The organism is Cyclobacterium xiamenense (genome assembly GCF_009467825.1).
Lineage (GTDB): Bacteria > Bacteroidota > Bacteroidia > Cytophagales > Cyclobacteriaceae > Cyclobacterium > Cyclobacterium xiamenense.
This window is the reverse complement of record NZ_WIOK01000003.1, coordinates 1-230,686: the sequence shown is the minus strand read 5'-3', so window position 1 is coordinate 230,686 and position 230,686 is coordinate 1. Positions and strand designations below refer to the sequence as shown.

Annotated in this window: 210 protein-coding genes, 1 tRNA gene and 1 pseudogene (1 of these 212 cut by a window edge); 148 read left to right on the top strand and 64 right to left on the bottom strand. The window is 48.7% G+C overall.

The window, feature by feature from the left end:
* The 3 genes in view from uvrC to porW are tightly spaced (at most 45 nt apart) and all read right to left on the bottom strand, a layout consistent with a single transcriptional unit that may run on beyond the window.
* Window positions 1-597: the 5' end (the start) of an excinuclease ABC subunit UvrC gene (gene uvrC, locus GCU44_RS03715; RefSeq protein WP_092174805.1), read on the bottom strand. 1,197 nt of this gene lie to the left of the window's left edge; the window shows 597 of its 1,794 coding nt (coding positions 1-597); it begins with the start codon at window positions 595-597; its stop codon lies beyond the left edge, outside the window.
* 45 nt (window positions 598-642) lie between these two features.
* Window positions 643-2,955 carry a penicillin-binding protein 1A gene (locus GCU44_RS03710; protein WP_174238226.1) on the bottom strand — a complete coding sequence of 771 codons (2,313 nt, stop codon included), beginning with the start codon at window positions 2,953-2,955 and terminating at the stop codon, window positions 643-645.
* Window positions 2,956-2,963: 8 nt separating this feature from the next.
* Entirely contained in the window at window positions 2,964-5,630 is a 2,667-nt protein-coding gene (gene porW / locus GCU44_RS03705; protein ID WP_241684827.1) for a type IX secretion system periplasmic lipoprotein PorW/SprE, read from the bottom strand.
* 83 nt (window positions 5,631-5,713) lie between these two features.
* Here porW and GCU44_RS03700 point away from each other — a divergent pair, with 83 nt between their 5' ends.
* The 11 genes from GCU44_RS03700 to selD all read left to right on the top strand — a co-directional run bounded on the left by GCU44_RS03700 (window position 5,714) and on the right by selD (window position 14,890).
* Complete coding sequence (locus GCU44_RS03700) at window positions 5,714-6,589, top strand: M23 family metallopeptidase (RefSeq protein WP_154853931.1); 876 nt, start codon at window positions 5,714-5,716, stop codon at window positions 6,587-6,589.
* Between the two features lie 2 nt (window positions 6,590-6,591).
* Window positions 6,592-7,011 (top strand): bactofilin family protein, encoded by a 420-nt coding sequence (locus tag GCU44_RS03695; protein WP_092173414.1) that lies wholly within the window; start codon window positions 6,592-6,594, stop codon window positions 7,009-7,011.
* Window positions 6,977-7,207: an AtpZ/AtpI family protein gene (locus GCU44_RS03690; RefSeq protein ID WP_092173417.1), complete on the top strand. Its 231-nt coding sequence runs from the start codon at window positions 6,977-6,979 to the stop codon at window positions 7,205-7,207. Before GCU44_RS03695 ends, GCU44_RS03690 begins: the two co-directional genes overlap by 35 nt.
* Before the next feature lie 444 nt (window positions 7,208-7,651).
* Entirely contained in the window at window positions 7,652-8,674 is a 1,023-nt protein-coding gene (gene atpB / locus GCU44_RS03685) for a F0F1 ATP synthase subunit A (RefSeq protein ID WP_154853928.1), read from the top strand.
* A gap of 43 nt (window positions 8,675-8,717) precedes the next feature.
* Window positions 8,718-8,975: an ATP synthase F0 subunit C gene (atpE, locus tag GCU44_RS03680; RefSeq protein WP_010854327.1), complete on the top strand. Its 258-nt coding sequence runs from the start codon at window positions 8,718-8,720 to the stop codon at window positions 8,973-8,975.
* An 80-nt stretch (window positions 8,976-9,055) separates the two neighbouring features.
* Window positions 9,056-9,550 (top strand): F0F1 ATP synthase subunit B, encoded by a 495-nt coding sequence (gene atpF / locus GCU44_RS03675; RefSeq protein ID WP_154853925.1) that lies wholly within the window; start codon window positions 9,056-9,058, stop codon window positions 9,548-9,550.
* A 10-nt stretch (window positions 9,551-9,560) separates the two neighbouring features.
* Window positions 9,561-10,121, top strand: a complete 561-nt coding sequence (gene atpH / locus GCU44_RS03670; RefSeq protein WP_092173429.1) for an ATP synthase F1 subunit delta — start codon at window positions 9,561-9,563, stop codon at window positions 10,119-10,121.
* A 34-nt stretch (window positions 10,122-10,155) separates the two neighbouring features.
* Window positions 10,156-11,736: a F0F1 ATP synthase subunit alpha gene (gene atpA / locus GCU44_RS03665; RefSeq protein ID WP_092173432.1), complete on the top strand. Its 1,581-nt coding sequence runs from the start codon at window positions 10,156-10,158 to the stop codon at window positions 11,734-11,736.
* Window positions 11,737-11,775: 39 nt separating this feature from the next.
* Window positions 11,776-12,648, top strand: coding sequence for an ATP synthase F1 subunit gamma (atpG, locus tag GCU44_RS03660; RefSeq protein ID WP_154853922.1), 873 nt, complete (start codon window positions 11,776-11,778; stop codon window positions 12,646-12,648).
* Between the two features lie 198 nt (window positions 12,649-12,846).
* Window positions 12,847-13,869 carry a tRNA 2-selenouridine(34) synthase MnmH gene (gene mnmH, locus GCU44_RS03655; protein ID WP_154853919.1) on the top strand — a complete coding sequence of 341 codons (1,023 nt, stop codon included), beginning with the start codon at window positions 12,847-12,849 and terminating at the stop codon, window positions 13,867-13,869.
* Window positions 13,850-14,890, top strand: coding sequence for a selenide, water dikinase SelD (gene selD, locus GCU44_RS03650; RefSeq protein ID WP_154853916.1), 1,041 nt, complete (start codon window positions 13,850-13,852; stop codon window positions 14,888-14,890). Before mnmH ends, selD begins: the two co-directional genes overlap by 20 nt.
* Here selD and GCU44_RS03645 read toward each other — a convergent pair.
* Window positions 14,887-15,813, bottom strand: a complete 927-nt coding sequence (locus GCU44_RS03645) for an SGNH/GDSL hydrolase family protein (protein WP_154853913.1) — start codon at window positions 15,811-15,813, stop codon at window positions 14,887-14,889. The two genes, selD and GCU44_RS03645, sit on opposite strands and share 4 nt — an antisense overlap.
* A gap of 72 nt (window positions 15,814-15,885) precedes the next feature.
* Window positions 15,886-16,989, bottom strand: coding sequence for a hypothetical protein (locus tag GCU44_RS03640; protein WP_154853910.1), 1,104 nt, complete (start codon window positions 16,987-16,989; stop codon window positions 15,886-15,888).
* 366 nt (window positions 16,990-17,355) lie between these two features.
* On the opposite strand from GCU44_RS03640, the gene GCU44_RS03635 reads away from it, so the two are divergent.
* Both GCU44_RS03635 and GCU44_RS03630 read left to right on the top strand, forming a co-directional pair.
* Window positions 17,356-17,751 carry a tyrosinase family protein gene (locus GCU44_RS03635; protein ID WP_206670800.1) on the top strand — a complete coding sequence of 132 codons (396 nt, stop codon included), beginning with the start codon at window positions 17,356-17,358 and terminating at the stop codon, window positions 17,749-17,751.
* Window positions 17,752-18,161: 410 nt separating this feature from the next.
* Entirely contained in the window at window positions 18,162-19,004 is an 843-nt protein-coding gene (locus tag GCU44_RS03630) for an endonuclease/exonuclease/phosphatase family protein (protein WP_154853904.1), read from the top strand.
* A gap of 350 nt (window positions 19,005-19,354) precedes the next feature.
* Here GCU44_RS03630 and GCU44_RS03625 read toward each other — a convergent pair whose 3' ends face one another.
* Window positions 19,355-19,621, bottom strand: a complete 267-nt coding sequence (locus GCU44_RS03625; protein WP_092173459.1) for a hypothetical protein — start codon at window positions 19,619-19,621, stop codon at window positions 19,355-19,357.
* 71 nt (window positions 19,622-19,692) lie between these two features.
* The gene (locus GCU44_RS03620; RefSeq protein ID WP_092173462.1) at window positions 19,693-19,974 is read right to left on the bottom strand and encodes a hypothetical protein; all 282 of its coding nucleotides are present in this window, start codon (window positions 19,972-19,974) and stop codon (window positions 19,693-19,695) included.
* A 532-nt stretch (window positions 19,975-20,506) separates the two neighbouring features.
* On the opposite strand from GCU44_RS03620, the gene GCU44_RS03615 reads away from it, so the two are divergent.
* The 6 genes from GCU44_RS03615 to GCU44_RS03590 all read left to right on the top strand — a co-directional run bounded on the left by GCU44_RS03615 (window position 20,507) and on the right by GCU44_RS03590 (window position 26,973).
* Window positions 20,507-21,916, top strand: a complete 1,410-nt coding sequence (locus GCU44_RS03615; protein ID WP_154853901.1) for an alkaline phosphatase PhoX — start codon at window positions 20,507-20,509, stop codon at window positions 21,914-21,916.
* A gap of 232 nt (window positions 21,917-22,148) precedes the next feature.
* Window positions 22,149-22,868, top strand: coding sequence for a tetratricopeptide repeat protein (locus GCU44_RS03610; protein WP_154854091.1), 720 nt, complete (start codon window positions 22,149-22,151; stop codon window positions 22,866-22,868).
* 75 nt (window positions 22,869-22,943) lie between these two features.
* Window positions 22,944-23,420, top strand: a complete 477-nt coding sequence (ribH, locus tag GCU44_RS03605; protein ID WP_154853898.1) for a 6,7-dimethyl-8-ribityllumazine synthase — start codon at window positions 22,944-22,946, stop codon at window positions 23,418-23,420.
* Window positions 23,421-23,463: 43 nt separating this feature from the next.
* Window positions 23,464-24,789, top strand: coding sequence for an aspartate kinase (locus tag GCU44_RS03600; RefSeq protein WP_092173471.1), 1,326 nt, complete (start codon window positions 23,464-23,466; stop codon window positions 24,787-24,789).
* Window positions 24,790-25,131 (top strand): DUF6787 family protein, encoded by a 342-nt coding sequence (locus GCU44_RS03595; RefSeq protein ID WP_092173473.1) that lies wholly within the window; start codon window positions 24,790-24,792, stop codon window positions 25,129-25,131.
* A gap of 30 nt (window positions 25,132-25,161) precedes the next feature.
* A complete protein-coding gene (locus GCU44_RS03590; RefSeq protein WP_092173476.1) occupies window positions 25,162-26,973 on the top strand; it encodes an ABC transporter ATP-binding protein in 1,812 nt (603 codons plus the stop codon).
* On the opposite strand, the gene nadC is transcribed toward GCU44_RS03590, so the two are convergent.
* Window positions 26,930-27,808, bottom strand: coding sequence for a carboxylating nicotinate-nucleotide diphosphorylase (nadC, locus tag GCU44_RS03585; RefSeq protein ID WP_154853892.1), 879 nt, complete (start codon window positions 27,806-27,808; stop codon window positions 26,930-26,932). The genes GCU44_RS03590 and nadC overlap by 44 nt on opposite strands.
* Before the next feature lie 44 nt (window positions 27,809-27,852).
* On the bottom strand, window positions 27,853-28,254 hold the full coding sequence (locus GCU44_RS03580) for a DUF4783 domain-containing protein (protein ID WP_154853889.1): 402 nt from the start codon (window positions 28,252-28,254) through the stop codon (window positions 27,853-27,855).
* A 247-nt stretch (window positions 28,255-28,501) separates the two neighbouring features.
* Between GCU44_RS03580 and gpmI the strand changes: the two genes are divergently transcribed.
* Together gpmI and GCU44_RS03570 are read left to right on the top strand one after the other, a co-directional pair.
* Window positions 28,502-30,034, top strand: a complete 1,533-nt coding sequence (gene gpmI, locus GCU44_RS03575; RefSeq protein ID WP_154853886.1) for a 2,3-bisphosphoglycerate-independent phosphoglycerate mutase — start codon at window positions 28,502-28,504, stop codon at window positions 30,032-30,034.
* A complete protein-coding gene (locus GCU44_RS03570; protein WP_092173485.1) occupies window positions 30,031-30,603 on the top strand; it encodes a hypothetical protein in 573 nt (190 codons plus the stop codon). Before gpmI ends, GCU44_RS03570 begins: the two co-directional genes overlap by 4 nt.
* A gap of 180 nt (window positions 30,604-30,783) precedes the next feature.
* Here GCU44_RS03570 and GCU44_RS03565 read toward each other — a convergent pair whose 3' ends face one another.
* From GCU44_RS03565 to GCU44_RS03555, 3 genes are all read right to left on the bottom strand, one after another.
* On the bottom strand, window positions 30,784-32,307 hold the full coding sequence (locus GCU44_RS03565) for a sodium:proton antiporter (RefSeq protein WP_154853883.1): 1,524 nt from the start codon (window positions 32,305-32,307) through the stop codon (window positions 30,784-30,786).
* 178 nt (window positions 32,308-32,485) lie between these two features.
* Window positions 32,486-33,712: a Glu/Leu/Phe/Val dehydrogenase dimerization domain-containing protein gene (locus tag GCU44_RS03560; RefSeq protein ID WP_154853879.1), complete on the bottom strand. Its 1,227-nt coding sequence runs from the start codon at window positions 33,710-33,712 to the stop codon at window positions 32,486-32,488.
* Window positions 33,713-33,732: 20 nt separating this feature from the next.
* Window positions 33,733-34,824, bottom strand: a complete 1,092-nt coding sequence (locus GCU44_RS03555; protein ID WP_154853876.1) for an anhydro-N-acetylmuramic acid kinase — start codon at window positions 34,822-34,824, stop codon at window positions 33,733-33,735.
* A 106-nt stretch (window positions 34,825-34,930) separates the two neighbouring features.
* Between GCU44_RS03555 and GCU44_RS03550 the strand changes: the two genes are divergently transcribed.
* The 13 genes from GCU44_RS03550 (at window position 34,931) to GCU44_RS03490 (ending at window position 48,852) form a co-directional block, all read left to right on the top strand.
* On the top strand, window positions 34,931-35,659 hold the full coding sequence (locus tag GCU44_RS03550; RefSeq protein ID WP_092173495.1) for a type III pantothenate kinase: 729 nt from the start codon (window positions 34,931-34,933) through the stop codon (window positions 35,657-35,659).
* Window positions 35,646-36,935 carry a hypothetical protein gene (locus GCU44_RS03545; RefSeq protein WP_092173498.1) on the top strand — a complete coding sequence of 430 codons (1,290 nt, stop codon included), beginning with the start codon at window positions 35,646-35,648 and terminating at the stop codon, window positions 36,933-36,935. The genes GCU44_RS03550 and GCU44_RS03545 overlap by 14 nt, the downstream gene beginning before the upstream one ends.
* Window positions 36,932-38,251: a hypothetical protein gene (locus GCU44_RS03540; protein ID WP_154853873.1), complete on the top strand. Its 1,320-nt coding sequence runs from the start codon at window positions 36,932-36,934 to the stop codon at window positions 38,249-38,251. The genes GCU44_RS03545 and GCU44_RS03540 overlap by 4 nt, the downstream gene beginning before the upstream one ends.
* A 268-nt stretch (window positions 38,252-38,519) precedes the next feature.
* On the top strand, window positions 38,520-39,065 hold the full coding sequence (lptC, locus tag GCU44_RS03535; RefSeq protein WP_241684825.1) for an LPS export ABC transporter periplasmic protein LptC: 546 nt from the start codon (window positions 38,520-38,522) through the stop codon (window positions 39,063-39,065).
* Between the two features lie 9 nt (window positions 39,066-39,074).
* Complete coding sequence (locus tag GCU44_RS03530; RefSeq protein ID WP_092173505.1) at window positions 39,075-39,296, top strand: hypothetical protein; 222 nt, start codon at window positions 39,075-39,077, stop codon at window positions 39,294-39,296.
* Entirely contained in the window at window positions 39,289-40,551 is a 1,263-nt protein-coding gene (locus GCU44_RS03525) for a hemolysin family protein (RefSeq protein WP_092173508.1), read from the top strand. The genes GCU44_RS03530 and GCU44_RS03525 overlap by 8 nt, the downstream gene beginning before the upstream one ends.
* A gap of 94 nt (window positions 40,552-40,645) precedes the next feature.
* Entirely contained in the window at window positions 40,646-42,760 is a 2,115-nt protein-coding gene (locus tag GCU44_RS03520) for a peptidylprolyl isomerase (protein WP_154853870.1), read from the top strand.
* 99 nt (window positions 42,761-42,859) lie between these two features.
* A complete protein-coding gene (locus tag GCU44_RS03515) occupies window positions 42,860-43,126 on the top strand; it encodes a DUF493 family protein (protein ID WP_092173513.1) in 267 nt (88 codons plus the stop codon).
* A gap of 11 nt (window positions 43,127-43,137) precedes the next feature.
* Window positions 43,138-43,368, top strand: coding sequence for a 4a-hydroxytetrahydrobiopterin dehydratase (locus GCU44_RS03510; protein ID WP_092173515.1), 231 nt, complete (start codon window positions 43,138-43,140; stop codon window positions 43,366-43,368).
* Window positions 43,368-44,051: a 16S rRNA (cytidine(1402)-2'-O)-methyltransferase gene (rsmI, locus tag GCU44_RS03505; RefSeq protein ID WP_154853867.1), complete on the top strand. Its 684-nt coding sequence runs from the start codon at window positions 43,368-43,370 to the stop codon at window positions 44,049-44,051. The genes GCU44_RS03510 and rsmI overlap by 1 nt, the downstream gene beginning before the upstream one ends.
* On the top strand, window positions 44,051-44,854 hold the full coding sequence (locus tag GCU44_RS03500; RefSeq protein WP_154853864.1) for an inositol monophosphatase family protein: 804 nt from the start codon (window positions 44,051-44,053) through the stop codon (window positions 44,852-44,854). The genes rsmI and GCU44_RS03500 overlap by 1 nt, the downstream gene beginning before the upstream one ends.
* A gap of 229 nt (window positions 44,855-45,083) precedes the next feature.
* Entirely contained in the window at window positions 45,084-45,692 is a 609-nt protein-coding gene (locus GCU44_RS03495; protein WP_154853859.1) for an NADPH-dependent F420 reductase, read from the top strand.
* A 157-nt stretch (window positions 45,693-45,849) separates the two neighbouring features.
* Entirely contained in the window at window positions 45,850-48,852 is a 3,003-nt protein-coding gene (locus GCU44_RS03490; RefSeq protein ID WP_154853856.1) for an AsmA family protein, read from the top strand.
* 2 nt (window positions 48,853-48,854) lie between these two features.
* Here the strand turns inward: GCU44_RS03490 and GCU44_RS03485 are convergent, their stop codons facing one another.
* Window positions 48,855-49,778, bottom strand: a complete 924-nt coding sequence (locus GCU44_RS03485) for an AEC family transporter (RefSeq protein WP_154853853.1) — start codon at window positions 49,776-49,778, stop codon at window positions 48,855-48,857.
* A 61-nt stretch (window positions 49,779-49,839) separates the two neighbouring features.
* Entirely contained in the window at window positions 49,840-50,211 is a 372-nt protein-coding gene (locus GCU44_RS03480; RefSeq protein WP_092173531.1) for a UDP-glucuronosyltransferase, read from the bottom strand.
* 164 nt (window positions 50,212-50,375) lie between these two features.
* On the opposite strand from GCU44_RS03480, the gene GCU44_RS03475 reads away from it, so the two are divergent.
* The 5 genes from GCU44_RS03475 to rpiB all read left to right on the top strand — a co-directional run bounded on the left by GCU44_RS03475 (window position 50,376) and on the right by rpiB (window position 55,901).
* Window positions 50,376-50,735, top strand: coding sequence for a hypothetical protein (locus GCU44_RS03475; RefSeq protein WP_154853851.1), 360 nt, complete (start codon window positions 50,376-50,378; stop codon window positions 50,733-50,735).
* Between the two features lie 110 nt (window positions 50,736-50,845).
* Complete coding sequence (locus tag GCU44_RS03470) at window positions 50,846-53,113, top strand: TonB-dependent receptor (RefSeq protein WP_154853848.1); 2,268 nt, start codon at window positions 50,846-50,848, stop codon at window positions 53,111-53,113.
* A 212-nt stretch (window positions 53,114-53,325) separates the two neighbouring features.
* Complete coding sequence (locus tag GCU44_RS03465) at window positions 53,326-54,594, top strand: serine hydroxymethyltransferase (protein WP_154853845.1); 1,269 nt, start codon at window positions 53,326-53,328, stop codon at window positions 54,592-54,594.
* A gap of 16 nt (window positions 54,595-54,610) precedes the next feature.
* Window positions 54,611-55,456, top strand: a complete 846-nt coding sequence (tatC, locus tag GCU44_RS03460; protein WP_092173541.1) for a twin-arginine translocase subunit TatC — start codon at window positions 54,611-54,613, stop codon at window positions 55,454-55,456.
* Between the two features lie 10 nt (window positions 55,457-55,466).
* Entirely contained in the window at window positions 55,467-55,901 is a 435-nt protein-coding gene (gene rpiB / locus GCU44_RS03455) for a ribose 5-phosphate isomerase B (protein WP_092173544.1), read from the top strand.
* 47 nt (window positions 55,902-55,948) lie between these two features.
* On the opposite strand, the gene GCU44_RS03450 is transcribed toward rpiB, so the two are convergent.
* Entirely contained in the window at window positions 55,949-57,310 is a 1,362-nt protein-coding gene (locus GCU44_RS03450; protein WP_154853843.1) for a hypothetical protein, read from the bottom strand.
* Window positions 57,311-57,431: 121 nt separating this feature from the next.
* On the opposite strand from GCU44_RS03450, the gene rbfA reads away from it, so the two are divergent.
* From rbfA to purU, 4 genes are all read left to right on the top strand, one after another.
* Window positions 57,432-57,815, top strand: coding sequence for a 30S ribosome-binding factor RbfA (gene rbfA, locus GCU44_RS03445; RefSeq protein ID WP_154853840.1), 384 nt, complete (start codon window positions 57,432-57,434; stop codon window positions 57,813-57,815).
* A gap of 11 nt (window positions 57,816-57,826) precedes the next feature.
* Complete coding sequence (locus tag GCU44_RS03440; protein ID WP_154853837.1) at window positions 57,827-59,050, top strand: FtsX-like permease family protein; 1,224 nt, start codon at window positions 57,827-57,829, stop codon at window positions 59,048-59,050.
* 109 nt (window positions 59,051-59,159) lie between these two features.
* Complete coding sequence (locus GCU44_RS03435; RefSeq protein WP_154853834.1) at window positions 59,160-62,096, top strand: DEAD/DEAH box helicase; 2,937 nt, start codon at window positions 59,160-59,162, stop codon at window positions 62,094-62,096.
* Between the two features lie 45 nt (window positions 62,097-62,141).
* Window positions 62,142-62,996 carry a formyltetrahydrofolate deformylase gene (purU, locus tag GCU44_RS03430; RefSeq protein ID WP_154853831.1) on the top strand — a complete coding sequence of 285 codons (855 nt, stop codon included), beginning with the start codon at window positions 62,142-62,144 and terminating at the stop codon, window positions 62,994-62,996.
* Between the two features lie 42 nt (window positions 62,997-63,038).
* Here purU and GCU44_RS03425 read toward each other — a convergent pair whose 3' ends face one another.
* The 4 genes from GCU44_RS03425 to GCU44_RS03410 all read right to left on the bottom strand — a co-directional run bounded on the left by GCU44_RS03425 (window position 63,039) and on the right by GCU44_RS03410 (window position 66,516).
* A complete protein-coding gene (locus GCU44_RS03425; protein WP_154853828.1) occupies window positions 63,039-63,443 on the bottom strand; it encodes an META domain-containing protein in 405 nt (134 codons plus the stop codon).
* A gap of 81 nt (window positions 63,444-63,524) precedes the next feature.
* Window positions 63,525-64,679: an alanine racemase gene (alr, locus tag GCU44_RS03420; RefSeq protein ID WP_154853825.1), complete on the bottom strand. Its 1,155-nt coding sequence runs from the start codon at window positions 64,677-64,679 to the stop codon at window positions 63,525-63,527.
* A 4-nt stretch (window positions 64,680-64,683) separates the two neighbouring features.
* Window positions 64,684-65,817 carry an amidohydrolase gene (locus GCU44_RS03415; protein WP_154853822.1) on the bottom strand — a complete coding sequence of 378 codons (1,134 nt, stop codon included), beginning with the start codon at window positions 65,815-65,817 and terminating at the stop codon, window positions 64,684-64,686.
* 27 nt (window positions 65,818-65,844) lie between these two features.
* On the bottom strand, window positions 65,845-66,516 hold the full coding sequence (locus GCU44_RS03410; protein ID WP_154853819.1) for a peptidoglycan DD-metalloendopeptidase family protein: 672 nt from the start codon (window positions 66,514-66,516) through the stop codon (window positions 65,845-65,847).
* A gap of 142 nt (window positions 66,517-66,658) precedes the next feature.
* Between GCU44_RS03410 and GCU44_RS03405 the strand changes: the two genes are divergently transcribed.
* Window positions 66,659-67,615, top strand: a complete 957-nt coding sequence (locus GCU44_RS03405) for a pyridoxal-phosphate dependent enzyme (RefSeq protein WP_092173569.1) — start codon at window positions 66,659-66,661, stop codon at window positions 67,613-67,615.
* A gap of 21 nt (window positions 67,616-67,636) precedes the next feature.
* Here GCU44_RS03405 and GCU44_RS03400 read toward each other — a convergent pair whose 3' ends face one another.
* The 3 genes from GCU44_RS03400 to GCU44_RS03390 form a co-directional block, all read right to left on the bottom strand.
* Window positions 67,637-68,788 carry a cysteine desulfurase family protein gene (locus GCU44_RS03400; RefSeq protein ID WP_154853816.1) on the bottom strand — a complete coding sequence of 384 codons (1,152 nt, stop codon included), beginning with the start codon at window positions 68,786-68,788 and terminating at the stop codon, window positions 67,637-67,639.
* Window positions 68,789-68,805: 17 nt separating this feature from the next.
* Complete coding sequence (gene glmM, locus GCU44_RS03395; protein WP_154853813.1) at window positions 68,806-70,197, bottom strand: phosphoglucosamine mutase; 1,392 nt, start codon at window positions 70,195-70,197, stop codon at window positions 68,806-68,808.
* 64 nt (window positions 70,198-70,261) lie between these two features.
* The gene (locus GCU44_RS03390; RefSeq protein ID WP_092173574.1) at window positions 70,262-70,492 is read right to left on the bottom strand and encodes a hypothetical protein; all 231 of its coding nucleotides are present in this window, start codon (window positions 70,490-70,492) and stop codon (window positions 70,262-70,264) included.
* 81 nt (window positions 70,493-70,573) lie between these two features.
* Here GCU44_RS03390 and mazG point away from each other — a divergent pair, with 81 nt between their 5' ends.
* Complete coding sequence (mazG, locus tag GCU44_RS03385; RefSeq protein ID WP_154853810.1) at window positions 70,574-71,362, top strand: nucleoside triphosphate pyrophosphohydrolase; 789 nt, start codon at window positions 70,574-70,576, stop codon at window positions 71,360-71,362.
* 350 nt (window positions 71,363-71,712) lie between these two features.
* Here the strand turns inward: mazG and GCU44_RS03380 are convergent, their stop codons facing one another.
* From GCU44_RS03380 to GCU44_RS03355, 6 genes are all read right to left on the bottom strand, one after another.
* A complete protein-coding gene (locus tag GCU44_RS03380) occupies window positions 71,713-73,230 on the bottom strand; it encodes a GH3 auxin-responsive promoter family protein (protein WP_092173582.1) in 1,518 nt (505 codons plus the stop codon).
* A gap of 15 nt (window positions 73,231-73,245) precedes the next feature.
* Window positions 73,246-73,977: an LPS export ABC transporter ATP-binding protein gene (lptB, locus tag GCU44_RS03375; RefSeq protein ID WP_092173585.1), complete on the bottom strand. Its 732-nt coding sequence runs from the start codon at window positions 73,975-73,977 to the stop codon at window positions 73,246-73,248.
* 2 nt (window positions 73,978-73,979) lie between these two features.
* Window positions 73,980-75,680 (bottom strand): single-stranded-DNA-specific exonuclease RecJ, encoded by a 1,701-nt coding sequence (gene recJ, locus GCU44_RS03370; protein WP_154853808.1) that lies wholly within the window; start codon window positions 75,678-75,680, stop codon window positions 73,980-73,982.
* A 107-nt stretch (window positions 75,681-75,787) separates the two neighbouring features.
* On the bottom strand, window positions 75,788-76,381 hold the full coding sequence (locus tag GCU44_RS03365; RefSeq protein ID WP_154853806.1) for an SPOR domain-containing protein: 594 nt from the start codon (window positions 76,379-76,381) through the stop codon (window positions 75,788-75,790).
* Window positions 76,382-76,511: 130 nt separating this feature from the next.
* Window positions 76,512-77,390, bottom strand: a complete 879-nt coding sequence (lipA, locus tag GCU44_RS03360; protein WP_154853803.1) for a lipoyl synthase — start codon at window positions 77,388-77,390, stop codon at window positions 76,512-76,514.
* A gap of 64 nt (window positions 77,391-77,454) precedes the next feature.
* Window positions 77,455-78,177 carry a hypothetical protein gene (locus tag GCU44_RS03355; protein ID WP_241684824.1) on the bottom strand — a complete coding sequence of 241 codons (723 nt, stop codon included), beginning with the start codon at window positions 78,175-78,177 and terminating at the stop codon, window positions 77,455-77,457.
* 307 nt (window positions 78,178-78,484) lie between these two features.
* On the opposite strand from GCU44_RS03355, the gene GCU44_RS03350 reads away from it, so the two are divergent.
* From GCU44_RS03350 to GCU44_RS03340, 3 genes are read left to right on the top strand one after another with little or no spacing between them, the layout of a single operon-like run.
* Entirely contained in the window at window positions 78,485-79,033 is a 549-nt protein-coding gene (locus GCU44_RS03350) for an RNA polymerase sigma factor (protein ID WP_154854087.1), read from the top strand.
* On the top strand, window positions 79,014-80,342 hold the full coding sequence (locus tag GCU44_RS03345; RefSeq protein ID WP_154853800.1) for an outer membrane beta-barrel protein: 1,329 nt from the start codon (window positions 79,014-79,016) through the stop codon (window positions 80,340-80,342). The genes GCU44_RS03350 and GCU44_RS03345 overlap by 20 nt, the downstream gene beginning before the upstream one ends.
* Window positions 80,343-80,371: 29 nt before the next feature.
* Entirely contained in the window at window positions 80,372-81,331 is a 960-nt protein-coding gene (locus GCU44_RS03340; protein WP_092173598.1) for an FKBP-type peptidyl-prolyl cis-trans isomerase, read from the top strand.
* 135 nt (window positions 81,332-81,466) lie between these two features.
* Here the strand turns inward: GCU44_RS03340 and GCU44_RS03335 are convergent, their stop codons facing one another.
* The 4 genes from GCU44_RS03335 to GCU44_RS03320 all read right to left on the bottom strand — a co-directional run bounded on the left by GCU44_RS03335 (window position 81,467) and on the right by GCU44_RS03320 (window position 84,860).
* Complete coding sequence (locus GCU44_RS03335; protein WP_092173601.1) at window positions 81,467-81,925, bottom strand: hypothetical protein; 459 nt, start codon at window positions 81,923-81,925, stop codon at window positions 81,467-81,469.
* Entirely contained in the window at window positions 81,922-82,848 is a 927-nt protein-coding gene (locus tag GCU44_RS03330) for a calcium/sodium antiporter (RefSeq protein ID WP_154853796.1), read from the bottom strand. The genes GCU44_RS03335 and GCU44_RS03330 overlap by 4 nt, the downstream gene beginning before the upstream one ends.
* A 14-nt stretch (window positions 82,849-82,862) precedes the next feature.
* The gene (upp, locus tag GCU44_RS03325; RefSeq protein WP_154853793.1) at window positions 82,863-83,513 is read right to left on the bottom strand and encodes a uracil phosphoribosyltransferase; all 651 of its coding nucleotides are present in this window, start codon (window positions 83,511-83,513) and stop codon (window positions 82,863-82,865) included.
* Window positions 83,514-83,585: 72 nt separating this feature from the next.
* The gene (locus GCU44_RS03320; RefSeq protein WP_154853790.1) at window positions 83,586-84,860 is read right to left on the bottom strand and encodes an OmpA family protein; all 1,275 of its coding nucleotides are present in this window, start codon (window positions 84,858-84,860) and stop codon (window positions 83,586-83,588) included.
* 180 nt (window positions 84,861-85,040) lie between these two features.
* On the opposite strand from GCU44_RS03320, the gene GCU44_RS03315 reads away from it, so the two are divergent.
* The 10 genes from GCU44_RS03315 (at window position 85,041) to GCU44_RS03270 (ending at window position 94,607) form a co-directional block, all read left to right on the top strand.
* Complete coding sequence (locus GCU44_RS03315; RefSeq protein WP_317175327.1) at window positions 85,041-85,952, top strand: aminopeptidase; 912 nt, start codon at window positions 85,041-85,043, stop codon at window positions 85,950-85,952.
* Window positions 85,953-86,026: 74 nt separating this feature from the next.
* Window positions 86,027-86,584, top strand: coding sequence for a hypoxanthine phosphoribosyltransferase (gene hpt, locus GCU44_RS03310; RefSeq protein WP_154853783.1), 558 nt, complete (start codon window positions 86,027-86,029; stop codon window positions 86,582-86,584).
* A 3-nt stretch (window positions 86,585-86,587) separates the two neighbouring features.
* Window positions 86,588-87,160: an adenylate kinase gene (locus GCU44_RS03305; protein ID WP_092173615.1), complete on the top strand. Its 573-nt coding sequence runs from the start codon at window positions 86,588-86,590 to the stop codon at window positions 87,158-87,160.
* 121 nt (window positions 87,161-87,281) lie between these two features.
* The gene (gene obgE, locus GCU44_RS03300; protein ID WP_154853780.1) at window positions 87,282-88,271 is read left to right on the top strand and encodes a GTPase ObgE; all 990 of its coding nucleotides are present in this window, start codon (window positions 87,282-87,284) and stop codon (window positions 88,269-88,271) included.
* 79 nt (window positions 88,272-88,350) lie between these two features.
* Window positions 88,351-88,941 carry a nucleotide exchange factor GrpE gene (locus GCU44_RS03295; RefSeq protein ID WP_154853777.1) on the top strand — a complete coding sequence of 197 codons (591 nt, stop codon included), beginning with the start codon at window positions 88,351-88,353 and terminating at the stop codon, window positions 88,939-88,941.
* A gap of 6 nt (window positions 88,942-88,947) precedes the next feature.
* Window positions 88,948-90,057 (top strand): molecular chaperone DnaJ, encoded by a 1,110-nt coding sequence (dnaJ, locus tag GCU44_RS03290; RefSeq protein WP_154853774.1) that lies wholly within the window; start codon window positions 88,948-88,950, stop codon window positions 90,055-90,057.
* 74 nt (window positions 90,058-90,131) lie between these two features.
* Window positions 90,132-91,019, top strand: coding sequence for a hypothetical protein (locus GCU44_RS03285; RefSeq protein WP_154853771.1), 888 nt, complete (start codon window positions 90,132-90,134; stop codon window positions 91,017-91,019).
* A 55-nt stretch (window positions 91,020-91,074) separates the two neighbouring features.
* Complete coding sequence (locus GCU44_RS03280; RefSeq protein WP_154853768.1) at window positions 91,075-91,977, top strand: ABC transporter ATP-binding protein; 903 nt, start codon at window positions 91,075-91,077, stop codon at window positions 91,975-91,977.
* The gene (locus tag GCU44_RS03275) at window positions 91,967-93,280 is read left to right on the top strand and encodes an ABC transporter permease (protein ID WP_154853765.1); all 1,314 of its coding nucleotides are present in this window, start codon (window positions 91,967-91,969) and stop codon (window positions 93,278-93,280) included. The genes GCU44_RS03280 and GCU44_RS03275 overlap by 11 nt, the downstream gene beginning before the upstream one ends.
* A gap of 124 nt (window positions 93,281-93,404) precedes the next feature.
* Window positions 93,405-94,607 (top strand): sensor histidine kinase, encoded by a 1,203-nt coding sequence (locus GCU44_RS03270; protein ID WP_154853762.1) that lies wholly within the window; start codon window positions 93,405-93,407, stop codon window positions 94,605-94,607.
* Window positions 94,608-94,684: 77 nt separating this feature from the next.
* On the opposite strand, the gene pruA is transcribed toward GCU44_RS03270, so the two are convergent.
* The 3 genes from pruA to GCU44_RS03255 form a co-directional block, all read right to left on the bottom strand.
* The gene (gene pruA / locus GCU44_RS03265; RefSeq protein ID WP_154853759.1) at window positions 94,685-96,316 is read right to left on the bottom strand and encodes an L-glutamate gamma-semialdehyde dehydrogenase; all 1,632 of its coding nucleotides are present in this window, start codon (window positions 96,314-96,316) and stop codon (window positions 94,685-94,687) included.
* Between the two features lie 76 nt (window positions 96,317-96,392).
* Window positions 96,393-97,088: a YjjG family noncanonical pyrimidine nucleotidase gene (locus GCU44_RS03260; RefSeq protein ID WP_154853756.1), complete on the bottom strand. Its 696-nt coding sequence runs from the start codon at window positions 97,086-97,088 to the stop codon at window positions 96,393-96,395.
* Window positions 97,089-97,094: 6 nt separating this feature from the next.
* Complete coding sequence (locus GCU44_RS03255) at window positions 97,095-97,478, bottom strand: ArsR/SmtB family transcription factor (RefSeq protein ID WP_092173640.1); 384 nt, start codon at window positions 97,476-97,478, stop codon at window positions 97,095-97,097.
* 208 nt (window positions 97,479-97,686) lie between these two features.
* Between GCU44_RS03255 and GCU44_RS03250 the strand changes: the two genes are divergently transcribed.
* Together GCU44_RS03250 and pafA are read left to right on the top strand one after the other, a co-directional pair.
* Window positions 97,687-98,274 (top strand): carboxypeptidase-like regulatory domain-containing protein, encoded by a 588-nt coding sequence (locus tag GCU44_RS03250; RefSeq protein ID WP_241684830.1) that lies wholly within the window; start codon window positions 97,687-97,689, stop codon window positions 98,272-98,274.
* Window positions 98,275-98,398: 124 nt separating this feature from the next.
* On the top strand, window positions 98,399-100,039 hold the full coding sequence (gene pafA, locus GCU44_RS03245; protein ID WP_154854084.1) for an alkaline phosphatase PafA: 1,641 nt from the start codon (window positions 98,399-98,401) through the stop codon (window positions 100,037-100,039).
* Window positions 100,040-101,064: 1,025 nt separating this feature from the next.
* Here pafA and GCU44_RS03240 read toward each other — a convergent pair.
* Window positions 101,065-101,265, bottom strand: a complete 201-nt coding sequence (locus tag GCU44_RS03240) for a hypothetical protein (RefSeq protein WP_154853750.1) — start codon at window positions 101,263-101,265, stop codon at window positions 101,065-101,067.
* Between the two features lie 806 nt (window positions 101,266-102,071).
* Between GCU44_RS03240 and GCU44_RS03235 the strand changes: the two genes are divergently transcribed.
* The 4 genes from GCU44_RS03235 (at window position 102,072) to GCU44_RS03220 (ending at window position 105,041) form a co-directional block, all read left to right on the top strand.
* A complete protein-coding gene (locus GCU44_RS03235; RefSeq protein WP_154853747.1) occupies window positions 102,072-103,166 on the top strand; it encodes a BF3164 family lipoprotein in 1,095 nt (364 codons plus the stop codon).
* A 319-nt stretch (window positions 103,167-103,485) separates the two neighbouring features.
* Window positions 103,486-103,734 (top strand): helix-turn-helix transcriptional regulator, encoded by a 249-nt coding sequence (locus GCU44_RS03230; protein WP_154853744.1) that lies wholly within the window; start codon window positions 103,486-103,488, stop codon window positions 103,732-103,734.
* Window positions 103,721-104,056, top strand: a complete 336-nt coding sequence (locus tag GCU44_RS03225) for a HipA N-terminal domain-containing protein (RefSeq protein WP_154853741.1) — start codon at window positions 103,721-103,723, stop codon at window positions 104,054-104,056. The genes GCU44_RS03230 and GCU44_RS03225 overlap by 14 nt, the downstream gene beginning before the upstream one ends.
* On the top strand, window positions 104,049-105,041 hold the full coding sequence (locus tag GCU44_RS03220) for a HipA domain-containing protein (protein ID WP_154853738.1): 993 nt from the start codon (window positions 104,049-104,051) through the stop codon (window positions 105,039-105,041). The genes GCU44_RS03225 and GCU44_RS03220 overlap by 8 nt, the downstream gene beginning before the upstream one ends.
* A gap of 619 nt (window positions 105,042-105,660) precedes the next feature.
* On the opposite strand, the gene tnpA is transcribed toward GCU44_RS03220, so the two are convergent.
* Together tnpA and GCU44_RS03205 are read right to left on the bottom strand one after the other, a co-directional pair.
* A complete protein-coding gene (gene tnpA, locus GCU44_RS03215; protein ID WP_241684823.1) occupies window positions 105,661-106,095 on the bottom strand; it encodes an IS200/IS605 family transposase in 435 nt (144 codons plus the stop codon).
* Between the two features lie 296 nt (window positions 106,096-106,391).
* Window positions 106,392-108,800, bottom strand: coding sequence for a glycoside hydrolase family 95 protein (locus GCU44_RS03205; protein WP_241684822.1), 2,409 nt, complete (start codon window positions 108,798-108,800; stop codon window positions 106,392-106,394).
* 203 nt (window positions 108,801-109,003) lie between these two features.
* Between GCU44_RS03205 and htpG the strand changes: the two genes are divergently transcribed.
* The 8 genes from htpG to GCU44_RS03165 all read left to right on the top strand — a co-directional run bounded on the left by htpG (window position 109,004) and on the right by GCU44_RS03165 (window position 118,550).
* The gene (gene htpG, locus GCU44_RS03200; RefSeq protein WP_154853730.1) at window positions 109,004-110,887 is read left to right on the top strand and encodes a molecular chaperone HtpG; all 1,884 of its coding nucleotides are present in this window, start codon (window positions 109,004-109,006) and stop codon (window positions 110,885-110,887) included.
* Between the two features lie 685 nt (window positions 110,888-111,572).
* On the top strand, window positions 111,573-112,508 hold the full coding sequence (locus tag GCU44_RS03195) for an endonuclease/exonuclease/phosphatase family protein (RefSeq protein WP_154853727.1): 936 nt from the start codon (window positions 111,573-111,575) through the stop codon (window positions 112,506-112,508).
* A gap of 30 nt (window positions 112,509-112,538) precedes the next feature.
* On the top strand, window positions 112,539-113,543 hold the full coding sequence (locus GCU44_RS03190) for a metallophosphoesterase family protein (protein WP_154853724.1): 1,005 nt from the start codon (window positions 112,539-112,541) through the stop codon (window positions 113,541-113,543).
* Window positions 113,544-113,784: 241 nt separating this feature from the next.
* Entirely contained in the window at window positions 113,785-114,201 is a 417-nt protein-coding gene (locus tag GCU44_RS03185; RefSeq protein WP_092173667.1) for an RrF2 family transcriptional regulator, read from the top strand.
* Window positions 114,202-114,322: 121 nt separating this feature from the next.
* Entirely contained in the window at window positions 114,323-115,048 is a 726-nt protein-coding gene (locus tag GCU44_RS03180) for a phosphoadenylyl-sulfate reductase (RefSeq protein ID WP_154853721.1), read from the top strand.
* 40 nt (window positions 115,049-115,088) lie between these two features.
* Complete coding sequence (locus tag GCU44_RS03175) at window positions 115,089-117,194, top strand: HEPN domain-containing protein (RefSeq protein ID WP_154853718.1); 2,106 nt, start codon at window positions 115,089-115,091, stop codon at window positions 117,192-117,194.
* Window positions 117,191-117,982 (top strand): uroporphyrinogen-III C-methyltransferase, encoded by a 792-nt coding sequence (cobA, locus tag GCU44_RS03170; protein ID WP_154853715.1) that lies wholly within the window; start codon window positions 117,191-117,193, stop codon window positions 117,980-117,982. The genes GCU44_RS03175 and cobA overlap by 4 nt, the downstream gene beginning before the upstream one ends.
* Window positions 117,975-118,550 (top strand): precorrin-2 dehydrogenase/sirohydrochlorin ferrochelatase family protein, encoded by a 576-nt coding sequence (locus tag GCU44_RS03165; RefSeq protein ID WP_154853712.1) that lies wholly within the window; start codon window positions 117,975-117,977, stop codon window positions 118,548-118,550. Before cobA ends, GCU44_RS03165 begins: the two co-directional genes overlap by 8 nt.
* Before the next feature lie 669 nt (window positions 118,551-119,219).
* On the opposite strand, the gene GCU44_RS03160 is transcribed toward GCU44_RS03165, so the two are convergent.
* From GCU44_RS03160 to lysA, 3 genes are all read right to left on the bottom strand, one after another.
* Window positions 119,220-120,749, bottom strand: a complete 1,530-nt coding sequence (locus GCU44_RS03160; RefSeq protein WP_154853709.1) for a cryptochrome/photolyase family protein — start codon at window positions 120,747-120,749, stop codon at window positions 119,220-119,222.
* A gap of 92 nt (window positions 120,750-120,841) precedes the next feature.
* A complete protein-coding gene (locus GCU44_RS03155; protein WP_241684821.1) occupies window positions 120,842-121,054 on the bottom strand; it encodes a hypothetical protein in 213 nt (70 codons plus the stop codon).
* A gap of 429 nt (window positions 121,055-121,483) precedes the next feature.
* Window positions 121,484-122,716, bottom strand: a complete 1,233-nt coding sequence (gene lysA, locus GCU44_RS03150; RefSeq protein WP_154853704.1) for a diaminopimelate decarboxylase — start codon at window positions 122,714-122,716, stop codon at window positions 121,484-121,486.
* A 186-nt stretch (window positions 122,717-122,902) separates the two neighbouring features.
* Here lysA and GCU44_RS03145 point away from each other — a divergent pair, with 186 nt between their 5' ends.
* The 5 genes from GCU44_RS03145 to fumC all read left to right on the top strand — a co-directional run bounded on the left by GCU44_RS03145 (window position 122,903) and on the right by fumC (window position 127,796).
* Window positions 122,903-124,618 (top strand): sensor histidine kinase, encoded by a 1,716-nt coding sequence (locus GCU44_RS03145; protein ID WP_154853701.1) that lies wholly within the window; start codon window positions 122,903-122,905, stop codon window positions 124,616-124,618.
* On the top strand, window positions 124,615-125,304 hold the full coding sequence (locus GCU44_RS03140; protein ID WP_092173686.1) for a response regulator transcription factor: 690 nt from the start codon (window positions 124,615-124,617) through the stop codon (window positions 125,302-125,304). Before GCU44_RS03145 ends, GCU44_RS03140 begins: the two co-directional genes overlap by 4 nt.
* A 71-nt stretch (window positions 125,305-125,375) precedes the next feature.
* Window positions 125,376-125,756 carry a RidA family protein gene (locus GCU44_RS03135; RefSeq protein WP_092173689.1) on the top strand — a complete coding sequence of 127 codons (381 nt, stop codon included), beginning with the start codon at window positions 125,376-125,378 and terminating at the stop codon, window positions 125,754-125,756.
* Window positions 125,757-125,783: 27 nt separating this feature from the next.
* Entirely contained in the window at window positions 125,784-126,287 is a 504-nt protein-coding gene (locus GCU44_RS03130; RefSeq protein WP_154853698.1) for a hypothetical protein, read from the top strand.
* A 108-nt stretch (window positions 126,288-126,395) separates the two neighbouring features.
* Entirely contained in the window at window positions 126,396-127,796 is a 1,401-nt protein-coding gene (gene fumC, locus GCU44_RS03125) for a class II fumarate hydratase (protein WP_154853695.1), read from the top strand.
* Window positions 127,797-127,851: 55 nt separating this feature from the next.
* On the opposite strand, the gene gcvP is transcribed toward fumC, so the two are convergent.
* A complete protein-coding gene (gcvP, locus tag GCU44_RS03120) occupies window positions 127,852-130,749 on the bottom strand; it encodes an aminomethyl-transferring glycine dehydrogenase (RefSeq protein ID WP_154853692.1) in 2,898 nt (965 codons plus the stop codon).
* Between the two features lie 177 nt (window positions 130,750-130,926).
* On the opposite strand from gcvP, the gene GCU44_RS03115 reads away from it, so the two are divergent.
* The 6 genes from GCU44_RS03115 to GCU44_RS03090 all read left to right on the top strand — a co-directional run bounded on the left by GCU44_RS03115 (window position 130,927) and on the right by GCU44_RS03090 (window position 139,503).
* Window positions 130,927-132,426, top strand: coding sequence for a M28 family peptidase (locus GCU44_RS03115; protein ID WP_154853689.1), 1,500 nt, complete (start codon window positions 130,927-130,929; stop codon window positions 132,424-132,426).
* A 174-nt stretch (window positions 132,427-132,600) separates the two neighbouring features.
* Window positions 132,601-133,188, top strand: a complete 588-nt coding sequence (locus GCU44_RS03110; RefSeq protein ID WP_154854078.1) for a hypothetical protein — start codon at window positions 132,601-132,603, stop codon at window positions 133,186-133,188.
* Between the two features lie 437 nt (window positions 133,189-133,625).
* Entirely contained in the window at window positions 133,626-134,588 is a 963-nt protein-coding gene (locus GCU44_RS03105; protein ID WP_154853686.1) for an HNH endonuclease, read from the top strand.
* 423 nt (window positions 134,589-135,011) lie between these two features.
* Window positions 135,012-136,292 (top strand): mandelate racemase/muconate lactonizing enzyme family protein, encoded by a 1,281-nt coding sequence (locus GCU44_RS03100; protein WP_161993888.1) that lies wholly within the window; start codon window positions 135,012-135,014, stop codon window positions 136,290-136,292.
* A gap of 302 nt (window positions 136,293-136,594) precedes the next feature.
* Window positions 136,595-139,057, top strand: coding sequence for a carboxylesterase family protein (locus GCU44_RS03095; RefSeq protein WP_161993887.1), 2,463 nt, complete (start codon window positions 136,595-136,597; stop codon window positions 139,055-139,057).
* A 206-nt stretch (window positions 139,058-139,263) separates the two neighbouring features.
* Window positions 139,264-139,503, top strand: a complete 240-nt coding sequence (locus tag GCU44_RS03090; RefSeq protein ID WP_154853677.1) for a hypothetical protein — start codon at window positions 139,264-139,266, stop codon at window positions 139,501-139,503.
* Window positions 139,504-139,600: 97 nt separating this feature from the next.
* Here GCU44_RS03090 and GCU44_RS03085 read toward each other — a convergent pair whose 3' ends face one another.
* The gene (locus GCU44_RS03085; protein WP_154853674.1) at window positions 139,601-141,745 is read right to left on the bottom strand and encodes a ligand-binding sensor domain-containing protein; all 2,145 of its coding nucleotides are present in this window, start codon (window positions 141,743-141,745) and stop codon (window positions 139,601-139,603) included.
* Between the two features lie 351 nt (window positions 141,746-142,096).
* Between GCU44_RS03085 and GCU44_RS03080 the strand changes: the two genes are divergently transcribed.
* A complete protein-coding gene (locus tag GCU44_RS03080) occupies window positions 142,097-143,635 on the top strand; it encodes a hypothetical protein (protein WP_154853671.1) in 1,539 nt (512 codons plus the stop codon).
* Window positions 143,636-143,675: 40 nt separating this feature from the next.
* On the opposite strand, the gene GCU44_RS03075 is transcribed toward GCU44_RS03080, so the two are convergent.
* Both GCU44_RS03075 and GCU44_RS03070 read right to left on the bottom strand, forming a co-directional pair.
* Window positions 143,676-144,302, bottom strand: a complete 627-nt coding sequence (locus GCU44_RS03075) for a thioredoxin family protein (RefSeq protein WP_154853668.1) — start codon at window positions 144,300-144,302, stop codon at window positions 143,676-143,678.
* A gap of 5 nt (window positions 144,303-144,307) precedes the next feature.
* Entirely contained in the window at window positions 144,308-144,802 is a 495-nt protein-coding gene (locus GCU44_RS03070) for a TlpA family protein disulfide reductase (RefSeq protein ID WP_154853665.1), read from the bottom strand.
* A 288-nt stretch (window positions 144,803-145,090) separates the two neighbouring features.
* On the opposite strand from GCU44_RS03070, the gene GCU44_RS03065 reads away from it, so the two are divergent.
* A complete protein-coding gene (locus GCU44_RS03065; protein WP_154853662.1) occupies window positions 145,091-145,957 on the top strand; it encodes an alpha/beta hydrolase in 867 nt (288 codons plus the stop codon).
* Window positions 145,958-145,959: 2 nt separating this feature from the next.
* On the opposite strand, the gene GCU44_RS03060 is transcribed toward GCU44_RS03065, so the two are convergent.
* From GCU44_RS03060 to GCU44_RS03050, 3 genes are all read right to left on the bottom strand, one after another.
* Window positions 145,960-146,397, bottom strand: a complete 438-nt coding sequence (locus GCU44_RS03060; protein ID WP_154853659.1) for a nucleoside deaminase — start codon at window positions 146,395-146,397, stop codon at window positions 145,960-145,962.
* Window positions 146,398-146,463: 66 nt separating this feature from the next.
* Window positions 146,464-147,102 carry a hypothetical protein gene (locus GCU44_RS03055; RefSeq protein WP_154853656.1) on the bottom strand — a complete coding sequence of 213 codons (639 nt, stop codon included), beginning with the start codon at window positions 147,100-147,102 and terminating at the stop codon, window positions 146,464-146,466.
* A 305-nt stretch (window positions 147,103-147,407) separates the two neighbouring features.
* Complete coding sequence (locus tag GCU44_RS03050; protein ID WP_154853654.1) at window positions 147,408-148,760, bottom strand: DEAD/DEAH box helicase; 1,353 nt, start codon at window positions 148,758-148,760, stop codon at window positions 147,408-147,410.
* A 69-nt stretch (window positions 148,761-148,829) separates the two neighbouring features.
* Between GCU44_RS03050 and GCU44_RS03045 the strand changes: the two genes are divergently transcribed.
* The 5 genes from GCU44_RS03045 to GCU44_RS03025 all read left to right on the top strand — a co-directional run bounded on the left by GCU44_RS03045 (window position 148,830) and on the right by GCU44_RS03025 (window position 155,298).
* Entirely contained in the window at window positions 148,830-150,173 is a 1,344-nt protein-coding gene (locus GCU44_RS03045; RefSeq protein WP_154853651.1) for a dihydroorotase, read from the top strand.
* 77 nt (window positions 150,174-150,250) lie between these two features.
* A tRNA-His gene (locus GCU44_RS03040) sits at window positions 150,251-150,326 on the top strand.
* Between the two features lie 550 nt (window positions 150,327-150,876).
* Window positions 150,877-152,793 (top strand): amylo-alpha-1,6-glucosidase, encoded by a 1,917-nt coding sequence (locus GCU44_RS03035; RefSeq protein ID WP_154853650.1) that lies wholly within the window; start codon window positions 150,877-150,879, stop codon window positions 152,791-152,793.
* A 12-nt stretch (window positions 152,794-152,805) separates the two neighbouring features.
* Entirely contained in the window at window positions 152,806-154,086 is a 1,281-nt protein-coding gene (locus tag GCU44_RS03030; protein WP_154853645.1) for a glycosyltransferase family 4 protein, read from the top strand.
* Window positions 154,087-154,089: 3 nt separating this feature from the next.
* Complete coding sequence (locus tag GCU44_RS03025) at window positions 154,090-155,298, top strand: glycoside hydrolase family 57 protein (RefSeq protein WP_154853643.1); 1,209 nt, start codon at window positions 154,090-154,092, stop codon at window positions 155,296-155,298.
* A gap of 99 nt (window positions 155,299-155,397) precedes the next feature.
* On the opposite strand, the gene GCU44_RS03020 is transcribed toward GCU44_RS03025, so the two are convergent.
* Both GCU44_RS03020 and GCU44_RS03015 read right to left on the bottom strand, forming a co-directional pair.
* Window positions 155,398-158,439, bottom strand: a complete 3,042-nt coding sequence (locus GCU44_RS03020) for an AAA family ATPase (protein WP_154853640.1) — start codon at window positions 158,437-158,439, stop codon at window positions 155,398-155,400.
* Complete coding sequence (locus GCU44_RS03015) at window positions 158,436-159,662, bottom strand: metallophosphoesterase family protein (RefSeq protein ID WP_154853637.1); 1,227 nt, start codon at window positions 159,660-159,662, stop codon at window positions 158,436-158,438. The genes GCU44_RS03020 and GCU44_RS03015 overlap by 4 nt, the downstream gene beginning before the upstream one ends.
* 150 nt (window positions 159,663-159,812) lie before the next feature.
* Between GCU44_RS03015 and GCU44_RS03010 the strand changes: the two genes are divergently transcribed.
* From GCU44_RS03010 to GCU44_RS02905, 22 genes are all read left to right on the top strand, one after another.
* Window positions 159,813-160,367: a septal ring lytic transglycosylase RlpA family protein gene (locus tag GCU44_RS03010; protein ID WP_241684820.1), complete on the top strand. Its 555-nt coding sequence runs from the start codon at window positions 159,813-159,815 to the stop codon at window positions 160,365-160,367.
* A gap of 145 nt (window positions 160,368-160,512) precedes the next feature.
* Window positions 160,513-161,295 carry a 16S rRNA (adenine(1518)-N(6)/adenine(1519)-N(6))-dimethyltransferase RsmA gene (gene rsmA, locus GCU44_RS03005; protein WP_154853634.1) on the top strand — a complete coding sequence of 261 codons (783 nt, stop codon included), beginning with the start codon at window positions 160,513-160,515 and terminating at the stop codon, window positions 161,293-161,295.
* Window positions 161,283-162,650, top strand: coding sequence for a magnesium transporter (mgtE, locus tag GCU44_RS03000; RefSeq protein WP_154853631.1), 1,368 nt, complete (start codon window positions 161,283-161,285; stop codon window positions 162,648-162,650). Before rsmA ends, mgtE begins: the two co-directional genes overlap by 13 nt.
* Before the next feature lie 7 nt (window positions 162,651-162,657).
* Complete coding sequence (locus GCU44_RS02995; protein WP_154853628.1) at window positions 162,658-163,590, top strand: NAD(P)-dependent oxidoreductase; 933 nt, start codon at window positions 162,658-162,660, stop codon at window positions 163,588-163,590.
* Window positions 163,591-163,731: 141 nt separating this feature from the next.
* Window positions 163,732-164,205 carry a transcription elongation factor GreA gene (gene greA / locus GCU44_RS02990; protein WP_092173757.1) on the top strand — a complete coding sequence of 158 codons (474 nt, stop codon included), beginning with the start codon at window positions 163,732-163,734 and terminating at the stop codon, window positions 164,203-164,205.
* 64 nt (window positions 164,206-164,269) lie between these two features.
* Window positions 164,270-164,671 (top strand): HIT family protein, encoded by a 402-nt coding sequence (locus GCU44_RS02985; RefSeq protein WP_092173760.1) that lies wholly within the window; start codon window positions 164,270-164,272, stop codon window positions 164,669-164,671.
* Window positions 164,658-165,656: a ligase-associated DNA damage response exonuclease gene (locus GCU44_RS02980; protein WP_241684819.1), complete on the top strand. Its 999-nt coding sequence runs from the start codon at window positions 164,658-164,660 to the stop codon at window positions 165,654-165,656. The genes GCU44_RS02985 and GCU44_RS02980 overlap by 14 nt, the downstream gene beginning before the upstream one ends.
* Window positions 165,657-165,734: 78 nt before the next feature.
* Window positions 165,735-167,264, top strand: a complete 1,530-nt coding sequence (gene guaA / locus GCU44_RS02975) for a glutamine-hydrolyzing GMP synthase (RefSeq protein WP_154853622.1) — start codon at window positions 165,735-165,737, stop codon at window positions 167,262-167,264.
* 151 nt (window positions 167,265-167,415) lie between these two features.
* Entirely contained in the window at window positions 167,416-169,074 is a 1,659-nt protein-coding gene (locus tag GCU44_RS02970) for an ABC transporter substrate-binding protein (RefSeq protein WP_161993886.1), read from the top strand.
* Window positions 169,075-169,080: 6 nt separating this feature from the next.
* Complete coding sequence (gene hemL / locus GCU44_RS02965) at window positions 169,081-170,367, top strand: glutamate-1-semialdehyde 2,1-aminomutase (protein WP_154853616.1); 1,287 nt, start codon at window positions 169,081-169,083, stop codon at window positions 170,365-170,367.
* Between the two features lie 180 nt (window positions 170,368-170,547).
* Window positions 170,548-171,630, top strand: a complete 1,083-nt coding sequence (locus GCU44_RS02960; protein WP_154853613.1) for an AAA family ATPase — start codon at window positions 170,548-170,550, stop codon at window positions 171,628-171,630.
* Window positions 171,631-171,659: 29 nt separating this feature from the next.
* Complete coding sequence (locus tag GCU44_RS02955) at window positions 171,660-171,962, top strand: O-methyltransferase (RefSeq protein WP_154853610.1); 303 nt, start codon at window positions 171,660-171,662, stop codon at window positions 171,960-171,962.
* Window positions 171,963-172,042: 80 nt separating this feature from the next.
* Window positions 172,043-172,204 (top strand): hypothetical protein, encoded by a 162-nt coding sequence (locus GCU44_RS02950; RefSeq protein WP_154853607.1) that lies wholly within the window; start codon window positions 172,043-172,045, stop codon window positions 172,202-172,204.
* Between the two features lie 480 nt (window positions 172,205-172,684).
* Window positions 172,685-173,446, top strand: coding sequence for a hypothetical protein (locus GCU44_RS02945; protein WP_154853604.1), 762 nt, complete (start codon window positions 172,685-172,687; stop codon window positions 173,444-173,446).
* A gap of 289 nt (window positions 173,447-173,735) precedes the next feature.
* Window positions 173,736-174,638, top strand: coding sequence for an NAD-dependent epimerase/dehydratase family protein (locus GCU44_RS02940; protein ID WP_154853601.1), 903 nt, complete (start codon window positions 173,736-173,738; stop codon window positions 174,636-174,638).
* A 117-nt stretch (window positions 174,639-174,755) separates the two neighbouring features.
* The gene (locus tag GCU44_RS02935) at window positions 174,756-175,127 is read left to right on the top strand and encodes a DUF6567 family protein (protein WP_092173784.1); all 372 of its coding nucleotides are present in this window, start codon (window positions 174,756-174,758) and stop codon (window positions 175,125-175,127) included.
* Between the two features lie 206 nt (window positions 175,128-175,333).
* Window positions 175,334-175,675, top strand: a complete 342-nt coding sequence (locus GCU44_RS02930; protein WP_154853598.1) for a hypothetical protein — start codon at window positions 175,334-175,336, stop codon at window positions 175,673-175,675.
* Window positions 175,676-175,731: 56 nt separating this feature from the next.
* The gene (locus tag GCU44_RS02925) at window positions 175,732-176,139 is read left to right on the top strand and encodes a DoxX family protein (protein ID WP_174238225.1); all 408 of its coding nucleotides are present in this window, start codon (window positions 175,732-175,734) and stop codon (window positions 176,137-176,139) included.
* Between the two features lie 130 nt (window positions 176,140-176,269).
* Window positions 176,270-176,587 carry a DsrE family protein gene (locus GCU44_RS02920; protein ID WP_206670799.1) on the top strand — a complete coding sequence of 106 codons (318 nt, stop codon included), beginning with the start codon at window positions 176,270-176,272 and terminating at the stop codon, window positions 176,585-176,587.
* A 633-nt stretch (window positions 176,588-177,220) separates the two neighbouring features.
* Window positions 177,221-178,162: a hypothetical protein gene (locus tag GCU44_RS02915; RefSeq protein ID WP_154853595.1), complete on the top strand. Its 942-nt coding sequence runs from the start codon at window positions 177,221-177,223 to the stop codon at window positions 178,160-178,162.
* A gap of 273 nt (window positions 178,163-178,435) precedes the next feature.
* Entirely contained in the window at window positions 178,436-178,741 is a 306-nt protein-coding gene (locus tag GCU44_RS02910) for a hypothetical protein (protein ID WP_154853592.1), read from the top strand.
* Complete coding sequence (locus GCU44_RS02905) at window positions 178,742-179,563, top strand: glycosyl hydrolase 53 family protein (RefSeq protein ID WP_154853589.1); 822 nt, start codon at window positions 178,742-178,744, stop codon at window positions 179,561-179,563. It abuts the gene before it with no gap.
* Between the two features lie 110 nt (window positions 179,564-179,673).
* Here GCU44_RS02905 and GCU44_RS02900 read toward each other — a convergent pair whose 3' ends face one another.
* The 3 genes from GCU44_RS02900 to GCU44_RS02890 form a co-directional block, all read right to left on the bottom strand.
* The gene (locus tag GCU44_RS02900; protein WP_154853586.1) at window positions 179,674-180,543 is read right to left on the bottom strand and encodes an SDR family oxidoreductase; all 870 of its coding nucleotides are present in this window, start codon (window positions 180,541-180,543) and stop codon (window positions 179,674-179,676) included.
* Window positions 180,544-180,578: 35 nt separating this feature from the next.
* Window positions 180,579-180,785 (bottom strand): hypothetical protein, encoded by a 207-nt coding sequence (locus GCU44_RS02895; protein ID WP_154853583.1) that lies wholly within the window; start codon window positions 180,783-180,785, stop codon window positions 180,579-180,581.
* A gap of 109 nt (window positions 180,786-180,894) precedes the next feature.
* Window positions 180,895-181,785 carry a nuclear transport factor 2 family protein gene (locus GCU44_RS02890; protein WP_154853580.1) on the bottom strand — a complete coding sequence of 297 codons (891 nt, stop codon included), beginning with the start codon at window positions 181,783-181,785 and terminating at the stop codon, window positions 180,895-180,897.
* A gap of 129 nt (window positions 181,786-181,914) precedes the next feature.
* Between GCU44_RS02890 and GCU44_RS02885 the strand changes: the two genes are divergently transcribed.
* The 19 genes from GCU44_RS02885 (at window position 181,915) to GCU44_RS02795 (ending at window position 200,697) form a co-directional block, all read left to right on the top strand.
* A complete protein-coding gene (locus GCU44_RS02885) occupies window positions 181,915-182,364 on the top strand; it encodes a winged helix-turn-helix transcriptional regulator (protein WP_154853577.1) in 450 nt (149 codons plus the stop codon).
* Window positions 182,365-182,486: 122 nt separating this feature from the next.
* Complete coding sequence (locus GCU44_RS02880) at window positions 182,487-183,266, top strand: 2-keto-4-pentenoate hydratase (protein ID WP_154853574.1); 780 nt, start codon at window positions 182,487-182,489, stop codon at window positions 183,264-183,266.
* A gap of 39 nt (window positions 183,267-183,305) precedes the next feature.
* Window positions 183,306-183,743, top strand: coding sequence for a hypothetical protein (locus GCU44_RS02875; protein WP_154853571.1), 438 nt, complete (start codon window positions 183,306-183,308; stop codon window positions 183,741-183,743).
* A gap of 918 nt (window positions 183,744-184,661) precedes the next feature.
* The gene (locus tag GCU44_RS02870; RefSeq protein ID WP_154853568.1) at window positions 184,662-186,449 is read left to right on the top strand and encodes a tetratricopeptide repeat protein; all 1,788 of its coding nucleotides are present in this window, start codon (window positions 184,662-184,664) and stop codon (window positions 186,447-186,449) included.
* 107 nt (window positions 186,450-186,556) lie between these two features.
* A complete protein-coding gene (locus GCU44_RS02865) occupies window positions 186,557-187,597 on the top strand; it encodes an NAD(P)-dependent alcohol dehydrogenase (protein ID WP_241684818.1) in 1,041 nt (346 codons plus the stop codon).
* On the top strand, window positions 187,594-187,965 hold the full coding sequence (locus tag GCU44_RS02860) for a DUF6567 family protein (protein WP_154853565.1): 372 nt from the start codon (window positions 187,594-187,596) through the stop codon (window positions 187,963-187,965). Before GCU44_RS02865 ends, GCU44_RS02860 begins: the two co-directional genes overlap by 4 nt.
* A gap of 22 nt (window positions 187,966-187,987) precedes the next feature.
* Window positions 187,988-188,710 (top strand): DUF4386 domain-containing protein, encoded by a 723-nt coding sequence (locus GCU44_RS02855; protein WP_154853562.1) that lies wholly within the window; start codon window positions 187,988-187,990, stop codon window positions 188,708-188,710.
* Window positions 188,711-188,717: 7 nt separating this feature from the next.
* Window positions 188,718-189,389, top strand: coding sequence for a DUF4386 domain-containing protein (locus GCU44_RS02850; RefSeq protein WP_161993885.1), 672 nt, complete (start codon window positions 188,718-188,720; stop codon window positions 189,387-189,389).
* Window positions 189,386-190,819, top strand: a complete 1,434-nt coding sequence (locus tag GCU44_RS02845) for an amidohydrolase family protein (RefSeq protein ID WP_154853557.1) — start codon at window positions 189,386-189,388, stop codon at window positions 190,817-190,819. Before GCU44_RS02850 ends, GCU44_RS02845 begins: the two co-directional genes overlap by 4 nt.
* Before the next feature lie 214 nt (window positions 190,820-191,033).
* On the top strand, window positions 191,034-191,924 hold the full coding sequence (locus GCU44_RS02840; RefSeq protein ID WP_154853554.1) for a cation diffusion facilitator family transporter: 891 nt from the start codon (window positions 191,034-191,036) through the stop codon (window positions 191,922-191,924).
* 280 nt (window positions 191,925-192,204) lie between these two features.
* Entirely contained in the window at window positions 192,205-192,666 is a 462-nt protein-coding gene (locus GCU44_RS02835; protein WP_154853551.1) for a hypothetical protein, read from the top strand.
* A gap of 441 nt (window positions 192,667-193,107) precedes the next feature.
* Window positions 193,108-193,968, top strand: coding sequence for a GIY-YIG nuclease family protein (locus tag GCU44_RS02830; protein WP_154853548.1), 861 nt, complete (start codon window positions 193,108-193,110; stop codon window positions 193,966-193,968).
* Between the two features lie 19 nt (window positions 193,969-193,987).
* Entirely contained in the window at window positions 193,988-194,692 is a 705-nt protein-coding gene (locus tag GCU44_RS02825) for an endonuclease/exonuclease/phosphatase family protein (RefSeq protein ID WP_154853545.1), read from the top strand.
* A 128-nt stretch (window positions 194,693-194,820) separates the two neighbouring features.
* Window positions 194,821-195,399: a YdeI/OmpD-associated family protein gene (locus GCU44_RS02820; RefSeq protein ID WP_154853542.1), complete on the top strand. Its 579-nt coding sequence runs from the start codon at window positions 194,821-194,823 to the stop codon at window positions 195,397-195,399.
* 337 nt (window positions 195,400-195,736) lie between these two features.
* Entirely contained in the window at window positions 195,737-198,124 is a 2,388-nt protein-coding gene (locus tag GCU44_RS02815; RefSeq protein ID WP_154853540.1) for a penicillin acylase family protein, read from the top strand.
* A gap of 303 nt (window positions 198,125-198,427) precedes the next feature.
* Window positions 198,428-198,724, top strand: a complete 297-nt coding sequence (locus tag GCU44_RS02810; protein WP_154853537.1) for a type II toxin-antitoxin system HigB family toxin — start codon at window positions 198,428-198,430, stop codon at window positions 198,722-198,724.
* A gap of 11 nt (window positions 198,725-198,735) precedes the next feature.
* Window positions 198,736-199,104 carry a helix-turn-helix domain-containing protein gene (locus tag GCU44_RS02805; protein ID WP_154853535.1) on the top strand — a complete coding sequence of 123 codons (369 nt, stop codon included), beginning with the start codon at window positions 198,736-198,738 and terminating at the stop codon, window positions 199,102-199,104.
* Between the two features lie 256 nt (window positions 199,105-199,360).
* Complete coding sequence (locus GCU44_RS02800; RefSeq protein ID WP_241684817.1) at window positions 199,361-200,116, top strand: restriction endonuclease; 756 nt, start codon at window positions 199,361-199,363, stop codon at window positions 200,114-200,116.
* A gap of 113 nt (window positions 200,117-200,229) precedes the next feature.
* Complete coding sequence (locus tag GCU44_RS02795) at window positions 200,230-200,697, top strand: DinB family protein (RefSeq protein ID WP_154853530.1); 468 nt, start codon at window positions 200,230-200,232, stop codon at window positions 200,695-200,697.
* A 23-nt stretch (window positions 200,698-200,720) separates the two neighbouring features.
* On the opposite strand, the gene GCU44_RS02790 is transcribed toward GCU44_RS02795, so the two are convergent.
* Window positions 200,721-202,769, bottom strand: coding sequence for a helix-turn-helix domain-containing protein (locus GCU44_RS02790; protein WP_154853527.1), 2,049 nt, complete (start codon window positions 202,767-202,769; stop codon window positions 200,721-200,723).
* A 231-nt stretch (window positions 202,770-203,000) separates the two neighbouring features.
* Between GCU44_RS02790 and GCU44_RS02785 the strand changes: the two genes are divergently transcribed.
* From GCU44_RS02785 to GCU44_RS02760, 6 genes are all read left to right on the top strand, one after another.
* Window positions 203,001-203,561, top strand: coding sequence for an ankyrin repeat domain-containing protein (locus tag GCU44_RS02785; protein ID WP_206670798.1), 561 nt, complete (start codon window positions 203,001-203,003; stop codon window positions 203,559-203,561).
* Window positions 203,562-203,577: 16 nt separating this feature from the next.
* Window positions 203,578-204,687: an acyltransferase family protein gene (locus GCU44_RS02780; RefSeq protein WP_154853524.1), complete on the top strand. Its 1,110-nt coding sequence runs from the start codon at window positions 203,578-203,580 to the stop codon at window positions 204,685-204,687.
* A gap of 126 nt (window positions 204,688-204,813) precedes the next feature.
* Complete coding sequence (locus tag GCU44_RS02775) at window positions 204,814-205,845, top strand: serine hydrolase domain-containing protein (protein WP_154853521.1); 1,032 nt, start codon at window positions 204,814-204,816, stop codon at window positions 205,843-205,845.
* A 94-nt stretch (window positions 205,846-205,939) separates the two neighbouring features.
* A complete protein-coding gene (locus GCU44_RS02770) occupies window positions 205,940-206,320 on the top strand; it encodes a hypothetical protein (protein WP_154853518.1) in 381 nt (126 codons plus the stop codon).
* A 72-nt stretch (window positions 206,321-206,392) separates the two neighbouring features.
* A complete protein-coding gene (locus GCU44_RS02765; protein ID WP_154853515.1) occupies window positions 206,393-207,106 on the top strand; it encodes a hypothetical protein in 714 nt (237 codons plus the stop codon).
* 5 nt (window positions 207,107-207,111) lie between these two features.
* Window positions 207,112-207,651 carry a hypothetical protein gene (locus GCU44_RS02760; RefSeq protein ID WP_154853512.1) on the top strand — a complete coding sequence of 180 codons (540 nt, stop codon included), beginning with the start codon at window positions 207,112-207,114 and terminating at the stop codon, window positions 207,649-207,651.
* Window positions 207,652-207,774: 123 nt separating this feature from the next.
* Here GCU44_RS02760 and GCU44_RS02755 read toward each other — a convergent pair whose 3' ends face one another.
* Both GCU44_RS02755 and GCU44_RS02750 read right to left on the bottom strand, forming a co-directional pair.
* Window positions 207,775-210,906, bottom strand: a complete 3,132-nt coding sequence (locus GCU44_RS02755; RefSeq protein WP_241684816.1) for a DUF5107 domain-containing protein — start codon at window positions 210,904-210,906, stop codon at window positions 207,775-207,777.
* A gap of 173 nt (window positions 210,907-211,079) precedes the next feature.
* Window positions 211,080-211,553 carry a DUF4168 domain-containing protein gene (locus tag GCU44_RS02750; RefSeq protein WP_241684815.1) on the bottom strand — a complete coding sequence of 158 codons (474 nt, stop codon included), beginning with the start codon at window positions 211,551-211,553 and terminating at the stop codon, window positions 211,080-211,082.
* A 106-nt stretch (window positions 211,554-211,659) separates the two neighbouring features.
* Here GCU44_RS02750 and GCU44_RS02745 point away from each other — a divergent pair, with 106 nt between their 5' ends.
* The gene (locus tag GCU44_RS02745) at window positions 211,660-212,010 is read left to right on the top strand and encodes a Spx/MgsR family RNA polymerase-binding regulatory protein (protein ID WP_154853509.1); all 351 of its coding nucleotides are present in this window, start codon (window positions 211,660-211,662) and stop codon (window positions 212,008-212,010) included.
* Between the two features lie 6 nt (window positions 212,011-212,016).
* Here the strand turns inward: GCU44_RS02745 and GCU44_RS02740 are convergent, their stop codons facing one another.
* From GCU44_RS02740 to GCU44_RS02730, 3 genes are all read right to left on the bottom strand, one after another.
* Window positions 212,017-213,054: a metallophosphoesterase family protein gene (locus tag GCU44_RS02740; protein WP_154853492.1), complete on the bottom strand. Its 1,038-nt coding sequence runs from the start codon at window positions 213,052-213,054 to the stop codon at window positions 212,017-212,019.
* Between the two features lie 16 nt (window positions 213,055-213,070).
* Window positions 213,071-214,345 carry an amidohydrolase/deacetylase family metallohydrolase gene (locus GCU44_RS02735; protein ID WP_154853489.1) on the bottom strand — a complete coding sequence of 425 codons (1,275 nt, stop codon included), beginning with the start codon at window positions 214,343-214,345 and terminating at the stop codon, window positions 213,071-213,073.
* A gap of 156 nt (window positions 214,346-214,501) precedes the next feature.
* Window positions 214,502-215,674: a 2-isopropylmalate synthase gene (locus tag GCU44_RS02730; protein ID WP_154853486.1), complete on the bottom strand. Its 1,173-nt coding sequence runs from the start codon at window positions 215,672-215,674 to the stop codon at window positions 214,502-214,504.
* Window positions 215,675-215,815: 141 nt separating this feature from the next.
* On the opposite strand from GCU44_RS02730, the gene GCU44_RS02725 reads away from it, so the two are divergent.
* Window positions 215,816-217,381, top strand: a complete 1,566-nt coding sequence (locus GCU44_RS02725) for a hypothetical protein (protein ID WP_174238224.1) — start codon at window positions 215,816-215,818, stop codon at window positions 217,379-217,381.
* Window positions 217,382-217,461: 80 nt separating this feature from the next.
* On the opposite strand, the gene rpmF is transcribed toward GCU44_RS02725, so the two are convergent.
* The 4 genes from rpmF to GCU44_RS02705 form a co-directional block, all read right to left on the bottom strand.
* The gene (gene rpmF / locus GCU44_RS02720) at window positions 217,462-217,653 is read right to left on the bottom strand and encodes a 50S ribosomal protein L32 (protein ID WP_092173857.1); all 192 of its coding nucleotides are present in this window, start codon (window positions 217,651-217,653) and stop codon (window positions 217,462-217,464) included.
* Between the two features lie 17 nt (window positions 217,654-217,670).
* Window positions 217,671-218,222, bottom strand: a complete 552-nt coding sequence (locus tag GCU44_RS02715; protein WP_154853483.1) for a YceD family protein — start codon at window positions 218,220-218,222, stop codon at window positions 217,671-217,673.
* 66 nt (window positions 218,223-218,288) lie between these two features.
* On the bottom strand, window positions 218,289-219,311 hold the full coding sequence (gene pdxA, locus GCU44_RS02710; protein WP_154853480.1) for a 4-hydroxythreonine-4-phosphate dehydrogenase PdxA: 1,023 nt from the start codon (window positions 219,309-219,311) through the stop codon (window positions 218,289-218,291).
* Window positions 219,312-219,492: 181 nt separating this feature from the next.
* Window positions 219,493-220,695 (bottom strand): LysM peptidoglycan-binding domain-containing protein, encoded by a 1,203-nt coding sequence (locus tag GCU44_RS02705; protein ID WP_154853477.1) that lies wholly within the window; start codon window positions 220,693-220,695, stop codon window positions 219,493-219,495.
* A gap of 147 nt (window positions 220,696-220,842) precedes the next feature.
* Here GCU44_RS02705 and GCU44_RS02700 point away from each other — a divergent pair, with 147 nt between their 5' ends.
* The 9 genes from GCU44_RS02700 to prfB all read left to right on the top strand — a co-directional run bounded on the left by GCU44_RS02700 (window position 220,843) and on the right by prfB (window position 230,301).
* Window positions 220,843-222,210 (top strand): NfeD family protein, encoded by a 1,368-nt coding sequence (locus GCU44_RS02700; protein ID WP_154853474.1) that lies wholly within the window; start codon window positions 220,843-220,845, stop codon window positions 222,208-222,210.
* Between the two features lie 84 nt (window positions 222,211-222,294).
* Window positions 222,295-223,053: a lysophospholipid acyltransferase family protein gene (locus tag GCU44_RS02695; RefSeq protein WP_154853471.1), complete on the top strand. Its 759-nt coding sequence runs from the start codon at window positions 222,295-222,297 to the stop codon at window positions 223,051-223,053.
* A complete protein-coding gene (gatC, locus tag GCU44_RS02690; protein ID WP_092173876.1) occupies window positions 223,050-223,337 on the top strand; it encodes an Asp-tRNA(Asn)/Glu-tRNA(Gln) amidotransferase subunit GatC in 288 nt (95 codons plus the stop codon). The genes GCU44_RS02695 and gatC overlap by 4 nt, the downstream gene beginning before the upstream one ends.
* Window positions 223,337-226,120, top strand: a complete 2,784-nt coding sequence (locus GCU44_RS02685; RefSeq protein WP_154853468.1) for a tetratricopeptide repeat protein — start codon at window positions 223,337-223,339, stop codon at window positions 226,118-226,120. The genes gatC and GCU44_RS02685 overlap by 1 nt, the downstream gene beginning before the upstream one ends.
* 83 nt (window positions 226,121-226,203) lie before the next feature.
* Window positions 226,204-226,920: an ABC transporter ATP-binding protein gene (locus GCU44_RS02680; protein WP_092173881.1), complete on the top strand. Its 717-nt coding sequence runs from the start codon at window positions 226,204-226,206 to the stop codon at window positions 226,918-226,920.
* Window positions 226,921-226,940: 20 nt separating this feature from the next.
* A complete protein-coding gene (locus GCU44_RS02675) occupies window positions 226,941-227,489 on the top strand; it encodes a cob(I)yrinic acid a,c-diamide adenosyltransferase (RefSeq protein WP_092173884.1) in 549 nt (182 codons plus the stop codon).
* A 6-nt stretch (window positions 227,490-227,495) separates the two neighbouring features.
* On the top strand, window positions 227,496-228,563 hold the full coding sequence (locus tag GCU44_RS02670) for a branched-chain amino acid aminotransferase (protein WP_154853452.1): 1,068 nt from the start codon (window positions 227,496-227,498) through the stop codon (window positions 228,561-228,563).
* A gap of 24 nt (window positions 228,564-228,587) precedes the next feature.
* Window positions 228,588-229,112: a hypothetical protein gene (locus tag GCU44_RS02665; RefSeq protein ID WP_154853446.1), complete on the top strand. Its 525-nt coding sequence runs from the start codon at window positions 228,588-228,590 to the stop codon at window positions 229,110-229,112.
* A gap of 81 nt (window positions 229,113-229,193) precedes the next feature.
* Window positions 229,194-230,301, top strand: a protein-coding gene (gene prfB, locus GCU44_RS02660; protein ID WP_194201669.1) for a peptide chain release factor 2 whose coding sequence is annotated in 2 segments (ribosomal slippage) — window positions 229,194-229,244 and window positions 229,246-230,301 — 1,107 coding nt in all. Because the reading frame shifts where the segments join, the coding sequence is not laid out codon by codon here.
* 75 nt (window positions 230,302-230,376) lie between these two features.
* Here the strand turns inward: prfB and GCU44_RS22990 are convergent.
* A pseudogene (locus GCU44_RS22990) lies at window positions 230,377-230,686 on the bottom strand (c-type cytochrome domain-containing protein); the annotation flags it as partial.

Genomic DNA, 230,686 nt, shown 5'->3' with positions numbered 1-230,686 from the left:
CTGCTCAATGTCGTACCGGTAGCTTTTTTCATCCTGGTGCCCTTCACAGGGACCTTTGCAGTTTCCCAGATGGTATTCGAGGCAAACCTTGAATTTATCGGCAGCAATCTTTTCTGGCGAGAGGTCTAGCTTGCAGGTTCGGATGGTAAATAGTGAGAGGATGAGGTCCAGCACATTGTTCATAGCCTTGACGCTGGCAAAGGGACCAAAATAGGTACCTCTGGAGGGAATGACGCGTCTGGTAGGATAGATTCTGGGGAAATGCTCATTCGTAAGCACCAGGTAGGGATACGTTTTATCGTCCTTCAATAAGACGTTGTACCTGGGCTGGGCTTTTTTGATGAGGTTGTTTTCCAATAACAAGGCATCAAATTCGGAATTGACAATGGTGATTTCAATCGTCTGTATTTCCCGCACCATTCTGCGGGTTTTTTGGTTGATCCCCGAATTTTTATTGAAATAGCTACCGACCCGTTTTTTGAGATTCTTTGCCTTTCCTACATAGATGAGTTTGCCTTCTTTGTTGTAATACCGGTACACCCCCGGAAGATCGGGAAGTTGATGGTGTTCGGCAGGCAGGTAAGAAGGGGAAAGCATGTCCATATAGACAGAATCGTAAAATCCAACAGATTGTTCCGCAGATTAAAAATCCGTGCTGGTTGCATCGTAATCGAACTCCTGGTATACATCCTGATTCAGATCGTATTTGGAGCAATCAATTTCGATGCTGAGGGGTCTTTCCGGTTTGGGGAAAGGGCCTTTGGTTATACCCAAGCTGGGGTCTTCATACACTTTGGTCATGAATTTTGCCCAGATAGGTCGGGCGGTGCGGGAACCCTGCCCGTTGAGCCAACTGCGAAAGTGGATGGCACGGTCGTCTCCACCCACCCAAACGCCACTGACCAGGTCTTTGGTGATGCCGATGTACCAGCCATCTGAGGCATTTTGTGTGGTCCCTGTTTTGCCGCCAATTTCGTTCCCTTCGTCCCGCAGGTTACGAGGCAATCCCTGACTGGTACCGCCCTCTTCTTCTGTACCTCCCCGCAACATGTAGACCATAATGTAGGCATGTTCCTCACTCATGGCCGGGCGTTTTCTCGGAATGAACTGATGCAATACGTTGCCATTTTTGTCTTCAATCCGGTCGATGTATATGGGAGTAATGTGTTCTCCCTTGTTGACGAAGGTGCTAAATGATCCGACCATTTCCATAATGGAGACGTCTACGGTGCCCAAGGCCAATGCAGGTACTTCTTCCAGTTCACTGGTAATCCCAATTCGATGGGCCGTCTCCACCACCACGCCCGGACTCAGTTTTTTCATCATATAGGCGGTGATCGAATTTACCGACTGGGACATGGCAGCACGGATGGTCATGCGTTCGAAGGTGAATTCCCCATTGGCATTGCTCGGTCGCCAGGTGGGTTGGTCGGGTTGGTTGATTTCAACCGGCTGATCGATGACCGTATAGCAGGGGCCGTACCCATTTTCAATTGCTGCTGCATACACAAAGGGCTTGAAGGTAGACCCAGGCTGCCGTTTGCCTTGCTTGACATGGTCGTACTTGAAATACTTGTGGTTGGTACCTCCCACCCAGGCTTTGATGTGCCCACTGTGTGGATCCATCGAAACGAATCCGGTTTGCAGAAATTTTTTGTAATACCGAAGAGAATCCATGGTACTCATGAGGGTATCGATTTCGCCCTTTTCGTACGAGAATACGGTCATTTTTTTCTTTTCGTTGAGTTTGACGGAAATGCTATCCTCGTTATCTCCGTAGCGGGATTTCAGGTTTCGGTAGGCCTGTGTTCGTTTTACTGCATTTTCAATAAAATCCGGAATTACCCTGCCCTGGCTGTCTATCCAGGGATCGCGGTTACCCATTTCTTCTCTAAATTTCGCCTGAAGTTCTGGCATGTGTTCGGCTACCGCCTCTTCGGCATATTTCTGAAGCCGGCTGTCAATGGTGGTATACACGCGCAATCCATCACCAAAGAGATCGTAATTGCTTCCGTCGGGCTTGAGGTTTTCTTTTGTCCACTGGATCAGATCAGCCTTTACTACTTCCCGAAAGTAGGTAGCCAAGCCTTCATTGTGTCCTTCCACCAGGTATTCCAGCTCAATGGGTAGCTTGGACAGGCTATCGAATTGGGATTGCGTGATGAACCCGTACTTATTCATCTGAGAAAGTACCGTATTTCGTCTCCGGTTGGAATTCTCGGGATTATACACGGGGCTGTAATAGGAGGGCGCTTTGAAAAGTCCGACCAGGGTGGCGGATTCCTGGATATTCAGATCCCTTGGCTCCTTGTTAAAAAATGTACCGGCGGCAGTTTTGATCCCAAAGGCGTTGCTACCAAAGTCGGAAGTATTCAGGTACATGGTAAGCAATTCTTCTTTGGTATAGGCCCGTTCCAGTTTTGCAGCCACGATCCATTCCTTGGTTTTGATAATGACCATGCGCAAAATGGGAACATTGCTGAGAAGGCCCTGGGATTCCCTGGTCCGGGTTTTAAACAAGTTTTTTGCCGTCTGTTGACTCAGCGTACTTCCTCCCCCGGCACCCCGTTGACCGAGTAGCAAGGTTTTGACCAACACCCGTGACAGACCTCTGGGATCAATTCCGGAATGGTCTTCGAAGCGAACATCCTCCGTGGCGATGAGGGCGTTTATCAGGTTGGGGGAGAGTTCGTTATAGCTGACAGGTGTCCGGTTTTCCCGGAAGTATTTTCCCAGCAAAACGCCGTCTGCCGAATAGAGCTCCGATGCCAGTTCGCTTTCTGGGTTTTCCAGGGATTCAAAGTCCGGCAAGTCTCCAAAAAGACCCAGAAAGTTGACATTCACTGCAGCGATGAAGAGAACGATCCCTACCAAACCCACAATAAAAACCAGCCACATGTACCGGATGATTTTCGTGTACAGGGGCATGCGGTTACTTTTCTTATTCGTATTCATATAGGTTATCAGTAAGCTTGCTCATAGAAGGTCCGGTATTCTTCCAGATCTTTTCGTTTGTTGAGTTGCTGAAAATTTTCTATGGAAATCACAAAACTACTATTTTTTATCTCCTCAGGTAAGGAATCATTGTTAAAACTGTTTAAAAACGTATCCAGGTATTCCAGGGATTTTTCAGCATTTGGAAAGGGGCTGATGATTAAAATTTTGGTCTCTCGGTTGAGCGCGATGGTTCCGGTTCGTAAGCGCTCATTGGTGAAATTTGCCGTATGGAAATTTTCCAATTCGGCGGTTAGGTTGCCAACGTTTTCCGCCAACTCCTCGCCCATTGGTAAAATGAAGATATGGGTTTGACTGGGGTTTTCGCTGTACGGAGACAGGTCGCCTGGGGTGGAGGGGGCTGTCTCGGCCTCTTCGCCTGACCCATCTTCAGCCCCCATTTGGGCAGTTTGCTCTTCCGGTACATCGGACGCGTCTCCTTCACTGACTGCCTGCAGCAGATTCCCGGCAAATTCCAGTAGTTTTTCGTCCTGGGCATTTTGCAGAAATCCTTCCAATCGTTCCTTGTATTGGTCTACCGACTCCAGCTTTCCGGCAACGAGAATATCCAGCAGCAATAATCGGTCCGTATGTTTGCTCAGGGGGTATCGGTTTAGTGTTTCCCGAATGATGCCCCGGGCGGCGGCATATTCTCCCTCACCATAATGCGCGTAGGCTTTTTTGTAGTTTTGGGCCGATTCGAAATTTGCCTGGGAGCCGGATACCTCTTCTGGATTGTTAACGGATTTCGTAAACTGGGAATTGGGAAATTCGGTATTTAGTAACTGCGCGTATCGTTCCGGGTTGCGGTTCAAATCGCGTGAGGCAAGGTACAAGGTGTAGTAGGCTTCTGGCTTTTTTGGCGTTTCGGGAAATTCGTCGATCAATTTTTCGAGATTGGCAATGGCCGTTTCAGGGCGCTTCAGGTCGAAGTAAAGCAGCTTACCCAGGTTAAAATAGGCATTTTCGGTCTCTTCGAGCATTTTTTGCCGGGTCTCCGGTTCGTTGGGGATTTGGCTAAGCAGGCTGCTTTTGTCCGGAAGTTGTGTGGCAAACGAGGCTTCGGAAGAGGTTTCCGTAAGATCCTCGGCTTCTACTGCGGTGGAAGGGCTCGTTTCATCGGTATTGTCCTGAAAGCCCCGGTTACTACTCCGCCAATTATCCGAGAGCGGTCGATTGCCCCAGGTTCTGCTGAATTCAAGCGAGCCTCGTTGGATCGCAGCCGGGTTATCCCAGTAAAAGCTTGAGGTGCTTCCTCCGCCGCTTCCGCCAAATGCCAGCAGGTTGTCGAAAATTCCCGTGGTTTTCTTTTCGCTGGCCTCCTCGGCCTCCCGGATGAGGCGTTCTTCTTCCTGGGCCAGGTACGTATCCACGTAAGCCTCCTGCTCGGCTGCACTAAGTTGGCTTAGCCGTAAAAGGCTGTCATTTCTCGTCAGCAGCTCGTAGTTTTCGGCATATTGATCGAAGACCACCTTCCGTGATGCAAGGGAAGCGTAATTTCGATCGGTTTCTTTGAATTTTGCAAGGGCACTGTCCAGGTAGTACTTGGTTTTAAGAAAATCTTCTTTTTCCCTCAGAAACACCTCCGACAATTCCTCATAGATGTATCCCTTTTGTCGGTCATTTTCTCCAGGTTGTTTTGCCGCTTTTGAATACAAACGTATGGCTTCGTCCAGGTTTCCCTGTTTTTTTTCAAAGCGACCCTTTTCGAATAAGATCACGTCCCGAAATTCGACGTTTTTGTTGTCTGCATACAAGTTATCGTAATAATCCCGTACACGCTTCAGGTCTTTGCTTTTTTCCAACTCGGCCACCTGCTGAGAATACAATTGGGCAAAAAAGGTTCGTTCGTAGGTTGGACTCCCGGACAGCGATTTTTGGTAGTATTCGTAGGCGAAGGCATCCAGGCCGGCAAGTTGGTACATCTGCCCCAAAATGAAATTGATCCGGGAAGCCTCTGCTTTGTCATCGGTAAACTCCAGGGCCTTAAACAGTGAAGGCACAATCATGTCCGTCTCGCCCCTGGCTTCGTAGTAGTAGGCCAGCGTGGTGTACAACAACTTTTTGTTCTCCCGGCTGATGGAAGGTTCTTTGGAAAGGTAGTCTACCACAAAATTCGCGTCTTCAAACTGCCGGAGATCAATGAACGATTTCAGTAAGCGAATCAGCGATTCGTGGCGTACCTCGTCCTGCGCGCTGTTTACATTCAGGTACTTGAAGGTATTTTGTGCCTCGTCAAACTTTGCCTGGTAATAATCTACTCGTCCGATCAATAAATAGGAAGGATCCACCCATTTGCTGATTTTATGCCAGTCCACCGCTTTGGACGCCATTTCTCTGGCCTCGACCAACAACTCCTCATTTGCTTCAATGATGCTGCTATCGATCGGATAAAATACGGGCAACACCTGCGAAAAATCTTCCTGGTATTCCTGCGCTAGTTTATTCTCCAATTCCTTAATTTTTTCTTTGGCGTAATAATAGGCATTGAACCTGGCCGTTGTGTTATGGTACAGGCGGTTGGTGAAGGTGTCCTTTTGAGAGGAACAGGCCAGCAAACCTGAAAGTAGGAGGAAAGCAGTCAGTATGGAAATAAATGCGTTGTACAAGTTGTCGCGTGTTGGTTGATGGTCCAAATTAGTTCTTTTGAAAGAAAAATTTAAACGAAAGGAATTAAATTCTATTTTTGTAAAAGATAATGCATTAAACAGGGATACCATTGAGCGTAAAACAGAAAATAAACGACTGGATTGAAACCAAGTTTCTGATTGTCATCAGGAAGGAGGAGGACTTTTCGGTCATTACTTCCTTTACTATTACGAAGATACGGGTTGGATTATTGTTCACCTTGTTATTTCTCACCTGTTTTGTGTTGTCCTTGTTTTTGTCCAAGACGCTACTGGCCCGTTGGTTTGATCCCATGTACGTGGAAACAGAAAATATGGTGAGAATTTACACCTTGTCCGAGACCATCGATTCGTTGATCGTGGAGGTGGAGGCCAAGGACCAGTACGTGCGAAACATCCAAATGGTGCTTTCCGGAGAAACGGAGCCTGTTGCCGAAGAAGTCAGCCCGGAGGAAAATCAAGGCGAACAGCAGCCCGATAGATCCGGGATCGACCTGTACAAAAGTAGCGAGGCTACCCGGGATATCATCCGTGAGTTTGAATCACTTCCGCTAGAAGAAGGAGGTTTTGGAAGGTTAGACAACAGTACATTTACCGATAATTATTTCTTTCCCCCCGTAAAAGGCGTGGTGACCAACGGCTTTTCTCCCTCGGGAAACCATTTTGGAATAGACGTAGTGGCTGGAGAGGACGAGCCGGTAAAGGCCATCGCAGACGGGACCGTCATTCTCGCTACATGGACGCTTGAAACCGGATATGTAGTTGGGATACAGCATTCGAATGAATTGATTTCGATTTACAAACATAATTCTGTAATATTGAAAGCCGTAGGCGATCCCATCCGCGGAGGAGAGATCGTATCCATCATTGGAAATACCGGCGAGCAGAGCACGGGACAACACCTGCATCTGGAATTGTGGTACAGGGGTAATCCCCTGGATCCCAGGGAATTCATAACATTTGACTAATTATGGCAAAAAATACGGATGATAGAAGAAATACCAACGAGCTGGTGACGTCCAGCAATTTGGTAGCCGTCGGAACGGTGATCGTCGGAAATATTGGTTCACAGGGAAATATCCGCGTGGAGGGGACCGTAGAAGGATCCCTGGATTCCCAGCAAAAGATCATTATCGGCGAATCGGCAAAGGTTAACGGAGACGTTAAGGCGGCCGATGTGGAAATTTCAGGTCAGGTCAATGGGGATATTCATTGCGAAGAATCCTTATTTTTAAAAAAGACCGCATTGATAATCGGCGACATCTACACAAAGAAACTCATCATTGAAAACGGGGCTGAGTTTAATGGGAAATGTAACATGGGGACCAATAATCAGTTGAAAATTGACCGGGAACATGTCAACCCCAAAAAACAAGCCTCCTCAAATTGAGTCGCGAGGCTTTTTGAAATACATAGGGCTCGCTTTTCAGATGGGAACGATCATCGCACTGGGCACCTACCTCGGGTATAGGGTAGACCTCAAGACGGACATGGTTTTTCCGCTGTACCTGCTTATTGGTTGTTTCCTTTCCCTTGCGATCGCCTTTTACCAGCTTTTTAAATCCCTCAAATCCGATGATACCTAAGGGCCCTTCGTCAACCCACACTCCGATCGTCTAGCCATGCATATTGCCCCGATACAATGGATCCTCAAAATTACTGTTTTCACCCTTTTACTCGGGTTACTTGGTGGACTCGGGCAGGCTTTTTTTCCAGGCCCTTGGTTTCACCGACATTTCTGGACCGTTTTACTCTTCTTTGCTCTGTTAACTGGGGTTACGGGGGTGCTGGCGCTTCGGTTGATGCGGCTCGAAATGTTCCATTCAGTCTCGGTCATTCTGGGCACCACGGTGCTTCGATTGCTCCTTAGTATTGGCTTTGTTTTTTTGATTTTATTGCCCGGGGATGAAAATATACTTTGGTTTGTAATTGATTTCTTTATAATTTATTTGTTGTACTTATTGTTTGATATGTACGGCTTAATAACTAATTTGCGCCTTCATTCGAAATAGGCGATAAAAAATATTTTGATGTTCCGCAAATTTATCAGGTTAAGTTTCTTAGTGTCAGTGGTTTTACTGGCTTTTTCTGGCTCCTCGGTGGCGGCCTCCGGTGAAGATGAAGACAAGACTGGTTTCATCATGCACCACATCAAGGATTCCCATGAGTGGCATTTTGCTACCATCGGTCATACCCATGTCACCCTGCCGTTGCCGGTGATCGTTTACTCGGCAGACAGGGGCTTCGAATTCTTTTCCTCCACCTCCTTTGTGGACCCGGACACGCATCATTTTGGTGTCGAACACGCCGGTTATTACATCGACGATCACGACAAGTTGCAGGTAGTTGATGAAAGCAGAAGTTTCATCGACCTGAGCATCACTAAAAACGTAGCCATGCTATTTTTGGTGATAGGGGTTACGCTGTACCTGATGCTCGGGGCATCCAGTCATTACAAAAAACACCCAAACAGCCCTCCGAGAGGGATTGCCTCCTTTGTGGAGCCCATTGTGATTTTCGTACGGGACGAAATCGCCCTACCAAACATCGGGCCCAGGTATAAAAAGTTTACGCCTTACCTGCTATCACTGTTTTTCTTTATTTGGATAGGAAACCTTCTGGGATTGCTTCCCGGAGCGGCAAACCTCACCGGTAATATCGCCGTCACGGTTACCCTGGCGATGATTACGTTTTTCGTCACCAATTTAAACGGAAACCGGGCCTATTGGAAGCACGTAGTGGCCACGCCTGGCGTTCCGCTTCCGTTATTGCTCATCATCGTACCGGTAGAAATTATCGGTTTATTTACCAAACCCTTTGCCCTTACTGTCCGATTGTTTGTAGCCATTACTGCGGGGCACATCGTGATATTGAGTTTTATTGGGTTGATATTTGTCTTTGAATCCTATGCAGTGGGCGTTGCCTCTACCTTGATGGTGGTCTTTATCAATGTAATCGAGCTGTTGGTGGCAACCATTCAGGCATATGTATTTACCTTGTTCTCGGCCATGTATATCGGAGCAGCCGTTGCAGACCACGGACACGATCATTAATTAGAAATTTCTTTGTTCAATTTAATTTAAATAAAAAACGAGTATGTTGACTTCATTATTATTGACTGCCGGTTTTGCACTCATGGGTGCTGGTATCGGTGCCGGAATTGTTGCGATAGGCGCAGGTCTGGGTATTGGTAGAATCGGTGGACAAGCCATGGAAGGCATTGCACGACAGCCAGAGGCAGCTGGAAAAATCCAGACAGCAATGCTGATCATCGCTGCACTTATTGAAGTGGTTTCCTTGTTTGCGGTAGTAGTTTGTCTGCTGATTGCACTTAATGGTAACCTTACTTTCTAGTAAAGGCACAAGGACCGGCATTAGGCCGGTCCTTTACTTAAAATTGAACAACCCCAATATCACGCATAACACGAATTACCATGGATCTGATTAGCCCCGATTTAGGATTGATTGTCTGGCAAACGATTGGTTTTGCCATCCTGTTTCTGCTGCTGGCAAAGTTTGCCTGGAAACCCATACTTTCCGCTTTGGAAGAACGAGACGGGGCCATAGAAGCCTCCCTCAACGAGGCGCAAAAGGCCAAAATGGAAATGGCCAATTTGGTAGCCGAAAACGAGAAGTTGCTTCAGGAGGCACGTATCGAGCGGGATGAAATTCTTCGATCAGCCAACGAATATGCAGCAAAATTAATGGAGGACGCGAAAGGTGAAGCGGCCAGTGCGGGCGCTAAAATGATCGAAGAGGCCAAGGCGGTGATCGAGACAGAAAAACAAGCTGCGTTGACAGATGTGAAGATTCAGGTGGCGGAGATGTCGCTCCTCATCGCCGAAAAGCTGATGAGGCAAAATCTTTCCAGCGAGCCTTCGCAGAAGAAGTTGGTCGAGGAATTTGTAAAAGATATAAAATTAAATTAAACGCTCCGGAATGTCAGCATACAGAGTAGCTTCGCGATACGCAAAATCATTGTTGGAACTGGCAGTGGAGACCAATGTATTGGAAAGCGTGCACGAGGACATGAAGGGTGTTCTCAACACGACCGGGCAAAGCCCGGAGCTGGTTGACCTTATAAAAAGTCCAGTCATCACTTCCGATCAGAAAATGACCGTGATCCGCGCGCTTTTTGGTAAAAACGTTGCCCCCCTTACACTGAAATTTTTTGAGTTAGTGAGCAAGAAGGGCAGGGAAAGCCTGCTTCCCGAAATGGCCCGGGGATTTCACCGCCTGTACAACCAGCACATGGGTATTCAAACGGCCGAGGTAGTTGCTACCATTCAGTTGGACCAGGCATTGCGGGATTCCTTTATTGCGATTGTAAAAGAGTACTCCGGTAAGGACCGGGTGGAGTTGATAGAAAAAATCGATCCCAATCTGATCGGTGGATTTGTTTTAAACATCGAAGACAGGCAGCTTGACGAATCGATAAAGAGCAAGCTGCAACAACTGCGATTGGGTTTTACCCAAAACCTGTACGAGAAGAAATATTAATAAAAGCTGTAATCAATACTAATCCTATACAATAATGGCAGATGTAAGACCTGATGAAGTTTCGGCAATTTTGAAAGAACAACTTTCTGGTGCCAAAACCCAAGCGGAATTGGAAGAAGTTGGGACCGTGCTCCAAGTAGGTGACGGGGTAGCCCGAATTTACGGACTTTCCAAAGCGCAAGCAGGGGAATTGATCGAATTTGAGAATGGTTTGAAAGCCATGGTGCTTAACCTGGAAGAGGACAATGTGGGGGCGGTACTATTTGGTGACGCCAAGTCTGTCAGAGAGGGCGATACCGTCAAGCGAACCAGAAGAATTGCATCCATCAAAGCAGGAGAAGGCATGTTGGGCCGCGTGGTCGATACCTTGGGCACGCCGATTGACGGAAAAGGCCCCCTGGAAGGCGAGTTGTACGAAATGCCGCTGGAGCGTAAAGCCCCGGGGGTGATCTACCGGCAACCCGTAAATGAACCGCTTCAAACCGGTATCAAATCCATCGATGCCATGATTCCTATTGGTAGGGGACAGCGGGAGTTGATCATTGGCGACCGACAGACGGGTAAAACAGCCGTTGCCATCGACACGATACTGAACCAAAAAGAATTCTACGAAAAAGGGGAGCCTGTTTTTTGTATTTATGTGGCAATCGGACAGAAAGCTTCTACCGTGGCAAACGTGGTAGCGGCCCTGGAGAAAGGCGGCGCTTTGCCTTACACGGTTGTTGTAAGTGCCTCTGCTGCAGATCCTGCTCCAATGCAGTTTTTCGCACCCTTCACCGGGGCGGCTATTGGGGAGTTTTTCCGGGATACGGGCAGACCTGCCCTGGTGGTATACGATGACCTTTCCAAGCAGGCAGTGGCATACCGGGAAGTTTCCTTGCTGTTGCGACGGCCTCCGGGACGTGAAGCCTATCCTGGGGACGTTTTTTACCTTCACTCCAGATTGCTCGAACGAGCGGCTAAAATCAACGCCTCCGATAAAATTGCCAGTCAAATGAACGACTTGCCGCCGTCTCTGGTACCGCTCGTCAAGGGAGGGGGATCGTTGACGGCCCTTCCTATCATCGAAACACAGGCAGGGGACGTTTCTGCCTACATTCCTACCAACGTGATTTCCATTACCGATGGGCAGATATTTTTGGAGACCAATCTTTTTAACTCGGGTATTCGACCTGCGATCAACGTGGGTATATCGGTATCGCGTGTGGGTGGTAATGCTCAAATCAAATCGATGAAAAAGGTAGCGGGTACGCTAAAACTGGATCAGGCCCAATTCCGGGAGTTGGAAGCATTTTCCAAATTCGGTTCGGATCTGGATCCCACCACAAAGCGAACCATTGAGCGGGGACGAAGGAATCAGGAAATCTTGAAACAAGGTCAGTATTCACCGGTAAAGGTGGAGTTGCAGGTGGCCATTATTTTCGCTTCTACCAAAGGCTTACTCGATTCCGTACCGGTCGATCAGGTAAAAGCGTTTGAAAAGGATTTCTACAACCTCATCACGGCGCAATATCCCGAAGCACTCACGGCTATCAGCAAGGGCGACATGGACACCATGGGCACATTGCTTAAAAAGGCGGTTGACGAGTTGGCACCAAAATACGCAGCCAAATAATTTTCGGAATTCTGTAACAAAGAAGGATAGCAAGCAATTATGGCCAATCTCAAAGAAGTAAAGGAACGAATCAATTCGGTAAGCTCTACGCAGCAAATCACCAAAGCGATGAAAATGGTAGCGGCGGCCAAATTGAGGAGGGCTCAGGATAAAATTGTTCAAATGAGGCCTTATTCCCAAAAACTGACCTCTATTCTGAATAACATCTCCTCGGGTACCGAAGGGAGTACCGACATTGTGTACGCAGAAGAGCGGGAAGTTTCAAAACTTCTGATCGTAGCTATAACCTCCGATAAAGGCCTGTGCGGTGCCTTCAATTCCAATATCCTTAAAGCTTCCATGGCCCTTATCGAGGAGCACAAGGACAAGGAGATCACCCTGATGCCGGTAGGCAAAAAGGCCTTGGATTATTTTAAAAAGAGGTCGTTCCCCATGAATGCCGATTACGCAAAGTTGTTCGAAGACGTCTCCTTTGATCCGGTAAAGGAAGCGGCCGAATACGTGATGAAGTCATTTGTTGCGGGCAAATTTGACAAGGTGCTGCTTGTGTACAACGAGTTTAAAAACGTAGCGACTCAGGCAGTAGTAAAGGAGCAGTTTTTGCCCATAAGCAAACTGGAGCGGCAAGAAGGAGATTCGCGGCCCAGTCAGGAATACATCGTGGAACCTTCGCGGGAGTATATCATTGAGGAATTGGTTCCCAATTCGCTAAAAATTCAGTTTTACAAAGCCATTTTGGACAGCAACGCCTCCGAGCACGGAGCCAGAATGACGGCCATGAGCAAGGCAACAGACAATGCTGCAGAACTGCTCAAAGAATTGAAGCTGGTGTATAACCGAACCCGGCAGGCTGCCATTACGAATGAAATTCTTGAAATTGTGGCAGGCGCGAATGCTCTAGAGGGAAATTAACCCATTCCGGCTGCCTATGAAAACCGATTGGAATCCTTCAGTCGGTTTTTTTTTGCGCCGGCGATCCCAATGCCCGATTGATAATGCCTATATTGGGTAGCGATTGGGGCGGAAACACCCGCATATCGCACGGAATGGATTTACTGACTGCTGCCGGCAGTCACACAAGCAAATCATCGAGGAGGTAGTTACGAATCCATGAAAGAAATTGAAGCCCGTGAATTTTTAGCGCACAAGCAGGCATTTCCCGTGTTGGATACCCGCTCGCCGGCGGAGTACGAGCAGGGGCATGTACCTGGCGCAGTCAGTTTTCCACTTTTTGAAAACACGGAGCGGGAAACCATCGGAAAACTGTATAAGGAAAAGGGAAAACAGGCAGCCATCAGCGAAGGATTACGGATCACCGGGCCGAAAATGGCGGATTTTATCGAACGGGCTGTAGCTTTTGATGCGCAGCATTTTCTGGTGCATTGTTGGCGGGGAGGTATGCGTTCCCAAAGCATTGCCTGGCTGTTGGAATTGTATGGATTTTCCGTGTGGATCATGAAAGGGGGATACAAAGCGTACCGGAACTCCTTGCTGAGCTATTTTGAAGACCCACCTCCCTTACGGGTACTTACAGGCGCTACTGGCTCCATGAAAACCGCCATGCTCAAGCAACTTCGCCTGACGGGTGAGCAGGTAGTGGATTTGGAGGCCCTGGCGAATCATCAGGGATCCAGCTTTGGAAACCAACTCAGTACGGGACAACCTACCACCGAGCAATTTCAAAACGACCTGTTTGAGGCTTTTCTGGCCTTGGATCCCAAAAAGCCTGTGTGGATCGAAGACGAGTCGTTTTCCATCGGGAGGGTACATTTGATAGAGCCGCTGTACCGCAACATGCAGCTAGCGCCGCATTACCACTTGGAGCTTCCCCTCGAAAAACGGATTGATGTGCTGCTTCGTGATTACGGTCAGCTTTCGGAAGACAAGCTAATTACGGCCATACGGGGTATCGCCAGGAAGCTGGGAGTTACGAATACCGGCGAGGCGATCGCATGTGTGGAGGAGGGTGAACTAGGAAAAGCAGCGGCGATCGTATTGAACTATTACGACCGGGCCTATCGGAAAGGAATCCAACAAAAATCGGATAAAGTCGTTGAAAAATTTTACCTGACCGGCGAAAATTTGGAAGAAACCGCACAATTACTAATCAACTATGGAAAGCGAACCCATTAAATTAACGCAATACAGTCATGGAGCAGGATGCGGTTGCAAGATCTCTCCGGCGGTATTGGCCGAAATGTTGCATCAGGAACAGCCATCCGGTGTTCAGTTTCCCGGGCTCTTGGTAGGCAATGAAGAAAGCGACGATGCGGCGGTATTTGATTTGGATGGCCAAACGGCCATCGTAAGTACCACCGATTTTTTCATGCCCATCGTAGATGACCCGTTTGATTTTGGTGCCATCGCTGCTACCAATGCACTAAGCGATATTTATGCCATGGGCGCCCAACCCTTGATGGCCATTGCCATTTTGGGATGGCCCATCGACAAGTTGGCGGCTGCTGTGGCAAGCCGGGTGCTTGAGGGGGGACGCGCTGTTTGCCACCGCGCCGGGATTCCGCTTGCCGGTGGGCACAGTATCGACGCTCCGGAGCCGATTTTTGGATTGGCAGTGACCGGAAAAATACCGAGTTCCCAGGTAAAACGTAACAACGGGGCCAACGTAGGGGACCTCCTGTACCTGACCAAGCCTCTGGGGGTGGGCATGGTGACCACTGCCGAGAAAAAAGGGTTGGCGGAAGCGGCGGACCTGGTACTGGCCAAAAATGCCATGTTGCAGCTCAACACCATCGGGGCTACGGTGGCGTCCTGGTCCGAAGTTCACGCCATGACAGACGTGACCGGATTTGGGTTGGGCGGGCACCTCACCGAAATGTGTCAAGGCTCGGGCCTCTCCGCAAGGTTGGTAATGGAGCAGGTGCCGCGCTTTCCTTTTGTGGACAAATACCTCAAACTTGGCTGTATTCCCGGAGGTACGCACCGAAACTGGGATAGCTACGGACAGGGCATACAGGTTAAACGGCACGAAGATCAGCTCTTGGTGGCCGACCCGCAGACCAGCGGCGGCTTGCTGATGGCGGTGGATCCACTGGCAAAAAAATCCTTCGAAGAAAAAATGAAGAAAGAGGGCTATGAGGTGTTCCCGTTCGGTGAAATCCTCCCAAAGACAACGTTCACCATCGATCTTACCTAATCCAATAGGTCGGAAATGGTCTGCAATAAGGCTTCGCTTTCCGACAGGGCTTGTTCCAGAGGCAGACCCTCAGGTAAGCCGGGTCGCTTATGCCCCGTGTGGGTGAGCCATGCATCTCGGGCTAACTCCTGCTTTTTACGGACCAGTGGGAGCAAGTCCTGGCCATGGGGAATTGCGACAAACGCGCTGTCGGGCAGCTCCGCTTCCAGGTACCTGGATTCGCCGATTCCTTCCAACAGGCTTTTGGCCATGAGCCAATGCCCCTGTTCAGCGGGATGAATCGCATCCCTGGCCAGGGCAAAGTCGGGGTCGGCTTCTCTGCGGTCTTCCAGAAATTTACGCATCGGCCAATGCAAATCAATCACGCTCCAGCCCGCCGTGTATCGCTGGCTTACCATCCAGGAAGCATAGATGTCCAGGACCACCGCATAGGCCGGATCCTTGGAGGGGTCGAAGACGGGGGGTGTCAGATGGATAATGGAAATTCCCAGCGCCTCGGCTTTTTCTTGTAGCTTTTGTTGGCCGGCTTTGTAGGCTGCAAAACGGGATTCGTCAAAGGGCAGGTATATGCCGTCGTTCATGCCGTAACAGGAGAAAATCAGGTCCGGTGCAACCGCCTCCAGCACGGCATCCAGGCGGTGGTGCAAATCCGGCCTGGGAAACGCACCACCCGCATGCCCTTTTTCCGACAAACCGGCGACCGTTTCACTGGGCAAACCCAAGTTGAAAAACTCCCAGTCTCTGTCCGGATGCATCAATCGGAGGTAGGTTTCGGCATAGGTTAGGTATTGGCCAGCGTAGGTAATGCTATTGCCTAGAAATAGGATTTTTTTTACCGATGAGGGAATGGAATAGGGCGTCTGTGCTCCTAGTGGAAGCAACAGGAAATAGCAGGCAATGCTAAGAATGGCTTTGGAGATCATGAGAAACGTGTGGTTTTGGCGCGAATCAACCAAAGTTACCCAAAATGGATCGTTTTTTTAGGAAAGAAATGCTTACCGCTGATTTTTTTGCTTGATCCATAGCGCAAACCGAACCAGTTCCTCTTCGATACGTTCCCTTTCTGCTTGGTTTTGGTCCAGTTTTTTCTTTAGTTTTTTCAGTTGAAAATCCGGCTTAATTGCCAGCAATCGAAAGAAGAAACTGGTGACAATTAGCCCCTGTCTTGCTTTCATTACCAGTGCTCGTAGCTTGTATCCCCTGGCCAGATGGGTTAGCCGGGCTACTTTAAAAATCCGCAAGGTCCGCACGAAAGAGATGAACGGCAACACAATGATGAGCAAATCGATCCAATTTTTTTTAACGTAGCCGAACTTATCATTGGTAATGGAAACGAGCAGCATAAACTCTAGCGCGAATGCCAGCCAGATAAAGCCTTGCACCATATCCAGAACAAAGGAAAGGTCGGTTTTCAGCAACGCTTCTACCTCTTCGTAAAATTGCCACTCGATAATTAGCACAGGTAGGATCAACAAGGCAACGACAATCATCGGTACGGAAAACTTTTCTTTCAGGTGTTGCAACAGTCCCTCGTTGCATAGAGACCAATGATACACCGGCAACCAGGTCTTGTCGGGTTCTGTATAGTGCCGCAGGCTCATCCCCAAGGGGGGAAACACCAGACTCAGCAGTTTGGGAATAAAGGCCGCCCCTGCAATTTTGGTTTTAGATCGGAAGGAAAGGTAGAGAACCAGCAGCAGGTCGACCAGATACAGCAGCCAAATAATCCCATATACCTGTGCCAACTTGCTTAGGAAAGGGTTCAGGTGGACACCCGCTTCGTCAACAGAGAAATTATTCAGGATAGCTGCCGTGATCAGCAGCATCAGCAAACTGATCAGAAACAAGGGTGCAGCAGTAAGATTCTGATAGCGGGAAAGGCGGGTTACGTTTTCGCTTTTTAGTCCGGTCTGCAAGGATAAGTCCCGAGTCGATTCCAGCTGTAGCAGCATGGGAAAAACAGTGGCTAGTTCTCCAATTGGCTGGAGCATCCCCTCCCGCTTTAGAAGGGTCGCTACCTGGGCAAGAACGTACGGATTTTCACAGCGGTCGATGGCTGCAAGTAGCGAAGCTTTCCTGTCTTTTTGCTGTTGGTTCATAACTACCTATTGACAGGCAAAGATACGCCCTTGCAGCAAGGGACCAAAACCGGCCTCCCTCCCCGGTTGCTAAACAAAATAGATGTAAGTAACCATGCATAAAGAAATAAAAATTTTGCACAAAGAATACTATTGGTACTTGAATACTGGATTAAAAATAAAAGATTTTCCGGGTAGGAAAAAAACAGTAAAAATCCGTCATTTGCTCCGGGAACCGGAAAAAAAAATACGAATAAGGTAACAAGGCTCCGCTGGAAGCATTGATAAGAGCCTGGAAAGGAATTAAATGATTGTCCCCTGAGAACCCCCATTGCGTTTCTTTGCTGGGCGGGATACGAAACGGTCCGGTACCCGCTATCCGGCCGGGTGGACGCGGCAGAGGACCGGGCAGCCACCGAAAAGCACCCTGCACAATTTCCAGCTACATCACAAAACGTCCGCCTCCTCAACGAGAATATCAAGAATTGGCTGAACAGCTCCAGTACGGTAAATGGACAAGTTATACCGACTAACGTTGTGCAGAAATACAAAGATTGCCAGCAAGCGCCAAATTATACGGTGTTTTCGAATACCACGTCCGCACAGGAATGGAACGAAAACCTTGACCAAGGAGAGAAGCCGATGGTGGCGTTGGAATCTCCCCACCATAGCATTCACCGTACGGTGGGAGGCTGTGATATTCCTAGTTACAACCGCTCGCCGATCCCCGGAGCCATTGGCGACATGGGCGAAAACGACACGGCGGGTCTTCATCCCACCTGAAATAATGCGAGGCTTTCGTGGCCTGACAGCTAGAGAAGAATCCAGGCAGGAAAAGACTTCGCCGCGAGTTGCGTAGAAAATACTGGTTGGTAAGGCAAGTCGGGGCCACAAATTATTTCACCGATAGGTATAGGTATTCTCGATAAATCTGACTACATTTTCGTAAACTTTCAATAGCCATGAGCAAGGACAAAGGAGAAAAAAAAACGGATAAGAAAAAGCCCGCCAAGAACATGATGGAGAAAAGGGCAGATAAAAAGCAAAAGCAGGCAGAAAAAAAGAAAAACGGCTAATACCCGTTTGCTCGTACTAACAAATCGCCCCGGAAAAAACCGGGGCTTTTTTCGTTTATTTCCTAACTTGGCGTTCAATCAGCTTAACTAGTAAAAGACAAAATAATCCCTATCCACATGAAAAGAATCGTTTTGTGCTGCATGGCGGCACTTCTCTGGAGCAACTGCTCCTGGGGCCAGGCGGAATCCGCGACCGTTGCTACCTTTAATATCCGGTATGCCAATCCGGGAGATGCGCCGGACACTTGGGAAAACCGAAGGGCCGTGGTGGCGAACCTGATTCGCTTTCACGAATTTGATATTGTAGGAATACAAGAAGGACTCCACCGTCAGGTAATGGACTTAACCGGTCTCTTGCCCAACCATGACTTTGTAGGTGTGGGAAGAGATGATGGCAAAGAGGCGGGAGAATATTCGGCGATTTTTTACAATAAGGAGCGATTTAGTGTACTGCAGAGCGAAACCTTCTGGCTGGCACCCGAAACCAGTTACCCAAATAAAGGGTGGGATGCGGCCTTACCCCGCATCTGTACCTGGGCAAAAATGGAAGATAAAGCGGCGGGAAAGACCTTTTACGTATTCAATACGCATTTTGATCACAGGGGCGTGGAGGCAAGAAACCAATCCGCTCAATTGATTTTGGATAAAATCAAGGCAATTAACCCGGACGGTATACCCGTACTACTTACAGGGGATTTCAACGTGGGTCAGGAGACAGATGCCTACAAACTTCTGAAAGCTGCACCGGGAATGAAAGATACCTTTGATGCCGCGGGCATGGTTTATGCCAACAACGGAACGACCAATGGATTTGATACCAGTACCAGTACCGAACGAATCATCGATCATATCTTTGTGAGCGAAACCATCACGGTGAAAAAATACGGAATACTGACTGATACCTATCATGGCAGGTATCCATCGGATCATTTTCCAGTAATGGCAGTAATCTCTTGGTAACGAATAAAATATCCAGGCGGTAAGGGAATTTCGGCTATGGGAAAGCAAAACAGGCAGTATCCAACCGGACACTGCCTGTTTTGCTTTTATTAGCCTTAAAAAATACGAGTGGTCAGAAAAGCTACCTGAAAAACTTTTCCCGGGCCGGATCAGGCAAGTATGCCCGATCCGACCTGGACCTTTTTTAAAAAATATATCCTACCTGACCAAAAAATTGAATCGCTTCGTTCCCACATCCTCACAAAAATCGAGGTAAAAAAACTTCCTTCCTGCACCCAGGTACCCACTTCACGCTTCGCCCCATGCCTTCGCCTCATCAATCGCAGGGAAGAGATATTGTTGTAACCGGATTAGTTATCCGACAAAGAAGAACTCCAGATATTGTTTTTATCGTCTCCAGATAGCATTTCCATAAACTTGCTCCACGAGCTGAGGCGTTTGCGGTCTACTTCCCGGAACATCACTTGCTTCTGACGAATCACGGCAATTAGTTCCATTCCCGTTTCGTGGGGGATGTTGACGACTTCATCGCCGATTTGAATGTTGAGATTGCCGTTGTTCGGATCTACCCATGTTTTTAACTCCTGGGTATTGGTTTCAAAGGTGTACTTTAACATGACGCTGTTTTTTTAAGTAAAAATTGTTTGAAAAAAGAAATTAGTAACCCAAGGTGTACCGGCTGCGGCTGTTACGCGGCCTTGTACTTCTGGTCTTTTAATGCATGGTACCTACCCTGATCGCTTTTTTGGCCAGACAAGGACTCCATAAACTTGCTCCAGGAACTGTTTTTCTTCCGTTCGACTTCCTGAAAGATGGTTTGTTTTTGGCGGAGTACCCCAATCATTTCCGCTCCGATTTGGTGGGGAATGTTGACGGTTTCGTCTCCAATTTGGATGTTAAGGGAACCATTCTCAGGATCTACCCATGTTTTCAATTCCCGCTCTGCTGTTTCGAATGTGTACTTTAACATGACGCTGTTTTTTTATTTTAAAGAATATTATTTTACCAAAGCCTACCCGCTGTTACCTGGTTTTTCAAAACTGGAGGAAAATAAGTTGCTGTTCGTTTGTCCCCTCGCTTTGTGACTTTGTTGCTGTTTGATGATGCTAAGGTAGAGAAAATTTTTAAAACAAAAAACAATTTTGATAATTTAAAATACATTTTTAAGGGTCTAAAAATTGAAAATGGCAAATTTGCCTTTTTTTGGCCGTTTTTGGCCGATTTTTTTTAAAAAAAAAAATTGAAAAATTTTTGCACCTGCCTACTTCCCTCATACCGGTAAGGCTCAATGCGTTTGAAAAATGCGGCTGTTCTGGTACCCGCCGGATTGGCTACCGGGCCACCACTAAAAAGCTTCACAATTTCGTAATCGCCGCTCAGCATATTTAGTTAGGAATTTTCTTTGAATTTGGATAAACTGCACCTATACGCCGGTTACATTCCTTCCGTATTCAATGGAATGAGCCTATGAAACTTCCTTCATGCAAAAACAATCTTTTTTTATGACACCATCAATCAACGACTCAAGAAGAAAATTTATCAGGAACTCCGGAATGGCCACCCTCGGTTTTATGGGACTCTACCAGTTTATGAATCCGGGACTATCGCATGCGAAGCCGGGTTTAAAGCCCGCGATGGGCTATGGTCCCTTAAAAAAAGATCCTGCAGGGATTCTAAATTTGCCGGAGGGCTTTACCTATAAAATCATCAGTAATAAAGGAGACAAAATGGCAGACGGGCTTTATTTGCCAGGTCTTGCCGATGGCATGGGTGCTTTTCAGGGAAAGAATGGCAGAACCATCGTGGTTCGGAATCACGAAATCAGTCCGGACTCCCTTGAGCATTCCGGTTTTGGTGCCAATAACGAATTGATAGGAACCCTGCCGGCGGCCGAATTTTACGATTTTGGCAAAGGCATCCTGCCCTCATTGGGCGGGACCACTACCTTCGTTTACAACGAACATAGTGGAGAATTGGAGCACCAATACCTGAGCCTTGCCGGGACGATTCGAAATTGTGCCGGCGGAATCACTCCCTGGGGATCTTGGCTGACCTGTGAGGAGAGTACGCTTAGAAAGGGAGAATACGACGGCAAGCTGGAGAAAGACCACGGGTACGTCTTCGAGGTGCCAGCGCAGGAGACCATTCACCGAGCAGTACCGAAACCCATTACCGCCATGGGAAGGTTTAACCACGAGGCGGTGGCCGTAGATCCGGCTTCGGGGGTGGTGTACCTGACGGAAGATCGTGGTGACGGGATTTTTTACCGCTACGTTCCGAATAGCCCTGGCAATCTGCACCAGGGCGGAAAGCTGCAGGCGCTGGCAATCCTGGGCGAGAAAAGCCGGGATACCCGCAATTGGGAAGACAGCGAAGGCCCGGTATTTCCAATGATGAAGGGCCATAAAGTGCGTTGGATAGACCTGGAGAATGTTACATCTCCGGATGACGATCTGCGTTTTCAGGGTTTTGAAAAAGGAGCGGCCGTTTTTGCCAGGGGCGAAGGCATCTGGTGGGGCGATAAAGAAGTATATTTTGCCTGTACCAACGGAGGAAAAATTGGTGCTGGACAGGTGTTTCGGTATACCCCCAGCGAGTTTGAAGGTAGGCCGGAAGAGCAAAATGCCCCCGGCGAACTCAGTCTGTTTGCGGAGCCAAACGACCGGGAGATTCTGAAAAACTGCGACAATCTGGCCGTCGCTCCCTGGGGGGATGTGATTCTTTGTGAGGACCACAAGCATCCCTTTCTGGTCGGGATCACGCCGGAGGGAGCGTTGTACCACCTGGCAGAAAACGTGGGGTATGCATCCGAACTCGCCGGCGGCGTATTTTCTCCCTCGGGCAAGACCTATTTTGTCAACATACAAGGGCCTGGAATTACCGTGGCCATTACCGGTCCCTGGAAAAGCTGAACCACCGTATCTCCGGACCTCCCGAACAGGGCGGGTTCGGAGGTACCCGGAAGGGCGCTACTTCTGCGCACTTTCCTTTGGGTGGATAAGTGCTATGGAAGAGCAAATTGGAGAGCAAGAGACTGACTTTCTGTTTGGTTGTGACAGGGAAATCCTTTTTTGGGGCACAAAACAGAATACTTTTGTTATTCATTAAAACATCATCTATATTTGCCACTCAAAATTTAAAATGATGGCGAAGCAAAAGACCAAAAAGGGAAAGGCAGCACCTGATACATCCAACGAGCTTCTGGAAAACCCGGAAGCGATTGCTACCCGTCTTGGAAGAGGCGAAGCGTTTTTAAAACAAAACACCCGTTTGGTAGGTGGCGTTATCGGCCTGATGATTCTTATCATTGCCGGTATTGTTGGTTTTCAGATTCATAAAGCCAATCAAAACGAAAAAGCCCAGGGAGAAATGTTCCAGGCTGTCTATTATTTCGAGCAGGATAGTGTGGATTTCGCATTGAACGGCGATGGGGTGCAGCCCGGTTTTTTGGAGATAATCGATGAATATGGAGGAACTGCAGCTTCTAACCTGGCGCATTTTTACGTAGGATCCATCTACCTTTCTCAGGGTGAATACGAGTCGGCTGCCGACCATTTGAAAAAATTCTCTTCGGATGATTTTCTGGTACAGGCCCGTGCCTATTCCTTGATCGGCGATGCCTACATGGAATTGGGCACTATTTCGGAAGCGATACGGTATTATAAAAATGCCGCTAACTACAAGGAGAATAAATTTTTCACGCCAAGGTACCTGTCCAAACTGGCTATTGCCTACGAGGAAGACGGGAACCTTCAGGCGGCGATAGAAACCTATGGCGAAATAGAAAGCAACTACAGTGACGCATACGAGTATACAGAGGCCCGTAAACACAAAGCGAGGCTAGAAGGCCTGGCTTCTAACTGATAGGCGATCTATCTAGCATCAGGGAGAGTAAGGCCAGGAAGGTTTTACTCTTTTTTTATATAAACACTGGAAATCATGGCTACATCGTTAAAAAATCTCAGTCAGCATTCCGAAGGAAATATCGGGGATATTCGGGATAAAAAATTTGCCCTACTGGTCTCCGAATGGAATGATGAAATAACCGAATCCCTGTATAGCGGGGCTTTGGAGACACTGCTTCGCCATGGGGCCAGGCGGGAACACATCGTTCGGAAAAACGTCCCCGGATCATTCGAATTGCCCCTGGGGGCCCAGTGGATGGCCAAACAGGAAGACATTGACGCAGTGATATGCCTGGGATGTGTGATTCAGGGAGAAACCAGACATTTTGAGTTTATTTGCAATGCTGTTGCACAGGGCATAACGCAGGTGGGCTTGACCTTTGATAAGCCGGTGATTTTTGGGGTATTGACCCCGGATACCCAGCAGCAGGCCCTGGACCGGGCGGGTGGCAAGCACGGTAACAAGGGAGATGAAGCCGCCATAACGGCTATAAAAATGCTCGGATTTTAGCGGCATTTCTGGCAATTCATTCATTTAATAAACTGCAATACGCATGAAAATCATGAAATTTGGCGGCACTTCTGTAGGGAGGCCGGAACGAATGCACCAGGTAAAAGACTTGATTACTTCGGACGAGGAAAGAAAGATCGTGGTCTTGTCGGCCTTGTCCGGTACCACCAATGCTCTGGTTAGTATAGGTGAAGCGTTGGCAGACGGAAAAAAGGACAAAGCAAAACAAAAAATCGACGAACTTCAGGAGCATTACACGAATTTTTATTTGGAGCTGCTGACCTCCAAGGCTGGGCGTTCAAAGGCGGTTCAGATCATTAAGGAACATTTTGAATTTTTGACGATCATCTTGAAAATTTCTTTCAACGAGGCCATCAACAAAGACATTTTGGCCCAGGGCGAACTATTGTCCACCAAATTGTTTTATACCTTGCTACAGGAGCTGGAGATTCCGGCGGTGTTTTTACCTGCGCTGGAATTTATGAGTATCGATGAAAACGACGAGCCGGAATTGCCCCGGATTAGGGAACGGCTGGCATCTATTTTGGCCAGGTATCCGGAAGACAGTATTTTTGTAACGCAAGGGTATATTTGCAAGAACCACCGAAACGAAGTGGATAACCTGAAACGAGGGGGCAGCGATTATTCGGCGTCTTTGATCGGGGCGGCGGTAGACGCTACGGCGGTGGAGATTTGGACGGATATCGATGGCATGCACAACAACGATCCCAGGATCGTGGAGCAGACCAGACCGATCGCACACCTTTCCTTTGACGAAGCGGCAGAGCTGGCTTATTTTGGGGCGAAAATCTTGCATCCTGCCTCTATTTGGCCGGCACAGCTCCACAACGTGCCGGTAAAACTGCTAAATACCATGGCTCCCGAGGCTGCCGGTACACGCATCACGGGAACGGGAGAAGGAACCGTGGGCGTAAAAGCCATCGCTGCCAAAGACGGCATTACCGCTGTAAAGATCAAATCCAGTCGGATGTTGCTTGCGTATGGTTTCCTTCGAAAAGTGTTTGAGATCTTCGAAAAATACCGAACCTCCATCGACATGATTACCACCTCGGAAGTGGCAATATCCCTGACCTTGGATGATGTATCCCATCTCAAGGAAATTACCGCCGAGCTGCAAAAGCTGGGGAAAGTGGAGGTAGATCATCACCTATCCATCATTTGTATCGTGGGCAATGCCATTATGGAAGAAACCGGTGTGCTGCAAAAAATCATGGATAGTTTGGAACAGTTTCCATTGCGCATGGTTTCCTACGGGGGAAGCAAGCACAATGTGTCCATTCTCATAGACGGAAAACACAAGGAACAAGCCCTGAAACGTCTAAACGAGGGGCTTTTTGATTTTGATTAGATGAGCGAAAGGTCCCACAGAAAATCGCCCAATTTCCTGGAAAGGCTTAAATCCAAATGGAAGCTCGCCAGTTTGTGGCAGGTTGTCTTGGTATTGGTTGTTTTTGCCTGCACGGGATTTACTATATTATTTGTCAAAAAACCCATTTTTTCTTTTCTTGGTGTGGATACCAGCAGTGGGGGTTTCTACAAAACCCTGCTATATCTATTGCTGGTACTCCCGTTGTATCAGGTTTTTTTGCTTTTTTATGGATTCATCTTTGGGCAATTTTCTTTCTTTTGGGAAAAAGAAAAGCAGTTTCTCCGAAGGTTAGGAAAACTGTTTACAGGGAAAAAAAATTAACTTGCAAGGATTTTGAATTAATCGGAATAAATGGCCAAGCAACGAGGTTTACCATTAGATAAAAGCGAAAAAAGAAAACTGAATAAGAAGAACCTTGAAAAGCTCTCCGGTATTTTCCGGTTTGCTCTTCCGTACAAAGGTCCTTTTTTGCTGGGGATGCTGTTTCTTTTGTTCTCCAGTCTCATGCTTCTCACCTTTCCCTTTGTTGCGGGTAAATTGATTGATGCTGCCTCGGGGAAGGAATGGATTGTAAACGATATCGATGGTATTGCCTACATACTGCTTGGTATTTTGTTGGTGCAGAGTATTTTCTCATTTTTCAGGGTTTGGTTGTTTGCACAAGTAAGTGAACGATCCATGCGAGACATACGGGTAGCACTATACGACCGCCTGGTTCGATTGCCCATGACCTTTTTTGACAAACGCCGCACCGGGGAGTTGATTAGCCGGATCACTGCCGATGTAAGCATGCTACAGGATACCTTTTCCATCACCCTGGCGGAATTGCTTCGTCAGGTGATCACCTTACTGGTGGGTATTGGCTTTCTAATCTATACCACTCCCAGGCTTACCCTATTTATGCTGGCCACTATTCCGGTGCTGGTGATCATTGCGATGGTATTCGGTAGGTTCATTCGAAGGCTTTCGAAAAAGACGCAGGACGAATTGGCAGGGGCCAATGTGGTGGTCGAAGAGACGTTGCAATCCATCGTTACCGTAAAATCCTTTACCGGAGAGGTCTACGAATCCAACCGCTACCGAAGCCGGCTGGATCGGGTAGTTGGCGTCGCGCTGAAGGCGGCTGGGTTTCGGGGCGCATTTATCTCCTTTATCATTTTTGCGCTTTTCGGCGGGATTGTGGCCGTCATCTGGTACGGGGCCACACTGGTGAGCGCTGGTGAAATGAGTATTGGCGACCTGGTTTCCTTTGTTTTGTACACAACCTTCATCGGGGGCTCCATCGCTGGTTTGGGGGATATTTACGGGCAGGTTCAGAAGGCCATCGGCTCATCTGAGCGGGTGCTGGAGATTCTCGAAGAGGCAGCGGAAGTAGCGATCCCGGTAAGAAAAGATACCGTTCTCTCGGGTTCCATTTCCTTTGAGGAAGTAGTTTTTCATTACCCAACGCGCCCGGAATACCGGGTGTTGGATGGCTTTAGCATGGAGATCGCTCCGGGGGAAAAAGTGGCCCTGGCAGGGCATAGCGGGGCAGGCAAATCAACCGTAATCCAATTATTGCTCAAATTTTACTCGGTAGGGACGGGGGATATTTTGCTGGATGGTGAATCCATCCGGGATTGGGATCCGCAACAGCTGCGAAAGAATATTGGGATTGTACCTCAGGAAGTATTGTTGTTTGGAGGGACCATTCGCGAAAACATCCTGTACGCCAAACCCGATGCAAGCGAGCAGGAACTCGTCCAGGCCGCCCGGCAGGCAAATGCCTGGGAGTTCATTGAAAGTTTTCCGGATGGGTTGGATACCTTGGTGGGTGAGCGCGGCATAAAGTTATCCGGCGGCCAACGCCAGCGTATCGCTATTGCCAGGGCCATCCTGAAAGACCCTGCCATTCTGATTTTGGACGAAGCCACTTCCTCGTTGGATGCAGCTTCGGAGGCATTGGTGCAGGAGGCGCTGGACCAGTTGATGCAGGGGCGTACCACCATCATCATTGCCCACCGACTGGCCACCATTCGTAAAGTGGATCGGATTTACGTGTTAAAAGACGGAAAAATTATCGAAGAAGGTAACCACGAACAGCTCGCTGCCAGGGAAGGCGGGCACTATGCCAATTTGGTTAGTCTGCAATTTGCTGCGGAGACCGTACGGCCTTCAAACTAATATCCAGGCTTTTCACGTGGTGGGTGAGTGCTCCAACCGAAATATAATCAACGCCGGATTCGGCAATAGGTACAATACGTTGCTCATCGATACCGCCCGAGGCTTCCGTCTCGTAGCGACCACCAATCATGCGTACCGCCTCTTTCATGGTTGGGACGTCCATGTTGTCAAGCATGATGATGTCCACCCCTCCTACGCGCATGACTTCCCTGACCTCGTCGAGACTGCGGGTTTCGATTTCAATTTTTAGGTTCAGTTCCTCGCGTTGCAGGTAGGTTTTCGCAGCAGTTATCGCCCGGGATATGCCACCCGCAAAGTCGATGTGGTTATCCTTTAGCATGATCATGTCGTACAGGGCAAATCGGTGATTTTTTCCTCCTCCTATTGAAACGGCCCATTTTTCCAACATGCGAAAATTGGGTGTGGTTTTCCGGGTATCCAGTAGCCGCGCGTTGGTATGCTGAATCAGGGCATGCATTGCTTTGGTTTTGGTTGCAATTCCACTCATGCGTTGCATGCAATTCAAAACCAATCGTTCGGTGGTGAGGATGGAAGCAGCCTTTCCAGTTACCCAAAATCCGATTTGTCCGGGCCCAACTGTTTGTCCGTCCGCTACCTGGGTTTCGACCTGTAATTCGGGATCGTGAAAATGAAAGATCATTTTCGCCAGTTCAAGACCTGCGATGACCCCCGGTTCTTTGATAAGTAACTGGGCTTTGCCAGGCTGATCGGCCGGGACTGCGGCTAGCGTGGAGTGATCTCCCTCGCCCACATCCTCCTGAAATGCCGCCTGTATGAAACTGGTTAATCGCTCTTTCGTTAGGTATTCCTGCATGGTACGTCAAAAGTAAGAAATATTTTGAAACAGGCAGGGCTAAATTAGTGCCGGATAAAATCCATGCTGTAAATAAGGAAGGAATGCTCGTCCCTTTTCTTGTGGCGGATCAGCACGCGAAAATCACCCCTACTGGAACGATACGTGCCGATCAGGTAAGAAAGGCTTGTGCTGGTTTGCCCTTTTTGCTGCAACTCAAATCCCTCCGAGGGTTGGTTTTTAAAAAAGTCTCTCAGTACAATCTCTGCCTGATTTCTGGAGAAGTCGCGTTTGGTGTTATCAAAGCTAATTTCCACCCGATCGTCCAGGTATTTCGAGATTTCCTGGATGGAGCCCCGTTGCATGGCAAATGCAAGGTCATTTTCCTGCTCCTGAGCGAGGGTAAGCATTGGTAACCAACAAACGAAAAAGCCAATCGCAATGAATTTGGGGATCAAACAAAACATGATTTTTCCCGCCACAAAATCCAGGCCAAAATCTAGGGTAGCGGCGGAAGCAGGTAAGGTAGTTACAAGGACCTGGGGATACGCAGGGGAGATTATTGGATAATTTGCTGAGCCCTATCTTTAATTATCTTATATTTGCGAGGCAGTGAATGATGCCTCAAGATGTATCCCTTCAGGAGGAACAGCCGGGTCACGGGCTCTGGGAGCCTCCGGAATTTTTGTTTGCGTATAACCAATAAAAAAAAACATGAATAAGAAAGTTTTATTAATGATCCTGGATGGGTGGGGAATTGCTCCCAACCCAGAAGTTTCTGCGATTGATAAAGCCAAGACCCCGTTTATCGATAGTTTGTATGAGAAGTATCCCCATTCGCGGCTAGATGCGTCCGGCCTGGCCGTAGGGCTACCGGAGGGACAAATGGGCAACTCGGAAGTGGGTCACATGAATATAGGTGCCGGAAGGGTCGTGTACCAGGATTTGGTAAAAATAAATAAAGCGGTTCAGGAAGGGGCATTATCCAGGGACCCCGTGCTTAAGGCTGCTTTTGACGATGCAAAAGTCAACGGTAAAAAGGTGCATTTGGTTGGACTGGTGTCAGACGGAGGGGTTCACGCACACATTTTCCATTTGAAGGGCTTGTGTGACGCGGCCCGGGACAATGGCATGGAGGATGTTTTTATCCATGCATTCACCGATGGACGGGATACCGACCCGAAGAGTGGACTTCGTTTTTTGGAGGATCTCAAAATCCATTGCGAAGGATCGGTGGGTAAAATCGCTTCCATCGTCGGGAGGTATTATGCAATGGATCGGGACAAACGCTGGGAGCGCGTGAAACTAGCCTACGATGCCATGGTGCACGGTGAGGGAGAAAAATCAAAAGACATGCTTTCTGCCATCCGGAAATCCTATGCCAATGGTGTCACGGACGAATTCATTCGCCCAATTATTCAGGTAGACGAAACCGGTAAGCCATTGGCGACGATTGAGGAAGGAGATACGGTCATTTGTTTTAATTTTCGAACAGATCGGGGAAGGGAAATTACGGAGGTGCTCACACAGAAGGATTTCCCGGATTACAACATGAAAAAGTTAGCGTTGAATTACATCACCTTCACCCTGTATGATGAAAATTTTGAGGGTATTCCGGTGGTTTTTGAAAAAGACAACTTGAGTAATACCTTGGGGGCGGTATTGGAACAGCACCACAAAAAACAAATACGCATCGCTGAAACGGAAAAATACCCCCATGTGACTTTTTTCTTTTCTGGAGGCAGAGAGAAGGCGTTTGAAGGAGAAAGCAGGATTCTCTGCAACTCACCCAAAGTAGCCACCTACGATTTGCAGCCAGAGATGTCTGCCTACGAAATTGCAAAGAAAATAAATCAGGAGTTACCGAAGAGGGAAGCGGATTTTATTTGCCTGAATTTTGCAAACGCGGATATGGTGGGGCACACCGGTGTTTTTGATGCGGCGGTAAAAGCCTGTGAGGCGGTGGATGAATGTGCCGCTTCGGTCATTGAAACGGCGCTGGAAAATGATTACACGGTGATTGTCATCGCCGATCACGGCAACAGCGATTGCATGGTGAACCCGGATGGAACCCCAAACACGGCACACACCACCAATTTGGTTCCCTGCATCATGGTAGACAAAAACGACCGTCTGGAAGTAATGGATGGTAAGTTGGGAGACCTGGCGCCCACGATTTTGAAGCTGATCGGGTTGGAGCCGCCACAGGAAATGACCGGAACCATTCTCCTGAAGGACCATTCATGAACCCCCTATTCCGCAGGTTTTTGATACTGGCACTCGCGGCACCGGTCTTGTTTTCGTGCAAGGAGGATGCGGATGCACCATTCGCCAATCCGACGCAAATTGATCGGTATTTTCCGGTGTCCGATTTCCTGGAAGAGAAGATCGCCCAACGCGCGGGAGCCGCCGTGTCTAAGACCATTCGCTTCAACGAGGAAGTCGAGGAAGCTCGGTTTGAACCGGACGAGGAAGCCTGGCGAAAGGAACTGGACTTTTTTTTTCAGGCCGATATCAACAAGGCGGCACTGGCCACGTCTTACGAAACTACCGAGGAAGACGGACGATTGATTCATGCCCTCAAGCCCGGAGAAAAAGGAACCGTACAGCAAATCCTTGTACAAAAGCATGGGGAGCGGATCGAAGCGATTCGCATAGAGACAGTGACGAGTAATTTATTTTACCAATCGGAAGTGAATGGTGTCTTATTTTTGGATGATAACGAAGACCTGGTCGAATACCAGCTCAAGGGAAACCAAAAGGTCTGGTTCATGGGACCCACCCGTCTGGAAGTACGTGCGTCTGTGAGCAAGTAAGCAACGCCCGGAACTGTCAGCGAACAAACGGTGCAGCTCCTCACGTAGGGGTTGCACCGTTTGGTTTTATGGAGGAGATCGCAGCGTATAGGGCTCGGTAGCTCTCTGATCCATTCAATTGGGAAAAAGTATCCCATAGGTTTTACAGGTCTTTACGTTGCCTGGTGTTCGGCGCGTAGGTTACCCGGCAAAGGCGAAAAAGACCAGCCAGGTGATAAATAAGATCGGTAGCAAGATGGGAATGGAAAATCGCAAAATATACCCAAAAAAGGAGGGCATTTTTATTCCGCTTTGTTCAGCGATGGATTTGACCATGAAATTGGGACCATTGCCTATGTACGTCATGGCGCCGAAGAAAACCGATGCGATGGAGATGGCCATCAATTCAAAAGACGAATCCAGGTAGTTATTTAAAGCAAAGTCCTTTACCTGTTGTATCACGTTGATATCGGCTCCCTGGGAGGCCATGGCCGCGGCAAGAAAATTCAGGTAGGTGGGTGCATTATCCAGGAATCCGGAAAGCAGCCCGGTGCCCCAATACAGGCTATTGTAGGTAATCATGGCGGCTCCTTCCTCAGATTGCGCGAAGGTACCCACCAGTTCCAGCGCCGGCATCATCGTCCCGAAGATACCGATGAAGATAAATGCCACTTCCCGTATGGGCTCAAAATTAAACTCATTCCCGGTCAAGGCTTTTTTGTCCGCAAATCTAAAGGATAAATAGGCCACTGCAAACATGATAGATTCCCTGATAAAACTGAATTTCTGCCCGTCGTAATGAATCGCAGGCACCCAATCCAAGACGTTTGGATCCAGGAAGACCGAAATGATGATGACCAATAGCCACAGAAAATTTTTGGTTCCTGAAAGCGATATTTTGTTGGAATAACTTACTTCCTCATCGAGCTCAGCCGTCCCTTTCGTTCCGCCAAATCGTCGGTCAATCAGGTAAAATAGAATTGCCAGAATGGTAAGGGCGAGTACCCATGCGGGCCAGTTATGGGTCAGGGTCCAGAAAAAAGGCACCCCTTTCAGGAAACCTAGGAAGAGCGGTGGATCTCCGATTGGTGTGAGCGACCCGCCAATATTACTCACCATAAATATAAAGAAGATGATGTGGTACGGTTGGATGTTGTCTTTATTCAGGCGTATGAACGGACGAATCAGCAACATGGAGGCTCCAGTGGTACCGATCAGGTTGGAAATAACTGCACCAACTACCAGCAAGGTGACATTTGCCAAAGCCGTTGATTTCTTATCAACTTCGATGAGGATGCCTCCGGAGGCAATAAACAAGGAAGCGAGCAATGCAATGAATTGTACGTACTCAGCAAGGGCGTGCACCGGGTTGTGAACGTTGTGTAAGACAAAGAGGTAATAAAGGACGACGGTGGCTGCCAGACTGACAGCAATTTTTGGATAATTATGGTGCCAGAAATGTTCGTAAAACAAGGGTCCGGTTGCAATCATGAGAAGCAGGGCTACAAAGGGAATTACCAACCATGCCGGGGCATGTCCATGCGCTGCTTCGTGTTCCGGTTCGGCCGGATGTACCGAATCGGTAATGGGAGATTGCGGCGCCTCGGTTTGTTGGTCGGCCAATGCAATCGATTCAGATGGGGAAATAGAACGGGCTTGTACTTGGTTTGAAATCAGGAAAAGAAATCCAAATAGCAGGAACCATGAAGCGAAATAGTTCTTCATTCACGTCAAATTATTGGTCAAAGAATGATTAAGTAAAGCATTTCCAAGGCTCTTGGAAAATCGGTCGGTTGCAATAAATTCCTCTAAACTAGTTATTTTGTGGTGTAGGAACCAAATAAATTAATGGGAGCGGTCAAAAATAGTGGATATTTTTGACCGCATAAATCCCGGTAAACCCTTAACCAAGCTGTTGAAGGGCGATTTCCAAAGCCGTTTGGGCGATTTTATTTGGACTGCCCTGTGCTTGATGGCATTGTTTTAAGGCTTTGTGAATGGTTTTGCTGACGTCGCCAAACAAGGCTTCATCGGTAAGTAGGACGCGGTCAGACATGAGGTAAGCCGCCAATCGGGAAATGCCCACGTTTGAGATAAAGTCCGGGATGAGGGATATTTTTTCGTCAGCGAGGGTACTGATAGGTCCCATAAAAATGTCGTTTTCGGCAAAAGGAAAATTTGCCCCGCTAGCGATCAAGGTCAGGCCTCCAGCCATCAATTTTTCTAATTTGGCTTTGTCTACCAGACGGGATTTAGCGGCAGGAATGAAAATGTCAGCGGAGAGATTCCAGAATTTTTCGTTCCCTTCCTCGAAAGGGATTCGTTTGGTGCTCACCAGTTTGTTTTTTTCTTTTGACAAAAACAATTTCGTTATGGCTGCTTCATCCAACCCATCCGGGTCAATGATGGCACCCTCCAGGGATAAAATACCGACCACCTGTACGCCTTCTTTGGCTAGGAAGTAGGCGGCCGCTGCCCCCACATTGCCCCAGCCCTGTATCATTGCTTTTTTTCCGGTGGCGGATCCTCCCCACAGCTGGTAGTAGTGCAGGACAGCAGCCGCCAGTCCGAATCCGGTGATCATATCGCTTACCCGGTACTTGGCCGAACCCGGGGGGAAATAGTCCGGGTTTTCGATGATTTTGGACAAGCCCTGCCTAAGTTGTCCGATCTTTCGAATTTTCTTTGGCCCTTCGGGTGTAAAATGGCCGGTGACAATCCCTTCTTGTGGATGCCAAAGGCCGTGGTTTTCGGTCAGGGGAATCAGTTCCTTGCTTTCGCTGATGTGGATACCGGCCCCGGTACCGAAGTAGCTTTTGAGAATGGGGGAGACCACGTGAAACCACCTTTTGAGTACACCTTCTTTTCGGGGGTCCTCCGGATCAAAATTAATACCTGCTTTCGCCCCCCCAATCGGAGGTCCGGAGATGGTATATTTGATAGCGGTATTTTTGGCCAGCTGGATCACATCTTTTTTTTCCAGCCCCTTTTTCATTCGGGTATCCCCACCGGCTGCTCCGCCTCTAAGCGAATCAATGACCAGCCACCCTTCTGCTTCCGTTTCGCTGTCGCTCCATTCAAAAACTATTTCCGGTTGACGGTTTTCAAATTTTTTTAGTAGTTCTCTCATTATCTTGGTTTGATTTCAATTTAGGGGAAAAGCCCAAAAACGGTGCCACCGCAGGAATCCCGGGAAGCACCGGTCACGGATGCCAGGCAGTTGGTTTCGCCGCGTAGCCGTAAGACGCCTAAAAACCCGAACACCAAGGCCTCTTTAAAATCGATGATTTCGTTTTCGGGAAGCGTCAGGTTTGCATATGTTCCGATTTTTTCGGAAAGTTTTTCGATAAAAAATACGTTATACGCACCTCCTCCCGTGATCAGTAGCTGTTTTTTGTTTGTTCCCGGATTTTCCTGATGCTGGATGACACCGGCGATGTTATCGGCGAAATGTTCGATTAGCGTAGCCAGTACATCCGGGATCGCATGGGTACCTTTTTCGAGTAAGGGAATAAAATCTGCTTCAATATGCTCCCTCCCAAGTGATTTCGCTCCCGAAAGAGAATAATAGGGAAGTTGGCCCAGGTCGGCGAGCAATTCTGGAATGACCATTCCCTCACGAGCCAGGTTTCCACCGGCGTCAAACGTGTTGCCTACTTTCCTGGAAAAATGATTCAATAGCAAATTAAAGGGACAGGTATCAAAAGCAATCCGCTGGCCTCCCGTATGCATCGATATATTGGCGATTCCTCCCAGGTTTAAGGCAAAGTCGAAGTCCGGAAAAAGCAAGGCATCGCCAATAGGAACGAGGGGAGCGCCCTGCCCACCCAATACCACGTCCAGTATGCGAAAGTCATTGATTACGGGAAGCCCGGAGGCTTCGCATAGGGCCTGTCCATTACCGATTTGGCGCGTCATGCCCCTCTCGGGCCGGTGAAATACCGTATGGCCATGGGAGGCAATGGCATCAGGTTGAAAGGCATTCCTCGTGCAAAAATCCCTGACTACCTGTCCCATCCAGGTTCCAAATGCGATATCAAGGAATTCCAGGGATTCTGCATCCAGCAAATGGGCAGATTGGAGCGATTGCCCCAGCTTCTCCGGAAAGGGGATGGTGGCCGCTTGTATGATCTCAAACTCCCATTGCTTGTTTTTTTCGTAGGAGCAGAAGGCCAGGTCCAGCCCGTCACCCGACGTGCCGGACATGAGCCCGATTAGCTTATACCTGTCGTTGTTGATCATGGGTTAAAGTTTGTTAAAAACCGCTTACCAAAGATAAAAATAATAGGTAGCCGATCCCCCTCCAAAGTAAAATGACTAATTTTGAACGGGTTTATGGAATGCGACAATGCCAGACAGACGAAATTGGGTGATAGATATCGGGAATACCAGAATTAAAGCTGGGATCTTCATGCAGGGGCAACTGCTAGATTCGGCTACGGTTACCGGATACGAAGCACTGGCAGACATGTTGCAACCCGCGGCAGGTGACAGGGTACTCATTGCGTCCGTAAACTGGACAGAGGAAGACCTGAGGGAAAAAATTGACTTTCCGTTTTTGTTTTTTGACAAAGAGACCCCCTTGCCTATACAAAACCATTACCGCTCGCCCAACACCTTGGGGCTGGATCGGCTGGCAGCGGTGATTGGTGCACGGGCATTCGTAGCAGACGGAGCGGTCTTGTGCATAGACCTTGGCACCTGCATCACCTACGATTTTATGGATGGTTCCGACAATTTCCAGGGGGGAGCGATTTCACCCGGCATGGGACTGCGGGCCAGGGCCATGCATGCATTTACGGCGAGACTTCCACTGGTGGAACCGATACAGGAGGTTCCTTTCTTTTTAGGAAGGGACACACGCACTTGCATGAAGTCCGGAATTTATCACGGCGTACTGGGAGAAATACACGAGTACATCCGCCTGTTTACTGCGAGCTATGGCAAAGTAAAGGTCTTTATTTGTGGTGGAGATGCTGAAATCTTTGAAAGCTTAACAAAAGACCACATATTTGTAATCCCCAATTTGGTTCTATACGGATTGGACAGAATTTTAACATACAATGTCGAGAACTAAACTACTTGTGACCAGCCTGGGATTTTTCCTGGGATTTGCGGTCATTCACCATACCAGTTTTGCACAATTTTCCTCCTCTACCTACAGTTCACTGGGAGTAGGGGTTTTTAATAATTCCGGACTGACCCAAAACCAGGGAATGGGGGGCATGGGAATTAGCTTTGGCAATAGTTACAGCGTCAATCATGTCAATCCCGCGATTTCGGTAAAAAACACGGCCTATAGTTTTCAGGCCGCATTGAACTACAACCAAATGTCTGCGGCCACCGAATCCAGCTCCGAACAATTGGACGGCGGGGGCCTCAGTTATGTAGCCATGTCTTTTCCCGTGATCCCCCGAAAGTTTACCATGGGTCTGGGATTGAACCAGTTAACCGGGGTTGATTATAACATTACAGTCAATTCTCCAGTTACCAATACGGATTTGGTGGCGCAGAACATTATCGAAGGCAGGGGAGGGTTGAGTCAGGTCTACCTGCAGGGCGGCTTTCAGGTGTACAAGAGCCTAAGCCTGGGCTTGGAAGGTGCTTACACCTTTGGATCGACAATCCGTACCAACCAATTGGATCTATTGGATACGGCCATGAATGGAATCGGTATTTCTTCGGAATATTACGAACGACTGACGTTCAGCGACGTCACCTTCAAGGCGAGTATTTTTTATGCGCAGCCGCTGGGAGATGAAAAATACCTGAATCTGGGCGCCATCTATCACATGTATGGAGATATTAATGGAAAAGAGTTTGCAAAAATGGCAGAATCGGGCCAAGCTAGCATTCCCAATTCACCCGGAGATGTGCTGGCAGATAATATTTCGGGAAGTATTTTTCTGCCTAATAAGATAGGTTATGGTGTAACTTATGAAAAAATTAATAAATTTGCTATAGGAGTAGAAGCGCAGTTTCAGGATTTTACCGATTTTAGGGATTTTAATGCCAGTGAGGGGAATCTGCAAAATGCGTTTAAACTGGCACTGGGGGGGCAATACATACCGAATGCCTTTTCAATGGAGAGCATGTTGAGCAGGTCAACGTTCCGGGCTGGCCTGGAATACGAGCGACTTCCCTACCTGCTGAACCAGAACCAAATTGATGATATTGGCATTAATTTTGGTACCAGCATACCGGTGTACAGCCTATCCTTATTAAATGTGGCGGTTAAGGTAGGCACCAGAGGAACGGTCAGTGATGGGTTGGTAAGGGAAAATTATTTTAAAGTTTCGTTAGGAATTTCAATAAATGACAACAGTTGGTTTTACAAAAAAGTATTTGAATGATGTTGACAAACATGAAAATTAAATCGGCAATTATCGGATGTTTGTCCTTCCTCATGGTTGGACTGGTTCAGGCGCAAGACAACTGGAATTGGCCATCCGATCAGGCAATGGAAGCAAAGGCCCGGGAATACAATGCGGCTTACAATGACTACATGAAAGCAGAGGAGTTCCTAAAAGCCAAAGGTCCCCTGCACTGGTTATTGACAAACGCGCCGGATTTGAATGAGGCGCTTTACATCAACGGCGTAAAAGTCTACGAAGGTGCCGCTGAACTGGCAACGGACGAAGCAGAGATCGCTTCCTTCCAGGATTCGGTGTTGACGATATATGACCTGCGGAACGAGTTATATGACAACGAACCACAATGGATCGCAAACAAGGCATATTACGCGTACAAGTTTTACAAAGGCAACAAAGACAAAGTAGACATTGCGACGAAACTGTTTGAACGAACCATCGAAATCCACGGGAAACTGGAGCCATCGTCATTGAACGCTGCGTATTTCGATGCGGTCTACCGAAACTTCGCGTTTAACAAGGCGTACACCCCAGATGAAGTGATCGGCAAGTACGAATTCATCATGACCAAACTTGACGAAGACGAAGCTGCCGGTCAAAACGTAGCCACCTCCAAGGGAACGCTCGAGCAGTTGTTGGCGGCGATGGATATTATCAACTGTGAGTTTATCGAAAACAACATGGGCCCCAAGTTGACAGCGGACCCCACGAACCTGAAGCTAGCGAAACAGATATTTCAGTACTCGATCAAAGAGAAGTGTACCAGCAGCGATATTTTCCTGAAGGCACTTGAGACCATCGATAACGACAGCCCTACGTTCAGTACCTCTCAGGTGCGGGGCATGCGTTACATGCAAAACTCAGAATACGCAAAAGCGGGTGAGCTGTTCGAAAAAGCACTGACGCTTGCCGAAACCGACGAGCAAAAAGCGGAAATTCACTGGGATATGGCAAAAGTTCATGCCAACCTGGGAAGAAAAAGTCAGGCCCGCTCCTCTGCCTTGAAAGCAGCGGAGTTGAATGAAGAGAGAGAATCCGACGCGTATTCCTTTATCGGAGGCTTGATCATGTCCTCGTCTAACGATTGCAAAGGAGGTCAGAGCCGGGTGAAAGATTACTCCATATACATTGCCGCCTACAATGCCTATGCACGGGCGGGCGATAGCCAGGGAATGGCAAATGCAAAATCAAGGTTCCCATCAAAGGAAGAACTCTTTACCGAAGGATTCCAGGTAGGCGATACGATTAGTACCGGCTGTTGGGTAGGCCAGACGGTTACCCTCGCAACCAGAGATTGATGTGTCCGGGACTACCTTTTTCTCTGTGTAGTCCGAGTTAGCCAATAAGCAAAAAAAAAGGCGGTAGCACTACCGCCTTTTTGCATTTACGCTCACTGATTTCTACGGGAGGAAAAAATAAAACCCTATGCCGGATTGCTTTGTCAAGCTGGATAGGAATACTCCTCGCTATCGAATATTCCTCTGAAAATTGTACGTATCTTTGCACCGGTATATGAACCATAAGAGTTTCAAAATAAATCGCTGTGGGATTGGCGGCTTGTCAGAAATGAATTGGCATGTTGTATTTCCGAAGGCATGGATGTGGGGCATCCTCCTTTTTGGCGCGTTGTTTTCTTGTCGGGAAGACGTGGATAAAAGCCAATTGGAGAATTACGAGGGCCCCTACCGCATCAGCCACGAAATTGAGCTCTTACACAGCGATTCGGCGTTGGTACGAACCAAATTGATGGCAGCGAAACAACTTGAATATTTGAATCGGGATACCGAGTTTCCGGAAGGCATCGTGATTCACTTCTTTGACAGAGATGGGACCTTGAGCACGACGATTCGCGCCGATCGGGGATATTATGACCGTAAAAATAATTTGTACCGCGGCGAAGGGGACGTACAGGTAGAGAATTTAAAGAAGGAACAAAAATTATCTTCCGAGGAGTTATTTTGGGATCCGGGCAAGAAAAAAATTTACACGGAAAAGTTCGTTACTGTAGAAGAGCCGGATCAGATTATCAAAGGAACCGGGATGGAGGCTGATGAGGGGTTTAACGAGTATACATTTACAAATGTGAGCGGGGAAATCGAAAATGCACTTTAAGTCGTACGAATGAAATTGACGAGTACCATTTTACTATCTTTAGCCGCCGCCATGGTGGTTATTGGCGCCCACCTCACCATGAAGACAGGCATCGTGGCATCGTATCCGTTTTTTATGTTTGCGGTGATGTTGCTGTTTTGGCACATGTACCGCAGGAATAAGGACGAACAGGCAGAGAAAAAAAAGGAGCAAAAAGGCAACAAATCAAAAAAACGTAAGTCCAATGGATGAGCAGTATTTTCTCCTGGTCGTGGTAAGTTTATTGTTTTCCGCCCTTTTTTCGGGAATGGAGATTGCATTTGTGTCGGCAAACCGCCTGCACATTGAGCTGCAAAGCAAGCAAGGGAAAATTTCCGGCAGGATTTTGTCCAATTTCATTCAAAACCCCGGCCAGTTTATCGGGACCACCCTGATGGGAAACACGATCAGTCTGGTTTTATATGGTATTTTTATGGCGTATTTGTTGGGGCCACCCTTGGGGTACCTTTTGCCCGAAGCGATCAATACCCAGGCGGGAGTGATGGTGGTTCAAACCGTCGTTTCTACCATTGTGGTACTGATTACGGCGGAATTCATCCCTAAAAGCATTTTTATTCTGAATCCCAACAGTATGTTGACGGTTTTTTCCTTTCCTTTTGTACTCATCTATTACTTCTTGTACCCCGTAGTTTGGATAGTGGTGGGGCTTTCCAAATTTACGATTACTAAAGTGCTGAAACTGGATTACAACGAAGACCGGCCGGCGTTTACCATTACCGATTTAAACAGCTTCATCCAAAACTACCTGGATACCAAAGGTGAGGACGTGGACATCGATGCCAAGATCTTTGATAATGCGGTCGATTTCAAGAAAGTGAAAGTCAGGGAGTGTATGGTGCCCCGGACGGATATCGTGGCTGTGGAAGTAGAAGATCCCATTGCCGATTTAAAAAGTGTTTTTGTAGAAAGCGGGCACTCCAAAATCATCATTTATAAGGAAACAATCGACGATGTTATCGGGTACTGTCACCACCTGGAATTGTTTAAAAAACCGAAGTCCATTGAGGACATACTGACCCCAATCATCATTGTACCCGAGTCCGCCCTGGCCAACGAATTATTGGTACAGTTTATTAAGGAGAGAAAAAGCCTTGCCCTGGTAGTGGATGAATTCGGTGGAACGAGCGGGATCGTCAGTATGGAAGATATCATCGAAGAGATTTTTGGGGAGATTGAGGACGAGTACGACAGCGATGACCTGATCGAGCAAAAAATTTCCGAGCAGGAGTACCTATTAAGTGCCCGGCACGAGATTGACTACATCAATGAAAAATACGAATGGAACCTTCCCGAAGGAGAATTTGAGACGTTGGCTGGATTCATTCTGTCGCTAACGGAGAGCATTCCGCAAAAGGGAGAGTCGGTAACTTACGGTCCATTTACCTTTACGGTTGTTTCCAAACAGGACCACCGGATCGATACCATAAAAATTAAATTAGAGGAATAACCCGTGTCGCAGAAATAACTGATTTATAGATGAGGTAATATTTTGAATTTACCTTCAGATGTAATTATTTTGCGACACTGCAAAAAACAGGATAATGGCATTAATAAAACAAATTAGACAAAGGACAGGACTTGCGATCGGTGTGATTGCGGTGGGACTGATTTTCTTTTTGGTAGGCGGGGATATTTTGGGCCCAAATTCCACTATTCTGGGGTCCAGTCGGACCACAGTCGGAGAAATAGCCGGAGAAGACATTTCCTATGACGAATACGTTCAGAAAATCGAACAGACCAAAATGAGTTTTCAGCAAAATACGGGTAGAAACCCCAATGAAAACGAGTTATCTAGTATTCGGGAGCAAGCCTGGCAGGCCTTGATCGTGGAAAAGATCTTTTCCCAACAATACCAGGAACTAGGTCTGGTCGTTTCGGACGAGGAGCTGGTCGACATGGTGCAGGGAAAAAACATCATTGGCGAATTGCGGCGGCAACTCACCAACCCCCAAACCGGAGAATTTGACCGGGATCAATTGGTGACCTTTCTTCAATCTCTTCAAACGGCGGATCCTCAGCAGCAAATGTTTTGGGCACAACAGGAAAAGTTATTTGCCGATTCCCGTTTACGGATCAAATACGATAATATTCTGGCCACCTCAGAGTACGCCACGACGACGGAGGGGCAGCTTCAGCATAAGATGGCGAATACCATTGCCGACGTACGGCACATACAGATTCCGTATTATGCCGTCTCCGATTCACTGGTACAGGTATCCGATTCCGAAGTCCGATCGTATATCAGCAAAAACCAAGAAAAGTTTAAAGTTACGGAAAGCAGGGGACTGCGTTACGTACGGTTTCCCCTTCATCCTAGCCCGGAAGATTCTGCTGCCACGCTGGAACAAATCAATGGCCTTGTCGCCGAACTGAGGGAGGCATCCAATGATTCTGCGTTTGTGGTGCGGAACTCTGAAGCGCAGAATCCTTTCCAAACCATCAACCCGGGAGATCCGCTTCCGGTGAACTTTAGCAACAATGTAGAAGAACCCGAGACAGGAGTGGTGTATGGTCCTTTTCTGAGCAATAATTCCAGTTATGTAGCCTATAAGATTTCCGATAGGTACGATGGCGCGCCGCGAATGAGGGCCAGTCACATATTGTTGAATGCCGAAGGATTGGAAGGCGAAGCCAAAGAACAAGTTCGGGCCCGGGCCCAGGAAGTGTTGGAGGAAGTCAATGAAACCGGAAACTTTGAGGTTGCAGCCGCCCAGTATGGCGAAGACGCTACCTCGCAGCGAGGCGGGGATCTGGGATGGTTTTTCCGGGATGATTTTGTCACGGAGTTTGCCGATGCCGTTTTCAGTGCAAGAAGCGAAGGGGTAATCAACCGACTGGTGGAAACTGAATACGGATTTCACATCATCAAGGTGACAGAGATGCCGCAGACAGAAACCAAAAAATTGGCTGTTTTGGAATTGGAGTTGATTGCCAGTGACATTACCCGAAACGACATATTCCGAAATGCCGATTACTTTGCGGCAAATTCTACCAATGCCACCACCTTCGAAGCAAACGCCGAGAAGGAGGATTACCAGGTAGTGTCAGCCATTGGTGTGGGGCCCACAGCTCGCTCGTTAAATAACATGACCGGTGCCCGGGAGATCGTTCGATGGGCATTCAATGACGCTTCAGTGGGTACAGTTTCTGACGTTTTCGAACTCGATGATGCCTACGTGGTGGCGTTGCTTTCCGGCAAGACAGAGGAGGGTGACGGAACGATTGCCAATCCCGAGATAAAAGCTCAGGCGACCAACCAACTGAAAAACGAGAAGAAAGCAGCGTACATTAAGGAGAAAATATCCGGTTTGGAAACATTGGAGGCGATTAAAGAGGTCTTCCCCGATGCATCCATCGGGTCAACACCTGATTTACGTATGAACGCGAGCGTATTGCCTGGTGTAGGATTTGCGCCGAAGGCAGTTGGCGCTATTTTTGGATTACGCGAGTCCGGGGAAATGACCGATCCGATCCAAGAGGATATTGGTGTCATCGTTGCCCAATTGAACGACATTATCCCCGCATCCGAAATAGCCGACTACACCCGCTATCAAAACGAATTGACGGCAAATGCTTCCCAGCGAACGGGCTACATGATCATGATGGCTATGGAAGAGCTGGCAGAAGTAAAGGATTATCGGTATAAGTTCTTTTAATACCAGAATTAAGCAAAAATTTTATCCCATCCTTTTCGAAGGATGGGATTTTTTGGTTTTTAGGGATTTAATTTGCTGTAAAAATCGTTGCAAACGTATATGAGCAGTAAATTCGACACCGATTCATTTAAGGAAAAACTGGAAAATCAAACCAGTTTTCCTGCGTTGTACATGTTTAAGTTTATTGTGCCCACCGGCAAAGAAGGAGAAGTAGCTGCCTTATTGCCTGGCCATGAGATGAAATTACGCGTTTCATCGAAGGGAAAATATACCAGTGCCACCATCAAGGCAATGATGCCAGACAGCCAATCGATCATCGAGGTGTACAAAGCGGCTGCAAAAATTGAAGGAGTAGTATCACTATAACCAACCAAGATATGTGGAAAGAAGAAGATAATAAGTTGACACAAACATTCGAGTTTAAGGACTTTCAGGAGGCTTTTGCCTTTATGACGCGTGTAGCCTTTCTCGCCGAGGCTCACGAGCACCATCCCAACTGGAGTAATGTCTACAACAAGGTACAGATAGAACTGACTACCCACGATCAGGGCAATACCATTACAGAAAAAGATAGAAAATTGGCAGAAGCCATAGCGGCGATACTCTAATGGCGGAAAGTGCTTCCACGAGCCTATTTTTGGTACCCACGCCAATAGGCAACCTGAAGGACATTACACTTAGGGCCCTGGAAACGCTCCAGGAAGTGGATGTGATCTTAGCAGAAGATACGCGAACGTCCGGTAAGTTGCTAAAACACCATGCCGTTCGGCGGCCGTTGGAGAGCTATCACATTCATAACGAACACCAAAGTATTTCCCGGATTTTAAAAAGAATGGGTGAAGGGATGGTTTTCGCCTTGATAACGGATGCCGGCACCCCCGGGATTTCAGATCCTGGCTTTTTGTTGGTCAGGGAGGCCATTGGCGCAGGATTTGAGGTTTGCAGCCTCCCTGGCGCCACCGCCATCATACCCGCTCTTGTCAATTCCGGGCTACCCAACGACCGATTCGTATTTGAAGGCTTCTTGCCGCATAAAAAAGGAAGAAATACCCGCCTACAATCCCTGAAGGACGAAACACGGACCATGGTTTTCTACGAATCTCCACACCGGCTGCTAAAGACCCTGCAACAGTTATCCGAGACGTTTGGACCGGAAAGGCAGGCCTGCGTGAGTCGGGAAATGACCAAGATGCATGAGGAAAATATCCGCGGCAGCCTGATGGAAATTCTAGATTACTATAACGAACATACACTTAAAGGAGAAATCGTTATCACGGTTTCGGGAAAATAATGGACAAACTTGAATTGGAAAGGGTCACCCGGGAAGTAGCCGTGCTGGCCCGGCATGCCGGCGCATTCATTCGGGAGGAAGGGAAGAGCTTCAATCGCGAAAAAGTGGAGCAAAAGGGCTTTAATGACCTGGTTTCGTACGTGGACAAAGGAGCGGAAAAGATCATCGTCGAGGGATTGGCCGAATTGCTTCCGCAGGCGGGGTTTATCACGGAAGAGGGGACCCGTTCCGATGACAAACAGGAACTCACCTGGATTGTCGATCCCCTCGATGGGACCACCAATTTTGTTCACGGAATTCCAACCTATGCCGTATCAATCGCCCTGGCCCGAGGAAACGAAGTCCTTTCCGGGGTGGTATACGAAATCAATTTGGACGAGTGTTTTGCGGCCAGTCTGGGATCGGAAGCGACCTGCAATGACCAACCCATTCGGGTGAGTACTGCTGCGGACCTGGGGAATAGCCTGGTTGCGACCGGCTTTCCGTACGATGCCGGAGGAAAAACAGACCAGTACCTTGACTTGCTTGCCCATTTTCTAAAAAAAACCCACGGGCTCCGACGGCTCGGTTCTGCCGCGGTAGATTTGTGTTACGTGGCCTGCGGAAGGGTAGAGGGTTACCTGGAGTATAACCTGCAGTCCTACGACGTGGCTGCGGGTACGTTGATCGTAAAACAAGCCGGGGGCCAGGTTACTGACTTTCGTGGCGGTGAAAATTACTTGTTTGGAGGACAAATTCTGGCCAGCAATGGAAAGGTCCACCAAGACCTACTGGATGCAATCACTACTTATTTTGAACTTTAGTAAGAAATAATTGGTCTTTGGAATTTGTGACTAACTGCAAAAAACATATTTCAAAAAAAATATTTAAGCGTTTGAAAAATAAATTTGTATTTTCGCTATAATTGATTAGCTTTCAAACATTTAATACGAAACACCAAGTAGTGACCAAATCACCCAAGGCTTGTACCTACCGCGGTTTTCAAACAAACGGTTTATTAGTGGAGTTTACATGCATCATAACATAAATAAAATGAATATAGGGATTATAGGAGGTACCGACCTGGCGACCAACTTGGGGAATAAGTTTATCGCGAGAGGTATGGATGTGGTATTTGGAGTCCGAGAGGGATTCAGTACCCGAAAGGTGGAGTGGAAAATTCTTAGAATGCAGAATCATTATGTACTGAATTATGCGGACGCGATCACTGCATCGGATATTGTTCTGATTTGCTGTGAGAATGAATTTTTACCCGTTGTTTGTAATTACCTGAAGGAATACGGGACTGATGAAAAATTATACATTGACTGCACCAATGGCCTGCACGATGAAAGTTTAAACTGTAATACCACGTATATCCGAAAGGAAACTGGTCACGAACGCTTGTTTAAAGCATTCAATAACCTGGGGTTGGATTATCCCAAGTCCGATCCGCTCGAGCTAATAAAGGAAACGTACTTTTGTGGGGATAGCAGGGAAGATCGGATCTTGCTAAAAAAACTTATCGAGCTTATCGGATTTAAGGCGATTGACGCGGGAATGATTAAAAATGCCTGTTTGCTGGAAGCAGTGTACCACCTAAGCAAGGAAATTTCTCATGCAAAATCAGGCGATTGCCATTTTCGGTTGATGTCCGTATAGGCCTTGTGGCCCCTCCCCATTTTTAGACCTACCTCAGGTTATTTTTGTTGCCGTTAGGTAACGGTACTGTTTTTGCATATTCATTTGTATACTTCGTGCCCAAAATCACGTAATAAACTAATGGATAGCACGTGTAAATTTTTAGACAGAAACTACCATGAAAAAACTCGTTTTCGCATTTCTGACAGTCGTTGCCATTTTACTCCTGGTACTCGCCGTTGTTCCTTTTTTCTTTAAAGATAAGATTTTCGATATGCTGGATCGGGAATTTGCCGCTTCTGTCAACGCACAGGTGTACTATGACCGGAATGAAGTCGGATTGACTGTGTTTCAAAACTTTCCCTATTTGACAGCAAGCATGGGAGACTTTGGGGTGAAAGGCAACCCACCGTTTCAGAACGACACCCTGATCCATGTAAGCTCTCTCCACGTAGACGTGGACGTTTGGTCTGTGTTATTTGAGGAGAATCCCCGACTCAAAGGTATGCACCTGGAAGATGGGCAACTTACGATCAGGGTTCTTGAGGACGGGCAGGCAAATTATTTGATCGCCATGGAAGAGGATGCGGTGGAGCAACCGGCTCCAGCAGCCTCGTTCTTTCAAATGGGAATAGACCTGATAGACGTGAAGAATGTAGATTTGATTTACGACGACCGTTCGCTGGACTACCTGATGGCCTTGTCAGGCATCGATCTGCAGGGTAGCGGAGACCTGACGCTGGACGTTTACGATTTGCAGCTGAAGGGTACGATGGATGTAGTGAATGTAACCTATGAAGGAGTGGAATACCTTTCGGACAAATTTCTCACACTCGACTCAAAAATTAACGTGGATCTGGAAAACATGCGCTTTTCCGCAGAAAATGCCTTGTTGAAACTAAACGAATTTGGATTCGGGATCGATGGATTCCTGGCGATGCCCGAGGAGTCGATCGAGATGGATATGGTTTTTTCTGGTCAAAACAACGATTTTAAGAGCATTTTGTCGCTCGTACCTGGAATTTATTCCGACTCCTTTTCCGCTTTGACCTCCTCTGGGTCCATGGATTTTAAAGGAGCCGTTCGCGGGGTGTACAGTGAAACAAGTTTTCCGGGATTTGATTTTGCGTTGACCGTAAATGATGGGATGTTTCAATATCCGGATCTTCCCCGGCCGGTTCAACACGTGAACCTGGATTTGAAGGTAGCCAATGCTACCGGAGATCTGGACCGTACCTCGGTGGACCTTTCCCGATTCTCCCTGGAGTTTGGCAACCAGCCAGTCGTGGGACACTTTCAGTTAAAAGACCTCCTTCGTTACGAAATGGACGCCGGGCTCAAAGGGAACCTGGACTTGGCGGAGTTGACCTCCATCTTCCCGATGGAGGGGCTTGAGCTCAGAGGAAAACTCTTTCTGGATGTGAAAGCAGCGGGGAGGTATGACAGCATTGCCGGGGAAATCCCACAGCTAGCTGCCGACTTCACCTTTGAGGAAGGGTACGTAAAGAGTGACAATTACCCAGCTCCCATCGAAGGTATCCACTTTCGGGCAAACGCAGAAAACACGTCTGGGAGGATGCGGGACCTGCTGGTAAATGTGTCGACGTTCGGTTTCGAATTGGAAGGCGAAAGCGTAAGCGGAAGGTTAATGCTGGAAGACCTGGAAGCCATGAGGTACGATTTTTCCCTGCGTGGGGCAGCGGACCTGGCAAAATTGGCATCCGTTTTTCCATTGGAAAACACCCTGCTGGAAGGAAAGGTGCGGGCAGCGATTGATGCGAAGGGCAGTTACGAAGCAATAGAAGCCAACCGTTTTGCAGCACTTGAGACTAGCGGAGAGCTGCAGGTGCTTGATTTTTACTATGCGGATGAAACGTATCCCCAAGGGATACGAATAAATGAAGCACTTGGTGATTTCAGCCCGGAAAGTATCCGTCTGACCAAATTTGACGCCCGTTTCGGGGAAAGCCCCCTGGAGGCAACGGGGGCCCTTGCGAACTACATGGGCTATCTGTTTGGTGCAGCGGGACAGGCCCTCAGAGGCAACCTGGATCTCTATTCCAGTAGCTTCAACGTCAACGAATGGATGACCGCTTCTGAAAATACCGAAGAAGATAGCAGTAGCCTACAAGTGGTTCCGTTGCCAACAGATGTAGACTTCACCATGCGCGTGAAGGCAGATCGGATTCGGTACGATAACCTTTCCCTTACCGATGCCAGTGGAGCGTTGCGGTTGGCAGACGGTGTATTGCGCCTGGATGGATTTACCACCCGTGCCCTGGGCGGCTCCCTTGCATTCGATGGCACGTACGACCCACGGGACCTGATCCATCCCTCGTTTGCCATGGAACTGGATATCGGCGGGATGGGTATTCAGGAAGCCTTTCAGTCATTTACTACCATAAAAACCTTTGCGCCGATTGCGCAGCATGTGGCTGGGACCTTTGCAACCAAATTTGCGTTTTCCGGACTTCTGGGACAGGATATGCTGCCTGTTTTGTCTAGCCTGGACGGGAATGGACAAATCGCAGTCAGCGAAACCGCGGTCAACGAGAGTCCGCTGATAAAAGGAATCGCAAACCTAACCCCATTGAAGGATGCAGCAGCGCTTCGGTTGAAGCCCTTGGATATCCGCGTTGACATCAACGATGGCATGCTACAGGTAGCGCCCTTTGAGCTGCAGCTATGGAATTATGCGGCCAACGTTCAGGGTAGTACCGGATTTGATGGCCGGATGAATTACCTGGTGACGGTAGCAGTACCGGCCGATACCTTTGGTCCACAGGTAACCGGCCTGGTCGGTGGGTTAGTGGGAACCGACCTTTCGGGAACCACCATTCCACTGGCAATTACCCTGGGGGGAACCTATGGACGGCCGGAAATTTCCCTGGCATCCTCGGAAAGTCTGGAAAGCTACGTTTCGAACGCAATAAAACAGCAGCTATCAGGAGGTAAGGCAACTGCCAAAGAAAACATCGCCGCTGAATTCAAAGCGCGGGAGGACAGTTTGCGGCAAGAGGTAAAAGAAAAGGCAGCGGTCGCGCGGGATAGCGTGGAGCAGGAAGCCTCCAGGCTGGTCGAAGAAACCAAAGAAAAGGCGGCAAACGAGGTCAAAAATCTCTTACGAGGATTTACAAACCGAAAAAAAACTACTGGAGAGGAAAACCCAGACCCGGAATAACACTACCGGAAGTACTCCAATAGGTAATACCAGCCCGTTAATGTCAGGAACGACAGGGGGATGCCAATGCCCACCAACAGGGAAGCCAGTTTTGGTCGAAGGTTGTAGTTGGTCGCGATGATGGAAGAGGTGATCATGGGAGCCATTGCGGCCTCCATTACGCTTACCTTGAATATCAGGTTTTGTTCTCCCTCCGGTCGCAATAGCCAAAAATACACCAAAAAAATTACGGTCGGTACCAGCAGCAGTTTGTGAATCAGCCCGTACCAGAGGAAATTATCCTTGATATCGTTGAGTTTTATCTTGATTTGCAAACCCACCGCGATCAGTGCAATGGGCGTTAGCGTGGCAGCAAAACTTTCGAGAATTTCCTGCACCACCCCGCGTATCTCTACTTGAAAAACGTTCAACAACAAGGCCATCAGGAAAAATAGAAACGGGGGAAAGACCAGCATTCGTTTGGAGATGTCTCGTTTCCGCATTTTTTCGGCACCGTACAGGGAAGCAACAATAATCGCCAGGCTACTGACTACTAAAAACGAACCGGGCTGATCCACCAATACTGCGATTTTTAGGCCTTCGGCACCGTAGATTGCTTCGATGATCGGATAGCCGACGAAACCGGTATTGGAGAGTCCGCCGCAAATAATCAGACAGCCAATGGTATTTCTTTTCCAGCCGAGTTTTTTTCCCAGATAGCCGAACAGCACCCAGCTGAGCGAAAAGATGATCCACGCCACAGAAATCGGCAATAGCAGGGAAGGGCTTAGTTCCAACTTGGAAATATACAGCAAGGAAACAGCCGGTAACACTACGTAGATGAGGTAGGCGTTCAGTGCTTTTGGAGCGTCGGTCGGAAATTCCTTAATTCTCTGGAGGAATACGCCAACCAGTATGGAACTAAGGACAAGCAGTATGTTTGACATGGGATAGACTTGCGGGCAAAACTACGTAATTTCTCAGAAATAGCAGGTAAAAAGCGATGGATTACCTGTATCCGAAGTGAACCCGTTTTTGGGCAAAATAGTCTTTCAGTTGCGGATAAAGTTCGCTTTCGGCGATTGGAATACCAGCCAGCGTTTGGTTGATGTTTCCGATTTCTGCTTCCGGATCTACTTCCAGCGACTCGATCAATAAGATCAACTCCTGAAGGTTCAGGGGTCTTTTGGAAACTTCCGGCTTGGATTGGTATTCGTTGCCATAAAAGTCCACGATTTCAAAAAACAATTCGCCATCCAAAGCGGTAGCGAAAATACATATTTCCTCTCCCCATTGGCTTTCGGGATAGGTGAGCTTTACGAGCAGCGCGCTCGCTCCTGTTCCATTGAAATAGGTCGCGGGTCTGTAATCGAAATCCATCTCACACAAATATAAGCGATTAAACTTCCAAATAGAAATCCGAACTCCTTGGGTGCTTATTGTTAGACAAGACTAAAATAAAAATAAGACTTATCTTTTGTTTCCATTGCTGCCTTGCCAATTAATGCGTAAGTTTGTTGTTCATTGACTGCTGAATTTTGAGATTGATTCGAAAAATAGTACCGAATGTTACGTATGGATTGCTGCTTGTACTCGGTTTGATGCAGGTCAATAACGTGATCTTTTACCACGAGCACGTGCTGGAGTCGGGGGAAATAATCCGTCACGCTCATCCCTTTCTTTCCGAAGAGGACGAGCAAAACCGGGAGCATTCCGAAAATGAGATCTTACTGTTGGACATGCTGACGCATGTGCAGTTTTTTTTGCCTGACCGATTGGGTTTTGTCTATGAAGCTACTCACGTGTACGATGTCCCCCGGCCGCTTTTGCCCTTGGAGCATCCCGGTGTTCAGTTCCGGGAAACCCTGTCCTTGAGGGGTCCCCCGGCCATTCGCTACCACTGACCTCTTTTTCCAAACGTTTGTGGAAACAGGGGAGTTTTTCTTTGGCCTACCGGCATGCCCTTGGGTAGTACCGGCATTGGTCGTGGCTTTTTTCATTTAATCCAATCGCTATGAATTACCTATTTACCCTGGGAATTTTCCTCCTGCCCTTAGTCCCGGCGGCCTGGGCACAAACCCATGCACTGTCAGGAACCTTGCGGGACGGGGACACCTCCGAGCCGCTCATTGGCGTCACGGTTTTTGTACCAGAGCTTGGCAGAGGCGCCATCTCTAATGCAGCGGGTCTTTATCGGATCGATGGGCTGCCCTCCCGAAATCTTACCATCCAGTTTTCCTACGTGGGATATGCCACGGCACTGAGAAAAGTCAATGCGGCCAACCAATCCACGCTGGACGTTCAGCTCGAATCGGCGACTGCCTCTGTGGACGAGGTCGTGGTTTCTGCCGGCTACATTATGAGTAGGGAACGTTCCCCCATTTCTATCGAAAAAATTAACAAACAATCCCTGCTGCGAAATCCCTACCCCAGTTTGATGACCGGGCTTGCAAAAACACCCGGGGTGAGCGAGGTTTCCCTGGGGCCGGGTATCAGCAAGCCCGTGATTCGGGGCCTATCGTTCAGCAGGGTTTTGTCTGTTTACCAGGGGGCGCGGTTTGAAAACCAACAATGGGGGGCAGACCACGGACTTGGCCTTACCGAAACGGGCCTTTCGGGTGTTGAAATCATCAAGGGCCCTGCGTCCATTATTTACGGCTCTGGAGCCATGGCAGGGGTGGTAAATTTGATCGAAGCTCCCGATGCAGCCGCCGGAGAAGTGACCGGCGACGTGCAGGCCCGCGTGTACAGCAACTCCCTCGGCCGGCGAATGGAGGCCGGGATCAAAGGAGCGTCGGAGGATGGTTTTCTCTGGTCCCTGAGGGGAGCCTCCGAATCCCATGCGGACTACCAGGACGGATCGGGTGCCACCATTGGAAACACCCGCTTCCAAACGCAAGGCATCAAAGCGGGGGTGGGCCTTAGAAAAAACTGGGGGGACACCCGAATCCGGTATACCTACCTGAAGCAAAAGCTGGGGATTTTGGATGAGAATAATCAGGAGGCACTGGTAACCACGCGAAATGACCGAGCCCTTCAGTTGCCATTTCAAGACGTTTCGGACCATTTTTTAAACTCAGAGACCAATCTTTTTCTGGGAGAAGACAAACTAAAAGCCACTTTTGGCTACCATTGGAATTTTCGGGAGGAAACAGAGGATGATTTTGCCCGGGTAGATTTGGGCTTGCGGCAGCGCAATTTCATGTACGATATCAAGTACTACAAATCCCTTGGCCCGAAGATCGAAGCGATCGTAGGGGTTCAGGGTTTTTTGCTGCGTACGGTGAATTACGTAGATGCGGCGGAGATATTGATTCCGGATGCCGTGAAGGACGACCGATCGCTGTACGCCTTGCTGAATTATTCCGATCCGCACTGGGTCGTGCAGGGGGGGCTCCGGTACGATTACCGCAAGGTGACAGCCGACGCCAGTGCACCAAATTTTCTAGACTACGGTTTTGAACTTCCCGGGTCGCCGGCCGATCGGAAACTTAGCAGGTCGTTTGATGGAATCACCGGCAGTGCGGGAGCTACGTTTCGCCCCACGGAGTCCTGGCGTTTCCGCTTGAATGTGGCCTCTGGTTTCAGGGCACCGGATTTGGCCGAATTGTATTCCAACGGCCCGCATCCGGGCACGGCCCGGTTTGAGCAAGGAAGCGCTGATTTCGTCCGCGAGCAAAACATTCAGTCGGATTTCGGGATACGGTACCAGGTTGCCGATTTTTCCGTTTCCACAGAGGTCTTTTACAACCGGGTAAACAACTACATTTATTTTGCCCCCTCAGACGAACGAAGAGGCGACCTGACTGTCTGGAAATTTGAGCAGGACAATGCGGGACTCTACGGAGGAGAGGTAATGCTTGCTATTCATCCGTCGGCCCTACCAGGGCTTTCCGGGACTACCTCGTATAGCCTGGTGATTGGGAAGCGCAGATCGGACCAAACCTATTTGCCGTACATTCCGGCCTTTCGATGGAATCAAGACCTTGGATTTACGTTCGGTGACTACGGGAGTTTCAAGCAACCCTATGTAAACGTGACAGGGAGTCTGGTATTGGATCAAAACCGACCGGCTCCCCTGGAGGAATCCACGCCCGGGTATTATATTTTGGGTCTGCATGCAGGGATTCGTTTGAACCTCTGGCAACAGGAATTGGATGTATCCCTGGCAGCAAACAATATCCTCGATACCTACTTTCTGGACCACATGTCCCTATACCGTCCATTCGGTGTGGCGCAAACAGGTAGAAACATCTCCCTAAACCTGCAATTCAGGTTTTAAGCATCCAGGATTGGTTCAATAAGGTAGCCAGCAGGGTCCCGAACCAGGAATAATATTTCTTATACGATTGCCCAATCAATTTGAACAGACAATTGGATTATACGCAGTTTAGGAGTAATTTTGGCATTCGAATTTGAAATCAAACGGATTGCAACTTCCCCGTTTTCCTTAGATGGATAAGGGAAGCAAGGCAAAAATGACAGGCTTACTACATGAAACGAGATCAATTGATATTTGACCTGATTGGCAGGGAAGAGGACCGGCAAAAAAGAGGAATAGAACTGATTGCTTCAGAAAACTTTACCAGCAAACAGGTCATGGAGGCTGCCGGTAGCGTACTTACGAATAAATACGCCGAAGGATTGCCAAAGAAAAGGTATTATGGTGGATGTGAAATCGTAGACGACATTGAGCAAATTGCCATAGACCGGGCCAAAGAGTTATTTGGTGCTTCCTGGGCCAATGTACAACCCCATTCCGGGGCACAGGCCAACGCCGCTGTTTTTCTGGCTTGTCTGAATGCCGGTGACGCTATCCTTGGGTTTGATTTATCCCACGGTGGACATTTGACCCATGGCTCTCCTGTCAACTTTTCCGGCAAGTTATACGACCCCCATTTTTACGGGGTGGAGGAAGCTACCGGAGTCATTGATTACGACAAGGTAGAAGAAAAAGCCCTCGCTGTAAAACCCAAGTTGCTCATTTGCGGCGCTTCTGCTTACAGCAGGGACTGGGATTACGAACGGCTACGCAACATCGCCGATCAGGTGGGGGCGATTTTGCTGGCGGACATTTCCCATCCCTCGGGATTGATCGCACGTGGTTTGCTAAATGATCCGCTTGAGTTTTGTCACGTAGTGACGACCACCACCCACAAGACATTGAGAGGCCCCCGAGGAGGGCTGATCTTGATGCGGGAGGATTTTGATAACCCCTTTGGGGTAAAAAATCCGAAAGGTGAATTGCGCAAGATGTCTGCCCTGCTTGATTCAGGTGTATTTCCAGGTACACAGGGCGGACCATTGGAACACATTATAGCAGCGAAGGCCATCGCTTTTCAGGAAGCACTTTCCGATGAATACATGGACTACGTGGTGCAGGTGAAGAAAAATGCGGCGGTAATGGCCGATGCCTTCGTCAAAAAGGGATACCAATTGATATCCGGTGGTACCGACAACCACCTCATGCTGATCGATTTACGAAATAAAGAGCTGACTGGTAAGATTGCGGAGGAAACCCTGGGGAAAGTAGACATCACCATCAATAAAAACATGGTTCCTTTTGATACCAAGTCGCCCTTCGTAACTTCCGGCATGCGTATCGGCACGGCAGCGGTTACGACCCGGGGACTGAAGGAAGCAGATATGGTTCGAATTGTGGGCTTGATCGACCGTTCCCTGATACACCACGGAGACGAAAGTCAATTGGAATCGATCAAGGTAGAAGTAAACGAGTGGATGGTTCAATTTCCCTTATACTAAAAAAATAGAAACGTACGTGGCACTGGATCAATACAACGAAGAAGAGGAAGAAGAGAACGGCATGTCCTTTCTGGACCATTTGGAGCAACTGCGATGGCATTTGCTGCGATCAATATCTGCCATTTTGGTTTTTATGGTTCTGGCCTTTCTTTCGAAGAGCTTTGTTTTCGGGCAGGTGATATTAGGCCCGTCCAAAATTGACTTCATCACGTACCGCGTACTGTGCCAGTTGTCGGATTTTTTCTCATTGCCGGCGCTGTGCATCGAGCAGCTCCCGTTTATCATTCAGAGCAGACAGATGACCGGGCAGTTTTCCATGCACATTACCTCTAGTTTGGTCGTTGGTTTGATCGCTTCCTTCCCCTACGTATTTTGGGAGGTATGGCGATTTATCAGCCCCGGATTGTACGACAAGGAAAAGAATGCAGCCCGTGGAGCCGTGTTTTTCGTGAGTTTACTGTTTTTTATGGGGGCTAGTTTTGGGTATTTTATCCTTTCTCCTTTGTCGATCAACTTCCTGTCTAACTATCAGTTAGACCCCTCCATTGCCAACGAATTTGACATAACTTCGTATGTTTCTACCTTGTCCATGTTGGTGCTTGCATCGGCGGTGATGTTTCAATTGCCCATCGTGATTTATTTTCTAACCCAGGCGGGTTTGGTATCTTCCTTGATGCTAAAGACGTACCGAAGGCATGCTATCGTGGTGATCCTGGTCTTGTCTGCGCTGATTACTCCTCCGGATGTAATCAGCCAAATTCTGATAGCAATGCCTATTTTGGTATTGTATGAGGCCGGAATCATCATCGCCAAGCGGCTGGAGAAAAAGCGTAGGGAAGATGAATTGGAAAACGGGTTTTAAACCATTAGACATGTCTGAGAAAATTGCCATCGGCGGCGATCATGCCGGTTTTGCCTACAAGCAGCAGCTGATCGACCGGCTGGAAAAAAAAGGCTACGAAGTCAAGGACTTTGGTCCCTATACGGATGCATCGGTAGATTATCCGGATTACGTGCACCCTTTGTGCGAAGCGGTGGAATCGGGTGAATTTCGCCTGGGAGTAATCCTCTGCGGAAGCGGAAACGGAGTGGCGATCACGGCTAATAAGCACCAAGCCATTCGTGCTGCTATTTGCTGGAATGAGGAGCTGGCGGAGTTGGCTCGGCAGCACAACGACGCCAACCTAATCTCTATCCCTTCCCGGTTCGTTTCTTTCGAGCTTACCGAAAAAATGGTGTTGCGGTTTCTTACTACCGAATTTGAAGGAGGAAGGCATGCCAGACGCGTGAATAAGATACCCTGCTAATCGGTGATTGAGGAAAGGCCTGGCTTTCGCAATCAAACGCTTTCGTTTTATTCGGTTCTTTGGAGCACCTGTCCATTTCTGCGGTAAAGCTGATCCAAAGCAGGAATGCCGCTTGCCCAGGAAGCATAGGTTGTGTCCACATCGATGATCAGGTCGGGGGAGGCTTTCCGTAGGTCGTTATAAAACTTCATTTTCCTGTCCATTGGATCCATTTCTTCAAAATACTGTCTGGTTAGACGGAAATTCAGGTAAGGATTGCCCATTCCGGTTCTGGAGTAGCGGTCCAGATTTTCTCCCAGTACCATGACTTTTATATCCCCATCTGTTTGGGTAGTTTCCATTGATCTAGCCGCATAACTGTCAAACGCGGGGGTATGGCTTTGGTAGAATACCCAACCATAGCCTATCAGTGGTATTAGCAAGAGGTACCCGTAGATCATGCCTTGCTGGGTGCTTCTTTTCTTACCGAGGCTGAGCAAGTGGGAGATAAAATAGACCAGCGGGGGGATAAGCATGACAAATTGGAACGGACTTACCCGATCGAGAAGAAAAAACGACCCCAGGTTTACCAGTAAAAATACCAACATCAACTGATTTTGCTTTTGTTGGGTCACATTCATGCGGTGCTGCAGGCTATTATTGATATAACCGATAAGGGCGAGGAACAAGGGTAGGGAAAAAATCACCAAGAGCCCGTTGGTGTTGACGTGGTAAACAGGGGGCACCTTAAATCCCAGCAGCAGGTACAATTCAATGAATTCGCTTAGGCCATCCCGTAGAAAATAGTAGACCATACAAAGGCTCATTGGAAGCAAGTAGGCGGTAAGCAGCAGGCACAACTGCTGAAAGGAAATCCCAATGATAAACAAGCCTGTAAGTAGTAGGAAAGGGAGAAAGACCAGGTAAGGGAAATGAAAACAAAACGCCACGCCTCCCCAAAACCCCATCAACAGAACGGAAGGTACCGGATTGGCATTGATGGTCGTTTGGCTCAGTAAATGTCCCATTGCCAGCATTAGGAAAAGGCTGCCCATCAATGCCGGAGAAAGCGTCATGAAATCGAAGGATAGTTGAAAGGTGATGGCCATGATCAAGGCGGGCAGGTAGTTATTCTCCTCGTAGGCGTTGATTTTGATAAAAAGTTCGTTGGTAAAATAGATTTGGGAGATCAGTAGAACAAAAGCAATAATCCGAAACGAAAGCAGGGAATTGCCTGTCAGCAGTTCATTGAACCAATAAATTACCACTGAAAACGGCCCCGTACCGTCCAGCGTATCAACGTAGGGCAGGTTTCCTGCCGCCGTTCGCTCGCCCAGCATTTGCCAAAGCAATTCCGGTTGGGTAAGGGGAATGTCGATAAACGAATACGGAATCCGGAAAAGCAACAGTAGGAAAAAGATTCCAACCATTCGCAACGGGTCGTTAATTTTGAAAAATTCAAGCAAGGCTTATATTTGTTTAAAACTCAATTTACGAAATTAAAGGTTACCCGTATATTTCACTAAATTTGTTACGAATAAAAACGGCAGCATGGAAACGAAGCGACAACAAAAATATTCGAAATTAATCCAAAAGGAGCTGGGAGAAATTTTTCAGCGGGAGGGGAAGCCGCTGGTAGGCAAAGCCATGGTGACCGTAGTTCGGGTACTGATGAGTCCGGACCTCGGTGTGGCGAAGGTAAATTTGAGTTTTTTACTGGCCGATAACCAGGCGTTGTTTGAGCGGATAAATGAAAATAAGGGTCAGCTACGGAAATTCCTGGGCAACCGCATCGGGAAGTCGGTACGGGTGATTCCCGAATTGGTCTTTTACCTGGATGAGTCCGCTGCTTACGCCCAACACATGGACGAGGTGATCTCCAAACTGGAGATTCCGGACCCGTCGGATGAAACGGAAGACGAAGAAGAAAACTAACCAATGCACACTTGAACCTCTCCTATTTCATAGCGGCAAGGTACTTTAAGAGTAAAGCCAAAAAAAATTTCATCACGGTTCTGTCGAGGATTTCGATGATCGGTGTGGCCGTCGGAACCATGGCTCTGGTGGTCGTATTGTCCGTATTTAATGGATTGGAAGATCTGATAAAGGGGCTATATGCGTCCTTTGATGCGGATTTGAAGGTGATGCCGGTTATGGGGAAGTCGTTTGAAGTGGACGGGGACTTTCTCGCTTCCATAGAAAATAGCGAGGGAGTGGCCATTCTAACAGAGGTGATTGAGGACAATGCCCTGGTTCGCTACGGGGATCATCAGGTAGTGGCTACGCTAAAAGGTGTTTCGGATAATTTTCTGGGACAAAACCGCTTTGAAAAAGGGCGCCTTACGGGAGAAATGAGCTTGGGGGAGGAGGGTAGGCCCGAGGCCATTCTCGGTAGGGGCTTGTCGTATTTTCTTCTGCTTGATCTGGACGATGAATTTGAATTGATGCAGGTTTTTTATCCCAAAGAGCCCCGGGCGGGTAGCATTGATCCCTCTAGTATGTACAATCGCGAAGTGATCCGTCCCGCAGGGATATTTAGTATCGAAAAACAATACGACGACGAATACCTCATTGTCCCCTTGGATTTTGCCGCCCGCTTATTGGAGTACGGCGAACGGCGAACTGCGTTGGAAATCAAGGTAGCGGAAGGTTATTCCATTCAGGCGGTGAAGGACAATTTACGGCAATTACTGGGCGAAGATTTTTCGGTAAAAGACAGTGACGAGCAACATGCAAGCTTACTGATGACCATCCGGCTGGAAAAACTATTCGTTTTCCTTACCCTAACCTTTATTTTAGCAGTCGCGTCGTTCAATATATTTTTTTCACTGAGCATGCTCGCCATAGAAAAAAAGAAAGACATCGCGGTTTTGCTATCCATGGGGGGAACGCGTCGGTTTATCCGAGCCATTTTTTTGAAGGAAGGGGCCATTATCGCCTTTTCGGGGGCAGTTGCAGGTTTGTTGCTTGGTTTCTTGATTTGCTGGATTCAGGATAGGTTCGGTTTGGTTTCACTGGGTGTTACCTCCTCCATTGTGGATGCCTACCCGGTAAAGATGCAATGGACGGACTTTTTGTATACCAGTCTGAGTGTGATCATCATTACCCTGTTGGCATCTTACCGGCCGGCCTTGATTGCCTCGAAGGTTTCAACCACCCGACATTTATAGCCGATAAAAGGGATGATCTCTTTAAATTTTTTAAATATTTCTGTAATTTGCAAACTGCCAAATCTAAAAAACACAGCAATACGTTCCTTTTTGTTCAAAAACACCTGCAATGAAAGTAGCTTCCGAAAAGCCGTTTGAAATCGTATATTCTCTTTTTAGTCATGAGTTTCTTGGTATTCTTTTTGAGTCTTTTGCGGTACAGCTGGACGAAAAAGGGAGGTTGTCTTTTGCGTATCAAAATATTTCCTACAAGAATGCGCGTGAATTTGAGGGAGGCATCGATGACACCGACCTGGAGCTGATACGCCTGATGGACAGCATGCAGCAGGAAGCGATCATAAAAAAGTTTAATGTAAAAAATAACAAGCCCAAAGAATTTTTACGGAAGGTATTCGAGGAAGGGCAGCAAACGCAGGCCAACAAGGAAATACAAAAGCTAATCGAGGGTAGGCTGGAAATTACCCGGGCAAAAATTTTAGAAAAAATCAAACACAAGCGCTTGTTTGAAATGGGAAACGATGGAAATCCGGTATGGAAGGAAATCGAAATCATGCCCGAGAAAGCATCTGTGCTTTTTCATTTCCGGAGAAACGAAGAAAACACGCATTATTTCCCAACCATCAAGTATAAAAGCGAAAAACTGGAATGGCAGTACAAAGGAAGCTATCTTATTTGCCACCAACCGGCCTGGCTGGTGGTCGATTCTCGACTTTTTAGCTTCGAAAAGGATGTGGATGGGAAAAAGCTGCTTCCTTTTTTGAATAAAAAGTTTATCGTTATTCCCAAAAAAGTTGAGGAATCCTATTACCAAAAGTTTGTGACCCAGTTGCTGGCTTCCTTTGATGTGTTTGCGAAAGGCTTCGAAATCAAAGTAGAGCGATCCGATCCCCAACCGATCTTGTTTTTAGGCGATTTGCCGGGTAACCCTACCGTGGATATGTTTGGAAAAAACACCGGTATCGAAGAAGAAGAGAAAATGGTATTTGATCTTCGTTTTACGTACGGAGACTATACCTTTAGAGCAGATCAGGCCAAACCTACCAATGTGGAATTGGAAAAAAACGGAGATGATTATACCTTTCATAAGGTAGTGCGGGATCTGGACCGAGAAACCTACTATGGAGATTTCCTAAAGTCGAAAGGGTTGCCGGTAAGGAATGGCCGGTTTTCCATGTCCAAGCGGGAAGCCTACGACTGGATCATTAACCATCGACCGGGTTTGGACGAGTTGGGCATAAAAATTCACCAGACTTCTCAGGATAAAGGCAAGAAGTATTTCATTGGTTCGGCCAAGATCAATGTGAAAATCCACGAAAAAATTGATTGGTTCGATGTAGAAGCTACCGTTACGTTTGGAGAGTACGAAATATCCTTCCTGAAATTCAGGAAATTACTCATGAAAGGTAAAACGGAAATCCAACTTCCAAATGACGAGGTGGCCATTATTCCAAAATCCTGGTTTGTGAATTATGGAGAGATTTTTTCTTTTATGGAAGAGAAGGAGGCCGAACAGGGCAACTTCAAATTAAAGAAGCATCACATTGCATTGGCGCAAGAACTCGAGAAAGGGAATCTAATCAAACTGTCTCTGAGTGAGCGGCTGAAAAAATTGAAAGATTTTTCTTCCATTGACGATTACGCCTTGTCCCATTACTTCAAAGGTACACTTCGTCCGTATCAGAAGGCGGGTTATAATTGGATGCGGTTTCTCAACGAGTACAATTTTGGTGGATGCCTGGCTGACGATATGGGCCTGGGAAAAACCGTGCAAACCCTGGCATTGCTGGCCATGGAAAAGGAACGTTCGGAGGGAACTACTTCGCTGCTCGTCATGCCCACCTCCCTGATATACAACTGGGAGCTGGAGGCCAAAAAATTTACTCCTAAACTGCGAATACTAATTTATACCGGGACACAGCGCATCAAGGACTGCAGCCAGTTTGGGCGGTACGATCTGGTGCTGACCTCGTACGGCATCGCCCGATTGGATATCGAAATTTTAAAGGAGTTTTATTTTAACTATATCATTCTGGACGAATCTCAGGCGATCAAAAACCCCGATAGCATCATTTCCAAAGCAGTGATCCAACTAAAGAGCAATCATAAACTGATTTTGACAGGTACTCCGGTTGAAAACGGTACCATGGACCTGTGGTCGCAGATGAACTTTATCAATCGGGGCCTGTTGGGTGGGCAAACAGCGTTTAAGAAACAGTTTTTGATGCCCATCGAAAAAAAGAACGACACCGACAAAATTGGAAAGCTCAACGCGATGATCAAGCCTTTTATCCTGAGGAGGCTAAAATCTCAAGTGGCCACCGACCTTCCGGAAAAAGTGGTCAATGTACAATACTCTACCATGACCTCGGAACAGGAAAACGCCTACGAGGATGTCAAGGCCTATTACCGGGACAAGATCATTGATGAGTTATCTATTCCCGGAGTTTCCAAGAAATCGCTCACCTTACTGAGAGGGTTGACTCAGCTCCGCCAACTGGCAAATCATCCAAAAATGGTGGACGAGGGATACACCGGCGACTCGGGTAAACTGGAAGACGTGACCCATATGGTAAAATCCACGGTAAGTGAAGGGCATAAAGTATTGATTTTTAGTCAATTTGTCAGGCATCTGGCGATTGTCAAAGAATTCTTATGCCAGGAACAAATCCCCTTTGCCTATTTGGATGGCGCAACGAAAGACCGGCAGGCACAAGTAACCCGCTTCCAGGAAGATCCCAACATACAGGTATTCCTGATTTCGCTCAAAGCTGGTGGAGTGGGCCTAAATCTGACCAAAGCGGAATACGTGTTTTTGTTGGACCCCTGGTGGAATCCTGCCGTAGAGTCGCAGGCCATTGACCGAGCTCATCGCATCGGTCAACAAAATAAAGTAATCATTTATAAGTTCATTACCCGAAATACGGTCGAGGAAAAGATCATGGCGCTTCAGGAACGAAAAATGGCGCTTGCGGGCGAATTGATCAGTACCGAGGAGAGTTTTATCAAAAGCCTTAGCCAGGAAGATATTTCCGCATTGCTTGCTTAACCTTTTTCCCTACAGCATCTGCCGATAACTCAATAAACCTATCCCATGCATACTGCCATACTCATCATCCAATGCAAAGACAACAAAGGCATTGTCGCCGCCGTTTCCCGGTTTTTGTTCGAAAATAATGGAAATATTTTGGCCATTGATCAATACATAGACGAGGAGATCGGGGATTTTTTCATGCGGGCAGAGTGGGAACTTGATACCTTTGGGATTGCCAAAGACCAAATTCACGAACAATTTGGCAGTCAGGTAGCGGCGGTTTTTGACATGAACTATACCTTGTCATTTAATTTCCCAAAGCCAAAAATGGCGCTGTTCGTTTCAAAATTGTCACACTGTTTGTTTGACATACTCAGCCGGTATTATTCCGGGCAGTTTCAGGTGGATATCCCCCTGGTTATTTCCAATCACCCGGACCTTGAGCCGGTGGTCAAGGCCTTTGGGATTCCTTTCTACCACCTGCCGGTAACGAAGGCAAACAAAGTGAGCCAGGAAGCAGAACAGATTCGCTTGCTTCAGGCGCATGGTGTCGATTTTGTGGTGCTAGCCCGGTACATGCAGATTTTGTCCCCTGTTTTTATCTCCCATTTTCCAAACAGCATCATCAATATCCACCATTCGTTTTTACCGGCCTTTGTCGGCGCAAAACCCTACCACGCTGCCTACAAAAGAGGGGTGAAAATAATTGGTGCAACGGCCCATTACGTGACGGAAGAACTGGACGCAGGGCCCATCATCGAGCAGGATGTGGCGCGCGTAAGGCACCACAATACCGTCGATGAGCTGGTGCAAATCGGGCAGGACGTCGAAAAAGTAGTCCTTTCCAGGGCCATCAAATACCACCTGGCCCAAAAAATTAAGGTAGTGGGCAACCGCACCATTATTTTTAGCTGAGCCGGATGCTTTTTTGACGAAAGTCTGGTCTCTTCATTCGACCTAATTTTTTTCCATTTCTACCAGGATGTTTCCGCCATCGTCGTAAAGTACCAATGTTCCGGCACGGTAGGTATAGCTGGTACTGGATTCCAGATTGGAAAGGAACCGTTTTTCCAGGTTGATGTCGTCGCAGGAATCGGTGTCCGCATACAGCGTCGAAAATTTAATTTGCTCCCGGTTATAGGTGGCAGCCCCCCGGTAGTCGTTGCACCCGGCAAATCCGCCAATTGCCTGTTCCTCCTTAAATTCGAGCGAAAGATCGGCTAATTTCTCCTTTGCGGCCGAAGATCCCGCCAAATCCGTTACGAACCAATCGTGATCCGATAGCTCTACGGGTTCGGGATTGCAGGCAACCAAACCGATGGCCAGTAAACCTGTAAGAACTGTGTTGAATAAGAATTTCATAGAATCGTTTTTACGTTTGAAATATCGGATACCAGGATGTGCCTGGTAAGTACGTCAAGCAAATACCATTCTAAAAACCGATTAGGAGATAATTTTTCTGGGAATATCGTGGGGCAACCGGGTCAATAGCTCGTAATTCACCTGTTGGGTGGATTCGCCAAAGGAGGCAACCGTGATCTCATTTCTTTTTTGGCGGCCGATGATCACCACCTCATCCCCCTTACGGGCCTTTTGGAGATCGGTGATATCGATGGATATGGCATTCATCGTGACGGTCCCTACTACCGGAAGGATTTTCCCATGAATCAGCACTTTTCCCAAATTGCTCAGGTTCCGGCTGAATCCATGGCAGTATCCGATGGGTACCAGCGCAATGGTCATGTTGCGGGACGCCATGTAGCTGTTGCCATAGCCCACAAAATCACCAATTTTCACCTTTTTGACACTCATCACCTGGCTTTTCCAACTGATCAATCGTTTCAAAGGATTTTTCATGTTCGGAGCCAGCTGTTTAAATTTAAACATGTAGGTTTCCTGACTGGGCCAGAAGCCGTACTGAGCGATTCCGATGCGTACCATATCCATGATGGTCTCGGGGTAGCTCAGGGAAGCGGCCGAGCAGGCAGTGTGGTATTTATCAAAATACAAGCCCTTTTCCTGAAACCATTGTTTGAATTCCAGGTAGGTTTTAATCTGATTTTGAATACGAACGTAATTGCCGACACTTTCCGCTCCAGCGTAATGGGTGCAAAGACCGCACAACTGTAGGTTTTCCCGGTTTGAAAGCAGTACTTCCGCCAGGGCGGTTCGTTCCTCCCATTCAAAACCCGTCCGATGAAACCCGGTTTCGACTTCTACATGGATTTTTGCCTTTTTCCCGAGAGTTTTGCTGGTTTCGATGGCGCATCTCAATCGGTCTAGCTCAAATACATAGAAGCTGATTTCGTGCTGGATCAGGTAGGGGATACTCTCGTTGTCCACCATTCCCATGATCATGATTTCACTGTTTTTTGTGGAGGAAGCTTCCACCCGGATGGCCTCATCGGTGCTGAATGTGCTGAAGTGCCGAATTCCAGCGCTTTCTGCTATTTTAACGGTGTTTTCTATCCCGTGGCCGTAGGCATTTCCTTTGACGACCGAAGAGATGGTGACGTGCGACCCTACCTGACTTCGAATAAATTTGAGGTTATTTTTGTAAGCGCCCTTGCTCAGTTCAATGTAGGAGGTGTGAACCATAAAATTAATAGTTTAGTTTTTTGATGATGGCTGTAAAAAGCGCGACACCCGTCCCCAGGATTTCGTCCGGAAAATCGTAATGCCCCTCGTGAAGTTGGGGTTGTTGCTTGCCCGCGCCCAAGCCGAATAGAAAGCTGTTGGTCAGGGAGGCGAATTTGCCAAAATCCTCTGACCAGCGAAACGGAGTCCGAATGTGTTTTCGCTTTAAGGCGAGTTCTTTGGCGGCGTCATTTACCAGTTCCCAGGGTACCACGTCGTTGATAACGGCCTCAAATTCCTCGCAATAGCTGATGTTATAGTCCAGGCCCTGCTCCCTGGCAATCAAGCCAACTAGTTTTTCTGCATGGTTGGTCAGGGCCTGCATGGTCTTGTTGTCGAAGGTACGTAGGGTAGCCATCACTTGTGCTTCACCGGGAGAGGTCCCAAAGGCAATCTCTCCCAGTTGGGCATGGATGACGGTTACCAACGAGAAGTCCGGGATGCTTTCGGGTAATTTTTCCAAAGCGATTATCAATTTGCACATGGCTTCTGCCGGGCTCAAGCCGTCTTCCGGATGTGCGGCATGGCTTGTTTTCCCATGTAAGGAAATGGTCATTCCTTTAGAAGCAGCGGTAAATGCACCTTTTTTTAGAACAATTTCATTTTTGGCGTACCCGGGCAGGTTGTGCAGGGCAAAAGCAAAATCCGGCTGTATCTGAGCGAAATTTGTTGATTCAATCATCTGGCCAGCCCCCAGTCCGGTTTCCTCAGAGGGCTGGAAGATCAAGACCACCTTTCCTTTCGCGGGTCGTTGCGCTGCCAGTTCCAGTCCTACACCGCAAACAATGGCCATGTGACCGTCATGGCCACAGGTGTGGGAGACACCCTGATTTTTGCTTTTATGGCGGTGATTCCCCACTTCTGGAATTGGTAGTGCGTCCAGCTCCGCCCGAATCAGCGTGGTTGGGCCTTTTTCTTTTCCTTTAAAAACCACCCCTAGCCCATAGGGCCCCAGGTCTTCCACGATTTCATCCGGCTGTAGCGCCTCGAAAAAAGCTTTTATCTTTGAAGAGGTTTGCTGTTCTTTTCCGGAAACTTCCGGTTCCTGATGCAACTCCTTTCTGAAAGCACGTATTTTTTTTACTGTTTGGGAATTCATTGTCATGCAAGTCAATTGTTGTGTTTACTACCAAAAGGCCTGGAGACCCAGCCAGGAACAGGGGTCCGGGCAATTGGATAAATAGTGATCGGTTTCCATCTCTGCACAAACTCCTGGATAGTCTCCCGACCAATTGCCCAAATCACGAATGATCTGAAAATGCACGTGTGGAGGCCAGTTTCCATTCTCTCCGGCCGGACCCAAATGTCCGATTTTTTCTCCGCTAAGAAAAGTTTGTCCGGGTTTTAACTGATTCAGGTCTTTACGACTCAGGTGGCCATACAGGCTAAAGATTGTTTCTTTCTGCCAGTGATGTTCCAGGATGATCGTGGGCCCATAATTTCCAAAACCGGCGTTATCCTGAAAACTGTGCACCTTTCCCGGCAGCGGGCAAAAGACAGCTGTTCCGGACGGAGCCCAGATATCCACGCCCAGGTGGATGTTTCGGAAGGTACACAGCTGGTGTGCAAATACCTGGCTTCGCTGGTAAATTGCTCGTTTTTCAGCATATCCGCCCACACCGTATTTCTTTTGCCCGTCTGCCAGCAGACCTGAGATAAAGGCCGAAAACGCCAGGGTATCCTGCAAGTCAATCTGGCATAAGGACCTGTTCGCGGCGCTCATGTCCAGGCCGAGGGTATTGTCCCTGTTGAGCGCTTCCCCCATTAGCGGGAAGAAATCGGTTGTTTGTGTGGCCATATGCGGTATGCAAAAACAATTTCTAAAAACAGACTCAATATAGGGATTTTGTCAGCGGGTAAAAGGAAATCCCACGGATTTCTGGATGCAAAGATTCAACCAAAGTCTTTGCCGCTTTTGGATTTTTATGCATTTTTAGCCTATGAAAAAGAAGCTGGAAATTGATTCACACAGCATCGTTGAAGCGCGTGAGCGAATCGATGCCTTCGTGCATTGGACGCCGCTGATGCGTTCATCCGCTATCAACAAGCTTGCAGGATGTGAGTTGATTTTTAAGTGTGAGAATTTTCAGAAAGTGGGCGCTTTCAAAGCCAGGGGAGCGGCAAATGCGGTACTAAAACTGCAGCCTTCCCAACGGGAGAAAGGAGTAGCTACACACTCCTCCGGTAACCATGCTGCGGCCCTGGCACGGGCTGCCTCCGCAGCTGGAATCCCGGCCTATATCGTGATGCCCGCTACTGCTCCGGAAATAAAAAAACGGGCCGTGAGAGAATACGGAGGACTGATTTTCGAATGTGAGCCTAACCTGCAGGCCCGGGAGGAAGGTCTTCGGTCCGTTGTGTCCACCTATGGAGCGGTTTTTATCCCTCCCTATGACCATTGGGATGTAATAGAAGGTCAAGCTACCTGCGCTTACGAAATCGTTGAATCCGGCTTGTCCCTCGATGTATTGATGACGCCGGTTGGAGGTGGAGGACTACTTTCCGGGACGGCACTTGCGACCCATTTTTTTTCGCCCGAAACGAAGGTGATCGGCGCAGAACCTGAAGGTGCAGACGATGCTCAAAAGTCCTTCCTGGCCGGAAAACGGATTCCATTGCAACAGGCAAATTCCATCGCGGATGGATTGTTGACTTCATTGGGAGAAATAAATTTCGCTATCATATCCCGCTACGTCACGGACATCCTTACGGTCAGTGATGATGAAATCATTGCTGCCATGAAATTGATCTATGAACGAATGAAGTTGGTGGTAGAGCCCAGTTGCGCGGTGCCTCTTGCCGTGGTATTGCGAAATAAATCCCGTTTTCAGGGGCAGCAGGTGGGAATTATCTTATCGGGAGGCAATGTGGACCTGGCTCGGCTGCCTTTTCGGTGAGGCCGTTCTTTTTTTCCTAACCTATTGGCCCGGGTAAAGTCCTTTTAGCTGAGTGACGGTGTAATCCACTTCCTCATTCGTAGTGAAGCGGCTGAAGGAAAACCGTACGTTTTCTCTTTCCGGATCCGCACCCAGCGCTTGCAGGACATGGGAACCCAATCGGGCACCACTGCTGCAAGCCGATCCTCCGGATGCGGAAATGCCCGCGAGATCCAGGTGAAACAAGAGCATGCCACGGGTAGCTTCATTGGGAGGAAAACCGACGTTAAGGACGGTGTACAGACTCCGGGATGGATCCCCGGACAAGCCATTAAAGGTGACTCCTGGTATGGCTTGCTGAAGCTGCCGTATGAAATAATCTTTCAGGGCGGAAACCTGCTGGCGGTGTTGTTCTTGGTTTTCCTGGGCGATTTCCATGGCTTTGGCCATGCCGGCGATTGCGGCAATGTTTTCGGTACCCCCTCTACGATTCCGTTCCTGAGAGCCCCCTTCGATTAGGGGAGGGATTTTTTTAGCTTTATTGATGTATAGAAATCCCACTCCTTTTGGTCCGTGAAATTTATGGGCCGATCCAACAATGGCATCGACGGACAGCTCTTGTAAATTAAGCGGGTAGTGGCCGACGGTTTGTACCGTGTCCGAATGAAAATAGGCTCCGTGTTCCCGACAGTATTGCGACACGGCAGCCAGGTCGGCGAGGTTGCCAATTTCGTTGTTGCCGTGCATGAGGGATACCAGGGAGCGGGGATTTTTTTGGAGAAGTTGCTCCAGTTGTTCCAGATTCACCGAGCCGTTTGCGTCGACGTCTAGCAAAGATAGGGTAATGCCAAGCCTCCTGCTGGCCTGCTCGACCACGTGCAAAACCGCGTGGTGTTCCAACGGGGAACTAATAATTTGCTGAATTCCATAGGCAGAAATCGCTCCCAGGAGGGCCGTGTTATCGGCTTCCGTACCGCCGGAGGTAAAAACGATTTCCCCGGGACTAACGCACAGCAGGGAAGCGATTTTTTTTCGGGCTTTTTCCAGTTCCACCCGTGCATTTCTGCCGTGTGCATGTACCGAGGAAGGGTTTCCGTAGTTACCCGTAAAAAACGGCATCATGGCCTCCAATACCCGTTCGTCCAGGGGCGTTGTAGCGGCATTGTCTAAATAGATCGAGGGCAAACTGGCCATGCGTAGGGGGGCGGAAATTAGCTTTTCTCGGCAATGATTTCTTTGATATCCAACATGATTTTGTTGGCGAGGTGGTCGGCAGTTGCGGAGGTTTCCGATTCGGAGTAGATACGAATGATGGGTTCGGTATTGGACTTTCTCAGGTGCACCCATTCCTTGTCGAATTCGATCTTTACACCGTCGAGGGTGTTGATCGGATACTTCTGGTACTTCAATTTGATTCGATCAAGGATACCGTCCACATTGATGGTAGGCGTGAGTTCAATCTTGTTTTTTGAGATGAAATAATTGGGGTAGCTGGCCCTAAGTCGACTGGTTGTTTTTCCAAACTTAGCCAGATGGGTCAGGAATAAGCCAATGCCCACCAAGGCATCTCGGCCATAATGAGATTCCGGATAAATGATCCCTCCATTTCCTTCACCGCCAATGATGGCATCCGTAGCTTTCATTTGATTGACGACATTCACCTCGCCCACAGCCGCGGCCTGGTACTGCCCGCCCCTCTTGTCGGTGACGTCCCGAAGGGCCCGTGTGGAGCTCAGGTTGGAAACGGTGTTGCCTGTTTTTTGCGAGAGTACGTAGTCCGCCACAGCCACGAGCGTATATTCTTCGCCGAAGAAGCTCCCGTCTTCGTTTAGGAAGGCAAGGCGATCCACATCCGGGTCGACCACGATGCCCAGGTCATAATTTCCATTTTCCAGCTTTAGTGAAATATCCCGCAGGTGCTCGGGAAGGGGCTCAGGATTGTGAGGAAACTCCCCGTTGGGTTCACAAAACAGCTCTTCCACCAGTTCCACGCCGAGGGCTTTTAGCAGCCTTGGCACAGCCAAACCTCCGGTAGAATTCACACAGTCAACAATGATTTTAAATTTTCGCTCGGCGATTGCTTCCCGGTCCACCAGGTCGAGGCCAAGTACGTGCTGGATGTGGTAGTCGAGGTAGTCGTCGTTTTTGCTATAGGTTCCCAGCTTGCGAACTTCTGCAAATAGGAAGTCATCCGTTGCTGCTTTTCGCAAGACTTCCTGACCCTCGCTGTCAGAAATGAACTCGCCCTGCTTATTTAGAAGCTTCAAGGCATTCCATTGAATGGGATTGTGACTAGCGGTCACGATGATTCCCCCTCCGGCATTTTCTCTGGGAACGGCCAATTCTACGGTTGGGGTAGTGCTTAGGCCCAGGTCGACCACATCCAGCCCCATCCCCAGCAGGGTTTGGGTTACCAGTTGCGCAACCATTTCTCCGGACAAGCGCGCATCCCTGCCGATCACAATTTTTTTCTGATCGGAATTTTCCAGGACCCAGGCGCCGTAAGCGGCGGAAAATTTTACAATATCCAACGGAGTCAGGCCTTCTCCGGGTTTCCCACCGATGGTGCCCCGTATACCTGAGATTGATTTGATTAATGCCACGTAAAAGAAATTTATAAAAGAATGTGTAAAAGTAGGTCCATTTGCATCTGCCAGGGCATCCTTCTTATTTAAACCGGGCCATTACCTTGTCCACCTCGTTGTCAGGGTTGCCGCAAGAAGCGTCGGAATCCACTTTTTTTCCGCAATAGCCGCAGGTTCCCCCATCTTTGTTCAGGTAGGGGTTTTGAGAGGCGCAGGTTCCTTTGAACTGTCCGTTTTTAAGGAAAATAAGCCTTACAGACATCAAAATGAAAAAAATCGCCAGGAATGCCAATGTTAAATATACAGTTGTCATATCAAATTTATTTCTGCAAATTTACGTATTACTTTCAAAACGTTCCTACCGACGTATAAGTTTCCTAGCAATTTTATACCTATGTCCGAAAAGAGGAAATCCCAACTGACAGCTTTTGATCAATTGTTGACCATTATGGATGAACTGCGGGAGCAATGTCCCTGGGATAAAAAGCAGACCATGGAGACGCTCCGGCACCTGACGATCGAAGAGACCTTTGAGTTATCGGATGCCATCCTCGATAGCGATCTGGAAGAAGTTAAGAAGGAGTTGGGGGATTTGTTGCTTCACATTGTTTTTTACGCGCGACTGGGTGATGAGCAGCGGGCTTTTGATATTGGGGCCGTGATTCGGCAGCTAAACGAGAAGCTGATCAGACGGCATCCGCATATCTATGCGGAGACGGAAGCGAAGGACGAAGAGGCCGTCAAACAGAACTGGGAGAAAATCAAGCTTAAGGAAAAGGGAAACCAAAGTGTCCTGGGAGGCGTACCCAAGTCGCTTCCTGCTTTGATCAAAGCCATGCGGATTCAAGAGAAAGCACGTGGGGTAGGATTTGATTGGGAAGCCGACGAGCAGGTCTGGGAGAAAGTACAGGAAGAACTACAGGAATTCAAAGAGGCCATGGATCAGCGGGAGCGGGACAGAGATGCAGTGGCGGCCGAATTTGGAGATGTGCTCTTTTCTCTGATCAATTATGCCCGATTCCTGGATATCAATCCGGAGGAGGCACTGGAACGTACCAACCGAAAATTCATCCACCGATTTCAATTTTTGGAAAAAGCAGCCAGAAATTCCGGAAAATCACTTGCCGATATGAGTCTGGCTGAAATGGACGTATTTTGGGAGGAAGCAAAAAAACGGGAGTGAAAAAATGGCGCAAGAAAATAAAATTTCGGAAGCCGGATTATCCACCCTTTCGTTTGACCCATCATGCAAAAAAATTATAATTTTTCAAGTTTATCCACAAAGTAACGATTTTTTTTAACTATATAAATGCCTGAAAAACAGTAGAATAAATAAGGATCTTCACTCGATGTGAATAACTGGACGAAAATGTGGATAAAAAAAGCTTGCTTTTTTCATTCGCTGAATGCCGCGAAATTAGCTGGTTTTTGCCGGTTGGTTTTGTCGCCGTTTCTTTGGTTACGCCTCCCGTAGCTCCCTTATTTAATTGCCGGGAATAGAATTTAATTTTGTTCGCTGCCCGGTAACCGGGCTTACAATAGCCGGACAATTTCATCCAGGTAATCCCGGTTATTTGAAAGCCGCGGTACTTTGTTTTGTCCTCCGAGTTTCCCTTTGGATTTGAGCCATTTCTCAAACAATCCCTCTTCGACCAGGTGGACGATCGGTAATTTGAGTACCATGTCGCGGTAGCGTTTGGCATCGTAATCTGAATTGGCTGCACGCAGCTCTTCGTCCAGGATTCGAACAAAGGTCTCGCGGTCCTCTGGGAAATGCACAAACTCGATGATCCACTCGTGTGTACCCTGTTCCTGATTATCGCCAAAATACACGGGTGCTGCGGTAAAGTTGCTAATGCTGGCTCCGGTGATTTTGCACGTATTTTCGATGGCTTTTTCAGCGTTTTCTACGATGAGTTCTTCGCCAAATGCGTTGATAAAGTGCTTGGTACGTCCGGAAATTTTGAAACGATAGGGCCGGATGGAGGTAAACTTCACGGTGTCCCCAATTTTATAGCGCCAGAGTCCGGCATTCGTGGTAATCAGCAAGGCATAGTTTTTCCCCACTTCTACCTCATCCAGGGGAATGACTGTAGGCTGCTCCTGCTCCAGTTCTTCCATAGGGATGAATTCGTAAAATATTCCATAATCGAGCATTAACAGCAGTTCGTCACTGTCGATTTGGTCTTGAATACCAAAAAAACCTTCGGAGGCATTGTATGTTTCCATGTAATGCATTCCTTCCGAAGGGATGAGTTTCTGAAAAAGGTTTCGGTAGGGACCAAAAGCCACTGCACCATGAAAAAACACTTCCAAGTTGGGCCAGACATCCAGAATGTTGCTGCTTCCGGTCTTTTCGAGAACTTTATCGATCAAAACGAGCGTCCAGGTAGGCACGCCGGTTAGGCTGGTTACGTTTTCGCCAATCGTTTCCTCGGCCATTTTTTCGATTTTTTCCTCCCACTCACTCATGAGGGCGACCTCCAGGCTGGGCGTTCGGGCCAATTGTGCCCATTTGGGTAGGTTGCGCATAATGACCGCTGAGATGTCGCCATAGGAACTACTTTTGTTGTAATCCAGCGGGTTGGTTTGCAGGCTGCCGCCAATAGACAGGCTTTTTCCGGTAAAAAGTTTGGTATTGGGATAGTTGGTTACGTAGAGGGAAAGCATGTCTTTTCCTCCTTTGAAGTGGCATTCTTCCAAACTCTCCGGCGATACCGGGATGAATTTACTGCGGGAGGAGGTAGTACCGGAGGACTTGGAAAACCAATGGATGGGGGTGGGCCATATCACGTTCTGCTGGCCTTTCATCGTCTGTTCGATATAAGGCATGATGCTTTCGTAGTCGTGCATAGGCACCCACTGATTAAAATCTTTGTACGAGGAAATTTGCCTGAAATGATGCTTTTTACCAAACTCGGTGTCTCTGGCGGTGTAGATCAATTTAAACAGAATCTCGTGCTGGATTTCGAGGGGGTTGTTTTTGAATTTTTCAATCTGACCAATCCGGTTCTTAAAGATCCAGGTCATAAAGGTATTGATGACTTCCATGTGAGGGATTTCCGTTTAAATTTTTCTTTTTAGCTCAAAGTTTTTGCCCAGATAAACCTTTCGGACCTGCTCGTCTGCAGCGAGTTCCTCGGCAGTACCGGCTTTGAGTAGCCGACCTTCAAACATTAAATAAGCACGGTCGGTGATGGAAAGTGTCTCGTTTACATTGTGGTCGGTGATCAGGATCCCGATATTTTTGTCTTTAAGTTTGGCAACGATGTATTGGATTTCTTCTACCGCAATGGGGTCTACTCCGGCAAAGGGTTCGTCCAGAAGCACAAACTTGGGGTCCACCGATAGTGCCCGGGCGATTTCGGTTCGTCGCCGTTCTCCCCCGGAGAGCACCATGCCGAGGTTTTTCCGTACATGGGTAAGGCTGAATTCCTCCAGAAGCTGATCCACTTTTTCCTTTTGCTCCTTTTTAGGTAAGCTGGTCATTTCCAATACCGCCAGGATATTCTCTTCTACCGTGAGTTTCCGGAAAACTGAAGCTTCCTGAGCCAGGTAGCCGATTCCCAGTTTTGCCCGCCTATACATGGGGAGGGAGGTGATGTCATCTCCGTCCAGGAAGACCCTTCCGCCGTTAGGCTTGATTAGGCCCACGATCATGTAGAACGACGTAGTCTTACCGGCTCCGTTGGGCCCCAATAGCCCGACAATTTCTCCCTGTTCTACGGAGACGGAGATGTCATTCACCACCTTTTTTTTCTTGTATATCTTGATCAGGTGTTCTGCCCTTAATATCATTGTTAGTCAAATTTGATATCCTTTACGTACAATTGGAGGCTGCTGGTGTTGCGAAAGGTATTTTCTCGAATTTCGAATGCGATATTAAAACGCATTTTACTGTTTAGCAACTCGTAGTACTTAGCAAATCCGAAGCCAATACAGACGGGACGGGTATTTTGTCCGTCTTGAATGATTTCAAACCGGAGGTGTTTGTCTTTTAAAACCCGCACGTTTTCGGCATGTACCTGATTTGCGCAAAAAACAGGCTCCGGATTGCCCGGACCAAAGGGAGCCATTTGCTTTAAAATGTTGTAAAACCGGTAGTTAATTTGATCCAAAATCAGTTCCTCGTCGATCTCAAGAATGGGTTTTAAGTGAATCTCACTGACTCGTTCGCTGACAATGGATTCAAATTTCTTTTGAAAGGCGGGGACGTTTTCGACGGATAAGGTAAGTCCGGCAGCGTATTTATGTCCGCCAAATTGCTCCAGTAAATCGCTGCAAGCAGCGATGGCTTCGTAAATATCAAAGTCGAAAACGGAGCGTGCGCTGCCGGTGGCCTTGTTATTGGATTCGGTGAGGATGATCGTAGGCCGGTAATATTTTTCGATGCAGCGGGAAGCCACGATGCCGATAACCCCCTTGTGCCAATCTTCTTTAAACAGCACGGTACTTTTGGAGCTGCCATTTTGTTCCTGGGTATCGATCATTTCCAACGCTTCCCGGGTGATGTTTTCATCGAAATTTTTTCGGGCAGCATTGACATCTTCAACCAGCTCGGCCCGTCGGACACCTTCGTCAAGGCTGGAAGCAATGAGTAATTCCACAGAAGCTTTGGCATGTTCCAGGCGACCGGAGGCGTTGATCCTCGGACCGATTTTGAATACAATGTCGGTGATGTCGATGTCCTTTTCGACTTTGCCCTTAAGGATCAACGCTTTGATTCCGGGCCTTGGGTTGTTGTTGATCCGGTCCAGTCCGTAGTAGGCGAGAATACGGTTCTCCCCGGTGATGGGGACGATATCCGAAGCGATACTGATGGCGACCAGGTCCAGATAGGAGTACAGGTTTGCCTGACTTCGCCCGGTGAATTCCGAGAAGGCCTGAACCAATTTAAAGCCCACCCCACAGCCACTCAGTTCTTTGTACGGATAGGAGCAATCCTTGCGTTTGGGATCCAAAACGGCGATGGCTTTAGGAAGCTGCTCTCCGGGGGTGTGGTGATCACAGATGATACAATCCACCCCCAATTCATTAGCCAAATCGATTTTGTCCAGGGCTTTAATGCCACAGTCCAGGGACACCAGAAGCTTGAACTTGTTTTCTGCGGCATACCGAACGCCTTTTTCCGAAATACCGTACCCTTCTTTGTACCGATCGGGGATATAAAAGGCCACGTGTGGGTAAAACGAGGTAAGAAAACTGTAAAACATGGCGACAGAGGTGGTCCCGTCCACGTCGTAATCGCCATATACCAAAATGGGCTCGTTGTTTTCAATGGCCCTGACGAGGCGGTTTACAGCCAGATCCATGTCCTTCATGCGCATGGGATCGTGTAGTTTGTCGAGGTCCGGACGAAAAAAATCTTTGGCTTGCTGAAAATCCGCTATACCCCGATTTACCAGCATGTTCGCAAGGGTAGGGTTTACGTTGATATCGCTGCTCAGGCGTTCGACGGTCTCTTCTAGCGCCTTGTGTTTACGTTTCCATCTAAAATCCATACTGGGGTAAATTACAAAACAAACAGGCCGGACAGGGCAAAAAATTCCCATATCTTCGCTAAAAAACGAAAGCAATGCCCAAACATCAGGAGGCTAGCCGCTTAAAATTACTCAATCACCTCGGTAAGTACCTCCTTAAGTGGGACGCGTTCACCGTCCTTGTACGGCACGATCCAGGCTTCTTTTACGCCGATTTTGCGTAGTTTTTTCTTGAATGCATCGGCCATCTCGTAGTCCCGAAACTGGCCCAGCACGTATTTGATGTAGCCGTCCTGGTCGATAATTTTGAGGTCGCTGCCATTTTCGGTAAGCTCTCGCAGGTCATAGTCATCAAATGCGGCCAGTTGGACCTTGAATACCACCCCACGATCCCAGGGATTGGTTTCTGTGTCCGCTACCGGGCGGTCTCCCGACGCTTGCGTTCCCATTCTGGAAAGTTGTTGCGTTAAGCGGCTGATTTCATGATTCTTATCTTCAATGACCTGATTCAGGTTCGCCTCTTTTTCCGAGTAACTGCGATTTTCCTCAGCGAGCTGTTCGTTGGTTTCCACCAGGTTTTTGTACCCTTCCGGCGTCAGCTCTTTTTTCTGCTGTTTCCAGGAAGCGTATTCCTCCTTGCTTAATCCCCCGATGGTCTTAGGTGAACAGGAAATCAGCAATAACCCCAGAAATAGCAACGCATATAGTTTGTTGAAATTCATTGTGATGCCAAATTAAAACCGTGTATGTCAATAAGGACATCCTTAAATTACAAAAAATAAACCATTATCTGTTTTTTAGCCGACAAAATCCCAAAAAAAAGCGGTTCCTGTGAAAAAGAACCGCTTTTTTCTAGACATTGACGTGTCTCTCTGCGTGGTAGGAGGATCGAACCAATGGTCCGGATTCTACGTATTTGAGTCCTCTTTCCAGTCCGGCTTCCCGGTAGGCTTCGAACTGTTCCGGGTGGATGAATTCCGCCACTTCAATGTGGCGGCTGGTAGGCTGCAGGTACTGACCGAGTGTTAAGATATCGCATCCATGCGCGACCAAATGATCCATGGCCTGATGCACTTCCTCTTTGGTTTCCCCCAATCCTAGCATGATGCCTGTCTTGGTTCGTTTGCCGTATTCTTTGGTTAGCTTTATTTGCTCCAGGGAACGCGCGTACTTGGCTTGGGGGCGTACCCTTCGGTACAGGCGTTCGACGGTTTCCATGTTGTGGGAAACTACTTCCTGACCTGCACTAATCATGCGGTACAAGGCATCCCAGTTGCTTTTCACATCGGGTATCAAGGTTTCAATGGTCGTTTCCGGCGAAAGTTTCTTGGTTTCGGTGACTGTCTGGTACCAAATTTCTGCTCCCCGGTCTTTTAGCTCATCCCGGTTTACCGAGGTGATAACGGCATGTTTTACCTGCATGAGCTTGATAGCTTCGGCGACGCGTCTGGGCTCGTCCTCATCGTATTCCGGAGGCCTTCCGGTGGCCACGGCGCAGAAGGAGCATGAGCGGGTACAAACGTTTCCAAGTATCATAAAGGTCGCCGTTCCGGCGCCCCAGCATTCGCCCATGTTGGGACAGTTTCCACTTTCACAAATGGTGTGCAGTTTGTGTTCGTCCACCAGTTTGCGCACCTTTGCGTATTCTTTGCCAATGGGTAATTTTACCCGGAGCCAGTCTGGTTTTTTCTTTTTTGTTTGTGCTTCAGCTATTACCGGCAGTTCTATCATATCGAATGTTTTATTCGGTCCAAAATTAATGAAATAGGCAGGAATCCCAAAGGAACCCGATTTGCTACCGCCGAAACCCGTAAAAGAGGGTAAAGTAGACGGATTGGAAAACCTGCCGATTTTCCGTAGTGGGCATCAAAGGAATCTCTTTGGTAAAACCCTCTAATTGGTAACCCAGTTCCACTCCGGTTACGTTCGATTTAAAAAATCCGAATTCAAAGGTCATGGCTGCCTTGGCATTTCCACCAAAGGCAATCTCGGAATCCCCGATTCCCTCAAAAAGCCTGCCTGGGCCCAACACGTTGAATCGACTTTGGTGCACGGCAGGATCGTATTGCTCGCGTACCGTCTCGGTGCGGTTGAGCGAATATTCGATAAAATACGGAGCAATCAGGCCGATGGATGGACCAATGGCACCCAACAGGGAAATTTGGACGCCTTGATGGGGGGCTTTCTTAAAAATAAGCACCTCTCTACCGTATTGGGGGCGAATGGCATACAGGTAATTGGATTTACCAAAGATGTAGCTGTTTCCCAAAACGGTATTGTATCGGACCTCTTTCGGATTTTTTACGTTTGCCAATTCCAGATTGAAAAATTGAAACAAATTATCACCTATACGGGAGCCCAATTTGAAGCTGACACCGCCGATTAATCCTCCATTGGTATTTTTATTGATTCCAAACAGTACCTCCTGATCGTAGTCGTAGTCACCCGCCTCACCGCGCTGTGCCAGCAATGGATGCGTAGCCAGCAACGCCAGAGCCAGAATAAGTAAGTATTTCATTTTAACCTTCATAGATGATCAGGAAAATAAACGCTAAATTTGTGCGCATTGTTACCGTTGCAGGTCTAAAAATAATCAGATTATGCTAACAAACAAAGGCCAACTGGAGCGGACAATACGTATCCGGTTATTATGGGCTTGATTTATCGGTTTGGCAGGTAAGCATTTTCAGCCAGGCTTTTCGCCCCAAATGAACAGCCGCTTCGCCGATTTATGGAACCTGAGAGAAAAATTTTTGTCTGCCTGTAGCGTTTCTTTCAGGGATTGCGTCAGGATAATGAACCTACTTAGTATTAACGAAAGGCTTTTGGAGAAAGACCTCATACAAAAAGCGCAAAAACGGGACCGGAGTTCGTTGGAAAGGCTTTACCGGCACTTTTATGGCTATGCCATGAGTGTCGCGCTTCGGTATTCCGGAAGTAGGGAGGAGGCCTGTGAAATCGTCAACGACAGCTTTATGAAAGCGTTCGATAAATTGGATCAGTTTTCAATCGACAATTCGTTTAAGGCCTGGTTTCGACGGATCATTATCAATACGTCGGTGGATTATTACCGAAAAAACTTAAAACATTACGCGGCGATGGATATCGAAAAGGCCAATGCCGTGACCTACGATCCGGACATCATAGATACGTTGTCAAAAGAAGACATCCTTCGCTCGCTAGGAGAGCTTCCCGAAACCTTGCGCCTGGTATTCAACATGTATGAAATTGAGGGGTACAAGCACAATGAAATTGGAGAAAAACTGGGAATGCCCGCTAGTACTTGCCGAACGTACCTGGCAAGAGCCAAAGAAAAATTACGCGAAAAAATTATTGCAATCAATCAAATAAAAAATGAAGGAGCAGTTCGATAAGAAACTTGTGGAGAAGATCAAAGCCTCCTTCAGTAGCCATGAAGAGCCCTTTGATCCACAGGCTTGGGAAAAGTTTTCGAAGGCCTATTTCAAGCCCAAAAAAAGCGGGCGTTGGCTTGTTTTATGGCCCTTTCTGGGGGCAGGAATTGCCGCCAGTCTGCTCTTTTTCTTCCTGTATTACCCCGAACAAGCAATTATTGAAGAGAAGGTGCGGGCCTTGACAGACTCCATTTCGATAGAGGATCCGCTGTTTTCTGAGGAAAATAGCCAGCCTGTCATTGATTCAACCGCGCCCACCTCCTCTAGTGAGAAGCCAGCTGAAAACGCTCAACAAGGCCCTGCTCTTGCCTTAGCTCCAACAGCCATTCCGGCGCGAAAAGGTAGCCCGGAATCGAACGACAAGCGAAAAGTGGAAGCAGTGCCCGAAACAGTCGCAGGAGATCCGGGTTTTTGGTCCATGGCCTTTGGAGACGCATGGGCGGATTTTCAGGCCGTAGTGACGGAAAAAGTCGCTTCCGATTTTCTTTTTGAATCCATTCCGCAAACCGAACAGAAGGAAGGCATTTCCGAGTCCGAGGCCCAACAAATGGTAGACCAGTGGAAAACAGCCGAGGAAGTACCGGAGGCCAACGAGGTACCCACCGAATCTCGTGCAGTGAAAGTTGGCCTGATGGTAAGCCCTCAGGCCAACTCCAACCCGGTATCAGGCATGAATCTGGGAGCAGGGTTGATGTCTGAAATATCGCTGACCAAGAGACTAAAACTGGATGTAGGTCTGGCCTATGCAAGCCAACGTGTTTCGCCGCAAAATTTCCAACCGCTCCGGCAGCAAGCAACCCCTAGTTTTGATGCGCGCACGAATAGCAACATCATTGATACCGACTATCAATTGAATTTTGCATCACTGGATATTCCCGTTAACCTGAAATACAAGGTATTCGACAAAAAACAGACGGGTATCTACCTCATTACCGGACTTTCCAGCATGGTTTATTTGGAGCAAAACACCGTGGAAACCGTGCAAACCCAATCCTTGTTCACCGCCAATAGCATGAGTGGTACGTTGGAATATGCGCCAAATGTGCAACAATTCAGTACCATCAATACACCTGCTTCCGATCAGCGTAACGCCGACTTGGCGGGTTTGTTGAACATTTCCTTTGGGTACGAATACAAGCTAAACAACGAATTTTATTTTTCCCTGGAGCCGTTTTACAAACTACCGCTAAGCAACCTTACCTTTGCCAACCAACAGTTTTCCATCGGTGGAGTAAACCTTCGCATGAATTTCAACCTAAAGAATAAATAAACCATATCCATTAAATTAGCTATTTTACCATGATTTTATCCAACAGATTTGGCTGGCTTTTAGGGCTTTCCACCATGTTATTCACCTCCTGCATAGAAGAAACCGAAACCGATCTGGATCAGTCCATCACCCGGGACAATTTGATAATGGAGGAGTACATTTCCTCCAATAATATCAATGCAACCAAGGCGCAAGCAGGGTTTTATTACGAAAAAACCGAGGAAAAGCCGGACGCCGCTCAGTTTGTCAATGCAGACTACATCGGTATTTACTATGAAATCAAAACTATAGACGGTCAGTTGATCGATTCCTACCTGGATGAATCCAAGGAACCGAAATATTTTAACTATAGCCAGGATGGCTTGTGGCCCATCGCCATCACCTATGCCGCAGGTCTTGCTAGGGAAGGGGAAGAAATGATGCTTTATACCCCATCCTACCTGGCTTTTGGGAATTATGGGTATGAGCAATTGATCCTACCTGCTTCAAACCTGGTAATCCAGCTGAAATTTGTCAAGAAATATACAGAAGAAGAGCTTCAGCAACGGGAGGAACAACTGATTCAAGACTTCATCGAGGAAAACGAACTGGAGGGGTTTGAAGAAGTTGCCGACGGGGTTTATTTCCGGAGCGTGGAAGTAGGAGACGAAACCAAAACCGAATCGAAATTGGGGAGCAATGTCTCGTTTGATTTTGAGTTGTTCGAATTGGGAGCGGCAGCGCCTGCTTTCGAGTCCTACACCTCCAATCAACCCACGACCATTTCCATAGGCAGTTCGGGATTGACCTTTTTGAACGAAGGCTTGAAGGGCGTTTTGCCAGATGAAAAGATCGAAGTGCTGGCCACCTCTTTTGCCTCCTACGTAAATTCCATTCAAATTCTTCCCGAAGCGATCCGAGCGGACTTGGTAGAGAGGGGGGAGCAGATCGATCTGGTGAGGCCCTTTACTCCCGTTTGGTTCAAAGCAGAAATATTGGCGGTGCAATAAATTGACACTGAAGCTGATTCACAAAAGGGGCTGTCTAAACGTATAAAGGCAGCCTTTTTCTGTTGGATCGGTGTGGGGTGTCAGGAGTAGCAAGGCAAAAACCTGAGCGATGCCACTGCTGGTATAAATCTCCATTTATAGCCAGAGATTTTTCAAGAAGGGGATTTCTAACAGCCGCTCTATGCTGAGGCCAAAAGTAATGGCCCAAAAAAGCGAACTCACCAGCATGCTGAACAGGATTTTTCGTTTGGCGATTCCAAAGGAGGTGAGTACTACCGTACCTCCGATTGGCGTAAGCACTACCGGCGTCAAAAATGCGATGCCCCAAATACCAAACCTGTGCCAGACATGGATGATATTGCGCGTCTTTTTTGAAAAGCGTTTGGGTTTTTTTCGTCGGATCAAACCCCAGTTTTTTCTAAACCACTCGCCCAAAAAAGAAAACAACACAACCGAAGTCATCATACCTGACACCGTAACGACTACAATTTCACCTAGTCCGAAACCAGCTGCAGAGCCCAGGAGCGGGCCTGCGATGAATTTAAACAGGCATAGGAAATAGATGCCCAAAAAAGTAACCAGGTACTCGCTCATGCGATCAATAGGTATAAATAAATACCATATCCTACGAGCAATACCGCCCCATTGACACGGGAGATCAAGTAATTGATTCGCATAAAGGGAAACAGCAGTAATGTAAATCCAAGCATCCAGATAAAATCCGAATAAATAAAGTCCGGAGTAACGGGTATGGGTTTGATCACCGCCGTAAAGCCGATGATGGAGAAAACATTCATGATGTTGCTTCCCAGAATGTTTCCCAGTGCCAATGCCGTTTCTTTTTTTATGGCAGCAAGAACCGACGTCACCAGTTCCGGGAGGCTGGTGCCAATTGCAATAATGGTCACCCCAATGATTCGCTCGCTGATGCCCAGGGCCTGTGCGATTTGGGTCCCGTTTTCCACCACCAGGTCCGATCCGAAATACAAACCGGCTGCGCCTCCTGCCAGCTGTAGGATTGCCAGCCAGACTGGTTGTTTTTTCATGGCTTCGGCATCTGCTTCCGAAAACTCTACCCGCTCAATCGTTTTGAAGAAGTACCAATTGAGTGCGACAAAACAAAACAAGAGAACCATCCCTTCTACGAACGAAATGAGGCCATTGAAGGCGAAAACGAAAAAAAGCAGGGAACTGATCAGGGTAAACGGATAGTCCAATCGAAGGGTAGATTTTTCAATGTAGATGGGAAAAATAAGCACACTGATGCCCAGAACAAGCGTAATGTTCGATATGTTACTTCCTACTACGTTTCCAATGGCAATATCGCTCGATCCTTTCAAGGCAGCTGTCACGCTCACCAATAGTTCCGGAGCAGAGGTACCAAAGGCCACAATGGTGAGACCAATAAGTCCAGGACTCAACCCAAGACGGGAAGCGATGGAAGATGCTCCATCCACCAGAAATTTTCCACCAAACAGCAATACCAGCAGTCCTACTGCTAACAACAAGTAACTCATGTAGTACGAATCAATTAAAGTTTAGGCCCAAAAGCGAGATCACCGGCATCCCCGAGCCCTGGAATGATGTAGGATTGTGCATTTAATTTTTCATCGAGCGCCACCGTCCAAAAACGGTGGGGAATGTTCAGGTTTTTTTGTATGTAATCGATTCCTTCCGGTGCAGCTATTACGCTTACAATTTCAATCTTTTTCGGTTTTCCGTGGCTTATCAAGTGTTGAGCGCTCTTCACAAAGGACTTTCCAGTGGCTAACATGGGATCGACCAAAAGCACCGTTTTGTTTTCCAACGAAGGGGCAGCCAGGTAATTCAGACGGATTGAAATTTCCGTTTCATTGGGGTGGTTTTCTACGCGGTATGCACCAATAAATCCACTGTCGGCCCGATCAAAAAAATTGAGCACCCCCTGGTAAAAAGGAACCGCTGCCCGAAGTACCGAGACAATCACGGGCTGTTCTGCGGGTATCTCGGTTTGTACGTTACCAAAGGGTCCAGATAGTTCTGAGGGGGTGTAGGGAAGCGATTTTGAAATCTCATAGGCCATGATCTCTCCCAGGCGTTCCAGATTTTTCCGAAAACGCATGCGGTCCCCCTGAACCGAAACGTCCCGGAGTTCTGCCAGAAATTGATTGGCTATGGAGTTTTTTTGTGTTAGGATGAACATGACAAAACAAAGTAAAACAAAAAAACCCGATCCAAACAGACCGGGTTTTACTATTTCAATGTTTTTCTCGTTTTATTTAATCTCGAAGCTCACCCTTCTGGCCATTTGACGTGCATCAGCAGATGACTTATCAACGCTGGTATCTTCACCGTACCCTTTGTACGAAAGTCTGGATTCGGAAACTCCGGAGGCGATCAAGAGATCGTACACAGACTTAGCTCGTCTCTCAGAAAGCTTGATGTTGTAGTCCTCAGGACCTAATTCGTCAGCATAGCCTTTCAGCTCTACCTGAACACCTGGATTGCGCTTCATGAAGTTAGAAACGTAGTGAGCTGCAGATGCAGAGTAACCAAGTGGCTTTGCGCTGTCAAAAGCAAAGTACACGTTCACGTACCCGTCGTTGATAGCCTTCGCCAGGTAATCGATCTCTTCGGTATCGTCAGGCGCACATCCGTCAAGGGAAGCAGGGCCGGGAACGAAGGGACACTTATCCACGTGGTCAGGAATACCGTCACCGTCTGAATCCATGGTTACACCGTGGGAATCTACACGGGCGCCGGCAGGAGTGTTTGGCTCTTTGTCCAGGTAATCCGGAACACCGTCTCCATCGGAGTCTTTCAGCATGTCCTTGATTTCACCGATTTGCGTTGCCAATTCTTCTTTGGTAGCATACTTGCTTTCTCTCAGGTACCAGTCTGCGTGTGTCGCATTGCTGCCCAGATAGAAAGTCAATCCAACTGTTCCGGTCCACCACACAGCGTTCGCGCCATAGTATCCGTTATCAGTAGCGGGGTTGATGGACGAAGCGCCATCGAAGGCTACGTCCTGACGACCGGCTACAATATTGGTGATATCTCCATTTAAGGCGATACGGTCACTAAGTCTGACCTGTAGTGTCATTCCCGTGATAATATTGTATTGGTTGTCCTGAAAATCAGCCCACTGATTCTCCTGGGGTGTCAACCTTCCGATTCCACCTCCGAAGTGTCCCAATAGATTGAACGTCTGAGAAAAGGTTTCCCAATTCATGATACGTCCAAGATTGGCTACACCCTGAAGGTTTACCCGGTAGTAGTTTGAAGAGAAATCCGGTGTATCGCTTGCATTGTTGAAGCTACCAAAACCAAAATCAAGTTTGGTTCCAAATTTCTCGTTAAACATGTATCTGGCTCCCAGATCTACATGGCCCAGGTTTAATGTCGGAGAAAAATATCCCGGCGTGATTGGCGCCATTGGTTTATTGAACCCTCCATTAACTTCTATGGACCATTTGTTGAAGTCGTCTTGAGCATTAGCACCTATCGCTAAAGCACCAACCATTAGTGTTGATAGTATTATTTTTTTCATGATAAAAAATTTTTTACAACATTCAGTGTTTTAATTGATTTTGATTGCTACTAGTTTTTACTCGGTTTGTGTTACAAATGTATATTAATTTACGGGAACTTTAAACATCTATCTCAATTGTTTCCATAAAAAGGATTCTGAACCCGAAATTTATAAAATAATTTAACATAAACTATGCCAATGGACGATTTATTGAAAGAAATTCTACTAATAAATAGCGTATCGGGCGACGAATCCAGAATATCCGATTGTTTAATCAACCACATTGTGAAACGAAGAAGCTCATGGAATGTTTCACCAAAAATTTTTTTTGGAGATGAATTTCATGAAAATATTTTGTTGGTTTTTGGAAATCCCCAAACGGCTGCATTTGCACACATGGATACGGTAGGCTTTACGAGCAGGTACGAAAACCAACTGGTGCCGGTAGGTGGACCGGAAGTGATTCCTGGTACCTGGCTTCAGGGAGAAGATGCCGTAGGTGCCATTCGTTGCCGGATTCAGGAGCAGCAAGGGAATGTATACCACGACTTTCCGCGCGCTATTCAGCGCGGGACGCTTTTGTCTTTTGAGCAAGACATTCGGATGGCAGCGGGAACCATTGAGGCGGCCTACCTGGACAATCGGTTAGGCCTGTATGCGCTGCTCAAACTCTGTGAAACCCTCGAGAACGGTATCGTTGCATTTACTACCTACGAAGAACATGGAGGTGGTTCCATGCCCTTTCTAATCCGGTTTATCTACGAAAATTGGGCAATCAAACAGGCACTGATAGCGGATGTTACCTGGGTTACGGACGGCGTACACCTGCATCAGGGAGCAGTGGTATCCCTTCGGGACAGTTTTATTCCCCGGAAAACCTTTCTGAACAAAATCATTCGCCTGGCGGAGGAGAGCGAAGTTCCCTATCAGCTGGAGGTGGAAGCAGCCGGCGGGAGCGATGGGCGGGAAATCCAAATGAGTCCCTATCCGATCGATTGGTGTTTTATCGGAATCGGGGAAGAAAATCCCCATACGCCTTCGGAAAAAGCCTCTTTTTTTGATTTGGATTGCATGATTAAATTGTATCAATATTTGATGCAAAATTTGTAATGGATTCGAAAAAGTCTTTTATTCGGTGATACATTTTGGTAGAAGGGCTGCCCAACCCAGGAACTGGAACGAAGATGATCAAGATCAAAGACCTCTTTTTTGCACCATTTATTACGGAAGCGCAACTTTTAAGCCGGGTAAACGAATTGGGGGCCGAAATAAACGAAGACTACCGCGGGAAATCTCCCGTATTAGTCGCCGTATTGAACGGTAGTTTCATGTTTATGTCGGATATTTGCAAGGCAATTGATCTGCCGATCGGCATCACGTTTGTTAAAATCGCTTCCTATTCCGGGACACAAAGCACCGGGAAGGTCCGAAGTTTGCTAGGATTGGAGTGCGACCTAAGCGGAAAAGACGTGATCGTTATCGAAGATATTGTAGATACGGGAAAAAGCATGGCCTACTTGTTGGACTTGTTAGGGCGAGAAAATCCGCGTAGTGTGGAAATTGCCAGTTTGTTGCTGAAGCCGACGGCCCTTCAGGAAAACCTACGGATTCGGTACCTTGGTTTCGAGATCCCGGATTTGTTTGTGGTCGGCTATGGACTGGACTATTCGGGGCAGGGTAGGAATCTCCGGGCGCTCTATCAGAAGACAGAAATCCAATCATTTAATCATAAAAAAAATTAACCTATGTTGAATATTGTTTTGTTTGGCCCTCCCGGTGCGGGAAAGGGTACCCAAAGTGAAAAATTGATCGAAAAATATAAAATCGACCACATTTCCACCGGAGATCTTTTCCGGAAACACCTGGGGGAAGGTACGGAACTGGGAAAACTGGCCCAAAAATACATGGATGAGGGCAACCTGGTTCCTGACGAGGTCGTCATTGGTATGGTGGATGAGAAGATCAATGCCACCGCCGATCTGACCGGGTTCATTTTCGACGGCTTTCCCCGCACGGTGGCGCAGGCTAAAGCGCTGGATGAGTTGCTGACGAAAAAAGGAACGCGTATTTCGGGCATGATCTCCCTGGAGGTGCCCGAGGAGGAATTGAAAAAGCGTATCAAGGAACGAGGAAAAACCTCGGGAAGGGCAGACGATCAGGATGAAGACAAAATAAATAACCGCATCAAGGTCTACAACGAAGAAACCCTCCCAGTGGCGAACTACTACGAGGAACAAGGCAAACTGGCAAAAATTCATGGCGTAGGAGCCATTGATGAGATTTTCCAGAAGATATGCGCTGTTATAGATGCGTATTAATCCGTACCTTTGCGTTTCAGTGATTGGCTAAGCATCTGGGCTTGGCCATTTTCTTTTTCGGCAGGTTGAAGGACATCCTGCCGGAAAAACTAATGAGCAACCAACTAGGATTCATACAAGCGTGGCAAGTTCCAATTTTATTGATTACGTGAAATTTTGCTCCCGTTCGGGAGCCGGGGGCAACGGTTCGGTCCATTTTCGCCGGGAAAAACACGTGCCCAAGGGCGGTCCCGATGGAGGCGATGGCGGCCGTGGTGGACACGTGATCCTAAGAGGCAATGCCCAACTATGGACCTTGCTGCACCTCAAGTACAAAAAACACGTTATCGCCGAACGGGGCAGCAATGGAGAAGGGGGCCGGCGAAAGGGATCTGACGGGCAGGATGTAGTCCTGGAAGTACCCATCGGTACCGTGGCCAAAGAAGCCGAAACCGGCGAGGTCCGGTGCGAAATTACCGAGGACGGGCAGGAGTTTATCCTCACCCCGGGCGGCAGAGGGGGCTTGGGAAACGATCATTTTAAAACAGCCACCAATCAGGCGCCCCACTATGCCCAACCGGGAGGAGAGGGCGTGGAAGAATGGATGGTCCTTGAATTGAAGCTACTAGCGGATGTGGGCCTGGTCGGTTTTCCGAATGCGGGAAAATCTACACTCCTTTCCTGTCTATCGGCTGCCAAACCCGAAATAGCAGACTATGCGTTTACCACCCTGGTTCCGAACCTGGGTGTGGTCGATTACCGGGAAGGCAGGTCCTTTGTGATGGCGGACATTCCGGGGATAATCGAGGGTGCTGCCGAAGGAAAGGGGCTGGGCTTGCGTTTTCTGCGACACATTGAGCGGAACTCCATCCTGCTTTTTGTTATTCCGGCGGATGCGGCTCACCTGGGAGAACAGTACCGGATCTTGGTTTCGGAACTGAACCAATACAATCCGGAGCTACTCGACAAGAAGCGCATCCTGGCGATCTCCAAGGCGGATCTATTGGATGCCGAACTCATGAACGCCCTGGAAGCCGAACTACCGATAGAGGTACCGCATGTATTTATATCTGCGGTGACTGGATACCATCTCTCCGAACTAAAGGACTTGATTTGGAAGTCCTTGCACTAGCGTGTCAGAATGGCACATTCGGGAAAGATGGCAAGTTAATTGTTTCCGTATATTGGATTTTTGAAAAACAGATATAAAAATGACAGATAGAGCAAAAGAAGATAAGGATCAAGGCCTTGAACAGACAGAAACCGTCGAAAACCCTGTAAACGAAGGAGATGAAAACAAAGAGTCCGCTTCGAACGTTTCAAATGAAACCGATGAAGCGGAAGGTGCGGAGTCGGACAAATTGGCAAGGGAAAATCAGGAGCTGAAGGACAAGTATGTCAGGCTGTATTCAGAATTCGAAAACTTCCGAAGAAGGACTGCAAAGGAACGTTTGGAGTTGGTAAATACGGCTTCCAAAGACTTGATGCAGGAGGTGCTACCCATTCTGGATGATTTTGAACGTTCCTTTAAGGCCGAAAATGCCTCCGATCCGGAGGAGGAACAAAAACAGGCCGGAAGCAAGTTAATCTACAATAAATTACTGCGGGTACTTACCGCCAAGGGCTTGCAGCCGATGGAGGATCTGGTTGGGAAGGACTTTGACGCGGAATATCACGAGGCAATTACCCAAATACCTGCTCCTTCCGAGGAGTTAAAAGGCAAAATCGTCGATGTGGTCGAAAAAGGATACACCATGGCCGGCAAGGTCGTTCGGTTTGCAAAAGTGGTCATTGGAAACTAAAGATATATGGCAAAAAGAGATTATTACGAAGTGCTTGGTATCGCAAAGGGTGCCAGCGCCGAAGAGATAAAAAAGGCGTACAGAAAACTGGCGATCAAGTACCACCCGGACAAAAACCCGGGGGACCCCAGTGCTGAGGATAAGTTTAAGGAAGCCGCAGAGGCCTACGAGGTGCTGAGTAATCCGGAGAAACGCCAGCGTTACGACCAATTTGGACACCAGGGAGTCGGTGGAAACGGCGGCTTCGGTGGAGGAGGAATGAATATGGACGACATCTTCTCTCAATTTGGTGATATCTTTGGCGGGGGAGGTTTTGATTCCTTCTTTGGCGGAGGAGGCAGAAGTTCACGCCGAACGAAGAAAGGCACCAACCTGCGCGTCAAGCTCAAGCTTACCCTCCAGGAGCTGGCAAATGGCGTGGAGAAAAAGATTAAAGTAAAGCGGCACATGATTGCCGATGGGGTTACCTTTAAGACCTGCTCCACCTGCCAGGGAGCGGGACAGATCAAAAAAGTGGTGAATACCATGCTGGGACAGATGGTCTCCGCCAGTACCTGCCCTGCCTGTGAAGGAAGCGGTCAGGTAGTGGATAAAAAGCCCGCCAATGCCGATGCCCGAGGGCTGGTGGTGAAGGAAGAGATCATTCCCATCAATATTCCGGCCGGTGTGTCGGAAGGCATGCAACTCAGCTTGAGTAGCAAAGGAAACGAAATTCCCGGAGGCGTTCCAGGGGATTTACTGATTCTGATAGAGGAAATTGCCGATGAGGTGCTCGTACGGGATGGTAATAACGTGGTCTATGACCTCTACCTGAGCTTTGTGGACGTGGCCCTCGGAGCTTCGTTGGAAGTGCCTACCATCGATGGCAAAGTGAAAATAAAAATAGAGCCAGGTACCCAGGCGGGAAAAATTTTACGTCTGAAGGGGAAAGGCATCAAGGAATTAAACGGCTACGGAAAAGGAGACCAGCTCATCCACGTAAACGTGTGGACGCCGAAGGAGGTGACCAAAGAGGAGCGGGAAAAACTGGAGTCGCTCCGGGATTCGGAAAACTTCAAACCCAATCCGGGAAAGTCTGAAAAAAGTATCTTTGATAAAGTAAAGGAATTCTTTTGAAAGTGAATGGCCAGAATACGGCCATTCACTTTTTTCAAAGAAACCTTTTGAAAGCCAACCCGTATTAATTCCGTATGTTTAAGGAATTGATTGTAGTAGCTAGTCTGTTTACCTGTCTGAGTTTTTCCTCCAATGGGCAAATTTTAAGGCATTTTGAGGTGTCCGATCGGGAAGGGATTAACTTGGTTAATCTGCACTTTTCCAGCTACAAAGGCGTGTCTACCATTCAGCGTGCCTACAAGGGCTTGCCCTTCCATGCAGATGCCAGTCTGGGTACCGTCAACATCCTGCCTACCTTCATTCACCATTTTTCCGACGGGGTACTGCATGCCCAATTGGACCATAAAAATGTGGAATCCGAAAGCCTCAGCAAAAACCTTTCTTACCGGCTTTTTTCAAGTGGAGACGCTGATTTTGACCATAATTGGCAGGTAGGACTGGATGCCGGTTTTCTTTACGACCTACACCTGAACTTTGGCATCGGCAAAGCCCGGCTGGATTTTGCCAACCTACCCATTTCCAATTGCATCATCAAGACCGCCTCTGCCGACGTTTTTTTGAATTATTCCAACCCGGTACCCAATTCCGTTGCCATGGATACCCTTGCCGTGGCCATCAATATGGGTTCTTTCTACGCAGATGACCTGCAGCTGTCCAATGCCCGCTTGTTGCTGGTGGATGTGAACTACGGCTCGGTGAACCTCTCCTTTGGGGATACCATGGCCCAACGGACCACGGTCAACGCCATGGTCGGCGCTGGTTCCGTATCCATCAAGCTGCCCGAAGAAAAACTCCCCTACCTGGTGAAGATCAAAGCAACCGCCATGTGCCGGACCAAGGTGCCGCGACACCTCCGGGAAATCGCAGAAAACACCTATGTCAGCAAGGGCTACCAGGCAGACGCCAAAAACCTCATGACCTTTTTGATTGATGTTTCCGTGGGATCTGTATCTTTGGAATAAGAACTTCCCGTTGTTTGTTTTTGGGTTGGAAAGAGACGATTAAATTTTACTTCTGTTGGAACTGTTACACGTCCGTTCGTTAAATAAATCCTATGGGGCACATCAAGCCCTGAAAGACTTTGACCTCTCCGTTGAGCAAGGGCTCATTTTTGGGCTTTTGGGGCCCAACGGAGCCGGAAAGACCACCTTCATCCGCATCGTTAACCAGATTATCGAACAGGATTCCGGGGACATTCGGATTAAAGGCGAACCGCTGCGCATGCGGCACGTGCGGGACATCGGCTACCTGCCCGAGGAAAGAGGGCTGTACAAAGCGATGAAAGTAACCGAACAGCTCCTGTATTTTGCCCAAATCAAAGGACTCAAAAAGCAGGAAGCCCTGCTGCGGATAAACCGTTGGCTGGATAAATTGGATCTGACCCGCTGGAAAGAAAATAAAATACAAGACCTGTCCAAAGGCATGGCGCAGAAAGTGCAGTTCATCGCCACCGTGATCCACCAGCCGGACCTGTTAATTCTCGACGAGCCCTTCTCGGGCTTTGATCCGGTCAATGCAGAAATAATCAAAAACGAAATTCTGGAATTAAAGCGTCTGGGTACCACCATTATCCTGTCCACCCACCGCATGGAGTCGGTAGAATTGCTCTGCGACCAAATAGCTCTAATCAACCGGGCCCGTAAAGTTCTCGACGGTCCGGTAAAAACGATAAAGGACGAAGCAAAGACCAACCGGTTCCTCGTAAAACTAATTCCGGAGACGCCCACTATGTCCCTTCCCTGGGAAGACGTCGTCCGTAGGGAAGGATGGGTGGAATTTACCGTGGAGCTTCAGGGACGGCAGCCCAATTCGCTGCTGCGGGAGCTGATGGAGCAGGGCGAAATCCTGGGATTCGAAGAGATCATCCCCAGCATTGAGGAAATATTCATTCAAAAAATCAACGAGAGTCATGCCGGGTAAAATTCTGCTAGTCATCAAACGAGAGTACCTGGCCCGGGTAAAGAAACGGTCGTTTTTACTCGCCACGCTCATCACGCCCTTGATTTTTCCCACCATCCTGGGATTGTTTCTCTGGATTGCACTGACCGACCTGCCCACCGAGAGCCGGCGCTTTATCGAGGTGGTGGACGAAAACAATGCCTATTTTCTCGAAAGCAACGAAATGTATGCGTTTTCCTACGAGGGACTCGACCGGGAAGCAGCCAAAGTTCTGGTCGAAGAAGGACAGCGGTTTGGTTTGCTGTACATCCCCAGACTGGACCTGGAAAATCCGAAGGGCATCGTTTTTTACTGCGAAGAAACCCCTTCGCTTACGACCATCGCGAGCCTGGAGGCCGCCCTGGAGCAAAAAATTGAAGAGCTTCGCCTGTTTAACTCTGGAATTGATCCGGCCGTGCTTTCCGCCTTGAAAACCGATGTTTCCGTGCAGTCGGTGATCGTGGGGGAACCGGGAGGGGACCGCGTTTCCCACGCCGTGGTCAACTATGCGGTGGGCTTCATTGCTGGCATACTGATCTATACGTTCATTTTTGTCTATGGGAACCAAATCATGCAAGGGGTCATCGAAGAAAAATCCAGCCGGATCATTGAGATTCTGGTATCCTCGCTGAAACCCTTTCAGCTGATGATGGGCAAGATTCTGGGAATCGGAGCGGTGGGATTGACGCAGTTTTTGATATGGATCGTGCTTATCGGCGCCGTTTCGTCCCTGGTCATGGGCTACTTCGGGATGAAAATGCCGCAGCAACAACTCATGGAGATGTCGGGGCAGCCGGGAGTATTTCCGGATACTGGGCAGCAGGATGTCGGCGAAATGCTGCAATTGCTTCAGGGAATTGACTTTCTGCAGTTAACGCTCGCATTCCTGATCTACTTCGTCGGCGGCTACCTGCTTTACGGGGCGTTTTTTGCGGCCATAGGCGCGGCGGTAGACAGTCCCTCGGATGCGCAACAGTTCATGTTTCCGGTAACCATCCCGCTCTTGATCGCCTACATGGGCTTGTTTATTTTTGTGTTGGACGATCCCAACAGCCGCGTGTCGTATTGGCTTTCCATCATACCCTTTACCTCTCCGGTAGCCATGATGGGTCGGGTGAGTTTTGGGGTGCCCTGGCACCAATTGGCCCTTTCCATCGCCTTATTGGTGGCCGGTTTTTTGGTCACTACCTGGATGGCCGGGAAGATTTACCGGATCGGTATTCTGGTGCACGGTACCAAGGTGGGCTACAAGGTGCTCTGGAAATGGCTCACCGACAATAACTAAGAATTTTTCACGGCCAAGTGGGGGTCCTGCTACCGGTGGATTTTTTTCCACTCCGAAGCAATAATGACGCGTAACTATTGTTTCTGAATAGGAACTTCTTTAAGTTCGGAAACATCTTTTGCCAATGAAGAGAAAATTTCAAGACCTGACATCACTGGATCTCTACAAAAACAGGGGGAAGGTAAAATGGGCGGTATTTGCCTTTTCCATCATTATTGGCCTGGGGTCTATCTACTACACCAATACCCTGGTGGAGGAGCTGAAGATACGGGAGAGGCGGCAGGTAGACCTGTACGCCGAGGCACTGGAATATGCCTCTGTCAACTCCGATAACCTGACTTTCGTCTTTCAGGTAATCATCCAGGAAAACAGGTCCATACCCGTCATCACCGTGAATGCAGCGGGGGAGCCGATTGAGTACAAAAACGTTCACTTCCGAAAAAACAGTACCGAGGAGGAAAAGAAGCAACAACTACTCGAAGAACTGGCTTCGATGAAGGAGCTTTACGAGCCCATACGTCTCTCGGACGATGCCTTTATTTTCTACAGAAACTCCGACCTGCTCACCCGTCTTCAGTACTACCCCTACGTGCAGCTTTCGGTGATTTTGGTTTTTGGCATTCTTGCTTACGCTTTCTTTAACCAAAGCAAGGTGGCCGAACAAAACCGCCTCTGGGCAGGCCTTACCAAGGAGACCGCCCATCAGTTGGGAACCCCCCTTGCCTCCCTCATGGCCTGGGTAGATTACCTGCGTAATTCTCCCGTATTTGAGGAAAATCAGGAGGTGATTCAGGAGCTGGAGAAGGATATCCACAAGCTAAGCATGGTGACCGAGCGCTTCAGTAATATTGGCAGCACGCCGGTAATCAAACCCGAAAATGTGTATCAGGTCATCGGAGACGCCATCAGTTACCTGCGGCCGCGGATTTCTAGTAAGGTAAGCATGGATCTCAATTCCCATGCGGAAGACATCTATGCGCAGATGAACCGCTCCCTGTTTGAATGGGTCATTGAAAATATTTGCAAAAATGCAGTAGATGCCATGAAAGGGCAAGGTGCGATTCACATCAACATCGTGAAGGAGAGCGAAAAATACGTGTTTGTCGATATCAGCGATACCGGAAAAGGCATTGAGAAGAAAATGTTTGGAAAGGTATTTAACCCCGGCTTTACCACCCGGCAACGCGGCTGGGGCCTGGGACTTACCCTGGCAAAGCGGATCATTGAAGGCTACCACAATGGTCGTATTTTCGTCAATGCCTCCGAACTGGGAAAGGGGACAACTTTTCGGATCGTATTGCTGGGTGTGCGGGAAGCCGAGGAGTGAGCCGTAAGGGGACCGTCCGTCTACAAATAAAAAGCGCATGGCTCCTCGGGAAACCATGCGCTTTTTGTGTCCGGTTGCTATTCTCCTAAAAAGGGGTAGCGGTAATCCGTGGCGCTGACAAAGGTTTCCTTAATGGTGCGGGGAGAAACCCAACGCAGCAGGTTAATCATGGAGCCTGCCTTATCGTTGGTACCGGAAGCCCGTGCGCCTCCAAAGGGCTGTTGCCCCACCACCGCTCCGGTAGGCTTGTCGTTGATGTAGAAATTACCGGCTGCATGCCGCAAGTTGGAAGTGGCCAGTTCGATGGCGTATCGGTCCCTGGAAAAGACCGCGCCGGTAAGCGCATAGGGGGAGGTCTGATTGACCAGTTCCAGGGCTTCTTCGTAATGGTTTTCCTGGTAGACGTAAATACTCAGCACGGGACCGAAGATTTCCTCAACCATGGTAGTGTACAGGGGATCCTGCACCAGTAGTACCGTAGGCTCGATAAAATATCCCTTGGATTTGTCGCAGGTACCTCCGGCAATTACTTCCACCTGATCCGCTTTTTTTGCTGCCTCGATGTATCCGCTGATCTTATCAAAGGCTTTTTCATCGATAACGGCATTGATGAAATTGCCAAAATCCTCCGGCCCTCCCATCTTCATGGAAGCCAGGTCTGCCAGCAAAAAGTCCTTTACCTGTTCCCATAGATTGGTAGGAATATAGGCCCGGGAAGCCGCGCTGCATTTTTGCCCCTGGTATTCAAAGGCCCCCCGGCTGAGGGCCGTGGCCACTGCCTTCGGATCGGCCGATTTGTGGGCGATCACAAAGTCCTTGCCGCCCGTTTCGCCCACGATGCGCGGATACGTTTTGTACAGCGCAATGTTCGCCCCGATGGTTTTCCATAGATGCTGAAACACCCCCGTGGATCCGGTAAAATGCAGCCCTGCAAAATCGGGATGCGAGAAAATCACTTCTCCGGCATCCGGTCCATCCACGTAGATGAGGTTGATGACACCATCCGGTACCCCTGCCTCTTGGAATACCTGCATCAACACTTGGGCTGCATAGATCTGGGTATGGGCCGGTTTCCAGATGACTGTATTTCCCATCATGGCTGGTGCCGTCGGCAGGTTGCCGGCAATTGCCGTGAAATTAAACGGAGTAATGGCAAAAACGAATCCTTCCAGCGGCCGGTGTTCGGTGCGGTTCCAGACGCCATTCCCACTGATAGGCGGCTGTTGTGCATAGATTTCGGACATAAATTTCACGTTGAACCGCAGAAAATCGATCAACTCGCAAGCCGCATCGATCTCCGCCTGGAAGGCATTTTTGGATTGTCCCAGCATGGTGGCGGCATTGATCCGGTGTCGGTAGGGCCCCGCGAGCAAGTCGGCCGCCTTCAGAAAAATAGCTGCCCGTTGCTCCCATTGCATGTTTTCCCAGGCATGTTTGGCTCCCAATGCAGCGTTTATCGCCTGGGTGACGTGGCCCTTGTCTCCTTCGTGAAAATGCCCCAATAAGTGCTTGTGATCGTGAGGAGGGTGCAGGGATTGGGTCTTTTCCGTTCGGATTTCCTCCCCGCCGATGTACATGGGAATGTCTTTCACCTGCGAACGTGCAGCGGCGATGGCCTCCTGAAGAGCGGCCCTTTCCGGTGAGCCGGGTGCATAGTCTTTTACGGGTTCATTGCTTGGTTCGGGTACGGTAAAAAAGCCTTTAAGCATAAAGTGTCGGTGTTTTGGTGCAAGAAATGGTTTTATAGCGTGTACACGTTAACAACGAACTGCTCCTGCGCAGGGTTCAAAGGAAGGTTTTTAATTCCGAAAGGTGGCGGATGGTAAAGGTAGCGGGAACCGGGCTTTTTAGGCCCCTGGGATTAAAATGTACCTGATCGATGGAGGCATTTTTGGCGCCGAGGATATCCGAGGTAGGGTTGTCCCCGATCATCAGGCATTCGTTGGGAAGGGTGCCGATTTCCCGGAGGGTATGGGCAAAAATACGCTGATCGGGTTTTCGAAACCCAGAAGATTCGGAGGTAACCACTACTTTGAAATGCTTGTCGAGCCCGGAGGCTTTTAATTTGGCGTATTGGCTCTCGTTAAACCCATTGGTGACGATGTGTAAATCGTAGGTTTCGCCCAGGTAGTGCAACATTTCCACGGCCTGATCCATTACCTTTGCCTTGGAAGAGGTAAGGCGGATAAAATCGTCTTCCAGGGATCGGGGAATATGGGCCTCTGAGAGCTGAGCTCGGGTAAAGACCTTCGGGAATCGGATGGCCCGCAGCTGATCTCGATCCACCTGCCCACGGTTAAACTGATCCCAGAGCTCCAGGTTGGTGGCCTGAAAGGCCTCAAAAAACGCCTCAAACGTAGCGGTACCCAGTTCGGCCAATCGGTGCTGCGCATACAATTCCGTGAGGGAATCCCTCACATTGCTGTCGTAATCCCATAGGGTATGGTCCAAATCAAAAAGCAGGTGGCGGTAAGGTTTCATGGAAAGTTACTTTCGATACAGGTTGTTTTCAATCTTGTTTTTGGCCAGTTCCCGGTTGGAGTAGAGGATTTCGTAGATTTCCTGATCCCGGAGCAGGTTTTGGTCTTTTTGGATAAATTTCAAAATTTGCCCCAGGACTTCCTGGGCCTCCTCCAGAATGTAGTAGAAGGTCCATTGATCGGTTTTCCGGCTTCCGATCAATCCCGCGTTTTTTAAGTAGGTGACGTGTCGACTCGTTTTGGTCTGGGTAAAATCCAGAATGTGTTCCATGTCCGATATACACAATTCCTCGTTTTGCATCAGCAAATGGAGGATTCGTACCCGGGGTTCTTCCGAAAGCGCCTTGAAGACACGCATCCCATAACTTAAACTTATGTTTTTTAAGCGCATTTAATTAACTTTAACAAATAAAACCGGTTGAAGTTAATGAATTCAGGTGTATTTCTCTTATTATCGTGAAATCATTGGCTTTGTTACAAAACCGGCTTGCTTTCGTACTGTATGCCAAGATGGGAGGCAGGCCTTTGGAAAAATGAGATACGTGAAAAAGTACTTACGAATAGCCCTACTCGTCCTCGTTGCGTATGCGGCGCATTGCTTGCCGGCCAATGCCCAGGATACGCCGGAGCGAAAGGTAGTGCAACTGTCGGGCGTCATTTTGAATGCAGACAGTACCACGGCCATTCCCGGGGTGAACATCTACGTGCCCAAAAAGGGCAGGGGAACGAGCAGCAATCGGTTCGGGTACTTTTCCATGCCCGTGCTGGCGGGAGACAGCGTGGTTTTTTCCTTTATTGGTCTCAAGCGACAGACGATTACCATTCCGGAAGATATTGATGAAGATAAGGTAAGCTACATCCTCACCATGGTGCAGGACGAAATCGCCCTGCAGGAGGTGCAGGTCATGCCCTATCCCACCGAGGAGGAATTCAAAAATGCCATTTTGGCGGTGAATATCGATGCGGAACCTCCACTCAACCGGGGCAACCTTAGCCCCCAGTTACTCCTCCGCTGGGCGGAAGAAATGCCCGCTTCCGGCAACGAGAATTTCCGGCAATTTACCAACCAGCAGACCCAGCAAACCCTGGACCGGTATGGACCAAGACCCCTGCCCTTGCTCAATCCCTTTGCCTGGGCCCAATTCATCAAATCCATCAAAAACGGAGACCTGAAAAACCGGGATTAATTCCAGATGAACCTGGGATGAAGTTTCGGCCGTTAATCCCATTTTACAGGAATTACTTGGTTCGGTATGCATCTCTTGAAGGGCCAAAAAGGTATATTTGCGCATATCAGAAACCAATAGCATGATGAAAAAAATTATTGTTCTGGGACTGTTGATCCTTTCTCAGGTAGGCAGGGCTCAGGATACGCCATCCGCTCCTGTGGAACGACCCAAACTGGTCGTAGGAATCGTGGTAGACCAAATGCGTCAGGAGTATTTTTACCGCTATCAGGACCGGTTCGTGGAGGATGGCTTCAAAAGACTGATGAACGAAGGGTTCATGATGCAAAATGGCCATTACAATTACATCCCCACCTACACCGGCCCGGGACATGCTTCCGTTTACACCGGCACTACCCCGGCTACCCATGGCATCATTGGCAACGATTGGTTTGTACGGTCGCTGGGACGAACGGTGTATTGTGCCGAAGACAGTACCGTTACAGGAGTGGCCGGCACCGCTTCGAGTGGCGAGATTTCTCCCAAAAACCTATTGAGCAGTACCATTACGGATGAGCTGATGTTTGCTACCGGAAAGCGGTCGAAAGTGGTTGGGATCGCCATTAAGGACCGAGGGGCGGCCTTGCCAGCCGGACACATGGGGGATGCCTACTGGTACGATGCCAAAACCGGGGAATTCATGACATCCACTTATTACTACGAGGCCTTGCCGGATTGGGTCAAGGCCTTTAACGACAGAAAATTACCGCAGAACTATTTGTCCCAAACCTGGGAGCCACTATTTCCGGTAGAAACCTATGTGCAGGGGGCAGCGGATGACAATGCGTTTGAATCGCCCTTCATTGGCATGGAAACACCTACTTTTCCCTATGAACTGCCCGCTTTGACGGAGGACAATGGAGGACTGGGCCTGATCAGCACCACTCCCTACGGCAATACCCTCACCCTGGACCTGGCCTATGCCGCTCTGGAAGGGGAGCAATTGGGGAAAAGAGGAGAGACGGACTTTCTGGCGGTGAGTTTTTCTTCTACCGATTATATCGGACACCGGTTTGGCCCCTCTTCGGTAGAGGTGGAGGACAATTACCTACGCCTGGACCGGGAATTGGCGGAATTTTTTGATTACCTGGACCGGGAGATCGGCGAGGGCGAATACCTGGTGTTTTTGACGGCAGACCATGGCGTAGCGGACGTGGTCAGTTACATGCAGAGCGAACGGGTGGCTGCCGGAAGCTTGGATACGCGCTTTGTACTGACCCAATTAAAAGGATTTACCAATCAGCAATTTGGGGAGGGAGACTGGATTTCCAATTACTCCAACGAGCAGGTCTTCTTAAACCAGGAGCTGGCCAAAGAGAAGGGGCTGGTGCTGGCCGACATGCAAAAGGAAGTCGCCGATTTCCTGCTGCGCTTTGACGGAATTAAGGAAACCTACACGGCGGAGGACTTGAGACGATTGGAATACAACCATGGCAGGAAACATTTGCTTCAGATGGGCTTCAACCACAAGGCTTCCGGGGATGTGCTGGTCATATTGGAACCGGCCTGGCTGACCAATTCCGTCCGGGGCACCACCCACGGCACCGGCTATACTTACGATACGCATGTACCGATTGTATTTTACGGTTGGGGCGTTCCGGCCGGAAGCAGCAGCCGCTATGCCACCATCACCGATATTGCCCCCACGCTGGCCATGCTGCTAAAAACCAGGCTTCCCAATGGAGCTTCCGGTCAGCCGATCGGTGAGATAGTGGATGCGAAATGATTGGTTATAAGGGAAGTTAGCTAGTCTTAAGATTTAATGCTTTCGGTTTGATCCGGAATGCGGCATTATTTGGGAATGTATGTGTAAAATCACAGCGAGTACAAATCCCTCCGCCGCGGCGGAGGGCAAGGGGGATTTTTTCGTTCGTAAAAATTTTTCAACAGATTGGTAAGAAATGGAACCAATCCAATCCCAGATCGGCAGAGGGGACAGGTTGGCAACAATCCATGTTGAGCTGCAAGCGGTGGTTCAACCCACTCCGGGGTTGGCGCAAGATTTAACGGCTCATAGACCCCGGGTTTCGCCCGGGGCTATTTTTATTGAAGCCCTTCAGGCTTCGGAGTCAATTAGGTGATCTTTGTCGATAAGCAATTTTGGACTTCATTAGAATATGATTGGGCGGAAGAAAAAATAGTTTTTGAAAATGCCGTTTTAGATGATTAATGATTCTCTCAGTAAAGGCAGGCCTGAAGGGCCTAAACAACACTAACCGTGGGTGCAGCCCACGGCTCGTGGACTACCTCCAAACTCTCCAACCCCGGATGGGGTTCACGGGGAGCTAAACGATGATTGAGTAAGGTATGAAGAAAAGGTGCCCCGACGGACAATAGGAACAATAAAAGGCATTGAGATACCAATTTGAAGTTGAGTTCCAGGTAGTTTAGTGAAAATTTCAGAGAATTTCTGAAAAAGGACTAACGTTTCTTTACAGCCCAGCGTTTTTGAGCAGATCGCCCAGCTGGTCTTTAGTCAGATTTTCAAGTTGACTCTTGTCGTAGATGTGTAGCAAATAAACTTCCTGGTCATCGGTTACAAGAAAAGTAATCACTCTGGCTCCACCAGACTTCCCTCTATTTTTTTAGGATATCTTTATCCGAATCTTATAGAGGTTATGCCCAAGAGGGGTTCCGGATGCAGGATTTTCGACCAAGGTCTCAATTAAATACTGTAAGTCAGTTTTTAGGGAGGAATACTTTTTGGCCAGTTTTTTAGCCAACTTTTTAAAATTAGGTGTGGGGATTACCTTATAGCTCATTGAGGAATTCTTCGGCCGATTGCCTGGGGAGCTTCCCTTCCTTCATACGTTTGACCTGGATCAGGCTATTTTGAAGTTCCTCCAATGCCTTTTCTTCGTCATCTGCTACCTCTACATAATCCAGGGTCTTGATAAACTCCAGGAAAACGTCAAATTTATTGTCTGCGATATTTATCGTAAGCTGCTTCATTTTTTTACTAATCCGTTGGCTTTATGTTTACTTCTAGCCGCAACTAGTTTAGATATACGGGCAAGTGGGACCTAATGTTAGGAACGAAAATACTCAGAAAACACTAAAATCGGAAATGGAAGCCCAATAGTCAGCAGTCAAGGTACATTCCTATAAAGCCGTGAAAACCAGTTACCGGATGGCACAATGTCAAAACACAACCTAAATCCCCCGCATACGCTTTAAAACAGATCAGTTGTAAATTTTTTCAGTATTTTTTAAAAGAATAGTTTTAGTTCTCGGGTTTTTTTATCATTTTAAGTGATATTCAATGTTTTATCTGACGTTTACAAACCTGTCAGGTTTTTATGTAGAAGTAACAAAAAACAAAACTTGGCCAGGGGAAACCTGTCAGGTTTTATCGGCTTGTAATCAGTTAATTACCGGATTGTATGGCAGATTTACGGTTTTCCTTGATCTCGAATAAAGATGTGAGGCAATGGATTTCCCATTAATAAAAAGAAAATGGCAGCCTTTGGGGCTGTAACGGTTATGCTGGTGGCCGGCTGGCAGTTTGGGGTTAGTGGGACGGAAGCGCCCTTTTCTGCAACCGAAGTGGCCTTGGAGAAGGCGATTGCGGGTTCTAATGAATATGGAGGCGTATGTTGCTCGTGGAATGACTCCTGTCCGCACCCAATTGGGTTGAAATTTGCAGACTCCATTTGGGTGCCAAATGATGATACCTGTATTTAACTAACTTTTAATGGAGTAGGCTTCAAAGATGTCCTACTCCCTTTCAACTTGATTTTGATATCAATTCTCAAGAAATGATGCGCAATAAATTAACCCTTCTAGTTGGATTTTTCGCTTTAGGCTTTGCCTGTTCTCCCGCATCGGAGGAAAACGAAATCGAAGAAATCGTTGTTTTTGATGAAAAGGATCTTCCGGATCCGATAGCCTTGGTCGGGAAAAAGTACAATTTTCCCAACATAACAAACCCGAGAAATATTTTGTGTTTGGGAGATTACCTGGTGGTAAGTGAAAGAAGCAATGGCGATCTTTTGCATATCCTTGACATACAATCCGAAAAATACATCCGCAGTACCGGGAAGAATGGCCTTGGTCCGGGAGAAGCAACCCTGGTATGGAAATTGGAACCCGCCTCTGAAAAAGAAAGCTTCTGGTGCTACGATTTGGAACAAACTTTTTTTTCAAAGTACTCCGTTAATGAAGGGACTTCCAAATTGGCAGAAAGCCAGTTGAGATTGGGAGAGATTTTCCATTATGTAGCTGATTTGACCTGGGCATCAGATACCAGCTTATTGGTTACGATGGTGGATGGTAACGATAAGTATTTTGAGGTGTCGCTGCAAGGGGATACATTGGCCGCCTACGGTACCTGGGACAGTATGATCGATCGCAAAGATGTTCCTTACAATGTGATAAGCAGTATACATCAGGGAAGATTAAAAGCCTCTCCCGATAAACGTAAATTTATCGCTGCAGGATCCAGACGGGATTTTATCGATGTATTGGATAAGGCATCTGGAAAGATCCTTTCTATCAGAGGTCCCGTTGATGAAGTTCCGGAATTTGAGGTGGACTACAGTAGGGGCTATCCCATGGCAGCTATGAACATGAAAACACTTACGGTAAAGTATTTGGACAGTTTTGCCGGGAAAGAACGAATATACGGGCTTCACCTGGGTAAAAGCTTTCGAAACATCAGTGATCCAGATGAATTGAATCGGATTTTTGTTTTTGATTACCAAGGAAAAATTGTACATCAGTATTCGCTAGACTACCCGCTAACCGCATTTACCGTGGATGAAGAGAAGGGTGTCATCTATGGACTCACCGTAGATGCGGAGCCCAATGTTGTTGCCTTTGCCTTGCCGGAGAGTTCGCTACTCACAGAATAGGCAGGTGATAGGCTGGTTGAAGCGATTTGATTATAAGCTCCTTTCTATGAAAAACCGCTTTTGTAGGGTTCGGGTATTTTCCATTATTTTTTCTGCTTGCAAAATGTGCGCTTCTGCGTTTAATTTTCTGAAATTTCGTTTAAGGAGTAGATCCTGCCCTCTTTTTTATTATACCCGTACGGGTTTAAATTGTAAATAATAATCGAATTTATACCCAATAGGGTATAATAAGTAAGTATCTACGCAAATTTGTACCCGAAGGGGTATATTTTCACTTCTTTTTTGTATATTTGTACCCAAACGGGTAACTACCATACGAATGAATACCGGAAATAACTATCCTGCTTTACCCTTAAGCAGTTTTGTAAAGGAGAAAAGAAAGGCACTAGGCCTTACGCAACAAGGTCTGGCAGATAAAGCTGGCGTCGGCTTACGTTTTGTACGTGAGCTAGAACGTGATAAACCTTCCCTGCAAAAAGATAAAGTTAACCAGGTATTGATATTGTTTGGTTATGAACTCGGTCCGGTGCCAATAAACCGCAATAAACTGATCCATGAGAAAGGCTAAAGTATTTATGCACAACGATTGGGCAGGAATCCTGCAAGAAGACGAGGAAGGATATCATTTTCAATACAGGGATGTTTATCTGAAAAGAGATAATGCAGAGCCAGTAAGTTTAACACTTCCGCTACAGGAAAAACCATTTCAGGATAAAGTGCTCTTTCCGTTTTTTGACGGTCTGATACCGGAGGGTTGGTTATTGGATATCGCTGAAAAAAACTGGAAACTAAGTGCACGGGATCGGATGGGTTTGTTACTTAAAACATGTCACGACTGCATTGGCGCAGTAAGTATTGAATCATTGGAAGAGGAAAAAGAAGATGAGTAAAAATTGCTGTTTATATTGTTATAAGGAACTGGATAGAGGCGAAATGGATTTTCACTCTAAATGCAGCAAGAAACTATTCGGTATGTCGGTTCCTCCCCTATTGGAATATACCAATGATCAGATGCTGGAACTGGCTGAAAAGGTTATACAGCGCCAGTCGTCCGTAACCGGCGTACAGGCAAAGCTTTCCTTAGGGCTGGAAACAATGACTGAAAAAGATACGCCTCAAAAACTGACGATTATGGGTGTTTGGGGCGGATACATATTGAAACCGCCGAGTGAACATTATCCAAGTTTACCCGAGCTGGAAGACCTCACGATGCATTTGGCAGCCATAGCCGGAATAAGGACTGTTCCGCATTCACTGATCCGGTTAAAGTCAGGTGAGCTTTCTTACATCACCAAACGAATAGATAGAAAAGGAAAGCAAAAATTCCATATGGAAGACATGTGCCAACTGACTGAACGGTTAACAGAATCAAAATACCGTGGTTCCTATGAACAGATTGGAAAAGCACTGGTTCACTTTTCGACCAATCCCGGATTTGATATCATCAACTTTTTTGAGCAGGTTGTATTTTGTTTCCTCACCGGCAACAATGACATGCACCTGAAAAACTTCTCCTTGTTTAAAGATCCGAAAAGGGGATACAACCTGAGTCCCGCTTATGACATGGTAGCTGCCCAATTGGTGGTTGAAGGAGATAACGAAGAATTGGCACTCACCCTTAACGGAAAAAAAAGGAAACTAACACGCAGGGATTTTGAAGCAGCAATGGGGAGGTTTGAAATCGATCAGAAAGCATTCGATAATATCTTCGAGCGTTTCAAAAAGACGATACCTAAATGGCATGGGTTTGTGGAAAAAAGCTTTCTTCCGGATGGAATGAAGGAAGCCTATCAAGTAATGATTGATAAAAAAGCCAGACAGATAGGAGTATTTCAGCCCATGCCTAAATCTGATTCGGAATACGGCATTTTTTGACGGAAATCAGGTTGTGACATCAGCTTCAAAAAATACTGAAAATCAGGACAATCCGGTTTTGATCTATTCCGACGTACAATTCAGGGACTAAAACCAATACCCAATCCTTCTTTTGAATTATACCTATACGGGTCCAATTCGTAGATAACTCATTTTCCTCAAAACAGCAATGTAGTTGCTATGAATCGGGCTTTATTGGACTGTGAACGGGCAATCCATGTTAATTTTTCACCTCACTTTAAATAAAATGGGGTGAAAAACTGTTTTAGTAGCAACTACAATGGCCCTATCTGCTCAATAGAGCAAGTTTTAAGGAACTTGAGTAAAAAGTCCCACCAATAAATTTTGTGACTAAACCCAGGGGCGTAGCCCTGTAATCGTAGTAGAAGAAACCTGCGTCGACGAAAATGAGGGGCGTTAGCCCTGAAATCTATTCCGTCCTTCCTTCAAGACAACAATTTGGAGTCAAAGCCCTCACAGAATTGTTCAGGCCGCAACACACCTTTATCTTAGAACGGTTGTCATTTTCTGGTTGGAATGAATCTATATCCACTCGAAATCCAGGCACGTATCCCTGACATCTCAGTCAGTCGTACCATTCAAAAAGATATTTGGGATCCTATTCAACACTGAATTTGTCAAGCAACATCAAATACTCATCCCTAAACGATTGCTTCTTATGGTGTTCGGGTTGGTTCAAGACATATTTTACGACCCTGTCAATGTGGGACCTGGAATAGGTGAACGCCCCAAATCCGTGCTGCCATGCAAATTTACCAGGAACAAGCTTTTTTTGGTTCAGCCATGTCGTTGAACCTGATTTGACCTGTTCCATTAGTTTGGAAGGGGAAATAGTAGGGTGTATGCTCGCAAAAAGATGTGTATGATCCGGATTACAATAGATAGCATACGTTTTACATTTATGGTTGGAAACGATGCCACACATCACCTTTTCCAATTCGTCACGATAAGACTCCCTGATAAAGTTTCCCCTGCCCTCGACAGAGAAAACGAATTGGACGTATAGTTGTGTATTATGTATTTGCCATGGCACGATGTCAGGGCTGAGCCCCTTTGGGTCCCTAAAACTAATCTAGTTCTACAAAGATTAAGTACCAAAGCTTTTGCCACTTGTTTTACATTTCCACGGCTAAAAGATTTCAGGGCTACGCCCCTATGGTTCGTGATACTAATTACGATCTACAACGGTTTGGGAAAAAGCTATATTTCTAAACTTGAAAATGGAAGAGCTAATATACAACTATCGACTTTGATACGAATTTTTGAACTGGGGCTAAATAAGAAGCCTGGATTAACTTTCTTAAAAATGGAAAAGGAATAGCGCCTTACCTAGTCCTCAGATCCCGGAAAGAGCGACTCCGACTCCCCTTTTTTTAGGTCTATAACCCATTCTTTACCTTTATAAAGTACCTTGGTTTTGCCCCCGCGCAGCGCCAGAATAGTCGCTTTTTTCAGTTTTCCAGCTTCCCATTCCATACCTACCTCAAAATTCCCTCGTGCTTTCAGGCCGGTTACCTGGCCCCTGTCCCATGCCTCGGGCAGTGCCGGTAGTAAGCGGATGATCCCTTCCTCATGCGACTGCAGGAGCATTTCGGCAATGCCTGCTGTGGCCCCAAAGTTGCCCTCAATCTGGAAAATCTTTCCGAGCAAATCAAACATATTGGGAGCCAGTTGGGTGGCCATCATTTGGTGGATGTGATCCAGGGCTTCGTCCCCCTGCTGTAAACGCGCATAAAAATTGATAATCCAGGCCCTGCTCCAGCCAGTTTGCCCGCCACCACCGAAGGCCAGTCGCCTTTCGATGGTTTTTTCTGCAGCCTGGAACAATTCGGGTGTTGCTGCAGTGATTTGATTGGAGGGGTACAAGGCATACAAGTGAGACATGTGCCGGTGGCCCGGTTCCGCCTCTTCATAGTCCTCGTACCATTCCTGAAGGGTGCCGTCTTTGCCAATTTTTATTGGGGGTAATTTAGCGGTAGCTTTTTCTATTTCCGCTGTCAATTCTTGCACTCCCAGGATTTCCTCTGCTTCCAGGCAGGCCCTAAAGATGTCATTTATTATTTGGATGTCCATGCTGGCAGCCGTGGTGTTTCTCGTGGGTTTACCGGTAGTTGGATCTATATAGGCGTTCTCCGGTGAGTAGGAGGGAGACGTGACCAATTCGCCTTTATCATTTTCCTTCAGAAAGTCCAAAATAAATTGTGCTGCTCCTGCTAGGACCGGGTAGGCCGTTTCTTTTAAATAGTCTTGATCCTGGGTAAATTCATAATGCCTCCATAAGGAAAGGGACATCCAGGCACCTGCCAGGGGGTTGGAATAACCGTTGGTGACCTGAGATTCCTTGGTCGAGCCCGATGGCGTAGTCCTTCCAAACGGATTGCTTACGTGATGGGCCATCCAGCCGGAAGAGCCAATAAAGTTTTTTGCGGTAGTGCTTCCTTTTTCCGCCAATTTTACCATAAAATGGGACAGGGGAACAAAAGCCTCGGATAAATTGGTCAGGTCGGCAGGCCAGTAATTCATCTGTAAATTAATGTTCAGGTGAAAATCCGATTCCCAGGGAGCCCACATTTCCTTGTTCCAGATGCCCTGAAGGTTTGCAGGAAGAACGGCCCTGTTGACCGAGCTACCCATCAGGAGGTACCTTCCGTATTGAAAAAACAATTCCGTAAGGTGGTTGTCATTCGTACCTTCCCGCACCTGCTCCAGCCGCTTGTCGGTCGGAAGGCTGTCCCGATGCGGGCTGCCTAAGGAAAGCGAAACCCGATTAAATAGGTCACGGTGCTCAGAAACATGCTTTTCCCGGGCTGTCTCGTAACGGGTTGCTTTTGCTTCCTCCAGTAGTTGTAACGCAGTCGCTTTGGCGTTTATGTTTCTGTCAAAATTCAGCTTGGCTACATTGTAATCCGTCGCTGCACTTAGGATCAGGGTAAAGCCGGTGCTGTTTTCGATGCTAAGGGATTTTTCATTTCCGCGTATCGTTCCATTATCCAAAACGGCTGTGATTTGGGAAGAAAACTTCATGTGATGCCCCGGTTTTCCGGAACCGCCCACATTGTCATCGTACCCATCGGGATCATCAAATACCTGTCCGTCCACGAATAGAATCTCTTCGTCTCCCACGCGTTGGACGATGTCTTTCTCTCGTTCAAAACGAATCGTGCTGCTTACCGGCGGTCCATCCAGGCTCTCAAAGCGGTAAAAAATGACATTGTATTTGTTGGAGGAAAAAGCCTCTCGGCGGTACCTTTTCCCTGCTATGGAATAAGTAGCCGTGACCAGGCCCGTTTCCATATTCAGTGATCGGCGGTAATTCTCCGGGGAACGTTGATGGTCAAAAGAAATATGCAATTCACCTAAAGGCTCATAGGAACGTATGGAGGTAGGGGAGACGGCCAGGTATTCCATGGCGTAGTCCAGGGCCTCCTGGTAGTTTCCATCCAGATTCAACCGCTGAAATTCAGCATAATGCTGGCGCACGTTTTCGGGGTACGGGTCTTCCGGCATACCGGCCCAAAGGCTTTCTTCATTGAGCTGAACACGCTCCTCCTGCAGCCCTCCATATACCATGGCACCCAATCTCCCATTGCCAATGGGAAGGGCTTCCAGCCAGTCTTCGGCAGGAGAAGTGTACCAAAGTTCCATCCTGGGGGAGGCATCTACTAAATTACCTGCAATTTGGCAGGTACTGGCAAAGGGAGTGAGGCTGATGAATAGCAGCAGAAGAAGCTGTCGCATGTTGGGTTGGTGTTGATGATGTCGCATACTACCAAAATAGGATGAATACTTTAAGAAAATCCGTTAAGTTTTCCTGCAATCGGCAGGGGATTTATCAAACCGGATCAGGTACTGACAATTTGACACGAAAATGAATTTGGAACAAGACTTGAACAAGGCAAGAATACAATAAGGACGTTGTTTACATAAAAATAAAAAATACCATGCAGGAAAAAGGTACCATTTCGATCCATACCGAAAATATTTTCCCCATTATCAAGAAGTTTCTCTATTCGGATAATGAAATTTTTCTAAGGGAACTGGTCTCCAATGCGGTGGATGCCAGCCAGAAAATCAAACGATTGGCCGCGTTGGGTGAGTACAAAGGAGAACTGGGTGACCTGACCATTGATGTCAGTTTTGACAAAGACAAAAAGACCATTACTGTCTCAGATAAGGGTATCGGCATGACTGCCGAAGAAATCAAAAAATACATCAACCAGATTGCCTTCTCCGGAGCCTCCGAATTCGTGGAGAAGTTCAAAGATGCCAAGGATGCCAATGAGATCATTGGTAAATTTGGTCTTGGGTTTTATTCGGCCTTTATGGTGGCCGATACCGTAGAAATCCATTCCCTCTCCCGGGAGGAAGGCGCGGAGCCGGCCAAATGGGTCTGTGATGGCAGTACGGAATTTGAAATCAGCCCCAGCGACAAAACCGAACGGGGAACGGATGTGATCCTGCACATCAACAGCGAGTCCGAGGAGTTTCTGGACAAGTGGAAACTGCAGGAAATTCTGGACAAATACGCCAAATTCCTACCCGTACCGATCCGGTTTGGAACAAAATCCGAAAGCGTAGAAGACGGCGTGGACGACAAGGGCGAGAAGAAGTGGAAATCGGTAGAGGTAGACAATATCATCAATACCACAAACCCAATCTGGACGCAGGCGCCAAGCGAGTTGACGGACGAGGATTACCTGAAATTCTACAAGGAATTGTACCCCATGAGCGAGGATCCGCTTTTTTGGATCCACTTGAATGTGGACTATCCGTTTAACCTGACCGGCGTTCTCTATTTCCCCAAGGTCAAGAACGACTTTGACTTGCAGCGCAACAAAATTAAACTGTTTAGTCGGCAGGTCTTTATTACCGATGAGGTAAAAGATATCGTGCCGGAATTTTTGATGCTATTGCACGGGGTGATCGATTCTCCGGACATTCCGCTGAACGTTTCCCGAAGCTTTCTGCAGGCAGACAGCAACGTCAAGAAAATCAACAATTACATCACCAAAAAAGTCGCGGACAAGCTGGGCGAATTGTTCAAAAAAGACCGGAAGGTGTACGAAGAAAAGTGGAAGGACATCGGCCTTTTTGTGAAGTACGGGATGATATCGGAGGACAAGTTTTACGAAAAAGGCAAGGACTTTGCCCTGCTTACCAATACAAACGGGGAGCATTTTACGCTGGACGAATACCGGGAAAAGGTCAAGCCCTATCAAACCGGCAAAGACGAAACGTTGGTATACTTGTATGCCACCGATGCCGATAAGCAGGATACCTTTATCCAGTCCGCCAATAAAAAGGATTACGACGTGCTGTTAATGGATTCACCGATTGACAGCCACTTTATCCAGCACCTGGAGGGAAAGTTGGAAAAGGCCAGCCTGAAGCGCGTGGATGCCGATGTGGTGGACAAGTTGATTGATAAAGAAGGCGGATACGAAAACCTGTTGACCGAAGAGCAATCCAATAAGGTGAAAGAGATCTTTGAAAAGGCCATCAATAACAAGACCTATTCCGTGGAGGTGCAAGGTTCCAGTCCGGAGGAGTTGCCCGTTACCGTGACCATGGACGAGTTCATGCGTAGGATGAAGGACATGGCGAAAAACGGTGGAGGCATGGGCCTTTACGGTTCCTTCCCCGATAATTACAAGGTAGGGGTCAATGGCAATCATCCGGTGGTCGACAAAATCCTCAAATCGGAGGATGCTGCGGAGCAGGAAAGGTTGGCCAAGCAGGCATTTGATCTGGCCCTGCTTTCACAGGGGCTGCTGACAGGCAAGGAGCTTACAGCCTTTGTGAAACGAAGTGTGGAATTGATCTGAGCGTAAAATGTATTCGTAGAAAGGGAAAGCGGGGACAGTGCCTTGCTTTCCCTTTTTTGTTTACACGTCGATCGTAGAAAGATTGGAGTTGCTGAATGGCAGCATAAAGCGGAATTGGTGCCATTTCAACGGGCTTAGAAAGTCTCACGGTAATATCCTAACCGAAAATCCGTACGTACCCAAATCCCCCAAGGGGGCAGGGGGGATTTATTACCAATGTTCTGACTCGTCCTGAAAAAAGTTTACAGGTTTAAATTTTATTCATTGTTAGTCCTACCACAAATTTACATTCTCGAAAAAATCCCCCTCGCCCCCTTAAAAGGGGGATTTGCTGAAATGCCATATTAAAGCTGAATTGGTGGCCTTGAGACGGGCTGAGGCAACTCGCAGGCAATAGTTGACCTGCAATCCCTACCAATCCGAATCCCTACGCCGCGGCGGAGGGAATTAGTTCAAGTTGGGCATTTAGGTTCGTTTATACCAATGCGATTTGTTTCAGGAATTTAGGATTAGCCAGGGGTAACCATAGTGCCTGGAAATCGGAACGTCACCCAATCCCCTTTCCACCCCAGTGAACTAGTTAAAACACCGATTGGCCGGAACGGATAACCTGTGTATATTTACCTGCGGCCGCTTTTCATCAAAACGAGCGGCCCATTGCATCCACCATTTCTGAACCTAACCGATGAAACGAATCGTACTGTTTGCCTGCTTCGCTGCTTTTTTATTCATGGAAACCGATGCCTGTGCGCAATCCGATACAATGACGCTGAAGGTGATGGCCTGGAACATTTTGCACGGCGGTAACGATATTCCCAATGGACCCGACCGGGTAATAGATATCATTCGGGAAATTGACCCGGATGTGATTTTGATGGTGGAAACCTACGGTTCCGGACCGCATATAGCGGAGACCTTAGGGTATCATTTTCATCTGATCGCACCTGAAGCCACCGATCCGGACGACGAAAGCATCAACCTTTCCATCTATTCCAAACATCCCTTTGGGGAGCGAATCGATACCGGGTATCCGTTTTACCTGGGTGGACGGGAGGTACTGGTCGATGGGCGGAAAATAAACGTTTTTTCGAATTGGTTTTACTATTTGCCCTGGGAGGATTCACCGGAGCAGATGGGGAAATCAGTCGAAGAACTGCTGGCCTGGGAAGCCGCAGGCAAACGTACCGAAATGATTCAAAACGTATTGCCTTACCTTGAAAAATATGCAGGTGCCACTGATTCGATTCCCATGATTTTGGGCGGTGACATGAATTCCCCTTCCCATCTCGACTGGAATGAGGAAACCAAGGCACGTCATAATGGCCTGGTGGTACCCTGGTATGCGACAAAGGTATTGGCCGATATGGGCCTCAAGGATTCCTTTCGGGACGTGCATCCCAACCCAAACTGGTATCCCGGCATTACCTGGGATGTAAAGGAAAAGGAGGATTCTCATCGCATCGATTATATATTTTACAAAGGAAATTTAAAACCGTTGACTTCTACCGCCCATATGGCCTATTTCGGCGAAAACCTGCGGGTAAACGGCAAGGAAATTCCGTATCCTTCGGATCATGGGTTCGTCGTTACTACCTTTGCGTTGGAATCATTGCCTCACTAAAGATCGATGGAGTAAGCAGATACACAAACCATGAACCGACGGAAATTTTTACACCAAACAGGGATGGCTGCCTTGATGGCGGGAGCGACGGGGACCTGCCTTAGCTATGCGCCTTCGGCGGTACCCCGTCAAAAACTAACATTTGGAATCGTCGCAGACGTGCACAAAGACTTGATGCCAGATGCAAGCCATCGGCTCGAACAGTTCATTCAAGAGGCTGAGGAACGAAAGGCCAACTTCATCATTCAGTTGGGGGATTTCTGCATGGGGGAGCGCAGCAATAGAGCGTTTATGGGGATTTGGGAATCTTTTCGGGGACCGAAATACCACGTGTTGGGCAACCACGACATGGATAAGAACTCCAAAAAGGAAATGCTGGATTTTTGGGGCATGCCCCAGACCTACTATTCTTACGATTTTGGGGGCTATCATTTTATCGTACTGGATGCAAATTTCATTTTCCAGGACGGGAAGTATATCGATTACGAACGGGCAAATTTTTACATTCCGGACAGCGCCCGTACCTTTGTCCACCCCGAACAGATCGACTGGTTTAAAGCGGATTTGGCGGAAACCCGGCTACCTACCCTTGTCTTTTCGCACCAAAGCTTGTGGAACTATACCTGGGGAATAAAGAACCGCTTGGAGATTCAAAAAATTATGGAAAGCCACAAGGAAAAGGTCATTTGCTGCTTCAACGGGCACGACCACATCGATTACCACCACCACCAAAATGGAATCGACTACCTGGAGATCAACAGCATGTCCTATCATTGGACGGCGGCTGCCTACCAAAGCCGGGATCGTTTTCCCAAAGCCGATTACGAACAGTATCCCTCCCTGCCCAACATTGCCGCGTACGAGGCGCCCTTGTACGCGTTTGCAACCTTGGATCCGAAGGGAATCTTGCAGGTAGAGGGCGTGCGCAGCCAATGGATGTCGCCCTCCCCCTACACCCTGGGCATGCCAAAAGGATTTGCCGGTACCCTGGCAACCGCTGAGATCTCCGACTACCGACTGTCTTTTGGTCGGTAGGTCTCTGATCACCTGACACTTACTTCCGATTTGTCCCGCTGGCTTCGGGAACCGACGCCGCCATTTAGACGGCGGCGATCCCGTAAATGCTCCAACACTTCCCAAACTAAATTGCTTGGTGGATTGGGTCCATTCCTTGCCATTTATCATAAATTCGGAAAGAACGTGTTCATTTTTGCCGAAAGTGATTATCTTTAATCGATTCAAGCGTTTTAGACCTCTCAATCCTTCTGTCCACTCCATGCTTTCAAAAAAAACCAAATATGCGTTTCATGCCCTGACTTATCTGGGAAAAAACAAAGATCAGGGAGCCATATTGATTCAGGAGATTTCGGAAAAACACGGGATCTCCCACAAGTTTTTGGAAAATATCCTCCTCGAATTGAAGAAAGCTGGCTTTTTGGGGAGCAAAAAGGGCAAAGGAGGTGGTTATTACCTGATCAAGGAACCGGACCAAATCCCCCTTTCCCGCATTATCCGGCTGTTGGATGGCCCCATTGCCTTGCTGCCATGCGTGAGCCTCAACTACTACGAACCCTGCGAGGAGTGCGAAAGCCAGGAGAAGTGCGGGCTCAACAAAGTGATGGCAGAAGTGCGGGATGAAACCCTCAAAATCCTGGAAATGAAGACCCTACAGGATATTTTATCCAACGAATAATTTTTTTTCCATTTACTCTATATAATTTGTAGGTTTTATGTACTTTTGTACTTGTGCCGTTGGGCAAGAAGCAGATAGAAGCGCAAAAGGGAAGGAGCCCCTCACGAAAAACCGAAACACCATGATTGACGCAACCGAAATAGAAGAACTGAGCCGGCGGATAGAGAAGCTATCTCCCGGGGATGGCCTGGCGCTATTGACCGATCTTTTTCCCGGGGAAGTGGTATTTTCCACCTCGCTGGGGCAGGAGGATCAGGTGATCACCGAAATCATAGCCAAACACAAGCTTCCGGTTAAAATCTTTACCTTGGATACAGGCAGGTTGTTTTATGAAACCTACGATCTCCTCGAAAAAACGGTAGGAAAGTACGGGCTGACCATTCAGCCTTACTATCCGGAAACGGACGCGGTACAGAACCTGGTGCAGGAAAATGGCATCAACGGCTTTTACCAGTCCGTAGAAAAGCGTAAGGCTTGCTGTTTTGTGCGGAAAGTCGAGCCTCTCAGGCGGGCATTGAAGGGAAACCGTGTTTGGGTTACCGGTCTACGCGCAGGGCAGAGTTCAAACCGACAACGGATGCCCCTGCTTGAATGGGACGAAGGAAACCAAATCCTCAAATACAATCCCTTATTGCGTTGGTCAATGGACCAGATGCTGGATTATATCAAGGAGCATAAAATTCCCTATAACTCCCTGCACGACAAAGGATTCGTTAGCATTGGCTGTGCCCCCTGTACCCGGGCCATAGTACCCGGCGAGGATCCACGGGCAGGCCGCTGGTGGTGGGAAGCTTCCCACAAGGAGTGCGGCCTTCACGAGCCCGGGCAACTCACAAAAAATGCCTGATCGACACAACTGCAAATTAAAAAACTGAAAAAGTAGTACCATGCAAAGTTTCAGAACAGAAATCGAAAATCCCCTGGTGGAAAAAGATATCGTCGAATTGGCCAATAAAATCGAGCTTTTTCGAAATGGAAAAATAGACGAGGAAAAATTCAGAAGTCTCCGGTTGGCTCGGGGCGTCTACGGACAGCGACAGGAGGGGGTGCAGATGATCCGCATCAAACTTCCCTACGGAAGGGTGCGATCTTCCCAGCTTACCCGTATCTGCGATGTTTCCGAAAAATATTCCACTGGAAGGCTGCACATTACCACCCGGCAGGACATCCAAATCCATTACGTGAGCCTGGACCGAACACCGGAACTTTGGGCCGAACTGGAAAAAGACGATGTCACCCTTCGGGAGGCATGCGGCAATACCGTCCGGAACGTCACGGCTTCCGAAACGGCGGGAATTGATCCCAGGGAACCCTTCGACGTGACACCCTATGCGGATGCCACCTTTCGGTACATGCTGCGCAACCCCATTTCTCAGGAGATGGGCAGAAAATTCAAAATCAGCTTTTCCGCCAGTGAAGAAGATACGGCGCTTTCCTACCTGCATGACCTGGGATTTATTGCCAAACTGAGGACGCATGGAGACGGTACGGAAGAACGCGGATTTAAGGTGCTTTTGGGTGGAGGATTGGGATCTCAACCCCGGCACGGAGACGTGGTACACGAGTTTTTACCCACGGATCAGTTGATCCCGTTTGTAGAGGGGGTGATACGTGTCTTTGACCGCCATGGGGAACGAGCCAAGCGCATGAAAGCACGCATGAAGTTTCTCATCAACGGCCTGGGTTTGGAGGAGTTTTTACGGTTGGTAGCCGAAGAGCAAATGGCCCTGCAGCACCAATCCTTTCCGATCGACGTGAGTGACTACGAGGCTTCCAAATCCTTACCCAACCCGGTTATACCGGCGTTCACCGTTCCTACCGACGAAAATTACAGGCGATGGAAAGTGACAAACGTCCTTCCTCAAAAACAACCCGGATACGTGGCTGTGGGAGTGAAAGTGCGTTTGGGTGATTTCTACACCAAAGAGGCCCGGCAGCTGGCAAAGCTGATCAGGGAATATGCAAACGATGAATTGCGGTTTACCCTGCGGCAGAACTTTCTGATTCGTGACGTGAAAGAAGAATTGGTACCGTTTTTTTACCAGGAGCTTAAAAAATTGGGTTTGGCGGACTATGGCTACAATACCATCGGAGACATCACGGCTTGCCCCGGTACCGATACCTGTAACCTGGGAATTGCCAGCAGTACGGGTGCTGCCGATGTGATGGGAAAGGTAATTTTGGACGAATACCCCGAGTTTTTGCTGGACAAACACCTCACCATCAAGATATCCGGCTGCATGAATGCCTGCGGGCAGCACAACATGGCCTCCATCGGTTTTCAAGGCATGTCCATGAAGGTAGGTAAGTCGGTGTTGCCGGCTTTGCAGGTGCTGTTGGGCGGAGCTACGTTTGGAGACGGCAAAGGCCGTTTTTCCGACAAAGTCATTAAAATCCCGAGTAAGCGCGGACCGCAAGCCTTGCGCGTTTTATTGGACGATTACAAGGCCCAAGCCGAAAAAGGGGAGAACTATGCGCGGTACTACGAGCGTCAGGGACAGATGTATTTTTATGAACTACTCAAGCCCCTGGCGGGAACGGATACCATCACGGAATCGGATTTCATCGATTGGGGCAACGAGGAGCCTTACGTAAAAGCCATCGGAGTAGGAGAATGTGCCGGGGTGGTCATCGATCTGGTGTCTACCCTGCTGCTGGAAGCCCGGGAGAAGCTGGCCGATGCGGAGGATAGTTTGAAAGCCGAAAAATGGGCCGATGGGATCTATCAAGCATACACGTGCATGGTGAATGCCGCAAAGGCGATTTTGACCGCCGAGGGAGTAAATACTAATAGCTACGCCAGCATTGTTTCCGAATTTGAAGCGCACTTCATCGATTCCGGCAAGATTGACCTGGGTGGTTCTTTTTCCGATTTGGTCTACGAAATCAAACAGCATTCGCCTACCGCAGATTTTGCCCGGGAGTATTACCAGACGGCAGAGAAGGTCTACGAAGCGATCAGTGAATTTAGGTCTAAAGAAGTACATGCATGAGGAATGAGGTCAGACCACGCGTAACCCTGGTGGGAGCAGGACCGGGCGATCCGGAGTTGATCACCCTAAAAGGAGTGTTGGCACTAAACAAGGCCGATGTGGTCTTGTACGATGCCCTGATCGATCGGGCGCTGCTGCACCATGCGCCAGACAAGGCACTGAAAATATTTGTAGGCAAACGCCATGGAAGTCACCAAAACCCACAGGATGAAACCAATCGCCTTTGTGTGGTCTACGCCCAAAAATACGGGCATGTGGTGCGCCTGAAAGGCGGAGATCCCTTTGTATTTGGCAGAGGAGCGGAGGAATTGGATTACATCCAGCAGTTTGGAATAGATACAGCGGTGGTTCCCGGTATTTCGTCCACAGTGGCCGTTCCGGCTTCGGTAGGCATACCTGTGACCAAGCGAGGCATTTCCGAGAGCTATTGGGTAATTACAGGCACGACCTCCAGTGGCGCCCTTTCCGACGACCTCAAGCTGGCCTGCCGCTCCAAAGCCACCGTGGTGCTCTTAATGGGTACCAAAAAGCTAAAGGAAATCGTGCATACCTACGAAGCACAGGGCCTCACGGACAAACCCATCGCCATCGTCGAGCGGGGCACCACCCGGGAGGAAAAAGTGGTGGCGGGCACCATGGAAGATATTGTAGCGAAAGCGACGGAGCAGCAGATTGGGGCTCCTGCGATCATTGTCATCGGCGAAGTGGTACGGGAGAGTCCTCGGTTGCGAGAAGTATACGAAGAAGTTCTTTGCGAACACCAATTGATTTCCTGGTCCAATGAATGAATTGTATCCCATCTTTTTGAAAGTCCATCAACTCGAAACCTTGCTGGTAGGCGCGGGATTTGTAGGGCTGGAAAAGCTCACCTTTTTACTTAAGTCCAGTCCGCATGCCACTGTCACGGTCGTATCCGTGGAGATTTCTGACGAAATCCGAGAAATCGCCCGCAATAATCCCCGGATTCGCTTGATACAGGATGCCTACCATTCGCGCTATTTGGATCAAAAGCACTTGGTGATCGCTGCAACCAACTTTCCGGAGGTCAATAAAACCGTTTACCGGGATGCCAAAGAAAGGTATTTGCTGGTCAATGTGGCGGATACGCCGGAGTTTTGCGACTTTTATCTGGGAGGAATCGTCACGAAGGGAAACGTGAAAATTGCTATTAGTACCAATGGCAAGAGCCCAACAACGGCCAAACGATTGCGGCAATTGCTGGAAGAAACCATTCCGGAAGACATCAATGAAATGGTGGAAAACATCAACAAATACCGAGATACCCTGAAGGGGGATTTTGAGTACAAGGTAGAGGCACTAAATAAGTTGACGGAAGGACTAATAAAAAAGGATTGAAAAAAGACCAAAAAAAGAAAGGGGCGGTTAGCCCCTCTTTTTCTTTTCATTTTTTAGGTTCTTAATATAGGTTTTTATCAATTTTAATTTTTCGTTTTCATTCAGCCGTAGGTTATGCTGAAAAAACGTGTCGAGACTCCAGTACATTTTTTTAATTGTTAGTATGACATTAAATATAACGTTTTTCCCTGATTATTTGTTTGCCTAACCCATAAATCTTTATCATTCATTGCATTAATTAAATTTATCAGCGAGGGAGATACTGGCTATACCCGGCCACCATTGGGTGAAGTTTGAAGCATCACCCTCTTATCATTGAGCTGCCAACAGATAGTAACCGCCCAAAAACCATTTGCAATGGCTAGTCGAATGCGTTTTTGAGAACGCATACACCGTTCGCATTTCCCTGGAACCCGGCATTGCTACTGCTTCAGGATTCGTACATCCTCGGATAAAAAGGTGTAGATACAATTTACAATCAGTCTTTAGGGAATCACCCCGAATACCCCATAGAAAAATTGGTCGAATAACTATCGAATTTATCAGATAGCGTAGCTTGCCGGCGTAGCTAAAATCTGTTAAAATCGGCACCAAACGGTGGTGAAAAAAAAGCACCTCACTTGCCCAGATCAGCTCGGGTATACCCAGTCCCAACACCAGTTCTGGTTTTTACAACTCCTCCAGGTTCTCCAAATACCTTTCCGCCTGCTTTAGTATTTCATCTTTTTGCTTCATTTTCGAGAGGGTGTTGTACACGAAGCCGATGCGGGGATTATTTTCCAATTTTTCCCGGTTTCGCTCGTAAAAGGCCCAATACAAACTGTTGAAAGGGCATGCTTTATCTCCCGTTTTTTTGGTTTTTGAATAATGGCAGGAACCGCAATAGTTGCTCATTTTATCAATATAATTGGCAGAGGAGACATAGGGCTTGGTACCCACGATACCGCCATCGGCAAACTGACTCATGCCCCTTGTATTGGTGATTTCCACCCATTCGATGGCATCAATATAAATACCCAGGTACCACCGATCCACCTCGTCCGGATCAATTCCGGCCATCAGGGCAAAATTTCCGGTAACCATCAGCCGCTGAATATGGTGGGCGTAGGCATGCTCCAGGGATTGGCCGATGGCATGTTTCAGGCAATTCATTTTCGTGTTTCCATCCCAGAAAAAGGAGGGTAGGGCTCGTTTGTGGCCAAAGAAGTTCATCTGGGCATAGTCCGGCATCTTCGCCCAATAGATTCCCCGCATAAATTCCCGCCATCCCAGAATTTGCCGGATAAAGCCCTCCACCTGAGGCAACCCGTAGGTTTCGGGATCCTTTTCCAGGCAATCTTGTGCCGCGCGGATCACTTCCAATGGATGGAGCATCTTGCTATTCAGTGCAAAGCTGAGCCGGCTGTGAAACAGAAAGGGTTCGGCGGTATGCATGGCATCCTGGTACCTGCCAAAATGAGGAAGCAGATGTGTGAGAAAATGGTCTAGCAAGGTTAGTGATTCCTGCCGCGAGCAGGGCCAGGGAAAACGGCTGGGGTCCACCTCGCCTAGTGTCTGTACTCCAGCGTTGTGGATGGATTGCAACAGCGATCCCATGTCGCGATCAAACGACGGAAAATCAGGGACCGATACTTCTTCCCGGAATGCGTTTCGGTTTTCCTTATCGAAATTCCATTCTCCTCCCTGCGGCTTTTTTCCCTGCATCAATACGCTGAACTCCTGCCGCATGGACCGGTAAAAGGATTCCATCAGGTAGGTTTTCTTACCGGAAAAGAATCTTTTTACGGCCATTCGGTCAGTCAAAAAATGTTCGGTATCAAAACATGCCGTTTTGATGGGTAGCTGTTCACAGATCCGCTGAAGCTGTTGGTCGAGTCTGTACTCGTCCGGAAGTAGGTACTCAAATCGGTCAAATTGCTCCCGGTCAATCAAATTGCCAATGTTTTTTTCCAGGCACTGCCTGTTTTCCGGGTCATCGATACGCAGGTAGCGTACCCGATGTCCTTTCTCTGTCAACTCCTCCGCAAAATTTCGCATGGATTGAAAAAACACCAGCACCTTTTGTACATGATGCCGGACGTAATCCGTTTCCTGCCGCATTTCCAGCATTAGGTAGACCACTTCCTCCCTCGTTTCGGTAAACCAGGAATGGTGTGGGTTTAATTGATCCCCCAGAATGAGTCGTACTATTTTTTTCATCGCTGCTTGTTTGGTTCCCTACAATAAAGCAGCTTTTTCCCTTCTTTGTTTTCGGATTGATTGATTGAAAAATTGTCGCTCCCCCAAGGGTTTCAGGAGCTGATGCGGTGGTCGGAATCCAACAGCTCAATGTATTCCCCAAAATAGTAATTGAACGTGATGATCAAATGGTTCAGATCCCCGGATTGCATCTCCTCCTGGATACGAAACGTATCCATGCCCAACGCTTCGCTTAAAGTCTCGGCGTATTCCAGCAGGTCCTGACCGATGATGCGAGCATCTTTCTGGTCCAGGTGGATCTGCATAATCGCTTTTGTTTTGGACGCCATCATTTTTTGTAATGTGTTAAAAGTTAATTAAGTTTTCGGTTTTGTTATTTTCCGGAAAGTCCGGGTTTGCATGCCTTTTTCGTAGACACTGGCCCCGATTCAGTGTTTTTGAACGATAAATTTTGTTTTATACAAATTCTTTTTTGCCTTTTGTTTTTTGAAATATTATTTTATGCAACTAGAACACAGTTAAATGAAATACTCAAAATATGTTCTATTCCTATAAATAATAGAATAAAATTAGAATTCCCAAATTAACGTAAAAAATAATTTTTGGCGGGATTAATGGTAAAAAACCATGCTTTATTTGGTAGATGCAAAAACGAAGTTACTCCCCGGGATTTTGGAACAGGTGCCGGGAATCGAAAAAAAGAAGGGGGCAAAAAAATTTGCCCCCTATTTGATTTATATATCAACGGTCGGTTGATTTTTTAGTAAGTCCTCAAAGGTTTCCCGCTTCCGAATCAGGTGATCTCTGCCGTGCAGGAGCAATACCTCTGCCGGGCGGAATCGGGAATTGTAGTTGGAAGCCATGCTGTAGCCATAGGCACCGGCGTTTTTGATGGCCAGTACATCGCCTTCTTTTACTTCCCGAAGCTTGCGATCGGCAGCGATGGTGTCGGTTTCGCATATATAGCCCACGATCGTATACACCCGCTCCGGCCCATCCAGCTTGCTGATGTTGACCACGCCGTGATAGGCATCGTACATCATGGGGCGCAGCAGGTGGTTGAGCCCGGAGTCTACCCCCACAAAGGTAGTGGCAGGAGTGGGCTTGACCACGTTGGCTTTTACCAGCAGGTAGCCACATTCGCTTACCAAAAACTTACCGGGTTCAAACCAAATTTCCAGTTCCTTACCGTATTCCTTGCAAAATTGTTGAAAAGCAGCCGATACTTTTTTTCCCACGTCCTGAATATCGGTGGTGATGTCTCCGTCTTTGTAGGCTACCTTGAATCCGCCACCAAAATCCAGAAACTCCAACTGCCCAAATTCCCGGGCAGCATCAAAGAGTATTTCTGCTCCTTTTAAAAACACTTCGGCGTCCAAAATATCCGAGCCGGTATGCACGTGAAGCCCTACCACCCGCAAGTCGTAGGCCTGTACAATTTTCAGGACATGTTTGAGCTGAAGGATGGAGATACCAAATTTGCTGTCGATATGGCCTACGGATATTTTTGCATTTCCCCCGGCCAGGATGTGGGGATTCAGTCGGATACACAGGGGCACGGATGGCCCGTACTCGGTTCCAAAATGTTCCAACATGGGGATATTGTCGATGTTGATTGTCACCCCTAGCTCGACTGCTTGCTTGATTTCCTCAAAGTCCACGCAGTTTGGGGTATACATGATTTCCGCTGCCGCAAAGCCGGCATGCATGCATAGCTGTACTTCTTCTATGGAAACGGCGTCTACCCCGGTGCCAGCCTGACGCATCAGCTTTAGGATGGTGAGGTTGGATAAGGCCTTGGTTGCATACTTAATTTTCATCGTTACCCCTGAAAAGGCCTGCTTGAGGGCTTCTACCTGCGCAAGGATTTTTTCTCCATCATAGACATAAACCGGCGTTCCGTATTTTTTTGCCACATCCAATAGGGGGATTTCCTGGATGCAGTAACGTTGGTTGCTAATTTCCATAGGTGTTGATTTAGCTGGCAAAGATAGCTAAAGCAAGCCAAACTTAAAACGAATTTCACCACCGTAACCCAAAGGGAATTCTGTTTTGAAAAACCTTGTTGGTATCTTAGATAGGTTGCCTTTGCGAACCCTGTTAAAAAAAGTTAAGGAAATGATTTCCTGATGGATATCGTTTAAATTTGTATCATGTCAAAGACCAGCATTAAAATCATTATCTTTTTGATGACGCTTGCCAGTCTGGGGTTGATTGGTTTTCAGTTTTACTGGGTGGGAAACGTACTAAAGATCAACGAAGAGCGATTCGAGCAAAACGTGTTTCAGGCACTGGCATCCACTTCCGAGCGGCTGGAGAAGGGAGAGGCCAGTGATATCTTGCTGAGTTCCCTGGCTCGGGACACCTTGTTTCAAAAAGCCCTTCTGGAGCCTATAGAGCCCATTCAGGTGCAGGTTAGGCACCGGCAGGTGGCGATCAACCGGCCATCCATGGTGGATTCCCTGTTTGACCAAAAAATTCCCCAGATATCCTCGACCTTCCGCAAATTGATCGCTTCCAAAGAAGGGGAACCAAAGAGTTTTAGCCAAATCGAAAAGTACTTTTACATGTCCCCGTCGGTGGCATCTACGCTCTTTACACCGGACGAACTGGCCATTCTATTGCAGGAAAAGGAACGGTACCTGGAGTTTTTGAGCCAGAAAGACAATTACATTAGTAGACGCCAATACGCCAGCAACCGGCAGGACTTTATCATCGAGGAATTCAATGTTTCCCGAAACGTGGCAGAGTCCATCGTGCAGGCAAACATGAAAATTGAATTGGTGGAGGTGGTCATCCACCAATTGTTGTCCCAGGGCAATCAGAATATCCTAAACCGGGTCGATACGGCCCAGGTGCGCAGGGAGGTGCGGGATCAGTTGGTCAACCGAAACATCAACCAGCCCTTTGAGCTGGGGATCATCGATGGAAACGACCGCATCGTCGGCGTCGGGTCCGTTTCTAACCTGGAGTTTTTAAAAGCGAAGGGCATCAGGGCAGAACTCTTCCCCAGCGACTTGTTGGGCCTGGAAAACTTCCTGGTTATCCATTTTCCAACGAAGGAAAACTACCTCATGCAGCAGGTCTTTTTACCCTTATCCAGTTCTTTGCTGTTTATGGCGATTATCATCGTCTGTTTCGTGTATGCCATCAAGGTAATTATCCGGCAAAAGAAAATTTCCGAGGTCAAAAATGATTTCATCAACAACATGACCCACGAGTTCAAAACGCCCATTTCTACCGTAAGCCTGGCCATCGAGGCCCTCCAGGATCCGGATTTGCTGGGCCAAAAATCACTACGTACCCGCTACCTGGGGATCATCAAAGATGAAAACGCCCGGCTGGGACAGCAGGTCGAGCAGGTCTTGCAGGCCGCTGCCCTGGATAAAAAAGACTTCAAGCTGGAGGTAGAACCCATCAACCTGGTGGATGCGGTGGAAGAAGCCAAAAAGCATTTTGAACTGCTGGTTGAGAAACGGGGTGGGGCCATCGAAACGGACTACCAGGTGCAGACAGGCATCCTGGAGGCCGATCCCTTTCATCTAAACAACATCCTAAATAACTTATTAGACAATGCCAATAAATATTCTGGCGATTCCCCTTCCATTCGGGTTTCTGTCCGGGAGAGGAACGATCGGTATACGCTGGCCATTCAGGATGCCGGCATTGGCATGAGCAAGGAGGCCCAAAAACGAATATTTGACAAATTCTACCGGGTACCTACGGGCAATATTCACGACGTGAAAGGGTTTGGACTGGGCCTCTCCTACGTAAAAACGATGGTAGAGGCACATAAAGGAAGCATACAGGTGGAAAGTGAGCCGGGTCAGGGAAGTATTTTCACCATTAATTTACCAAAAAGGCAATGAGCAACGAACGAATATTATTGGTAGAAGATGATCCCAACCTGGGCGACATTCTAAAGGAATACCTGGGGGTAAAAGGATACGAGGTTACCTTGTGCCGGGACGGCGAAGAAGGCTGGGCCAGCTATAAGAAGGAGTATTTCCAACTGTGCATCCTCGACGTAATGATGCCGAAAAAGGATGGTTTTACCCTGGGAAAGGAAATCCGGAAGGTGGAAGAAAACATTCCCATCATTTACCTCACGGCAAAAAATCTCAAAGAAGATGTCATTCAGGGATTTCGGATAGGGGCGGACGATTACATTACCAAGCCATTCAGCATGGAGGAATTGCTATTGCGAATTGGCGCCATCCTGCGAAGGACCAAGGCCAGGGGAGAACGAACCGCATTGAAGACCTATTCCTTCGGCAGCTTTGTGCTGCATTACGACACGCAACAATTGGAAGGTCCGGATGGGATGCACAAATTGACCTCCAAAGAAAACGAGCTTCTTCGCCTATTGGCGGCATCGATGAACGAAACGGTGAGTCGCTCCTTTGCACTCAAACAAATCTGGGGAGACGATAGCTATTTCAACGCCCGAAGCATGGATGTATACCTTAGCAAAATTCGTAAACTGCTAAAAGGCGACAACGGTGTTCAAATCGTTACCCTCCACGGAGAGGGCTTCAAATTGGTGGCCAACTGAGATCTTTTGTCCTTCCTTTGATTAATTCTTTGAATAGGGTTTAATTTGTGCTTCATTTAATCCCGTTTCCCATGCCCAAAGAAATCATCCAATCCGCGGAAGCACCCGCCCCCATCGGTCCCTACAGCCAGGCAGTTAAAAGTAACGGCTTGCTCTTTGTCTCCGGGCAGATTGCCCTGGACGCTGAAACCGGAGAACTCCTCAACGAAAACATTACCGAGGAAACACACGCGGTCATGAGAAACCTGGAGGCCATCTTGCGCGCGGCGGGCTCTTCCTTTGACCGGGTGGTCAAATGCAGTATCTTTGTAAAAAACATGGATGATTTTGCCACCATCAACGAAGCGTACGGACAATACTTCAAAAGCTCCCCTCCGGCCCGTGAAACCGTGGAAGTAAGCAGGCTTCCAAAAAACGTGCAGGTGGAAATATCCTGCATTGCTGAGGTGTAAACTTTATCCCGAATTGCTTGTTAGTTCATGGTGAGATTGGTGCCCACATACAGCGAAACATTTGTGTCTACCCTGGACAGCCGGCAGGTCGTGAAAAAACTCGACCGCATCACGCGAAAAGTGAATTACCTGGACCGGCCCCTGCCCCTGTCGGAGGAAGAGGTAGTATTTAACGGCACCCTGGAAAAAACTTGTTTTCGAATCTCAAAAAAAATCAACAAAGCGGATAGTTTTCTCCCCTTGATCAAAGGGGAGGTTTACCCCCTGTCCAAAGGCTGCCTGATCTCGCTGGAATATTCGTTTTTCCCCAGTACGGCCTTCTTTCTGGGTTTTTGGGGCGTGATCAGCTTTGGGTTGACGGTGGTTTTTTTGTCGGTTTTTCAGGACTGGAAGATGGCCCTGCTCAGCGTTTTGGCTGGATTGGCCAACTACGGTTTTGCTTTCTGGCATTTTCGGCGAAAGGTCCGCGAAAGCCAGGCACTTTTTCACGAGGCCATGGGACTGAATACCGGCAAGAATGCCTCCCGGTGATTCCTTTCGCAGGAAATTGCAGGAACTAAGCACCCGGGACCTATGGATTATGCCCTGCCTGTTGTAATTTAGCAGCTGAATTGTTTTTAACGTAAACCAAGCCATTCAATGGAATACAGAATAGAAAAGGATACCATGGGACCCGTGGAGGTTCCCGCCGACAAGTACTGGGGCGCCCAAACCCAGCGCTCGGTGAATAATTTTAAGATTGGCGGATCCCGGCAGCAGATGCCCTTGGAAATCGTGCATGCATTCGCTATCCTAAAAAAATCTGCCGCACTTACGAATGCCGAGTTGGGCGTGATGGATCAGGAAAAAGCGGACATCATCGCCACCGTCTGCGACGAAATCCTGGAGGGCAAACTGGACGACCAGTTTCCTCTGGTGGTCTGGCAGACTGGCTCGGGAACCCAATCCAACATGAACGTAAACGAGGTGGTTGCCTACCGGGCACACGTCCTTTCCGGAGGAAGCCTACAGGACGAAACGAAGAAGATTCATCCCAACGATGACGTAAACAAGTCCCAGTCTTCCAACGATACCTTTCCCACTGCCATGCACATTGCTGCCTATAAGATGGTGGCGGAAACGACCCTTCCGGGCGTACAAAAGCTACGGGATACACTGAAAGCCAAATCAGAGGCCTTTATGGATGTGGTGAAAATCGGCCGTACCCATTTCATGGACGCCACCCCGCTGACCCTGGGGCAGGAGTTTTCCGGCTACGTGGCGCAACTGGACCACGCCATGCGGGCGATAAAAAACACCCTTCCCCACCTGTCTGAATTGGCACTGGGAGGCACGGCCGTAGGAACCGGCCTCAACACCCCTAAAGGTTATGCGGAGCTGGTGGCGGCAAAAATCGCCCACTTTTCCGGCAATCCGTTTGTCACCGCTCCCAACAAATTTGAGTCGCTGGCGGCGCATGACGCCATCGTGGAAACCCACGGGGCCTTAAAGCAACTGGCCGTGAGCCTGATGAAAATTGCGAACGACATTCGCATGCTGTCATCCGGACCCCGATCGGGCATTGGCGAATTATTGATCCCCGAAAACGAACCCGGATCCTCCATCATGCCTGGAAAGGTCAATCCTACCCAGGCGGAAGCCCTAACCATGGTTTGTGCGCAGGTCATCGGAAACGATACGGCCGTGTCTGTAGGCGGTGCCAACGGTCATTTTGAACTGAACGTATTCAAACCCATGATGGTAAACAACCTGCTGATATCCGCGCGCCTGTTGGGAGATGCTTGCGTATCTTTCAACGATAACTGTGCCATCGGGATCGAGCCCAACAAGCCCTTTATCCAGCGTCACCTGGAGAATAGCCTGATGTTGGTGACGGCGCTAAACACCCATATTGGCTATGAAAATGCAGCAAAAATTGCCAAAAAGGCACACAAGGAGGGCACCAGCCTCCGCGAAGCCGCTATTTCGCTGGAGCTGCTGAGCAGCGAGCAATTCGACGAATGGGTCAAACCGGAAGACATGACCGGGAGCCTCAAGTAAAGGCTGTACCCGATAAAAAAAGCCCCTTCGGTATCATGGCCAAAGGGGCTTTTTTTTATTCCACCGCTTCTTTTTCCTCTTCGTAGGCGGCGGTGGGAATGCAGCTGCACATTAGGTTCCGGTCTCCGTAGGCAGCATCGATTCGACCCACGGTAGGCCAAAATTTATTCTCCTTGACAAAGGGCAGGGGGTAGGCTGCCCGTTCGCGGGAATAGGCAAATTCCCAGGTATCACCGAGCAGTATCTCAGCCGTATGCGGGGCGTTTTTCAGCAAGTTCGACACCCGGTCTACCTTTCCTTCCTCGATTTCCCGAATTTCCTGTCGGATGGCGATCATCGCATCGCAGAAGCGGTCCAATTCCGCTTTGGACTCCGATTCGGTGGGTTCCACCATCAGTGTACCGGCTACGGGAAACGAGACGGTCGGTGCGTGAAATCCGTAATCCATCAGGCGTTTGGCGATGTCTTCTACTTCCACCCCACATTCCTTGAAATTCCGGCAATCCAGGATCATCTCGTGGGCCGCACGGCCCTTACTCCCGGTATAGAGAATGGGATAATCGGCTTCCAGCCGCTTTTTGATGTAATTGGTGTTTAGTATGGCCATTTTGGTAGCATGGGCCAGCCCTTTTTCTCCCATCATCGCAATGTAGGCATAGGAAATGGGCAAAATGCTGGCGCTGCCATAGGGTGCCGCAGAGATGGGGCTGATGGCAGCCGTTCCCCCGGTCCGGACAAAGGGATTGCCCGGCAGAAAAGGGGCCAGGTGCTTGGCCACACAAATGGGCCCCATACCCGGTCCCCCACCGCCATGAGGAATACAGAAGGTCTTGTGAAGGTTCAGGTGGCAAACATCGGCGCCGATCATTCCCGGACTGGTCAGCCCCACCTGGGCGTTCATGTTGGCTCCGTCCATATAGACTTGCCCTCCGTACTCGTGCACCAGGGCACATATTTCCTGAATGGCTTCCTCGAATACGCCGTGGGTGGAGGGGTAGGTGACCATCAATGCCGCCAACCGGTCTTTGTACTTGGTGGCCAACTCCCGAAAGGCTTCCACATCGATATTGCCCCGTTCGTCGCAGGGCACCAACACCACTTGCATGCCCGCCATCACCGCCGATGCGGGGTTGGTTCCGTGCGCAGAGGTGGGAATAAGCACGATATTTCGGAATTCCTCCCCGCGGCTCATGTGGTAGGCCCGGATGACCATCAAACCTGCGTATTCTCCCTGCGCACCCGAATTTGGTTGCAAACTGGTGTCTGCAAATCCAGTGATTTCGCTCAGCCAGTTTCTCAACTCCTGAAACATTTCGTAATAGCCTGCCGCCTGATCCTGCGGGACAAAGGGATGCAACTGACCGATTTCCGGCCAGGTCACCGGAATCATCTCTGCGGTGGCGTTGAGCTTCATCGTGCAAGAGCCCAGGGAAATCATGGAATGCACCAGGGAAAGGTCTTTGTTTTCCAGGCGCTTCATGTACCGCAGCATCTCGTGTTCGGAGTGGTACCGGTGAAACACTTCGTGATCCAGGTAGGAACTGGTTCGCTCCAATCCAGCCGGAATGATTCCTTCTACCTGATCCGGCACCGCAGGTGTTGCTACCTGCAGCAGGTTAGTCGATTTGGCAAACACTTCGTAGAGCTCCACCACATCTGCCCGGTTTTTCACCTGGTCAAAACTCAGCAGGATGTACTCTTTTTCGTAGCGGAAATTCAACCGTTTCGACAGGGCAAAGGCCCTGATCTTTTCCTTCTGCACCTCGTCCACGCGGATTCGGATGGTATCAAAAAAGACCTTATTCACCTGTTCGTAACCCAATTGGGACAGCCAATCCGCGGTCATTACGGCGAGTCCATGCGTGCGGGAGGCAATGGCCTTCAGCCCCTTGGGTCCGTGGTACACCGCATACATGCCGGCCATGACTGCCAGCAGTACCTGCGCCGTGCAAATATTGGAAGTAGCTTTCTCCCGCTTGATGTGTTGCTCCCGGGTTTGAAGCGCCATGCGGTAGGCGTTCTTCCCCGATTTGTCCACCGAGACGCCGATGATTCGTCCGGGAATTTGCCGTTTGAATGCTTCTTTGGTGGCAAAAAAGGCCGCATGCGGCCCGCCAAAACCCATGGGTACTCCAAATCGCTGGCTACTACCGATCACTACATCTGCCCCCATCTCTCCGGGAGGCTTTAGCAAGGTAAGGCTTAGCAGATCGGTGCTGAAGGCCGTAAAGACGCTGTTTTCCCGAGCAGCTTCTACGAGACGGCTGTAATCGATGACTTCGCCGTCTGCATTGGGATATTGGAGCAACAACCCAAATAGGTCGGGATCCGTCAGGTCCAGTTCCTGAAGGGACCCAAAAAACAGATCGATGCCCACTGGAAGGGCACGGGTTTTAAGGATTTCTTTCGTTTGTTCGAATACGTTTTCGTCTACAAAAAACCGATTCGCCTGCTTCTTGGCCCGGGGTCTGCTGGCATGCAGCATGGTCATGGCTTCCCCGGCGGCGGTACCTTCGTCCAGCAGGGAGGCATTGGCCAATTCCATGCCGGTGAGTTCGGCTACCATGGTTTGAAAGTTGATCAGCGCCTCCAATCGGCCCTGGGCAATTTCGGCCTGATAGGGCGTGTACGCGGTGTACCATCCCGGATTTTCCAGGATGTTTCGCTGAATCACCCCCGGTACCAGGGTATCGTAATAACCCAGGCCTATATACGATTTATACAATTGATTTTTGCCAGCTGTCTTTTTGAAACTTTTTAGAAATGCCGTTTCCGATAGCGCTTTGGGAAGTTGTAGTGGTTTTTTGAGGCGAATACTCTGGGGAATCGTTTCATCAATCAAGGTATCCAGAGAGGAGACCCCGATGGCATCCAACATGGATTGGATGTCGTTTTCCGAAGGAGCAATGTGCCTGTTTTTAAATTTTTCCGAAGAAGCAAGGTTGATTTTCATATATCCAATAAAATATCATTATTTTTGGCCGAATCAATTTTTCCTGAATCGAACCGCAAAGGTAGAAATATTAGCCGATTTAGGTATTGATTTTACCCTTAATTATCTTCTTACTAACCAGTTGAGACTGAATTAGGTTTACAAAATACCATCGTTTCAAATCATTAATCCGTTATCATGAAAAAGTTACCGCTGATTGCCGCAGCATTGTTGTTGGCAGTTTTTTCCTTTCCTGCAGTGGGTCAAGAAGACCTGTCTTTACGGTATGCCGCCACCATTCAAGCCGGGGATTTGGAAAAACACTTGACCTACCTGGCCTCCGACGAGTTGGAAGGCAGGGATACCGGAGAAAAGGGGCAAAAGCTGGCTGCAGCCTATCTGGTTGATTTTTATCAGAAGCAAGGATTGGCAGGACCGGTGTCCGGCAATTACCTGCAGGCATTTGAGCTTTCCAGCGTCCGCTGGGAGGACTTGGAATTACAGGTGGGCAAAAACGATCTGGTGCTGAATGAGGATTTTGTCTTTATTGGGGATGCAGATACCAAAAAGCGCATTCGTACCGACTTGGTCTTTCTGGGCTTGTCTTCGGACGAAAACCTGGCGAAAGTGGATGTGGAAGGCAAGTTGGTGGGCATGTGGGCCATCGGTGCACGTTCGGCAGATGTCGTCGGCAAGGTCATGGAGGCCGGAGCCGAAGGGGTGATTCTGGTAACCATGGAGGGACAGGCCAATTTCGACCGGGTAGCCAATCGGTACAAAAGCCTTTCCGGAAGGGGTAGGCTGGGTTTTGATCGGCCTACCGAACACAAACCCGTGTTTATGGTTAGTTCGGAGACGATGGGAAAGTTGTTTGAAACCCCTGTGGAGGAGCTCAAGGAAGCCGCAAAAAACAATCCGGAATCCATCCCTTCCCAAAAAGCACGCTACCGCGTACGCAAGGATAAGATGATGGTAGATACCGAAAACGTATTGGCCTACCTGGAGGGAACCGATAAAAAAGAGGAAGTGCTGGTCATTTCTTCCCACTACGACCATGTGGGTGTCAACAGCCAGGGGGAAATCAACAATGGGGCGGATGACGACGGCTCGGGTACCGTATCTGTGATGGAAATCGCCGAAGCCTTTGCAACGGCCGCAAAAGATGGGTACCGCCCTCGTAGAAGCATTCTGTTTCTTAACGTTACTGGCGAGGAAAAAGGCCTGTTGGGCTCGGAATACTACGCCGAAAACCCCCTATTTCCCTTGGAAAATACGGTAAACAACCTGAACATCGACATGGTGGGTCGGATCGATTACGAGTACCAGGATGCCGAAAACCAGGATTACGTCTACGTGATCGGTTCCGAAATGCTGTCCTCCCAACTCAAGATCATCAATGAGTACAACAACATCACCTATACCAACCTCATCCTGGATTACCGCTACGATGCCGAGGACGATCCCAACCGGTTTTATTACCGCTCCGATCATTACAATTTCGCCAAGCACAACATTCCCGTGATCTTCTTTTTCAACGGTGTTCACGACGATTACCATCAGCCCAGCGATACGGTGGATAAAATTGAGTTTGACCTGATGGAAAAACGCGCCCGGCTGATTTTTCACACGGCGTGGGACCTCTCCAACCGGGAACACCGTACCCCTGTGGACGGGACGAATACCCGGCTGGACAGGTAGTCATTGGCAATAGGGAATTTTATAAAAAAACCGCCGGATCCGATTCGGCGGTTTTTTTTGCTTCAACCCGGCCCTGTTCCTGTTGGGTCTTTTTGACTTTTTCTTTACTTTTCTAAAAATAGCCCGTATATTAATAGACCTATAAACAACCAAAAAATGAACCTATCCACAATCATGAATCCTTTTTGCTTGAGTTTTTTCGCCCTAATGCTGTTTCTCCAGGCCGAGGCCCAACAATTGCCCTCCAAAGCCATGCAAATAAAAACTGCCGTGATGGCTGCCCCCGAGGACCTGCGTGACGGGGCCTTGGTCTATGGCTACGATACCCGGGGCAATTGGACCGTCTTGCGGGAAGGTAGCAACGACATGGTTTGCATCGCCGACGATCCCAACGCCGAGGGATTTAGTGTGGCCTGCTACCACAAGCAGCTGGAACCCTTTATGGAGCGCGGCAGGGAATTGAAGAAAGAGGGCAAAAATTTTAAGGAAATTTTTGACACCCGGGAGGCGGAAGCCAAAGCCGGCACCCTACAGATGCCCAAAGATGGGGCCACGCTGTATTCCCTTTCAGCGGCTGCCGAGGATTACGACGGCATGAATGGCGAAGTGAAAAATACCTACCTGCGCTACGTGGTCTACATTCCCTGGGCGACGCAAGAAAGCACCGGACTGGCATTGAAGCCCGAAGCGCCCGGCATGCCCTGGATCATGGATCCCGGTACCCACCGCGCCCATATCATGATCAACCCACCGAAGGAGTAGTCTTTCAAAAATTTAGTGACATTTCATTTTGAATGGTAGGGTAGTTTTCATTTCTATCTGTCGAACGTATTACGTGGCGTCGATCAATTTTAGTTCTAAATTATATTTAAATACTGAGAATTATAAAATGTTATTTTGATTTTAGAAGATGGATCATTGGCTAATGTTGCTTGGTGTTCAGTCTAAAATCTTGGTTAAAGAAACGTCGTGACAGGGTAGGGTCATGTACTACGCGAAAGTATGTGTTGCCGAATGCATTTATATACGCACCGATTAACGCCAGTACGGCAAATGAGCTTTGGCAATAGGAGGTGCAAATGTCACCTCGATGGGGAGCTAGCCCTACTTTGAATTTCAGAAATCGAAAATGTTGATTAAAAGGGGGTAGGGGTTCCGGGAATACGTCGAAAATCTTAGTACAAGATTCATTTGATCCTATGGATGAGGTTGTCCTTACATACATTAATAAATTTAAAAAACTGAGAGTAGACCGCTCACATGGAATCGCTCCACACAAACCCATTCTACTCATTACTATCATTCAGTCCTATCAAACAGGACAAATCACGGATAATCGAGTTTATATCACCCCTGAACTTGTTGCTCTTTTCAAATCTAATTGGAATGCGCTTGTTACCAGCAACCACGATTGCCGAATTTCCTATCCGTTTTTCTACATGAAAAGCGAAGGGTTTTGGAAACTCGTACCAAGGTCAGGATTTAGTGATCTGAATAAAATGGGCTCTTTGGTAAAAAGCTTTTCCAATCTCAACGCAGCCGTAGCTTATGCTGAGATTAAACGAGAACTTTATGATCTTTTTACCGACCACGAGTCAAGTCACATTCTCCTACACTTTTTGTTAGAAGAGTATTTTCCTGGTTCGAGGGTGGAGTTTTCGAAAGGAGCCACCCATGCAAATCAAATCCTTGTAGACGCAATAAATATGATCGTCAATGAGCCTCCGATTGCATATAGAAGGTCGATAAAACAGTTAATTGACAAGAAAGAAGACGAAGAAATATTTTTACGAGGTAGTTTATTTAAGCGGGAAATTCCTAGAATTTATGCCAACCGATGTTGCATTTCAGGATTGAAGATCGACACCACCTATACTATTTCGATGATAGATGCGTGCCACATAGTGCCTTTCAGCGAAAGCTATGACGATACTGTTTCTAATGGCATTGCTCTTTGTCCGAATTTACACCGTGCGTTTGACCGCGGATTGATATCTATAAATCAGGACTTTGTTGTTCGTGTTTCTGGCAATTTTATTGAGGAAGGATCTTATTCAGTTAGAAGATTTGACGGCAAAAGAATTGAACTCCCTTCCAAGATGAAACATTGGCCTGCTATCGAGAATTTAGAATGGCACAAGAAATTTATCTTTAGGAATTAATGCGAACAAATATTGCTCATACAGCCAACTTAAAAACTGATTATCCCAATCGTATAATGACGAGAACCGGAGCCATGATACCAAAAAAGGAGTGGTGCGGGGCAATCTTATCGACGGAGAGTCCTTCTTTTTTGTTGGATTTTTTTCAAAATTGGCGAGGTTTAAAAAGAGTGCCGAAGTCGTGCGCGGTGAATGCCGCATAAAAAAGGCAAATTACCCATGCTGCTTAAAGTTGAAAAATGGAAATTTGTTATTAAAATAGTTGACCCCCCGAACAGAAAATCGAAGACCAATCTCGGATAGCAGTTGGCATCGATGGGGCTTCCGAAGGGGCTGGAAATAAATGGAAGGCGCTCGAACGCACTGATCAAAACATCCGCTATTGAAAAAGTGGCAAGTACCCGAATTGTAACCGTAGGGACCATGAACAGACGAAAATTTATCAAAAAAACGGCCGCGGGAGCGCTTGGGCTCATGGGGACGCATGCATTGTCTTCAGTAGGAATGCAGGCATTGGCGCATGCGCCGGAGCTAACCATCACCAAAATCGAAACCGTGCGTTTTAGCAAAGATCTGAAAATCGCCGGTGCCGGTGTGCAATGGATGTGGCTGCGCCTGCATACCGATGCCGGAATCATCGGGACGGGGGAAACCTACCCGTTCAACGAGGCGAGTGCCGCAGCAATCAAAGACCTCGAATGGCATAGTTGGGCGGGAAAACTGATCGGTACCAATCCACTGGAAATCGAACAAACCTGGGAACGGATATTCCGGCAGAATGCCTACCATGTCAACGGCGGTGCCGAAATGCGTGCCCTGTCGGCCATCAATATCGCCCAGTGGGATATCCTGGGCCAGGTGAGTAAGCTGCCCTTGTACCAGTTGCTCGGAGGATCTAAAAACAAAAACATCCGCGTGTACAATACCTATACGGACTCGAGAAACATCAACGGCTGGAAGTTGGAAGACGATATGGAAAAGATTGCCCGATTTCTGGTGGATCAGGGCATCCCGGCCATTAAGTATTGCCCGTTTGACAGGGTAGGAAACAAGAATAAAGGCGAATACATTTCGCAGAAAGACATCGAGCAATCATTGACCTGGATCAAACGCGTACAGGATGCGGTTGGGGCCGATCTGGATATCGGCTGCGAATTTCACAGCATTTGGAACCTACCCAGCGCGATCCGGATCGCCAAAGCACTGGAGCCCTTCAATGTCCTGTTTCTCGAAGACATGCTCCTGCAAGACAACATGCAGGCGTACGTATCGCTAAATCAGGAGACCAGCATCCCCCTGGTGGTCAGTGAGCGCCTGGCCACCCGCTTTGGTTTTCGGGAAATGTTCGAGGCAAAAGCCGCCGAAATAGCCATGTACGATCTCACCTGGTGTGGCGGGATATCCGAAGGCAAGAAAATTTCGGACCTGGCCAACACCTATTACATCCCCACCATGATGCACACGGCCGGGGGACCCATACTTTGGTATGCGTCGGTACATCTGGCTGCCGCGGTTACCAATTTACACTTTGTGGAAAGCGTGTACCCCTATTGGAAAGAACGGGATCCTTTTTTCTTTGCCAACACTCCGCAGGTAGAAAATGGTTGCGTACACCCTCCGGACCTGCCCGGTCTTGGACTCCAGTTTAATCCGGGACTATTCGATCGCAAGGAGCTGATCGTCGAAACCATCGCTGGCAGATGATTGCTTTCAGCATTGCACCGGCAGGCGAATACCCGGATTTTTTACCACGGATTTGCCGGCCTGGCGAGGTGACGTCCCGGGGATGCGGACGGTGGTAGTCCAAAAAAAAATAGCCAACTCACCTATCAGGGGTGGTTTTGGGGAAGGTTGAGGTAAATAGGAACAGTAATTTGGTATTTATACTGAATTTGTTAAAAAATGGATCCCTTTTTCAACCAAAAATTCTTTTCTTTGACCGGTAAATCAATGAGCAGCCAGGGGATTCCGCTGCCGACGCTTTTTCCACGTCAACCACCATGTACATGCACAACCGATTGCGCGGCTTCCTGCTGCTTTTGTTCCTGTTATCCGGACTACTGTCCATCAGCCAGGGACAAACCATTACACAGCCAATTGTATTTACCGAAGGATGGGTTACGGGCTTTGGGACGCCGGAAAAATACCCCCGCTATGCCCGAACCGAATTCCCCGTGGACCCGGTCATTTCCCGCCTCCTGTCCGTTAAGTTGATTCGGCCGGAGGGCAGCCAGGATTCCCCTTCGCTTGATTGGGAGCCGATCGAAGCAGACGCGGAAGGCTATTTCAAGCACAAGTACCTGGCTTCCGGAGGCTTGTACCTGGAATACGAGAGTCCTTCCGACCGGGTAGTCATCCTGGATGCATCGGGTCACGGAAAAGCCTATGTGAATGGCGTTCCCCGGGAGGGGGACCATTTTGGCTTTGGCATCACCAAGGTTCCGGTACAACTTACGAAAGGGCGGAACACGTTTTATTTGACCTCGGGCAGAAATCCGGAAATACGAGCAGCGCTGCGTGCGGTGGAGTCGCCGGTACAGCTAAGCGACGATCAGTTGACTTTGCCTGACCTGATACAGGAGGAGACTGGGTTCAAATGGGCAGGTATCAAGGTGATCAATGCCGCTGAAACCGCGGCGACCGACTACCGGATCCTGGCCCGGGTGGAAGGCGGGGAGGAAATGAGCACTGCGCTTCCGGTCATCGAAAAGCTAACCTCGCGGATCGTCCCCTTTCGGATTCCGGAATTGGAGGGTGTACTTCGCAGCGAGGCAGTCGTTCAGCTGCGCCTGCTTTCCGCATCCGGGCAGGAGTTGGGTTCGCTGACCCTGCCGTTGAAGAATCGCTCCGCCGGCGGCCTGCACAACCGGACGTTTATTAGCTCCATTGACGGCAGTGTACAGTATTACGCAGTACAGCCCGGGCAGGTTCCGGAAGGGCAGGCGCCGGCCTTGTTCTTTTCCACGCATGGTGCCGGGGTGGAGGCCAGTGGGCAGGCTGCGGTTTATACTTCCAAGGATTGGGGTCACCTGATCGCGCCGACAAACCGGGGGCCGTTTGGCTTTGCCTGGGAAGACTGGGGGCGTCTGGATGCCCTCGAGGTGCTGGAAATCGGCAAGAAGCGCTTTCAGCCGGATCCACAGAAAATCTACCTGACCGGCCATTCCATGGGGGGGCATGCCAGCTGGTACCTGGGGGCCAGTTATCCGGACTATTGGGCCGCTATCGGGCCCGCTGCCGGCTACGCCGAGCTGCACGATTGGATCGAGCATGTTCGGAAGGTGGAGACGCCCATTCAGCGCATGTTTGCACGGGCCGGAAACGCCCAGCGTACCCGGCTATTGCATCGGAATTACCTGCATTTTGGAGTGTATATCAATCACGGAGATGCCGATGCGGTGGTGCCCGTGCGGCATGCCCGGGAGATGAGGCAGCTATTGGCGGGTTTTCACCCCGACTTTTCCTATTACGAATACCCGGGTGGCGGGCATTGGTACGGGAATCACTCAGCCGATTGGCCCCCCATGTTTGATTTTTTCAAAAGTCACCAACTACCCCTGCCGGCCCAGGTGCGCAAGTTGCAATTCCAAACAGCCAGTCCGGGAATTTCCTCCCGTTCTCATTGGGTAACCCTTTATCAACAAACCCATCCTTACCAAATCAGCGAAGTGGATTTGGCGCTGGGCGCGGATTCCTTGTCGCTTCAGGGTACAACCCAGAATGTAACCGTGTTGCAATTGGATCTGAGCAAGGCCGCGGTATTGTTTCCCCTGTTGATTGCCTTGGACGAAAGCCAGCTGAGGTTGGAAAGGGCAGTGAAGGAAATTACCTTGGTTCGTACCGATACAGGGGAATGGGAGGTGGGCACGCTGCCAGGCCGGGATGAAAAAGGCCCCCACCGATATGGCGGTTTTAAAGATGCTTTTCGTCACCGGATGATCTTTGTCTACGGTACCCAGGGTAGCCCGGAAGAAAACGCCTGGAATTTTTACAAAGCGCGCTTTGATGCCGAAACCTTTGGCTATCGTGGAAACGGAGCCATTGAACTGCTGCCGGACAGGCAATTCTCCCCCGAAGCGTACCCGGATAGGGGAGTGATCTTGTACGGCAACGCGGATACCAATAACGCCTGGAAGCAGTTATTGGCCGAAAGCCCGGTACAGGTAAGGCGGGGAGAAATGAAATTGGGCGAACGGGTATGGACCGGCGAGGGTTGGGGTTGTTATTTTATTCAACCCCGTCCGGATAGTGACATTGCCTCGGTGGGGGTGGTTGCCGGAACCGGTCCGGCGGGCTTTGCCGCCGTGCACGCCAACCACTATTTTTTGGCAGGAACCGCTTTTCCGGACCTGACCATCGTGGGCGCGGATGTGTTTGAAACCGGATACGGGGCTGTGGTAGGAACCGGGTATTTTGGAAACGACTGGGGGGTGGAAACCGGAGATTTTGTCTGGAAAGAAAACCGGTGAAACCAGGGGACGGTGTTTTTCACAGAAGGCGTTGGCTTTTTCTATGGAGGAAATGCGGAAAAAATCCCGTACTGCCTGAAAGCGAGCCTTTTTCCTTGAAAACCTCCCTCGAAAAATTGACATTTTAGGTAATTTTTCAGAAATTAAATTATAAACGAATGGAATGTTAATTTGACGACTGGTTTCAACCTCTTAACACAAAAACTTTGGAAAAGAGTTGGTACGAACGAAACAAAGAAAAGGTATTAAAGCAGCGAAGGGAGCGGTACCTGAAAGACCTTGAATTTCGGGAAAAGGCGCGAGCTACTTACCGGGAGCGCTACCAAAACGATCCCGACTACCGGGCCAAGACCTTGCAGCGCGCGAAGGAACGGTATCACATCGACGAGGACTACAGACGCGCGACTAATGAACGCTCCAAAAAGCAGCACAAAAATCGCGATTAACTGCGCATTGCCGCACCGGCGCTTTCCAGAAACGGGCTGGAGCTCAGGCTATCGGTTGCTTTTTTTTGCGGATAGCAGTACCGCATAGGCTCGGGTCTTACCAGTACCCGTGAAACCGACCCATCCAATAGGCCACCAGGTAGTAGCTGCCATTTTCTTCGCTCAATCCGGCCCCACCGCCATCCAGTTGCTTGGGATTGGTATTCCAACGGAAAACATTACTCTCCCCGGCAGGAAGCGCTACCAACGCTTGTTCGGCCCTACCACGACCCGGAAATTCATCCCTTTTTAAATCCCAACGGTGGCTATTGGTAAAGGACCAATTGATCTGGTCGAGGGGGAATTCTTCCAATGCCGCCTGCGCCAAATCCAAATCCAGTTCCTCCCCCAGCAGGCTGCTTGCCAGGAGGTTCCACACCGGCATGCGGTCGTTGCGTACCGCCTCCCAGGAACGCCGCAGACTTTTCACGTACAGCTTCCGGGACGGATCATCTTCCCCGGTGTACCGAAGCAGGTTGTAATAGGGGAAAAAATTCAGGATATCGTCCGAATGGCTGATTTCAAAGGGGTCAGTCATTTTTGCCTTCACCGCATTTTTGGCATATCCCTCTTCTTCTACCAGGTATCGGTAGGCTTTCTCGAATTTTTCCTTGCCCGTAAAATGGTAGGCCGTTTTCAAATGCGAAAGGATCTGCAAAGAATTCAGGCCACGTTCGTACATCCAGTTAGTGGAGCGATTGAGTGAGTCGGGGTTCCAGATTCCCCAGCGGGTAGGTAGTCCGTCAGCATCGATAAGTTGAAACTCGTTGTCCAAAATGTGGCTGACGATTCGATCGATTAGATCCACAATCCGTTTTTGCTGCGAGGCGTCGGCCAGGTATTCGTGAAAGAGGCTTAGGGAAAAGAGGTGCCCGACGATTTCGTCTGAGCTGGTATCGTCCAGCCATTGCCATACCCCATCGGCCGAATCGTGCCAATTTTTGGGATGGGGAGAGCGGGAGGGAGCGACCATGTCCGTTGCTCTGGCGTACGACCGTGCGGGATAACCGGAGATACCAGTAACGGTTTCCAGCCGTTCCAATGCTTCAAATGTGCGTACCGCGCGCACCCGGGCAGTTTCGTCCCGGGTGACGGCGTACCGGTAGCATTGCGCGATCAGGTAGCAGGAGGTCCAAAGCCCGTCGTTGTCCTGGTTTTCTAAAAAACTACTGCCCAGCTCGCCGGGTAGTGCGAGTTTGGAGCGGTTGATGAGTCCCAGCCGGTTGTGCCGTGCTTCTGCCACCCGCTCCAGCGAGTCGGCTTTCTCCTCCATAGACATGGGGATACTGGCCAATTCCACGATTCCTTCGGATGTGGCCACCCAAACCCTATCGTTCCCCAGGGGCAACAGGTCGAGTACCCGGTCGTCCGGAAGCCAGCGCTTGCCGGCGTAGTAGTGCCAGCTGCTGTCTTTTTTGATCAGTCCTTTTTCCGTGGCCATCCAGATCGTTCCATCTTTGATAGCCATGCGCGTAACCGGCCCGTAGGGCAAACCGTCCGATCCCCGTGCCATCCAATGATTTCCCTCCGCAGCCAGGGCGCCTATGGCATTTGCGGAACTAAAATAGAGGGTTTTTCCCTCGTCCGCGGGTTCCAGTGTCAGGTAATTGCTCTCGTGGCCTGGAGCCATTACGTCTTGGTCAAAGTTTGTCCAGCGACCCTTCTGCCGCCGCCAAAGACCCCGGTCTGCAGCCAGCCACCAATTTCCCTCTGCGTCCACGGCCAGGGAATTTACGGCCATTTCCTCTGGAAACGGGACCCGGGTCCAGGCATCCTGCCAAATGTGCAGGCCCCGGTTGGTGCCTACAAGGAGTGTTTGGGATGTCGCCCAGGCAAGGCTGCGGATCGACTCACCCGGCAGCAAGGCTGGATTGGGGATGCGTTTTCCATCTTCTGCCCATAGGGAGCGACCATTGGAGAGCCAGATTTGTCGGGAGGCGTCCATGGTTGCAACTTGTAGCCCGGTAATAAAAGGCGCTCCCGACCAGCTGTCCTGATAATATGTAAACAGGCCGTGGGAGGTAACGACCCGAATGGAATCTCCTTTTGCAAAAAGCCGGAGTACCTCCATTCCTGCGTTTGGAGGCAAGGCGATCGTTTTTCGAATCTGTTGCGAAATGGATGACATTACCTGACCTGCAGATGGGAACGATAACGCCAGGCAAAACAGGGCAATGATCCAACTCGTGGTGCGTGCTTTCATGGGTGTTTTTCAGTGGTATAAAGACAGGTGGCCAATTCGCCTCCAGGGATTTTTTTAACATGGAAATATAGAATATACTGGATTGGATAAGGGATAGGCTACTTCTGACCTGCCTTGGGATGAAAACGACTTCTCTCCGAAGGAGTTTCGTTTGCGAATCGAATTGTGAACGGTAAAAAAGAGGTTTTTTCACTAGCAAGCGAACCGGAAGTATCCGTATATTCGGGAGCCTTAGCTGACCGGGTTGCAAACCAGGCGGCCTGAGTCAGACTGGTCCAAGGAGCGCTTCCCAGTCTGGGATGACGATCGGTGTCAGCTAGGCGGCGACCTTTGAAGACAAACGATAGACCCATGAAGTACTGTTTTTTTCCGGCATTGATTTTCGTCATTACCTCCATTCAGGCGCAGCCCTCACCGGATGCCATCCAGTTTGTAAGACAAGGCGTGAAGCGGTTTGTTTTCGATCCGGAGCAGCGCATTCCTTTGGCCTCCCTGGACCCCCAATCCATCATTGGATTGCCCGCCATGCATCCGGTTAGGCACCACCGGGACGAAAAAGCTGCTTTGCTCGTCGAAAATGAACAGCTGATTGTCCGTTCCGAAGGTGCTTCCCACACCGAAGTCTGGTTTGGCGGATTCAACCCGTTTGCCACCTATTCCCTGGACCTGGGAGACCTCAGGGGGAGTGGCGCGCTGGGATTTACGTTTGGTGCGGGATCAGATGGCATGCGTGTGGGGCTGGAATACAGCGAAGGCCTGTTCCAGGATTTACGGATGGAGGTATACCAAGATTCTGTACGGGTACTATCTGCGTCCATTCAAACTGCTTCCATAGACTCCCTGGCAGGGAAACGACTGATCTTACAACTTTTGGGCAGCGGATTGACGGTGTACCTTCAGGATGTGGGCTTGCCTTTGGCTATTGGGCAGGGAGAATTCAGCCAGTACCTGGATTTACGGCAGCGAGATAGAATCAATCGTTTTCAATCGCAGGTGTTCCTGGAGATTTCGCAGGGTGCCGTGCACATCGATCGGGTCGATGCCTACCTTGGAGCCGGCATGGGTCTGGCGGATATTCGGGCCATTACCTACGAAGATGGAAGCCCCTTGCTGGATCGGGGAAGGTTGTGGTACACCCTCACCATCCGTGGACGGGGATTGCCCCATCCCCTCCAGGGAGTATTTAGCCTGGACCCCACGGTTTTCGATATCCGATTGGAGGGAGTGATCGTTTTTGACCGCAACGATGGCCTGCTGCGAAACGAGGTAGCCTCCCATTTGTTTTACGACCGAAGGGAGGAAATCTGGAAAGGCCTTACCACGGGGTTTAGTGCTTATGCCGACGAGGACGAAGCGAAGCAACTGCTTACCATATCCAGCAAAAAGGATCCCCGGTTTGGCTTTTCGGTCATGAAGGCAAGGCCTTTCGGTATGGTGGGAGATATCGAAGATCCGCACCTGATTTTTGATGCAGCGGCGAACAAATGGCGCATGCTGACCTGCATCAATCAAAACGGATACAAGGCCATCCTGTTGGAGTCGGAGGAGTGGAATCGGGGATTTGTTCCCCTTGCCGGTCCGGTATCGGTAAACTCCACGGGTACCTCGCTTCAAAAAATTGGGGATCACCGCTACGCCTTCTTCGGGAGCAGCGAACGAAAAATTTTCATTTACAGCTACCCGGACCTTCGGGAACGGGGAAACTTGCAAATGGACCTCCCTCCCTGGGATGCGGAATCGGGTACCCGGGTATGGCCCAATGTGGTCGAATTACCCGAGGGGTATCCCTTTCGGTACCTCGCTTTGATGATGGATCGGTACAATTATCCGGGCATTCAGGGCCCGCAATGGACCTATGGGGCCATTTACCTGTACCATGGGTTTGACTGATGCTAAAGCGGGCAATGTACCGAAATGGGAGGGTTGCCAATTACTGGGAATTCCGGCTCCACTTGATGCTACAGCCGATCGCTTTGGTCGTTTCCCGTGGTACCTTCGCTCCGCTTAGCAAGGCATCCAGGGCATCCGCGAGGTAAAATTCGCTGACGGAAGTGGCATCCTGGTAGTTGTTATCAATGGCGCCGATATACCGCACGATGTACCGATCGGATTCTTTTTCCAACAGGTATACCTGGGGAGTTCGGGTAGCGCCGTAGGCCCGGATTACCTCCTGGCTCTTGTCGTAGGCGTAAGCAAAGGGAAATTTCTTTTCTGCAGCCCTTGTTTTCATGGCCTCAAAACTATCCCCCGGACTGATCTTCTCGTCGTTCGAATTGATTGCGATCAGGGGGTACCCTTTGGAGGCATAGGTCTGATGCAACTCGATCATGCGGTCCTCGTAGGCCTGTACATAGGGGCAGGTATTGCAGGAGAAGATAACAATAGCCCCCTGGTTTCCTTCCAATCCTTCAAGCGATACCTGCGAACCGCTGACGGTTTGCAGGTGAAAATCCATCGCTTCATCGCCTACCTCGTATCCATTATTTTGGGCCAGGGAAACGGTCGCCAGCAGCAACAATGCCTGGAGTATACCGATAAATTTTTTGGTGTTTTTCATGGTGCTTATTGTTTGAGTTGGTCAATACGCTGAAGCAATTCGGTTTCTTCCATCGCCCCCTCGTGAAAGTGTCTGCTACCGTCTGCCTGGATAAAAAGCGTGGCCGGAATGGCTCCGGTCCAGTCGGGGCTGACTTTGTCGATCCAGGAATTGAAATCCACGTCATTTAACAGGTAGACGGGGGATTCGATGGCTTTTCGTTCGATAAATGCCGTTACCCGTTCGGGTCGTCGGGCATCGTCTATGGAGATAAAGTAGAGCTCCAGCTCCTTGTCTGACTGATTGGCTTTTTCGAAATAGGGCATTTCCTTGATGCAGGGGGCGCACCAGGTTGCCCAAAAATTGAAAACACGCAACTTTTCCGACTCCTCGGCCGCCAGCTGCTCAAATTCTTGGAAGGAAATAACTTTAAACGCTGATTTCGGTAGGTCTTTGTTCGAAAATCCCGGCAAAAGCACGAGAAGCAAGACGAAAAAAAATCCGGTAATACTGGTTTTCATGAGAGTGGGGGTTAAGGCACGCACACGGCTTTATACGAATTTGGTGGGGATTGGTTGGGCAACCAAGGCGGCATTAAACGGCCAATTCGCTGCACGAATCGAGGTAGCAACTCCTAACTTATTGCGGGATGCGTCCGCGGGCAGGCCTGCGTCGGAACGAGTTACTCCAATTTTTGCGCTTTTTTTCGGCAAAAATCGATTTTTTTCATCGCTTTAGCGACGAATTTAGTAGCTTGTATTCGGAATTGTCCAAAACCAGTACTAACCTAAAATAAACCAAGTTTTGCCATGCGACTGTTACAGGCGTTTACCTTGCTTTTTTTTGTGTCTTTTTCCATTGTTCGGGCTCAGGAAAGCCGGGTCTTTGATGCCCTAACGATGGACAGCAAAATCCTGAATATGGAACGGAAGTTTGCCGTATACCTCCCTCCCGGTTATGATCATTCCCAGCGTTCGTACCCGGTACTGTATTTGCTCCACGGAGCAGGCGATGACCAAACCGGATGGGTACAATTCGGTGAGGTGCAGCACATTGCCGATCAGGCATTTGCCGAAGGCATCGCCACGCAGATGATTGTGGTCATGCCAGATGCCAATACCGGAAGGAGGGGCTATTTCAACGATGTGAACGGAGAATGGCGGTACGAAGACTTCTTTTTTGAGGAATTGATGCCCTACGTGGAATCGCAGTACCGAATCAAGAAAGAAAAACGGTACCGGGCCATTGCCGGTTTGTCCATGGGCGGAGGGGGCACCTTTTTCTATGCCATGCATCGGCCGGACCTATTTTCTTCGGCTTGTCCCCTGAGTGCAGCCTTGCGAAGTGCCAGCCTCGAGGAGTTTAAAAAGGGTTTGGAAAATAGCGGAACGGTGGTAAAGGACTCCGCCGTGTTGGAGGCATATTATGACCGGCATCAGGCGCTTCGGCAGATCGAGTTAAACGCTCCCGAAGCGATGAAATCGGTAAAATGGTATTTCGATTGCGGAGACGACGATTTTCTTTACGAGGGCAATAGCCTCGTGCATATTGCGCTGAAGAAAAAGGAAATACCCCATGAGTTCAGGATTCGGGACGGGGCCCACAACTGGACGTATTGGCGGGAATCACTTCCGGAAGTACTGCGGTTTGTTTCGGATACTTTTCGTCAGAAGTAACATCAGACGCCAATATCCTCTTGCCAGATACCGGGATTTCTCTGTATAAAGCGATGCATAAGCGCCTGACATACGGGGTCTTGTAACACGGTTAGGCTTACGTTGTACTGTTTGAGTAGTTCTTCGGAACCCCGGAAGGTATCGTTCTCGCCGATGACTACGCGGGGAATACCGTAGAGTAAAATCGCACCCGAGCACATTGGACATGGGGAAAGCGTGGTATACAAGGTGCACTCTCGATACACCGCAGCCGGTTGCCTTCCAGCATTTTCCAGGGCATCCATTTCTCCATGCAGGATGCTACTTCCTTTTTGGACGCGTTGGTTATGGCCCCGGCCGATAATCCTGTTCCGGTACACCAGTACCGACCCGATCGGGATTCCGCCCTGGTCCAGGCTTTTTTTCGCTTCGACGATCGCTGCCTCCATCCATGAATCCATTCCTACTTCCGTTGGTTTACCTCTCAACTTACGAAAAATTCCGGTAGAAATACCCACTTCGGGTCGCTAGGTTTTGGCATAGACCATTTTGCGGGATACTTTCTTCAAGAGTGCTTCGACCAGCCCGTTGTTCAAGCTCTCCTTCGACCCATAGATCCCGTTGTGGAATTGAAGCAGCAATTCCCCGTCTGCTGCATTGTAGATAAACAAATTGATAACGGCCAGATTGGCTTCGGGTGCGAGAATTCCTTCATTTTCTTCTCCATTCGCCCCAAGGGGTTGGTTGGTTTCGTAACTGCCGGTGACGATGGCATCTACCCCAAGTATGGCTGCCAGTTGAGATGGAGCTATGTCCTGGTAATTTTCCAGGCTTATTCCCGCAGCGGTCAATTTACTATTGGTAACCGCAGGATCCTGCACGTTTACAGCAAGTTTGCCCGTTTCTTTGTGGTTTTGAAACCAGGTAAAAAGCGCCTGTTGAATGCTTTGTCCCTCCAATCGTTCCAGCGAAGCAAGTTCATCGGCCGATAGCGACTCCATTTGATCCGGCCGCAAGGTCACCCGGGCCTGAAACGGCAGGGTAGCAATGGTTTCGTGATTTTCTACGATGGTTTCAACATCTGCATTTTTGAAAAAATGACTTTGTGCGCCAGCCTCAAAAGCGACCATACCGCACCAAAAAAAGATTCCAACTACGTTTTTCATGGTTTCAGTCAATAAGTAACGAATTTCAGGGGCCTGTTTCACTCCCGGATCTTCGAAAAGTGTCCTGGGATCGTCCGCTGCTAGCTGCTCCTACAAAAAATCATGCAGGTTACCTTCTGCAAATATCGCAGACAAAATCCAAATAATAACGGTTTATTTCAGATAAATCAGTAAAAAAATCTAAAAAATATTTATTTTGCAATTTTAAATTCGTAAAACGCATTTTCTTGTGTACCAGCGGGCAGAGTTTTTTTCGGAAAATTCCATCGGATTTGTTTGCCAAACAGTGCGACTCGGAGCAAGGCTTATTTTTTCCACTTACCCTTGGTTTTCATCTGATTTCTGTTTCGCTTCGCCTTGCTGTTTTTGTTGCCACGTTTTTTTGGTTTTTCAATACGGGCTGGCTGGTAGGATTTTTTCTCGTGAAAGGCCCCTTTGAATTCCGGATCCTCCCCTTTTTTCTGTTTGTCGATTTCACGTTCGTAGCCTTGCTGCTCGTCAAAGGGGGTTTCGTGTGCAGGAATATCTTTAGGGATGCGTCGTTCTTGCACTTCCTTGCGGATAATGGCTTCAATTTTTTCGAAGTGATAGCTTTCGGCCGGGTTGATAAAGGTGACGGCGGTGCCCTCGTTTTCTGCCCTGCCCGTGCGGCCGATTCGGTGCACGTAATCCTCGTAGATAAGGGGCACGTCGAAATTCACCACATGGCTGACCATGCTGATGTCCAGTCCGCGTGCCGCCACATCGGTTGCCACCAAGATCTTTACCTGACCTTTTTTAAATTCGTCCATGCTGTTGATCCGGGTGTTTTGGCCTTTGTTGGCATGGATGACCCGAATGCTTCCTGACTGTCGGTGTTGCAGGTAGCGAAATACTTCCTCGGCATTCTTTCTGGACTTGGTAAAGACGATGCCCCGGTCAAAGCCAGGCCCGCTCACTACTTTTTCCAGCAGGTCCAGTTTGGTTCGGACGTTGGGCACGTAATACTTGTATTGATCGATGGTGCCCGCCGTACTGGCCTGCGGGGCCACTTCCACGCGTTCTGGAAATTCCAGAAATTCGTGGGATAGGTTTTCTATTTTGTCGCTGAAGGTAGCGGAAAAAAGCATGTTTTGGCGTTTTACCGGTATGATTTCCAGGATGGCACGGATTTGGGGCAGAAAGCCCATGTCGAGCATTTTGTCTGCCTCGTCCAGTATCATGGTTTTGATATCCCGAGTGTAGACCACACCCTTTTTATACAGATCGAGAAAGCGCCCCGGGGTGGCAATGAGGATGTCTACTCCCTGCTGTACTTTTTCGATCTGCGGTTTGGGTCCCAGTCCGCCGTACAGGCAGACGTAGCGCAGGTCGGTGTATTTGCCAAAACCCCTGACTGCCTCTTCGATTTGCATGACAAGTTCCCGGGTGGGGGCCAGGATCAGGGCACGGGGATGCTGCCCCTGGGCGTATTTTACTTTAAACAGGAGCGGAAGTACAAAAGCCGCGGTTTTCCCGGTGCCGGTTTGAGCAATGCCCAGGATGTCGTGTCCGGACAGCGCCAGGGGAATGGCTTTTTCCTGTATGGGGGTGGGTTTTTCGTAGCCAATTTCCTGCACTGCACGTAAAAGTTGCTTGTTTAGATTAAAATTTTCAAAAGATTGCAGTTGATCGACCATGATTTTATATTTTTATGAAACGATTCAAGGGGGTATTTCGATGTACCCTTTCCCTCAAAGAACGATGGTATGAAAAGAATTTTAATCCGGAATGCAAATATAGTGAATGAAGGTAAGATTATGCAGGGCGACCTCTATATTAAAGAGGGGTTGATCTTTGCGGTGGGGGGCGACCTCTCGGGATACGAGGCAGATACGGAGATCGATGGCAGCGGAAAGTACCTGCTGCCAGGTCTTATCGACGATCAGGTTCACTTCCGTGAGCCCGGTTTGACTCACAAGGCAGAAATCTATACCGAAAGTAAGGCAGCCGTAGCTGGAGGAATTACCAGCTATATGGAAATGCCCAACACCGTGCCGCAGGCGACTACCTTGGAGTTGCTTGAAGACAAATACGAGCTGGCTGCCAAAAAATCCCTTGCCAATTACTCCTTTTATCTGGGGGCTACCAACGATAACATCGAGACCATCAAAAAAGTAGACCCGCAGACGGTATGCGGGGTGAAGGTTTTTCAGGGTTCTTCTACGGGCAACATGCTGGTGGACAATCCGGATAGTTTGGAGCAGATTTTCAAGCACAGCCCCACCATCATCGCCACCCACAGCGAAAACGATCACATCATCAAAGAAAATCTGGAAAAATACAAAAAAGAATACGGAGAGGATATTCCGGTCCGTTTCCATCCAAAAATCCGATCCTGGCAGGCCTGCTACGATGCGTCGAAAACCGTGGTCGATATGGCCCGTATGTACGGCAGCAAGCTGCACGTGTTGCATATCAGTACAGGAGAGGAGGTCAAGCTATTTGATAAGGACCTGCCATTGGCGGAGAAGCGGATTACTGCCGAAGCCTGTGTGCATCACTTGTGGTTTTCAGAAGAGGATTACGAACGCAAAGGGAATCTAATCAAGTGGAATCCGGCCATTAAAACGGCAAAAGACCGGGAAGCGATTTTGAAGGGCCTGCTCGACGGGCATATCGACGTATTGGCGACCGATCACGCTCCCCATACGCTGGAGGAAAAGGCGAAGCGCTACCAATCGGCTCCTTCGGGTGGACCCTTGGTGCAGCATTGCCTGCCGGCTCTTCTGGAAATGTACCACAAAGGCCTGATCAGTCTGGAACAAATCGTCCAAAAAAGCAGTCACAACGTGGCGATCTTGTTTGAAATCGAAAAGCGCGGCTACCTGCGTCCGGGCTACCACGCCGATATGGTGTTGGTGGACCTGGATGATCCCTGGGAAGTCAGCCGGGACAATGTACTATCCAAGTGCGGATGGTCTCCGTTTGAGGGGCAAACGTTTCGCTCCAAAATCACCCATACGATCGTTTCCGGACACCTTGCGTACGCTAACGGAACCTTCCACGAAGAGCGACAAGGCCAACGACTTAAATTTTCCAGAAATGTATAGCAAATGTATTGTTTGACTAAAAAAAGCATATTACCTTTGCATTCCCATCCGATAAACGCATTGGAAAAGTGAAAAATGGTGATTGTAGCTCAGCTGGTTAGAGCGCTGGTTTGTGGCACCAGAGGTCGCCGGTTCGAACCCGGTCTTTCACCCCCTAGACCCTCCCAGATACCGGGAGGGTTGTTTTTTTTGGGAAGGCAACTTTTTACGGCGAGTGTTCGTTTGTTGCTTTTGTAGCCGCGTAAACCTAGGGTGTACGGAAATGTTGGGGGGTTAGTGAACGGGTTTCCGGTCCTAACCAGGGCCTGGTTTTATTCGGATTGGGTTGGTAGTGTGTGGCATGTAATTTGAGTATCAGGTATCGCAGGATTTAATTAATTTCCAGAAGTCATGTTTAAATTATTTCAACCTTCTAAAAAATTTCCTCAAATCAGGTATATCAATTTGAACCAGGTTCATTTGTATATGGCTAAATTTGAAGAGTCGATCAGGAATTTCGAAGAAATTCAGAAAGAAAGTGCTTGATCGACAGGGTAGTATACGACAAAGAATGGGGGACATCATGTCCCCTTTTTTTATGGCTGAATTGGTGGTCGGAAATTGTTGGTCTTTTTATAACGGTATTTGGAGTAGTTTTTTCGCCATTAATTTTTCTTTACGAAGTATTCAAGTATTTTTATAAAAACCACAAACTTTTGTTTAAATGAGCTACATACATTTCGATAAGACGCAACTCATTAACCTGAATTATTCTTTAGAAAAAGAAATCATCCGGTCCAATCGATCCGGATGCTATACGAGTACGACGATTATCGGCTGCAATACAAGGAAATACCACGGGCTCTTGGTGGCACCCCAGCCGCAGATCGATGGACAGCTACACGTATTGCTTTCCAATCTGCACGAAACCATCGCACAAAAGGATGCTTTGTTTAATCTAGGTATCAATAAGTATCCGGGAAACTATTACCCTCGCGGACACAAATACCTGGAGGATTTTGACTCCGAGCCCATACCGAAACTCCGATACCGGGTAGGGGGGGTAGTTCTGGAAAAAGAAATCATCCTGGATTCGACGGCGGACCGCGTCATGGTAAAATACACCCTGGTGGATGCGCTGATTCCCACCAAACTGCGGGTAAGCCCCTTTCTGGCATTTCGGGGGTACCATTCCCTGTCCAAGGCCAATACCTATGTCAATAAAAAGATTAAAAAAATAAAAAGTGGCGTACAGTTTCGCCTGTACGAGGCCTACGACCCTCTTTCCCTTCAAATCTCAAAGGATAACGTTTTTGTGCCGGTTCCCGATTGGTTTTACAACATCGAATATATCCGGGAGATTGAACGGGGATACGATTACCAGGAGGACCTGTACGTACCGGGCTATTTCGAATTTAGCATGGAAAAAGGAGAGTCAGTGATCTTGTCTGCCGGCCTGAAGGAAGCAGTTCCGGAAAAGCTCCAGGAGTCCTTCAAGGAGGAAATCAGCCGCCGCATTCCGCGGGATAACTTTGTCAATTGCCTCAAAAACTCGGCCGGGCAATTTATCAGCCGACGGAATGGAGAGACCCGGGTCATTGCCGGCTATCCCTGGTTTGGCTGGTGGGGAAGGGATACCTTCATTGCCTTACCGGGCCTGACGCTGACCATGGGGGATAAGCAGACATTTTTGGACGTGATGGACTCCATGTCCCGGGACTTGAAAGGTGCCTTGTTTCCAAACGTCGGTAGCGGGGTGATGACCAACATGAACAGCATTGATGCCCCTCTTTGGTATTTCTGGGCTTTGCAGCAATACGTGATTTTTACTGGCGATGCGGATACGGTCCGTGACCGTTACCTCGAAAAGCTCAAGGGAATCATCGACGGTTTTGTGAGAGGAACTGCTTTTAACATCCATGTGATGGAAAATGGCCTATTGTGTGGGGGGGAAGAGGGCATCGCGCTGACCTGGATGGACGCTGTCACCAAAGACGGGCCAGTCACTCAGCGCCTGGGCTGCCCCGTAGAAATCAACGCCCTGTGGTACAATGCCTTGCGTTTTTATCACGAACTCTGCGGAGATGAGGAAGCAAAAGCACTGGCGGATACACTGGAAGAATCGTTTGTAACCGAATTTTGGAACGAGAAGAAAGGGTACCTGGCTGACGTGGTGCAGGGAGAGAAAAAGGATTGGTCCATCCGGCCAAACATGGTATTTGCCACATCCCTTCCCTACAGCCCGCTTAGTAACGAACAGAAGGACCAGGTACTGGAGGTGGTCAAAAACAACTTGTTTACCAACCGGGGACTCCGGACACTGGCCCCCAGTGATCCCCGTTACAAAGGGTATTATCAGGGCGATCAGTACGAGCGAGACAATGCCTACCACCAGGGTACTGCCTGGCCTTGGTTGCTGGGCCATTTTGCCGAAGGATACTTAAAGCTGCATGGGAAACAAGGGAAAAAATTGGTGGAGAACATGATCAGTAGCTTTGATGGGGTGATGACCCAGTACGGAGTGGGAGCTATCGCCGAAATTTACGATGGAGATCCTCCCCACAGGCCGAAGGGGGCGATTTCTCAGGCATGGAGCGTCGGGGAATTGCTGCGGATGAAATATTTAGTCGACAATCTTTAAAAAGGTTTTTTTATGAAAGTTTTAATGTTTGGATGGGAATTTCCTCCCCATATTTCCGGAGGTTTAGGTACTGCCTGCTATGGGTTGGTAAAGGGAATGGCCCACCACAAACAAGACCTGATTTTCGTAGTTCCGAAGCTTTGGGGAGACGAGGACCCGCTTGCGGAGTTCGTTAACGCCAGCGATGTGGAAATCGATTACCGGGAACGACGTTTCAGGGATATCTGGAAAAACCTTACCTACCTGGAAGTCAGTTCTTTTTTAATTCCTTACCTGAGTCCCGAAGAGTACCACAACCATACCGAACGCCTGCTGAAGGACCAGGACGAGCTGGAATCCAGCGTGCTTTCCAATAAATTTTCCTTTAGCGGCAAATACGGCAAAGACCTGATCCTGGAGGTATCCCGCTATGCGCTGGTGGCCGCACAAATTGCGAAAAACAAAAAATTTGACCTCATCCATGCCCACGACTGGCTTTCGTTTCCTGCAGGAATTGCCGCCAAAAAAATGAGCGGGAAGCCCCTAATCGCCCATGTACATGCCACCGAATTTGACCGATCCGGTCAGACGGTGAATCAGCGCGTGTACGATATTGAAAAAGCCGGCATGGAAGCCGCAGATAAAATCATCGCCGTCAGCCAACTTACCAAAAACACCATCGTATCAAAATACGGGATTCCCGAAGAAAAGGTGACGGTGGTGCACAATGCCGTCCTGGATACCAGCATCATCAAATCCAAGGAGGAGAAGAAAGTACCCGAGAAAATAGTCACATTCCTCGGACGTATCACCTTTCAAAAAGGTCCTGAATATTTTGTTGAAGCGGCACACAAAGTCATTCGAAAGGACGATAATGTACGTTTTGTCATGGCCGGTTCAGGGGACTTACTCAACCGCATGATTCAGCGGGTGGCCGAGTTGCGGATCGGAACCAAGTTTCATTTCACCGGATTTCTCAAAGGTGACGATGTGGACAAAATGTTTGCGATCAGCGATGTGTACGTCATGCCTTCGGTATCCGAGCCATTTGGTATTTCCCCATTGGAAGCCGTCCGCCACAATACCCCGGTGATCATTTCCAAACAATCCGGCGTGGCAGAAGTACTCCAAAATGCCGTTAAAGTCGATTTTTGGGACATCGATGCCATGGCAGACGCCATCTTTGCGCTGTTGCATTACAATGGGATTTCAAAAATGTTCCGGGAGCTAGGCAGAGAGGAACTGAAGCGGCTCAAATGGGAACATGTGGCCAAAAAGGTCATCGATATATACAAGGAAACCGTAAATCAATAGGATATGAGAACCATTTGTTTTTATTTTCAAGTACACCAACCTTTTCGATTAAAGCCCTACCGATTTTTTGAAATTGGGGACGATCACGATTATTGGGACGATTACGCCAATAGAAACATCATGAACAAGGTGGCTAAAAAGTGTTACCTGCCCATGAACCAGCTGCTGCTCGAACTCATTCGGAAGTTTGACGGGAAATTTAAGGTTTGTTTTTCCCTGTCAGGAACCATTCTCGACCAGATGGAAGCCTATGCCCCGGAGGTATTGCACAGCTTTCAGGAGTTGGTCGCTACCGGTCACGTAGAGCTGCTCAACGAGACGTACGCCCACTCCCTCTGCGCCCTGAAAAGTGAATCGGAATTCAAAGATATGGTCCAGCTGCATCAGGAGAAAATAAAGCAGCATTTCAATGGCTATACCCCCCGGGTGTTTCGGAACACCGAACTCATTTACTCCGACAGCATCGGAGAAATGGTCGCGGGAATGGGCTTCGATGGCATTCTTTCAGAGGGAGCCAAACATATCTTGGGTTGGAAAAGCCCGAATTTTGTCTACGTCAATGCCAACGAGCCCAAACTCAAGGTTCTGCTAAAAAACTTCCGGCTGAGCGATGACATTGCCTTTCGCTTTGGCGAGAAAAAATGGTCCGACTACCCGCTGACAACCGATAAATTCATGGGTTGGCTCAACCAGGTACCGGCCGAAGACGAAGTGATCAATTTGTTCATGGATTACGAAACGTTTGGGGAGCATCAGTGGAAGGAAACGGGGATTTTCGAGTTCATGCGTCACCTGCCGGATGCGGTTTTTAACCAAACCAATTTCACGTTCTCCACCCCCTCGGAGGTCATTGCGAACGCTTCCCCTGTCGGGAAAATTCACGTACCCATTCCCATTTCCTGGGCCGATGAAGAGCGTGACCTGACCGCATGGCTGGGCAATGACCTTCAGGACGAAGCCTTTGACAGGCTATTTGAACTCGAAGCGAAGGTAAAGAGTTCCAACGACCCGGAAATCCACCGGGACTGGCGCTACCTGCAGACCAGCGATCATTTTTACTACATGTGTACCAAGTTTTTTTCGGATGGGGATATTCATGCTTATTTCAGCCCCTATGAAAGCCCTTACGAAGCCTTTATCAATTATATGAATGTGCTGAGCGACTTTATTTTGCGTCTCAAACAAGGAGAACGCGCCCCGGTCTCTGGCTAAAAATCTTCGGGACTTTTGTTCCCGTCAGACCGGCCACCCTCAGCCAGCGGTAGGAACTCCTATTACCTACCAATGAGGAGGATGGCCGGTTTTTTTACATCAACGAAAACTATACTGTACCTGACTTCCTTTTTCCGGATCCAATTCAATGGTGGCGTACACCGCAATTTCTTGTTGGAGTTCCTCCACGTGGCTGATGATGCCGACGATGCGGTTTTCGTGACGCAATGCTTTTAGCGTCTCAAAAACCACTCGCAGGGATTGCCGGTCCAGGGCGCCAAACCCCTCGTCCAGAAAGAAAAAGCTTTGGTCGGCCTGGTTGAGGGATTTGATTTTTTCAGCCAGTGCCAGCGCCAGACAGAGCGAGGCCTGAAAGGTTTGCCCACCAGAGAGGGTTTTCAACAAGCGTTTCTTTCCTCCATTGAGGTGGTCGGTCACCCAAAACGTGTTGGCATCGTCAATTTCCAGACTCAGGCTATTTTTGGTCAGTTTGGAAAAACGGAGGTTGGCGGTATTGCAAAGCTCTTGCAGGTAGATGCGACTCAGGTACTTGACAAATCCGGAGCCCTTGAACAGCTGCTCCAGTTCTTTGAGGTAGCTTAGGCGGGTCTGCAGTTTGTTGGCGGCCTGGCTGAGTTCGGACTTGAGGGATAGTTTTTCCCGAATTTCGGCCAGAGATCGCAACAACAGTGTCAGCTGGTTTTTTAAATCCTCCAATTCGCCTTTCGCTTCTCCATGCGCTACCGAAAGGGCATCGTAGGCTTGTTGCCGGAAGTCCACCACTCCTTTTAACTTCTCCAGTTCAGTAATTCGCGAGTTGACCACTGAGCAGTTTTGCTCGTATTCCCGAATCAGTCGATCGGTTTTTTCAGCATCTAGTTTACTGGTAAAAAGTTCAGTTAATTCCGCATCGTCCGAAAACCCGTATTCCAGCAATAGTTTGGCATACTCCGCTTTCAGGCTTTCCAGCTTTTGCTGGCAGGTTTCTTTTTTTTGCGCAAAATTTTGGAGGTTGGCCAGGTTTGTGGCAGCTTTATCGCGCGTATCTTTTAGTACTTTTTGCTTCCCATCCAGCAGGTGGGCGGTCTCTCGTATGTCTTGCTGTACTTTTGCGATCGTTTTCCGAATGGTACCGGAGGCGGTATTCAGATAGGCTTGACCAAACTCCCTGTCAGAAATTTCTTCTTCCTTTGCGGCTGCCGTGCTGCGAAGGCCGAGCAACTGCTGCTCCACTTCCCGGTACCGGTTCTGATCGTGTTGAATCTTTTTTCTGAGCTGATCCAATTGTTTTCGGAGTTCCCGGATAGTTTTCTGGCGGGCGGATTGCTGTCGCAGCCGTTGTTCGAGTTCCTCGCATTTGGCATCCAGGGCTTCGGGTCCCTCGATCCCTTTGGTGGCGAGGATTTGCAGTAGTTGATCGAGTTGTAGCTGTACCTGCTCCCGTTCCTGTTCTGCATGTCGTATCAGTCCGGCCTGGTGTTCCTGTTTGGTTTGAAGGAGCAGGAGATCCCTCGTCAACACCCGTGTTTGCTCCAGTTCTTCCAGGGAGTGCTGCAGCGATTTCTGTAGCGTGGTTAGCGCATCTTTGCCCGCAGGGTTGCCTGCAAGTGGAAAGGGATGCTCCAGTGATCCACACAAAGGGCAGGCCTCTCCTTCCTTCAAGGCATGGGCGTGGGATTGTAGGGCTTTTTTCGCTATCAATTCGTCCTTTTTCAGCTCCAGGGCTTTGATTGACTCTTTTTGGACATCCATCCACTCATCCATATCGGTGTAAGCGGCTGGCCGTAGGGCCTGGGATTGGGCTATCTTGCTGGAAATCGCGCTTGCCTCTGCCTGTAGCCTTTCTAGCTGCTCCTGTAGGGATTTTTTTTGCGTCAGTAGTTTTCTCCATTCCCTACCCTCCTGCTGAAGTTCGGCTAGCTCCAGATGTCCATCGGCAGTTTCGACGGATTCGGCTTCCTGCTCCTGTTTTTCCAGGTCTTTTTCTCCGGATTGGAGGCTTTGCTGAGCGGTTTCCAGCTGTGGTTTCAGGGATTCCAGGTTTTCCTGGAGGGCACGAAGCTGTTGATTCAGGCCTTGAATTTCCAATACTTTCTGCAAATCCCGTATTTTGGCCTCGCGCTGTGGGCGTTGGTCTACTTTTCGTTTCAGTTCGGCTTCCTGTTTTTCCAGTGTTTCGATCTCTGTTTTGTAGGTTTCTTTGAATCGGGTGCAGTTAATGGTCCCGACAGTCGCCTCCTCCAGCGCAAGTTCTTCTTCGGTTATTTTTTCCCATACCGGGCGTAGGTAGGTATTCGCCTGCAGGAATTTTTTGAGTTCCTCTTTCTTTTTTTCAATTTCCGGAAGTTGTTGTTGCAGTACCTCCCAGGTTTTTTTGGACTGGATAAGTTCTTGATGCTTTTCCCGAAACCGTTCCATTTCTTGCAGGCTTCGGGAAGATTTCTCGAAGGCTTTTTCTTTTTCGTTGACCAGGTGCGCTATTTTTTCTGCTTCCGCTTGTTCTTCCGCTAGCTTTTCTGGTGAAAGCGCTTCCAGGGCTTCCAGACGGGTTTCGAGTTTGATCATTTCCTCTTTGGCCTTTTTGAACAGGATGCCCGTCTTACCGGAAAGATCAAATCGCTCCAGTCCAAACAGCTCCTTCATCATGGAGGCCCTGGGTCCGGGGGTCAGATCGATAAATTCCCGAAACTTGCCCTGGGGAATGATCACCGTTTGTTTGAAATGGTCCATTTTCATCCCCAGGATAGCCTCAGCTTTTTCTGGAATGGGAATCCATTCGTTCTGATCGTTGCGGTAAAAGTGGTGTTCTGGCGTGCGTATTTCGTCAAAATTTTTGGGGTTACGTTTGACACTGTACCGAGCGAGGAACCGTTTTTGGTTGTTTTTTCCCGCCCGAAACTCAAAACTGATCAGCAATGACTCGCTCTGAAGGTTGACCATGCTGTTTTTTTCACCCCTATCGGAAAGCCTTTCCGTGCTGCCATACAAGGCCAGAAGGATGGCTTCCAACAAGGAAGACTTCCCACTGCCCACGGCACCAAATATACCAAAGAGACCGGCTGCCGTCAGCGAGCTGAAGTCAATCGTCTGGGGTTCCTTGTAGGAATACAGTCCTTGAAGGGTGAGTTTTTCGGGAATCATGAGGGGTCGGCTTGGGAGATAACTTCGTTAAATATGCCCAGCAGTTCCTGGTTGGGCGGCTGTCCTTTTTCGCTCTGGTAATACATCCGGAAAAGGCTGGACATGTCCCGTTCCAAGTCCTGCACCTGCAGTTGCTGTTCGCCGGCGCGTTCCCTGGATTGAATCAATGGGATGAGGTTGATGATGCCGTCGTGGGCGTTCATCAGGCTACGCCGGGTTGCCGCATCTATCGAGTGGCTGGTTTCGTAGGTAAGCTCTACGAAGCAATCCGGATGGGTTTCCAGCCATTCCAGTGCAGCGGTTAGGTTATCGAAGGTTTTTCTTTCCAGCGTCCGGCCCTGATAAAGGGGCAGAGGTTCGTAGTGCACGGGTTTTCCGGGTGCTGCTTCGATCAGGACGACCTGTTTTTGCTGACCCGCTTCGCTAAAGGAGTAGGCCAGTGGGGAACTGGCGTAGACTGCTGGTACGGGTGCGGTGCTGCAGGCATGGTAGCGGTGCAGGTGCCCCAGGGCCGCGTACTGTATCTGGGCCGGTATGTGAGCGGTATACAGCGCCTGCGCACCGCCCACATGAAGGATGGGACGTTCGCTCTCGGGTTCCGGCTCGGGTTTTTCGCCTTCTTTGACGAAAAAGAAATGCCCTAGAAAAAGGTTAACGCCCTGCTCGTCACAATACCGATCGGCGATTTCTTGCCACCTGTCTGCCAGCACCTGTCGCAGTTCCGCTTCCCGGTCGGCTTCGCCCAGGTAGGTGCGGAGGAGCAATTCATTGGCGTAGGGAGCCAGGATGATGCGGACGGGAAAATCAAAGCGGGGCAGCTTGAGGGAAACAAAGCCGGTGTCTGAAAAAAGGACTTCCGAGCCGTTTTCCAGTTTTCCCGTAGGAATCACCGTATCGTACCGGCTGTAAAAGAAGATTCCCAGTTCCCTGGCTAGCGGATCGGGGGCTTCGATAAACTGCGTGCTGTCGTGGTTGCCGGAAATGACGACGATGGGACGGTCTCCGTTTTTGGATAGCCTGCGAAGTGTTTTGTAAAGCAATTCTACGGCTTCGTGACTGGGGTTAAAGGTGTCAAAGACGTCTCCTGCGAGCAGCACCATGTCTACTTCGTGCCGGTCGGCCAGGTCGATGATTTCTTCCAGGACCAATTTCTGCTCCTCCAGACGCGATACGTCCTGCAGCCTTTTCCCCAAATGCCAATCTGCCGTGTGTAATAGTTTCATGAGCGAAATACCAAGTGCTAAAAGTTTAATTTACGGTTAAATTTACTTCAAACTCCGAGCAGGGCAAAGGCTATTCGTTAAAATTTACCCCAGTTGGAACAGGTTTATTTGGGAAAAATCCATTTATTTGGTTGGAAATAGAATGGCGTAGTGTTTGTATTATCTGGAATGAATGTGATGGATGGTGTAAGAATAGTGTTGGTGGCAGCCTTGTTGGCTGCCTTTGGGCCGCCTGTGGCGTCCAGGGCTCAGTCTCCTTTTACTGCCCCTGACTCCCTGTTGGTAATCCAGGAAGGGATTGCCAGTTTCTACGCCGAAAGGTTTCACAACCGGATGACGGCAAACGGAGAGATCTACGATATGTGGCAGTTTACCGCCGCCCACAAGCACCTTCCCTTTGGTACCCTGGTAAAAGTGACGAATAAAAAGAACGGCTACCAGGCCATCGTTCGGATCAACGACCGGCTGCCCAAGTCCTCTACGCGCATCATTGACCTTTCTAAGGGTGTGGCAACGCATCTCGACATGGTAAACGACGGGATCGTGCCTGTGAGCCTGGAATTGCTCAGTCATCATGCCATTGATTGGGTGCGGCAGCAGTACCGGGAATTACCAAAAGATATTCGGTTGCGAAGCTATTTTTTCGATATTGCCTATAAGAAAGATTGGGATTCCGTTAAAAAACCAATCAGACAATTTCCCTAAGAGGTTCCGCATGCGGCCGAATTCCGGACTTGAATCTTTTTTTTAACCAACCCTGGATCAATCCACACAGATTTGACCGTTGCATGGTCGTTACAGATTATTGTTTTACTTTTGCGGACGCCAATGCCTGCAAACTACCGTCTATATGAGCAAAGTAAGAGCCAAAAAGCACCTGGGACAACACTTCCTCTGCGATCTGCAGGTGGCGGAGCGAATAGCGTCTTCGCTTACCGGATTTGGGGATACCCGTAAGCTGTTGGAAATCGGTCCAGGTATGGGCGTTTTGACCGATTACTTGCTCGAAAAGCCCTGGGAATTGACCTTAATCGAGATTGACTCCGAATCCGTCAGCTACCTGCGGGAAAAATATGCGGGACGGGCGCTTACCATTTTGGAAGGGGACTTTTTGGCCAGCCAATACCGGAGCTTGTACGAGGCGCCCTATGCCATCATTGGAAATTTTCCCTACAATATTTCCAGTCAGATATTCTTTAAGGTGCTCGAAGAGCGACATCAGGTAATGGAAGTGGTGGGGATGCTACAAAAAGAGGTAGCCGAACGAATTACTTCTCCAAAGGGCAGCAAGACGTATGGTATTTTGAGTGTTTTGCTCCAGGCATTTTATGTGGCAGAGTATTTGTTTACAGTACCTCCGGATGTTTTTGATCCGCCGCCCAAAGTAACCAGTGCTGTCATCCGCCTGAAACGGAATTCGGTACAGGAGCTTCCCTGTAACGAAAAGCTATTTTTCAGGTTGGTAAAACAGGCATTTCACACCCGAAGAAAAACCCTGCGCAATGCCTTGAAGCCCATGGGCCTCTCCGAGGAATTTAGATCCATGGAACTATTGGATTTACGGGCGGAACAGTTGGGTGTGGACGATTTTGTTTATTTAACGCAAAAACTGGAATCATCTTGGAAGCTATAAAGTCATTTGAACTCTCCAAGGAATACTTGGAGCTGCTTCGGGAAAGTATCGAAGAAGCGCATATTCCGTTTATCCAGGAATCCATGCAGGACGCCAAGAAGGCGGATATTGCCTCCCTGCTGGACGAATTGGACATGGAGGAGGCGCTCTTTGTGCTACGGGCATTGGACCCGGATTTTTCGGCAGATATACTGATCGAACTGGACGAAGATTCCCAGTACAAGGTGATTACCGCCATGCCGGCCGAGGAGTTGGCCACCCTGATTGATCACATGGACTCGGACGATGCGGTGGACGTGTTGAATCAATTGGTGGTAAACGACCGGGAGGCTGTCATCAGCCACCTGGAGCAAAAGGAAAAATCGTTGTATATCATCGAACTTCTCCGCTACGATGAGGACAGTGCCGGTGGATTGATGGCCAAGGAAATCATCAAGGCCAACCTCAACTGGACCGTGGTACAGACCATCGAAGAAATCCGCAGACAGGCAGAGAATGTGGAAAAGATTTTTTCGATTTATGTTGTTGATAATAAAGAAAAGCTGTTGGGAAGAGTGGCTTTAAAAAAGCTGATTTTGGCGGGATCCGATACCAAAGTAGCCGATCTTTACGAAGACAACATCATCTCCGTTCCTACCTACATGGAAGGGGAAGAGGTGGCAGAGATCATGCGGAAATACGACCTGGAGGCCGTACCGGTAGTGAATGTAAAAAACAAGCTGGTGGGGCGGATTACGGTCGACGATATTCTGGACTTGATCCGGGAGCAGGCCGAGGAAGACATTCAGGCAATGACTGGTTTTTCCGACGACGTGGAAGAATCCGACTCGGTCTACCGACTATCCCGGGCCCGGCTCCCCTGGCTGTTTATCGGCATGGTGGGGGGGCTCATTGGGGCTGGGTTCATTGGTTTTTTTGAAGAAGGCTTAAGTGCAGTTACCGCACTGGCCTTTTTTATTCCGCTGATCACGGCCACTGGGGGAAACGTGGGGATTCAGTCGTCTACCCTGGTGGTGCAGAGCCTGGCAAACAAGTCTGTTTTTGAGGACAGTCTAACCAAACGTTTTTTCAAGGTACTTTTGGTGGCGGTGTTCAATGGTTTGGTTTTGGCAGGTTTTGTTTTGCTAACGGTAGTTTTTCTATACGGTCAAGAAACCAAATTTGGTCTGGTGGTGGCCATTGCGCTATTCAGCGTGGTCCTGCTTGCTTCGTTTATGGGTACGCTTACCCCGATCGTATTGGATAAGATGGGCATCAATCCGGCCATGGCGTCGGGCCCCTTTATTACCACCGCCAACGATCTGCTTGGCCTTGGCGTATATTTTGCGGTGGCCACTTTACTTTTGAACCTATAATTGACGCATGAGAATACTTATCATCGACCAAATGCACGAGAGTATCGTGCCTTTGCTGGAGGAGAATGGGCATCGGGTGGACTACCGGCCGGAGATAGACCGGGAAGAAATCCTGGCCGTTATAGCTGGGTATGAAGGTCTGGTTATTCGGTCCAAAACCCCCATCGACGAGGAGTTGCTACGCGCAGCGCCCTTGCTCCAATTTGTGGCAAGGGCGGGTGCCGGCCTGGACAACATTGATCTGGCGTACCTGGAAGCAAATGGTATCGCCCTGCATCATGCGGCAGAAGGCAACCGGGATGCGGTGGCCGAACATGCCCTCGGGATGCTGCTGGCGTTGTTTAATCAGTACCAGCAATCCGATCAGCAGGTGCGACGGGGCATTTGGGATCGGGAAGGCAATCGGGGGGAAGAATTGTGCGGCAAGACTGTGGGCATTTTTGGATACGGCAATATGGGATCGGCTTTTGCCCAACGTCTTCGGGGTTTTGACGTGGAAATACTTGCCTATGATAAGTTTAAGACCGGTTTTGGTGATCCGTGGGTTACGGAATGCAGCTTTGACACCCTGCAGGAGAAGGCCGATGTACTAAGTATCCACGTGCCACTCACGCCCGATACCCGGTATTTTTTTAGCCCGGAAGTCGTGGCGGGATTCCGAAAGCCCTTTTACCTGATCAATACGGCCCGGGGAGAGGTAATCCGACTCGATACCCTGAACGAGGCCTTGGAGAACGGACAGTTAAAAGGAGCCGTGCTAGACGTCTTGGAAAAGGAAAAGCTCCATGCGTTGACGGCGGCCGAACGTCTCTCGTTTGACGCCCTCACGAAGCGAACCAATGTACTTTTTTCACCGCATGTAGCGGGCTGGACTCAGGAGTCTTACCGGAAAATCAATCAGGTTTTGGTGGCTAAGATCGCGGGTAAATGGAAGGGCTGAGCACCCAATAATTAGCCCCTTAAATTGTAAAATAAGAATTCTTATTTTATCTTTGTTAATACGAAATACAGGAAGCATATGGAAACGGTCTCAATGTTGAGACCGTTATTTTATTTATTATCAGGCTATTAATTAGTTGTTATGGGAAACATACAATATTACACGGAAGAAGGATTGAAGAAGCTCAAGGACGAGCTTCATCAGTTAAAGACGAAAGGCAGATCGGACATTGCCAGACAGATTGCCGAGGCCAGAGACAAGGGAGACTTAAGTGAGAATGCGGAATACGATGCCGCCAAAGATGCCCAGGGTCATTTGGAATTAAAAATTGCCAAGCTTGAGAATGTGCTGGGCAATGCACGGGTTTTGGACAATTCCAAATTGGATACTTCCAAGGTAGGAATTCTGTGTACCGTCAAAATCAAAAACGTGAAAAACGGCATGACCGTGACCTACACGTTGGTTTCGGAAGAGGAAGCCGATCTGAAAGCCAATAAAATCTCACTGGCCTCTCCTTTCGGAAAAGGCCTAATGGGCAAAAAGGTGGGGGAAGTCGCAGAGATACAGGCCCCCGCAGGAAAGCTCGAATTTGAGATTCTCGACATCAGTTATTAACTTTCATCCCGATTGCGTAGCATCGGGATTTTTTGTTTTTATCAACGATTTAATTGCCTGCAGTATGCCTTCCGTATTTTCGAAAATAATCAACCGGGAAATCCCCGGACACATCGTCGCCGAAGACGAGCAGCACATTGCCTTTCTGGACATCATGCCATTGGTAGCCGGCCACGTATTGGTCGTTCCGAAAAAAGAAGTGGATTACATTTACGATTTGGACGATTCCTTGTATACCAGTCTCCACCTCTTTGCAAAAAAAGTAGCCAAGGCCCAGGAACGTGTTATTTCCTGCACCCGTATCGGTGTCGCCGTCATTGGTCTGGAAGTTCCCCATGTGCACATTCACCTGGTACCATTAAATTCCATGGACGACATTAACTTCAGCCGCCCAAAGCTGAAACTTTCCACGGAAGAATTGGCAGAAATTGCCAAAAAGATCAAATCAGCAGTTGATAACGCTTGACGACAAGGGTATTTATTGCCCCCAGGCCGACCTGTACATCGATCCCTGGAAACCCGTAAGAAATGCGGTGATTACCCATGCCCATGCGGACCATGCCCGCTGGGGAATGGCCCGCTACCTGGCGCAGGACCAATCCCGGGAGGTACTCAAACACCGCCTGGGCAGCCAGATCGAACTGGATACCCTTCCTTATGGGAAAACCGTGTCTATCAACGGGGTCCGACTTTCCCTGCATCCGGCAGGCCACATCCCCGGATCGGCCCAGGTCCGGCTGGAGTACCGGGGAGAAGTTACCGTCATCAGCGGCGATTACAAAACCGAGGCGGACGGGTTGAGTACGGCGTTCGAGCCGGTTGCCTGCCATACCTTTGTTTCAGAATGCACTTTCGGCTTACCGGTATACCGGTGGGAACCTCAGGAAACGATTTTCCGGGACCTAAACCGGTGGTGGGCGAATAACCGAAAGGAAAACCGATGTTCCGTGGTTTTTGCCTATTCGCTGGGAAAGGCCCAACGGGTACTCCGGAATCTGGACTCCAGTTTGGGTCCTGTATTTGTTCACGGGGCCATCTGGAATACCAACCAGGCACTAGCGGCAGATGGGATTGCCCTGCCACCTGCGGAGAAATTCACAGCGGAGGTGCCCAAGACAGTCCGTGCGCAGGCCTTGATTTTAGCCCCGCCATCTGCGGCGGGTAGTCCCTGGATGAAGCAGTTTACTCCGTATCGTACGGCCATTTGCTCGGGCTGGATGAACATTCGCGGAGCGCGTAGGCGCCGGGCGGTGGATGCGGGTTTTGTGCTTTCCGACCATGCCGACTGGCCTGGATTGAATCAGGCCATCGAGGCAACCGGCGCGGAAAGGGTATTGATGACCCACGGGTTTAACGATGTGTTTGCGCGATACCTGCAGGAAAAAGGATTGGATGCCAGTGCCTTGCAAACGCTGTTTACAGGAGAATCGCCGGATGCCGAAGACACCTGAGTTTTTGGTTAGGCTCGGTAACTGGTGAAAATCCCGTATTTTGTTTCGGGATTTGGCAGGGGCTGATTACCTTTGCGCATGGCAGAACAGATTTTAATTCTAGATTTTGGTTCACAGTACACCCAGCTTATCGCCAGGCGCGTGAGGGAATTGGACGTGTATTGCGAGATTCACCCGTTCAACAACGTTCCTCCGCTAAGTTCCGATATCAAAGGCGTCATCCTGTCCGGTAGTCCTTGTTCTGTCCGCGATCAGGGTTCTCCGGATCTGGACTTGAGTATTTTTAGGGGGAAAATTCCCGTCTTAGGGGTGTGCTACGGGGCACAGCTAATGGCTCAAAAATACGGGGGAAACGTGACGCCTTCCGAAATACGCGAATATGGCCGGGCAAACCTCTCCCACCTGGACACCCATGCGGCACTTTTTAAAGAAATGACGCACGGATCCCAGGTTTGGATGTCGCACGGAGACACGATTAAAGAATTGCCGGAGGGTTTTGATATCATAGCCAGTACGCCTTCGGTGAGAATTGCGGCGTACAAGGTGCAGGGCGAAGAAACCTACGGTATCCAATTTCACCCGGAAGTGACGCACTCCACGGAAGGGAAAAACCTACTCAGAAACTTTGTGGTCCAGATATGCGGCTGCTCCCAGGATTGGACGTCAGACGTATTTATCGACATCACCGTAGCGGAATTGAAAAAGACCATCGGATCCGATCGTGTGGTGATGGGGCTTTCGGGAGGTGTGGACTCCTCGGTAGCCGCTACCCTGATCCACCGGGCCATTGGTGAGCAACTCACCTGTGTGTTTGTGGATAACGGCCTATTGCGAAAAAATGAATTTGAGGAAGTGTTGGACTCCTACAAGGACATGGGACTGAACGTCATTGGAGTCAATGCCCGGAAGCAATTTTACGAGGCACTTCGGGGCATCTCCGATCCCGAAGGAAAGCGCAAGGCCATCGGCCGAACGTTTATCGAAATTTTTGATGAAGAAGCGCATAAAATCCAGGAAGTGAAATGGTTGGGACAAGGCACCATCTACCCGGATGTGATCGAGTCGGTGTCCGTAAATGGCCCCTCGGCTACCATCAAATCCCACCACAACGTGGGAGGGTTGCCCGATTTTATGAAACTGAAAGTGGTAGAACCCCTCAAAACACTATTTAAGGACGGTGTTCGGGAAGTAGGAAGGGCACTGGACATTCCCGAAACGATTATTGGCCGGCACCCCTTTCCCGGGCCGGGTCTCGGGATACGAATCCTGGGGGACGTCACCCCGGAAAAGGTACAAACGCTGCAGGAAGTAGACCATATTTTCATCCAGGGACTGAAAGATGCCGGTCTGTACGACCAGGTTTGGCAGGCTGGAGCAATCCTGCTGCCCATACAGTCGGTGGGTGTGATGGGTGACGAACGTACCTACGAACGCGTCATCGCCCTTCGGGCTGTATCTTCTATTGACGGCATGACTGCCGACTGGATTCATCTCCCGTACGATTTTCTTGGCAAAGTTTCCAACGACATCATCAATAAAGTCAAAGGCGTCAACCGGGTGGTCTACGATATCAGTTCCAAGCCACCTGCGACCATCGAATGGGAATAAGTTGCCCGAATGCAAACCTGATGAAGATATCAGGTTTTTTTATGAAAAATTGCCTCAAAAACCGTTAAATTCGTGCGTGTGTGATTCAAGTGGTTTTTTTGCAAAATCAGGTATGAAGTTTGACCCTCCTGTAACTAAACGATTCCCATCTATGAAATTATTCCTGTTCGTTGCCTGTCTCCTATTTCCGTTGGCTAGCCTGATTGCTCAGGAGGATACCACCAATTACCAGCGGGCCATACGCCTGATTGACCAGGGGACGCATGACGAAGCCATGGAGCTCCTCCGCCCGTATCTGGACGAAGAGCGGTACGGCAATCTTTCCGGATATGCGCGGTACCATTTTGCCCGGGCGGCCTATGAAAACCGGCAGTACGAATTGGCAAAAAACGTTCTGGCAGAATTGCTCGAGCGCAGCGCATGGGAGCGAGCCGATGAGGCCCGGTACCTGCTGGCGCTGACCCATTTTCAGCTATCGGCTCCTTCGGAAGCCTTGCGGCAGGTCGATGCCATTCGTGACGAATCCCTAAAAAGGGAGGCCCATGAGGCAAGTTATGAATTCCTGAAGATCAGCTCCTCCAGTTTACTCAGCTTGCAATACGCCGCCTATCCAGAAAACCTGGGGCTGGTCATGGCGTTGAAGGAAAAGTTGGAATCCCAACGTTCCCTCTCCAGTAGTGAGCAAGAGATTTATCAGGAAATCAGAAACGCTGCCTATACCCAGATGGGGAATGGCGACAAAATAGCTCCGGATGAAGTGTTGGATGTGGCGGTGGTATTGCCGTTTAATTACGACGGAGGCTCCGGGGTGAACAGTCTCCAGAAAAATAATTTTGTCTTGCAACTGTATCAGGGGATTATGATGGCCTTCGAAGAGGCAAAGGCCAGGGGAGTGGCTGTAAATTTCCAGACCTTTGACACCGAACGAAGCGCCGAAAAAGTATCACAGATTCTTAGGGACCCTTTTTTACGAAAAGCTGATGTGATTCTAGGGCCCATTTATCCGGAAGAGACCGCGGAAGTTGCCGCGTTTGCCCAAATCTACGAGATTCCTCAAATCAATCCCTTGTCAAACATCGACGATAATATCCGGGATTTCAGGTATTCCTATCTGTTTCGCCCATCCGTGCAAGCACTCAGCCAAAAGGTAATCGATTATTGCCGCAGGTTTGAAGGCAACCGCGTCGCTTTGGCGTATTCGGGTGCCAGTAGGGACGAGCAACTTGCCGGCATGTTTACGGAAATGGCCAGAAGAAGTGGCCTGGAGATCGTCAATAGCCAAAAGCTGAGTACCCGGGAAACCCGGGAATTTTTTGAGAGTCTGGGCCTGGGAAACGAAGAGGGGGCGTCGGTGGACGTAATCGTTATTTTTTCCGATGATCCAAATATCGCTTCTCCCACATTTGCCCTGGTGGAATCCCTGGAATCGGGCATCCCTGTGGTGGTCATGGAAAGTTGGTTGTATTTTAATTTTGCCAATTATGAAATGATGGAGTCCCAAAATTTTCATTTTGTCGGTAACAATACAGTGGATTTTACGGACGAAAAGCTGACCGAATTTCGGGAGCGATTTCTGGAAAAATTTAACGAATATCCTTCTTCCTTTGTATACATGGGGTATGATTTGACCGACATGGTCTCCCGGGTGATCAATGCTGCGTCCGGTTTTGACTTTCAGGAAAATCTCAACCGCAAGGGCTTTCAGGAGGGAAATTTGACATTTGGGTTTGATTTTTCAAATGTTAAGTACAATAATTACGTGCCCATTTTGAGGCTGGAAGAAGGAGTATTGACCATTGAAGAAGAATAAATGCCGATGATTACAGAAAACAGCAAACGCCTTTTCGAACAAGCAAAACAAACCATACCCGGAGGAGTAAATTCTCCCGTCAGGGCGTTTAAGGCGGTGGGGGGCAACCCGCTGTTTATCGCCAGAGCCGAGGGACCCTACATTTATGACGCGGATGGAAACCAATACATCGAATTAATCAATAGCTGGGGTCCCATGGTCCTGGGTCACAACCATCCCGAGGTCAAGGAGGCGGTGATCAAAGCCATGGAAGGAGGGACCTCTTTCGGTGCGCCCACCGCCCGGGAGGTGGAAATTGCCGAGTTGATCGCAAGCATGGTGCCCTCGGTGGAGAAGGTTCGCATGGTCAATAGCGGTACGGAAGCGACCATGTCTGCCATCCGCCTGGCACGGGGATACACCGGTAAAGAAAAATTTATCAAGTTCGAAGGCAACTACCACGGACATGGAGACAGTTTTCTGATTTCAGCCGGTTCAGGTGCCATTACCATGGGAAATCCGGATTCTCCCGGAGTGACCAAAGGAACTGCCCGGGACACCTTGTTGGCGCCCTACAACGACCTGGAAAAGGTACGACTATTGGTAGAGGCCAACAAGGACGAAATTGCCGCCATGATCCTGGAGCCTGTGGCTGGAAATATGGGTTGCGTATTGCCGGAACCTGGATTTTTGGAAGGCTTGCGAAAAATATGCGACGAAGAGGGTATCGTGCTGATATTTGATGAGGTAATGACCGGCTTTCGGCTAGCTCCGGGAGGGGCACAGGAACTGCTGGGTGTCACCCCGGACATGACCACTCTGGGAAAAATCATTGGCGGGGGAATGCCGGTTGGCGCCTATGGAGGGCGCAAGGAGATCATGGATTTCGTTTCTCCACAAGGCCCGGTTTACCAGGCGGGCACCCTGTCCGGAAACCCCATTGCCATGGCCGCCGGATTGGCCATGCTGCAGCACCTCAAACACCATCCTGCCGTCTATACCCAGCTGAAAACAATCGGGGAAACCCTGGTGGAAGGGATTCACGCCAGCCTGGATCGACTGGGGCTTCCCTACACCACCAATGCCATCGGGAGCATGTATAGCCTGTTTTTTACCGACCGCCAGGTAAAGCACTTTGACGATGCGCAGACTTGTGATACGGCGTTGTTTGGACGGTATTTTAACGCCATGTTGAAGCAGGGTGTATATCTGGCCCCCTCTCAGTATGAAAGCTTGTTTTTATCCACCGCCCTGGAACAGGAGCACCTGGACAAAATTTTGGATGCCAATGAAAATGCGTTAAGGAGTCTGTAAGAAGAAAGGAATGCCTTTGGAAATGGCAACGATTTTTTTTGCAGGGGTTTTCAGTGAAAGCCGGTTGGAATACTGGCCGAAAGCGGGGTTGGGAAAATGTAAAAAAATACCAACCGTTTTTTTACGGGTAGCGGCATTACTACTAGTGAATACATGTATTTCTAACCAACAGAAGGGAAAATGGCTGAATTAATCGATGCATTCGACGCATACAATGAAATTGAAAATTACGCCTATTTTGCCGTGTGCTTTGATCAATTGCCCTCCAGTCTCTATTTTAATACGAGGCTTAAGATGGAACGGGCAACTATGGAAAAAGTGCTGGAAACAATCGACCTGGACTCGCAGGAGATGCATGTGGTTTTTAAACATTGGCATACCGGAGATACCAAAGAAGCCGACACTAGCGGAGATTTTCCCTACAAATACCTTTTGAAAAGCAAGGTCAGCAAATTACTCATCTGGCTGGCATTGGAATTCGATAAATTGGAGGTCGATTTTCTGTACGACGTTTCGGACCTACAGCTGGAGCAGTGGGTACTTGCAACGAACCATAAATTAAGAACGACGTTTGGCCTGGATCGGAGCCCAGACTTTAAGGTATTGTCAAGAAATGAGAATGGATTTTTCACGGAGGGAATAAAAACAGACCACTTTGCGTGCGACATTCAAAAGCTGTACAACGATGATTTCGTTGAAATTAACGCGCTTATCGAGGACGCATTGGAATCGGACAAAGCGGGATTAATTTTGCTGCACGGGGTCCCGGGAGCTGGTAAAACTTCCTACATAAAAAATCTGATTTGCAAGCACGTCAAAAAGACGTTTATCTTTATTCAAAATGAGTTTATCAACGAGTTGCTACACCCTAACTTTGTTTCCTTTCTTCTCAAAAACCAAAATGCGGTTTTAATTATTGAAGATGCAGAAAAAGTACTGACGAGCCGGGAACAGGTGAACGAAACCTCGGTGGTATCTACGATCCTGCAATTAACAGACGGGCTGTTTAGTGACTATTTGAACTTTAAAATCATTTGTACTTTTAATACCAGCATCGATAAAATTGACAAAGCCCTGCTTAGAAAAGGCCGGATGATTGCCTACTATGAATTCCAGCCATTGGTTCCGGAGAAAGCCAATAAGCTGCTCAGCCAGATGAACTACGAATCTACCAACACGCCCATGACGCTGGCAGATATATTCAACTATCAGAAAAAGAGCTTTCAACAAGCGAAAAAAAGCAGCATTGGCTTTCGGAAGTGAGTCAAACTATTACGTGGATTCTTGACGGCATGGATAACGGTTCTAGGTTGACATCCATCGATAATGACGCAGTCTTTTTGGGTATTGTGCAAAAATACCTGGGAGCGGACGAACGGCTAGCATTAGTTCTTTCCGATGGTACCCTGTGGGAGAAGGAGCACCTCGATCGAAAATTTGACTTTATATTCGCCGATACCTGGCATGGTAAATACCTGCTTTTGGACGAAATACCGGGAATGGTAAAGCGAGGCGGGCTTTACCTGGTGGGGATGACATGCTGTCGCAGGCAAACTGGCCCGAGGGACATCTGGCAAAGGCGTGCAATTTTGTGAGCGATGTGGAGCGATTTGTCTGTTACCTAACAGAACAGGGCGACAGGAAGAATCATAGCGGTAATGAAATAGGTTGAAAGATGAAATCCGCTGGCAAATACGACCGTGGACATCGGATCCAACTGATTTGGATGGAACACGACCAACGAAACCAAATGACGAAAAATGATTTTTCGTCGCAGGATCGGGAAAAGCGGGAATCTGCCTCATCCGCTGCCTGCGCGGTCGGGGATATCGGGTGATGAACAATCGCCTCAAGCTTCGGAATCACCCTGGAGTAGGCATGTTTATCGCCGGCTGCACCGCTTCCTGCCAAATGTTTAATCCCAGGCGAACGCAAGGCGCGTACCTGGCGTCTTTGCAGCAAAAAACCCTGTTTTATCCTTTGCCCAGTAACGAGCGCAGGTGCTTTTAACAGTTGACGCCAATAGATTGGTGATGAATGAACTATATGTTACTAAATTATCCCGGTAATCTCTAAAAAGATCTTTTTTCCGTTTAGGTATTGGCATTATTCATCTACCAGGTGACGAAATTACTGGGTAATTTTTTAAAAACCCAAGGGTAACAATTTTGAATTAGCTGTCAAAATTGTTACCCTTGTGTTGGCTTAGGCCAAATGTTCTGAACAGGTATAGAACTTTTTTTACTCGCTTGAAATCCACGATTTGTCTTTGTGCTGATAGAAATATCGCGGGAAAGGAGCAAAAACCAGATTTGTAATGATTATACCGAAGCATACAGAAGTTGTAGTTTGTTCGTACGGGGGAGTTGGAACTACCTTTTTAATGGAGTATTTAAGTAATTTCAAAAAGATAAATCGATTTTACGATGAAGACGGCGCCAAGCATTTTCCTATACCGCCGATTAGTGTAAATAAGAACCTGAAATTTGTTTATATTTTCGGAGACCCCGAGATGGCTACGATTTCGTTGTTTCGAAGAAATTTTCACCACAGGCAATCCACGAAACTTCTACGACTCACTACTAAAAATCTCAAACCAATACCGCTTGAGATGTCGCTGGAAGCCTATGTTTCCGAGGGCATTGATCGATTTTTATTTGAGGATCACTTTAACAATTGGTACAAACATTACCTGACGCATCCGACAATCTTTATACGGTACGAAAACCTATACGATGTCTTGCCTACGCTTTTTGATTTTCTGGATATCCCCAGAGAGCACCTTAAGGGTTTCCCTCCAAAACGAGAGAGATCCTCGGTTGGAACCGTTTCGGACGATACAAAACGAAAAATAACACACATGTATGGGGAGTTTTCCCATGCACTAAAGGAGTTGCCAGATTGTGAAATCAAGGAACCGGTCAGTGAAAAGCCGCTTTTCGTTACCTACCTGAAACCGATCTACGCAAAAGTTATGCTGATTTGGCTGTTATTTGTGTTCCAGTTAACTGCAAAAAAGCGACTACCTGGCATCTATGGATTTCTTCGGGACATCAAGACAAAGGTAACCGGCAGGTAACAAGCACGAAATGGCAATAGGGCTTCCGGTTTTTTATTCGGGAACGGTCCGTACTGCAATCCTACAGTCTAGCTGGACTGCCCCAACTTCCTTACCCTTTTGGAAAATTGGCACGAATATGTACATACGCAGGAAAGCAGACAGGTTGGGTAGTTGGCGAAATTTGCGTATTCTTGGAGTAGTGAGTTGGTGCGTATGGCCTCCCTTTTAACGTCCGAGAGAAAATGTTTCCGGATTGGCAAAAAGCAGCAAGTTACAGAGAAAAATAGATTACTGAACGAAAAAAACCATGAGAAAAAAACGACTAGTTTTCACCGGAGGATCGGGAAAAGCTGGAAAACACGTCATTCCCTACCTGCTTGATCAGGGATATCGGGTGATGAACGTGGACCTGAAGCCGTTGGATCACCTCGGCGTAGACAACCTTATCGCCGACATCACCGATTCCGGCCAAATGTTTAATGCCATGAGCTCCTATGCGGGCTTGGACGAATTGGAACCGGGCGGCGGTGTTCCTCCATTTGATGCGGTGGTCCATTTTGCGGCGGTGCCTCGTATTCTAATCAACCCGGATAATGAAACCTTTCGGGTCAATACCCTGGGCACCTATAACGTGATCGAAGCGGCGGTGAAGCTGGGTATCAAAAAGATAATCATCGCCTCCTCAGAGACTACCTATGGTGTTTGTTTTTCCGATGGACCCACCGACCCCCACTCCCTACCCCTGGAGGAAGACTACGACGTGGATCCCATGGATAGTTACGGGCTATCCAAGGTGGTCAATGAAAAAACGGCCCGCGCCTTCCAGCGAAGGTCAGGTGTGGATATCTACGCCCTCCGAATAGGAAATGTGATCGAGCCCCACGAATACCGGGAGCTGTTTCCGTACTATTTCAAGCATCCCGAAGTACGACGTCGAAACGCCTTTTGCTACATAGACGCACGTGACCTGGGACAGATTGTGGATTTGTGCGTGCAAAAAGATGGACTGGGGTATCAGGTATTCAATGCCGGGAACGACCATAATGGGGCAATTATACCCAGCAAGGAATTGGCTGAACGGTTTTTTCCGGGGGTGCCGGTTACGCGGGAATTGCAGGAACATGAAGCCTTGTTTTCCAATCGAAAAATTCGCGAAGTTTTGGGGTTCAAAGAACAACACAATTGGCGGAAATACGTGAAAGAAGAGTAGGTGGGTTGCGGACAGCCTGGTGACTGTCACCAATGGTGAGGAGTATAAAACACCGGTTGCAGTCAACAAATCATTTATTTCTCACACTATTTTTACAACCTATAACTACCATTCACGATGAAAAAAACGAGAACCGCTATTTTTGGCTTGGCTCTTATCTTTGGTTTGGGCTCCTGTGGAGTCAATCAGGCCTGGATACTCAACCAGAATCAAAACAACACCCAGGTAAATCTTGGAAGCAATAACTTTCAGGTACTGGGTCAGGTAAAGGGAGCTGCCGAGGTAGACTACGTACTCATTTTCGGGGGAAAGAATCGAAGGAATTTGTTTAACGAAGCATACTCCGCCATGATTGAAGAGGCCGATCTGAACCGCGGATCGCGAACCCTTACCAATATTCTAACCGAAGAGCAAATAGGTGGAGTGCCCCCATTTTACTACAAACGAACCATCACGGTAAGTGCGACGGTGGTAGAGTTTACCAAGTAATCCTTTCCTTCCCAACGAAAGCAGAAGTAGCACTAAGAAAGTTTCCGGGGGCATAAGCCTCCGGATGTCTTTTTACAAATTCTGCTGGTAGTTGTACTGGTTCTTCGATGCCTTTTTTTGGTAGTTTTGTACGGATGGGAAACAAGTAATAACCAGGATGCCTGTTTTACCGTACACCGTATTTAAATTAAGACAATTCTCCGGTTATGATTTTCTCTCTAGTTGGATACAGGAAAATAATTGTTTTTGCGCTGGTAGCATTAATAGTTATTCCCTGTTCAATAACGAGAGAATTTTCGCAAATATCATTTGCGAATACTACCGATCAACCTACTCAAAAGCAGAATGGAAATGCATGTTTGACTTTTTTTAAGCTGGAAAAGGAGCATAAAAAGGAAGAAAAACAAATTGATATCGCTAATTTTCGCCATTTTTCGAATGAAGCACCTATTTTAGCCGGCCTTAAAACCAACCTTTTATTCCATTTTTATGATCATCAAAAAGAAAAAATTCCCACCTATCTTTTTTATCAACAATTTCTGATTTGATACCACCTTCCTGAATGAATAGGTGATTTTATATCAAACAAAGAAACTATTAAACAATGAACAAATCAATTGTGGTGAGTGGGATTTCCGTACTCCTGTTCCGAATTATGCTTAGCGGGATATTTATAATGGCTGGAATTGCTCACCTGACCAATCCGGAACAGGTCGCACAGCGCATTCAGTCGGCTGCTTTTAATTCATTTGCCGCTTTTTTTGGTGATCCGTACCTATTAGGAATAGGAACGGGTTACGTGTTATTAATTGGCGGGTTGGCTTTCCTACTGGGGCTTTTCCCACGCTGGGCAGCGCTTGTTTTATTTTTGGTCCTGATTCCAATTACGATTACCGTACAGCTAGGCAATGGTTGGATTCACGGGCCATTGTGGAAAAACATGGCCATTTTTGGAGGCTTGTTGTTTTTCATCATAAATGATCCAAAAGTTTACAGTATTTATAATAAATAAAGAAATAATGAAAATATCATTGATCACATGTATCGCTTTGCTGACCCTCGGCCTGAGTCTGTCTAATGCACAAACGGCTTAGGCTGTCAGGGAAACCGAGCATGCTATCCGGAAGGATGGCAAGTATGCCATGTTGGTTCAGAAAGCCCAACATTTGAAGGCCGGAATAAAAACCGGTATTGTATTCAAATCAGAAAGTGAAGAAATAGATTTTCAAATCGTAGCCTGTGGTATGCTGGTGAAGGAGATTTCTGAGGATGCAGAATTACAGGAACTGATTCAAAATTCAGTGGCTGACCATGGTTTGAAGATTCTGGTCTGCGGGCTATCTATTCAGCAATTTGGAGTAGATAAAACACGGTTGCCGGATGAGACTCCCATTACGGACAATGGATTGATCTATATGTTTGGGTTGCAGGAGTTAGGGTACAGGTCCATCACCCTCTGATGGCCTTCCGTGAACACTAAAAAAACCAGTCTCCAAAAGGGACTGGTTTTTTTAATGTTGGATCAGGAGCAATTGCATTTAATTTGGAATCAAAAGCACCTGTTTCTATTGATGGCTTCTCCGCTTTAACATAGAGGCTTCTAAAATTCCTTATTCAGGAGATTTAGGGATGTAAATGGCAATACACTCGGTGGAGGTCGGACGGTAGTAGTTTGTTCATGTCCGGTACCGTGTTTTTTTCAACCATAAAATAAGAATAAATTTGCGGGAGGGAAACTGACATAAATTCATTTCCCCTACCTATTCCCCTGATTGCCAATCTGCCCTATAGAAGGTGCCCTCTTGCATCTTTCCACAGGGGTTTAACTACCAGATTAATCCCAATCATCCGGATTTCTCTTGAATCCAGGTGATTTCAAAAATCACACGGTCGTTTGGCTCCAGATTTAGGCTGGTATAGGTGCCAACAGGCTAGTAATTGACACTGCAGCTGACTCTTTTTAGCCCTATGAGCCTGAAAACCAAAACAAATGATTGAAATGTACTTCTCTATCAGCGAGTACCTCGAAATATTTAATTTTTCTTGCGTAAATTGTCTGTTGCACAAAAATAAAGGCAATGTACGCTTCCAAAATGACACCTTTAAGCTCCCTGGATACCTGGATTCCATTGCTTCAGGAATTGGTTTGGCCCATTACCGTATTGCTTATCTTGTTCTTTTTGAGAAAATACATCCCCCAATTGGTGGAGCGGACCACCAAAATCGGCGCAATGGGTATCGAATTAGAATTTGAAACGGCAAAAGAATTTTCCTCCTCTTGGAGCAATGAATACGTAGGGGACATTCGGACCGGCGTAAAGTCCGATGACTTTTCCAGCGGTGTCATGGACCTGATGGACCAGTTCAGTAAAGAAGGCAGCTACGATTATGCAAGCATTGACCTCTACGGAGGAAAGGCCTGGCTTACATCGCGATTGTACATTTTCTCTACAATCTTGTCAAAGGCAAGAGGGATTCACTACTGGGTGTTTGTCGACTCCCATGATTCCCTACACAAAAAATTTATCGGTTACGTGGATTCCAGCAGCTTGCGGATGCAGCTGTCGGATCGTTTTCCGGAGCTGTGCAGGGCCTATTCGGAGGCCTTGTTGGCAGTTTGTCCAGAAGGGGATACCTGTTTGAAGCAGGCCGATTCCTGGAAGATCACCCAACTGGTCCAGCATTTTTTAAAAGGTATTCAGAAAGAATATCCCCAACAAGCAGGGCCTGGGGTGGACCCGCATGCAGCCCAGGAAATAGAAAAAGGATGGGCGCTCCTGAAAGACCAGACGACGCTGGAAAAGGCCCGATTTCTGGATATCAACGAACTTAGAGAGATCTGCGGAGAGTGGATACGGACGGATGTCCTTCGAAGTGTGGAAACTGCCTCAACGGAATACCTGGCAGAAAAAATACTCCTTAGTAACGAGCAACTCATTCCGGAGCTTGACTCCGAAAATCGGTTTTTGGACATGGTGGATGTCGTCCAGGCAAAAAAGGCTTTGATAAAAAAAGGGAGGGATGCGGCGAAATAGTTTGGCCAACCCTGCGGAATAGGTGATTCAAAGCCCTCGCAACAGGTATCGGGGAATTTAATATCTCAGGCCCAGTAGGAACCTCTCGTAGCAGGCGTAAAAAAATTTTGACTTATACGGGGGGTGCTCTTGGGTAGGTTCTTGAAGGGTAGCAACGGATCCGAGCGGTTTTGTGGGAATAGGTTTATTTGAGAACGATAAGCCATTGTTTGTTTATAGAACGTACGTTCCAAATATAGATTAATGCAAGTATGAGCGAGATGAAACAAACCGATGAGAACGAACCTATTTGCTATCCTGCCGCTATTACTACTGAGTAACTGCTCGGAGAACGAACCGACGGTTGACCTGGAAAAGGGCAGAAAGTTTGACATGGGCTTTACTACCTGGAGTTTTGGCCCCCGGTCGCAAGATGTAACCGATACGTATTCGTTTATCGCAGCCAATGCGGATATCTACGCGGAACACCTGGATACCGCGATCCCTTGGAATGCCTGGATAAATGAGCAGCCGTTACCGGTAGCATTTATAAACGAAATCTCCGGAAGGGTAAATCGAAAAATCTCCGGAAAGCAATAGTTGCTTTCCGTCAGCGTATTAGACGCAAACAGATCGGAACTTGCTGCTGATTTTAGCGGCGCAACGCCCGCCTACGCCCGCCTGGATGATTCCGCGATAAAAGAGGGATATTTCAAACATATCCGCTATTTGGTTCGCGAGTTTAAACCAGATTATTTGGTCATTGGTATTGAAGTCAACGAATTGAAACTGAGATCTCCGGAAAAATGGGATGCCTATAGAAACCTAATCACGGATGTTAAATCCAGGATTAGGCAGTTGTACCCTGCATTGAAAATATCCGAATCCATATCGCTGCATAATCTTTACGAGGCAGACGTTTCTGATCCGCAAAGCCATGTTGAGGACATCATGAACCACATAAATCAGAATGACTTTGTGGCAGTTAGTTTTTACCCATTTTTGAAAAATTTGCGTACAAATACCGACTTTCAGCGGGCGCTGGAGTTTTTACACAAGCAGGCGATCGCCCCAATTGCATTGGTGGAAACGGCACATATTGCGCAAAACCTGCTGATTCCAAACCTCAACGTCTCTATTGAGGGAACCGAAAACGAGCAACGCGCTTACCTGGAAACAGTCCTTGAAAATGCCGACTCCCAGGGCTACGAATTTATCATCTGGTGGGCGCATCGGGATTTCGATGCGCTTTGGGAAACCTTTCCCGATGAAGTAAGGGATATCGGACAGCTATGGAGGGATACGGGTCTGCTCGATGAAAATGGAGAGGAACGACCTGCTTTTTCTGTATGGCAATCCTATTTCAAAAAATCGTGCCAGGAATTGGGGGCGAAATTTGGCCTTCCGTTTTTGGCGCATTAGGAGCCGTGCGCAAGGGCAGGTTGCCAGACCAATTGGTTAACGGGAACCACAAAAAAAATCACAAGAGCCGAAGCCCTTGTGATGGGATGAATGTGTTGACCGATGATCGGTCAGGCAGAGGCTCCACCAAGGATGGCGTCCAATTGCATTTCTGTGAGCAACTGGTCCTGAAGGGGCTGGGTCAATTCATTGATTTTATCCACCCCCCAGGTGATCCCCACCACGGTACGGGTGGGCCTCTTGCCAAAAGCCATTTCCGCCAGATTCAAATAGGCATCCACCACCCACTGGGGGTCGGGTGCCGCTTCGCTCTGCAGCAGTTGTGTAAAGTTTTCACCCATCGCCCCAGGAACACCGGCAAGTTCTCCATAGGTTTCCAACACGCCTTCGTGGTCCGGAGCCTGACCTGAACCCAATAATCCTGTCCCAAAGGGGCCGGGTTCGACCAGCACCACATCGATCCCAAAGGGCGAAACCTCGTATCGCAGGGCTTGGGAATACCCTTCCAGGGCGTGTTTGGTAGCGGTGTATGTTCCGAAAAACGGTGGCGATATGCGCCCTACCAGCGAAGACGTGTTGATGATTAAGCCCGAACCGGCCTTTCGCATCGTGGGAAGTACTGCTTGCATGGTTCTGATCGCACCGAAATAATTGGTCTCCATTTGGAAACGAGCCTGAGCCACACTAAATGCCTCGGTAATGCCGAGATACATGATGCCCGCATTGTTGAGCAAGATATCGATCGTGTCTGTTGCCGAGAGGATGTTTTCCATGGCCAGCTGTACGGACATTTCCTCCGCCACGTCCATATCTACCACATGGATGCGAGAGGAATGGGCTAAGAGTTCGGATTTTTTTGCCGCGTTTTTCCCGTCTGGGTTTCGCATGGTGGCAAATACCTGGTAGCCCTTATCGGCAAAATCCTTTGCGGCCTGTAAGCCAAAGCCGTTACTGCTACCGGTGATGATGATTGTCTTCATTTGGATGGTTTTTATTGGTTAAAATGTGATTAGGTTCATGCCGGATAATTGAGAATGGTAACGGCTCCGAAAACCAAGTGCAAGGCCTGGCGGGCGGTAAGCTCCAGACCCATGCGATAAATTGCCCCTACGGCAACCGCCACAAAGCCCCTGGCCCCCGGCCTTGCTTGTCTTTCGTTCGTGCGGCCTTTGCTGCTTGGGCTTTTACGCCCCAAAAAGGCAATACCCGGTTCGTAATCCATCGGGCCTTCCTCGGGAACAGCACGTCAAGTCCGTGGAGCCTGAGGGGAAGAATGGACAAGATCCGCCCTACCGTTGAAACCTGCAGATCGGTCATTGTCTTACCCTGTTCTACTGGTCAAATCCGAACATTCCATTGTCGTTCGCCAGTCCTTCGGTAGGAATGGGCTGAATCACGTCCCAATGTTCCACGGCTTTTCCGTTTTCAAAGCGTAGTAAATCGTAAAAGACGTTGGTGGTTCCGTTCCATATCCCCTCGCTTACGGTTAGTACAAAATTACCTTCACCCAATACCTTATGTATTTTTGTGTATTGGAACATGTTGTTTTGGGAAGTAAGGTAGGCGACGGCTTCCAGGATACCGTCCAATCCATCGGTTATACCGGGATTGTGTTGGTCGTATTGCTCCGCACTGATGTAATCGGTGATTTTGTTTGGGTTTTTACCCATTAGAATATCCTCCACCATGGCTTTGGCGATGGCTTTGTTTTCCTCCGTCTTGGCCAAATCTTCTGCGGTCGTTGGACCGTCAGTCTGCGTCCTTCCGCTTGCCGTTTCTTTCACCACCGGGGTCATGGCATCCCAATGTTCGGCTACTTTTCCGTTATCGTCCAGGCGAATAATATCAAACGACACCATCTCGTTTGCCCCAAAAGGTACCGCGTTTCGCCAGATATTGTGCATAAATACATACTGTCCATCCTGAAACATCCGAATGTTTTCAGCGGTTGTCCCGTGTTCCTGCAATACGGGCAGCATTCCGATAAAGGGCGCCAAGCCGGTCGGGATAAATGGGTTGTGCTGGATGTAATCCGCGTTGGCCAATTCATGCATGGTTGTGGTGTCACCAGTCAAAACAGCACCCAAGAAAGTGCCTACAATCTCTTTGTTAGTCATGGTTGAAGTAGTTATGGAATCGTCCTCGCTGATCGATTTGGATGGATTGCTGCCGCAGGAAGCGAGAATACCTGACAGCAGCAGTACGCCGATTGATTTTTTCATTGATTTTGTGCGTTGATAATTAATTATTACTTTTGTTTCGCAAGCAAAAGTAAAATATAACTTTTAAAATGCAAGCAATAAATCAAATTAATTTCATTTTGCAAGTAATATTAATTAACTCCCTTCCCCATGCGACAGGAATTCAGATGCAATTGCCCCTTTACTTCCGCCCTTGATGTTTTGGGAGATAAGTGGATATTGGTGATTGTAAAACAAATGCTCATCGAGGGCAAAGAGACGTTTAAGGACTTCACGGAAAGTGAAGAAGCCATCGCTACCAATATTCTTTCGGCCAAGCTGAAAATCCTGGAAGAATTGGGTATCGTCACCAAGGCGAAACGCCCGAATAACAAAAAGACCAATCTCTATTTGCTGACCGATAAGGGATTGGCATTGACTCCCATCCTGGTAGCGCTAGCTACCTGGAGTGATAGTCACCTGCGGGATATTCACCCGAACATTGTCGAGGGAGAGTCCATGCAGCAGCTGCGGAACGATGGTGCTGCCTTTGCACGGGCGCTGGAGAAAAAGTACCGGGAAAAGCTGGCTGCTACCCTCTATGAAGGTAAAAGCGGATGAAAAGGGAAACGGACGAACGGTGAACAAACGCACACAATCTTGCAATCAGCGACTTCTTTTTCCGGATATTGTGTATAATTGGGTAATTGCTTTGCGGTAAAATTTAAAAAACGTATCTTCTCATGGAATACGAGGAAAGTATTGCGCGCTGGTTTTACGATTCCTTTTACGAAAAAAAATGGAAGGGAAGTAGTCGCGTTGTAAGCCAACTTTCCATCGATCAAGCCTATCGTGTCCAAGAGCTGGTGACAAAAAAAAGAATGGCTTCCGGCGAAAAGGCATGCGGATTCAAAGTCGGCTGTACCAGTGCTGCGATCCGGAAACAGTTTGGTTTGACCGAACCGATTTATGGGAGGATGTTTTACCCGCATGTCACCGAAAATAAGGGACTAGTTGACTGTAGTAACTACATTACCTGTGCCATAGAACCGGAGATGGTTCTAAAACTTGGAAAAGACCTCCAGGGTAAAAATCTTACAGATGCAGCACTCGTCGAAGCAATAGCCTATGTGAGTCCAGGAATCGAACTTCATGAATTCAACTTCTGGATTACGCCTCCAACGATTCAGGAGCTAATCTGTTCCGGCGGCATTCATACGGGGCTACTTATCGGGAGCCAAAAAACAGCTCCTCAGAAACTACGCTTTTATGAAGAGGCATTTAGCGTGTATAAAAACAAAAAATTAGTCGCGTCTGCCCCCGCAAGCGAAATTATGGGTGGGCCGCTACATTCACTGAGATGGCTGGTCAATTCATTGACCGAGAGAGGAACGTATTTGGCAAAAGGCAGTCTCGTTATTCCGGGTTCCCCGGTCGAGCTGATCCCTATTACACAGCGTACAGAGGTAACGATCGAAATCGATAGGGTAGGCAGTCTATCTACCTATTTTACAAAAGATTAAGCGTTGGCGCCTGATGGCATGAGTCCATCCGCCAGACAAATGCGAGCTTCTGCCGACAGGCGCTACGAAATCGGTCTTGGCAGCTCCTACCAAACATTGATGCAGACGAAAACGATAATCTACAGTTCCGGTATTCTAGGCGGCTTGTTGCTGATCATTGGTCTCATTGGATGGATTGCGGCTGTTCCATTTGCGGCCGTATTGCTAGTGATAGGAGTCCTGTTGTTAGCCCTGGTATGTGTTCCGCTCATCATGGTAGACCGGTATTGGTATGCGAAGAGAATAGACCGAATAATAAAAACCTACCAAGATACTCCGGCAAAAATTGAGCGCCTAACGGGTGAAAAATCAAAGTTCAAAGGTTGGGGCATGAACAATTCCCCCTTTCGGGAAAGAAAATCCGGCCTTACCTGGGGAGGCGGCAATGTAAAAGGTGCAAACGCAAGCAGAGGTAACAGAAGAAGGTTTTTAAAATAAGTAAGCAGACCCGATGACCTAACGTCGGTCTTTTGATTCAGGCATTACGCAGCATAATCAGGATGTATCCCATAATTCATCTACGATTTTATGACAGGGTGGCTGAAAAGAAAAGTCCGGCGAGCCCGGCTAATTTCTCCAAAATGACTTTTTTAAGAACAAAATTCGATGGACATCGTGGGAATCCGTGCCACTCGCCTACTAAAACGTAGCTTTAAATTGGGCTTAGGGGTATTTCATACAAACTAAACCCAATTACTTTACTATTTATCCGTATATTAGATGCTTACGAACCGGAAAAACGATGATTGTTCAGGGAACACGATTACCGACCTTTGACGAATTAATTGCGGTTTTGAAGCGCCGATTCCCCAATCACTCCGTTTACCTTTTTGACTCGAAACCTCAAAAAAGTATCATCGTACGAAAGTCGGCCTTGGTTGGCGCCCAGATAACCCTTCGGGAAAACGAAATGATCGTTGATGCCTGTTGCCCAAACATTTTTATATCAGCACTGATAGGTTTGATAAGTACGATTTTTCCGCCCTACCTGGAGTTCGAAATGAAGGTGACAGATTTCTTGAAAAACAAGTACAATCCATGCCACGTTTGACCTGCCCCACTTGGGTAGCTATAGCTGATCCAAAAGAATTGAGCTGAAGCTTTGGTCTTTCTTGGGCGTGCCAGCTACCATAGCGGCTTTGGTTTCCTCTCACTGTTCAGGGTATTTGAATCTGGCACGTACGCAATAAAACGACACCAGCAGCATGAATTAAGGGCATTGAGATAGCCTTTTTTAAGCAGGCCTGGTCCGCGCCAACCTGGCCAGATCGCCGCCTTTTCAAAAAAAATCAATAACTTCGACCACTCATTTGCAAATTTCCAACCGTACGCCTGCCAGCGCAACGAAACCGAACGATGACCCATCCAAAATCCATTGCTGTGTTGCCTTTTGTCAACATGAGTCCCGGAAAAGAGAACGACTATCTTTGCGACGGTATTACGGAGGAAATCATCCATGCACTGGCTAAAATCGAACAGCTGAAAGTGACCTCGCGGACCTCTAGTTTCTACTTTAAAGGGCAAAACCGGCCGCTGGCAGAAATAGGCCGTGAACTGGATGTGGCCAACCTACTCGAAGGAAGCCTGCGGGTAAGTGGCGACCGCTTGCGCATCACCGCTCAGTTAATACAGGTGTCGGACGACTCCCATTTCTGGTCCGAAAGCTGGGACAGAAAGTTGGAAGACATTTTTGCCATTCAAGATGAAATCAGCCTTCGGATTGCCGACAAGCTGCGCGAACACTTTGGGCATCTGGATATTGCCGATCAACTGGTCCAGGCCCCCACCGGGAAGGTGGAGGCCTACCGGTACTACCTACAGGGGAAATCACTTTTTAACAAGTGGAATCCCGAACACGCCAACCAGGCCATCGGGTATTTTGAAAAGGCCCTCCAGATTGACCCGGGCCTGATCGACGCACACACCGGTCTTGCCGATGCCTATAGTTTTTTGGCAGTGGCCGGCTTTGCTCCGCGCGAATTAGCTTGGAAAAAGGCGATGGAATCCATGCAGCGCGCCACCGAAATCGATCCCCGTAACGCAGTACTCAACTACCTGCTTGCCAATCAGGCCTTTTTTACCGAGGCAGACTTTGCCGGCGCCATGCGGTTTGGTCAACAGGCCATTGCCAGCAAACCGACCTATGCGGAGGGCCATCAGTTTCTGGCGTTTCTGTTTATGCTGAAGGACGATTTGAAGAAGGCAGAGGAACATTTGAGCTACGCCCGCTCCATCGACCCGCTGAACCCAGAAACAAAATTTTATCAGGCGTATTTTTTGTACCGTTCTCATTCCCTTGATCAGGCAGAAGTATTACTCGAGCAGCTATTGGAAGCAAACGACAAAAACCTACCGGCACTCATCACGCTGATTTATGTGCTCCTTAAAAGTGGTGCCTTTGAGCGGGCAGAAAGGCTGATTTTTGGCAGTCCGGCGGAGGGGATCATGCCGGATGAAAAGTTGGGGTTGGCCTGCCTGCTTTGGGTCATGCAAGGAGCCGCGGAAAAATATCCTGCCCTTCTGGACGAGTTGGAGGGGAATGCATCCCGGGATACTTCCTTTCAGGCGCATGCCTATCTGTTTCTAGTGTATGCTGCGCTAAACGAAGACAAAAAGGCATTTTCCGTATTGGAAAAATTATTTAAACACCGGTCTTCCGTTCTTTTGCTTGCTTTTGGTGATCCGCTTGCAGCTCCTCTGCGGCACAACCTCGAATATGAGGACTACGAGAAGCGAATTTACCTCCTTTCGAATCCTTCAATCAGGGCTGTTAAGCGCAATAGTGCAGTACTTGACGAAGCTGAAGCAACTGAATACCTCCGGATATTAGAGGGATTTATGGAAACAGAGAGCCCCTTTCTTGATCCTTCCCTTTCCCTTCGGTCCCTTGCCAACCAACTGGAAATGCACCCCAACCAGCTGTCCTGGCTACTGAATGAAAAGCTGGGCAAAAACTTCAACACCTATATCAACGGCTTCCGGGTGGCGCATTTCAAAAAATTGCTAACAGACTCCGGCAATGCAAACATTTCGCTGATCGGCCTGGCCTACGAAAGTGGTTTCAATTCCAAAACGGTTTTCAATACCGTATTCAAAAAAGAGACCGGCCTGACCCCCAAAGAATTTCAGAAAAACAGGCATTAATCCGATTAATTGGTTCCGGATTATAATTCCGAACCTCTTTTTCCTTTTCCCGAACTTTTGTCATGCTTCCCTGGCGCAACTTTGTTCCGAATCAACAAGGTAACGTCATGAACAACGAAAAAATGGAAGCCATCCGGGCGACCGGATACGGCCCTGCATCCGTCCTGAAATTGCAGCAGGTTAGCAAGCCCCGGCCTGCCCCGGATGAAGTGTTGGTGAAAGTGATCGCCTCCTCGGCTACAACAGCCGACGGCATGATGCGAAGCGGGAAGCCCTGGTTTGCACGTCTTTTTCTGGGGCTATTAAAACCAAAAAACTCCATACCGGGCACCGGATTTGCCGGATACATTGCAGGAATAGGAGCCGAAGTCCGCAACTTCCAGGTCGGGGACCGGGTTTTTGGTGAGACCACCCTTGGATTTGGTGCCAATGCGGAATACCTGACCCTAAAGGCCAACTGCGTCGTACTGCCCCTACCGGAAACACTGGGTTTTTCCGAGGCAGCCACCTTCTGCGATGGCCACCTGACGTCCTATAATTACCTAAAGTGTCTCGGTCGGGTAAAACCGGGAGATCAGGTTCTGATCAATGGCGCCTCCGGAAGCCTGGGTACGGCCGCTGTACAGATTGCCCGGCACCTCGGCGCGGAAGTCACGGGGGTATGCAGCGGCAAGAACGCGGGCCTGGTAAAATCCCTGGGTGCCCGTCGTGTGCTGGACTACACAAAGGAAGATTTTACACGAGGTGACAACCGCTACGACCTCATCTTCGATACCCTGGGCAAACGCTCCTTTACCGAATGCAAACGGGTATTGAAAAAACAAGGCACCTACTATTCCCCCGTACTCAAATTCTCGCTGCTGGCGCAAATGCTGTTTACCCGGTTCTTTTCGTCCAAAAAAGCCGTCTTTGCAGCGACCGGCTTGCTTTCCGAAGATCAGCTTCGCATGCTCTTGGCGGAGGTGCTGGAGCTGCAGCAAGCGGGCAAGTTACGGACCGTGATCGACCGGCAATACCCGCTTGCAAGGCTTTCCGAAGCACACCAATACATCGACTCCGGTCACAAAAAAGGAAACATCATTATTATCAACTCAGAGGATTTTACATCCTTTCAATCCATTTCAAAGCTTAAACAACAAACAACATGAAAAACGTACGAATTGCAGTTATTGCCCTGATGGTAGTTATCGGGCTGGGATCTTGTGGCGTCAATCAGGCCTGGATTTTAAACCAAAACCAAAACAGCACCGAAGTATACCTGGGCAGCAAAAATTTTGAGGTACTGGGACAGGTAAAAGGATCGGCATCGGTCGACTACGTATTGATTTTTGGCGGGACGAATCGGAAAAACCTCTACAACGAAGCCTATGCGGCCATGCTGAAGGAGGCAGATTTGACATCCGGTAGCCGTACCCTTACCAATATCCTTACCGAAGAACATGTGGGTGGGGTACCTCCCTTTTACTACAAGCGCACCCTGACCGTGAGTGGGACGGTGGTGGAATTCACCAAGTAAACGTGGATACGGATATTTCGCTATGAATCCACTAGATGAACGATCGGAAAGAAAGGTGTACATGAGGCAAACGGGCCTCATGTACCTTTTGGTAATCGTTTTGGCTGGCTTCAGTCAAGGGTACATCCGGAGTAGTTTGATCGTTTCGGATGATGCGGTGGCCACCTCCCTGAATATCTCGGGCGAGGAAGGCTTGTTTCGCCTGGGATTGGTATTCGATCTGGTGGCTTTTCTATTGGATGCGATCATTTCGATATTGTTGTTCAAGTTGTTTCGTGCCTATGGGCAGACGCTGGCGCTGACGGCAATGGTGTTGCGGCTACTGGCTCATCCGGCGATAGGTAGCTTGAATTTGCTCAATCATTACCTGGCCTTACAGACCGCTTTGGCACCGGATTTCCTCACAGGATTTGACGCACCGCAACTTCAATCGATGAGTCTACTCTTTATGGAGGCCCATCGGGTCGGTTACCTGATCGCCGGGACGTTTTTTGGCCTTCACTGTCTGCTTCTGGGTCTCCTGCTGTACCGATCTTCCCTGCCCGGCTGGTTGGGGCTCCTGATGATGTTGGCAGGCATTGGTTACGAAATGGAATCGCTTGGCAATTTTCTAGCTCCCGGTAACGAAATCTGGCTGGCCGCCCTGGTGGGAGTAACGGCCATCCTGGGAGAAGTCACCCTTACCGGGTATTTGTTGAAAAAAGGTTTTTTTACCAGTACATTGAAAGCGGATGAATCGAACTAAACGAAATATGGCTCGTTTATCCGGGCTGTCACTGATCGCCATGGCCCTGGCAGCGGGCTTCGCCTACGGGCATGTATACGGGGGCCTGATCGATTCAGGCAGTCCGGAGGAAACCTATGGCAACCTGCAGTCCTCGGCTTTGCTTTTCCGCTACGGAATTGGGGCCTGGGGAGCGATTGTGTTGTTGGACCTACTGGTAGCAGGCAGCTTGCATGGATTTCTGAGGGAAGTCCATCCCCGCCTTTCGGCGCTCACTGCCCTGATCCGGGTGGTGTATGCGTTCGTATTGCTGGCGGCAGTTGCCCATTTGGTGGAGGCGCTCGCCCTTGTGGAAACAGCTGCCCCTCCTGCCGAAGTACTGCTGGCGCTGCAGCGTTTTGAAACGGTTTGGTCCCAGGGATTGATCCTGTTTGGGTTTCACCTGCTCGGGCTGGGTTACCTAACCCTCCGCGCGCGGTTCGTGCCCTCTTATTTTGGGGGGTTATTGCTGGTGGCAGGTAGTTGCTATATCGGTATTCACCTGGCCAGAATGGTCTTTTCCAGCCATGCGGAGTCCATTTCAATGATTGAAACGGTGGCGAGCGTACCCATGGCGCTTTCCGAGATTGGCTTTGCTTTTTGGCTGCTTTACCGAGGTGTCGGTCGGCGTTTTTCTCAACCAGTTGCCAGCCTGTCATGAAACGAGTCAAAAAAGTAAGCTGGATCGCGTTTGGGTTGCTGCAGGTCGTTTTACTGACGCTGCTGGCGGCGATCCTGCTGGAGCAACGCAGCCTTTCCTACCTGAAAATAACGGAGCATGCCGCCTGGCAGCAGCGCGATTACCTCATCAAAAACGTACAAATCGTACCCATGACGTCCGATACGGTAGTCACCGACCAACGGGTGCTGGTCCGGGAGGGGCAGATCGCCGCGATCGCTCCCGATCTGGAAGCGCCCGGGATCCCGGTTATCGACGGGGAACAGGGGTACCTGATGCCCGGTATGACGGACATGCACGTGCACGTCTGGGATGCCCAGGAATTGGGATTGTACCTGGCGAACGGGATAACCTCCGTCCGAAACCTTTGGGGGCAGCCCATGCACCTGCGCCTGAAGGAATCCATAAGCCAGGGCGAATTGCTGGCGCCGGACTTCTATACCTCCGGCCCCAAGCTGACCGGGTCTGATTACGCGGGAGACGATAACCTGCAACTTGTTTCTGTAGCGCAGGCCCGGGAAAAGGTGGCAAGCTACAAGGCCCGGGGCTATGATTTTATCAAAACCTACAATGGACTGACGCCGGAGCTTTTTGAGGCCATTTTGGAGGAGTGCCGATTGCAGGAGTTGGACATCGCCGCCCATCCCTCGGCGGCCCTTCCCTATGCGGCACACCTGCGGGAGGAGATTGTCAGCGTGGAACATACAGAAGACATCGTGCAGCAGGCCCTGAACTACCAATTGGATACCGCCGGTTTGGACCGGGTAGTGGCAGACTACGCCTCCTTTCCCTCGGCCGCACACTGTCCCACGCTGGTCGTGTATTTCAATATTTACCGCCTGCTGACCGAAGCACGGATACTGGAGGCCCCCGAACTGAATTTCATGAATCCACTCATCCGGATGGTGGATAGCGAGGCCCAGTACCAACGGTGGGCAGGGGCAGCAACGGGCGATTCCCTGCTGGCAGGCAAGATTTTGGCGCAGCACCGCTTTCACCTGCTTGCCGTTCGCAAATTGCAGGAGGCGGGTGTCAACCTGGTCGCCGGTACCGATGCCGGCATTGGCATCACTCCGGCCGGTGTCTCGATGCATCAGGAGCTGGCCTTTTACCGGGAAGCCGGCCTGAGTGCTTTTGAGGCGCTACAAACCGCCACCGTCAATCCGGCAAAAACCCATGACTTTCTGGCCAATACCGGCACGGTGGAGGTGGGCAAGAAGGCCAACCTGGTATTGGTGGAAGGCAATCCGCTAAAAGATCCAAACACGCTTCGGAAACCGCTGGGGGTTTGGGTAGGCGGGCGCCACATTTCCCGGGAACAGTTGGAGGGCTTTACCGATCGTGCCCGGAACCGAAAGAACCTGCTACCCTCGGTCCTGCGCTACGGGGAGTATTTGCTGCGGGAACGGTGAGCCCGGCGAGTGTGTTTTGGCAAAGAGGTAGCGCGGCCGTGACCTACACCATTTCCTTCCTGTGCGGATAGGCTTCGTACCGGTATTTATGGTGTAGCCTTCGTAGCAGACCACTATGCCCAGGGCGACTGGGACCTGTTTTTACAGAGAGTTATGGCTGCCGTGTTAACACCATAAGGGTGTTAGATGGATTTCAACCAGAGAAAAGTAAGCAATGGCCCATTCGCATGAACATTCAGGGGGAACGAAAAACCTGAAAATCGCCTTTTTTATAAACCTTGCCTTTACCTGTCTGGAAATTGCCGGTGGGTTTCTTACGAATAGCATTGCCATTATTTCAGATGCTTTGCACGATTTCGGAGACGCTCTTTCCCTGGGGCTGGCATGGTATCTCGAAAATAAGGCCTCGCGAAAAGGGGCAACGGATACCTTTAGCTTTGGGTATGCACGCTTTCGCTTGCTGGGAGCTTTGGTAAATGCGCTGGTGTTGATCGGTGGTTCGGTGTACATACTCCTGGAAGCGGTGGAAAGGTTGCAGCATCCCGAACCGGTACAGTCCTTGTGGATGATGGGGATAGCGGTGATTGGTCTGGCGGCCAACGGTTACGCAGCCTGGCGAATCCGGGGAGCAAGCTCCCTAAACGAAAAGGTCATTAGCTGGCATTTGCTGGAAGATATATTGGGCTGGCTGGCCGTGCTGATTGTCTCCATTGTCCTGCAATTTAAAGATTGGTATTTTCTGGATCCCGCGCTGTCAATCGGCGTCACCCTTTTTATCTTGTATGGAGTGGGTCGCAGGTTATGGGAGACGCTTTATTTGCTGCTGCAAGGCGTTCCTCGAAAAATCGACCTGGAAGAGATCCGGTCAAAACTTCAGGCCCTGCCGCACGTGCAATCGATTCATCACATGCATGTCTGGTCCCTCGATGGTACCCGCCATGTATTCACGACCCATCTTGTATTGGAGAATATTTCGGAATACGGCAAAGTAGATCAGGTACGACAGCGCGCACGGGAGGCCTTGAAGGGCTACGATTTTCATCACCATACCCTACAGCTGGAATTGGATTCCAATACCTGTGAACTGTACAGGGATACGACCTGATTGCTTCCTGGCAGCTGCTCCCCGAATCTGCTGCGGGTCGCTGTTCTTTTTGGGAATGCAGGGATTGCCCTGGCGATGGTGTACCGAATTTTGTTCGAAACCGGTCGTTCTATTGGATTGAAAATCCGAAAAAGGCAATCGACGAAGTCGGAAAGGAGCACTTTTGGGAGCAAATGCTAGCCCATTCACGAAAAACCGGGGTAGGCGACCGCTTCAGGTTTGAGCACATGCTGTTCGCCTGTTAAGACCTGCGCTTCCCCGAATTTTACGAGAGAAAACCATGGAAATAAAAACCCTTAAAAAACGAACCGCCATTGCCGAAAACAGGAAAACCCATGCGGCGTACGCTCGCCTCGATAAACTGCTGTTGGCATTGCGTGCAAAGGAATTGCCCGATGAAACCATCGTCGAAATAAACGATGAAATTGATCGGATGAACGCGGTGTCGGACACCGGTCGGAATTGGCAAAAAGCAAGTAAAAAACTTCAAATTTACCTCATCCAGCGAATGGAACAGAAACACCACCTGGTCCCGAAAAACCATTACCGCAATAAGTGGCTGGCACTTGGAATGGTCTTATTCGGGCTGCCCATGGGGCTTACATTGGGGTCCAGCCTTGGCAACATGGCTTTCCTAGCGATCGGACTCCCCATCGGCATGGTTATCGGGATGGCCATCGGCACCGGGATGGATAAGAGGGCAGAAGAAGAAGGCAGGCAATTCGAATTCGATAGGGAGTAAACCGCCAGCTACTGCTCTTTGCTGCGGCTGGCAGGATGCGGTCCATAATAAGCGCCATTCCTTCGATACGCTCCGTGCACCCGCAGAGGAGAAGAGAGTGGGGAGCTAGCAACCGAAGCAACAGCTAGAGGCAGTTCACCAAAAACGGATTCCGGAAACAGCAGCCGGTGCAGCGGTACCTGCTTCTTTCCCCCGCACCGTTACTGCCAGGGCTGTCCGGTATTTTGGGGATGGAGCAATCGGCCGTCAGATTAACCCCCGAATCCTGCAACGAACCGGTTGTACGAAGCGGCTTTAAAAGCTATTGAGAGAACAGAATGGAGTACGTAAATAGAATTCTCGTGCGAAATGATTAATTTAGGACTGGAATTACATATAAGAAATTAGCTAACCCAATGATTCTTGAACCAAGGTTTTTGATATACACGTTGATAATTGACTATGAAATTTGGTAAAACCATTGAGCTTTTTCTAATCGACGGAGAACCTAACGGCAGAATGACGTGTGAACTTTCAAATTGGACAGGAAAGGCATATAAAATTCCACGAATCAAAATTAAGGATTGCTCGGATAGACCCGACCTGCTCAACCCTGGCATTTATTTGCTTTTTGGTAAAGATGAGACCGGTAAAGATCTGGTATATATCGGTGAAGCAGAAACGGTTTTCAAACGACTGATCCAGCACCTAACTCAGAAGGACTTTTGGAACGAAGCTATTGTGTTTATTAGTAAGGATGAAAATTTGAATAAAGCCCATATAAAGTACCTTGAAAACAGGCTTTTTGAATTGGCGAAGATTGTAAACAGATACCATATTGAAAATGCCACAATACCCACACAATCCTCCATTGCTGAATCAGATAGGGCGGAAATGGAGGAGTTCATAGAGAATATCAAAACGCTTATCAATACGCTCGGGCACAAGGTGTTCGAGGTCAAAAGAGAACTCAAAACCCCTAAACAGGAGGCATCAGAGACCTTTTTCATCAAAGCAGCCAGGGGAGCGGATGCGAAAGGAGAACCCACATCGGATGGCTTTGTAGTCTTTCTGGGTTCGAAAGCAGCAAATTCAATTGTACCTTCCATGACGGACAATTTCAAGAGACTGCGTGAGCAGCTCATCGAAAACGGTATATTGGTAAGAAACGAAAACTGGCTTGAGTTTTCAGAAGATTACGTTTTTTCTAGTCCATCAACCGCTGCAGTGATGGTAATGGGAAGAAATGCAAATGGACTTACGGAGTGGAAATTGAACAGCGGAATTACATTAAAAGAATTTGAATCCAATAAAGCCACCTAAAACTAAAAACGTTTTCTAAATGAAATTGGTGACATGGAATTGCAATGGCGCATTGAGAAAGAAATTCCATGAGATTTCAACCCTGGATGCCGACATTTACCTGATACAAGAATGCGAGGACCCGTTGCGGTCTAACGACAAGTTTTACCGTAAATGGTCTGAGAACCACCTGTGGGCTGGCGAAAATAAAAACAAGGGAATTGGAATTTTTGCTTCTCATTCCTATACGCTCGAACCGTTGAATTGGAGCGATCAATATGAAGATCACTTGGTAAAACACTTCCTTCCTTGTTTGGTGAATAAAGAAATTCAGCTACTGGCCGTTTGGACACATTATAACAACTCACCAACATTCGGATACATCGGGCAATTCTGGAAATACCTTCAAATCAATAAGGATAAATTCGAGAACATCATTATTGCAGGCGATTTTAACAGCAATGTGATTTGGGATAAATGGGATCGATGGTGGAACCACTCGGATTGCTCTAATCAACTGGAAGCGATCGGAGTAGTCAGTGCTTATCACCAATTGACGAAAGAACCACCGGGAAACGAAAAAAAACCGACATTTTTTCTACAACGAAATACCGATAAGCCCTACCATATAGACTATTTTTACTTATCCAAGGGTTTCCTAACAAACAAATCAGTGATTTCGGTAGGAGAACAATCGCAGTGGCTTTATTTCAGCGATCATTTGCCTGTCACTCTCGAATTTTAAAGTATTACTGCTGAATTTAATGGATGCAGATGCCATCTGGTGGGAGAGATTGAATTACTAATGCCTAGAATTTCACGTCTTGCCTGACCTACCGATTGTAAACAGGTGTGGATTTGCACAAAAAGAAAATGACAAAAACCGAAAATTTCGAAAAAGTGGAGGTTTCTTCTGCGGAAGAACTCCGGTCCTGGCTCCTGCAGCATCACCGGCAACAGGAGAGTATTTGGCTTGTCACCTGGAAGAAAAGCGACCCGCAACGCTACGTTTCAAGAGAGGAGGTGCTCGATGAGCTGCTTTGTTTTGGATGGATTGATGGCATCCGGCGCAAGCTGGACGAGGAGCGGACCATGCAATTGATTGCAAAACGCAAGGCGGAACATTGGGCGGCAACCTACAAAGAGCGGGCAGCGAGACTTATCGCGGCAGGGAACATGCACGAATCGGGTTTGAAAGCCATTGAACGCGCCACAGCAAACGGACTTTGGGATTTTATGGAGGACGTAGATCAATTGATGGTTCCCAAAGATCTGTCCGATGCGCTCGCGACCTACTCGGGGGCGACCGCCTTTTTTAATGGAATCAATCCCTCCAGCAAACGGTTTGTACTGAGATGGCTCAAACTGGCCCGGACCGAGAAAACCAGGCAAAAAAGAATCGAGCAACTCACCCAGCTGGCTGCCAGGAGTGAAAAGTTACCGGGGAGCTAGTCCTTTTTTAATCCGCCACCCCGTTCCCGCAGCCGGCCGGCTATTAAAAAAGGTGCGAACGCGCTACCTTATTTTGCTGTTCGTATGCAGCGCTCTGGAATTATGCTGTAAATCCCCCATTGCGGCAATCCGTATTTTTGCCGTATATTGAAGGCAGGGAAAAATGGGTGGCCCTTCCTCCCGAAGTTTCTTGCCCTGGGGATGGGCTCCCTTTGGCGCAGAAGAAGTATTCCGGTCGATCCCCGCCAAAGGACAGTCCTTTGCGGGAGGGCTTGGTCAGGCGTCCCTGTTCGCTTGTTTTTCCCCTCTTTCGTTCACCGCACCAACCAGAAAACTCATGAGAGTCCTTGTCCTTGCCTTCTTCCTGCCCCTGCTATGGGCCTGCCAATCAAAGCCTACCGAAGGGATCTCCCTTCCCGGCCTGCAGGAACCCGTAGAAATCGTCCGCGACCAATGGGGTGTCAACCACATCTATGCCAACAACCAACACGATTTGTTTTTTGCGCAGGGCTATGCCGCTGCCAAGGACCGCCTTTTCCAATTTGAGATCTGGAGGCGACAGGCCACCGGCACGGTAGCCGATATCCTGGGAGCGGCCGAATTGCAGCGGGACATCGGCACCCGGCTGTTTCGGTTTCGCGGAGACATGCGGGAGGAGATGAATCACTACCATCCCGAAGGAGAGGCGATCATCACCGCTTACACGGAGGGCGTCAATGCCTACATCGAAGAAATCCGGTCTACGCCCGACCGGCTTCCCCTGCCGTTCCAAATGCTGGGTATCCTGCCGGAAAAATGGACCCCCGAGGTGGTGATTTCCCGGCACCAGGGGCTGCTGGGCAATATCAACGAGGAACTGGACCTGGGGCGGGCCGTGGCGCGCCTGGGTGAAGCGCAGGTCAAAGAACTGAAGTGGTTTCATCCCAAAGAGCCCGATCTTGCCCTGGATCCGCAGATCGAGCCCGAATTGCTGTTTGACGATATTCTCGGCTTGTACAATGCCTACCGAAAACCCCTTGCCTTCAAACCCGGGGATATCCTGCCCGAATTCCGCAATCCGGCGATCGGAGATGCAGCTGAAACCGCACCGACCGCAGAGGAAGCGCCTTTTTCCCTGGGCAGCAACAATTGGGTGGTGGACGGTTCGCGTACGGCCACCGGGCATCCCTACATGGCCAACGATCCGCACCGAACCATTGCCGTCCCCTCGCTGCGCTACATGGTGCATCTGAATGCCCCCGGATGGGATGTAATCGGGGGAGGGGAACCCGAGATCCCCGGCATCTCCATCGGCCATAACGGCTACGGGGCCTGGGGGCTGACCGTGTTCCGGACGGACGGAGAGGACCTGTACGTGTACGAGCTGAATCCCGATAATCCCAACCAATACCGCTACGATGGGGCCTGGGAAGACATGGAGATCCTTACCGAGACCATCTCAGTAAAGGGCCAAGAGGATCAGGAAGTTAGCCTGCGCTACACCCGTCACGGACCGGTGACCTATGTAGATTCCGTGCATCATAGGGCCTATGCGGTACGCTGTGCCTGGCTGGAACCCGGAGGGGCTCCCTACCTGGCCTCCCTGCGCATGGACCAGGCAAAAAGCTGGGAAGAGTTTCGGGAGGCCTGTGCCTACAGTCATATTCCGGGTGAGAACATGGTTTGGGCAGACAAGGACGGTACCATTGGCTGGCAGGCCGTGGGCATTGCGCCCATTCGCCGGAATTTCAGCGGCCTGGTGCCCGTGCCCGGAGACGGGCGCTACGAGTGGGAGGGCTACCTGCCCATCCCCGAAAAGCCCCATACCGTCAATCCCCCGGAAGGCTACTTTGCTTCCGCTAACCAGAACGTGACCCCTGCCGACTATACCCATTGGGAAGCGATCGGCTATTCCTGGTCGGACCCCTTTCGCGGCGACCGGGTGGAGGAAGTACTGGAAGCGAACAATGCCCTGAATATGGAAGACATGAAAGCCCTGCAGGTAGACTACCAGAGCATTCCCGCCCGGGTGCTGGTACCCTACCTACTGGATCTTCCCCTTTTCGGTAAGGCCGCGGAGGACCGGGACCGGCTCCGGGGCTGGGACCATAGGCTGGACCCGAATTCCATTCCGGCCGCCATCTACGTGGCCTTTGAAAATGCGCTGCTGCGCCTGGCCAGCGAACGCTTTGTGCCGGAGGCCGGAAGAGAGACCATTGGCCGGATCCAATTGAAGAAAATCATGGACTGGATCGCTACCCCGGACGAACGCTTTGGGCCCGATCCGGAGGCCGGCAGGGACCGCCTGCTGGCCGATGCCTTTGGGCAGGGGCTGGCCTACCTGGAGGAAAATCTGGGCAAGAACCGGGACAACTGGCAGTACGGGCAGGAGCGGTTCAAGCATGCCTACCTGGTGCACAGCCTGGGAATGCTGGGTACCGAGGAAGTGAATGTCCAACTGAACCTCGGTCCGCTGCCGCGGGGCGGCAATGCCTATACGCCCGGCTCCACGGGGGGCAATAACCGGCAGAGTTCGGGTGCATCCTTTCGGATCATTGTGAATACGGGCGATTGGGACGCCAGTCAGGCAACCAATGCCCCCGGGCAGTCCGGCGATCCCGACAGTCCCTTTTACGACAATTTATTCGAAGCCTGGGCCAGGGACGCGTACTTTCCCCTGTACTATTCCCGGGAAAAAATCGATTCCGCGGCAGTGGATAGAACGGTTCTGACACCAGAGAACTAAGAGGGACCGTGTTGGCTGCATGGATAAAGAGCCAGTGAGAAGGGTTCCTTTTGGAGACTTGGTACCTTTGGTTTCCTATTTTCTTTTCAAAAGGCGACCGGACTGCTGGCTTTTGCCTCCGAGTTTCTTAATTTGACAATTTCAAACCGGTTGAGATACGTCGGGTATCGTACCTATGCACGCAATTCCCTACTGAAACATGGCTGTATCCGGTTGTTACCCTTTATTTTCACAAAAGAAGAACTGACAACAAATGTTCTAAAATAGAGAACGTTTAATTATCTTTGTCGTAGAAATCAATCTATGAAAAGAATAATTGCAAAAAGAACTCTACGTGAATTTTGGGAGAAACATTCCGATTCCGAGCAATATTTGAAAACCTGGTATGAAACCGTGAAATCATCAAATTGGAAGTCACCAAACGATATTAAAGAAACGTACATAAATGCAAGTATTCTAAAAGATAGTAGAGTAGTTTTTAATATAAAAGGAAATTCCTATCGACTGATTGTTAAGTTTAACTTTGACAGACAATGGGCGTTTATAAGATTTGTGGGAACTCACGCCGAGTATGATAAAATAAATGCTGATACGATTTAAAACAAACGACTATGAAAATAAAGCCTATAAAGACAGAAAAAGATTACGAACAAGCTTTAGAGAGATTAGAAGTAATTTTTGATGCCGACTCAAATTCAAAAGAAGGAGACGAAGCGGAAATCTTATCACTCCTAATCGAGAATTACGAAAACCAACATTATCCAATTGAAGCTCCAGATCCAATTGAAGCAATAAAAATAAGAATGGAGGAAATGAATCTTAAACAAAAAGATTTAGTAGGTATTATTGGTGGAAAAAGCAGGGTTTCGGAAATCTTAAACAAAAAGAAAAAATTGACAGTAGATATGATTCGAGAATTGGAACGGATTTTACATATTTCCGCCTCAGTGCTTGTGAATAATTATCAGCTGTCGAAGTAAAAAGCAAAGGGTAACATCGGTTAACAAACAATTGGTAATTGAAAAAGTAACTTAATTCAATACCTGAATACCAACTGTTGTTAACCGTGACCGTTGAAACCTTCGGCGTGCTCAGGGCAAACTCCAACGAATAATTGAAGGGTTGCTGGTTACTTGGATTACTACGGGTTTTCCTGTCTCTGATTTCTTGGCGTAGGCTGATTGAAAGAGTTACTGAATTTACGTTTTTCGTTGACCGATGGGGTCCTTTAAGACGGTGACCCTTAACTTATCAGACGAAGTACTTGATGAAACCCTGAAATCTGGTGGAAACAAATTTCACAACCAAGTTGCCTGGGCTCGCCAGTATTTAGTGTGGGAAGGGTTGTTAGACTCCTCAAAACACGGAACTTGGAAATTAACCGATAAAGGGAAGAAGACAATACTTACTGAGCAAGAAGCCAGGAATTTCTTCCTAAAATGGGTGGATTTTCACAGAAAGGCAAGAGAAGAAAAGGGACGATCAAAAGTTATTGAAGATCAGGAAGGAAATACACCTGAAGAATACGAAAAGGAATCTTCACCCGAACTTCTTGAAGTATTACAACAATTGAGTCCATCTGGTTTCGAAAAGGTTTGTCGTGAGTTACTACGAGAACATGGATTTGAGAACGTGGTGGTTACAGGTGCTTCTCACGACGGGGGAATAGACGGTTATGGAACGCTCGAAATTAACCCCTTTGTCAGTTTCAAAGTACTATTTCAATGTAAACGATACAAAGGAACCGTTTCAATAGCTCAGGTGGGGGATTTCAGAAATGCCATGATTGGAAGAGCTGAAAAAGGCATCATTTTGACAACTGGAACGTTCTCAAATGACTCAATCAAAGAAGCCAATCGTGATGGTGCACCCCAAATTGAACTTGTTGATGGGCAAAAGCTTGTTGAAATGTTTGAAAAAGTTGAACTAGGAGTAATACCACGAACTATCTATGAAGTAAACCTCCTTTACTTCAAATCATTCATGGACTAGATGTTTCCTTTATAAAAAATCATGTCCCCATACGCCGACCGCACCAACCAAAGCGATGATTCTTGCGTAGGACGTGGCTGTACTGCGAAACGGCATTCCCGAAAACGAAGAAAATGACTCAATCTGAACTGATATTGTTACATTTTACAGAAATAAGGAAACGAAGCATTAAGCTTTGGAATGGTCTTCCGGAGAGCCATTATCATTGGAAACCCGACGAGAAAGCCATGACTGCCCTAGAAATGGTTAGGCACGTGTTGGAAGCCGATTATGGATGGAATCGTATCATCAGAAATGAGTGTATGATAAACTACCAAACACCCTGGAAAAATCGACCATTTGGCAGCGTTGCCGATGAACTTGAATTTGCCGAACCCCATAGAAATGCGTTTTTAAAAACGGTTGGCCAATTTTCGGATACGGAATTAACCGAAACCAAAATCGTTCACCCTGGAAATGGTGAGGAAAAAATTCTTGGAGCCTATCTACTACGGATTGGTTACCACGAATCGGTACACGCAGGACAGTTCCTTTCGTATTTACGAACGATGAAAATCAGTCGTCCGGAGATATGGGGCTAAAAAAAACTAAAACACGCCTGCCATCAAATCAATCCTTTGGCATCCAGTGATTTTTTGAGTGTTGCATGGTTTTCCCAAAATCGACTCTGTATCCGCTGCATCCGGGTCTCAAATTCCGGATGATCCTTTAGGGGGGCGATGATCGGATCTTTTTCGAAAAATAAAAGGATCCAATATTGGTAATTGTCCTGGTTGGAAAAAATGCGTAATTGCTCCATGGCCTCTTCTATTTTGCCTTCACGTGCGTGCAATACAGCCATGCTGGCGCTTTTGTAAATGGATTGGTCCTCCTCACAGTATCGGGCATAGGCATCGAAAAACTCCCCCGCACGCTCGGGGTAGCCCATTTTCTCGTACACCGTCCCGATTTTGATATCCTCCTGGGGGTAAATGCCCAGTCCTTGTCTTTCCCTTTCGGTAACAAACTGCTCGTAATAGACAAAGGCGTTGGCATAGTCTTCCTGAAAATAATGCATTTTGGCCACTTCCTGAAGGATGTCCAGCCTACTGCTATCTCGTTGCCATTCCTGCAAAAGCCTGTCCGTGGTGCGCTCCATGTTCCGATCTTTGGCATACAGAATATAGGCATGCAGGAAGGGGGCGTATTCGTTGTCCGGATTAAATGCCAACGAGCGGTTGATATACCGGATGGATTCGTCTACAAAGCCGGTTTGAATAAGCGCATTGCTTAGGTGCAGGTAGGTATAGCTTTTTGTGACCGAGTCTTGTCCGCCGACGTCCAATTGAACGCCTTTCAGGGCGTATTCCAGATACCGGGCAGTATTGGGCGTAATGCGAGCGTAAAAGTCCGCAAGCAACTGTATTACGGAAGAGGAGTTGGGATTGTATTCCAATGCTTTTTCCAGGTGAGGCAGGGCCAGACGAAACTCCTTTGTATGCAGGTAGTAAAGTGCTTTGGCGATCAGGCTTTCGGCAGATTTAGAGTCATACAAGAGCGCCTTGTCGGCGTAGTTGTTGATGCGATCCGTGTACTGTTTCTCGATCTGATAGATGTCGAGGTAATAGTACGCAATGGCCAGGTTGGCGTAAGCCAATGCGAACTCCGGGTCTTCCTCCGTTGCCTTCTCGAGCAGGGGAATGGCCGCAAGTAGCCCCTCCCGGTTTTGTTCGTACATCCGGTCCAAGGCCTGCAAGTAATATTCGTAGGCGAGGAGGTTGTCTGTTGGCTGCTTCTCGATACGTTCTAGTTCTGCAGGCGTCACCACTACCTTGATGGCATCGGTGATTTCGCCGGCAATTTCGTTTTGCAAGGCAAAAATGTCCCCCACTTGCCGGTTGTATTGTCCCGCCCAAACCGGTTGATCGGTTTCCGCCTCCACCAATTGAACGGTTAGTACTATCCGATCCCCAATCCGCTGCCCGCTACCTTCCAGGATATAGCTGACCTGAAGGGTTTCGGCGATTTGCGGAACCGGCAGGTCGGTGTTCCGGAACTGTTCCACCGAGGTTCGACTCACCACCCGCAAGTCTTCGATCTTTTGTAGTTTACTCAAGGCGGATTCCATCAACCCATTGACAAAATACAGGTTGGAGGAATCGCTGCTTTCGTTTTTAAAGGGCAAGACGGCTATCGACTTCTCCAGCGGCTTCTCGCTGTACAGCAGCCCGTTTTTCACCAAAAAAAAGGCTCCGGCAAGCGCCAGGACCACTAAGGCTGCCAAAAAAGGCATCCGGTATTTTTTTAGGATCGGCAAGCGGGCAGGGACTTTCCGACCCGCTTTTCTGGCTTCACCGGGCGCATGGCCGTACTGTTCCCGAAAGCATTTGATAAAATAGGAAGTGCTGCCAAAGCCTACCTCAAAGGAAATCTCTGAAACGGTTAACGAAGTTTGGTTCAGTAATTCCATTCCCTTTTTCAAACGCACCTGCCGGATGTACTGACTGGCGGAAAGATGGGTGTATTTCTTGATTTTCCGGAGCAGGTTGGATCGGCTCATGTGCATCGCTTCCGCCAGTTCAGACACCCCGAAGTCTTCCCGCGAAACATTGTCCAGGACAATGGCCTCTACGGCATCGATAAATGCTTCACCGGAAATGGATAGGTCGGACATGAGGATGCTTTAACGAACGAATTTACAAATAATTCCGACAATACGCAGGGATGGAAAGCAGCCCTTTCCTTTCCGGAAAACGCGCTGATGCGTCATAATTTATATTCTTGCACCATAATTTTTATGCGCGCTGCAAATTTAATGCTTTTGGCAACATGCCGCTTACACCGGCTTTCGACACTTCGACGAGCTTTGTAGCAAGTAAGATTTCAACCAAAAAAATACAAGTCAATGAAAACGAAAAGAATCAATGCGTTTGTCTGTATGGGCTTAGTACTCGCTTTGTCGTTCGGCTGTTCCCCATCCGCTGAAAGGAAAAATGAAAATGGGATAGAAATACCGGATATGGATATCCATGCCGCAGTACTGGAAGGAAATGTAGCTGTCGTTAGGCAGCACATTGACGCAGGTTCGGATATCAATAAAAAGGAACCGATGGGTGGAGCCACGCCCCTTATCTCCGCGATCACCTTTGGAAAAACCGAAATCGCCCGGCAATTGATTGACGCGGGTGCGGACTTATCGGCAAGAAATAACGATGGGTCCACGGCCCTGCATGTGGCTGCTTTTTTCTGCCGTGTGGAAACGGTTCAGACATTGCTGGATGCGGAAGCAGATACATCCCTTCGAAACGAATACGGAGCTACGCCAAGGGAGACCGTCATGGGGCCGTTTGAAGCCGTCAAGCCGGTATATGAACTGATGCAAACGCAATTGGGCCCCTTGGGCTTGCAATTGGACCTAAGGGAACTGGAAAGGACCCGGCCCGTCGTTGCCATGATGCTACAATAACGATAGGATGAAGGAAATGGAAACCGAAAGAAGATACGATATTGATTGGCTGCGGGTAGTGGCCATCGCCTTGCTGCTGATTTACCACATAGCGATTGTGTTTCAGCCCTGGGCCAGCTTTATCGGGTTTATCGGAAGTAACGAACCGATGGAGGGGCTGTGGAAACCGATGTCCCTGTTGAACGTGTGGCGCATACCCTTCCTGTTTTACGTGTCCGGGATGGGTGTCTATTTTGCTATCCGGAGAAGAAATGGCTGGCAATTGGTAATAGAACGTTCGAAAAGAATTCTCCTACCTTTTGTGTTTGGTGTGTTTGCCATCGCGCCGCTGCACGTCTTTGTTTTCCAGTATCATTATACCTTGCCGCTGCAGTATTATCCGCATCCGGGTCACCTGTGGTTTCTGGGAAATATCTTTGTCTATGTATTGGTGTTGACACCTCTTTTCTTTCTGCTGAAGAGAAAGTCGCTACGGGTGTTCAGGAAGGGACTGTCTGCTGTCACGGGCCATCCGATCGGCCTGTTAGGCATTTCGGTCTTTTTTGTCCTGGAGGCGCTCCTTCTTCGACCAGCCGTATTTGAGATGTATGCCTTGACCTGGCATGGGTTTTTCCTGGGATTTCTGGCCTTTTTCTTTGGCTTTCTATTCGTCTACAGTGGAAAAGCTTTCTGGCAAACGGTAGGGCAATGGAAATGGCTATACCTTGGAGTGGCTTTGACCTCTTTCCTGATCCGGCTCATCTTTTTTGAAACCATGCTGCCCGGATATGCTTTGGCTCTGGAGTCCAATTGCTGGATTTTTGGCATCTTTGGTCTGGGCTACTGCTACCTGAACCGACCCAGTAGATCGCTAAGGTACTTGAGTCAGGCGGCCTACCCGGTCTATATCCTCCACATGGTGGTCTTGTATGCGGTAGCTGCTCTGGTTTTGCCACTGGCCCTTCCAAGCTGGGTCAAATTTATCGCGATTTGCGGATTGACCTTTGCCGGATGTTTTCTTCTTTACGAGGGACTTATCCGCAGAATTGGGTTGCTCGGTCCCTTGTTTGGAATGAAGAAGCAACCCAGCCGGGCCATGATGCCTGGCAAACGGGCAATAGAAACGGAAGGTACCATTCCCGGATAATGACGTTGCCTGCTATAAAAAATGGGAGGTAGCAGGGCCATGGGCCCAGGATGATAACGAGGAAAAACCCAAACGAGCCCGCCTGAAAGCAGTCAGGTTGGGTTATTGAAACAGAAAGCTGAAACGATGAATGCGAAACAAATCACCCGAGTCCTGTTGTTTATCGGGACACCGATTTCCCTGTACTTTGTGCCCTGGACGCTGTTATTTGCCTGGTTGGCGCCAATGCCGGATACGGTCGGGGAAGAAGTACAGGCTGCGCTGAAACACGATTTTGATGGCATTCTCGTGTATGTGGACCGAAAGGGAGCGGAACCGGAGTTTTACGCCGCGGGCTGGCACAACCGCGAAGCGGAACTACCTGCCCGGCCCGATGCCCTCTTTAAAATTGCCAGTATTGGCAAATTGTACGATGCCGTGCTCATCGCAAAGCTGGTCAGTGCGGGGCTTCTATCCCTGGACAACACACTTGTGGATTATTTCCCCGAGTTGGCAGGGAGAATTGAACATGCCGAACAGATTACCATCCGCATGCTCGTGCAGCATAGGAGTGGGATTCCCAATTTCACGGATACACCCGATTTTTGGATCAATCCGCCCGGCAGCAACGAAGAGGCCCTGGCACGGGTGCTCGACATGCCGGCTGATTTTGAACCGGGCGCTGCCTACGCCTATTCGAATACCAATTACCTGTTGCTTTCCCAGCTGATCGAAAGGCGGGTGGGGTATGGGAAATTTCGCTACATGCAGGAACAGATTTTCCTCCCCCTGGGGCTGAAGCATACGTTCGGTTCCCTGGAAGAAATAAATCTGGAGGATCTGATGAGTGGGTATTACGTGGGTGTGGAGGACGATATCAAAACCACAGACTATGGCTCCATGATTGCGAGCGCCGGGGATGTGGGTACCTTCCTCCGGGCACTAAACGACGGGTCCCTGATGACGGAGGAGGAACAGGAAGTCTATTCCTCCATTTACGTATACGCGCACACCGGCCTGATTCCCGGTTACCAGAGCTTTGCCCGGTACTACAAGGATATCGATACCGTGGTGATCCAGTTGGTAAATACGACGAATTTTGACGGATACACCTGGGGATTATCGGAAATCACCTTCAATCGGATCGGTAAAATCCTTCGCAAGCGATACGGAACCTGATTGAAGAACGTAAGCGGTTTGTTTCGATGAATGTGGATTTTTTACCTGTTTTCAACCCGGGAAAATGGATTTTTAGTAAATTGAAGGAAAAACAATGATAGTAACGGCATCCCTTATCCTTTTCACTGCCCTTACAGGAATCGTGATCCTTTTTCAGCTTGGCCTGGCGGCTAGCATGCCCTGGGGTGCCGCCTCCATGGGTGGCAAATACCCCGGCAAATACCCGCCGAAAATGAGGCTGGTGGCCATAGTCAACGCGGTGATTTTGGGAGGAATGCTGGTCATTGCCTGGGTAAGGGCAGGTCGGGTGTTTCCGGAGCTCCAATCCATTTCCTCGGTAGGGATTTGGGTAATGGTGGTTTTTTTTGCATTGGGAACCGTTATGAATGCCATCACCCCCAGTAAAATTGAACGAATCTGGGTGCCGGTGGTTCTGCTGCAGTTGATCAGCAGTCTGGTGCTGGCTTTGCCCTGAGGAAATTATGTCGACGGTAATGACTCCATGGATAGACTCGCAGGAAGCAAGTAAACTGGATAACCGATAAAAATGAACGGAAACGAATTTAGTCAGTACATTGACCGGCTTGTTGCTGGGGAAATAACCGAAGTGGATAGAAGATTTGTCTACCCCTATCTGTCGAGATCACTGAACGGAAAAAACCAGGAAGCAGAACTGCCACGAATAGGGGAAGCATTGGTAAAAATGGCTGGGAGCAAGAATATAAAACTACGTGTTCTTGAGAAGACGATTTGGCAGTTGGTTTGCGATATTCCGCTTCACATGTCGATAGAGACGCATCTGGATGGGGACGAGTGGATCGCGTTGCATGCAGATACGCATTATCCGGAATCGGATAGGAGGATTTGTTCGCAGTTGTTGGGCCTGGCATTAAAATTCTTGGATCTACCGAACGATGGTAGTAAAGCAGCGGAGGTAAGAAGGGCCGGGGCCTTGGAAATTCTGGCAGATTTGATCACCTACTATGCTATCCCGGAAGCGAAACCAGCTTTTTTATCCTCCGTCCGCAGCAAAAACATGGGGGAGTGCGCGGCAGCGCTGGAAGGATTGGTAAATTATTATTCTTTTTACGACGATGAAATAGAAAGTGGTTTGGAAGAAGTATTGCAAAAAATCCTGGCCAAAACCGACGATGAAGAGGTTGCAGCGAACTGCTTGTATATACAGTTCATTACCGGTGTAATTAGCGATGGGGAAACAGTTCGGGAAATGGACGATTGGAAAGAAAGGCACCGAAGGTAAAGTCCATGGAAGATTCGTACGAAAACACGCTGAAAGCGGCCTTCATGCAATGGAACGGGACCCATACGGCTCACTTGAAAAACTTATACCAGGAAAATCGGGACGACCCGTCTTTTATCCCGGCCACCCTCGCCCTTTTGGAAACAGAGGAGGCCGTGGAGGTTTCCAGCAGTTGGGTGCTGAAACATCATATTGATCAGGGTGAAATGGTATCATCCGATCAGGTCGACCAACTCGTAAAAAAATTGGCAGGACTTCGCTTTTGGGAAAGTCGGCTCCACCTGCTGCAAATGATTCCCCAAATACCCCTGACCGCAGCTCAGGCGGGGCGTCTGGAGCCCGTGGTTCGAAAGCATTTGTCGTCTGATCGCCCGTTTGTCAAAGCCTCCGCCTTTGCGGCCTATTTTGAGATTGTTAAACGTTTTCCCGAGCTAAAAAATGAATTTCGCTTGCTCTGCGAAGATTCCTTGGAAAAAGTGAGCGCTTCGGTTAAGGTAAAAATCAGACGAATTCTCAAGCAGCTACAAGCGGCGGAAAACAGATGAACCGTTCCCTATGTTTCCCATGGGGCTACAGGTTGGCCTCCCGAAAGCCAGGTAAATAATCGTATACCGGGCGAGGGCCTTTACGGTTTATTCTACCGATCCCTGGATTCGATTGCCGGCAACTTACCGCAGGTCCCGCCTTACTGCTGCTACCTTTTCCAGGAGCGCTTCCCGGCGATTGCCCGATTTGGACCCTATTGCCTGTTCGCTATCCGCGTAGAGTCGGTCGATAAAACCGACCGTTTCTTCGTCCCCCTCGCTCTGGATTTCTTCCCAAAGAGCGGACGCTTCCTCGCTTTCCCCCAGGGCTTCCAGGGCAAATAACCCCAGCAACTGCTCGGGCCGACTGAGGGACATGTCGGCCGTAGCGGCTACCACTTGTTGCATGTGGGAGCGGAACAGGTCCTCCTGGTTCTGGGCTTTGGCTACCAGTCCCAGCAAGTAATCCTGCACGGTTTCGTTCGTGGTGAACGGTTTTCCTACACCCAGATCTTCTGGCCATTCCAGGGATTTTTCCAGTTTGGTACGGGCGGACTTCCAGCGTTTTGCCTGCATGTCCTCCAAGGCTGCGTTCAGGTAAACCGTCTCAAAGAGCGCCCGTCCTTCCCCGGCTCCTTCGTACGGAAGTACATGGATTTTGTCGAGAAGGGCCATTGCCTTTTTGTACTGGCCCAGGCTATTGAGTACCCGGATGTAATCCATTTCCAGTACATAATTTCCCGAAAACCTACTCGTGGCTTCTTTCAGCAAGGAAAGCGCCTCTTTTTCCTGTCCGTTTTCGGCCCGATACCGGGCCAGGTGCTGCCAGTGTCTCCACTGCGATGTGTCCATTTCCCAGGCTTTTTTCAGATCAGCCAGCGGGTCTTTCCCTTCCAATTGCTCGAGCAGCAAGGCACGATTTAGGTAAAAGACAGCATCGTCTGCCGCTTCGCCAATTCCGGACAAAAGCGCGGCCGCCTGCGCTGTTTCGTTTACAGCCAGTTGGTTTAAGGCCAGGTAATAATCCAGTTTCCAGTGGTTTCGTTTCTCACGGGCCTGCTTTAGCATAGCGAGCGTTTCTCTCCGGTAAGGCAGCACAAAGGCAATGGCTTTGGCAAGCAGGGCATCCAGGCTCGAGTCCTGTTGGTTCTCGTCGAGAAAGGCCGTCCACAGATCTACCAGGGCATGGGGTGGACTTTGTGTAAGGACCTGCAAGGCCTCGGATTTGCGGTTGTATTTTAGATAGGTAGCTGCCAGTTCCAGGTGGGTCTGATAGGGAAATTCATTGTTAATCAGAGAATGGAAGGCTTCCAGTGCTTCTGGCCTGGGGTCGTTCAGGTATTGTTCAAACCGGATAAAGTGATTTAGGGGATCGATGTCCCACAGCTTCTCGAGGACGGCAGCGGCAAGCTGTTTCTCTCCCGCCAGCCGGTGCTTGACGGCCAGCACCTGGTAGGCCATAATGTTATGCACATTAAAATCCAGCGCTTTCCGGGCATAGTCGGATGCTTTTTCCAGATTGTTTTCAGTGAGATGGATCTCCGCCATGGCCGTATAGGCGGAAGAGCGGAATTCCATGGACCGCGAAGCCCATCCGTAGGCTTCCAGTGCATCGATGGGGCGGTCCATTGCCCTGTAAATACTACCGGCAACAAAATTTGCCTGGGGGTCAAAGAAGTCCGTGGCCAGGGGCTGGGCGATTTGCGCCAATGCGTGCTCGTACCGGCCAAAACGAAAGAGCAGCTCGGCATAATCGATGTTGGCCTGCTGATGCCCGGGCTCTTGCCGGAGAATTTCCTCGTACTTGGCCTGGGCTTCGGGATAGGCCCGACTGTAATAATCTTGTCGGGCGCTGTAATACAAGGCTTCGGTTGCTGACAGGGGCGCCGCGCCGGCTTTCTCAAAGGATCGGCTCAATTTCATGGGGTCTTCGGTTGCCCAGGAATAGACCTTTTCCGCGCCCAAAACCAATTCCAGCTTTTGAATCGGACCGTCCAGGGCCACCTCTTTGGTAATGACATCCATGGGTTTTCCTCTCAGGGGAAGGATTTGGGCGGGCTGGTCATTGATGTAGACCTGCAGGTTTTCCTGAATCGGCTCAAGCGGATTGATGGCAATGGTAAGGGTTTGGTTTTCCTCCTTGACAAAAAAGACTGCCTGCTTACTAACGGCACTGATGCCACCAATCTGCTTGACAGGAAACCAATAATCCGTCCACCGGTCAAGGGTATAGGGGGCAAAACCGGCCTTGGTCAGCGGGCTGGGTTGTCGGCTGGAAGGGGAAAATTGGTTGAGCATCCGGCCTGCCTGAAATTCCATGTACTGCCCATTTTCATCGGTCAGCAGGTCTTCCCAAATACCGCCAGAGCGGGACAGCGCCCAGAGCCATAATTTTTTGCCGGGCATGTCGTCGTAACTGGAAAAATGGCCAAAACCGTATCCCTGATCATGAAAATACCCACCAAAGTGGTTTTGAAAGGAACCTGCCATGTGGTGGGACTTGCTGGAGCCAAAGGCATTGTTGGCATACAGGCTCACCTTTCTTTCATCCTGAACGGGCCAGTCCATCAGGGCGCCGCTGTGCTGCAGGGCGATGTGTCCGGGGTAGAAGAATTCCTGATCGTCTCCCACATGAGCTGCTGCGGTCATCCAGTTGTAGTAAGGTTGCCGCAGGGGTTCGGGGTTGTACCAGATCCCTTCCGTCTCAAAATAGGCTTTATCTTTGGGTAAGTTGATCTTTACCCGCCATTGCGTCCGGGAGGGCAGGTCCATGGTTCCCACCACGCAGGTTAGGCTGCCGTCCTCGTTTTCGTAGGTAATGTAATCCACCGGTGAGGCCGTGGAGGGGGCGTGGCCAATGATGCCAAAATTAAATTCGATCCCACCGGAGGTCCAGGGACCGCGCATGGCAATGTTTCGAAATTTAACGACTTCGTTTTCGTAAATAAAATCTTTGCCGGTAGATTTTTCCACAGCACCCCATACCCGGCCGCCGATTTCAGGCATCACCGTTATCCGAAGGTAATCGTTTTCCAGGCTGACCCGATTCCACTCTTTTTTTACCGGATCGACGCTGTATCCTTCAAACCGGAAATAGGGATAGATGTCCGGTTTGTACACAAGGGAGGGTACCGGGCTTGGATCCGAATAGGGATAGGTAGTATAACTAACGGGCGCCTCGACCATACGGGTTTCTTGTCCCCAGGATAGGGATAGGCTGAGGAAAACTGCTAACAGGGTTAGCAGGTATTTCGGAAATATGGGTGCGACAAACATGGTTAAATGTACGAAAAACCAGCCAAAAATACCCAGAGGAAAAGCGAAGGAAAGTAAAAACCGAGGGACGAACGGTGCCGGCCAATAGAAAAAGTGAGGTTTTGGCAAAAAAATCAATGCAATTAAAAAAGGGAGCATTTACACTCCCTTTTTTAATTGGTTTTGCTTTTTTATTACTGGTTTTGTTTTGCCATCAGTTCGTCTACTTTTTCTTTCACCTTGGGACTTTGATTATAGGCAATGGACATTTCCTGGAATTTCTGAATTTCCATGCCGCTGTCGGTGATGTGATCTTGTAACTGCTGCTGACTTTCCTGTTGGATTTTCATAATCTCCTGTCCGGCTTGATTAAAAATCGTGATCTCATCGGGATCGTCGGTGGCGTCCATGATGTTGCCCTGACGTTGTGCTTGCATCAGCTCCTGAAATCGGGGTACCTCCATTCCTTTTTCCTCCAGGATCCCCACCATTTTGGCCTCTACTTCTGCCTGCATGGGTACCATGCTTTGGTTGATGGCTACAAATTTCTGGTAGTCTTCATCGGAAAAATTGTCGTTTACTTGTTGCTGGGCCACCGTGTCGAAGGCAAGACAAATGCCCAAAAGCATGGAAAAAAGGGATACTTTGGATACTTTTGAATAATTCATGAATCAACTCTTTTATCGGTTAAAACTTGTTTCAGTAATCAAGCCTCAATAAATATTCCAAAAAAGGGAAATAACTATACCAAATCATAGTAAATAGCAATACATTATGCGTACAAAAATTTACGGTATCAAGAATTGCAACACCATGAAGAAGACCTTTGCCTTGTTTGAAGAAGCAGGCAAGCCCTACGAATTTGTGGATTACAAAAAACAGCAGCCCGATGCCGATTTGCTTGGCAGGTTCATCGACGCGTTGGGATTGGAGCAGGTGGTCAATAAGCGGGGCACCACCTACCGCAAGTTGGACGAAGCAGCCAAGTCTGCTACGGAGAGCAAGGAGTCGGCCATTCCCTTGTTGCAAGAAAAAAGCAGCATGATCAAACGGCCGATTATCCTTTTCGAAGACGGCAGTCTATTGGCCGGGCTCGACGAAGCGAAAATCCAGGCAAAATTTTAATGCGGCCTAAACGGTCCGGGCAAATTTCGTCCGATCCGCAGGATCCATGGGTAGGATATTTACTTCCAGGTATCCTCCGGCGGCATTCGGCTGAGTAAGAAACTGAGGGACGCCGTTTACCCAATCCACCGTTTGCCGGTGGATGTGCCCGGCAAATACGCCAAGTAGGTTGGGCGCTTCAAAAACAGCCTGGTGAAATGCCATGGTGGTCTCGCTGTGCCCGGCTTCGGGCCAGCGTTGGCGCCGCTCCAACTCGTAGTTTCGGTCATTGGCCGCGTTAAACTGCGGATGCCCGCATCCATAACCTAGCGTTCGGCCGGGTGCATACAGGGGAATGTGCATCATCAAGGCCATGGGCAGCCCTTTGCGCACCTGCTCCTGAAAAAAAGCGAGTTGCTCGGGAAGAATTTCGTAGTAACTGTTATCGATGTTGACCAGGTTGATGCCCTTTACCTCCACCGCATACATCAGTGGATTTCTCCCTTGGTAGAGGGGTAACAGCCGTTTTTGTATCCAGGTCTCGCGCAGGTCGTGCAAGCTCCCTTCCATGCCTTCGTAGTGCCAATCGTGATTTCCACTGGAATAAAAGTACGGAATGCCTACTGCCTCAAGCCTTTCCAACGCCCATTCAATGGCTGCTTCGGAGGGAAAGCTAAACAGATCCCCTGTCAGGGTGATTGCATCCACCTGGGCTTCTTTGGCCGCGAGTAGCGTGGCTTCAAAGGCTTCCTCCGGGTTGGTGGGTTTCCCGGTTAGGAAATGCCTGGTTTCGTTGTACGCGGCGGCCATTCGTTTGCTGAATTGGCGGTAGGGCTGTCCTCGGTCGTCGTCGCGCCAAAGATGGGTGTCCGTTACGTGCAGGATGGACAACGACTGATCAAGACCGGGCACGTAGTAGTCGACTTTGTAATCATTTATCCCAACCGTAAAGGGCTGCTCGTTGAAATTGGCAGCATACTCGGACGCCTGGCTGTTTTGCCTCAGGCCCAGTGCAATTCCTGCGGAAAGGGCCCCGGCTTTTTGAAAGAAATGTCGTCTTTTCATGGACAGGTTGTTTTGCCTACTCGTCCCACATTGGAGCGGTCAGGCCGTTTAGGTCCCAAACCACTTTTCCAGAACGAATGGTGAGTTCGGTCTCAAATTTTTGTTTACCCATCATTTTCCCCATTCCGGTCCGTTCCGTAAATCCGAAATTCCCCTCAAGAATGTTGAGGACAGCGATGTCGGCTCCTGCCCCTGGCGTCAGGTGTCCGAACTCGGGCCGTTTGATCACCTGGGCTGGAATCCAGGTAGACGCCGCAATCACGTCGTTCAGGCTCATGCCCATGTTTAAGAACTTCGACATGATGTTGTTCATGTTTTTCATGCCGCTCATGATGCTGCTCATGTGGCTGTCGGTACTGATCACGTCCGGTTGAATGCCTTGCTCCATGGCAGGAATAGCATGTTTAAAAGCAAAGCTAGAGCCTCCATGCCCCACATCGAAGACAATTCCCCGCTCCTGAGCAGCTTTTACGAAGGGGCGCAGGTTGCCGCCCATGTCGATGATGGCCTCTCTTCCAAAGCCTCCTCCTCCAAAGATATGGGTGTAGATATCACCGGGTCGAAGCTTTTCCATAAACAGCGTCTCCAGCGACAGGGGAGGGTTGGCACCGCCAAAATCCACCATTACAGGAATATTGGCCCGTTCTCCTGCTTCCACGAGGCGGTCTATTTGCTCCCATTGGTGCCCGGAATAATGCGCGACCTTGACGCCCACGATGTGTTCGGGAAATTGCCGGGCGACCAAAGCGGTCATTTTGGGGTCCATGTCGTTTAGGTTTTGTTCGTAGGGGGAGCCCTTCATGCCATGGCCGACAATATTTAGCATGGCCAGTACCCGGGTTTGAACCCGATCGATCACTTGTTCCTTGAACTGCACGAAATTTCGCCAGCCGGCTCCGCCCGTATCCACGACTGTAGTCACGCCATATGGAAAGGTGAAGCCATCCGGATGAATGGAGCTATAGCCATTGCTGTATTGGCCGTAGGGATCCAGTCCGTAAAAATTATGTGTATGAATATCCACCAGACCGGGACACACATACAGCCTACTGACATCGATGACTTGCCCCGCCAGGTCGGACGCGATGTTCTTCTGAACCAGGGCGATCTCATCGCCCTTGATGGCAACGTCCATGACCGCATCGATCCCATTTTTTGGATCAATGACGTGCCCGTTTTTTAATAACAGGTCGTATTGTTGGGCGGTAGCAGTGTGGAGGCCAGCGAGCAAAAGGAATAAGGTGCCTACATGCTTCAGCCAGGAGCTTATTTTTTCAAGCCAGGTTTTCATGGGGGAGTGGAGTTATTATTGATTGGGTAATTTACGGGTTTACCGCTTCGGACGCAACCGTTTTTTTTGCTTGACCCGGTCGCTAGCCACCTTTGTGCATGGTCCGGGTCCGGTAGCCATCCAGGAATAAAAAAAGGGGCCGTCTCGCCCCTTTCTCTATGCTTCCTGTTTTTGTTGTATGCCAGCTTCGCCGATGATGTAATGGATGTCTTCGTCCAGGATTTCCTTTTTCAGGTCGGCATGATCCAGAAACACCTTATACACCTTATCGAGGTCCAGTTTGGTAAGCTGATAGCCGATTTTGTGGGCACGGTAAGCAAGCGCCGCTCTACCCGACCGAGCGGTCAGGACAATCATGGATTCGTCCACACCGACCTCGATGGGGTCGATTATTTCGTACGTTTCCCGGTTTTTGATCACGCCATCCTGATGGATTCCCGATGAATGTGCAAAGGCGTTGGTACCCACAATGGCTTTGTTGGGCTGTACCAGCATGCCCATGCGTTCTGCAACCAGCCGGCTAATGGGGTTTAGAAGCTTGGCATTGATGCGGTTGTGTACATTCAATCGGGGGTGTTGCTTCATGATCATGACGACTTCTTCAAGCGCGGTATTGCCGGCCCGCTCGCCAATGCCATTGATGGTACATTCGATTTGCCTGGCCCCGTTCATCACGGCTGCAATGGAATTGGCCGTGGCCAGTCCCAGGTCGTTATGGCAGTGAGCGGAGATTACCACGTTTTCGATGCCCCTGACGTTGTCCACAAGGTATTTTATCTTCGCGCCGTATTCATCCGGCAGGCAGTATCCGGTGGTATCGGGAATGTTCAGCACCGTAGCGCCGGATTTTATTGCCGCTTCGCACACCCGCGCCAGGTATTCGTTGTCGGTACGGCCAGCATCTTCGGCGTAAAATTCCACGTCCTCCACAAATTTTTTGGCATGGGCCACCGCTTCAGCGGCCCATTCCAGGATGCGCTCCCGGTTACTTTTGAATTTGTATTTGATGTGCGAATCGGAGGTGCCGATCCCGGTATGGATGCGGGGTCTTCGGGCATACTTTAAGGCCTCCGCAGCAGTCTCGATATCTTTTTTTACGCCGCGGGAAAGTCCGCAGACGATGGGCTCGGTAACGTGTTTTGAAATTTCTACAACGGACTTGAAATCTCCGGGACTGGAGATCGGAAATCCCGCTTCGATCACATCCACACCCAAGGCTTCCAGGTGTCGGGCTATTTCGATCTTCTGCGGCGTATTCAATTTGCACCCAGGAACTTGCTCCCCGTCCCTGAGCGTGGTGTCAAAGATCATTACGTGATTCTCATCCATGGTGGTTGGTTTTTTTTAGAAGAAACTAATGTAAAACCTTCGCATCGGTCGATAAATTCAATTAACTTTATATGTCCGATACCTGAATGACAATAAATTAGTTTAAAGTATTAATAAACAGGTTTTTATACTAAAAAATGCATGATATCCAATTTTAGAAAAGATTCTTTATTTGACCTGATTGCCAGCCTGGCACCTTCTGAAAAGCGAAATTTCACACTTTTTGCCAGGCGCCTTTCCTCCAATCAGGGAGCTAAATTTTTGCAACTTTTTGAAGCCATGGAAAAAATGGAGACCTACGACGAACGGCAGTTGCTCGAAAAGGTGCCGGTTACAAAAAAGCAGTTGCCCAACATGAAGGCGCACCTGTACAAGCAATTGCTTACCTCGCTGCGCTTGTTGTATGCCGACCGGAACATCGAGTTGCAACTCAACGAACAGATTGATTTTGGGCGTATCTTATTTAACAAGGGGTTGTACATGCAAAGCCTTAAAGTGTTGGACAAAGCGAAGCAAATGGCCAGGGAATATGGGCTGGACACGGTGATGCTTCGGGTGGTGGAAATGGAAAAAGTGATCGAATCCCAGCACATCACTCGCAGTATACGAAACCGCGCAGAGGTGCTCAGTCGGGAGTCTGCTGCCCTCTCGGAAAACGTGGATCTGAAAAACCGCTTTTCCAGCCTTTCGCTCCAATTGTACGGGATCTACCTCAAGACCGGGTACATTAAGGATCGGGAAGGGCAGCTGATGCTGGAACGGTTTTACAAACAAAACATGCCGGCTTTCGACTTGGCGGCACTGGGCTTCTACGAGAAAATGTACCTGTATCAGGCACAGGTATGGTATTTTCACATTATCCAGGACTTTCCGCTATGCTACCGCGCGGCACAGCATTGGGTAGACCTCTTTCATGCCTCCCCACACATGATCAACGTGGCAAGTGGAAACTACCTGAAAGCCTACCACTACTTGCTGGACACCCTTTTTTACCTTGGGTATTACGATCGGTTTTCCCAGGTTTTGGAGGAGTTTCAGGCAAGCCTTGAGAGCAGTGCATTTGTGATGGATGACAATAGCCGAATCCTGGCCTTTTTATACCTGTATTCCAATTTGGTGAACATTCATTTTTTGAAGGGGGAATTTACCCGAGGGGTAGAACAGGTGGTACCGGCCTTGCTGAAGGACATGAAGCCCATTCGAAGTAAGTTGGATGTGCACCACCTCATGGTCTTGCATTACAAAGTAGCCTGTTTGTATTTTGGGCACGGGGATAACGAAAAGACGATTTACTACCTGGACCAGGTGATCCAAAACAATCAGGATGGCCTGCGGGAGGATTTGCAATGCTTTGCGCACATCCTAAAGTTGATAGCCAGCTACGAGGCCGGCAAGGACGAAAAATTGGATGGGCAGATTCGGAACGTGTACCGGTTTTTGATCAAAATGGATGATTTGCATCAGGTACAAAAAGAAATGGTCCGCTTTGTCCGAAACCTAAGCCGGATATACGACCACGAACTGAAAGCGGCGTTTATTGAACTCCGGGAGAAACTAATTGTATACGAGCATCATCCGTACGAAAAACGAGCCTTTTTATACCTGGATATCATTTCCTGGCTGGAGAGCAAAATCGAAAACCGTCCCGTACAGCAGATCATCCGGCAAAAGTTTTTGGAAAAGTCCTTGCTGGAAAAAGAAAAATAGGAGACTGTGAGGAACGATAAAAAAAACTGCCCGGAAAGTTAATTTCCCGGGCAGTCTTAAAAAAGGAACGTATCCGGTAATTAGGCGACGACTTCCTTCTCGATGATGACCTGACCTTTGTAGTACAGTTTGCCATCGAGCCAAAAGGCACGGTGAGGCAAGTGAAATTCGCCGGTGGTAGGACACTGTGCCAGACCGGGCGCGTTTAATTTATAATGCGTTCGTCGCTTGTCTCTTCTGGTTTTGGAAATTTTCCTTTTAGGATGTGCCATATCTATGTGATTTTAGATTATTCGTTATTTTTTAAATTTTTCAATGCTTCCCAGAACGGATTCTGTTCGGCATTACTGGTGTCGTCTTCGTTTCTTTCTTCGCCTGCTTCGTATACAATCCAGCCGTCCTCTTCTTCCTCCTCGTCTCCCTCGATGCGGTGCTCCGGATGGATTTTTTTGGCCGGAATGGCTAAAAGGATAAACTCGTAAATCAACTGAGCCACATTTATGGCCGGAGTATCTTTGGTAATCAAAAAAACTTCCTCATTGATTTCTTTTTCTTCCTCTCCGTATTTGTACAGAATTTTGTGTTGGACCGCAAGTGGCTGGTTAAATTTTTCCAGACTCCTGTCGCAGGTCAGCTCTACCGTACCCTGTACGTCAAAATCGGCTTCGATCAGATTGATACGTTTATCTAGTTTTACATCCACTCGAATGGCAGCTTTATGGACCACCTCTTTGATCACTTCAAAGTGAGCCAAGAATTCCTCACCTATTTCGAAGTGGAATAAATGCTCCCCCTCTTTCAGTCGGATGATGTCAATATCGAAGTTCCTTATGAATTTCATTTTCCGAATTAAGACCGCAAATTTAAGGAATAATTTTTGTTTTCTAAAGTGTAGAGGCTAATTATTTTAATTCTCTGATGCCCAGTCATGTTTACGTTTAATGATGTCGTGAGCCAGGTAGATGGCAGCGCGCATGGAACCCGCTTCGGCGCAATTTTTTCCAGCGATGTTGTAAGCGGTACCGTGGTCCGGACTAGTTCGGATGATTGGCAGCCCTGCGGTGAAGTTGACGCCCGATTCAAACGATACGGTTTTGAAGGGCACCAAACCCTGATCGTGGTACATGGCCAGCACGCCATCAAACTTCTTCTGGTGCATCATGCCAAAAAAGCCATCTGCAGGATAGGGGCCAAAAACCAGGTTGCCTTTGTCCTTAAACTCCTTGACCACTGGTTCGATGATTTCTTGCTCCTCGGAACCCAAAAGCCCGTCCTCGCCTGCATGTGGGTTGACGCCTAATACCGCTATTTTCGGTTTTGCAATCCCAAAATCCTGTTTCAGGGATTTGAGCATGATTTTTAACTTTTCCTTGATCGTGTCCGAATTGATTGAATGAACCACTTCTCTCAGGGGAAGGTGTCCCGTTACAAGGCCGATACGCATGTCTTCCGAAACCATAAACATCAGGCTTTTTCCGAGTTCAAAGGCCTCTGTGAGGTATTCCGTGTGTCCAATAAACGGCGTTTCCTCGCTGTTGATATTGTTTTTGTTTAAAGGAGCGGTGACCAATGCATCCAGGTGACCGGCTTTTAGGTCCACGATCGCCTGATCCAGGGCGGCCAGGGCCATTCTTCCCGCCTCCCGCGTTTCTATACCGGGACTTACCTCGGGCGATTCCTGCACCACGTTGATCACGTTGGTTTTTTTGTGGTGAATTTCTTCAATACTTCTCACCTGCATGAAGTTGAAGTCGTTCATTTCCAGTATTTTCCGGTAGTAGGTAATCGCTTTTCCATGACCGTAAATAACCGGGGTGATCATCTTTTGCAGGCGGCTATCCTGCAGCGCCTTCATGGTTACCTCAGCTCCGATCCCATTGATGTCGCCAATGCTTATGCCTATAACGGGTTTATTTTTTCTTACGTTCATCGTGTTTCAAACCTGTGTGTATACCTATTCAATCCATTCCCGCAAGTTAACCATTTATCCGGAACCAGTGCATTTCGGAAATCCAGGGGAGGGATTTGTCGAGGTTCAGCAGGAAAAACTAGCACCTGGCGTGGTATCTCCCGGAAAAAAGGCCAAAAAGCCGTTGTTTTTCCAAAATCCATCAATAGGAGATGGCTACCCGAAACCGGGGATTGACTGCTTTTAGTTGATCGAAAGCTGCTTTGGACACCTTGATCAAGAGTTTGTTGTTATCGCCCGTATCCGGAAGCACCCCTACCACTCGCGCAAATACCGTAACGTCATTTTCTTCGTTGCGGATGCGCATGATTGTCCCTACGGGGGCGCTGCGGTGGAGTACCAGGTATTTCTTGTGGTTGCCGGTACCAGCAATCACTTCTGCCTGCCCGTTTTCCGAAATGTTTTTAAAGGCAGTGGAGGTGTCGATGCTGGAAGAGGAGCTGGTTCCCCGTTGTGCGGGTGCAGGCTGCGAAGGGGACCGGGTGCTGCTTGGAGCAGCTTCGGCAGTCGGTTCGGAAGGTCCGGGAAGTTGAGTGACCGGGATTTGGGCATTGGTTTCCCGGCCCACTTTCAGGGTTTGGCCGATTCGTAGGTTATTGGAAGAGAGGCCGTTCCACTGAATCAGATCTTCCACCTTCGCATCGTATTTTCTCGCAATAGCGAAGAGCGTTTCTCCCTGCACGACCTCGTGCGAAATCCAGTTGCCAGTACTGGATACAGTAGGTTTGCTCTCGGGGCTAGCTGCCTCGGGTAGCTCCGAACGATTCGGTTCTTTGACCTCCCTCTCGGTTTTCTTTTTTACGTTTTTGTCGGAGGTTTCGGCAGCTGGCGTCACCTGTTCGTTGGTAACAGCCACGGTTTGATCCGCCAGTTCTACCGTTTCCTCAATTTTTTCTTCGGCGACCGGTGCTTCTTTCTTTTCCAGGCCTTTGATAAGCAGCGACTGCCTCACACTTATATCGGTGCCCCGGAGGTTGTTCCATTCCATAAGTTCATTGACGGTTGCCTGGTAGGTTTTGGCAATGGAAAAAAGCGTTTCTCCGGGGAGTACCTGGTGAACTTTGGCTCCTTCCGGGATGGCTTCCTTTTCCACAAACGGTATTCGGATGCGTTGTCCAATTTTTAAGCCGGATTTCAGATTGTCGTTGCTTTGGACGATTTCCCCCACGGGTGTGCCGTAGCGTCGGGAAATTCCAAATAGGGTCTCCTGGGGATCGACCTCGTGGATGATGTAGGATTTATCTCCAACTCGCTCGATACCCACCGAATCAATCGCTGCCAGTTCGCTTCCCTTGCCGGGGATTGCAATACCGATTATCCCCAAAATCAAAATCCAGCACTTCATGTTTAAAAACAGTTTTCTGATAAGAAATTACCAATGTTCATGCAAATTTGATATTTATTTTATCAATTGCAACACCATTTTCGTTCAATGGGAACAATGACGGTTTTTATTGGTATATTCAACGGGAGTTATTAAATCTGGTAATAAATGAAATTCGTAGTTAGTTTATTGTTTTTCGCAAGCGCATTTTTCGTGTCCCTGCTACCGGCCTGGGGGCAAACCGAGGTAACAGCCGATTCGGTCAAGACCGTATATGTTTTTGACATGAAAAGCGATATCGATCCCCGGATGAACCGAAAGGTACGGCTAGCGCTTGAAGAAGCAGCTGAGAAAAATGCTGCGATGATCATTGTACACATGGATACCTACGGTGGCGCGGTTACCGATGCAGACGACATCCGTACGCTGTTTTTGGAGTCCAAGGTGCCGATTCACTCGTTTATCGACAAGGATGCCGCTTCGGCAGGTGCGTTGATTTCCATCGCCTGCGATAGCATCTACATGGCCAGAGGGGGTAGCATTGGTGCGGCCACCGTGGTCATGGGAGGTGGGGGCGAGGCAGCCCCGGACAAATACCAGTCGTACATGCGGTCGATGATGCGTAGTACCGCGGAGGCTCGGGGCAGGGATCCGCAGATTGCGGAAGCAATGGTGGACGAAGACCTGGAGGTGGAGGGCATATCGGAGGCAGGGGAGGTGGTCACGTTCTCCGTATCCGAGGCCATCGCCAATGGTTTTTGTGAAGCGGAAGTGGCTTCAATCGAAGAGATTATAGAACGAAATGGACTGGAAAATTACGAAATCTATCGGTATGCACCCTCGGTAGCCGAAGACATCATTGCCTTTTTCCTGAATCCGGCAGTGAGTGGCTTTTTGATTTTGGTTATTTTTGCGGGGATTTATTTTGAAATTCAGACTCCGGGTATCGGCTTTCCACTGGCCGCCAGTGGCATTGCGGTGGTGCTTTATTTCATTCCTTATTACCTGACCGGGCTGGCCAGCAATCTGGAAGTGGTCATTTTTATTCTGGGTATTATTTTATTGGCCGTGGAAATATTCGTCATTCCCGGCTTCGGGGTGTTTGGCATTCTGGGGATTGTCTGTATTCTGGCGGGTCTCACCATGGGCATGCTTCCCAACGATCAGTTTGATTTTACCTTCGTTAGCTCCGGGAAGCTGTTTACAGCACTCTTGACGGTGATTTTGGCGGCAATTGTTGCTACCGTGTTGATTTTCACCCTAACGCCGAAGGTCAATCAATGGGAAAGTTTCAGTAAGATTTCCCTAGCGAGTACCCAGCAAAAATCAGACGGGTACACCTCTTCGTTTTATAGTAACGACCTGCTTGGAAAACAAGGTATTTCGCATACCCGCTTGATGCCTAGTGGTAAGGTACTCATAGACGATGAGATGTACGATGCCTATTCCCGTGGGGAGTTTATTGACAAGGGAGAAAAAATCCAGGTAATCAGCACCGAAGGTACCTCCATCCGGGTAAAAAAAGTCCAAGCTTAAAGCGGCAGTCTGGAGGATAATCCGGCCAAATCGGGTCTGGGTCCTGAATTTTGTTTATTTTCGGGACCCAAAGAACGCTTTCGAATGAAGAAAATAGTCCAAAGGCTGTATTCCCTCTACGGGTCGCTCGTGTTTATTCTCACCTTTCTGGCCTTGCTGCCGATCTTCGCCTACACCATTGAGGTTTCCGGAGAAAAGTCCCGCGGAAGGAGGATGAACCGAATCTGGTCCAAGGTGTTTTTTGGGATGCTATTCTTCAAGGTACGCATGGAGAATCTACACCATTTCAAAGGGAATGCACCCTATGTGATCGTGGCGAACCACTTCTCCTACCTGGATATTCCGGTGTTGGGTCTTATTCCCTTTGACCTGGTCTTTATTGGCAAGAGTTCCCTGGCACGGGTACCACTTTTCGGATACATGTTTAAACACCTGCACATTGCCGTAGATAGAAACAGCCTAAAGAGTCGCGGGGTTTCCGTTCAAAAAGCAAAAGAAGCACTGGAGCAGGGGAGTAGCGTGGTTTTTTTTCCTGAGGGGGGCATATCCAGTGAGCGCCCTCCGGCCATGGCCCGATTTAAGGATGGGGCGTTTAAAGTGGCGTTGGATAAACAAATTCCGATTATTCCTATCACTTTATCCTACAATCACTTAATTTTGCCAGATGATGGCCGGTTTTTGCTGCGCTACAAGCCGGTGAAAGTAGTCGTCCATCCTCCCCTATCGGTGGAAGGTTTGGGGGCAAAGGATGTGTCCGTTTTGAAGGAAAAATGCTACCACATCATCCAGGAGCAATTGTGGAAAGACAACGCTCCCGTAACTAATAAAATTCATCGTACATGAAGATAGATATTAATTCTTTGAAGAAAATCGCACACCTTGCCCGGTTGGAGTTTGACGAGCGTGGCGCGAAAAAAATGACCCGGGATATGACGCAGATTCTGGATTGGGTAGAAAAGCTGAACGAACTGGATACCTCAGAGGTAGAGCCGCTGATTACCATGTCTTCGGAAGTGAATGTCATGCGTGAAGACAAAGTTGGGGAGCATTTGGACCACGAAAAGGGCCTTAAAAATGCACCGCAACGCGACTCTGATTATTTTCGTGTTCCGAAGGTAATGGAATAATGCATAGGGATGCCTGGGTAAAAGTCATTCAATATCCTGTTTTTTTTATCCTTTTCGGGGCAGGTTTGGGGATTTTGGTGCTGTATTTTGCAGAACTCAGTTCACTTCCGCTTGCAATACGTACGGGCTTTGAGCGCATCGTGGTGCCGCTGGATCAGTTTTTTTCTGGAGTGGATTACCTGTATCTCAACACACAGAACCTGCTTTTACTAGAGCAATATGTATCGGAAGCTCCGCTGTCTTTTCCCGTTGCCACGCAGCTGTTGGGATTACTTTTCTGGGTGCTTCTCCTGGTAGGTGTTTGGTTGCTTACTTTTCTGAAGCGAAACACGTTTTTGGTAGGCGCCGGATTGCTGATTCTTTTGCTGACGGTCAGTGGGGTAAATGGACTCAATATCGGTAGTGTGGGGAGTAAGTGGGGATTAATTCTGGTCCTGCTTTTCTTGCTGTTGCCTGCAGCCCTGATCCATTTTTTCGGTGAATCAATGGCTGCCGGGAGGCGGGCCATCGTTACCGTCGGACTGGGGGCAATCTGCCTGGGGGTATTGATTTATTTTTCTGCCGTTCCCAACCCTACGTTGCTGTTTTCAGAAAACGGCACCCTGATGGCACTGGTTATCGCTGGCGGATTTTTGGTGTATACGGGCAATGTCTTTCTTACTGGTGTCTACCTGTTTCTGGCCCGTTTGAATACCGGTGTTGGGATCAAAATTGCCTGGCATTTTGGGGTTATCTCCAGCCTATACCTGCTACTGATGGGGCTGATGCTACTGGACCTGACCGGTAGTCTAAACGACTGGGCACTGCCACCCTTCCAACTCGTGTTGCTTGTGGTCGGCGCTGTGGGCTACCCCGTCGTCTTGCATAAAATTCGAAACAGTCCGCAGCTTTTCGGTCCGCCCTGGGTGGGTAAGCTGTATTACCTAATCGGTTTTTCGATCTGCCTATTGGTACTTTTCAAGGGAATGGCTACCGCAAATACCCCGATGATCGATTTCTTGAATCACCTCTTCGTCTACAGTCAGCTGGGGTTTGGGCTTTTGTTTTTTCTCTACGTATGGGTAAACTTTTCCGGGATTATCAACAGCGGAAAGGAGATCGACAAAATCGTGTATAAGCCGCCGTTTTTCCCTTTTTTTCACCTTCGTCTGGGTGGGGCAATGAGTTTGTTGATATTCCTGGTATATGCCGATGGGATCATAGCCGTGCAGTTTAGCACGGCATCAACCCAACTGTCGGCGGACTATTACTACGCTAGCAAGCGTCCGGTGGAGGCCACTGCCTTGTACGAGAATGCTTTTGAGCAGTACCGAAGAAACGACAAAGCCCTCCTGGCAGCTGCTCACCTGTACCTGGAGCAAAACCAACCCACCTTGGCGTTGAATACGATGGTACGGAGCTTTGAAGAAAACCCCAGGGTGGTGGATATCGTGTTGCTCGGCCAGCTTCTGGAAAAGCGTGAGCGTACCAACGATGCCATTTTTTACCTGGAGCAAGGCCTGCGCCGGTACCCGGGAAATCCCTACCTGTCAACAAACCTGGCCCTTATTTACCATCGGATAAACCGGCCCCAGGATGCATTGGCCGTGCTAAGAGCGATGGAAGGAGGGGGACCCGTCCAAGCGCTCAATCTCTTGGCCCTGGAAATCAAGGAGAATCAACTCGACGGGATTGACGACTTTTCTACGTATTCCCTAAAGCAACAAATCAATCTACTAGCTTCGTTCAACATGAGAGGAATCCCAGCTCCGGAAAGGGTTTCCCTGGATACGCTTACACAGGCAGGAAATCTGGTCAACCGCGCCTTGTTGCGCAATCAGTTGACAGCGGGCATTGTGGCCGGTTCGGAAGAGGAAATCCGGGATCGCATCGAAGGTCTGCAGGAAGGCGAGTCCTTAACCCTTTCAGAAGAAGAAAGCATTCGGGAGTCCCGCCTGCTTCTGGAGTTTCGGGCAGGAGCGATAAACGAATTAGTGAAGCGGTTGAACGGTATGGCCTTCCGGTTTTCCGGAAATGCCGGATATTACCATGCCTTTGCCGGATGGGTGCTTTCCAGAGAGGGCGATTTTGAAAAAGCGGCCATTGAATGGAAGCAGGCGGCGCTTAAAGGCTATGCCCAGTTTACGTCGGCACACCTGCCTTTCCTGTATTTTGGGGGCATGGAAGAGGAAGCAAGGTTTATTGCCGGTACCCAGCAGCTGGCTTTTCCCGAATGGATGGCGTTTGATTCGGAAGGAAAGCTGTTACCGAACGAGACAGTCACGTTTTTCCGGCTTCGGGCCGAATTACCGAAAATGTTGGGTGCTGAATTGATGCCAGCGATGGAAAAGCTGGAAAATGAAGTTTTTAGGCAGTATTTGGCGCGGGAAATTTTGCTTCGGAAAGGACACTGGTTGAACGAGTTGGATCGAGCGGCATTGCTTGCCGTTGCCGGTGAATCCCAATTCCTTTCGGAGGAAGAGAAATCATTTTTAGCGGATTATGTAAAAAACATCCTGGGTGATTCCCAACCGGAAAGTCAGCAATGGCAGGCTGTGTCCTCGGCAAATGCCTACCTCACTCCGCTGGTCTTAGCTGGTCTGGATAGCCTGACGGACGAGGAGGATCGGTACCGGCACCTTCAGGAAGCCAGTCAATTTAACAAAGACCCCAAGCTTTGGATTGAATTGGTACGATACTGTAGAATTATTGGATTGGATCAATATGCCAGCAGCAACCTTGCCATCATGGCAGGCTGGATAGGACAGGAAGAACTCACCAGGTTGCAGTTGGAACACCTTTAGTTCCATTAATATAATTTAACCAACGGAATTCCTATTTTTATCCATAATCCCCTATCTTCACGTTTTATAATTCATTGTGCAGTATGCCAGAAATCATTAGAACCAAGGAATTGCAAAAAGTTTACCGAATGGGTGCTGAGGAAGTGCATGCATTAAAGTCGGTAAGCATTGAAGTGAACAGGGGAGAGTACGTAGCGTTTATGGGGCCTTCCGGATCCGGGAAATCCACGTTGATGAACATCATTGGGTGCCTGGACACGCCTACTTTCGGGCAATACGTTTTGAATGGAAAAGATGTAAGTGACATGAGTGAAAACGAGCTGGCAGAAATTCGAAACAAAGAAATCGGATTTGTTTTCCAGACCTTTAACCTGTTGCCCCGTGCAACTTGCCTGGATAACGTAGCATTGCCCTTGATTTATGCTGGTTTTAATAAAAAGGACCGGGATGAAAAAGCATTTCTGGCGTTAAAGAGTGTAGGTCTGGACGATCGTATCCATCACAAACCCAACGAACTTTCCGGTGGGCAGCGGCAGCGGGTAGCCATTGCCCGGGCATTGGTCAACAATCCGAGTATTATTTTGGCCGATGAGCCCACAGGAAACCTGGATTCCAAAACCTCCTACGATATCATGGATCTTTTTCATGAATTGCACCAGAAAGGAAATACCATCATCATGGTCACCCACGAAGACGACATTGCGCATTATTCGCATCGGGTAATCCGGTTGCGAGATGGCTTGGTGGAATCAGACGAAGTCAATCCCAATCCCACCGTCGTCGACAAGTCAGCAGTTTAATCCATTTCCATGGAAATCACATGAAGATATATACCAAAACTGGAGATAAAGGAGAAACCTCGCTTCTGGGCGGTACACGGGTGCATAAATCCCATCTACGTATCGACGCTTACGGCACCATCGACGAGCTAAACGCGCAGATGGGACTTTTGAGAGATCAGGAGGTCAACCAAAAGCGAACCGAAAAACTCTATGCCATACAGGATCGACTGTTCGTCATCGGTGCTTTGCTTGCTACTGATCCGGAATTCAAAACCCTTAAGCTACCGACCTTAAAAAAGGAGGATGTTACGTTTCTGGAAGGAGAAATCGATGCCATGGAATCCGGCTTGCCAGAGTTGAAGAACTTTATCATACCGGGCGGGCACCCGGTGGTTTCCTATGCCCACATCGCCCGGACTGTTTGCCGAAGGGCGGAGCGGTCCATCGTGTTATTGGCCGATTCATCGCCCGTAGATCCGTTGATTACCGAGTACGTAAACCGACTATCGGATTACCTTTTTGTTTTGGGCAGGCAACTCGCAAAGGAATTAGCAGTAAACGAAGTCACCTGGCGGCCAGAGAAGTAGAAGATTATGAATAAGACATTAACGATTCGAGTTACGAAAGCCAGCCAGTCCCGGTTGGAAAGCACCAATTTTGATGCGTTGGCTTTTGGTCAAATCATCAGTGATCACATGTTTGTGGCCGAATACGAGGATGGGGCCTGGCAAAATCTGCGGGTAGAGCCCTACGGCCCTATGCAGATCAATCCGGCAAATGCCACCCTTCACTATGGGCAGTCGGTTTTTGAAGGACTGAAAGCGTACCGAAACGAAGCCGGAGAGTTGCTCGTGTTTCGGGGAGACGCAAATCAACGCCGCTTAAACGAATCGGCGGCTCGGATGTGCATTCCGGAAGTTCCCGAGGAGGTTTTCATGGAAGGCATGCGAAAGTTGCTGGAGGTAGACCGGGAATGGGTACCCAGGCAACCTGGCTGTTCCCTGTACATACGCCCCTTTATCTTTGCTGCGGATGATTACCTGGGTATTCGTCCGTCGAGAAAATACACCTTCATGATTCTCACCTCGCCAGTCGGAAAGTATTATGCCAAACCGGTAGCGGTAAAAGTGGAAACCCAGTATGCCCGGGCCATCGAAGGCGGTACCGGCTCGGCCAAGGCGGCTGGGAATTACGCAGGCTCCCTTTTTCCTGCACTTAAAGCCCAGAAAGAGGGGTACGACCAATTGCTCTGGACCGACGGTAAAACCCATCAATACATTGAAGAGAGTGGTACCATGAACGTCATGTTTGTAATCAATGGTACCCTGATTACGGCCCCCACCACGACCGGTACCATCCTGAAGGGAATCACCCGGGATAGCGTGCTGATACTGGCCAGGGAAATGGGATTTCCGGTCGAAGAGCGGTTTCTACCCGTCAGTGAGCTGGAAGAATCCCTGCTTTCCGGTACGCTGGAGGAAGCGTTTGGTACCGGTACGGCCGCAACGGTAGCTTTTATCCACCTCATTAACATTCATGGGAAAGACTATTTATTGCCTGAAAAATCGACCAACGCTTTTTCCGACCGAATTTTGAAAACGCTCGATGACATCAAATACGGCAAGGTAGCGGATGAGCGTGGCTGGATTATGAAATTCTGAAAAGCGCGTCCAATCACACACCACATGCCCGGACGACTTCAGGTTTTGCTAGCGTTTATACTGTCAGGTTTCCTGGGAGGGGAAGTGGCCTATGGCCAAAATTACCTGATCCTGCAGCGGGGTGCCAACGAAAAGACTCGCCTGGTATATGAAGTAGGGGATGAGTTGGTTTACCTGCAGAAGGGCCTGGACTACTACATTCGGGACAACATCCGCGAAATTGGCCAGGATATCCTTATTCTGGAGGAGAATGTATTGTCCTTGGAACAGATAGAAGCCGTCGATATTCGGAACAAAGACGAACGAAACCGCACCCTGGCCAATGTGAGTTTTCTTTCCATGGCCGCTGGAGGTATGCTGCTGCTCGCTGGTGGAATCAATAGCCTGTACTCGGAGGGGCGGCTTAGCTATTCTTCCGAAACCCTTACCACGGCGGGAGGTTTATTGGGAGCGGGTTTGCTCTTTCAGCCCTTGCGGTACAAACGGTTTAAGCTAAAAGGTAGAAATAAAATACAAACCATTCTCCTGGAAACTTCCGGCGAAAAGTAGGTTCATTCGAATCCCAAGTAGGTATTCTGGGTGTAAATGACCAAATTTGCGTGTAATTTTAACCAAAAAATAGAAGCAATTATGACATCAGACCAGTTGAAAGACTTGAAGGCCCGCGTTTCGGCCTTGAGGAGGTACCTTTGACTACGACCGGAAGAAAAAGGAAATAGAAGAATTTGAGGCAATTTCTGCCCAACCTGATTTTTGGAACGAGCCCGACGAAGCGGAAAAGATGATGAAGCAGATTCAGGCCCGGAAATCCTGGACCAATCAGTATGAATCCGTAGATGCGGCCGTTCAGGACCTGGAAGTCTTGTTGGAGTTCTATACGGCTGGGGAGGTATCCGAGGAAGAAATAAAGAAGGATTACCTGAAACAGCTACAGAAGGTGGAGGATCTTGAATTGAAAAAGATGCTCAGTGGAGAGGAGGATCAATTGAATGCCATGCTGGAAATCAATCCGGGTGCAGGCGGAACCGAAAGTAACGACTGGGCTTCTATTTTGCTTCGCATGTACATCATGTGGGGTGAAAAAAACGGCTATAAAGTTCGGGAGGTTGATATGCAGGAAGGCGAGGTAGCGGGTATCAAATCGGCTACGCTTGAGTTTGAGGGACCACTTGCCTATGGCTTTTTAAAATCCGAAAGCGGTGTGCACCGATTGGTGCGGATTTCTCCCTTTGACAGTGGCGGTAGACGGCATACCTCTTTTGCATCGGTGTACGTCTACCCGGTGGTTGACGATACCATTACCATAGAGATCAATCCGGCCGATGTGGAATTTCACACCTCTCGCTCCGGAGGAGCCGGTGGGCAGAACGTAAACAAGGTAGAAACCAAGGTGCAATTGACCCATAAACCTACGGGAATAGTGGTAGTATGCCAGGTGGAACGCTCCCAGCTCGCAAACCGGGAGAAAGCGATGCAAATGCTGAAGTCCCGCCTATACCAGCTGGAAATGGACAAGCGCAACGAAGAACGGGCCAAGGTAGAGTCAGGAAAAATGAAAATTGACTTTGGTTCGCAAATACGAAACTACGTTTTGCATCCCTACAAGCTGGTAAAAGATGCCCGAACGGGCCACGAGACATCCGATGTGCAGACGGTACTGGATGGAGGACTGAATGATTTTATCAAAGCCTTTCTCCTTGCTCAAAGTGAGGAGGAAGCATCCGATAATACCCTATAAAATGGGTTTGTAGTAAAAAGGGGCGATTTGTAAATCGCCCCTTTTTTATTGACCGTATCGTATTCGGTTCGAATGCTAGTTGATCACGATTTCGTCTACCATGAGCCAGGCTTTGCTGCCGGCGGCACCGTGCCATGCGGGCATGCGCTCGACGGGTTTGGCCAGTAGCTTGAGGTGGCGAACGTCTTTGGCGGAGAAGGGAATTTCAAACTGCCGCAGTAGGGAGGGGTCGTCTTTGGCCAGGGGGCTGGGCTGGTAGGTTTTTGCCAGCTTCCAGTTTTGGTCGGGGCTATCCCGGGTCCACAGCTGCACCTGACTGGGGGGGAAAAACCGCGCACCGCCGTTTTGCCAGATGGAGAGGGCCATGGAGTTGATGGTGGTCGGT

What these genes read in the sequence shown, in the direction of transcription:
- GCU44_RS03710 (WP_174238226.1), bottom strand. Translation starts at nt 2,955, where the DNA reads ATGAATACGAATAAGAAAAGTAACCGCATGCCCCTGTACACGAAAATC.
- GCU44_RS03695 (WP_092173414.1), top strand. Translation starts at nt 6,592, where the DNA reads ATGGCAAAAAATACGGATGATAGAAGAAATACCAACGAGCTGGTGACG.
- GCU44_RS03690 (WP_092173417.1), top strand. Translation starts at nt 6,977, where the DNA reads ATGTCAACCCCAAAAAACAAGCCTCCTCAAATTGAGTCGCGAGGCTTT.
- atpB (WP_154853928.1), top strand. Translation starts at nt 7,652, where the DNA reads ATGTTCCGCAAATTTATCAGGTTAAGTTTCTTAGTGTCAGTGGTTTTA.
- atpE (WP_010854327.1), top strand. Translation starts at nt 8,718, where the DNA reads ATGTTGACTTCATTATTATTGACTGCCGGTTTTGCACTCATGGGTGCT.
- atpF (WP_154853925.1), top strand. Translation starts at nt 9,056, where the DNA reads ATGGATCTGATTAGCCCCGATTTAGGATTGATTGTCTGGCAAACGATT.
- atpH (WP_092173429.1), top strand. Translation starts at nt 9,561, where the DNA reads ATGTCAGCATACAGAGTAGCTTCGCGATACGCAAAATCATTGTTGGAA.
- atpA (WP_092173432.1), top strand. Translation starts at nt 10,156, where the DNA reads ATGGCAGATGTAAGACCTGATGAAGTTTCGGCAATTTTGAAAGAACAA.
- atpG (WP_154853922.1), top strand. Translation starts at nt 11,776, where the DNA reads ATGGCCAATCTCAAAGAAGTAAAGGAACGAATCAATTCGGTAAGCTCT.
- mnmH (WP_154853919.1), top strand. Translation starts at nt 12,847, where the DNA reads ATGAAAGAAATTGAAGCCCGTGAATTTTTAGCGCACAAGCAGGCATTT.
- selD (WP_154853916.1), top strand. Translation starts at nt 13,850, where the DNA reads ATGGAAAGCGAACCCATTAAATTAACGCAATACAGTCATGGAGCAGGA.
- GCU44_RS03645 (WP_154853913.1), bottom strand. Translation starts at nt 15,813, where the DNA reads ATGATCTCCAAAGCCATTCTTAGCATTGCCTGCTATTTCCTGTTGCTT.
- GCU44_RS03640 (WP_154853910.1), bottom strand. Translation starts at nt 16,989, where the DNA reads ATGAACCAACAGCAAAAAGACAGGAAAGCTTCGCTACTTGCAGCCATC.
- GCU44_RS03630 (WP_154853904.1), top strand. Translation starts at nt 18,162, where the DNA reads ATGAAAAGAATCGTTTTGTGCTGCATGGCGGCACTTCTCTGGAGCAAC.
- GCU44_RS03625 (WP_092173459.1), bottom strand. Translation starts at nt 19,621, where the DNA reads ATGTTAAAGTACACCTTTGAAACCAATACCCAGGAGTTAAAAACATGG.
- GCU44_RS03620 (WP_092173462.1), bottom strand. Translation starts at nt 19,974, where the DNA reads ATGTTAAAGTACACATTCGAAACAGCAGAGCGGGAATTGAAAACATGG.
- GCU44_RS03615 (WP_154853901.1), top strand. Translation starts at nt 20,507, where the DNA reads ATGACACCATCAATCAACGACTCAAGAAGAAAATTTATCAGGAACTCC.
- GCU44_RS03610 (WP_154854091.1), top strand. Translation starts at nt 22,149, where the DNA reads ATGGCGAAGCAAAAGACCAAAAAGGGAAAGGCAGCACCTGATACATCC.
- ribH (WP_154853898.1), top strand. Translation starts at nt 22,944, where the DNA reads ATGGCTACATCGTTAAAAAATCTCAGTCAGCATTCCGAAGGAAATATC.
- GCU44_RS03600 (WP_092173471.1), top strand. Translation starts at nt 23,464, where the DNA reads ATGAAAATCATGAAATTTGGCGGCACTTCTGTAGGGAGGCCGGAACGA.
- GCU44_RS03595 (WP_092173473.1), top strand. Translation starts at nt 24,790, where the DNA reads ATGAGCGAAAGGTCCCACAGAAAATCGCCCAATTTCCTGGAAAGGCTT.
- GCU44_RS03590 (WP_092173476.1), top strand. Translation starts at nt 25,162, where the DNA reads ATGGCCAAGCAACGAGGTTTACCATTAGATAAAAGCGAAAAAAGAAAA.
- nadC (WP_154853892.1), bottom strand. Translation starts at nt 27,808, where the DNA reads ATGCAGGAATACCTAACGAAAGAGCGATTAACCAGTTTCATACAGGCG.
- GCU44_RS03580 (WP_154853889.1), bottom strand. Translation starts at nt 28,254, where the DNA reads ATGTTTTGTTTGATCCCCAAATTCATTGCGATTGGCTTTTTCGTTTGT.
- gpmI (WP_154853886.1), top strand. Translation starts at nt 28,502, where the DNA reads ATGAATAAGAAAGTTTTATTAATGATCCTGGATGGGTGGGGAATTGCT.
- GCU44_RS03570 (WP_092173485.1), top strand. Translation starts at nt 30,031, where the DNA reads ATGAACCCCCTATTCCGCAGGTTTTTGATACTGGCACTCGCGGCACCG.
- GCU44_RS03565 (WP_154853883.1), bottom strand. Translation starts at nt 32,307, where the DNA reads ATGAAGAACTATTTCGCTTCATGGTTCCTGCTATTTGGATTTCTTTTC.
- GCU44_RS03560 (WP_154853879.1), bottom strand. Translation starts at nt 33,712, where the DNA reads ATGAGAGAACTACTAAAAAAATTTGAAAACCGTCAACCGGAAATAGTT.
- GCU44_RS03555 (WP_154853876.1), bottom strand. Translation starts at nt 34,824, where the DNA reads ATGATCAACAACGACAGGTATAAGCTAATCGGGCTCATGTCCGGCACG.
- GCU44_RS03550 (WP_092173495.1), top strand. Translation starts at nt 34,931, where the DNA reads ATGCCAGACAGACGAAATTGGGTGATAGATATCGGGAATACCAGAATT.
- GCU44_RS03545 (WP_092173498.1), top strand. Translation starts at nt 35,646, where the DNA reads ATGTCGAGAACTAAACTACTTGTGACCAGCCTGGGATTTTTCCTGGGA.
- GCU44_RS03540 (WP_154853873.1), top strand. Translation starts at nt 36,932, where the DNA reads ATGATGTTGACAAACATGAAAATTAAATCGGCAATTATCGGATGTTTG.
- lptC (WP_241684825.1), top strand. Translation starts at nt 38,520, where the DNA reads ATGAATTGGCATGTTGTATTTCCGAAGGCATGGATGTGGGGCATCCTC.
- GCU44_RS03530 (WP_092173505.1), top strand. Translation starts at nt 39,075, where the DNA reads ATGAAATTGACGAGTACCATTTTACTATCTTTAGCCGCCGCCATGGTG.
- GCU44_RS03525 (WP_092173508.1), top strand. Translation starts at nt 39,289, where the DNA reads ATGGATGAGCAGTATTTTCTCCTGGTCGTGGTAAGTTTATTGTTTTCC.
- GCU44_RS03520 (WP_154853870.1), top strand. Translation starts at nt 40,646, where the DNA reads ATGGCATTAATAAAACAAATTAGACAAAGGACAGGACTTGCGATCGGT.
- GCU44_RS03515 (WP_092173513.1), top strand. Translation starts at nt 42,860, where the DNA reads ATGAGCAGTAAATTCGACACCGATTCATTTAAGGAAAAACTGGAAAAT.
- GCU44_RS03510 (WP_092173515.1), top strand. Translation starts at nt 43,138, where the DNA reads ATGTGGAAAGAAGAAGATAATAAGTTGACACAAACATTCGAGTTTAAG.
- rsmI (WP_154853867.1), top strand. Translation starts at nt 43,368, where the DNA reads ATGGCGGAAAGTGCTTCCACGAGCCTATTTTTGGTACCCACGCCAATA.
- GCU44_RS03500 (WP_154853864.1), top strand. Translation starts at nt 44,051, where the DNA reads ATGGACAAACTTGAATTGGAAAGGGTCACCCGGGAAGTAGCCGTGCTG.
- GCU44_RS03495 (WP_154853859.1), top strand. Translation starts at nt 45,084, where the DNA reads ATGAATATAGGGATTATAGGAGGTACCGACCTGGCGACCAACTTGGGG.
- GCU44_RS03490 (WP_154853856.1), top strand. Translation starts at nt 45,850, where the DNA reads ATGAAAAAACTCGTTTTCGCATTTCTGACAGTCGTTGCCATTTTACTC.
- GCU44_RS03485 (WP_154853853.1), bottom strand. Translation starts at nt 49,778, where the DNA reads ATGTCAAACATACTGCTTGTCCTTAGTTCCATACTGGTTGGCGTATTC.
- GCU44_RS03480 (WP_092173531.1), bottom strand. Translation starts at nt 50,211, where the DNA reads ATGGATTTCGATTACAGACCCGCGACCTATTTCAATGGAACAGGAGCG.
- GCU44_RS03470 (WP_154853848.1), top strand. Translation starts at nt 50,846, where the DNA reads ATGAATTACCTATTTACCCTGGGAATTTTCCTCCTGCCCTTAGTCCCG.
- GCU44_RS03465 (WP_154853845.1), top strand. Translation starts at nt 53,326, where the DNA reads ATGAAACGAGATCAATTGATATTTGACCTGATTGGCAGGGAAGAGGAC.
- rpiB (WP_092173544.1), top strand. Translation starts at nt 55,467, where the DNA reads ATGTCTGAGAAAATTGCCATCGGCGGCGATCATGCCGGTTTTGCCTAC.
- GCU44_RS03450 (WP_154853843.1), bottom strand. Translation starts at nt 57,310, where the DNA reads ATGGTTGGAATCTTTTTCCTACTGTTGCTTTTCCGGATTCCGTATTCG.
- rbfA (WP_154853840.1), top strand. Translation starts at nt 57,432, where the DNA reads ATGGAAACGAAGCGACAACAAAAATATTCGAAATTAATCCAAAAGGAG.
- GCU44_RS03435 (WP_154853834.1), top strand. Translation starts at nt 59,160, where the DNA reads ATGAAAGTAGCTTCCGAAAAGCCGTTTGAAATCGTATATTCTCTTTTT.
- purU (WP_154853831.1), top strand. Translation starts at nt 62,142, where the DNA reads ATGCATACTGCCATACTCATCATCCAATGCAAAGACAACAAAGGCATT.
- GCU44_RS03425 (WP_154853828.1), bottom strand. Translation starts at nt 63,443, where the DNA reads ATGAAATTCTTATTCAACACAGTTCTTACAGGTTTACTGGCCATCGGT.
- alr (WP_154853825.1), bottom strand. Translation starts at nt 64,679, where the DNA reads ATGGTTCACACCTCCTACATTGAACTGAGCAAGGGCGCTTACAAAAAT.
- GCU44_RS03415 (WP_154853822.1), bottom strand. Translation starts at nt 65,817, where the DNA reads ATGAATTCCCAAACAGTAAAAAAAATACGTGCTTTCAGAAAGGAGTTG.
- GCU44_RS03410 (WP_154853819.1), bottom strand. Translation starts at nt 66,516, where the DNA reads ATGGCCACACAAACAACCGATTTCTTCCCGCTAATGGGGGAAGCGCTC.
- GCU44_RS03405 (WP_092173569.1), top strand. Translation starts at nt 66,659, where the DNA reads ATGAAAAAGAAGCTGGAAATTGATTCACACAGCATCGTTGAAGCGCGT.
- GCU44_RS03400 (WP_154853816.1), bottom strand. Translation starts at nt 68,788, where the DNA reads ATGGCCAGTTTGCCCTCGATCTATTTAGACAATGCCGCTACAACGCCC.
- GCU44_RS03390 (WP_092173574.1), bottom strand. Translation starts at nt 70,492, where the DNA reads ATGACAACTGTATATTTAACATTGGCATTCCTGGCGATTTTTTTCATT.
- mazG (WP_154853810.1), top strand. Translation starts at nt 70,574, where the DNA reads ATGTCCGAAAAGAGGAAATCCCAACTGACAGCTTTTGATCAATTGTTG.
- GCU44_RS03380 (WP_092173582.1), bottom strand. Translation starts at nt 73,230, where the DNA reads ATGGAAGTCATCAATACCTTTATGACCTGGATCTTTAAGAACCGGATT.
- lptB (WP_092173585.1), bottom strand. Translation starts at nt 73,977, where the DNA reads ATGATATTAAGGGCAGAACACCTGATCAAGATATACAAGAAAAAAAAG.
- recJ (WP_154853808.1), bottom strand. Translation starts at nt 75,680, where the DNA reads ATGGATTTTAGATGGAAACGTAAACACAAGGCGCTAGAAGAGACCGTC.
- GCU44_RS03365 (WP_154853806.1), bottom strand. Translation starts at nt 76,381, where the DNA reads ATGAATTTCAACAAACTATATGCGTTGCTATTTCTGGGGTTATTGCTG.
- lipA (WP_154853803.1), bottom strand. Translation starts at nt 77,390, where the DNA reads ATGATAGAACTGCCGGTAATAGCTGAAGCACAAACAAAAAAGAAAAAA.
- GCU44_RS03355 (WP_241684824.1), bottom strand. Translation starts at nt 78,177, where the DNA reads ATGAAATACTTACTTATTCTGGCTCTGGCGTTGCTGGCTACGCATCCA.
- GCU44_RS03345 (WP_154853800.1), top strand. Translation starts at nt 79,014, where the DNA reads ATGAAGGAGCAGTTCGATAAGAAACTTGTGGAGAAGATCAAAGCCTCC.
- GCU44_RS03340 (WP_092173598.1), top strand. Translation starts at nt 80,372, where the DNA reads ATGATTTTATCCAACAGATTTGGCTGGCTTTTAGGGCTTTCCACCATG.
- GCU44_RS03335 (WP_092173601.1), bottom strand. Translation starts at nt 81,925, where the DNA reads ATGAGCGAGTACCTGGTTACTTTTTTGGGCATCTATTTCCTATGCCTG.
- GCU44_RS03330 (WP_154853796.1), bottom strand. Translation starts at nt 82,848, where the DNA reads ATGAGTTACTTGTTGTTAGCAGTAGGACTGCTGGTATTGCTGTTTGGT.
- upp (WP_154853793.1), bottom strand. Translation starts at nt 83,513, where the DNA reads ATGTTCATCCTAACACAAAAAAACTCCATAGCCAATCAATTTCTGGCA.
- GCU44_RS03320 (WP_154853790.1), bottom strand. Translation starts at nt 84,860, where the DNA reads ATGAAAAAAATAATACTATCAACACTAATGGTTGGTGCTTTAGCGATA.
- GCU44_RS03315 (WP_317175327.1), top strand. Translation starts at nt 85,041, where the DNA reads ATGGACGATTTATTGAAAGAAATTCTACTAATAAATAGCGTATCGGGC.
- hpt (WP_154853783.1), top strand. Translation starts at nt 86,027, where the DNA reads ATGATCAAGATCAAAGACCTCTTTTTTGCACCATTTATTACGGAAGCG.
- GCU44_RS03305 (WP_092173615.1), top strand. Translation starts at nt 86,588, where the DNA reads ATGTTGAATATTGTTTTGTTTGGCCCTCCCGGTGCGGGAAAGGGTACC.
- GCU44_RS03295 (WP_154853777.1), top strand. Translation starts at nt 88,351, where the DNA reads ATGACAGATAGAGCAAAAGAAGATAAGGATCAAGGCCTTGAACAGACA.
- dnaJ (WP_154853774.1), top strand. Translation starts at nt 88,948, where the DNA reads ATGGCAAAAAGAGATTATTACGAAGTGCTTGGTATCGCAAAGGGTGCC.
- GCU44_RS03285 (WP_154853771.1), top strand. Translation starts at nt 90,132, where the DNA reads ATGTTTAAGGAATTGATTGTAGTAGCTAGTCTGTTTACCTGTCTGAGT.
- GCU44_RS03275 (WP_154853765.1), top strand. Translation starts at nt 91,967, where the DNA reads ATGCCGGGTAAAATTCTGCTAGTCATCAAACGAGAGTACCTGGCCCGG.
- GCU44_RS03270 (WP_154853762.1), top strand. Translation starts at nt 93,405, where the DNA reads ATGAAGAGAAAATTTCAAGACCTGACATCACTGGATCTCTACAAAAAC.
- pruA (WP_154853759.1), bottom strand. Translation starts at nt 96,316, where the DNA reads ATGCTTAAAGGCTTTTTTACCGTACCCGAACCAAGCAATGAACCCGTA.
- GCU44_RS03260 (WP_154853756.1), bottom strand. Translation starts at nt 97,088, where the DNA reads ATGAAACCTTACCGCCACCTGCTTTTTGATTTGGACCATACCCTATGG.
- GCU44_RS03255 (WP_092173640.1), bottom strand. Translation starts at nt 97,478, where the DNA reads ATGCGCTTAAAAAACATAAGTTTAAGTTATGGGATGCGTGTCTTCAAG.
- pafA (WP_154854084.1), top strand. Translation starts at nt 98,399, where the DNA reads ATGAAAAAAATTATTGTTCTGGGACTGTTGATCCTTTCTCAGGTAGGC.
- GCU44_RS03240 (WP_154853750.1), bottom strand. Translation starts at nt 101,265, where the DNA reads ATGAAGCAGCTTACGATAAATATCGCAGACAATAAATTTGACGTTTTC.
- GCU44_RS03235 (WP_154853747.1), top strand. Translation starts at nt 102,072, where the DNA reads ATGATGCGCAATAAATTAACCCTTCTAGTTGGATTTTTCGCTTTAGGC.
- GCU44_RS03230 (WP_154853744.1), top strand. Translation starts at nt 103,486, where the DNA reads ATGAATACCGGAAATAACTATCCTGCTTTACCCTTAAGCAGTTTTGTA.
- GCU44_RS03225 (WP_154853741.1), top strand. Translation starts at nt 103,721, where the DNA reads ATGAGAAAGGCTAAAGTATTTATGCACAACGATTGGGCAGGAATCCTG.
- GCU44_RS03220 (WP_154853738.1), top strand. Translation starts at nt 104,049, where the DNA reads ATGAGTAAAAATTGCTGTTTATATTGTTATAAGGAACTGGATAGAGGC.
- GCU44_RS03205 (WP_241684822.1), bottom strand. Translation starts at nt 108,800, where the DNA reads ATGCGACAGCTTCTTCTGCTGCTATTCATCAGCCTCACTCCCTTTGCC.
- htpG (WP_154853730.1), top strand. Translation starts at nt 109,004, where the DNA reads ATGCAGGAAAAAGGTACCATTTCGATCCATACCGAAAATATTTTCCCC.
- GCU44_RS03195 (WP_154853727.1), top strand. Translation starts at nt 111,573, where the DNA reads ATGAAACGAATCGTACTGTTTGCCTGCTTCGCTGCTTTTTTATTCATG.
- GCU44_RS03190 (WP_154853724.1), top strand. Translation starts at nt 112,539, where the DNA reads ATGAACCGACGGAAATTTTTACACCAAACAGGGATGGCTGCCTTGATG.
- GCU44_RS03185 (WP_092173667.1), top strand. Translation starts at nt 113,785, where the DNA reads ATGCTTTCAAAAAAAACCAAATATGCGTTTCATGCCCTGACTTATCTG.
- GCU44_RS03180 (WP_154853721.1), top strand. Translation starts at nt 114,323, where the DNA reads ATGATTGACGCAACCGAAATAGAAGAACTGAGCCGGCGGATAGAGAAG.
- GCU44_RS03175 (WP_154853718.1), top strand. Translation starts at nt 115,089, where the DNA reads ATGCAAAGTTTCAGAACAGAAATCGAAAATCCCCTGGTGGAAAAAGAT.
- cobA (WP_154853715.1), top strand. Translation starts at nt 117,191, where the DNA reads ATGAGGAATGAGGTCAGACCACGCGTAACCCTGGTGGGAGCAGGACCG.
- GCU44_RS03165 (WP_154853712.1), top strand. Translation starts at nt 117,975, where the DNA reads ATGAATGAATTGTATCCCATCTTTTTGAAAGTCCATCAACTCGAAACC.
- GCU44_RS03160 (WP_154853709.1), bottom strand. Translation starts at nt 120,749, where the DNA reads ATGAAAAAAATAGTACGACTCATTCTGGGGGATCAATTAAACCCACAC.
- GCU44_RS03155 (WP_241684821.1), bottom strand. Translation starts at nt 121,054, where the DNA reads ATGCAGATCCACCTGGACCAGAAAGATGCTCGCATCATCGGTCAGGAC.
- lysA (WP_154853704.1), bottom strand. Translation starts at nt 122,716, where the DNA reads ATGGAAATTAGCAACCAACGTTACTGCATCCAGGAAATCCCCCTATTG.
- GCU44_RS03145 (WP_154853701.1), top strand. Translation starts at nt 122,903, where the DNA reads ATGTCAAAGACCAGCATTAAAATCATTATCTTTTTGATGACGCTTGCC.
- GCU44_RS03140 (WP_092173686.1), top strand. Translation starts at nt 124,615, where the DNA reads ATGAGCAACGAACGAATATTATTGGTAGAAGATGATCCCAACCTGGGC.
- GCU44_RS03135 (WP_092173689.1), top strand. Translation starts at nt 125,376, where the DNA reads ATGCCCAAAGAAATCATCCAATCCGCGGAAGCACCCGCCCCCATCGGT.
- GCU44_RS03130 (WP_154853698.1), top strand. Translation starts at nt 125,784, where the DNA reads ATGGTGAGATTGGTGCCCACATACAGCGAAACATTTGTGTCTACCCTG.
- fumC (WP_154853695.1), top strand. Translation starts at nt 126,396, where the DNA reads ATGGAATACAGAATAGAAAAGGATACCATGGGACCCGTGGAGGTTCCC.
- gcvP (WP_154853692.1), bottom strand. Translation starts at nt 130,749, where the DNA reads ATGAAAATCAACCTTGCTTCTTCGGAAAAATTTAAAAACAGGCACATT.
- GCU44_RS03115 (WP_154853689.1), top strand. Translation starts at nt 130,927, where the DNA reads ATGAAAAAGTTACCGCTGATTGCCGCAGCATTGTTGTTGGCAGTTTTT.
- GCU44_RS03110 (WP_154854078.1), top strand. Translation starts at nt 132,601, where the DNA reads ATGAATCCTTTTTGCTTGAGTTTTTTCGCCCTAATGCTGTTTCTCCAG.
- GCU44_RS03105 (WP_154853686.1), top strand. Translation starts at nt 133,626, where the DNA reads ATGGATGAGGTTGTCCTTACATACATTAATAAATTTAAAAAACTGAGA.
- GCU44_RS03100 (WP_161993888.1), top strand. Translation starts at nt 135,012, where the DNA reads ATGAACAGACGAAAATTTATCAAAAAAACGGCCGCGGGAGCGCTTGGG.
- GCU44_RS03095 (WP_161993887.1), top strand. Translation starts at nt 136,595, where the DNA reads ATGCACAACCGATTGCGCGGCTTCCTGCTGCTTTTGTTCCTGTTATCC.
- GCU44_RS03085 (WP_154853674.1), bottom strand. Translation starts at nt 141,745, where the DNA reads ATGAAAGCACGCACCACGAGTTGGATCATTGCCCTGTTTTGCCTGGCG.
- GCU44_RS03080 (WP_154853671.1), top strand. Translation starts at nt 142,097, where the DNA reads ATGAAGTACTGTTTTTTTCCGGCATTGATTTTCGTCATTACCTCCATT.
- GCU44_RS03075 (WP_154853668.1), bottom strand. Translation starts at nt 144,302, where the DNA reads ATGAAAAACACCAAAAAATTTATCGGTATACTCCAGGCATTGTTGCTG.
- GCU44_RS03070 (WP_154853665.1), bottom strand. Translation starts at nt 144,802, where the DNA reads ATGAAAACCAGTATTACCGGATTTTTTTTCGTCTTGCTTCTCGTGCTT.
- GCU44_RS03065 (WP_154853662.1), top strand. Translation starts at nt 145,091, where the DNA reads ATGCGACTGTTACAGGCGTTTACCTTGCTTTTTTTTGTGTCTTTTTCC.
- GCU44_RS03060 (WP_154853659.1), bottom strand. Translation starts at nt 146,397, where the DNA reads ATGGATTCATGGATGGAGGCAGCGATCGTCGAAGCGAAAAAAAGCCTG.
- GCU44_RS03055 (WP_154853656.1), bottom strand. Translation starts at nt 147,102, where the DNA reads ATGAAAAACGTAGTTGGAATCTTTTTTTGGTGCGGTATGGTCGCTTTT.
- GCU44_RS03050 (WP_154853654.1), bottom strand. Translation starts at nt 148,760, where the DNA reads ATGGTCGATCAACTGCAATCTTTTGAAAATTTTAATCTAAACAAGCAA.
- GCU44_RS03045 (WP_154853651.1), top strand. Translation starts at nt 148,830, where the DNA reads ATGAAAAGAATTTTAATCCGGAATGCAAATATAGTGAATGAAGGTAAG.
- GCU44_RS03035 (WP_154853650.1), top strand. Translation starts at nt 150,877, where the DNA reads ATGAGCTACATACATTTCGATAAGACGCAACTCATTAACCTGAATTAT.
- GCU44_RS03030 (WP_154853645.1), top strand. Translation starts at nt 152,806, where the DNA reads ATGAAAGTTTTAATGTTTGGATGGGAATTTCCTCCCCATATTTCCGGA.
- GCU44_RS03025 (WP_154853643.1), top strand. Translation starts at nt 154,090, where the DNA reads ATGAGAACCATTTGTTTTTATTTTCAAGTACACCAACCTTTTCGATTA.
- GCU44_RS03020 (WP_154853640.1), bottom strand. Translation starts at nt 158,439, where the DNA reads ATGATTCCCGAAAAACTCACCCTTCAAGGACTGTATTCCTACAAGGAA.
- GCU44_RS03015 (WP_154853637.1), bottom strand. Translation starts at nt 159,662, where the DNA reads ATGAAACTATTACACACGGCAGATTGGCATTTGGGGAAAAGGCTGCAG.
- rsmA (WP_154853634.1), top strand. Translation starts at nt 160,513, where the DNA reads ATGAGCAAAGTAAGAGCCAAAAAGCACCTGGGACAACACTTCCTCTGC.
- GCU44_RS02995 (WP_154853628.1), top strand. Translation starts at nt 162,658, where the DNA reads ATGAGAATACTTATCATCGACCAAATGCACGAGAGTATCGTGCCTTTG.
- greA (WP_092173757.1), top strand. Translation starts at nt 163,732, where the DNA reads ATGGGAAACATACAATATTACACGGAAGAAGGATTGAAGAAGCTCAAG.
- GCU44_RS02985 (WP_092173760.1), top strand. Translation starts at nt 164,270, where the DNA reads ATGCCTTCCGTATTTTCGAAAATAATCAACCGGGAAATCCCCGGACAC.
- guaA (WP_154853622.1), top strand. Translation starts at nt 165,735, where the DNA reads ATGGCAGAACAGATTTTAATTCTAGATTTTGGTTCACAGTACACCCAG.
- GCU44_RS02970 (WP_161993886.1), top strand. Translation starts at nt 167,416, where the DNA reads ATGAAATTATTCCTGTTCGTTGCCTGTCTCCTATTTCCGTTGGCTAGC.
- hemL (WP_154853616.1), top strand. Translation starts at nt 169,081, where the DNA reads ATGATTACAGAAAACAGCAAACGCCTTTTCGAACAAGCAAAACAAACC.
- GCU44_RS02960 (WP_154853613.1), top strand. Translation starts at nt 170,548, where the DNA reads ATGGCTGAATTAATCGATGCATTCGACGCATACAATGAAATTGAAAAT.
- GCU44_RS02955 (WP_154853610.1), top strand. Translation starts at nt 171,660, where the DNA reads ATGGATAACGGTTCTAGGTTGACATCCATCGATAATGACGCAGTCTTT.
- GCU44_RS02950 (WP_154853607.1), top strand. Translation starts at nt 172,043, where the DNA reads ATGAAATCCGCTGGCAAATACGACCGTGGACATCGGATCCAACTGATT.
- GCU44_RS02945 (WP_154853604.1), top strand. Translation starts at nt 172,685, where the DNA reads ATGATTATACCGAAGCATACAGAAGTTGTAGTTTGTTCGTACGGGGGA.
- GCU44_RS02940 (WP_154853601.1), top strand. Translation starts at nt 173,736, where the DNA reads ATGAGAAAAAAACGACTAGTTTTCACCGGAGGATCGGGAAAAGCTGGA.
- GCU44_RS02935 (WP_092173784.1), top strand. Translation starts at nt 174,756, where the DNA reads ATGAAAAAAACGAGAACCGCTATTTTTGGCTTGGCTCTTATCTTTGGT.
- GCU44_RS02930 (WP_154853598.1), top strand. Translation starts at nt 175,334, where the DNA reads ATGATTTTCTCTCTAGTTGGATACAGGAAAATAATTGTTTTTGCGCTG.
- GCU44_RS02925 (WP_174238225.1), top strand. Translation starts at nt 175,732, where the DNA reads ATGAACAAATCAATTGTGGTGAGTGGGATTTCCGTACTCCTGTTCCGA.
- GCU44_RS02920 (WP_206670799.1), top strand. Translation starts at nt 176,270, where the DNA reads ATGTTGGTTCAGAAAGCCCAACATTTGAAGGCCGGAATAAAAACCGGT.
- GCU44_RS02915 (WP_154853595.1), top strand. Translation starts at nt 177,221, where the DNA reads ATGACACCTTTAAGCTCCCTGGATACCTGGATTCCATTGCTTCAGGAA.
- GCU44_RS02910 (WP_154853592.1), top strand. Translation starts at nt 178,436, where the DNA reads ATGAGAACGAACCTATTTGCTATCCTGCCGCTATTACTACTGAGTAAC.
- GCU44_RS02900 (WP_154853586.1), bottom strand. Translation starts at nt 180,543, where the DNA reads ATGAAGACAATCATCATCACCGGTAGCAGTAACGGCTTTGGCTTACAG.
- GCU44_RS02895 (WP_154853583.1), bottom strand. Translation starts at nt 180,785, where the DNA reads ATGGATTACGAACCGGGTATTGCCTTTTTGGGGCGTAAAAGCCCAAGC.
- GCU44_RS02890 (WP_154853580.1), bottom strand. Translation starts at nt 181,785, where the DNA reads ATGAAAAAATCAATCGGCGTACTGCTGCTGTCAGGTATTCTCGCTTCC.
- GCU44_RS02885 (WP_154853577.1), top strand. Translation starts at nt 181,915, where the DNA reads ATGCGACAGGAATTCAGATGCAATTGCCCCTTTACTTCCGCCCTTGAT.
- GCU44_RS02880 (WP_154853574.1), top strand. Translation starts at nt 182,487, where the DNA reads ATGGAATACGAGGAAAGTATTGCGCGCTGGTTTTACGATTCCTTTTAC.
- GCU44_RS02875 (WP_154853571.1), top strand. Translation starts at nt 183,306, where the DNA reads ATGCGAGCTTCTGCCGACAGGCGCTACGAAATCGGTCTTGGCAGCTCC.
- GCU44_RS02870 (WP_154853568.1), top strand. Translation starts at nt 184,662, where the DNA reads ATGACCCATCCAAAATCCATTGCTGTGTTGCCTTTTGTCAACATGAGT.
- GCU44_RS02865 (WP_241684818.1), top strand. Translation starts at nt 186,557, where the DNA reads ATGAACAACGAAAAAATGGAAGCCATCCGGGCGACCGGATACGGCCCT.
- GCU44_RS02860 (WP_154853565.1), top strand. Translation starts at nt 187,594, where the DNA reads ATGAAAAACGTACGAATTGCAGTTATTGCCCTGATGGTAGTTATCGGG.
- GCU44_RS02855 (WP_154853562.1), top strand. Translation starts at nt 187,988, where the DNA reads ATGAATCCACTAGATGAACGATCGGAAAGAAAGGTGTACATGAGGCAA.
- GCU44_RS02850 (WP_161993885.1), top strand. Translation starts at nt 188,718, where the DNA reads ATGGCTCGTTTATCCGGGCTGTCACTGATCGCCATGGCCCTGGCAGCG.
- GCU44_RS02845 (WP_154853557.1), top strand. Translation starts at nt 189,386, where the DNA reads ATGAAACGAGTCAAAAAAGTAAGCTGGATCGCGTTTGGGTTGCTGCAG.
- GCU44_RS02840 (WP_154853554.1), top strand. Translation starts at nt 191,034, where the DNA reads ATGGCCCATTCGCATGAACATTCAGGGGGAACGAAAAACCTGAAAATC.
- GCU44_RS02835 (WP_154853551.1), top strand. Translation starts at nt 192,205, where the DNA reads ATGGAAATAAAAACCCTTAAAAAACGAACCGCCATTGCCGAAAACAGG.
- GCU44_RS02830 (WP_154853548.1), top strand. Translation starts at nt 193,108, where the DNA reads ATGAAATTTGGTAAAACCATTGAGCTTTTTCTAATCGACGGAGAACCT.
- GCU44_RS02825 (WP_154853545.1), top strand. Translation starts at nt 193,988, where the DNA reads ATGAAATTGGTGACATGGAATTGCAATGGCGCATTGAGAAAGAAATTC.
- GCU44_RS02820 (WP_154853542.1), top strand. Translation starts at nt 194,821, where the DNA reads ATGACAAAAACCGAAAATTTCGAAAAAGTGGAGGTTTCTTCTGCGGAA.
- GCU44_RS02815 (WP_154853540.1), top strand. Translation starts at nt 195,737, where the DNA reads ATGAGAGTCCTTGTCCTTGCCTTCTTCCTGCCCCTGCTATGGGCCTGC.
- GCU44_RS02810 (WP_154853537.1), top strand. Translation starts at nt 198,428, where the DNA reads ATGAAAAGAATAATTGCAAAAAGAACTCTACGTGAATTTTGGGAGAAA.
- GCU44_RS02805 (WP_154853535.1), top strand. Translation starts at nt 198,736, where the DNA reads ATGAAAATAAAGCCTATAAAGACAGAAAAAGATTACGAACAAGCTTTA.
- GCU44_RS02795 (WP_154853530.1), top strand. Translation starts at nt 200,230, where the DNA reads ATGACTCAATCTGAACTGATATTGTTACATTTTACAGAAATAAGGAAA.
- GCU44_RS02790 (WP_154853527.1), bottom strand. Translation starts at nt 202,769, where the DNA reads ATGTCCGACCTATCCATTTCCGGTGAAGCATTTATCGATGCCGTAGAG.
- GCU44_RS02785 (WP_206670798.1), top strand. Translation starts at nt 203,001, where the DNA reads ATGAAAACGAAAAGAATCAATGCGTTTGTCTGTATGGGCTTAGTACTC.
- GCU44_RS02780 (WP_154853524.1), top strand. Translation starts at nt 203,578, where the DNA reads ATGGAAACCGAAAGAAGATACGATATTGATTGGCTGCGGGTAGTGGCC.
- GCU44_RS02775 (WP_154853521.1), top strand. Translation starts at nt 204,814, where the DNA reads ATGAATGCGAAACAAATCACCCGAGTCCTGTTGTTTATCGGGACACCG.
- GCU44_RS02770 (WP_154853518.1), top strand. Translation starts at nt 205,940, where the DNA reads ATGATAGTAACGGCATCCCTTATCCTTTTCACTGCCCTTACAGGAATC.
- GCU44_RS02765 (WP_154853515.1), top strand. Translation starts at nt 206,393, where the DNA reads ATGAACGGAAACGAATTTAGTCAGTACATTGACCGGCTTGTTGCTGGG.
- GCU44_RS02760 (WP_154853512.1), top strand. Translation starts at nt 207,112, where the DNA reads ATGGAAGATTCGTACGAAAACACGCTGAAAGCGGCCTTCATGCAATGG.
- GCU44_RS02755 (WP_241684816.1), bottom strand. Translation starts at nt 210,906, where the DNA reads ATGTTTGTCGCACCCATATTTCCGAAATACCTGCTAACCCTGTTAGCA.
- GCU44_RS02750 (WP_241684815.1), bottom strand. Translation starts at nt 211,553, where the DNA reads ATGAATTATTCAAAAGTATCCAAAGTATCCCTTTTTTCCATGCTTTTG.
- GCU44_RS02745 (WP_154853509.1), top strand. Translation starts at nt 211,660, where the DNA reads ATGCGTACAAAAATTTACGGTATCAAGAATTGCAACACCATGAAGAAG.
- GCU44_RS02740 (WP_154853492.1), bottom strand. Translation starts at nt 213,054, where the DNA reads ATGAAAAGACGACATTTCTTTCAAAAAGCCGGGGCCCTTTCCGCAGGA.
- GCU44_RS02735 (WP_154853489.1), bottom strand. Translation starts at nt 214,345, where the DNA reads ATGAAAACCTGGCTTGAAAAAATAAGCTCCTGGCTGAAGCATGTAGGC.
- GCU44_RS02730 (WP_154853486.1), bottom strand. Translation starts at nt 215,674, where the DNA reads ATGGATGAGAATCACGTAATGATCTTTGACACCACGCTCAGGGACGGG.
- GCU44_RS02725 (WP_174238224.1), top strand. Translation starts at nt 215,816, where the DNA reads ATGATATCCAATTTTAGAAAAGATTCTTTATTTGACCTGATTGCCAGC.
- rpmF (WP_092173857.1), bottom strand. Translation starts at nt 217,653, where the DNA reads ATGGCACATCCTAAAAGGAAAATTTCCAAAACCAGAAGAGACAAGCGA.
- GCU44_RS02715 (WP_154853483.1), bottom strand. Translation starts at nt 218,222, where the DNA reads ATGAAATTCATAAGGAACTTCGATATTGACATCATCCGACTGAAAGAG.
- pdxA (WP_154853480.1), bottom strand. Translation starts at nt 219,311, where the DNA reads ATGAACGTAAGAAAAAATAAACCCGTTATAGGCATAAGCATTGGCGAC.
- GCU44_RS02705 (WP_154853477.1), bottom strand. Translation starts at nt 220,695, where the DNA reads ATGAAGTGCTGGATTTTGATTTTGGGGATAATCGGTATTGCAATCCCC.
- GCU44_RS02700 (WP_154853474.1), top strand. Translation starts at nt 220,843, where the DNA reads ATGAAATTCGTAGTTAGTTTATTGTTTTTCGCAAGCGCATTTTTCGTG.
- GCU44_RS02695 (WP_154853471.1), top strand. Translation starts at nt 222,295, where the DNA reads ATGAAGAAAATAGTCCAAAGGCTGTATTCCCTCTACGGGTCGCTCGTG.
- gatC (WP_092173876.1), top strand. Translation starts at nt 223,050, where the DNA reads ATGAAGATAGATATTAATTCTTTGAAGAAAATCGCACACCTTGCCCGG.
- GCU44_RS02685 (WP_154853468.1), top strand. Translation starts at nt 223,337, where the DNA reads ATGCATAGGGATGCCTGGGTAAAAGTCATTCAATATCCTGTTTTTTTT.
- GCU44_RS02680 (WP_092173881.1), top strand. Translation starts at nt 226,204, where the DNA reads ATGCCAGAAATCATTAGAACCAAGGAATTGCAAAAAGTTTACCGAATG.
- GCU44_RS02675 (WP_092173884.1), top strand. Translation starts at nt 226,941, where the DNA reads ATGAAGATATATACCAAAACTGGAGATAAAGGAGAAACCTCGCTTCTG.
- GCU44_RS02670 (WP_154853452.1), top strand. Translation starts at nt 227,496, where the DNA reads ATGAATAAGACATTAACGATTCGAGTTACGAAAGCCAGCCAGTCCCGG.
- GCU44_RS02665 (WP_154853446.1), top strand. Translation starts at nt 228,588, where the DNA reads ATGCCCGGACGACTTCAGGTTTTGCTAGCGTTTATACTGTCAGGTTTC.